Source organism: Nitratireductor sp. ATLC21 (assembly GCF_057196525.1).
Genome location: NZ_JBXUOU010000001.1, coordinates 170,298 through 394,424, shown reverse-complemented (window position 1 = coordinate 394,424; position 224,127 = coordinate 170,298). Strand labels below are relative to the sequence as shown.

The window sequence follows — 224,127 nt, the reverse complement described above, 5'->3', positions numbered from 1 at the left end:
AGACATAGAAGCCCGAACCGCGCTTGGCGCGAATAACCCCGTCCGCCGCGAGCCGGTCATAGGCCTCGACAACCGTGGATGGGGAAACCTGCATGGTTTTCGCAAAATTCCGGATGGACGGCAGCCGGTCTCCCGGGCCCAGTGCGCGGTTCGCGATTTTCCTCCGGATCGCCCTCATCACATCCAGGGTTCGCGCGCCCTTGGCGCTGAAATCCTGTCGCCCGTCATTCAATTGTATGGCCCCTTTGATCAATACGATTTTTGAAAATTGTAATGGTTTGTAGCTCCCCGCACCACAAGGAATTGCCTATGGCTATCGTGGAAAGCGAGGTGAGATGGGAAAAGCAGCATCATCGGTTGCAGGTTGGGGCAGTGGCCTCCTCGGCATTGTCATCTTCAGCGGCTCACTGCCTGCGACGCGGGTCGCGGTGGCGGATTTTTCGCCTGTGTTTCTGACATCTGCACGCGCTGTCATCGCGGCGCTGCTCGGTGCTGCCCTGCTCTTGAGTTTGCGGCAGGCGCGTCCCCAGCCTTCCGATATCATGTCCCTTGTGGTCGTTTCGGCGGGTGTTGTGATCGGGTTTCCACTGCTAACTGCGCTTGCGCTTCAGCACATCACATCGGCGCACTCGATTGTCTTCATCGGACTGTTGCCGCTGGCGACCGCCATATTCGGCGTTATGCGTGGGGGAGAGCGACCGAAACCGATGTTCTGGCTGTTTTCGTGTATGGGAAGCGCCACAGTGGTCGCATTTGCGCTGTCCAGTGGCGGATCACGTTCGCTCAAGGGTGATTTTCTGATGATTGCAGCGATCATCCTGTGCGGTCTTGGCTATGCCGAAGGCGCAAGGCTGTCGCGTCGTTTGGGCGGATGGCAGGTTATTTCATGGGCGCTGGTTCTCTCTGCTCCCATAATGTTGCTGTTATCGCTTCTAACCCTTCCATCCTCGTGGGAAGGCGTTACGGCACCTGCTTGGCTGAGTCTGGCCTATGTATCCGTCTTTTCCATGCTCGTGGGTTTTGTGTTCTGGTATCGCGGACTGGCCTTGGGCGGCATAGCCGGCGTCGGCCAGCTGCAACTGCTCCAGCCGTTCTTCGGACTTTGCCTCGCCGGCATTCTGCTGGGCGAGCCCATCGAAGCGACCATGATTGCCGCAACCGCTCTGATCGTCATCTTCGTGGCGTTTGCGAAGAGGTTTGCGTGATGCAGGAACTAGACTTCCGCGCCTTCGTTCCAGGCTCCGTTTCAGGCGCCGCATCGGAGATTGCCCAAACCACCTCTCCGACATCAGATGTAAGCCATGTGCCAAGAATGGACCCATGACAAAATGGCGGAGGGAGTGGGATTCGAACCCACGAGACGGTCACCCGCCTGCCGGTTTTCAAGACCGGTGCCTTCAACCGCTCGGCCATCCCTCCGGGCATTGATTTCGTTAGCTTTTTCGGATTTAGCAAACCGCTCGATTTAGGCGTTGCTACCATTTTGCTACCGAATGCCTTTTACGGCTTCGCCTTTACCGCGCCTTGTATTGCGGCGTCAACCTGTTCAGCAGCATCCGCCTGCATTCCGGGCATGACGTGCGAATAGAGGTCCAGCGTGATGCCGATTGTCGAATGTCCTAGGCGCTCACTCGCCACCTTTGGATGAACTCCAGCCGCAAGCATCTGTGATGCATGGGTGTGGCGGAGATCGTGGAACCGTATGCGCGGCAGGGAAGTTTTCTCGATCAATCTCACCCATTCATGTGTGATCGAACGCGGCTGCAAAGGTCTGCCGTCTACCTGCGAAACCACGAAGCTGTTTGCATTGGGTCGGAGCCCGAGACGAAGCAATTGTTCTGCCTGTCGCGCCCTATGCGCCTTCAGCTGTTCTGCTACGCCGGCTGAGAGCGCCACCGTCCGGGCATTGCCTGACTTTGGCTCCTTGTATCTGACACCCTCTACAGTCTGTTCGGCGCTTTCGACAATCGAAATGATGCGGCCTTCGAGATCAACATTGCGCCATCGAAGGGCGGCAATCTCACCGCGCCGTAATCCGCACATGACGGCAAGCAGGACCGGCGCAAACATCCGCGTTGGACGCATTGCCTCCAAGAGTTCTGCTGTTTGCTTCGCATCGTAGGCCAGCATGGGCTTGCGTTCGACTTTTGGCGGTGTCGAGGCATGAGCCGGGTTCTTCACCAGCCTTTCCCAAACAACGGCCTGATTGAGCGCCTTTATTAGCACACGTCGCATGTGATGGACCGTGCGAGGGGAAAGACCACCCTGCCCGTCCCTGCGCCCCTCTGAGAGTGCCTTCGAGAGCGCCGCATCGATCCGGTCTGTCTTCAGATTTGCGAGAGTGACATCACCCAACAGGGGAGCAACCCCCTTCCGAAGTATCTCGGTATAGCGCTCGTGGGTCTTTTGTGAGACTGAAGGCCTTGTGAAGGCCAACCATTCGTCGAGGAACTCCGCGACAGTCTGCTTGGTGGGTTCAACATAGTTTCCAGCCTTCAGCGCCGTCACTAGCCGGGCGCATTCTTCCTGTGCCTGTCGTTTGGTGCCGGAGAAGCTGTGCCACTTCCTGCGGCGCTTACCGCTCTCATCATAGAGATCTATGACGATTGCCCACTTGCCGGGGCTGCGCTCGCGAATATGACCCTTCATTAAAAAAAATCCTCGCGGTCGAATGGCTCAACCAGGTTGCAGCGCACTCGCTGGATGGGAAGTTGACTGATTATCGCGCGAGTTAGGTCGCAAGTCTATCGGTTGATTCGACGCGGGATTGGCAGTTGACAAGCACGAGAACTACGAAAAATTCAGTTGGGGGCGTGGCAAGGTCGCTGTTTCTACATGAGGAGGCCTTTGCGCAATGGGACGACGGCGAACCTTCACCAAGGGCGAAATTATGGACGCAGCAAGGGCGGCTGCCGAGACCGGCCTGAATGCCCGTCTGCTACCAGGTGGCATTATAGAGTTTCAGCACCATACCCCGGAGCGGGAGAAGACACCCGAGGACTACCTTGAAGAGTACATACAATCTCGGGCAGGTTCTCGCCTCTGACGGCGTGCTGGCCAACCGTTAGGCAGAACGCCAACTTCTAAACCAAGCCAGCGGATGAGGGAACTTGAAGAACGCGGACGCATTTTCCTATCCTCCACGGGGCCTATCACGTGTTGAGGCTGCCCGATACATTGGCGTCGGCGTTACCCTGTTTGAGGAAATGGTGCGTGACGGGAGGATGCCGAAGCCAAAACGTGTCAACTCCCGCAGGATTTGGGATAGGATAGCGCTGGATGCTTGTTTTTCCGACCTTCCTGATCATTATGAGAACAAAATTGATGCAGTGCTTCGAAAGGCAGGGCGGCTATTTGAATGACGCCAATGGTGGGGTATGCCGCGAATTCTCATCTAATGACGTTGAGGCCGCTAGGGCCGCCCGCGTGAAGCATATGGCTCCGAGGTAGGGGCTTCGAGGGAACCGGGCTAAGGTGGGTTAAGATTGTTTGTTTGCACACTCGATAACGAAACCGAAATCGTTGCACTGTTCGGGAACGGAGAACACATCTATCGGGCTGCGATAGGCTATGACACGATAACGAACCACGTTTTCTCGGTGTTGGTTGTATTCGCACCCATTGCTGGCTACAGCCATGAGGAGAAATGCGAACTCGTATTCAGAGTTGTCGAGGCCGACGCGGAAGGGGTGGACGTTCACGAATACAGTGATGGCCTGCCGACAAAAAACTTCATTACGGAACGAGACGACCGGGATAGCGTTAGAGATTTGATACAGCACCTAATTGCGAACCACATTGACGCAGTTAGGCCGCCTGCTGTAGAGATGATGACACACACAGAGGGTCTTCCGAAGGCTGCATTACGGAAATTTCATGAAATTGCCGCAGTGTTCCGTGATAAGGGATATACAGCGGGCTTGGCAGACCCGTGGCATGGCCGGTGGATATGGATGATGAGACTTGAGTAATCATGCCGCCGCAACGTTCTCCCAGAGAGGAGTTTATGATGAATGACATTCTTACACGTGACGAGCAAATTGAGCTGCTAAACGGCGCTAAGGAGCGCCATGACAAGCTCTTTGCGCGAGTGCTATCCGATCCTCTTGTTCGTGAGGTAGTCTCACGGCCCGCCCCTACCCAGGTTAAAAGCGTCTACGTGAGATCTGAGAGCCGAATGGCTAAATGCGGATAAGCTATTGGTGCCTTCTACAATGATAAGCCCCGCTCCGGCGGGGTTTTTATTTGCCCCCTATCCATCTATCTCCAAGTCCTGCCGAATGGTGAGTGTCTAGGAAACAAGACGCACTCCGGCCCGCTTCCGTGGACTTCTCTCCCTTTAGCTTTCTCCGATCACGGCTGATTCCGAATTTCCGCCCCTACGGAAGAGGAAGGTCAAGAAGTAGCGCTGATTGCCACGCCACTGGACGGAGCAGCCGGAAACAGTGGGAGCGGTGCATTCAATTGGGTATTGCGAAAGCTGCCCTTCCCTGACCTACTTGCGGATAGCGAGATGGGTTCCGACTTCAATCAGGGCGGAGGAAAGACGTGTATCGGACATACGGCGGCAATCGATTTCTCGTCCGGCCAGCGGATCTGATTGCATTTACTTGGTCAGCACCGATGCGAGATCTGGCGGCCAAATTGGGAATGTCTGATGTTGGCCTGAAAAAACTTCTTCGAACCAAGGGCATCGCGACACCTCCGCAAGGCTATTGGAATAAAGTTCATGCTGGGAAACCAGTGCCTAAAGCGCCGGAGCCAAGCCCCAGAGGACCAGGACATAGCGGTCTGATAGATGTTGACGCTCGATTTGAAGGTCTTGTTCCTTCATCAAAACCGATTCCGTCGACTGGGCCATTCGCCTCCGCTTTGGTCCCCGAGGATCTTGACAAATTGCGCGCCAGAGAACTTGAGGCATTAACAACGTTTCGCCCACCCAAGTCCCTTAGACAGCCGCACAAATCACTTGTACCCATACTGCGGAAGGATCAGCGTCGCCGAGAGAGAAAGGAACTTAATGAATGGCACTGGGATTCTCCAAGATATGACAATCCCTTAGAGAAGCGTCGATTGAAAATTCTGAATGCTATCTTCGGAGCATTAGATTTCAGAGGGCACGAGGGCGACGCATGTGAATCCGACAGTGACCTGAATATTCGGGCGACTATTGGGAACACTGTCCTGGGATTGGTGCTAGAACCCTGCGATAAGCTGTTCACACACACCAACCGCTCACAGGTTCAAGCAGCATCGAAAACAGCCTTGAAACTACAGATTATTCCCGACTACTCCAGCCGTGATCGGACCGACATCTGGCGAGAGGATCAGGATGGAAAGCTAGACGCCAACCTTCCAGCAGCCGTGGCCGATATCATCGTCGCGGGCGAAGCCAAGTTCCGGCGCTCCTTGCGTGAAGCCGAAGAGCGCGAAGAGCAGAGTAGGATCGATCAGGAGCGCCGACAGCGAGAACTTCTTGAGCTTCTTAACCAGCAGCGTGTTGAACAACTATTTATGAGCGGTGAACAACTTCGCCAAGCTCAAGAAATTAGAGCTCTCGTTGAGCAGGTGCGAATTGCGATGATACAAGGGGGCGCAAACCTCGATCCAGTAGCACTTCAGAAATGGGAACAATGGGCGTTGGGTGAGGCCGACAAAATAGATCCGATACTGTCTGGCCAATATTTGGAACACTTTGACGAACCTGAACCATAGGTATCGAAATTGGTAGCCGCGCTTTCCTTCAACCGATTGTGACGCCTTGTGCGAGTGTGTGACAACTGGGTCAATAGCTCAGGGCGCCTGGTCCCAGAACCGCTTTCGTTCCCCCTTCCCCCGATCCCGCTTCGGATCGAATGGAATGCCCTCGAACTCGGCGGCGAATAGCTCCGCGTCTTCCTTCTCCGCAAAGCAGAAGATGATGAAGTAGCGGCCTCTCGGTCCGGCCCATCCGGCGAATACGGATTGTGTCCTGAGATGCAGGGACAGGCCTTTGCAAAAGCCATGCACGACTTCGTAATTTGCACCCATCACCTTGTGATCAGGTAACCCAACCTGGTGCGGGTGGGTGCGGTCGATCTGAGCCCCGCTCGGCTCACCTTTGCGGCGTGACATTGGTGTCTCCTTTTCGTTTTTCAGTCGTCACGTCGCCGCATGCGTAATGAGAACAAAAATGGAACAAACTCTGGACTCGTCAAGAGGGTTTGGATTACGATCGGGCCTTCTGATGGAGAACAGAATGACCACCTACACCGTCTTCAACATGGAAGATGACGACGGGTTCGAGGACGAATCGGGCCTGACGATCGAGCAAGCCGTGGAGCGCCTTATCGAGCGCTCCGGCTGCACCTATCGCTTCGAACGCATTGATGGAGTGATGCACATTTGTGTCGAGCCGTGGCGCTGGTTTGGAAAACCGGATGGTCTCTCTTCGCTCCTGCCGGACGATGAGGACGCCAAGCGGGAAATCCTTGAGCGCTTTGCCACCGGCAAGGCGGACCTGCCGTCCACCTGGTGCATTGAGCCGGATGAAAAACATTCCGATGAGATGAGGAAGAATGAACTGACGGGAGATGGCGCGTGGACCATTCAATGAAACCGCAGCCCGAAGCCGATCCTTACGAGCCGGCGGCCGACGCCATCATCGAGGCTTGCGGAGGCGATCCGCGCGAGGCTGTGATCGCCCTTCTGGGAGAGCGGGATTATCTCTCCGGGCGCATCGAGGCGCTGGAGGCATCTGTCAGTTGGGGATTTGTTCGCGCTGGGGCGGCGCGTCGATGAAAAATGAAACGGTGCGGCAAATGGGTTTTGGAGCCGCCATATGCGCCAGTTCAAGCCACTCCACCTGTCAGAGGTGGTTTTCTTCACCCGTGACGGCGTCATCCGCCTCAAGGATATTGATCATTACTATGTGCTCGGAGCCGTCTGTCGCCGTTGCAAATCGATAGGTGAGCTCGACAGGAAGGCGCTCGAGCGGCGCTATGGCCGGGATGCCATGCCTGCTGACATATCAAAGCGCCTGAAATGCAGGAGTTGCCAAAACACGCGCGGCAATATCATCATGGTCATAAATCAATGGCCGAGGTGATCCCGACCAATGTGCAATCTCTACAACATGACCTCGACGCGCCAGGCGATCCGCGATTTCATCAAGACAACGCGGGAATACGCCTTCAACGAGCCGTCGCTGCAGGTCTATCCCAATCGCTATGCGCCGATCGTTCGCGTCGGCAAAGATGGCGAGCGGGAAATGGTGCGTGCCCGATGGGGCATGCCGACGCCGCCCATGTTCGTGAAGGGGCAGCACGACGGCGGCGTCACGAATATCCGCAACACTTCTTCTGCTCATTGGCGAAAATGGCTCTCGCCGGAAAGCCGGTGCCTCGTGCCGGTGACGAGCTTTGCCGAGCCCGATCCAGCGAGCAAGAAGGAAGGCGACAAGCGAACACCAAATGCATGGTTCGCGCTGAATGAAGACCGGCGGCTCTTCGTCTTCGCCGGCCTCTGGACGCCCTGGCACGGCAAGCGCATGGCGCGTGAGGATCCGGACGATCACGAGGTCTATGGATTCCTGACCACGGAGCCCAACAGCGTCGTTGCGCCGGTGCACAAGAAGGCGATGCCGGTCATTCTCACCACCGAAGATGAAATGGCCGCATGGCTTTCAGAGCCATGGGAAGAGGCAAAGAAGCTTCAACGCCCCCTGCCCGACGACCAGCTGATGATCGTCGATCCGCCTGAGGTGCCGGAGTGATCGTCCCGCCGCGGCACTCCGAGAACCATCCGGACCGGATGACAGATTGCCAGGTTGCCTTGGAGGCTGAGTTCCAGAGCATCGCGCGCCGCGCCATTGGTGCTGGCTGGAGCGAAAGCGAGGTGGAGTTTGCCATGCTGTGCTTGGCCCTGGCGGAGATCAGACGCCGGGAGTGCAACAAGGAGACCGAACAGCAGATACTGGAAGCGATTCGGACAATTGAGGGAAAATGAGCGAAGAACAGAAAGCAGACCCCTCGGGCATCCATGAGCACTATCGCGAGCACCCCGGCTGCGACAAATGGGGCGGCCTCGGCTACAGCCGCATGAGGGAAGCCCCGCGCTGGTTTTGCCATGAGCACAAGGCAGAGGGTGAAAGGCACATCGGCAAAGCCTGAAACGCAAAAAGAAGCCCCGCCAGCGCGAGGCCAGCGGGGCGATCTGCAAAAATGGCAATAAGCATCCAGAAGCTATTCTATGGCAGCGGGCGCCCCGTCAGCCAGGTGTAGGCACCGATGATCCAGCCGGCGAGCGTCACCACCCCAATGCCGATCCGGATAAGCCATCGGCCCACCGTTCCCGCCCCCCCCGTGCCTGTGTCCTCAGCTTGACGATATCATCGGTCACCGCCTGCAACCGAATGAGAGCGACGGGGAACGCCTAAAATTTAAGTTAAGCCTTTTAAGGAAATGTTTGCATTTAATTAGCCACCTCAAAAAAACCTTGTTGAACAACCGCGACTAGGGGCAGTGACAACGACTGGCTGCTTTGCTGTAGTGCACCACAAGCCGAGGAACGAAACCCGGGAGACACACGAGTGAACCTATGCACAACGAAATACTGGCCGTGTCCCGCGATCTTATTGGAATCGCCGACCGACTTGATGAGCAGAACCATTTCGCCCTGCGAGCACAGATTCTAAAATCAGCGCTGACATTGAAGCAAATCATTCAAAATAACGAATGCGCATTGCTGAGCCCGTTTGTGATGAGTTTTATGTCCAAATACGCAAAGCAAGAAGAGATATCCTTGGATCACGCAGTTAACGAGGCACTTATCCGATGGGCACTCAGAGACGAGCGAATTTAGCAACGCCCTAATGATTGGTTCCAAATCGCAGAATGTGTAAACAGCGGAAGAGCGGGCTCTATCAACTGAGCCGTTCCCGATCAGCTCCATCTCAAAATCCTCAGTGAACCCCTTCCCCCCCCCCCCCCGAAACTTACCTCAGTTTGAGGAGAAGGAGGCTTCTTGGGCTGTATCTGCAGTGTGAGTGAGCTTTGGTTGATACACAGAACGTGAAGTGGGAAGCTAGCAACAGGACAGAAGCTATGTGCCGGGACCTCATCCCCCCCCAATTCAAGAAGATCGTAGATACACTCCCTCGATTGACTTGGCTGCACTCCGTTCGGCTCGAGGAATGCCGAATCAATGCCGAATGGGCTTCGTTTCTAGGAAATGAAGACAGTGCGATAACCTTTGGAGTTTTGACTGAGTACATACACCCGGAGGATCGCTCTGCGGTCCTTGAGGGTATGAAGACTGCGATCTCCCACCGTGAATCATATCACATCTACTATAGATTGGCGCACAGATCTGGGAATTATCGAGATGTAGTTACAAGTGGCTTTTGCAAAACATCCAGTGAAACAAATGATCCTACATGGCTGGCAGTGACGAGTGAGCTTAGACACCACATTCGTTCTAGGGCCACCGAGTACAAGATTGAGCAACGACTTGAAGCCCTGCACAAAACAAGCGACATCGTGTTTTGGGTCGCAGACAAAGCTGGTGAGGTTTTCGAACTGTGGGGATGGGATAGCCTAACCAGCCAAGCTGGCAGTGAAGCAGCCGGTTGGGGCTGGATTGACTCCGTCCATCCCGACGACAAGGATTCGCTAGCAATAGCCTGGCAAGAGTCTGTTCGAACCAGCCGACCATTCTATAAAGAGTATCGACTGCGCTCCCGTAACGGCAACTTCAAATGGGTTGAAGGACGCGGAACGCCGATTTGGGGTGCCTCAGGAGAAGTTATCGAGTGGATAGGAACGGTTTCCGACATTGACGAAAGAAAGGTGAGAGAGCGCGAGCTCGCCACAAGCGAGGAAAGGCTACGTCTCGCACTGGAAAGCACACAGTTAGGAATTTGGGACGTCGATTTCACAACAGGACAACATAGCTGGTCTAACACGACTCGAGAAATTCTGGAAATCGACCTAGATTCTCAAATAAATGATGATACTTTTCTCAATTTAGTACACCCGGACGATAGAGAGCGCGTCGAGAAGCATTTCTTCTCTAATTCTCAAGATGACGGATCCATATACAGCGGTGAGTATCGCATCATCACTGCGCAAACTAAATCGGAAAAATGGATATCAGCAACTGGGAAAACACTGACCGATTCTCAAAATCAGCCCATTCGTAAGCTAGGGACGATTAGGGATATAACGGAGCGCGTAAGCACACTTATAGCAATAAAGGAGGGTGAAGAACAATTGAGATTGGCACTAGATGCCGCCAGAATGAATGCTTGGGAAATCGATTTGGAAACTCTACTTGTAAAGCGGAGTTTTAATACTGAAAATTTGCTTGGGTTACGCTCAGGATCGCTTGATGCATTCTTAGAGAACACCCATCCAGAAGACCAACAGCTTGTCCTGAATTTTCTGATGCACCACGAACCAACGCATCAGATCAATCTTCGTTATCATCATCCTGACGGCAGAATGCTCTGGCTCGGCATGAGAGGTGAGCGAACAGAACCCGGCCGGCTACGCGGCGTGACATTTGATATCACAGCGCAAGTTCAAGCCGAGCAAGAACTGTGGCGAATGGCTCACGAAGACAACCTCACCGGATTACTAAATAGAAGCGCCTTCAACAATATTCTGCAGAAGAAATGCACGGGCGAAAAACATGAAGATCTGCAATTTTATGTTGTCATTGTGGACATCGACAATTTCAAAGAGGTGAACGATACATTCGGACACGATGCGGGCGACATACTCCTCAAGCGAGCCGCTAGCCGGATTCAAGCGGCATTCAAAGACCAAGAATCTGTCGCACGGATTGGAGGCGATGAATTTGCAATTGTTTTTACGCCTATCGGCTCCGATTCCGATTTAACGGAAATGATCGATCGACTTCACCGCACCTTACGCAAGCCAATCACTATCTCAGGAAGGACATTCAGCGCACAATCGAGCGTTGGGATCGCCACATTCCCATCCGACGGCACAACGGCCACCGAATTAATGAAGAGTGCAGATATCGCACTTTACCGCGCCAAATCCGATGGTCGGAACCGAACCGCCTACTACGCTCCCCACATGCGCGACAAAATAATCAAACGGGTGGAGCTATTTTCAGAGTTTGATCGCGCACTCTCCCAAAGAGAACTGTTGGTCTATTATCAACCGAAGATTCGTCTCGATAGCGGCCAATTGGTCGGATACGAGGCGCTGCTACGCTGGCATCATCCTTCCCGCGGCGTCTTAACGCCCGGTGTCTTCGGTATGATCTTCGAAAATTTTGAACTCTCCCAGGTGGTGGGGGATCTAGTTCTGGAGCAAATTACAGATGACCTGTGCTACTGGCATTCAATCGGCATAAACCCAGGCCGCATCGCTTTCAACTTAAGCGCTTCCGACTTCTTTGCGGACAACCTCTCCACCAACATTCTCGATAAGCTCGAAAGAAAATCGCTGCCGCCAACTTCTATAGAAGTTGAAATTACAGAGGATGTTTTTCTAAATGATTCAAATAGAAACAACGAGTTTCATATCAAAGCGCTCAGCGAGTCCGGCGTTACGATCGCATTAGACGATTTTGGAACGGGTTTCGCATCGCTAACTCATCTAAAGAGGTTCCCTATCGGAAACATTAAAATCGACAGAAGTTTTATATCGAATATAGATACAGATCACAGAGATAAATCAATCGTTTCAGTTATCACAAACCTCTCCAAAGAGCTAGGCATAAAAACAACCGCGGAGGGAGTTGAAAACATCAATCAAATAAAAATATTAAAAGAAATCTCCTGCACCGACATTCAAGGCTATTTTGTGAGTCCAGCTATTCACCCTCATAAGGTGAAAGAGTTTAATTTCATCAATTGCTTAATTCACCCTGAGACTGACTAGATGCAACGAACGTCGTCGATGAGAGCTGAACCTTTTCGTTTTTCTCTAAGGTGGAGGCCTACCCGTCAGCCAAGTGTAGGCGCTTACGACCCACCCTGCGACAGCGAACAGTGCTAAGACTCCTTTCCAGAGCCATCTGCCAAGAGTTCCCGCTCCGCGTACCCGATTACGCATTTCTAAGTATTCTTCGCTAGTCGGGCGTATAGCCCGCACCTCGTTCTCGACATTTTCCAGCCGATGGTTGATCCGGATGAGGTCGCGCGAGGTCGCTTCCTGAGCCTCATAGACCTTTTTCCGACTTTCGCTTGCCGACTTCATCTCATCGGAGAGCGTTAAAAGTAGCCGCTCGATCGCGTTTAGCCGTTCGTCGAGCCGTGCTACCTGTGCTTCTGTGCTACCTAGCATTAGCCCCTGCTCTTCAACTGCCTAAGGTCAATTCCCGCAGCGGTATTTCTGATACCGGCCACGATGCTGTGCGATGGCGACGGCAGTCATGCGATCATTCGCCACCAGGAAAGAGTTGGTAGCCGGCGCCGGGTTGATCGGCACCAGCACGTCGCAGGGCTCAGTCAGGCTCGTGCTCTGGCAGCTCGCAGCCGCCAAGAAGGGCACACAGGCCAGTGTCGTCAGCGCCAAGCGCTTTCTCATCGATTTTCCTTCCATCTTCCAGGATTGTGATGCGGTCGGATTGAAGGCGCTGGAGAACCGACACAGTGCCCCGGTGGTGGCCATAGAGATAGAGGCCGGTCGCAAGCGCCAGTACCAAAAGAACCGCACCCAGCGCCTGCCCCAGTTTCGAGAACAGGGCTTTGTAGACAATCCCGGCGCCGATCATGTGCCCTTCCCCTCGACCGCACCTTTGATGTCCCGAACTGCTGCCACGATCTGCGAGCGCAGGATCACCAGGACGAGAATAACCCCGACAAGCACACCGCCGCCCGCTGCAATGGCCTTCCAGTCCATCCCGGACAACCAGCCGAGCCCCAGCGCGCCGGATCCGAACAGACCAGTTGACCACTGCCAGAAGCCGGATTTTGCCTTCACCTTCTGCTCGACCTCAACGGGAACGGTGGGGCGCGGAACCGGCACAGGAACACGCTCCACGTCCGCTGGACGGCCAATCATGTTCATCGCATTCTTGCGCACACCGGCGACACGACGCGTCCAGCCCTTCCCGAAGGTTGGCCAATGTTTCAGCTTGCGCAGAAACGCCATGCGCGCATCGCAGAGACGATTGATGACCTCGGCCGGGTCCATGCGCTGAACCGCGGCGATGGTTTTCGGGCCCACCCGGCCATCCACTGTCGCACCGACGATTGATTGCAGATACTTCGCCGCCCGGCTCGGGCCGGAGTTCACGGCAAAATCGAAGACGGCATAGTCAACGCCAGAGGGCAGCGCCTGGGCATTCACGGCAGCCCAGTAGTGCCGATAATAGACTGTGGCGATCTGCTCATCCGTGATGGCTTTCAAATCGGCCTTGGTCGCATCCACCTTCACGTAGCGACGGAAGGTGTGCAGCGTGACCCCTTTCATGGTGGCTCCACCGGGATCGTCTGGATGATCGGCCCAACCGCCCTCGTCATTAAGGACGAGCGGAAGCGCCCGCGCGAAATTGCGGTCCATGTCGTTTCCTTTCGTGGTGATAAAGTCATGCGGAAAGCAACGCAGCCGAAGACACGCGCCCACCGGAGCAACAGATGTCAGTAGAGGTGGCGCACTACGTCATCGCACCAGTGAAGGTTCAGGTGCCGATCGCTACCTTTGGTTGCCGACGAGTGAGTTGTCCCCCTTGAGCGCCCCAAGCCTCGAGGCGTACACCCCAACGCCTCGCTCGTTGGCGCTCATTCTGGATGTACTATCTCCGGCTAAAGCGCAGCCACCCCTTCGCACATTGCGTCAACCTGCTCCGGCGTCAGGCCAATAACCGTCATCGGTGTAGTCCGCCGGGATAGGATCGGAGTCTTTGATCGCCCGCCCGGCGAAAATGTGCGCTTGCTTGTGCGCGAGTGCCGCTTGCCCGAATGCGTAAATCGTCTGCGCATCCATGACGTGTGTGCTGTTATCGGCGGCAATCCATGCGAAGTCATACGCGCCACCGTGCCAGCGCAAATCACCGGGTTGAGCGCCGGCCATGATCGCGCCAAGCGCTGCCGTTGCCGCGCCCGCGATGTTCTCGCGGTCGCTGGGGCGGGATTGGAAAAGGACGCCGTTGAACATGAAACCGGCATCAATGCGCCGGTCGCGTTCGGCGTCAACATCGAAACTCGTCTTTGGTGGAGGCACAAATGCGCCGCCATCCAAAATCATGCCTGGTTCGACGCTGGTGCTTTTCGGCACTTCGAATACGTCGCAATCAACCGGGAACATAGTGGTCGCGTCAATGCTGAAAGAACAGACCTTGCCGTCGCGCACCGCAACAGCAATGCCGCTGCGCTCGACCGAATGCGCAATGGCATACCAGTCATCGCCTTGCTCGTTGCGAATAAACAACCCGCCTGCATCAAGCATGGGGGCGGTTTCAGGTGTTCGCTCAGGGGTGTAGAGCGTGAAATGTCCTAAATGGTTCATAGCTGGCTCACTGTTGTCCAAACACCATTGATCTGCATCTGTACGGGGCGAGAGTATGAATCTTGAAGCGTCCCATCGGCGGCCCTCCAAAAGCCCCCAACCAGGTGACCCGAAGGCGGGTGCTGCCATCCGGGGCCGGGGGTAATCCACGTATAGTCCCGCGCTCCGGTTCTTACGCTCGTTACCGTCTCTGTTACGAGTGGAAGGTTAGTGCCGTTATACTTTGCGCGAGCCCCATTGCCTCGGAGATAGATCGGAATATCAGCCGAGCCGACATACACAGCGTCATCAGACCAGATGCCGATCAGGGTTTTGCTCGCCCCCCCTGTTGTTTTCGCACGAATAAAGGTTTCATTATCGGCCTCGATAGAGCCCGAAACGCTCCCCCCGCTCTTGGGTAGCGCATTGTCGGCCTTTGTGCCTTGCGCAGCCGTGGCAAACGCGCTTGTGGCCTGCGTAGCGGCTGAACCGAGCCCAAGAGTGCTTCTCGCTGCCTCATCGTCCTCGTCATCCAGAACTGTTTGCATGAACGCGGAGACCGAAAACCCATCCTTCAGTAGCTTGCCGCCCGTTCCATCGAAAAGCGCTACATTGCTATCGGTCGAGCTTGCTGGGCCGACGACATCACCGTTACCCGCATAGTCACTCAGGTCTGCCAGATCCATGGCACCGGCTCCGGAAAAGATGGGGAACGTGCCAGCCGCCCCCACCAGATCAGCCAATGCTGAAACGTTGCCGCTTTCAAGCAACTGTCCGATTTCCTGCAACGCCTGCCGATAAGCCACATGGTAGGGCGTGAAGGAAATGCGATACGGCTCGGCTGTCTGTGTCGGCCCAGGCCATGGATATGCCAGCGTGATCTGTGTGTCGCTGTCCACGGAAGCGATCGGCACCGGCATACCGACATGCTTGCCGAAATCATCGGCAGGCCGCACGATCTGCAGCCACGCCGTGCCCTGCCCTGTGACAACGGTCTGGCCTTGCGTAACGGATGCTGTGCCCGTTTCATAATAGCCCTGCTCGTAAAGATTACCCGCCATTGTTGGCATCCTTCTTTTCAGTCTTGGCCGCATCCTTTGCAGCCGCGTCCTGAAGCTGGCCGTTGACCTTGGTCAGCCGGTCGATCTCCACCTGCATGGCGTCCATTTCCTGCTGCTTGCGCTCCAGCGCATCAGCCAGCATGAGGTTGCGGTTTCGGTAATACTCATTGAGCCAGTCGCCTCGATGGCAGCAGCCATCGGGCTGACCTGCTTCTTCGGCTGGTCAGTCATGGAATATCCGGTGTTGTGGAAGCACGTTGTGGTGTGGTCTTAGAGGTTCGCCGGGATACCGAATATGTAGTATCGGATGCCGATTGGCTTATCTTGGTTGGAATAGACAGGATCAGCAGAACCGAGCCCACCACCGGCCCCTACCTCAAGCTGGTATGGGTGCCCCAGCGCCATGTGGAACTTCACGCTTGTGTCTGAAACAATCGCTACTGTTCCATCACTTGTCTGCATTCCGTAGAAATCCTGCCCACCATATATATTCCCGCGGAGGATTGACGCCTTGGGCGCAGTGATTGCGTAGAAATTTCCATCCCTATCTCTACGCTTGACATAGTATTTTAGGAACGGAATGAAGCCCCCATTGGTGAAGCTGATAGTCTTCGCGCGGTCCCCGTATCCCTTGTTTGTCGCGCCCTCGTTGAAGTCCGAGGCGGCAAGGTAACCTTCACTCAAGATCGGCATGTACGGCGCGCGCGTATCAAGCAGGATGTCAGAATCGCTGGGGTTGGTGTCTGACGATCCCGGGCGCTTTATGCGTACATGACCGCCCGAAAGAGTCTCAAAAACTTTGCTTCCACCCGAAGTGGTTTGCCCGCTTTCTCGCGTGATCACATAGGTTACAGTCAGATTCTTATCGCCATTGTTGACCAGCTTCACATGATTTGGATGGATTTCATACTCGAAGCGAAAATTCTGGTCTGAGAAAACCGACCCTGGCACGTGCTGTGGAACCGTTTGTGGCCCACCCTGCTCCCAAACCATGTAATCCACATAAGTATCTGCTGTTAGGGCTGGACCATCGGTATGGACATTGACGGCTTGCCAGGCACTCAGATTGATCCTGCCAGCTCGCGCGATCTTCAACGGCACCTTGTTTGAGTTGATGATAAGATCATCGGGGTCCCCTGAATCCACAGATGCGCCAGCTTTTGCAACCCTCACTGTGGTAGGCGTGATGAGCACACTTCTAGTTCCCCCGCCGGCAGGCGTTTGTGCGGGCATAGGAGTTTCGTCTGCCGGAAGGTCGTAGACAATCGAGAGTATGGAGGGACCGTCATCTCTGTATGGTGAAGTCGCCCCTTCAGCCTTCGTTGTCCACACATAAGGCGGATCAGAGACAGTCCAGAACCGACGCCGGGTGTCCATATTGTAGGTGGGTTGGCCGACATAGGCTCCAACCCATTGCCCATTGGTATTTTCGTCAAACTTCACGGTCCAGACCTTTGGACCTTCGACCCGTTCTCCTATACTCTTTACATTCCTGAATTCAGCAACTGGGGGATAAGCCAACCCCAGTATCCGGCTATAAAATATATGGCGGTCACCAAAAAAATTGTATTGGGAGTATGCCCTCAAGCACGAGTTTATATTCGTACCTGAAGGCTCATAAAACAGGCCATGCTGACCGTGATAGGCCCAATTGTAGCTATGCCGTTCGATTCTTTTGACATAGCCGATTTTCCCGGTTTCCGAGTTGAACAGAAACTTGGAATAATCGGTGTTCGGGGTCGTGAACGGATCATCGCCATTGTTCTTCATGACCTTGACGACGCCGCCTACCCCGGGCTTATGTCCGATGAATAGCCTGCTCATCAGTTGAACACTTCAATTGAGGCATTCGAACCGCTGCCGGTGATCAAGAGCTTTCCGTTGTTGGATGACAGCCGATCAAAATAGACCGTGCCAATGCGCGCATTCTCCATGTATGCAATCCCACTTCGAAACACGAACGGTGTGGTGATGTTGGATCCATCGGTTACAATGAACTCGTCGGCTTTGAAGATGACGCGCGACAGGTTGCCATCCGCATCGATGTAGAAGGCTGCGTCCGTGTTCTCAGCGGTCAGATAAACGCCATACCGCGCTATGCCGCCGCCCGGAGACGCTTCCGCCTCCGCCACGATGGACACGCTTGAAGCAATATCCCCGACCTGCGCTGTCAGCGCCGTTATCGCGCTGGAGTTCGCCGTTACGCGTCCATCCACCTCGTTGATTTCTGTGGTCAGAAGATCGACGGCCTGCGCAATGTCCTCTTCAATTGTGACTTCAAGCGCTTCTATGCGCTGCGCAATGGCCGATCCCGGACCAACGGCAACAATGATTGCTTCCTGATAGGAAGCTGTGATGTTGCCCGCTGTAACAGCCGCCTCACGACGCAGCCGCTGGATATTGCCATACTGCTGATCGAAATCAGCCATGTCCTTCGTGGCATTGTCCAGCCCACGCTCGATCTCTTCGCGCGTGTTGTAGTTCAGCCAGTCCGTGGCTTCATTGATGACTTCCGGATCAATCGTCACATCCGTAAACGGCTGGTCCGGTGTCGTCACCGCCATTGGCGCCGACCATGCGATCGGCCTTTGCGGGCTGGTAAGCAACCGTGTCCGAACCTGATATTCCGTGTCCGAAACCACCGCTTCCGTCAGAACCGCAATGGTCTGATCATCCGCAACGGTCATACTTACGCGAGACACCGGATCGTCGGTCGGCCACCATTCCAGTTCGACACCGACAACAGTCACGTCTTCGATTGCATCCCATGAGGCCTGAATGGCCGGCATGAGCTTGGTGCCAGAGCCTGCCGTTACCCCCGCAAGCTGCAGGTTCTGGACCTCTTGCAGATAGACCGGCTTTCCGGGCGGATACGGCACCACAGGCGCCGGTACCGTCACCGCGTCATAGATCGAAGCATCGCGCTGCTGGAGCGCAATCCGCACATTGCGCGGTCCCTGGCTATCCAGAGAGTAAAGCGTGGATTCCGTCACCAGATAGGTGAGCGTGCCGTAACGGTCCGACTGCCACGTAATCCAGTCACCGGCTTTCAGACCACGCCAGCGCGGCCGGAGCGTGATCTCTGCCGTAGCCTCCAGACGGTTCTCGGCTGCATAGATTGATGCAAGCTGTTTAGCCTGCCGTGCACTCGTGACCGTGGGGAAGTCCATGACCAGATCGCGGGTGCGACGGTCCACCACGATAGCGCTGTCCAGCACCACCGGGTCATAACCAACCATCGACCACAACTGGCTTGGATCCGGATGCGTGCCGGAGATTGAATTGACCAGTTCGGCCATCGACCGCTTGGCCTGCCAGCGCACCGGTTCACCCACGACAAGGTCATCATCGGTGATCGTGGCAACAACTGGCTGGGCAGCACCAATCATCGGCCAGGAACCGTCCGGGGCATCGATCACGACACCGCCACACGCCTTCATGATGGATTCGATGTTCTCGCCATGGGTGGCGGTGCAATCCAGAAGGATCGAGCACCGATAGCGCTTTTCGCCCTCCACAATCTCATCACAGACGTTTGCCGCCGCCGTGAACTTGTCTAGTGGCAGATCGCTTGCAGGCATCTCCATGCCACAGAACAGATCACCATTGACCGATAGTCCGCGCCGATAATTGTAGTCGATCACAATCGGATTGTCGGTCCACTCATGGGTGGAAGGATCGTTCCAGCGATGCGGGCCCGTGCCACCCACCGTTGAATCCTTGCGCCAGTCATAGAGCTTGGCGCCTTTGAACTCGAAGAACACATCCGGCATTCCGACCGTCTTTTCGCGGTCGTACTTTGCCTTGACGATGACATAGGAGCACCCAACACCGACACAGCTTTCACCCCACCGATCGGTCGGGTTTGCATTGTCCACCAGGTCGGGATCCGCCGTAACCTGTGTGCCGTCATGGAACTTGATCCACGCCAGGTTCGCATATTCGCCCGACGTGACCTTGCGGTATCCGTTGGCCTGCGGGGCATCGAGCGTCACCCACTCGCCGTTGATCGCGACACGTTCAAGGCTGGTGCAGGGATAATCGGATAGCTGGTAGACGTCCTGCAGCCAGCCATTGTCATTGCCGAACGTGTTGACGTGGATCTCATGACCGGCAATGCCCACCAAGCCACAGGCGACTTGTCGCGGTACGTCTGCGCCGTATTCGGTGTGAATCTTGACGCCGGTCGGTTCTGGGGCCTTTTGCTTCTGTTTCAGGAGCGCGGAAGCGGCAAGGTTCAGGCCAAGGGTAAGAACGACCTTTCCCAGAACCGTCCCGGCAACGCCAACAAGGAAGGAGCCGACAGCGCCAACAGTGCTGACAATTGCGCCAATCGCAGCACCAATAAAAGGCATGAGTTACCCTCCGCGCGGTGCTATGCGCCCGCGTTAAACAGTCTGATTGTCTGTGGTTGGTGGCGGTTAGCGGTCGCCTACCCGAAACGCCGCCTTCACCTCGGCAGCCGGCAAGAACTCGAGCGAGCGTTCGCCACGCGTCGCAAATCCTATGGAGGTAAAGACGCCTCCGGAGATGACGCTATCGCGCTCCACGACGCCCAGATCGCCGCGCTGGGCCATCAATCGGCCTATCTCTGGCAGGCGAGCGCGGAAAGCGTCTTCCACGGTCTCAAACCCGCGCTTGCGAAGCTGCTTACCGGCTCCAGCTTCCGTCTTGTATCGAACGCCGGGATAAAGCTTCTCGCCAGTAATGGCCTCGAAAGCATCTGCAGGGATGAGGTAGCAGTCAGACACGCCATATTCGCTCGGCAGTGCCATGTGCTTTTCAATCACCTCGTTGAGGCGCTTTTCCCAATCACGAACCCGTTCAATCATTGGCTAGATTCCGAGACGCTTGTTGATGTCATCAATGAAGCCCTGAATGGACCCGAAGCCCCGCGTCCTCTTCGGGGTGGAGCGCGCCCTGCCCCAGAAGATTTCCTCACGTCCGGTAATGGCGGCATTCACATAGAAGTTGTCGCCCTCAACACGGCGATACTGGTCCGCCATGTTGCGCTTGCGGCCATTGGTGCGGATGTAGTCCAGCGCCCGCGTCTCGCAGTCGGCTATGAGCTTGTAGCCCTCTTCCGGGGCTTCCTCGTGCGATAGCTGGTCGATATATCCGCGCCGCAATGCCTCGACGTGCAAGAGCGCCCCCGTATCGGGATGAAAAAACGCATCGAAAATGGTGACGGGCCGGTCGCGATAATCCTCCGCTTCGATGGTCTTGAGCACATCCGGCGTCAGCCCATCGTCGGGCGATTCCGCAAGCTCAATTGTGAACTGCCGCGCCGTGGTGCCCGTGCCTCCGGGGAGGTCCGACACCTTGATGATGCCACCCGGTTGATAGGTCAGACCATTCCACTCAATCGGCTGGTCCGATTTTGCAAAACCATAGGTGCCGGTGCCGAACTGGAACTTCATAAGCCCGCGAATGGCAATGCGGCCTTCATCCAATAGGTCTTGAACGACTGTGGGGAGTGCCATCTCTAAACCCTGCTCTCGACAAATGAGAAGGAAACGCGCGGCTTGCCCTCGTCTGGAACCGACCAGGAGCCCGGAACAGGACGCATGACTAACTCTGGCTGGATAAAGCGAACCACTGCTCCATTGGTGATATAGGAACGCGGGGGCGGCTCCACGGTCACCGTTCGGCTTGTCCCGGAACCGGACGCCGCCGTTACGCGATGCAGGCTACGGAAATTGCCATCTTCAAGCCCTATCAGATCGCCAGTCGTCAAAGACAGGGACGCGGAAACACCACCGATCGCAAGCACATTGCCATCGGTTATGTTGTCCAGAACACCGGTATCTTGCGCAGGCGTCGGATCTGAAATGTGGGCAAACGGTCGGCACGTCACGTTCTGCGTCACCAACGTGGACCTGATGCCACCGCGCAAGGTCTCCCACCACGCGGTAAGTTCTGCCAGCTTCTTCTCATCGAGCGCGACCGAATTGAAGGTAATCGTCCACACCGGATCGCTAACCTCGGAGTAGTTCATACGCCCTGCCCCAGAGGCGACGGAACGTACATCCCGAACCAGTTGGAACCGTGCGAACCCGAACCGGATATGCGGATGGGTAAAGGGGAAGGCTGTCAAATCGCGTTCCTCTTTCTGGCGTTCCCCATATTGGCGAGGAAGCGCTGATAGTTGCCCTTGTCGTATTCCTTCAGAGCCTGCATCACGATAGAGCGTGTTTGTTCCGGGTTGTCCGAACCACTCGCATCGATGTTGTAAGTTGGAGCGTATGCAGAACCGCCCTGCATGGCCGCACCTCTGGGCAAGACGACCTCGCCTTTCTGAAGGATCGCGGGGATTTCACCCGGCTGGAGACCTGCTACGCCACCCTTGTGATAGCGCTTCGCTCCCGTGAATACTGACGGAGAAACAGCCCGACCATGGCCGTAACCATCCCGCCCGGCAACACCGCCGCTGTGGAGAATGCCGGGAATGATCGCCCCGCCAAGCAGGCCGCCACCGCCACCAAGGCCGCCTCCCAGGGCACCGAAGAGATTGTTGAGCGCCATTTCCAACAGCTTATCGGCAACCTTAGTAAGTGCGTTTGCCAAGGCTTCTGTAGCGCTCACGCCATTGCGCATGTCGCTTATGAACCCGCTGAGGACATCCTTGCCGAGGGCTCGCATGTCTTCGACCTGCTCTCGCGCTTTCTCCTGCGATTCCGCTAAACGCTCTGCCTCTGCCGAAGCCGTTGCATATGCCCCGGCTAGCCCTTCGATTTGGGCGCGAAGCTGAGGCGTTATCTCAAGACCGGCTTTCTTCGCCGCATTCTCCAGCTCGATAATCGAAGCTGCACGTTCGACCGCATAGCCATAATCTTCAACCAACGGGTTGATTGCCGCCTGAGCGGCAGTCATGGCTTCGATGGATGCCGTCCGCTCTTTGATCTGCGCAATCTCGCGCTGATATTCGTTTTCGCGGGTGTCGCCTCTGCTCCCTTTTTTGCCAGACCCGGTGTCTGGGACTGAGTAAGACTTAAGGGAGACGCGCTCAGGCTTCTTACCGGCTCCGAGTGCCTTTCGTCGCGCGTCCTCACTCGCCATGATCGCATCGTCGCGCTCTGCCGTATCGATGCGCACCGCAATCGGGTCAAGCATTGTGTCTGGCATGTTGGCGATTTCTGCCCTGACCTGCGCCAACCGCCCCATGACTTCATCAAGCCGGGACAATGCCTCGGTATTGTCAAAGCCGAGCTCGGTATTCTCTGCGATCCTAGCCTGAAGGAGCTCAACTTCCCTCTCTAGGGCTGCGGCTTCCTGCTTCGCGGCCTCAGCGTCGAGATTGATCATATTGCCTTCGGAATCGGTAATTCCGAGAGCTTCATTCAGCGACTTGAACGCTTGGGCGTTGCCGAGATCATTCAGGAACGTGGTCAACGCGCCGTGAGCCTGACTGATTTTGTTGATAAACGACGAAACGTCGAAATCCGATATCGCCTCGGCGGCACTGTTGATGCCTTGCGCAAAGCGGTTGCTTGCACCAGTTGAACGATTGAATTCACGGGCAGTGTCGATGAGTGAGGTTTGAAGATTGCCGAGCGCTTGGCTTACAGTGAACTGAGCTCCCGCCACCTTTTCTCTGAGCGTATACGCCCCTGCTTCAAATGCCCTAAAGAACGCCTCAGACGATACCTTGCCGTCGATTATAAGTCTTCTGAGGTTAGCGACAGAACCGCCAGCTTCTTCCAGACCAGCGGCGGCCGCCTGCGCGATTGGCAAAGCGCCTTCCAAGATGGCGTTGAATTCTTCGGCGCGGACTATTCCGGCTCCAATAGCTTGGGACAGCTGGATTAAAGCGCCTTTAGACTCTTCAGCACTCTTCCCGGAGACCCTCAATGCGACCGCAACGTTGTTGGAGAAATTGACCATCTCCTGTTGGGTTACATTCAACTCCTTCTGAGCAAGGGCAGCGCTACCATATAATTTCACAAGCGCTTCAAGAGGCGCAGCGTTTGCGATAGCGCTGTCTCTTAGCTGGCCGTATACCTTTTCGAGCTCTGCCCCAGAAAGACCCGCCACCTTTAGGGAGTTGTCAATCCTCGTGGCCGCGTCGGAAAGCTCCTTTAGTTCCCTTGCTGTGAACCCGGCTGCAAATGCACCAACCAGCGACCGGCCAAGCCCTGCAAAGGACTGGCCCAATCGCCTGTTCATCTGTGCAAAACGACCCTCAATGCGTCGGGCTTGCCTTTCAACAGTCCCTGTGGCCTTCTTCATCTCCTTTTCAAGCTTGGTCTGGGTCGCCTCAATGCGGACAATCAGACGCTCGACATCAACCGCCATCGTAACTACCTTTCACCCGACCTTTTGAAGGAGGCTTGATATGAGAAGAGCTTTGCTCGCCGCAGCGATGGTTTCTTTCGCAACGGTTGCGCAGGCGGAGACCTATCGGCTGATCCATGCGATAGGGAACGCGGAAAAGGAAATTGCCCGGGGCCTAAAGAAGGCCGAGTGCGAAGCAATGAAGAGAGACAGGAAACGGATCGCAACCAATTTAGGCGTCCACATTGAAAAGCTCGGTATCGGATCCATAACCTGTTTGCCTGAGAGCATTTTCAGCGATTAGAACCCGGCAATGCCAAGTTCGGAAAGACGCTCGTCGGAAATCTCCTGACCCTTTGGCTTCTCGCCATTGGCAAGCAAGTAACCGTCAACCGCCGCGCCGAACTCCCACAGCGTCATTTCACCGATGTTTGGGTGGAGGATGCCTGACCACCCATAAAAGCCGGAGAAGCGCCATTTTCCTCGCGGGAGAGGTTCGCGTCCACTTCCGCCCCTCCCGCTTCCGATTCCCCCACCGGGTCTTCCTCGCTGCCAAACAGTGCCGATGCCAAAACAGCTTGTGCCGTCATCACCGACAGGGAAAGCGGTTCATCCTCGACATGACGCTTGACCAGTTTGCGGGCTTCCTCTTTCTCAAGGCCACCGCCTTCAAGGCCAAGGCGAATTGGCTGGATCACATCATCAACAAACCATCGACCAGAGGCGAGACGGTTCAGGACATGCGCCGGGCCAGCATCGCACTTGTCCTGGAGAGCCCGAAGAAGCTCAATGGTGAGCAGGAAGGTGTGTTCTCCCCCTGCCCACGTGATCTCCACACCGCGCGCCATTAGGCCTTCGCCGTGCGTGTCGGCACACCGTCAAACTGGATCTCAACCTCAGCCGTGACCTTCTGCCCCTTGGTGCGGGAGTTGTTGAGGTTCACCAGAAGCGCGGGGCCGGATTCGAGTTCGGTATCGCCCGTGGTGCCGTCGTTCTCCACCTTGGCATTGCGCAGGCGAATGTTCCGCGTGCTGCCCTCATACCACCAATCCATCATGGTTTCGTGGCTCTGAAGCGCCCAAACGCCAGAGCCGGAAATCGTGACCTCCTGCGACCGCACGGCACGCTCAAGCGAGACCGGCAAGCTCTCGTCATCGCAGTCCGGAACCTCAGTCGTATCGATGTTGGAAGTGCGATTGATGGTGACATCGGTGAGACCGCAAAGAGCAGCATAGGTGCCGCTCTCTGGTGTGGTCTCCACCTCCAGAATCAGTTCTTCATATTTTGCAGTAGTGGCTCGTGCCATTTCATTTCTCCATGCGGGAATAGGCCGGTAAAGCACCAGCCGAAGCTAAGGGCGTCTTGCCCGTTCTCAGGTGATGGGCGTTATCCCGCCCGCTTGGCGCGCTTGTAGGCGCGTTTCTGTTCCGGCTTGGGGCTTTCAACCCTCTCAGCCGCACCGGCCTTCACAGCCGCGTCTATGACCTTGCCAGGGAACTCCTGCGGATCATCCAATGGCTCGATCTTGATGCAGACAGCACGCTCCGGTCGGAAGTCGTAATTGAAAACTCGCGTGAACTTGGCCCAGGGCATTAATGCTCCTCCACCATACATTCGACCGTCACCACGCCATGAGCCGTGATTCCGTCAGGGTCTTTGAAGTATCGGATGCCAGTCACACGCATCTGCACCAGAGCGTTGACGGTGAGTGTACCGTCATAATCGTGCAGCGCCTTCTTCACCGCATCAGCGAGGGACTTCACCTCTTTGAACTTGCCGGATTTGCGGGACCAACAGTCAAGCTGGATCGTCTCTGTACGGCCTGTGATGCATTCCGCGTCATCTTCGATCGCATCAGACGGGCCGAATGACACGTAAGGGAATGTCGCCTTGCCATCCTGACCGTCAATGATCCGATCTTCGCAGATCGCGTGAACGCCCGCATCAGCCACAAGGCGGTCATAGATCAGGGCTTGAAGCTCGTTTGAAGCACTCATTTCGCACCCTCCTTGATGGCCTTCTTCATCTCACGAGTGATGCGCGATTTGATGCGGCGTTTGAGAAAACGATAACTGACATAGAAATAGGGCTGAGGTGCGTGGTGCTGCGTGCCGAACTCCTGCCAGCGAGCCCAGAATGCCTCGTCACTGCCTGCATAGACCGTTATTCGCTCGCCGCCATCCACTGCATCGGATTCCGCTAGAACCATCGAGCCTTTAGGGGCACCGCCCCAGGTCCAGCCGATACTATCGCGTAGTGCTCCGCTATCCACCGGCACAAGGCCTTTTGCCATCGCGACGAGCTCGTTGGCGCCCTTCTCCATTGCCGCACGGGTCTTCGCTCGGACACGCTCCGGAATAGTTACTGTCAGCTTGCGCTTGAGCGAACTAAGCCCCTGCACCATCAGACAGCCACACCGCTCTCTGCCAGGAACTCGACATATTGCCGATCCTTGGTGATCTCACGGGACCGGATATTGAACTCTTCGCCCGTGCGCTTATCGGTGATCAGCCAATCAGTCCCGACAGCCTTCGTTTCAGACGATGCGCGCACTTTGATGACCGTTGGTTGCCTGCCCGATAGACGCGCCGCCTGTACCGTCTCAGAGCCTCGCAGGCGCGTATATTCAGCCCGGCAAGTAAACTGTGGCTCCCAGCCTTCTTCCCGGCCGCCCTGACCGTCTGATACGCGGTGCGGCTTCGAGAACTCGACACGCTCGTAGAGCTGCGCTGCTTCATTCCGCCTAGCCATGAGCGCGCCTCAGAATGCAAAACTGCGATGGGTGGCAACCATCGCCCGCACACTTGCAGGCGGTGCCTCACCGCTATGGTCGTAGAAATACTCAGCGGTTTGAAGTACCGACACTTTCAATTTCTCAGGGACGTTGCCCGCGCCGATGCCCGCCGTGAAGACGACCGTCGCTTCTGAAACGTCCGGCGCATCCTCGATCACAAGTCTGCCATCCTCAATCGACCATTCCGTGATTGTGCCAGGAGCGCCGAGAGGGTCCAGATAAGTGATGGAGGTAATGACGGGGTTGGGATACCCCTTGAATGACAGACAGAAGTCTTTGCCCGTCGCTGTGAATTCCGTGGTCAGCAGAACCGTTTGACAAACGTCCTGCACCCATTCGACCGCGCCCGCGAGGTACTGCGTCAGCAATGCATCGTCGTCGGGGTTGTAAACGCCGCTGTCGTCTGCATTGCGGACCTGCTTGCGCAAGAGGTCGAGTGAAACAACCTCACCCACAGGTTCGCCAGACTGCACGATATCCATGCCGCACCTCGTCAAATGGGGAAGCAAGGGGCAGTCGCCCGCCCCTCGCAAGTCACAGCCGATCCCTTACGGGGTCGGGACGGTGATATCGCCATAGATGATGCCTTCAGGGCGAAGGGTCTCAAGCTGGAGACGCTCTTCGAGAAGGATCGTCACAAGGTTCTTGACGAAGTTGTCGCGGTCCTCGGTGGAACGACGGACTTCAATGCCTTTGCGCTGCCAGATCAGGGTGTTGCCGACAAAACCACCAACCATGAACTTGCCCTGCGCAAGCCCCTTGGTGCGAACGACCGGCAGACCCCATGCCGTGTTGCCACGGAATGCGGGATGCAGATATTCGCCGTTATTGTCTTTCGCCAGATCGAGCGCAGCAGCGTCGAGATGGTTCATGACAACAGCCGAAGCGACCAGATCGGACTCTGCAACCTGCGCGATGGCAACACGAATGTCGTCCATCGCGTTTTCAGGCGTCACGCCGGGAACTGTGGTGTTGACATAAGCCGTGGAGTTGGTGATGAGGCCATCCACGCGACCCGTAGTGCCGTCACCATTGAGGATTTCAGCCTCTTCCTTCAGCATCAGGCCATAAAGACCGCGCTGATTGATGTAGGCTTCCATGCCGTCCACATCGTCAAGGGTTTCTTCCGTCACGCGGAAGAAGTGAGCCATCTTGACCATCGGAGACGCCTTCGGGGCGAAGGTCAGTTCCGACTGCGGCTTCTGTGCGCCTTCAAGAACCGTGGCCGCATTGTTGGTGTAGCCGGTTTCCTGAAGATATTCGATCACCGCAGCAGCAGTGTTTGCAGACGGGATCACATCACGCAGGAACAGCGCCTGAGTGACAGGCTCAATCAGACCGCGATTGCCACGGCGCACGCCACCAGGAAGCTCCACGGTGCCGAAAGATGCAGTGGAGATATCCTTGACCTCAAAGCGTGCCTTGTGGTCATCCTTGAGCGTCTGGAAGTCCTTGTGCTCCGCGATGATGCGACCGAGGGACTTGCCCTCAGTGTTGCGAGCATTGAGCTTCTTGGTCAGGTCAGTGACCGTCTCGCCAAGCTCTGCCAGTTCCTTGCCGGTCTCTTCCGATTTGGCCTTGAGCTCGTCAATCGCCTCGCCAGAGATGGCTTTTTCTTCCATGGCCTTGAGCTGTTCGGCAAGATCTGCCTGCTTCTTGGACACTTCGGAAAGGGTGGACTTGAAGTCCTTTGCAGTGGCCTCGATGGCCTCTTTGATTTCCATATCCATCTAATTTATCTCCTGTGATGGATCGTTAGACTTTGAAGCTGTCTCGAATGAGCTTCGCGATCTCCCCGGCGGATGCGTCACGCGATCCATCGCCAAGAGCTGTCGGCGCTAGCGCAGCCTGCGCTTTTGCCATCCATGCAGGGAAACCAGCGTCTCGCATGGCTTTTTCCACCGCACGTTTCAGAGGCACCGTGTCACCGGACTTCGATGCCTCAAGAATGAAATCCATGTCTTTGAATGACTCGACCGACGCTTCGACCTGCATCGGGAATGCCACCACGGAAACCTCATAGAGTTTGACCTCCTGAAGAAGCCGTGCGCCGTCTTTCACGCCTGTCTTCGCAGACAGGTAGCCAATCGATAGGCCCTCAATGGCGCCCATTTTGATTAGCTCGTATACGTCCCGGCCCTTCGTTGTCCCGAGCGCGATCTGGCCCTCAACGTAGAGGCCCTTTTCATCTTCCTTGACCACATTCCACTTGCCAATCGGGTGGTCAGGATCGTGGCCCCACAACATGCGCGGGTGACGCTCTTTAAGGCTCTTGGAGTACGCCCCAGGAACGACAATATCGCCGCCCTGATCAATGATGTTGAAGTGAGAGGCGTAACCCGTAATCACACCCTCATCGGTGACGGTTTCAGCCTCAAGCGTGCTGAATTTGCGTTCAAGCTGCATCGTTTGCGGCCCCGTTCGTTGGTAGAGTGTCTCCGCCCTCAGTAGGGTTCTGCCCCATGCGGGCGCGGATATCGTTTGGCGTCTCCCACGCGGCATTGTTGCCGAGCGCCTTGGCCGCATATTCAGCCTGCGTCTTCAAGTCGCCACGGTAGTATTGCGTCTCATCGAGATTGACGAACTGCCCCGGATCCAAAAGCGAAAAGGCAATGGCCTGCTCCCATCGACGCACCCACGGGCCGAGTGTGACGGTCATGTGATAATCCATCGCGTCAGCAATGCGTGTCAGGGATTGCCCGGCTGCATCATGAGCAAGGAAGATCGGATGAATGCCATAGGCCCGCGCAACCTCCTCAATAAGGAAGCGGCGCGTTTCCAGAAGCTGCATTTCCGCTTGGGTCGGCACGATGCTCTTGTACGCGGCACCGCTGTCGAAAATAGGCGTGTTCGGAAGCTTGTCCTTCAGAGCATCGCGGATTCCTTGAGCCGCACCTTCCGAAAGCTGCTCGTTGGTCGAGATATAGCCGGGAACGGCCTTGCGGTTCGCGTCATCGTCCTGCCGGTCTTCCAGCTTCCACGCGAGGTTCAAGACCTTCTTGATCTCGCTGGTGATATCCAGCCCTACAATATCTTGCCAACGCGGATTCGTGACCTCTATGAAATCACGCCGCGTCATGTTGTCCATTTGCCCTACGCCGGGGATTGTGGCGGAATAGATGGCCCTGCCCGTTTCTGGATCTTTGCGCACGTTCACGCCACCATCCAGCAAGGGGATAAGCCGCCGAATTTTCCCCTTGTACCCTCTGTCGATATAAGCGCGCCCAACACCTTCGAAGACCGCGTGGAGCGTTAGGGATTCAACAAATTCGACAGGCGTCATGTAGTCGTTAGGCTGGACGCAAAGGCGGTCGTAAATTGGCCCCTCGAAAACTGGCGTGCGAATGGCCCTGCCCTGCGCATCCCGCTTCTTGGTGCCGGTGACGATATGCATCGCGGCAACGCCTTCTGCAATGCGCAGACCTGCCGCAAGGGCAGAAGTCACGCGAAGCTGCAAGCTAGACGCCTTTATGCCGCGCTCGGTGATATACTCCATGTAGAACCGGTTGCCGTTCCGGTCCCAGTCCGATTTCTTGGAAAACGGCCATAGCTTCATGTGAATAGAACTCCGCTTTCCATGTAGCTGCGCTTGCCAACCCGCTCGGACTTGGATGCGCCAACTGCCATTGCCATCGACACCATTCCGTCGATGCGCCCGCGTGATCTGCGCTTGTCGAATGCTTGGTTACCTTGCCCGTCGGTGACGATAATCGCGTTGGAGGCGCAAACATCGGTCATCTTGTTTGCGTCGATGATAACTTCGCGCTTGAGAATCTTGTCAGTAAACCGGCTGATCGAGTGCGGCATACAAAGCTGCCTATCCTCGAACGCCACGCGCGTTCCCTGCGCATGAGTAACGATCTTCAATCCGATGCCAGCAGGTTTTTCTGGCCCCATGTATCGCCAGACCTGAAGTCCGATTTCATCACAAGCCGCTATGAAGTCCGACACATAGGCCGGATCGACCGTCAGACTATCTACGCGATGCTTCGCAACGAACTCAGATACCTTTTGCGCAACGAAGGTGTAATCGATCACTTCGCTGTCGAGGATTGCGATATGACCGTCCGCAGCATACTTGCGATATGGCACGCGATCATCTGCTTCGCGCCGGTCAATACCGCCCTTGGTAGTCCAGTAATACGCCTTGAGCGCCAAGCGGTCCTTTTCGTCTCGCCAGCACGCAGAAAGCGCGGTCAAATCGTTCTTCTTCGACAAATCCAGCGCCAGGAAGCACGAGATTTCCTTGTAATCGTCTTCGGAAACCGGCTCCTGAACGGCTCGCCAAGCACTCTCGTCTTCCAGCCAAAAGCCAGATGAACCGACCGGTTTGCCGAAATAAAGCCTCTCCGTGGTTAACCGCTCCGATGCGTCATGCTTGGCGGTCTGCACACGCCGCCGCACATTCTCAATCGGATAGGTCACACCAAGCGCAGGTAGCGCTTTGATCCAGCAACTTTCATCGTTGAAAGGGTCATCGTCATCATCGACCCGCGCGATATACGAGAACGCGCTATCGTCCTCGATTAAACCTTCTGCAACGCGCTGGTAGAACTCCGATAAATCCGTGCCTACAGCCTGATCCACCGCTGGCGTATTCGTGCCGAGGATCATCAACGGATCACCCGGCATCTTATCAATCGCAGCCTTCCAGAGACGGATGGCCTTGTCAGTCCGCCATTCGTGTATCTCGTCACCGAAGACGGCAATAGGCTTGTAGCCCGAATTGCTGTCCGTCGCGGCAATCGGCAGGAACTTCGCCTTTTGGTCAGGAACCTCGATCTTCCAGGCATTGTCGCCAACGCCTCGAATGATCACCTTGCCGATACTCTCCAACGTCTCCTCACCCCGTCCGGGGATTGGCGAGCGGCATAGAGCAACCGCGTCCGAAAACAGTACCTTTGCCTGATCCTTGTCATTCGCGATGGCATAGGCTTCTGCACGTGAAACGCCACAGAAGCCGGTCATATACAGCCCTATCGCACCCATGAGCGGCGATTTGGCCTGACCCTTGCCCGTCTCTATCCACGCATGGCGGAAGCGTCTTGCGCCCGTGGCATCACGCCAGCCAAACAGACTGCCAACCACAAAGGTCATCCAGTCCAGAAGATGGAACGGTTCACCTTCCTTTGCACCCGCTGTAACGGTGAACATCGCCGGGAAGAACCGAAATGCTCTTGCCGCCTCTTCCACATCAAAACGAAGCCCGCGCTCGTGGCCGTGCTCCAAGTCATTCAAGTGACGCTGGCAAGCAGCCCGGACAAATCGCCCTGCAACGATTTCCCCCGCGAGAACCTTATTGGCGTAATCCGTTGTCGGGTCCGAGGAATTCGTCACTTGGCGCACTCCTCACAGGAGCCTTCTTCTCAACGGGTTTCGCCGTAGCCTCGCCAAACATGGCCTTTTCAAGCTTTAGAAGGCGGTCGTTCAGCTTCTCGCAGGCCGACCAGTTGAAATTGAAAACGTCCCCGCCGTTCGGGCCTTCCTTGACCGGACCTTCCTGTGCTGCAATCGGATAAAGGCACTCATACTCGACACGAGCGCGCACATACCGATCTGCACGAGCCACATTCGCAGCCGTAACAGCATCAGCGTCCTTCAGCGCTTTCGCGATCTCTTTCCAGAACAGAACTGCCAGTTCCGCCCGCTCCTCGTCTTCCTTGAAGATGGTACGATAGCGAGGCTGAATGAGCTTCGTCATGATGTGACAACAATCGTTCTAACCCCTACCGCCTCTCCCGATCTGATCTCGGTGCATTTGGAGGGGGGGCGCGGGTCTCCAGACAAAGGGGGTGCCTTTAAAATCAGACGGGGCCTAACCCTTTGCTTTCCTTAATCTCTTGCGTTCGGACTGATTGTCGCCTGCCTCTACCGGCTTAGGTGACTGCACCTTGGCAGGCTTGAGGCCCATAGCCTTGGCTTTGGCGTAACCTGTCGTGATGGCGTTGGTGACCTGATAGCTGCGCACCTTGGCCGTGTCTTCGCCATCGATGCGCGCCTTGATCATATCTGCCATGAGTGAAGCTTTGGGCTGGCCTTCGATGCTCTGCCAATAGGCAAGCGCCATGCGTTCGCGTTCCATGTCTCTCACCTATTCCATGGATGATTGGGGTCTAGCGGCTTCCCGTCTTCATCGTGGCCGCTGATATAGCCTCTATGCGTATGCCTCTGGACGCTGCCGTCATGGCATTCCTTGCATACAGCCATGAGGTTCTGTTCATCGAAGAACAGCGCCTTATTGCCCTTGTGGTCCTTGATGTGGTGGACGACCGGCGCGTTAGGCTGGTTGGCCTTGCCTATGAGCGACCGCCCGCAGCCGTGCCATTGGCAGGTGTAGCTATCCCTTAGGAGTATCCGTTCCCGCAAGATTGACCATGCTGCGCTGCTGTATAGCTCGCGATACTCTGGACGGAAGCGTCGCCTGTTGCTCACCCGAACTCCTTGAGCATATCCGCCTGGCGCTCCAGCCATTCAATCACGTCTTTGATCGGCATACTGGTTGCCATGAGGTTGATAGCGCATTCCGCAAACTGCATGGACTGTTCACGCTTGAAGCGTTCCGCCGCCCTGTGCGCCATCTCATCTATGTGGGAATAGTCGCCCATTATCTCATACCTCTTATGCGATGGCCGGGCTTAGGCATGTGTTATGCGGAAGGCGGGACCAAGCCGCCTTCACCGTAGCAATGAATGTTCTCTAACATTGATGCCGACATTATCGCCTTGTTGCCCTTGAAAAGGATGTAGTTCTCATCGTCACCAAATCGGATGGATAGATCGGTGTGAACGTCTGCATCCTCGCTTGGTGCGGCATCCGCCGTCTGTGTCGCCACGCCAGCGAGAGGTGCAGCACCAAGGAAGCGAAGGAAGGAACGGCGTTTCATGTCAGTTCTCCAGGTACTGCTCAGTTGCCTTTGCTGCGAGAGCGTCTAGGTCAGGCATTACCGAGACCGCCCCAGCCTTCACGTTGTGCCGTCATATGCCTGTGCTCCTGTAGGGAGTTAGTCGCGCTTCGGGTCGGCTACGTCTTTCACGTTGTCCACGAGACGGGACAGAGCGTCAGCCGTGTAGGGGCGGTCACGGTCAGTCGTAGCGCCGCCCATCGTGACAACGTCTGCTGCAGCCGAAATAGGGACATCGACAACGGAAGCGGTTGCCTTGACCATGGATTCAAGAAGGCCAAACATTCGCATTCTCCTGTGGGGAGGACTTTGCATTTTTTGCAATTTGCTCAGGGCGGATAACGTCTTATGCTGAGCGCTCTTGCAGCGCATTAATCAGCTACTCAGCAAGCCTTACGGCATTCGCGTGGGCCTAGGGCTTTCGCTTGCGACCGCGCCGCCGTCCTGATGAGGTAGCCCGCTCACCCCGCTAGGCTTAGATAGCTTCTGTGAGGCGATTGTATATTTTACAAACCACAAGCCCAAAGCTACCGTTTCGGGATTGGGAATGGAGGGTTTGGATATGGCTATTCACGACGAAATTTGCCAAGCAGTTAGAGACCGGCAAGTCATCACCTTTTGGTACGAGGGCTCGAACCCGTCGCAACGGACGGTCGAGCCCTTTTGTCTTGGGTGGGACGAAGCAGGAGACGACCTAACCTTGTGTGCTTGGCAGCTATCAGGAGGAAGCGGACAAGGCTGGCGCGATTTTCACGTCGCCAATGTTCGCGGGCTATCCACAACTGGACAGAGTTTCTCAGGCGCACGGCCAGACTATAACCCAAACGACTCAACCATGAGTCGGATTGTCTGTAGAGTTTGATGCCACCACAATTGCACGGCATCGGCCATTTCGCCGGAAAGTCATATGGCGAGCAACTAGACCAGTGATTGGTGAACATGGCCTTCTCCAATAAAAAAGCTCGCTCAATGGCGGGCGTCATTCACAAGGATGACTCTTAATGGTTCAGCATCCTATAGCCTTCTGCTCCACACATGGCTTTTTCCCCGCCACTACAATCGGCATAGGTAGGAATGCTCAGCTATCCATGATCGGCTGCGGAACCAACTGCTACGTTCGCGGCTGCGACAAGACTGCTGAAATTTTGCCAGGGACCTACGAAGCTAATGGCAGCCACCTCAATCTCCTCCTTGATCCTAGCATTTCACCGGGAGCTCTTCGGCATCTACAGGAGTTGGTCGGTAAGCTTCAGCGAAACGAGATCACCCCCGAACAGGCGAAGCTTGAGGCGGAAAAGATATCTCCTCAAGCGGGCAAGCTGTTCGATATTGCGAATTGGTCGGATCAGGCGAAGGCTACACTTTATGCCGCGATTATCGGGGCTGTGAGCGTGGTAGCTGCGGCAAAGTTGGCATCCTCCCCTTCAACAGTGGTTCACAACCATCCTGTAGTGGAGAGGGTCATCGAGAAACACACCAGAGACTTTCAGACCAGCACTAGAATTCAACTAGTCCCCATCCCAACGCCGCGACCAAAAGAACCCCGCTGAAAACGCCAGTGGGGACGCCCACTAACAAGCCCATTTGGAATGTCCAGAAGGCGTCACTTACTCTTCTCGCGGCCATTGGATTTGTCCTCCTTCGGCGGGGTCTTCTTCGCCAACTTCTTTACGATCCGGTCAAAAGCTTCTTCCGACTGGTCGGTTTCGAGTTCGCGGGCGGCAGCGCGGAACTTGTCGGCTTGAGTCTTACGCTCGCCCGACTGCCCCGTATTTTGCGTCGGTGAACCGGGCTGCTTTGATCGTGGTTTCAAGCCTTGTAACCTCATAAATCAACGTAATCGTGGGCTGTTGAATGGAACGGGCACCCTCGTAGGTGAAGACGAGAACAGTACCTCCCTCATTCAAAGGAACCCCGACTGTCGGATCTCGCGCTATCACCCAGGTAGCACACTCCCAAGCCACGGCAATCCCGGGCCATTTTTCTAGCGCGACTTCAAGCGCCTCTGTCGCTTCTTCATCTTCAACAAGATGCACTAGACCAGCCCGAGTTCCTTTGCCTTTGCCTTAGCCCAAGCTAGTTCTTCATCGTTCGGATCACGAACCCGCTCCGCAAGAATGGAGTAGAAAGGAAGCCGCTCGCCCTGCTTGGCGATCTCCCACCCGTAATTGTGTGAAAGATCACTTATGCTTTCAGCCGTGTGTTCTTCATCCGCGTGCTTTATCCAGAAGTCGATTTCTCGCTTTTCGTCGGGAGTGAATACATTGGCGTCCGGTGGTGTGATAGCCTTAAAGCGCCACCCCTCACGGTCGTAAAATCTGTCTTTCCACTGCTGAATAGCACCGGAGTGGACGAGTTCATCCCGGATTTTCCACGCATCGCGGGGCATAGGACCGAACTTCTCACGGACGTAAGGGGCCCCAGTAATCGACTCGCCGGCCAGCACGAAGCGCCGAGCGTCAGAAAACCATGCCACCTTATAGAGTTTAGTCGCACCGAATCCCGGACGCACACCAGCAGCCCAAATCACATAGTGAATTAGGCTCTTCAGTCGGTTCCGGTCATACGCGCGATCAGTCATTTTAAACCTTCGACGCGCAATTAGGTATCTCGCATGGGGATATCTAGCCCTTGCTCATGGTGTGGCAGGATACATCAGTCTGCGCCCCTTTGCACCTTCCAGCGCGCGGAAAGCGCGTTCGTTATCATCCACACCAAGTGCTCATGGCTGGTATGCAATGCAGTGACCGGGGTCTTGTTTAGGTAAAGGATAAACGGCCGGGCTACCCCAACCTAGCTGATTTGCGCCGCCGGGCCTCACGTTGGCTCCCGAACTGCTTGTCGGTGAGCGCAATATCTGGTTACCTTCCAGCTTCGTCGAGTAGTCTTGTTTAGGAGGAACGAAATGGTTCGAAAAATGCTTGTCGTTGCGGTAGCGGCCATTGCCCTAGCTGGATGCACTACTACAGAACGGGACCTCAGTGTCGGAACGGCCGCAGGAGCAGTTGTAGGTGGACTGGCCGGCGGTGGTCGAGGTGCACTTATCGGCGCCGGTGCAGGAGCGCTTGGCGGCCTTCTCGTTCGAAACCTGCGCAATGGCTACTGCGAGTACCGAGGCCGCAACGGTCGGATATACAGGGCGCGGTGCCGGAGGTAGTTTGGTCTGGCTGCAAAGCCTGTCTGATCTTGCTTTTACCGGCGCGAATCGAACGCACGACCTCCAGGTTGTGAGCTTGGCGAGCTACCACTGCTCTACGGTGCTGAAATTGATGCCCGTCGCAGTGTCGAGGGGCTTCCCGTTAAAGTCATCGGCCGCTTCGATTCGATCTATCGCCAACAGCCCGGCTACCAGCACCATTACAAGCAGCAGAATAAGCGATGGCCACCAAGGCCGATCTCTCGAATGCGACCAAACAGGCGCGGCCGCCACCACGAACCCGACGACGATGGCGCCGATCAGTAGGATCATGCCGCTTCCTGGCTTCACGCTGTCGCCTGCGCTCGCTGCAGGTTTCAGCTCAATCGAATTCGATTAGTCTACCTTGTAGATCAAGGTGCAAACGCGATCTACGGCCTAAAGATGCGCTCGCTTCGCTCAGGCCCTTTTCTGACGTCGCTATGCGATCGCTCGCAGAACCTTCTTCCGCTTCTTCGTCTTTCGAAACCAGATGGCAGCGAGCGCCCGCCAGACGGAGATTCGATTCATATGCGCCATCACTTTGGCTTCATCCTCTGCCGTTAGGTAGAGGTCACCAATCGCAACACTTAGATCTACCGGCTCGAAGCGCTGTGCGTAATCCGACGACGTCATGAGCAGCTCAGCTGCCTTTATGTGCTGCGCAGTAATCGGCGCAAGATCGGCGTTGGCAAGAACCTCCAGTATCTTGCGTGCGCCCTGCGCCGAATGCCGATCAATCAAGCCACGCAGTGCCGCAACTGCAATTGTCTCGCGTGGCTTGTACTTTCCGCCGCCAGCAGTGTTCTTGACCAGTGTGACACCTGCACGCACACATACTAACTCGACGGTTTGCGCTTCAGGGTTTCCAGCTACGACAGAGGCCTGATGCAACTGCAGCGGAGTGACACCCACTCGTTCCGTATTTTGGCCAACGAATGCCGCTGCCTGCGCGGCAGTATCGGGTGCCTCAACAATCATCACTGGGATTGCTTTGATATGTGGATTGCTTGCTGCTGCTACAGCAGTGTGTTGGCCGTCCAGCACTTTGAGGATCGTTTGTCCGTCTTGATCAGCGTAGGCGCAGATAGGAGGCTTGAATTTACTCCAACAGAACCCTTCGATGATGCGCCTGATCTGCCGCCGCCCGCGCTCACTTATCTGCCGCTGGTATGAATGGTCAACAAACAGGCTGCGAGGATCAACGCTCTCGCACATTGGCTCACCGGTTTCAGGAACTTTGGGAGTGAGGTCCGATGCCTCAATCGGAGAAACTGGGCTGAGATCGGACATGCGAGGCTCCTGATGTGATTGTTGCTGCTGATCCCTGACGGGAAAAGCGCAAACTTTCAGCAGAAGAGCGGTGTTGCTATGCGCTAGAAGGGATATCCCCGGAACTCCTCGCAGATTCCGTTAAGAGATCGTTAGTCTTGGCAATCAAATGCAATTGAAAAAGCCCGCCTTGGAAAGCGGGCTATCGCTGGCGCAAACCGCCAACTTGCTTACAGACTACAATCTCGGTTCACCAAGGTCAACCTATTTTCGCACAGCAGTTCTATTTCGATGTGCAGAATTTCGATAGCCCCACATTTCTGCTAGATCGTCCAGAAATCCCCTCAGCGCGTCTGCTGCGGAGAGCCTGTCCCGCTTGGTGGGGCCTGCTACTTCAGGTAACGAACGCCCGTCTCCGGCCACATTTGATACCAGTGCGAAACCCCGTGCACCGAGCAACATCCTACATCGCTTAAGTTCCTTGCCGGCAGCAAGTTGACGCAAGCTGATGGGATCGGAGGCCCCACCGCCGTCAACATGCTCTTGTGTGTAGTCGATAGCACCGGCACCAGCCCCGCCCATGGTCTCCCAGAGGGAGCGAAAACGATCTGCCGCCTGCTTCTGGGGGCGATCGAGGCTGCCACGGGCAAAGAGCGTCTCAATCGCGCTCTCACGTACGTTGACGTATGCCCTCACCGTTCTGGGGTTCGATGGGCTTTCTGCATACCCAGGCTGGAAATACGGATTGTCGACCTCTGTGGTCTGCACCTTCAGCTTGAGACGACCGGCCGAAAGGCGTTTGATCTTCTTGCTCACTGCGCGCGCTCCATCTTTGCAAGGAGTTCGTCATTCCAGTCGTTTCCGACGCGAACGGGTAATTCCACAAATGCGGATACGCCTCTCGCCTTTAAGCGTTGCGCGAGCGAGTATGCTGCCGCTTGACCGGTATGGCTGGCGTCGTTGTCCCCAAAAATGAACACTGTGGTTACATCGGCAGGCGGCGACCATTCCTGCAGAAGCCCCGCAGTCAATGCGGCCCAAACAGGGAGATTGAACAGGATGGATGCCGCAAGTGCGGTTTCAATGCCTTCAGCAATTCCAAGTTGATCTGTGTGCGGCATCAATCGTACCGCGCCACCCGACGGCATTGTCCCCATCATCTTGCGTGGTGACTTCACGTCTGCCTTGCCCCCATGTGGGCTAAGATATGTCCGGTGAAGCGCTGCTCGTTCGCCAGCAGCGGCGGCAGCATCCGACGGATCAACCTTGGCCACCATCATGGGGTGCCAGGTGGGGCGGCTACCGGGATCGGAGTATCGCTCGTCTTTTGCAAATCGAAGCACAGACGGGAACTCGACCAAACCGGTGCGCGAATGCAGATATTGACCGGCTGGATCACCCAGAGTGACGGGCTTCGCACGTCCCCAAAGAGCCGCCATTTGCTCACGGCGTTGGTTGTCATTCACGGCCTGACCATTTCGTCGGGCAATCTTCGGCGCTGCGCCAATGTGCTCTTCGATACGCTGAGCCGCTGCCCGAAAATCAACACCAAGAAAGCGCTTGGCGAGCTCAATCCCATCTCCGGCACCACACTTGGAGCAAATCCAGGTCCCGCGTCCGCCCTTATCGTCGAAACGGAAGCGATCTTTTCCACCGCACATTGGACATGGACCGTGGCGGTTTCGCAGTGCTTTCTGAGGCACACCAAGCTCGGCGAGGATGGCAGGCCACTTGCCGATTGCGCGGTCCTTCAGTGGTTCACGCCGCATGCTTCGCATCCTTCTGCTTGCGCTTTGCATAGGCGATCTGTCGCGACTTCAGCCAATTGAGGAAAACCGCGTCCGGGGCCAGCGGTTCATGCTTCAGGCCCACGGGCCAGCTCCCATAGCGCTCCATGAATTTCGCTTTGGCAAAGTTCTGGTTATAATCCCGGTCCCGCTGAACCCAGATCAGCATCGAGTAGACTTCCTGCGGGCTGTGAGGCGTTGCCTCCTTGCGCGCTTTCTTACCGCCCTTGATCTGGATGAGTTCGCCTTGCTGCTCCTCGATCCGCGATTGGCGCTCAGGCGCAAAGCCGCATGAAGGGCACTTGTGAATTCCCGCTGGTTTTAGGAATGAACACGCCTTGCACTCCTGCGGCAGGGGCGTCGCCTTCTCGCGTTTGGTGCGCTTGCCTGACTGGCGTTTCCCATCATCCAGCCGGTCGTGGTGGATGTCATCCACGAAGCCCAGACGAAGGGTCGTATCGGAATGATCAAGGACCAGACACTCGGTTTTGCCCTCTGCCATACGCAGACCACGACCGATGATCTGCGTGAACAAGATTTCCGACTTTGTTGGCCGATTGAGGATGATGCAACGGATATCCCAGTCCACACCTGTCGTCAGGGTGTAGACGTTGCAAACCACCTTGATCTGCCCATTGCGTAGTCGCTCACCGATAGCAGCCCGCTCTTCCGGCGGGGTGTTCATGTCAACGTAGCCAGTCGGGACACCTGCCGCCTCGAATTCATCGGAGAGCTTTCGGGCGTGTGCCCGATCCACGGCAAAGCAGAGCGTGGGCCGATCCTCGCCAAGCTGTAGCCAGGTGGACACCGTATCGGCGATCAGAACCGGATGGCTCATCGCTTCCGACAACTCGCCTTCGTGGTAGTCGCCTGCCACAGTGCGCACCTTGGACAGATCGGGATGCGACGGTGCGAAAACCTTGAACGGCGAAAGCCAACCTTCCGCGATCAATTCCTTGGTCGACGTCGGAACCAGCAGATCATCGTAGTGCTTGCCAAGCCCCTTGGCCCATGGCGTGGCGCTCAATCCCACAAACGGGACATCTGCCCATTCCGGCATTGCCATCCACTTGCCGTAGAAATCAAACCATCGGTGGGCTTCGTCGATCAGTACGATCCCGGCTTTCGGCAAACTCCGCCGCATCAGCGTCTGAACGCTCGCCACCTGAACCGGCTGCTTGGCGTCAGTCTGCGGATGGTAACCCTGCATGACACCGACGCTTTCGATGCCCTGCTCGGCGAACTTCTCGACGGTCTGGTCAACCAACGACAGGAACGGAACCACGAACAGCACCGGGTTGTCCTTGCGCAAGGCACCCTCGACAATGGCAGCGCTGATCACCGTCTTGCCGAAGCCAGTGGGAGCCTGAATCATCGGACGGCGCTTGCCGCTGGCTAGCGAGGCGCGCAGCATGTCGAGTGCACGGTGCTGGAGCGGATGCAGATCGAACTTCATCGCGAACCCTCCGAACCGACACCCCCGTTGACCACTGCCAACCCGGGCCAAGGGCGAGTGTCCCCTTCCCCCAGCACCCTACCTTCAACCTTGGAGCTTCCTTCCCCTTGGCTAGGACTTCCACGTAGTGGATGTGATTGTGGTTGTGACTTGCTAGAGCATTGCTTGCCTCCTTGCTTAAGCATTGCTGTAGCATTGCTAGAATTCTGGGAGGCTCGTTTGGCCTTCGCTTTACCGCCACGACGTCCCGCCTCGGCACGTCGATTGTACGACGCGGCGGTACGTTCGATTTCCTCATCACACCGGTCGTGACGCCATCCATCGCTGAAGAAGGCACGGACGACCGGTCGGTGCTTCCGCCATTCTGACGGACTCATACAGGCAATACGGGCAAGCTGCGCATCGTCATCCGGCAAGCATCCCTGCTGCCAGTAATGCATGATCAGAAGCAAGTATGCGCCGTGCTGCGCAGCGTTAAGGTGGGTGGTGTCGGCGCGATAGTCACCGACATAGAGAGGCATCCAAGGCCGCGTGCTCATTGGTCAAGCCTTTCAACAATTTCGATCATACGGTCTGCGAGGCCCGATGCGCGCTGCCCAAGGACAGAGCGCTGACGGCCGCTCGCGGAAATCAAATCCGGGATCGGAAGGGTTTCGATGACGTCGGCGTGCTCGATGAAGGCTGCGAAGACGTTCGCCGGCTTCGTCGGTGCTGATTCCGCCATTGGCTTGCGGGCTACAGGAGCTCGCGGGGCAACGACATCGCGCTCGACCGCCTTAACCTGTTCGTCGGGCGGCAGGTTCTTGATACGGTCGAGGTATGCCCCCGTGTCGAGCTTTGTCCCGGTGATCTTGTTCATGGCCTCCGGGACGACCTTTTCACCGCGTTCTGCAGCACGCTGTACGGAACGCTCGGATTGACCAGTGGCGGAAGCGGTGGCGGCAGTGAAACGGTCAATGGAGTCGCCAACTTGGCGACTGCTCGAATACTGGTTCACTCCGTGTTTCGTCTCAGGATGCAGTTCCAGGTAGATCGCCTTACGCCGTGCGGTACTGGTCGCACGTTCCGATGCGGACAACTCCGCCCGCATCAGATTTTCATCGATCATCGCCAGTTCGGCATGGAGATCATCGTCGTCGACGATGATGCAAGGCACCTGTCTAAGCCCGATCAGGTCACATGCCGCGAAACGGTGTGCACCAGCGATGACCTCGTAGCCATCGCCCTCACGCCTGACCCGTATCGGGTTCACGACGCCAATCTCTTCAATGCTGGCGCACAGAGATGGGAGAATCGCATCGTTCAAAGGACGGGCGTCCTTGCGGCGGTGGAGCATGTCCACCGCAAGCATCGAAATCGTTTCAGTCACGCCGCACCTCCGACGACGCGGGGCCGCCGACGCAGCTCTACGACATTCCCGTTTGCCGGACCTACCGGGAGCTTCTGCGTGTCGCCAAGATACAGGTTCTGAAACCTCACCCAAGCCTGTGCCGTGTCGTGGCAGTCCGCAAACGACATGGTGCGATCAGATTTCAGCTTGGCAGAACGCCATACCTCGAACGCGTCAAATGCAGCCTGGAATGCCTGCTCATCAGAGGCCACCCCACTTTCGTTGACTGGACATTGTCTCAAGGTTTTGCTGGAAGTCATACTGCACCTCCAGTTCCGTGAAACTGGAAGCCGCGCTCAATGTCGCACACGACACGGGAACATGCTTCTGATGAAACGTTGAGCATCGCGATGGCGGTATCGACGGCCGCGACGTTTGCCTCACTCAGGTTTGCGCGATCCAGTTCGTGGAGTATGGCGCAAGTCTGACCCAAGACCGCTTCGATGTTGGAGATAAACACCGGCGCGTCGATCAATGTGCTGGGCGGCTTCATCGGGCACCTCCCGCAACCAGCTTACGATGGGTCGGTGTTTCGCGAGCAAGAACGACATCGGCGCAGTAGCTGATGTTCTCAAGATAAACGCCGTGCCCTTTGATCGTGCTGGGGTAGATTCTGATCGCCCAGATCTCCCCTTCCAATTCCGCATTCCACTGATCAAGTGCCTTGGAAAGCTCGTTCGAAAGGGAGCGGATTCGTTCGCTAGGAGATAGATTCATGCCGCAACCCTCCGTTTGGGAGCCTTGGCATCAGCTTCCTGCTTGGCAAATTGCAGGGCCATGCTCGCGATATCGAGAAGGTTTTCATCGCACCACGCTTCATATCGAAGAAGTAGACTCGCACGATCGTAGACATCCATGGGATCAGTCGGACGCTTCGTTCGAACTGCATTGATGATCGCCTGCTCGTAGACGCTGAGGAACTCATGGAGATCGTCCAGCAGGCTGCCGGCGGTATTGAGCTCGTAGCAGCGCTCACTAGACTGATGGCATGGACGATTGAGCATGCCGCTCAGAACGTCATTGAGGGTGTGGATATCGTAATACAGCGATTTCAGGAGGCCAACGCCCATCCGATCGAGCGCATTCAGATCAATCTGAACGCTCTGTCGTCCATGAAGGGGTAGTCGTTCAGCGGAATCGGTGTTAATTGTGCACATGTTCTGTACATTTCCTCTGCAGGGATTGTCTGAATCATGGCTCGGAGAGGTTGCCGCCTCTGCCGGGCCTTTTGTTTCTGGGATCGTATTATTCATGCCGCGTCTCCAAACTTGGTGCGAAGGCCAAGCTTAGTAGCCAGCGGCACAACCGGGACCATGATCCGGCCTCCGATCTTCACTGTTGGAATATCGCCGCTACGTGCAGCTTCATAAGCTGCGTTACGGGCAAGCCCAAAAAAGAGTTTTCCGGCGTCAGGGACCGAAATCGTCGGCCGGGAAAGTGCTTCGTCGATGGTCATTGCTGTCTCCATTTGTGCGATTCGTGCGCACAAAATGATCCTCATCCATCTTTAATGGATTTGCAAGTTTTTTGTGTGCACGTTATGCACCTTTGTACGGGAGTGTGAATAAATGGCGCGTCCAAAGCTAGGAAGCAGCGAAACCGAACGTCTGCACGTGAAGATCACGGCCGACGAAATCAAAGCCATTGATGATTGGCGCTACGAAAACCGTGTCCCTTCCAGATCGGAAGCTGTTCGCAGACTAGTGCAGCTAGGACTTCGAACGATCGATCATCTGCAGGGACTTGCAGATCAGTCCTCCGCTATGACTCAAAAAGCGCAGTCAATTGAGGAGCAGTGGACTGAAATTTTGTTGGCCCCAGACTGCCAAGAGGATCTTGCAATATATGCTGCAAAAGCAAGTATTCTGTTTAGCGAGGAATTTAGTCGCTTAGCTGACGAAGTTTTTGACTGTCACAATCGACTGGTTGATTTTGTGCATGAGACTAATGCAATCCAACAGGGTGCCGATGTGAATGATGCAATTGAAGCTGCGGACCGCATCAAGGCAGAGGCGATTGAACAGCGGAAGCGTTGGGAAAAGCAAGTGGCCGAATGGAAGCTTTCACAAGAAGCGAAACTCTTAGAGGAAGAGGAAGATACTTCCACGCCATGGAAGGGCGAGGAATGATAGACCATCTCCTTATTGGGGATGAGAAAGAAGTGTAAGGCCGATATTCTGCAAGCCCAGCCTTGGTCGGTATTGATCAGACTACGTCAGCCTCACCCACAGTTCGGAGAGTGTATCGAGCATCAAGAACAGTCGGTGAACATCCTGCCACCATACTGCTACCATTTTGCTACCGAATTCGGTAGCACAAGGCGATTGAGAACAGTACAGATAAAGACGCCTCTACGCCTATCACCCTGAATTTTAAAGATGACTCAGGATTATCGATAACAAGCCGATACGCGGCTGACCGAATTTCAAGACCGGTGCCTTCAACCGCTCGGCCATCCCTCCGGTCGCTGTCGGGGGCTTTTACAGCCGCGCCGGGCATGGCGTCAACTCGTTCCATTCAAGACGGTGCGAATTGTGCCGTGGAGATTTCTGGAGGACGCAGAAGATCAGGCCCAGGCGATTTGCTTCCCGTATGAGCCTTGCTTAAAAATGATGCCCAGACTCACCCGGCGCATTCGTGCCAAAAGGCAGCTTCTTCATGGCAGATACAATTCCCGTTTTCGACGGTCACAACGATGCGCTTCTGAGACTTTACCAGAGCGGAAGGCGGGACGCCGAGCAACTCTTTCTTGAAGGAACGGATCGAGGACATATAGACCTTCCTCGGGCCCAGAAAGGCGGACTGGCGGGCGGGCTCTTCGCAATATTTCCACCACCGCTCTCAAACATGAAAGTGGATGGAAAACGCCCGCAGGATGTGACCTTCCCAACGCTGGGTCAAGGCGATGCACTGGCCTCCACCATCGCGATGGCAGCGTTGCTGCAGCGGCTGGAACGCGCATCCGATGGGCGTTTCGCCGTATGTCGCAATGCGGCGGCCATTCGTGCGGCGATGGCATCAGACACGCTGGCCGCCGTGTTCCATATTGAAGGCGCGGAAGCCGTCGGTCCCGATCTGGATCTGATCGACGTTCTTTATGCTGCCGGCTTGCGTTCGCTCGGACCGGTGTGGAGCCGTTCCAACATTTTCGGCCATGGTGTTCCCTTCCGCTTCCCGTCGACACCCGACATCGGAGAGGGTTTGAGCGACGCTGGCAAGGCGCTTGTCCGCAAGTGTAATCGCCTGGGCATCCTGGTCGATCTTTCCCACCTCAATGAGAAGGGTTTTCGCGACGTTCAGGCGATCAGCGAGGCACCGCTCGTCGCGAGCCATTCAAACGTTCATGCCATCTGTCCCCAGTCACGCAATCTCACGGATTGGCAAATGCGGGCGATCCGGGAAACCGGCGGATTGGCAGGCCTCAATTTTTCGGTGAGCTTTCTGCGTCCCGACGGCGACACCAACGCCAACACGGATCTAGACATCCTGTTGAGGCATCTGGATGCCATGTTGGAAGCACTTGGCGAAGACGGAGTGGCACTCGGGTCGGATTTCGACGGCGCACTGGTGCCGCGTGGGATCGGAGATGTCTCCGGTTTGCCGAACCTCATAGAGGCCATGCGCGGGCATGGCTATGGAGAGGAACTGGTCGAGAAAATCGCCTGGCGCAACTGGCTGCGTGTGCTCGAACGCACGATCGGCTGAGCGGGAGCATTTTCCGGTCCGATCGGCAGCGGGTTTCATCCGGATCCGCATTAAATCAATTGCTTGGTGAGCTTTTGCCGGTCAAGAAAAAGCGTCGACAGATCAGACACAGGAACGCGGTGATGCAGCCCTCAAAGGATATCGCAAGACTTCTCGAGATCATGAAAGCCCTTCGCACGCCGCAGACCGGCTGTCCGTGGGACGTTGAGCAGGATTTCGCGTCCATCGCACCGTATACGATCGAGGAAGCCTACGAAGTCGCAGATGCGATCGAGCGCCATGATCTTGATGATCTGCGTGATGAGCTGGGAGATCTTCTTTTGCAGGTCGTCTTTCATGCACGCATGGCTGAGGAAGAAGGTCATTTCGATTTTGGTGATGTGGTAGAGGCGATCACCCGCAAGATGATCCGTCGCCACCCGCATGTGTTCGGTGATGCCGAGGCACGGAGCCGGGGCATGGCGAAAGGCATGTGGAACGAGATTAAAGCACAGGAAAAGGCCGAGCGCCTTGCCCGGCGACAACAAAATGGCAGCCCTGAAGAGCTCACCGCCTATCTGGATGATGTTCCGCGCGCCCTGCCCGCTCTCATGCGCGCTTACAAGCTCCAGCAACGGGCTGCCCGCGTGGGTTTCGATTGGGGTAAAACCGGTCCTGTACTCGACAAGATCGAGGAGGAAATCGGTGAATTGCGGGACGCTTTAAACGAACAGGATGACGCTCACGCGGCGGAGGAATACGGGGATCTTCTGTTCGCCGTGGTTAATCTGGGACGCCACCTGGGGCACGACGCGGAAGCCGCACTTGCCCGGACCAATGATAAATTCCGCAAGCGCTTCGATTTTGTGGAACGCGAGCTTAAAAAGGCTGGGCGCTCGCTAGAGGATGCAGACCTTCAGGAGATGGAAGCGCTGTGGCAACGCGCAAAAACCGCAGCCTGCTGACACCCTCTCCATGTGAGTGCCACGTTCGCCATGGGGCCTGGGACCTAATGGCGAGCGGCCTTCTTTCCGGCGAGCTGTTCCTGAAGCTCCTGTTTCGCCGATTCCGTCATCCGCAGTTTCAGTGAGATGCTTCCATCGTCGTTGTTTGTGCGCTCAACAACGTCGCCATTGCGATACACCCAGTCGAGGAGTGACATCCGTTCCGGCGCAAGGACGATCGAGGTCAGGACAATCTGTCCGGAAATATGTTCTTCGATCAGCGCCAGCAGATCGGGGATACCCTCCCCCGTGATTGCGGAGATTGCCAGCGGTGCATCGTCGGCACGCATCCCCTCCAGAAGGGCCCGACGTCGTTCCGGATCAAGACTGTCGATCTTGTTCCAGACCTCCAGCACGCGTTTCCGGTCAGCGGCATCCACCCCCAGGTCGCCGAGAATGGCCTCGACATCCATCGCCTGAGCTGCCGTATCGGGGTCTGCGATGTCGCGCAAATGCACGATCAGGTCCGCTTCAACAACCTCCTCGAGCGTTGCGCGGAAAGCGGCGACAAGGTGGGTTGGCAAGTCGGAGATGAAGCCGACCGTATCGGAAAGGATAATGGTCGTGCCATGAGGCAGCTGTACCCGGCGAAGCGTGGGGTCCAGCGTGGCGAAGAGCATGTCTTCCGCCATCACGCTTGCCCCGGTGAGCCGATTGAACAGGGTCGATTTTCCGGCATTGGTGTAGCCAACGATGGCGACGATCGGGAACGGGACCTTCCGACGCTTGGCGCGATGCAGATCGCGTGTGCGCCGGACCTGTTCCAGATCCTTCTTCAGACGCATGATGCGCTCTTGAAGCTGTCGCCTGTCTGCCTCGATCTGCGTCTCGCCCGGGCCGCCCATAAAGCCGCCGCCGCCGCGCTGCCGCTCCAGGTGGGTCCAGCTCCGGACAAGCCGGCCGCGCTGATATTCCAGATGGGCCAGATCGACCTGAAGCCGCCCTTCCTTGGTTCGCGCGCGGCGCCCGAAAATCTCAAGAATAAGCCCTGTCCTGTCCAAAACCTTGGCTTTGAGCGCTTTTTCGAGATTGCGCTGCTGCACCGGTGTGAGTGGATGATCGATGATCACCACTTCCACATCCTGTTCTTCAACCCGGGCAGCGATTTCTTCCAGCTTGCCCGTGCCGAGCAATGTTGCCGGCCGCGGCGTATGAACACTTACGATCTCGGCGAAAACCACATCGAGATCGATCGCTTCGGTAAGACCGATCGCCTCTTCGTGGCGCGCTTCGGATGCACGCGAAGAAACCGCACCGCTCTCGGCGGCACGGCGATCGGACGGGAGGACAGGCGTAATGACTGCAGCTCGCGTGGTGTCGGGACTTGTGGTCGACCGATCGCCGCCGCGGGCTTCTTCGTCTGACTTGCGTTTTTCTGTCAATCAGGAGTCCCGATTGCTTTCCTCGGCGTCGTAAAGCTGAACAGGCTGGCTCGGCATGATCGTCGAGATCGCGTGCTTGTAAACGAGCTGCGAATGTCCGTCGCGGCGCAAAAGCACGCAGAAATTATCGAATGAAGTAACAATGCCTGTCAGTTTGACACCGTTGATGAGGAAGATCGTGAGAGGGTTCTTGCTCTTGCGAACGGTATTCAGGAACAGGTCCTGCAGGTTTTGAGTTCGTTCCGCCATTTTTGGTCTTTCACCCATTCGCTGCCTTAGGGCAGCCAGTAGCGCAAATATGACACGCTCCTGTCAAGAAAGTCTGTGACAGGGACTGCATGATCAATTGATGCCTATGTTCATCGGTTGCACCGAGCCGCATCATCATGCGCGTTGGTTAACAGCTAGGACTTTTTTCCGCAATCGCAAAAAACGCGTCCCGCAAAGAGCGCGCGACACTGCCGGGATGTCCGTTGGCCACGGGTTTCCCATCGATGTTGACCACAGGCATCACCACGCTTGTGGCGCTGGTTACAAAGGCTTCGCGGGCGTTTTGCGCCTCCTCCACCGAAAAAGCGCGCTCCTCGACCTTCAGCCCGAGATCGGCGGCGACCTTTATCACGGTGGCTCTGGTTATCCCACGCAAAATGCCGAAATCGGCCGGCCGCGTCACCAGATGACCGTCCTTCGTCACGATCCACGCATTGGTGGAAGCGCCTTCCTTGACCGTCCCGTCCGGGTCGACAAACCAGGCCTCCTGCGCCCCGGCATCAACCGCCGCCTGACGTGCCAGGACGTTCGGAAGAAGTCCGATCGTCTTGATATCCACGCGCTCCCAGCGGTTTTCCGGCACGGTGATCACGGTCATGCCTTTTTCGGCCTTCTTTGCCGCGGCGTTCGGATCCATGCGCTTTGCCGTCACCACGAGGGCTGAGCGAACGGGCGTGGTGGGGAAGGCATGGTCACGCGGGGCCACGCCGCGCGTCACCTGCAGATACACCATACCGTTGCGTACATGGTTGCGGCGGATGACTTCACGCATGATGAATTCGAGAGCCTTGCGCTCAACCGGCCAGTCCATGCGCAGTTCGCGCAGCGAACGGTCGAGCCGGTCAAGATGCCCCTTCATATCGATAATGTATCCACGAGAAATCTCGCACACTTCGTAGACGCCGTCGGCGAGCTGATAGCCACGGTCCTCCACGTGAACCATCGCGTCACCGTGATTCGCATAACGCCCGTTCACATAAGCAATGCGTGGCATGTCTCACTCTCCGTCTGCTGAAATCCGCCGGCTGGAATCGTTGCCGCACGAAAGAAAGGTTTGTTTTGCCGCCCTGCGGGAGCTTTTTCAAGCAGCTCAGAAGAACTCCAGGCTGACACGGAACATCTGCTCGACCTGCCGAACCGCGCTTTCGAGCGCAAAGATCACAACCCGGTCCTTCGGTTTGATCTTCAAAGATCCGCTCGGCTTGATAACAGCACCGTCGCGATAGACCGCGCCGATGCGCATTCCGTCGGGGAACTCCACCTCGCTGAGCGGCGGCCCCACAAGCGGCGATGTTTCCAAAGCTTCGGCCTCGATGACCTCGGCTGCACCGCGCTGAATGTTGTGGACGGCGCGAATGCGGCCGCGTCTGACATGCTGGAGAACCTTGGAGATCGTCACGGAGCGCGGGTTCACATGCGCGTCGATCCCCAGCGTTTTGGCGAAATCGTGATAGGTGGGATTGTTGATCAGAACCAGATTGGAGCGGCACCCGAGACGCTTGGCAATCACGCTCGAAAGGATGTTGACCTGATCGTCATTGGTCAGCGCCACCATCAGGTCGGCATGCTGGATATCGGCTTCCAGAAGAAGTTTCTGGTCGAGCGCGCTGCCATGAAGAACGACCGTGCGGCGCAGCTTGTCTGCGAGAGCCACCGCCCGTTCGCGGGTGTTCTCGATCACCTTGACCTTGGTGCGGCTCTGCTTCTTCTCCATGGCGCGCGAGACGTAAAGGCCGATATTCCCGCCGCCGGCGATCACGATCCGCGTTGCCTCGCGCTCCTCATGGCCGAAGAGGCCAAGCGTGCGGCGCACCTGATCCTTGGTGGTCACCACATAGGCCAGATCACCGGCAATGAGCTGATCGCCCGAATGCGGGATGAACAGCTTGCCTTCGCGTGAGACGCCCACAACGGTCGAGGGCAGATCAGGGAAAAGTTCCGTCAGCTGTGCCAGCGGCGTGTTGATGACCGGACATTCCTCCAGACACTCGATCGCCACCATCGATACCTTGTCGTCGGCGAAGCTCACCACATCCGTTGCACCCGGCAGAGCGATGCGGCGCATCACCATCTCGCCAACCTCGACCTCCGGCGAAATGATCACGTCGATGGGAAGATGATCGCGCGAGAACAGGTCCATATAGTGCGATTGCAGATAGGATTGCGAGCGAATGCGCGCGATCTTGGTCGGCACGTTGAACAGCGAATGCGCGACTTGGCAGGCCACCATGTTCACCTCGTCGAACAGGGTCACTGCGATGATCATGTCGGCTTCGCTCGCGCCGGCTGAGGCGAGCACGTCGGGATGCGCGCCATGTCCGACAAAGCCGCGCACGTCGAGCGTATCGCGAACGGCACGAATCAATTCCGGCGATGTGTCGATGACGGATACGTCGTTCTGCTCGGCCGCCAGTCGTTCCGCAATACCGAAGCCGACCTGCCCCGCGCCGCAAATAATGACTTTCATCGCCTGTTCCCTGCCTCAACAAAGACCAAATGCCGGGTCTGCAAGGCCCATGCTCTAGCGCTTTTCCCGCGCCATGAAAACCGGAAAGCCGGATGTCCGCCTTCTGCTGTCTGTCCGCTCCATCTCACTCGCTAGACGCCCAGAGATTTAAGTTTGCGATGAAGTGCCGAGCGTTCCATGCCGACGAATTCCGCCGTACGCGAGATGTTTCCGCCGAAGCGGTTGATCTGGGCAAGCAGATATTCCTTTTCGAAGAGTTCGCGCGCCTCGCGCAATGGCAGCGCCATGATGTGCTGATCCGACTGCGTCGGCAGACGCGGCATGACATCGCCGATTTCCGCCGGCAGAAGGTCGGCAGTAATCGGTGTGTCCGGCCCGTCACCCCGCGTCAGGATCATCAACCGCTCGATATTGTTGCGCAGCTGTCGCACATTGCCCGGCCAATTATGCGCCTGAAGCACAGCCATTGCGTCGTTGCCCAGCGGGCGCGGCTTGATGCCGGCCTGTTCACCGATCTGCTGCATGAAATGATCGACAAGCAGGGGTATGTCCTCACGTCGGTCGGCTAGGGGCGGCACGACCACCGGCACCACTGCCAGCCGGTGGAACAGGTCTTCGCGGAAACGGCCATCGGCTATGAGGGATTCGATGTTCTGCGCGGTGGATGAGATGATGCGCACGTCCACTTTCACACGCCGCGTGCCCCCGACACGTTCGAACTGCTGGTCCACGAGAACCCGCAGAATCTTGCTCTGCGTGCCAAGTGGCATGTCGGCCACTTCATCAAGGTAGAGAACGCCGCCATGCGCCTCCTCAAGGGCACCCACCTTCCTCTCGCCACCATCCGACTCGGTGCCGAACAGCTCGATTTCCATGCGTTCGGGCGTAATGGCTGCAGCGTTCAGCGTCACGAATGGTCCATTGCTGCGTGGCGAGGCGGCATGGATCGCTCTGGCAACCAGCTCCTTGCCGGATCCGGATGGTCCGGTCAGCATGATCCGGCTGTTGGACGGCGCAACGCGTTCGATTGTCTGGCGCAAATGGTTGAGCGCGGCGGATTCGCCAACGAGATCGTATGAGGCGCCACTGCGCTTCTTCAGATCGCTCATCTCGCGCTTGAGCTTGGAAATCTCAAGCGCCCGCTCGCAGATCAGGATCATCCGATCGGTCTTGAAGGGTTTCTCGATGAAATCATAGGCACCGCGCTTGATCGCCGAAACCGCGGTTTCGATGGTGCCATGACCGGAAATCATGACGACAGGCACATGCGGGTGCAATTCCTTGATCTTGTCGAGCAGCGCCAGCCCGTCGAGCTTGGATCCCTGCAGCCAGATATCAAGCAGGATCAGGCGCGGGACGCGCTCGGAGATCGAGGCCAGCGCACTGTCGCTGTCATGAGCCGTTCGTGTCTCGTGGCCCTCGTCGCTCAGAATGCCGGCAACGAGTTCCCGGATGTCTTCCTCGTCGTCTACGATCAGAATGTCGGAAGCCATTTTCTACCTTCTTGTCGTCTCAGCGATGCCGCCGGCGTCTCCGGCGGCAGGAAGTATGATGCGGATCATCGCGCCGATGCCGCCATGGAAATCGGCCGGCGCATCGTGCAGCTCCAACCGTCCCCCATGGTCCTCAATAATTTTCTTCACGATAGCCAGGCCCAGGCCCGTCCCCTTTTCGCGCGTGGTCATATAGGGTTCGAGCAGACGCTGACGGTTTTCCCGTGGCAATCCCTTGCCATTGTCGATCACTTCAACCTGGATGAAGCGGCCGCTCATGCCGGCATTGATGCGGATTGCGCCCGGCTGTCCATTGCTCCGCTCGGCAGCGTCGATCGCCTCTGCGGCATTCTTGATGACGTTGCCAAAGGCCTGCCCCATCAAGCGCGCATCGAAACGACCCATCAGCGGGGTCTCTGAGATATGCCGTTCAAAACTGATCTCGTTGCGGGCAACTTCGACCAGAAATGAAGCCTCACGCAGCGGATCTCTCAAATCGAGGTGCTGAATGTCTGGTTTTGGCATCCGCGCAAAAGCCGAAAACTCGTCGACCATTCGCCCGATATCGCCGACCTGGCGAATGATCGTATCGGTGCACTGATCGAAGATCTCCCTGTCCTGTTCGATCACCTTGCCGAACCGGCGGCGGATGCGTTCGGCAGACAATTGGATCGGCGTCAGCGGGTTTTTGATTTCATGCGCGATGCGACGTGCAACATCGGCCCAGGCCATCGACCGTTGCGCCTGCATCAGATCGGTGATGTCGTCGACCGTTACCACGTATGAATGCTCATCGTCCTCGTTGACGCCCTCTTCCGTTGTAATCTGGATGTTGAAGGTACGTTCCGATCCGCCCCGAAAGAAAGTAGCCTGTTCGCGGTAGACGGGGCGGCCTGATTTGCGCCCGGTTTCGAACACACGCCCGAGATGCGGCAGAACAGCCGAGAGATTTTTGTTCACCGCCTCATGCGCGGAAATATCGAGCATGGCTTCCGCGGAACGGTTGACCATGGCCACCGAACCGTCTGCCTCCACGCCGATGACGCCCGCACTCACGCCTGAAAGGACCGCCTCCGTAAATCGGCGACGCTCGTCAATAACGTCCTTGGCGGCGATAAGCTGATCGCGCTGCGATTTGAGCTGCTGTGTCATCTTGTTGAACGTATCGCCGAGAAGACCGACATCACCGTCGGAGGATCGAACCGGAACAGTGACGTCGAGATCGCCGGTCGATACCGCTCCCGCCGCCCCGATCAACTGACGTATCGGCCGCACAAGGCGATCTGCAACAGCAATGCCTGTCCAGATCGCCGCAAGGACGATCGCAAGTGTCACGACAAGGTATAAAAGCGCGAAAGCGATCTGCGTGTTGCCACGATTGCCCTCGAGAGACCGGTACTCATCCGTGTTGGTTCGCACGATCTGCCGCGCTTTCAGCACCTCGGGATCCAGCAAAGCACCCGTATAGAGATAGGCGTCAGGGATGTCCTGAAGTTTGTAGACAGCGGTCACGAGATTGGTGCCGCCAATCTCGTTGAACGCAATCTGGGAGCTGTTGGCAATTTCCATCGCCTTGCTTCCGGGACGCGGTAGCGGAATATCCTCCGCCATCTGCGCGCTCATGATCACGGACCCATCTTCACGGACGAGTTCAGCATCCGCCAGGCCACGCAGCATGGCTTGGCGCGTCATGAAATCGCGGAACCCATAGCGGTCGAGATTGTAGAGGGTACGAGCCTGATCGAGCCTCACCCCCATGCTTTCTGTAGTGCCCTGCAGGCTTCGGGCATTTTGCTGCACATAGGCATCGGCAATTGATAGTGAGGAGTAGACAATCACCTTCGTGCGCAGTTCGAACCACCGGTCGAGGCCCAGCTCAAGTGTGACCGAGGCAATTACCGCGACGAGAATAGCGGGTATTGCCGCCACCAGCGAAAACATCGCGATAATGCGTACATGCAGACGAGACGCCGCCCTCTGACCCTTCCGCGATTTGTAGATGCGAAGGCCCTCGAGCACGATCAGCCCGAACAAAAGCATGATGAATGCGAAGTTCACCGCGATGAGCAAAAGCGTTGTCTGTGCATCCGGTGTGAAAGGCGTGAGCCCGAGAAGCACCGTGAACGAGACCGCGGCCGTCAGAAGGGCGCCCAGCGCTGCTGCCACGCCGATGAAAAACGTGGCCGACCGCCCACGCCGAACAGGCGAAGCCGCAACAAAAGGCTGCGTCGGCGAACTCTCAGACAAGCTTACCATAACTCCCGCTTCTGCTCTCCAACCCCGCCCCAATGTTGCACATATGCAACGACTGTCACCTGCTGGCAACAGTTGCATTTCTCAACATTGCGGCATTGCTGGGGCAAAATGGGGATCTGCAGGGGCCAGGATGAGTTGCCAGCCAGGTTTTGGCGCTCGCTCAGCCTGCTCCGCGATAGATATTGATGCCGTAGTCGCGAATCTTCTTGCGCAGCGTGTTGCGGTTGAGTCCCAGAAGATCGGCTGCCTTCAGCTGGTTTCCACCCGTTGCCGTAAGAGCGGCTATCAGAAGCGGCTGTTCGACATCCGCAAGGACACGCTGATAAAGGCCGGCCGGTGGGAGTTGGTCTCCGAACTGTCCGAAATAGCGTTGCAGATGCTGCTCGACGGCCTGAGTGAGTGTCGTCTCTTCTGGAAGCGCATCTTGTTGGCTTGCACGCAAAGCCCCTGCGGCACGCAACTCCTGTTCGATGATCTCTGCGGAAATTTCATCCTGCGGATAGAGAGCCGCCAGGCGTCGCACGAGGTTTTCCAACTCACGCACATTGCCCGGCCAGCGGTAGCTCTTAAGCCGGTCGAGTCCTTCCGAGCCAATGCGTTTGGGCTGAAGACCTTCCTGCTCGGCTCGTGCAAAAAAGTGCCGCACCAGATCGGGAATATCCTCGGCCCGCTCGCGCAAAGGAGGTAGGCGCAGCGGGACCACATTGAGCCGGTAGAACAGGTCCTCACGGAACAGTCCCTGATCGATCAGCATTCTGGGGTCCTTGTTGGTGGCAGCCACGATGCGCACATCGGTCCGGATCGGGGTGCGCCCGCCGACGGTCGTATACTCCCCCTGCTGCAGCACGCGAAGGAGTCGTGTTTGAGCCTCCATTGGCATGTCGCCGATTTCATCGAGAAACAGCGTTCCGCCTTCCGCCTGTTCGAAGCGGCCGAAGGAACGCGCCTGCGCACCGGTAAATGCCCCTTTTTCGTGGCCGAAGAGCTCGGATTCGATGAGATCGCGCGGGATGGCGGCCATGTTGATCGCAACGAAGGGGCCTTTGCGCCTGCGGCCATACTCATGCAGCGCTCGCGCTACCAGTTCCTTGCCCGTCCCGGATTCGCCGCTGATCATCACCGTAAGGTCGGTCTGCATCATACGCGCCAGCAGGCGATAGATTTCCTGCATGGCGGCCGAACGACCGATGAGAGGCAAGGCGTCCGGCGCTTCTGCGGTTGCGCTTTCCTTCTGATTCGACTTGGGTTCCGAAAGCGCTCGTCCCACGATGTTGACGAGTTCCGTCAGATCGAAAGGCTTTGGCAGATATTCATAGGCACCGACTTCCGAGGCGCGGATCGCGGTCATGAATGTGTTCTGCGCGCTCATGGCGACGACCGGAAGGTCGGGACGCGCCTTGCGGATTCGCGGCAGAAGGTCGAACGCATTGCCATCGGGCATCACCACATCGGTGATAACCAGGTCCCCCTCGCCCGCAGAAACCCAGCGCCAGAGCGTCTCCACATTCGATGTCACCCGCACATCGTGACCCGCGCGTGAAAGTGCCTGATTAAGCACTGTGCGGATGGCTGCATCGTCATCGGCGACGAGAATGCTGGTCATGCGGGCGTATCCTCTTCGTTAAGAAGGACATCCTTGCGGCGCGCTTCGCGCCAGGCAGGCATCAGGATGCGGAAAACCGTGCCGCGCTGGCCAGAGGATTCGCACTCGATGACGCCGCCATGTGCGCCGACGATCTTGGCAACCAGCGCGAGCCCCAGACCGGAGCCATTTTGTTTGGAAGTCACAAAAGGATCGAAGATGATTTGCCGCAGATCCTCAGGGATCCCCGGTCCATTGTCGTGAACGCAGAATTCCAGCGGCAGGGCCACCCGATCCGGCGAGCCTGGAACCGACAAGCGAATGCCCGGTCGAAACGCCGTCGTCAGCCTTATCTCGCCATCGTCTCGGTCACCGATCGCTTCAGCGGCGTTCTTTACCAGGTTCAGGAACACCTGGATCAACTGATCACGGTTTGCCCATACGGGTGGCAGGGAAGGATCGTAGTCTTCGACGATGCTCACCTTGCGGGCGAAGCCGCTCTTGGCAACGGCTTTGACGTGATCGAGCACCAGGTGAATGTTGATCGGGTCGCGTTCCACGGGGCGTTCGTCGGAGAACACCTCCATGCGATCCACCAGCGCAACGATCCGGTCCGTTTCTTCGGTTATGAGGCGTGTCAGGGCACGGTCCTCATCAGACACCGCATGTTCCAGCAATTGCGCGGCGCCACGGATGCCCGAAAGCGGGTTCTTGATCTCATGCGCCAGCATGGCTGCAAGGCCGGTCACCGAACGCGCAGCACCGCGATGCACCATCTGCCGGTCGATCTTGTCGGCCATGGAGCGTTCCTGCAGGAGAAGCGCCACCGCGCCAGGCACTTCGGAAACAGGTGCGGCATGAATATCCACCATGCGCTCCGCTCCGAGCCGCGGCGAGGAAATGTCGACGCGATATTCGTTGATGGCCACACGCTGCTCACGCACCTGTTCCACAAGTGCGATCAATGGGCTCCCAAAGGGGACGAAATCCTCAAGCCGGCTGCGCGCGAGAATGGAGGCGCCGGAGCGAAAGAAGTCCTCGGCTTCCGCATTGACCTCGACCATGAAACCCTCGCAGTCGATCATCACCATCGGATGTCTCAGCGTGTTCAGGAGAAGACTGGCGGGGCCGATCTCCATGCGTGTGGGCTCCTCCTGCCTGTTCATGCGGCCAGACGCTCCTCGTGTCTGCGGAAAAGCCCCCGCAGAAGGCGTGAGACCTCGCGGTGATCGGTCCCCGTCATGATCGCCTTGCGGCTTTCTGCATCGACCGCGCCGAGATGTCGGTCCATGTACCAACCAAGATGTTTGCGGGCGTGTCGTGTGCCGTGCTCCGTTCCGTAAAGGGCGAGCATTGCTTCATAGTGATCGACCACATAATCAGCCAGCTTCTCAGGCCGGCGGTCGGCATTGGCAGCGACGGCTCCGGCCGTCCATGGCGCACCGTAATGCGCACGACCGATCATCACCGCATCCGCTCCGGATGCCGCAAGGATGCCCGCAGCATCCTCGGGTGTGTTCACATCGCCATTGGCAACAACGGGAATGGTGACGGCATCCTTCACCGCGGATATCGCCTGCCAGTCCGCCTTGCCCTTGTAGAACTGGCAGCGGGTACGCCCGTGTACGGTCACCATTGCGACACCGGCAGCCTCTGCTCGGCTGGCGATGTCCGGTGCGTTGAGCGCATGTTCGTTCCAGCCTAGCCGCATCTTCACCGTAACGGGCACCCGCACCGCCGCCACAACCGCCTCGATCAGACTCAGCGCATGGTCGGGTTCGCGCATCAGCGCAGAGCCGGAGTAACCGCCCGTCACCTTCTTGGCGGGGCAGCCCATATTGATGTCGATGATGTCGGCGCCTTCTGCTTCCGCTATCCGCGCGCCCTCGGCCATCCAGCGCGCTTCCCTACCGGCAAGCTGCACCATATGCACGTCCACCTCGGGACGGCGCAGGCGGCGAGCCGATTCCGCCTTGCCACGCGCAAGTTCACCACTTGCCACCATCTCCGAAACCACAAGCCCCGCCCCGTGCGCATGCGCACGGGCGCGAAAGGCGAGATCGGTCACGCCCGACATTGGTGCCAGAAACACCCTGTTGCGGATGGTTACGGGCCCGACAGTAAGCGGTGTCGACAGAAATTCAGTGAACGAGATGCACAAAATTAAAGCACCTTTTGCTTGTGCTTATTATTTAGCCACTTCGGGCCGCACCTGCAACACACAATTCGCTCGGAATGGGTGTCATGCAAATTCGGCTGGCCTTTCGTGGCGTGTCTTATTATGCGTCTGCCCTATGGACAAGCAGATGCACCAATCCGAAATCCTTGCCGAGGCAGATCCTCGAGCGCCTCGCTCGACGGGAGAAGTCGCTGCCGTCATCGTTGCCGCCGGGCGTGGCGAGCGCGCAGGCCAATCCACCGAGGGGCCGAAGCAATATCGCCTGATCGGCGGCAAGCCCGTTCTGCGTCACACGCTCGAGACCTTCCTCGCCGATCCCCGCATCGGACGCATCGTGGTCGCGATCCATCCTGATGACGAAGCGCTCTTTGCCGAGGCGACGGCGGGGCTCTGCGCCGAACGTGTTCGTGCGATCCATGGCGGGCATTCACGGCAGGCCTCCACCCGGCTTGCCCTGCTCGCACTCTACGATCCGTCTCCCCAGACGGTTCTGATTCACGACGGCGTGCGCCCCTTCATCGACCGGGAGCTGATTGACCGCATCATCAACGCCGTTGAAGAGGGCCAGGGTGCCCTGCCCGCCCTGCCCGTCGCAGACACGGTCAAACGGGCCGGCCCCGCAGGATTTATCGCCGAGACCGTTCCGCGCCACGACCTGCACGCTGCTCAGACCCCTCAGGGCTTTCCTTTCGCGCTGATCGCGGCTGCCCATGAGCGCGCGCACAAGCTTGGCCGTGAGGATTTCACCGACGACGCCTCGATAGCCGAATGGGCAAAGATCCCCGTCCGCCTCGTTGCCGGCGCCGTCGACAACATCAAGCTCACCTGGGCGCGGGATATTGCTCTTGCCGATGAGCGACTGAACCGTCCGACCGCCTTTCCCGATGTGCGAACCGGGAACGGTTACGATGTTCACACCTTTACCGATGGCGACGCCGTCATCCTGTGCGGGGTCAGCATTCCCCACACGAAGCGTCTCTCGGGCCATTCCGATGCGGATGTCGGCCTGCATGCGCTCACCGACGCGCTGCTTGCCACTTGTGGCGCCGGAGACATCGGCACGCATTTTCCACCGTCCGACCCCCAATGGAAGGGGGCTGCCTCCCACATTTTCCTCGAACAAGCCGCCCGCATCGTGCGTGATGCCGGCGGCCGCATCGCCAATGCAGACGTTACCATCATCTGTGAAGCGCCCAAGGTCGGTCCCCACCGGGAAGCTATGACCAAAGCCCTTTCCGCCATGCTCGGCATCGCGCCACACCGCATCTCGATCAAGGCCACGACCAACGAGAAAATGGGGTTCATTGGCCGCGAGGAAGGCATCGCGGCCATTGCCGCCGCCAGTGTAATCTATCCCGGCGAGGTTCCTGCATGAGCGGTTTCGAGACGCCCGCCCGCAAAGTGCTGAAGGCCTGTGAAGCGCGCGGGATCATGCTGGCCACCGCCGAATCCTGCACCGGCGGCATGATCGCCGCGGCCCTGACGGACATCGCCGGTTCGTCCTCCGTCGTCGATCGTGGTTTCGTCACCTATTCCAACGAAGCCAAGATGGAGATGCTCGGCGTCTCACCCGAAACACTCGCAAACCATGGCGCGGTTTCGCGCGAGACCGCGCTCGAAATGGCCGCCGGTGCCCTCGCCCGTTCACGTGCTGGCGTGACGGTCGCCGTCACAGGTATCGCCGGCCCCGATGGCGGATCGACAGAAAAGCCGGTCGGCCTTGTCTGGTTCGGTCTGGCGCTAGAAGGACGCGAACCCGTCGCGCAATCGCACATCTTCTCGGGCAAGGATCGAGCAGGCGTCCGGGCTTCCGCAGTCGAAACGGCACTGGGTATGGTGCTTTCGATCCTGAAGGCTTCTTAAACGCCTGTCCCGTAGACCGCATCCGCGCGGCGCTCGAAAGCTTCGGAAAACATGCGGAACGCCCGGTCGAACATCGCGCCCATCAATGCGCCCAGCATCCTGCTCTTGAATTCATACTCGATGAAAAAGTGGATGTCGCACTGCTGATCGCCGGCGGGCTCGAAACGCCACTCGTTTTTCAGGAAGCGAAACGGACCATCCACATAACGCACATCGATGGCCGCATCTTCCGGCTTCAGCGTGACCTGGCTTGTGAACGTTTCCCGCAGCGCCTTGTAGCCCACCGTCATGTCGGCGACGAGGAGCGTGACCCCGTCGCGTTCCTTGCGGGTGCGCACGGAAAGCGCTTCGCACATGGGCACGAATTCGGGATATTTCTCCACATCCGCGACCAGCGCGAACATGTCTTCAGGCGTGTGCGCCACCCGGCGCACGGTCTCGAATTTCGGCATCAGTTCGCAGCAGAATCCGCAGCGCTCAGGCGCGCATCACGTGCGGCCTTCAGCTTGGCGAAATCCTCGCCCGCATGGTGCGAGGAGCGCGTGAGCGGGCTCGACGACACCATGAGGAAGCCCTTCGTGTAAGCCACGGTTTCGTAGGACTTGAACTCTTCGGGCGTCACGAATTTCTTCACCGGATGGTGCTTGCGCGTCGGCTGCAGATACTGGCCGATGGTCATGAAATCAACATTGGCCGAGCGCAGATCGTCCATAAGCTGCAACACTTCGTTGCGCTCTTCGCCAAGCCCCACCATGATCCCGGATTTGGTGAACATGGTCGGATCCAGCTCCTTCACCTGCTGGAGCAGCCGCAGCGAATGGAAATAGCGCGCACCGGGGCGAACTTTAAGATAATTCCCCGGTACCGTCTCCAGGTTGTGATTGAAGACATCGGGCTTTGCTGCAACCACGATTTCCAGTGCGCCATCCTTGCGCAGGAAGTCGGGCGTCAGGATCTCGATGGTCGTTTCAGGCGACGCGGCACGGATCGCGCCGATCACGTCGGCAAAATGCTGCGCGCCGCCATCGGCCAGGTCGTCGCGGTCGACCGAGGTGATGACCACATGCTTCAGCGCCATTTCGCGCACGGCCTTGGCGACGTTTTCCGGCTCGTTGATATCCACCGGCCCGGGAATCCCCGTCGCCACATTACAGAAGGCACAGGCGCGGGTGCAGATCTCGCCGAGGATCATGAAGGTCGCGTGCTTCTTGTCCCAACACTCGCCGATATTCGGGCAGCCCGCCTCTTCGCACACCGTCACGAGCTTGTTGGATTTCACGATCTCGCGGGTTTCCAGATACCCCTGCGAGGTCGGTGCCTTGACCCGGATCCATTTGGGCTTGCGCAGCACCTCCTGATCGGGCCGGTGCGCCTTTTCAGGGTGCCGCGGGCGCGGCTTGGCGGTGACAGTATCGAGAATCGTGACCATGTTTGTCCTATCGCGCCCGGCTGGAAGACGAGCGTCCGAATACCCAGAGGATCAGGATCGCGCCAACAATGGCGATCACCAGATTGCCCAAAAAACCGTAGAACGAGATGCCGACCAGACCGGCAAGCGTTCCGCCGACGAAGGAACCGGCGATGCCGACAAGGATGTTGGTCAGAAAACCATGATCGCGGTTCATCGTTTTCTCGGCCACGTAACCGGCCAGAAAACCGATCACGAGCAGGCCGAAAAAGCCGACGCCGGGCATTCCCAGAAGACCGTAGCTCTCTTCCATCATCCTGTTCCTCGTTCGATGTTCCCCCGCATATAGTCCAGTTGGTGCGGGGGAAACAGGGCCCTTCAGCCCATTTTACGCGTTGAGCGTACGCCCATAGGCATCGAGCACGCTTTCCTTCATCATCTCCGACAGGGTCGGGTGCGGGAAGACCGTGTGCATCAGCTCTTCTTCCGTGGTCTCCAGGTTCATCGCAACGACGAAGCCCTGAATGAGCTCGGTAACTTCCGCGCCGATCATGTGTGCGCCCAGAAGCTCGCCCGTCTTCTTGTCGAAGATCGTCTTGATGAAACCCTGGTCTTCGCCAAGCGCAATCGCCTTGCCGTTGGCCGCAAACTGGTATCGTCCAACCCGGATGTCGCGGCCGGCTTCCTTGGCTTTGGCTTCCGTGAGGCCGACGGAGGCAACCTGCGGATGGCAATAGGTGCAGCCGGGGATCAACCCCTTGCCGAGCGCATGGACGCCCGGCACGCCGGCGATCTTTTCTATGCAGATCACGCCCTCATGCTCGGCCTTGTGCGCCAGCATGGGCGGGCCCGCCACGTCGCCAATTGCGTAGATGCCCTCAATATTGGTGCGACCGTACCCGTCGACCGCCACACAGCCGCGATCCGTCTTGACCCCAAGCGATTCGAGGCCGAGATTTTCGATGTTGCCCTGCACACCGACAGCGGAAATCAGCTTCTCGGCCGAAATCTTTTCCACCTTGCCGTCCTTGGTCTCGATATGGGCGGTGATCCCGTCCTTGGTCTTCTCGACCTTGGCAACTTTCGCCTCAAGCTTGAACTGGATGCCCTGTTTCTCGAACTGGCGCTTTGCAAACTTCGAGACTTCCGCATCCTCGACCGGCAGGATCTGCGGCATCAGCTCTACAACCGTCACCTCTGCACCCATGGTGCGGTAGAAGGAGGCGAACTCCATGCCGATGGCGCCGGAGCCCATCACCACCAGTGACTTCGGCATGGTCTTGGGAACCATCGCCTCGAAATAGGTCCAGATCTTGTCACCATCCGGCTCGATGCCCGGCAGAACGCGCGGGCGTGCGCCGGTTGCGACAATGATGTGCTTTGCCTTGTAGGTGCCGGCACCCTTGGTGTTCTTCGGCATGGGCGGCTGCGGCTGCATCGCTTTCTTGGAGGGTTCGGAAACGACCACCTCGCCCGGCTTGGAAAGCTTCGCCTCACCCCAGATCACGTCGATCTTGTTCTTCTTCATCAGGAAGCCGACGCCGCCATTCAGCCGCTGGGAGACCTTGCGCGAGCGGTCGACAACGGCATTCACATCCGCAGAAATCTTGCCGTCGATGGTCAGGCCGTAATCCTTGCCGTTTTCGGCGTAATGCTTGATCTCGGCCGAGCGCAGCAGAGCTTTTGTCGGAATGCAGCCCCAGTTGAGGCAGATGCCGCCCAGATGCTCGCGCTCCACGATTGCCGTTTTCAAACCAAGCTGTGCCGCGCGGACGGCGGTGACATAGCCGCCGGGTCCCGATCCGATGATGATAACGTCGTAATTTTCAGCCACAGCTGGTTTCTCCTTGTAGTCATATCATTGTCCGGGCGCGGCTTGCACACCGCCGCGCCCCGAAAGTTTTCAGGCCCGCGCAGCCCCACGCAGGCCAAAGGCGATGAACAACAGGAACACGCCGTTCGAAAGCAGTTCAATCGCCAGCAGAATGCCCAGTATCGTTGCCGCAGACCACGGCAGGTCGGCGAGGATCATCACGCCCAGAATGAGCGACACGATTCCGGAAAAAAGCACCCATCCCCAGCCCGAAAGCGGGCGGAAGGAGAAGGAATACATGACCTTTACCGCGCCCAGAACCAGAAACATGATCGCCACGAGAATGGTTAGCGAGATGATCCCCGCAGCCGGCTTGGCAATGATCGATACACCGACTGCAAGCGTCAGGACGCCCAAAAGCAATGCCCACAGAAATCCGCCCCAGCCGCGCACGCGAAAGGCCTGGACGATCTGCACGACCCCGAACAAGACGAATGTCCAGGCGGCCAGGATCGCCGCTGTCATGGTGGCGGCAAACGGGTTGGCCAGGGCCAGAATGCCCCCGATCAGCGAGATGGCTCCAAGCAGAGCCAGCCAGCCCCATGATGCATGTACACTTTCATGGTTCACCGTGTTCGTCATGCTCCCCTCCTTTGTCAAAGCTCAAGCATGTCTCTCACGACCGGGGCGAGCCCCCGGCCAATGGAGCTCGTGTTTTCCGCGTCCAGATGAACGCCGTCAAGCGGGCTTGTGTGCGCCACGGAGCCGGCGTCGAAAAAAACGGCGCCGATCTCCTTGGCAAGCGATGCATAGAGAGCAGCCAACTTTGCCGATTCGATACGGGCGCTTTCAAACAAAGCCGCGAAATCGGGATCGGGCGTTTCACAAGCCGGCGGGGGCGACATGATGAGGACCTTCGGTGCCGGCTCTCCCATCGGATAGTCATGTCCGCGCACGATGTCGATCAGGCGCTGCATGCCCTGTTTTGCTCCGAAAGCGTGGCCACAGATGAAGGGCTTCATGTCGTTTGTGCCCAGCATGATGATGACCAGGTCGAGTGGCGCGTGGCTGGTGAGAAGCGTAGGCAGGACACGCGCACCATTGCGGTCGGCACCAGCCGCAAAATCGTCGAACACCGTGGTTCGGCCATTCAACCCTTCGGCAATCACGCGCGCTTTGCCGCCAAGTTCAGCTTCAAGAACGCTCGGCCACCGATCATCGAAGGAATGCCGTCCGGGGCCGGCGGGGTCATACCCCCATGTCAGCGAATCGCCAAAGCACAGGATGGTCTTCATCGTTTGTCCCCGGAAAGCAGGTCCATATCGCCTAGATCAGCATGGTGAGCGGATTTTCGATGACCTGTTTGAAGGCGGCGAGGAGTTCGGCGCCGAGCGCCCCGTCCACCGCGCGGTGATCGGTCGACAGCGTCACCGACATCACCGTCGCCACCTTCACCTCGCCATCCTTCACCACCGCCCGCTGCTCGCCAGCGCCAACCGCAAGGATCGTCGCATGCGGCGGGTTGATGACGGCGGCGAAGTCCTTGATGCCGAACATGCCGAGATTGGAAACAGCCGTGTTGCCGCCCTGATACTCTTCCGCCTTCAGCTTGCGCGAGCGCGCCCGTGTGGCAAGATCCTTCATCTCGTTGGAAATCGCCGACAGCGTCTTCTCGTCGGCGCGGCGGATGATCGGCGTGATCAGGCCGCCGGGGATCGACACAGCCACGCCCACATCGGCATGTTTGTGCTTCACCATGGCGCTCTCGGTCCAGGAGACATTCGCCTCCGGCACCATGGCAAGCGCCTTGGCATGCGCCTTGATGACCATGTCGTTGACCGACAGCTTGTAGGCCGGCTTCTCGCCATCCTCGGTCTTCACCTTCGGCGCGGCATCGTTCAACTGCTTGCGCAGCGCCAGAAGCGCGTCGATCTCGCAGTCGAGCGTCAGGTAGAAATGCGGGATGGACGACTTCGCCTCGACCAGACGGCGGGCGATGGTCTTGCGCATGCTGTCATGGGGGATGAGCTCGTAGGAGCCTTCCTCGAACAGTTTCATGACCTGATCGTCGGACATGGCCGGCTGTGCGGACGGAGCGGCAGAAGCTGCGGCGGCTGCCTTCGCACCACCATCCTTCGCCGCTGCTTCCACATCGGCCTTGACGATCCGGCCTTTCGGGCCGGAGCCCGAAATCGCCGCAAGATCGAGCCCGGCTTCCTTCGCCAGACGGCGCGCGAGCGGAGAGGCGAACACGCGTTCGCCATCGCCTGCCGGTGCCGCCTTTGCTTCCGCAGGCTTTGCCTCGGATTTGGCAGCGGGAGCTTCTTCCTTTGCAGGCTTTTCCGCCTTGGATTCAGACTTGGGTTCAGGCTTGGAGTCGGATCCGCTCTCGGCAGCTTTCGCCGCCGCCCCGGCATCCTCGCCCTCTTCGGCCAGGATCGCGATCAGCGCATTCACCTTCACGCCCTCGGTGCCTTCCGGCACGACGATCTTGGCGACAGTGCCCTCGTCCACAGCTTCCACTTCCATGGTCGCCTTGTCGGTCTCGATCTCGGCGATCACGTCGCCGGGTGCGACGCTGTCGCCCTCCTTGACCATCCATTTGGCGAGGTTGCCCTCCTCCATCGTCGGCGAAAGGGCAGGCATGGTGACTTTGATCGGCATGGTTTCCTCCCCTTAGCTGCGATAGGAAACGGCTTTCACCGCCTCAACCACTTCGGCCACGCTCGGCAGCGCGAGCTTTTCAAGGTTCGCCGCATAAGGCATCGGCACATCCTTGCCCGCAACCGTGATCACCGGCGCATCGAGATAGTCAAACGCCCGCTGCATCACCTGGCTGGCGATATGCGCACCGACCGAAGACTGCGGGAACCCTTCCTCCACTGTCACCAGACGGTTGGTCTTCTTCACCGAAGCGATCACCGTATCGAGGTCCATCGGGCGGATCGTGCGCAGGTCGATCACCTCCACGTCGATCCCCTCGCCCGCCAGCTCTTCCGCCGCCTTGACCGCGTAGGTCATGCCGATGCCGAAGGAGACGATGGTCGCGTCCTTGCCTTCCTTGTGGATGCGCGCCTTGCCTATGGGCAGCACGAAATCATCCATCTTCGGAACGTCAAAACTCTGGCCGTAGAGAATCTCGTTTTCGAGGAAGATCACCGGGTTCGGATCGCGGATCGCGGCTTTCAAAAGCCCCTTCGCGTCCGCTGCCGTATAAGGCATCACCACCTTGAGCCCCGGGATATGCCCATACCAGGCCGCATAGCACTGCGAGTGCTGCGCTGCCACGCGGGCAGCCGCACCGTTCGGACCGCGGAACACGATGGGCGCACCCATCTGGCCGCCGGCCATATACAGCGTCTTGGCCGCCGAATTGACGATCTGGTCGATCGCCTGCATGGCGAAGTTGAACGTCATGAACTCGACGATCGGCTTCAGACCCGCAAAGGCGGCACCAACGCCAACGCCGGCAAAGCCGTGCTCGGTGATCGGCGTGTCGACCACGCGCTTGTCGCCGAACTCCTGCAAGAGCCCCTGCGTCACCTTGTAGGCGCCCTGATACTCGGCCACTTCCTCGCCCATGACGAAAACATCGCCGTCACGGCGCATTTCCTCGGCCATGGCGTCGCGCAGCGCCTCGCGCACGGTGGTCGAAACCATTTCCGTGCCTTCGGGAATGTCCGGATCGGCCGCCACCTTCACCTCGGGCGCCGCCGGCACGGATCCACCGGCCTTGTCTTCCGGTTTATCCTGTTCGGCCTCGTCGTTCGCCTCACCGGAGGCTTCCGCCGTGGGCTTCGAAGCGGCCTTGTCGAGATCGGCCTCGCTTTCGCCTTCAGTTAGAAGAAGCGCAATGGCCGTGTTGACCTTCACGCCTTCGGTGCCTTCGGCAATCAGGATTTTTCCGAGCGTGCCTTCGTCCACGGCTTCCACTTCCATGGTCGCCTTGTCGGTTTCGATCTCGGCGATCACGTCACCGGGCGCGACGGCATCGCCTTCCTTCTTGATCCATTTGGAAAGATTGCCCTCTTCCATGGTCGGAGAGAGCGCGGGCATGAGAATTTCGGTTGGCATGTCGGCCCTCCCCTCAAAGCAGAATGTCGGTGTAGAGTTCAGACACATCCGGTTCCGGATCCGTCTGCGCGAATTCGGCCGAATCACCGACGATCTCGCGCACCTCCTTGTCGATGGCCTTCAGTTCGTCTTCGTCAGCCCATTTGTTCGCCACCAGACGCTGCTTCACCTGCTCGATGGGATCATGTTCGGAGCGCATTTTCTGCACTTCATCCTTGGAGCGGTATTTGGCAGGATCCGACATGGAGTGACCACGATAGCGATAGGTCTGCATTTCCAGAATGATCGGCCCCTTGCCGGAACGGCACCAGTCCACGGCCAGATCGCCCGCAGCCTTCACCGCGCGCACATCCATGCCATCCACCTGGATGCCGGGGATCTTGAAGGAAAGGCCGCGATGGGAGAAATCGGTTTCCGCCGATGAGCGCGCCACGGCAGTGCCCATGGCATAGCGGTTGTTCTCGATGATGTAGACCACTGGAAGCTTCCACAGCGAGGCCATGTTGAAGCTTTCGTAGACCTGGCCCTGATTGGCCGCGCCATCGCCGAAATAGGTGATCGAAACGCTGTCGTCGCCGCGGTAGCGGTTGGCGAAGGCGAGCCCGGTGCCCAGCGGCACCTGCGCGCCCACAATGCCGTGCCCGCCATAAAACTTCTTCTCCTTGGAGAACATGTGCATGGAGCCGCCCTTGCCCTTGGAGTAGCCGTTGCGGCGCCCCGTGAGCTCGGCCATCACGCCGCGCGCTTCCATGCCGGTTGCGAGCATGTGACCATGATCGCGATAACCGGTGATCACCTGGTCGCCATCCTTCATGCTCATCTGCATGCCGACGACCACGGCCTCCTGGCCGATGTAAAGGTGACAGAACCCGCCAATCAGACCCATGCCGTAAAGCTGGCCGGCCTTTTCCTCGAAGCGACGGATCAGAAGCATTTCACGATAGGCGTGAAGCTCCTGCTCCTTGTCGAAATCTTCCGGCTTCGGGGGTTTGGGTGCCTGAACGGCGGCCCCTGCCGCCCCTTTCTTGGTCGAGCGTGACCTTGCGGCACTTGTCTTGCTTGCGGCTCGCGCCATGCCTCTACTCCCTAGCTGACATTCCGGGGAATTTGTGCAACGGTAGAGCCTGGCATTGGTTGCGCCATGAGCCTCCCGTTATCTCCCGCTTATGGTAGATGAAGCTAGCACGTGGAACAAAATTCGGCCATTCAAAATCCGCATAGCTGCCATGCAGCTAAACGCTTGGATTTTCACATTTTATTGTTGATTAAGTGAAATTCAGTTAATTCACCGATCGGCGCCGATCAGGATAATGACCTCATTTTCCCGGGCCAGATTGAGCGCACGGCGTGCCTGCTCGTCAAGCATGTCCTTCTCAAGACTGCCATCGTTCACCAGGGCTACCCTGTGCTCGAGCTCCTTACGCTTGGCGACAAGCGAGTCGAGACGCGCCTGTGCTTCGGCGATCCGCGTCTCAAGTCGGTACTTAGAGTATATGCCGTAATCGCCGTGATAGGCGTGAAAGCCGAAATAGGCGAGAAACAGCCCCGTGATCGCCGGAACGATCAGACGGCCAGTGTTGCGGCGTTTGTGATGACGTGTCCACATGCGGAAAAATACCCTTCTTCCGCATGTGATCACACGTTGCTTAAAGGACCGTTATTTCCCTACGGTCACCTGCAAACTTTATCCGCGCAGGATCGATTTTCCGGCGTAGCGCGCCTGCGGGCCAAGCTCTTCCTCGATGCGGATGAGCTGGTTGTACTTCGCAGTCCGGTCCGAACGTGCCAGCGAACCGGTCTTGATCTGTCCGCAATTGGTGGCAACGGCCAGATCAGAAATGGTCGAATCCTCGGTCTCGCCGGAGCGGTGCGACATCACCGCCGTGTAGCCGGCCTTGTGCGCCGTCTCCACCGCGTCCAGCGTTTCTGTCAGCGTTCCGATCTGGTTCACCTTGACGAGGATCGAATTGCCGATGCCCATCTTGATGCCGTCGCGCAGGCGTGCCGAATTGGTCACGAACAGATCGTCGCCCACGAGCTGCGCCTTGTTGCCCACCAGATCGGTCAGGATCTTCCAGCCTTCGAAATCGTCTTCCGACATGCCGTCTTCGATGGAGATGATCGGGTAATTGCCGACGAGCTTGGCAAGATACTCGGCCTGCGCCTTGCCGTCGCGCGTCTGGCCTTCGCCCTCGTAGATATACTTGCCTTCCTTGAAAAACTCGGTCGCGGCGCAGTCGAGTGCGATGCCCACGTCCTCGCCGGGCTTGTAGCCGGCCTTCTCGATTGAGGCGAGAACGAAGTCGAGCGCATCTTCAGCACTCTTCAGGTTCGGAGCAAATCCGCCTTCGTCGCCCACATTGGTGTTGTGGCCGGCGTCTTTCAGGCCCGCTTTCAGCGTGTGGAAAATTTCCGAGCCCCAGCGCACGGCCTCACGAATGGACGACGCGCCGATCGGCATCACCATGAATTCCTGGAAATCGATCGGGTTGTCGGCATGGGCGCCGCCATTGACGATGTTCATCATCGGCACCGGCAGGACATGTGCGGAGGCCCCGCCCACATAGCGGTAGAGCGGGAGATTGGTGGCTTCGGCAGCAGCCTTGGCCACCGCTAGCGAAACGCCAAGGATCGCATTTGCGCCAAGGCGGCTCTTGTTCGGCGTGCCGTCGAGATCGATCATGGCCTGATCGATCTGCATCTGGTTTTCAGCTTCAAGCCCGCTCAGGGTCTCGAAGATCTCGCCATTCACCGCATCGACTGCCTGCTCGACACCCTTTCCGAGATAGCGCTTGCCGCCATCGCGCAGTTCCACAGCCTCATGTGCGCCGGTGGATGCGCCTGAGGGCACGGCGGCGCGGCCCATGGAGCCGTCTTCCAGAACCACATCGACTTCGACGGTCGGGTTGCCCCGGCTGTCCAGTATTTCGCGTCCGACAATGTCGAGAATGGCAGTCATTTTAACTCTCTCTGATCTGGAGGTTGGTTCCGGCAGTGTTTGCCGGAAGGAACAGCTCGCGCCTGTCATAGCGCAGACGCGTGAAAACTCAATGTCGCCGCCGGGGTCAGTTCGCCTTGGCGATGCGATCGAATGCCATGAGCCGCTCAAGAAGCCCCTTCATCTGGTCAAGCGGCACCATGTTGGGTCCGTCCGAGGGTGCGTTGTCGGGGTCCTGGTGCGTTTCCATGAAAACACCGGCCACGCCGACCGCGACTGCAGCACGCGCCAGCGTTTCAACGAATTCGCGCTGCCCGCCGGAAGAGCCGCCACGCCCGCCCGGCTGGGCGACCGAATGCGTTGCATCGAAGATGACCGGTGCGCCCATGGCCGCCATCTGCGGCAGGCCGCGCATGTCCGAAACAAGCGTGTTGTAGCCAAACGAGGTTCCCCGCTCGGTCGCCATCACGTTGGGATTGCCCGATTCCGTCACCTTGGCGATCACGTTTTCCATGTCCCAGGGCGCGAGAAACTGCCCCTTCTTCACATTCACCACCTTGCCGGTCTTTGCTGCGGCGATCAGGAGATCGGTCTGGCGGCACAGAAATGCGGGAATCTGGAGCACATCGACCACGTCGGCCACGATCCGGCACTGCTCCTCGGTGTGAACGTCCGTGATCACCGGGAGATCGAATTCCTTGCGGATGTCGGCGAAGATCGGCATGGCCGCATCCAGCCCCGCCCCGCGTTTTCCGGAGAGAGAGGTGCGGTTGGCCTTGTCGAAGCTGCTCTTGTAGACGAGGCCGATTCCCAGCTCATCCGTGATTTCCTTGAGCGCGCCTGCCATGTCGAAAGCGTGCTCACGCGTTTCCATCTGGCAGGGCCCGGCGATCACCGCCAGCGGCGCGTCATTGCCGAACACAACGTTGCCGACAGTCACACGCGGATTGGGTTTCATTGCGAAGACTCCTCAAAGACAAAAACTGCGCCCTGCCCCGCGGCCGGCGGCACGATGATGGAACCGGCCTGCTCTGCGAACAGGACCTCCTGCATGGAAAGCTGCGCGCGCAATCTGGCAATATCCGGACACTGGAACACAATCGCAGCAAGATCGAGCCGGCCATGGGGCGCAACGCGGCCAAGACCAAAGATCTCTCTAAAGCGCCCGGGCGTCATCACGCTCAAAACGGCATTGCCAAGCGGCAGATCGAGTTGGTCCTCCTGAACAGTCTCAGGGGTCTTGGTCGAGAACGCTTCCAGGAATCCCGCATAATCTGCAGGTGCGGTGGCAAGCAGGATGATCCGCGCCGTCCCCGTTACGCCGTTTTTATGCGTTTCCAGCGCGCCGCGTCCCGCCGACGGCAGGTTCACACGCTGGCAGGTGAAAAAGAAATGACCGTCCACTTTTTCCGGTGCGGCAAAGGCCAGCCGGAACGATGCAGTCGCCTCCTGTCCGGAGGAATCGCGAAACGGACGCGAAAATGAAAGCGGATCACCGACCGATATGCCAGAATCGACAAAGCGCTTGTGATCCTCATCGGCGTCGCCGGTTCCAAGAACCACCGCCGAAAAGCCTTCATCACCGAATTTTTCGCGAAACAGACGGTCGCGCTCGACGAACACATTACCTGCGGCCTCCGCCTCGACCGCGACCTGCGGGGCCACCCGGCTCAACGGCTCCAGATAGGATCCGTCTGAGAAGAAGACACAGCAATTCCCGGTTCCGAACGGATGAGCAGCGTCGGCAGCCACCGTGAAGCCAAGTGCGTTGAGGCGTTCACGTGCAACCGCAAGATCAGCGGTTGGCAGAACACAATGGTCGAGCTTGCGTGGAGATTGCACGTCGTCTTCAGAAACCATGCACCGCATGTGCCCCAAGGGCTGACGCTTTGCAAGGCCTTCACCGATGAAGGAAATCACCCCGCCTCGCAGCGGGGTGAGATTTTTACACGAGGCGCGACTGTTCCACCGCTGCTTCAATGAAGGAAGCAAAGAGCGGATGTGGCTCGAAAGGCCGGCTTTTCAGCTCAGGGTGATACTGCACGCCGATGAACCAGGGATGATCGGGATATTCGACCGTTTCCGGCAGAACGCCGTCGGGTGAAAGACCAGCGAAGACCAGTCCGCACTCTTCGAGCTTCTGACGATAGCCGATATTCACCTCGTAGCGATGGCGGTGACGCTCGGAAATTTCTTCCGAACCATAGATCGCCGCAATCTTCGAGCCTTCGACAAGTTTCGATTCGTAGGCTCCAAGACGCATGGTCCCGCCAAGATCGCCGGAAGCTGTGCGCTTCTCCAGCATGTTGCCCTTGAGCCACTCGGTCATCAGGCCGACAACCGGCTCATTGGTTGGGCCGAATTCGGTTGATGAAGCGTTCTCGATGCCCGCCAGCGAACGAGCCGCCTCGATGCAGGCCATCTGCATGCCAAAGCAGATCCCGAAATACGGCACCTTGCGCTCGCGTGCGAATTTGGCAGCCAGAATCTTGCCTTCCGCACCACGCTCGCCAAAGCCGCCCGGCACCAGAATGCCATGCACCTTCTCAAGCCATGGAGCCGGATCTTCCTTCTCGAAGATTTCCGCTTCGATCCATTCGAGCTTCACCCGCACCCGGTTCGCCATCCCGCCATGCGACAGGGCTTCGATCAGCGATTTGTAGGCGTCCTTCAACCCGGTATATTTGCCGACGACGGCAATCGTCACCTGGCCTTCAGGATTGTGAATACGGTCTGTGACCTCTTCCCAGCGCTCCATGCGTGGCTTTGGCGCCGGATCGATGCCGAAAGCGGACAGAACTTCCGAATCCAGCCCTTCCTTGTGATAGGCCATCGGCACATCGTAGATATGCGCCACGTCCAGCGCCTGAATGACGGCTGATTCGCGCACATTGCAGAACAGCGAGAGCTTGCGGCGTTCTTCGGCGGGTATTTCCCGGTCTGCGCGCACCAGAAGAATGTCGGGCGCAATGCCGATGGACCGCAATTCCTTCACGGAATGCTGGGTCGGCTTGGTCTTGAGTTCGCCGGCTGCCGGAATCCAGGGCATCAAGGTCAGATGCACATAGACGGCGTTGCCCCGCGGCAGTTCATTGCCAAGTTGGCGAATCGCCTCAAGGAACGGCATCGCCTCGATGTCGCCGACGGTTCCGCCGATTTCGCACAGAACGAAATCGTAATCCTCATTGCCTTCAAGAACGAACTGTTTGATCTCGTCGGTAACGTGCGGGATCACCTGCACCGTGGCGCCCAGATAGTCGCCACGACGCTCTTTTTCCAGAATGTTCTGGTAGATCCGGCCTGTGGTGATGTTGTCCTGCTTGTTGGCCGAACGCCCGGTGAAGCGCTCATAATGGCCAAGGTCCAGGTCGGTCTCGGCACCGTCATCGGTGACGAAAACCTCACCATGCTGATAGGGCGACATCGTGCCCGGATCAACATTCAGGTAGGGATCGAGTTTACGGATGCGAACGCGGTACCCACGGGCCTGTAACAGCGCGCCAAGGGCCGCTGCTGCAATGCCTTTTCCGAGGGAGGAGACCACGCCGCCGGTTATGAAAACATATCGCGCCATGGGACTCATCGCTTAACCGGACACAGGCGATTCCGCCAGCAAAAAATAACGAGACGCAAATCTTTTTGCGCACCGCGGTGAATAAGTTCTGCGATTGGCAAAGCCGGTCGCAGCTCAGGCGACCGGTCAACCTCGCGGCACGGAGCTTACTGCCCCGTGGGAACCTGATCTTCAGGATTGGCGTCAGCCGGAGCCGAAGGCTCCTCGGTGGGAACCGAAGCGCCAGAACCGCCAAGCTGGTCGAGAACGCCACCCGAACCGTCCGTCTGCTCGCTGCCGGCAGGGATACGGTCCAGAATGTCCGTCGGGCTCGCGCCATAACGCGCAATCAGCGACAGGGCCAGAGATGTGGCGAAGAACGCAGCTGCCAGAATGGCCGTCGTGCGCGTCAGGGCATTGGCCGCGCCGCGCGCGGACATGAAACCGGAACCGCCGCCGATGCCAAGCCCGCCACCCTCGGAGCGTTGCATGAGGACGACGCCTACCAGCGCGACCACGACGATCAGATGAATGACGATGATAACGGTCTGCATGTTTCCTTCCGGCTCTCCGGCTCGAAGCGTCCGCTTCAATGCGGACGCGGCTCATTACACGGCTTTTGCCGATTTTCCAAGACCGGCATAAATCCGTATCCCGGTACCTGAATGTTTTTCCAGAAAACGGGGCGGAATGCACCCGTTTCAGGGCATTTGTCACGGTTTTCGGTCAAACCAGCCGGAATTCCGAATTTCCGTCAAAGCCACTCTCACATAGGCGCTTGCGATGACAACGCAAGCGTTTTCTGTTTTCTCAAACCGGACACGCGGCAGCAATCGCTAGAAAATCCACCGCCTTCAGGCTCGCTCCACCAACCAGCGCACCATCCACATGTTCGATCGAAAGCAGTTCCGTCGCATTCCCCGGTTTGACCGACCCCCCATAGAGAATCCGCATTTTACCGGCCTCTTCTCCCAAAAGAGATGTCAGCTCGTCGCGGATATGTCGGTGTGCCTCTGCCACATCCTCAGCGGTCGGCGTCAAGCCCGTCCCGATGGCCCAGACCGGTTCATAGGCAACCACCGTATTCTTCGCCTGAGCGGTTTTGGGAACCGATCCTGAAATTTGTCGTGAAAGAACCGACAAAGTGTCGCCGGCTTCGCGCTCCGCCTTGGTCTCGCCAATGCAGATGACCGCGGTCAGACCGGCACGCCAGGCTGCCTCTGCCTTGTCGGCGACAATGCCATCGGTCTCACCATGGTCGGTGCGGCGTTCCGAATGGCCGACCAGGACATGGGTTGCACCGGCATCCGCCAGCATTTCGGCAGAAATATCACCCGTATGCGCGCCGGACGCAGCGGTGTGGCAATCCTGGCCGCCCAAGTGCAACTTGCCGTCCAACGCTTCCCGCGCCCGCGTCATGAGAGTGGCCGGTACACAAATGAGAGCATCAGCACCGCCAAACGCCCCTTCAGCCATCGCCTTCAACTCGCCGATATCAGCGCTCATGCCGTTCATTTTCCAGTTGCCTGCGATCAGAGGGCGAATTCCGGGCGTCATGGTCGATGTCCTCAACAAAAACAAACTCGGGGGCTTCCCTAGCAAAAACACGGGCTGATGCAAAAGCAATTGGGGTGGCATTTCCCACTCCGCTATCGACACTTGGCGTCTGGGACGCTATTGCGCTTCGTTGGGGAACGCCCCGAAACACACCAAGGAACTTCGGAAAAGCCATGCTCGACAGTCTGAGAAACGCCGCCTCCACCTGGATCGCCAAGCTGCTCCTGGGCCTTCTTGTCGTGAGCTTCGCCGTCTGGGGCATTTCCGGCCAGGTTCTGAATGACCAGTCCCGCAACGTTCTGTCAGCCGGCGACTCCTCGGTTTCCATGCTGGATTTCCGCCTGGCCTATGACCGGCAGATCAATGCGCTGTCGCAGCAGCTCGGTACGCGTGTGACACGCGAACAAGCGGTTGCCTTCGGCCTGGATGATCAGGTGTTGCAGCAGCTCGCTGCGGGCGCCCTTCTGGACGAAGAGGCACGTCGCCTCGGCCTGGGCCTTTCTGGAGACAAGCTTGCCCAGCTGACCGCGGACGATCCGGCGTTTCGTGGTCCTGACGGCCGGTTTGACCGGCAACAGTTCGATTTCGTGCTGCGCCAGATCGGCATGCGCCCAGAAGACTATCTGAAAAACCGCGAGCAGGTCGCCATCCGCCAGCAGATCGTCGAAGCCGCGACAGATGGCATGAGTGTTCCGGATGAGCTGTTTAAAAATCTTGCGCTCTATCGCGGTGAGGATCGCACCGTGGAATATCTCGCAGTTCCGCGCTCCCTTGTGGAACCGGTCGCGGATCCCGATGAGGCCGCTTTGCAGGCATGGTTCGACGAGCGTAAGGACAACTACGCTGCTCCCGAATATCGCAAGTTCAGCTATGTCAAGCTGGAACCCTCAGACATCGCCGACCCTGAGGCCATTTCGGATGCGCAGGTGCAGAAGGCCTATGAAGACCTGCGTGATCGCTACACAACGCCTGAAAAGCGCACAATTGACCAGATCGTCTTTGCCGACCGCGCTGCGGCTGAAGCGGCGCTGAAAGACCTGCTGGACGGCAAAAGTTTCGCAGACGTCGCATCGTCGGCAGGCAAAAGCAGCACCGACACCGCCCTCGGTACACTGACCCGCGGTGAGGTGGCAGACGACGCGGTGGCTGAAGCAGCGTTCTCTTTGGACGCCAATCAGTTCAGCGATGTGATCGACGGCGCGTTCGGCCCCGTGATTGTTTTTGTCTCTGAAATCCAGCCGGAGGTCGTGCAGCCACTCAGCGAAGTGGAAAGCGAGATTCGACAGGATTTGGCGCTGGAAGAGGCGTCTCGCGTTCTGCTCGACGTGCACGATGCTTATGAAGATGCCCGCGCCGGCGGGGCTTCGATGGCGGAAGCTGCAGAAAGACTGAAGCTTTCCATGCGGACGATTGAAGCCATCGACGCCAGTGCCCGCCGCCCTGACGGTTCAATTGTGGGCGACCTCCCCGTCTCAGCAGAGCTTCTGCGGGAGGTGTTCGAGAGCGATTCCGGAATCGAAAACGCTCCGCTTTCGATGGGCGGAAATGGTTTTGTTTTCTACGAAGTCGAGGGCATCACCCCAGAACGCGATCGATCGCTTGATGAAGTGCGTGACCAAGTGCTGGAAGATTGGCGGAAGGCTGAAACCGACCGGCTTCTGGCCGAGCGTGCGTCCCAATTCGCCAAGCGACTTGAAGAAGGTGCCTCGCTGGACGAAATCGCGCAGGAAATCGGTCAGGAAAAGCAGATCAAACGCGGTCTCAAGCGCAACGCGAATGATGCCGACCTGGGTCAGGCTGGCGTCGCTGCAGTGTTCTCCGTCCCGCGCAACGGAACGGGTGTTTTCGCCAACCCTGCGGGGGACGGTCAGTTCCTGTTCAAGGTGACGGAGGTCTTCGAACCTGCCAGTGCGACAGCGGAAAGCATTCCTGACAATCAACGTGCCACCATGCGCTCAGCGCTTGCCGACGATCTGCTCGACCAGATGGTTGCGCGCCTGCAAGGCAAGTACCCGGTAACGGTAAACCGGGCCGCCATGCAGGAAGCACTCAGCTTCTGAGGCGAAGGATGAACGCTTTCAAGTCCTACATCGCAAAGGTCGCTTCCGGCGCACCTCTGAGCTTTGATGAGGCACGCGAGGCTTTCGACATCATGATGTCGGGCGATGCGACGCCAAGCCAGATCGGCGGCTTTCTGATGGCTTTGCGTGTGCGCGGGGAAACCGTGGAAGAGATTTCCGGCGCGGTGACAACCATGCGTGACAAGATGCTGCCTGTTTCCGCACCGGACGACGCCGTGGATATTGTCGGCACGGGAGGAGATGCTTCCGGTTCCTACAATGTATCCACCTGTTCCGCCTTTATCGTTGCAGGGGCCGGCGTGCCCGTTGCAAAGCACGGAAACAGGGCACTCTCATCGCGCTCGGGTGCGGCTGATACTCTGGCCGCCCTCGGTATCAATATCGAACTGACACCGCAGGGGATTGCCGACTGCATCCAGGAAGCCGGGCTCGGCTTCATGTTCGCCCCTGCCCATCACTCTGCCATGCGGCATGTGGGGCCCTCGCGGGTTGAACTGGGCACGCGCACGATCTTCAACCTTCTTGGGCCGCTTTCCAATCCCGCCGGAGTCCGTCGCCAGTTGATCGGAGTGTTTTCGCCGGAATGGGTGGCCCCGATAGCCAATGTGCTCAAACAATTGGGCACGGAAGCTGCGTGGGTTGTCCATGGTGCGGGCCTCGACGAAATGACAACCGCCGGAACCACACAGGTTGCGGCGCTGGAAGACGGTGAAATCCGCCATTTTGAACTCACGCCAGAAGACGTCGGCCTCAAGCGGGTCACCATGGCCGATCTGAAAGGCGGAGAGGCTGCTTACAACGCAGAAGCGCTCAAAGCGGTACTCGAAGGTGAGAAGAATGCTTACCGGGATATCTGTCTGTTGAACTCCGGCGCGGCTTTGGTGGTGGCTGGACGTGCAAAAACGCTGAAGGACGGTATCACGCTGGCTGCAGAATCGCTTGATCAGGGGCACGCGCTCGCCACCTTGAAGCAACTCATCGAGGTCTCGAACAGGGGAGCCCCGCCAAGCGGGCACGAGCAATGACGACCGATATCCTGCGCAAGATCGAAACGTATAAACGCGAGGAAATCGCAGCGGCGAAGTCCGTTGCGCCCCTGCCCGAGCTTGTGGCCAGAGCACGTGATGTTGAAGCGCCGCGCGGTTTTGCTGAAGCGCTGTTGGAGAAGCAATCGGCAGGACGTTTCGGTCTGATTGCGGAAATCAAGAAGGCGAGCCCGTCACGCGGGCTCATTCGTGCCGATTTTGATCCTCCCCGGCTTGCTGCTGCTTATGAGGAAGGCGGTGCTGCCTGCCTCTCGGTGCTGACCGACGGCCCTTCGTTTCAAGGGGCGCCTGCTTTTCTGCAAGCCGCGCGCTCCGCATGTGGCTTGCCGGCGCTGCGCAAAGACTTTCTGTTTGAGCCCTACCAGGTTTACGAAGCGCGGAGTTGGGGCGCCGATGCGATCCTGATCATCATGGCCAGTGTGTCCGATGATGAAGCGCGCGCGCTCGAAGACACCGCGCTCGAACTCGGCATGGATTGCCTGATCGAGGTGCATGACGAAGAGGAACTCGAACGTTCGCTCGAACTGTCGTCGCGGCTCATCGGCATCAACAACCGGAATCTGCGCAGTTTCGAAACATCCCTCGAGACCAGCGAGCGCCTCGCTCCGCGCGTTCCCGAAGACCGGCTGGTGGTGGGCGAAAGCGGCATCTTCACCAATGAAGACTGCCGCCGTCTGGCGCGTGCCGGGATGAACACCTTTCTCGTCGGCGAAAGTCTGATGCGCCAGGACGATGTCACGGCGGCAACGCGGGCGCTGTTGGGCCTCGATGCGGCCAATCAGGCGGACTGATCCATGAGCGGCGAAACCGGGAAGCTGACGCATATCGGCGCTTCCGGAGAAGCGCATATGGTGGACGTGAGCGGCAAGCAGGAGACCCACCGTGAGGCCGTTGCCGAAGGCTCCGTGCTCATGCAGGCGCAGACACTTGAGGCCATTCTTTCCGGCAATGCAAAAAAAGGCGACGTGCTGGCTACTGCGCGCATCGCCGGCATCATGGGCGCGAAGAAAACATCGGATCTGATCCCGTTGTGCCATCCCCTCGCCCTTTCCAAAGTGGTGGTCGAGATCGAGCCCGACACGGCCCTCCCCGGGCTCAAAGTGCGTGCCCGCGTCAGGGTCACCGGTCAGACGGGGGTGGAAATGGAAGCGCTAACCGCGGTTTCTGTTGCCTGTCTGACAATCTACGACATGGCGAAAGCACTGGAAAAAGGCATGACCATCAGCAATATCCGCCTTTTAGAGAAGACCGGGGGGAAATCGGGCGACTGGCGGGCTCCGGAGCCTGCTGCATGACGCTTTTGCCGGTAGACGAAGCGCTGGAGCGTATTCTCGATGGTGTAAAGGCGCTGCCTGGTGAAAACGTGCCCATCGAAAAGGCCGACGGTCGCGTTCTGGCCACTCCGCTTGCGGCCACGCGGACGCAACCTCCCTTTCATGCCTCCGCCATGGATGGTTATGCCGTGCGGGCGGTGGATGTTCAAACCCCGGGGGCAATGCGGTTGCGTGTGGTTGGGGAATCGGCTGCAGGAAACCGGTTTCATGGCGTTGTTGGTGCTGGCGAGGCCGTGCGGATTTTTACAGGTGCTCCGGTGCCTGAAGGCGCCGACACGATTTTGATACAAGAGAACGCCACATCTGTGGGCGATGACTTTATCGAAGCAACGAGCGCGGTGGCCATCGGGCGTCACATCCGCAAAGCCGGGCTCGATTTCCACGATGGCGATATTGTTCTTGAGCGAGGACGGCTGCTTGGACCCGCCGGTATCGGCCTGGCCGCTGCCGCAGGCCACGCGCTTCTTCCCGTAACCGAACGCCCATTGGTGGCGATCATCGCGACCGGTGACGAGCTGGTGCGGCCGGGAGAAACATGTGGTCCCGATCAGATTGTCGCGTCGAATGGTTTTGCGATTGGAGTCTTGGCGAAGAACGAGGGCGCCCGTATCCTCGATCTGGGTATCGTGAGCGACAACAGCGCTGCAATTTCAGCCGCGGTTCGAAAAGCTGCAGATGCCGGAGCGCACGTGCTGGTGACCCTGGGCGGAGCTTCGGTCGGGGCCCGCGATCTCGTGCGACAGGCCCTTCTCGACGCGGGCATGTCGCTCGACTTCTGGAAGATCGCCATGCGCCCGGGCAAGCCTTTGATGTTTGGCAGACTTGGAGAAATGCGCGTTCTCGGCCTGCCTGGCAATCCTGTCTCGAGCCTGGTCTGTGCTCATCTCTTTCTGCGCCCGCTTGTTGCGCGGTTGGGGCAGCGCAACCACACACCCGATCTGCGCGCGGCAGTTCTGGCGACGGCGCTGCGTGAAAATGACGAGCGCCGCGATTATATTCGCGCTTCGGTCGCCGCAGGGCCCGAAGGGCTGATCGCAACGCCGTTTCCCGTGCAAGATTCCTCCATGCTCACGACACTGGCAGCGGCCAATGCCCTTATCGTGCGGGAACCGGGAGCGCCTGCTGCCGAAGCGGGCTCGCGCTGCCGCGTGCTGATGCTCGGCTGATTTCGAGATCTGACCACGCGTCCTTCCCCGCTCAGGGAAAAGAAGCGCCATCCCACACGGAAGCAACCCACACCCAAACTCCAGGTGTGCGTCCCTATTCCCTCGCCTGTCGGGGGATGGAGATCCTCATCTCCTTGCCGCCATATCCATGAACCGTGTCATGGGCCCGGATGGTCACATGCGCAACACCATTCGGCAGCGAAACCCCAGGCAAGCTGCGCGTGAATGGCTGTTCATTGACATGCGGATGCATGAGTTTGCGCGATCCCAGGACATTGCCCGCATCGTCGAGCACATCCCATCGGTCTGCATAGTGTTCCCAGCCTTCATCGGAATGTGTGAGGGTGACCTCGAAGCGATAGGTTCCGGCCGGCTCGGCAACGACTCTCACATCCACAATGTCCGCTTCTCCGGCAAGCACTGCCGGTGCGAATGTAAGCGCAAGCATAAAGGCCCCGGCTCCACCCGCCCGAACACCATGTCTAGCTGCATGGTGTGGACTGGTCATGCCGGGTCTCCAAAATGTTCAGATTCCGATCAGAACGGGATTTCGTCGTCCAGATTCTGCGAATAGCCGCCTCCGCCGCCGCTATCGGCAGGGCCTGACTGGCCGAAATCGGAACCGCGGCTGCCGCCGCCGCTATAGCCGACCTGATTGTCGCCGCCCTGCCCGCGTGTATCGAGCATCTGCAGTTCGCCACGGAATTTCTGCAACACAACTTCGGTTGTGTAGCGTTCCTGACCATTCTGGTCGGTCCATTTGCGTGTCTGTAGCTGGCCCTCGATATAAACCTTGGCGCCCTTCTTCAGATACTGCTCGGCCACCTTGGCAAGGTTGTCGTTGAAAATCACGACATTGTGCCACTCGGTCCGCTCACGCCGCTCACCCGACTGGCGATCGCGCCATGTTTCCGAGGTCGCAATGCGCATATTGACCACAGGATCGCCGGAGTTGAGCCGGCGAATCTCGGGATCGGCGCCCAGATTTCCCACCAGAATGACCTTGTTGACGCTGCCCGCCATAACGCTTCTCCACGCTTGTCCGAAATCTGCCGCGCACTTTATCGCAAGCCGGGCTGCCGTGCGCTCTCCGCCTGCGGTGCTCCGCCTCTCGTCCACAGCTCATTTGTTCTTATTATGTTCACATTCGATGACCAGCGTCAATGCACCTCCTCCCACGCGCGCGTTGCATGAGGAAAGCCCCGCCGCCATTTGGTCGCACGGGGCTCCGGGTCTTCCGACCCTCCATACCGGGAATGGTTTACCGGTGTCATCAGGCAGGGTGTCTTACCAACCCTGTCTTCAAAGAGATTTGATTTTTCAGGGGCAGCCAGCCGCCAGCGTTGTCATGCCTGCCGGCAATTGCGTTCTCCAGAAACGCAATTCGCCATGGACCGGTAGCGAGACACATTTTCCGCGCCAAGCGCCGAATGTGCCGCGCACCAATCAGCCGGCTGTGGCTTCGCGATCCAGGCGAAGCCCGGTGGATCGGTCAGGTGGAGTCATGCCTTCCTCCTTCTTCGCGTTTCGGTCGGTGCTCGGTTGTCAGCCTGCTCAAGCGGATCGTGCTTGCAGATAGCTCATCAGCGTGTCTGCGGCGCATCTGATCGCGAGCTCTGACAAAGAATATTCTGCGCCTTTGGGCCAGACCGGTCAAGCAAATGCCTTGTGAAGCCGGCAAATGTGATCGTCTGTAACGCAACACGCCTCCAATGGCAGAAATGTCAGGAGAACGTTCGGTTTTTGTTCTTTTTCCTTGCGGAAGGCCGGGCGGCGCGTGCTAAAGGGAATATGCGCGTTCATCTGTGTATTGAGCAGATGGAGCGCGCCCGCGGTGAAGCGCTTTCCGCCCGGTGCCATTCTGGTCCGCGGCGGTCGACATTTGCATCCCGCTTCCTACATGATGCACAGACCGGCCTGCGGCCGGCCAATCCGGTTTCTCAAGACAGGCAGCGACGGGGCATGCCAGAACACAAATTCATTACCATCCGCGGCGCGCGCGAACACAATCTGAAGAATGTCGATCTCGACCTGCCACGCGAGAAGCTGATCGTCATGACGGGCCTGTCGGGTTCCGGCAAGTCGTCGCTCGCCTTCGACACGATCTATGCCGAGGGGCAGCGGCGGTATGTCGAAAGCCTTTCAGCCTATGCGCGCCAATTCCTGGAAATGATGCAGAAGCCGGATGTCGACCAGATCGACGGGCTTTCACCAGCCATTTCCATCGAGCAGAAGACCACATCGAAGAACCCCCGCTCCACCGTCGGCACGGTGACGGAGATCTACGACTATATGCGCCTGCTTTTTGCGCGCGTGGGCGTGCCCTACTCGCCGGCAACGGGCCTCCCGATCGAAAGCCAGACGGTGAGCCAGATGGTCGACCGGGTGATGGCGCTGGAAGAAGGCACACGGCTTTACATTCTCGCGCCCATCGTCCGCGGACGCAAAGGCGAATACCGCAAGGAAATGGTCGAGCTCCAGAAGAAGGGCTTTCAACGCGTCAAGGTGGACGGCGAATTCTACGAGATCGCCGACGTCCCCGCGCTTGACAAGAAATACAAGCACGACATCGACGTGGTGGTCGACCGTGTGGTTGTGCGCGACGATCTGGCGACGCGTCTGGCGGATTCGCTTGAAACCTGCCTGAAACTGGCCGAAGGGCTGGCAGTCGCCGAGTTTGCGGACAGGCCTCTTTCCGATGAGGCAACGGCCAAGGGCGGAAGCGCGAACAAATCCAAGAACGAAACGCATGAGCGTATCGTCTTTTCGGAGAAATTCGCCTGCCCGGTATCGGGCTTCACCATCCCGGAGATCGAGCCACGTCTATTTTCGTTTAACAATCCCGCCGGTGCCTGCCCTACCTGCGACGGTCTTGGCAGCCAGCGCGCGATCGATCCCAATCTGGTGGTTCCCGACGACGGTGTGATCCTGCGTGAAGGCGCCATCGCGCCCTGGGCGAAATCCACATCTCCCTATTACCTGCAGACGCTCGAGGCGCTTGGGCGCGAATATGGGTTCAAGGTCGGCGATCGCTGGCGCGACCTTCCAGCTGAAGGGCAGGATGCAATCCTGAACGGCACAGGCTCCAAGAAAATCGTTTTCGATTATGATGACGGCCTGCGCAGCTACCGCACCACGAAACCCTTCGAGGGCGTGGTGGTCAATCTCCAGCGCCGCTGGAAGGAGACCGAATCTGCCTGGATGCGCGAGGAGATCGAGCGTTACATGTCGGCCCATCCCTGCCCGGCCTGTGGCGGACATCGCCTGAAACCCGAGGCGCTGGCCGTGAAGATCGACGGCCTGCATATCGGTCAGGTCACGGAAATGTCGATCCGCAAGGCGGGTGCCTGGTTTGAGGAGCTGCCAAAACGTCTCAACGACAAGCAAAACGAAATCGCGGTTCGCATCCTGAAGGAGATCCGCGAACGGCTGCGCTTTCTCAACGATGTGGGCCTCGATTACCTGACGCTGTCGCGCAATTCAGGCACGCTGTCGGGCGGCGAGAGCCAGCGCATCCGGCTTGCCTCTCAGATCGGCTCGGGTCTGACGGGGGTTCTTTACGTGCTTGACGAGCCGTCCATCGGCCTGCATCAGCGCGACAATGACCGTCTTCTGGCTACGCTCAGGCATTTGCGCGATCTTGGCAACACGGTCATCGTGGTCGAACATGACGAAGACGCCATTTTGACCGCGGACCATGTGGTCGACATCGGGCCGGCGGCCGGCGTTCATGGCGGACAAATTATCGCCGAGGGAACCCCGCGTGACATCATGGCCAACCCGGCCTCTGTCACCGGCAAGTATCTGACCGGCGCAATGGCGATCCCGATGCCCGAACAACGCCGGGAGATCCCCAAGAAACGGCGCATCCGGGTCGTGGGTGCACGCGGCAACAATCTGAAGGATGTGACGGCGGAAGTGCCGCTCGGCACCTTTGCCTGCGTCACCGGCGTTTCGGGCGGCGGAAAGTCGACGCTGCTCATCGAGACGCTTTTCAAGGCCGCATCACGGCGGATCATGGGATCGCGAGAGCAACCTGCCGAACATGACAGGATCGAAGGTCTCGAGCATCTCGACAAGGTGATCGACATCGATCAGTCCCCCATCGGGCGCACGCCGCGGTCCAACCCCGCCACCTATACCGGTGCCTTCACGCCGATCCGCGACTGGTTCGCGGGCCTGCCGGAAGCCAAGGCGCGCGGCTACCAGCCCGGGCGTTTCTCGTTCAATGTGAAGGGCGGCCGGTGCGAGGCCTGCCAGGGCGATGGCGTCATCAAGATCGAGATGCACTTTCTGCCGGATGTCTACGTCACCTGCGATGTCTGTCATGGCAAGCGCTACAATCGCGAAACGCTGGAAGTCACCTTCAAGGGCAAGTCGATTGCCGATGTGCTGGAAATGACGGTGGATGAAGGCGTTGAGTTTTTCGCGGCCGTTCCTGCCGTGCGCGACAAGCTGGTCACGCTCGCCCGCGTCGGTCTTGGCTATATCCATATTGGCCAGCAGGCCACCACGCTTTCCGGCGGGGAGGCACAGCGCATCAAGCTCGCCAAGGAACTCTCGAAACGGGCAACGGGCCGCACACTCTACATTCTGGACGAGCCGACGACCGGCCTGCATTTCCATGATGTGGCAAAACTGCTTGAAGTGCTACATGAACTGGTCGACCAGGGCAACACGGTGGTGGTGATCGAGCACAATCTGGAAGTCATCAAGACCGCCGACTGGATTCTCGATCTGGGTCCGGAAGGTGGCGATGGTGGCGGCGAGCTTGTTGCCTCCGGCTCCATCGACGACGTCATGGCCGAGCCGCGCAGCTACACCGGCAAATTCCTCAAAGAACTTCTCGAGCGCCGGCCCGCCGGCAAGGCACAGGCAGCGGAGTAGACCGATGACGACTGGCACCATTCGCGCCGGCATGGGCGGCTGGACGTTTCAGCCATGGGAAGGCACCTTCTATCCCGACGACCTGCCGAAGAGGCGACAGCTTGAATATGCCTCACGGCAGGTGCCGACGATCGAGGTGAACGGCACCTATTACGGTAGCCAGAAGCCGGCGACCTATGCCAAATGGGCGAGTGAGGCACCGGAAGGGTTTGTGTTCTCGCTGAAGGGAAATCGCTTCGTGACAAACCGCAAGGTTCTGTCCGAAGCGTCTGAATCTCTCGAGAAATTTCTCGGGTCGGGCATTTCCGAGATCGGAGAAAAACTCGGTCCTCTCGTCTGGCAGTTTGCTCCCACCAAAAAGTTTGACCCGGAGGATTTCGAAGGGTTTCTGCAGCTTCTCCCATCCGAGCGCGATGGAGTTCCGCTCCGACACGTTCTTGAAGTGCGCAACGAGACCTTCTGTACGCCGGAGTTCCCCCGGCTCGTACGGAAATATGGTGCAGCCATTTGCTACGCGCATCACAACACCTATCCGGAGATCGCGGATGTGACGGGAGATTTCGTCTATGCCCGTCTTCAACGCGGTGAGGACGATATTCCGACAGCCTACCCGCCAGAAGACCTTGACGGATGGGCGAAGCGTGCCAGGCTTTGGGCCGAGGGCGGGCAGCCAGACGACCTTCCCCTCATGGACGCGGAATTCACGCCGCAAAGAGAGCCGCGTGACGTGTTCGTCTATTTTATCCATGAAGGGAAAATCCGTGCACCCCATGCTGCCAGAGCTTTCATGGAGCGCGTGGGATGATTTCCCATATGTGACGTCCGAATTCACACCTTGGCGCGAGCGATCACGCGTCGGCGCGCGTTCAACAAACCTCTGTGAAGTTTGATTTAATCATCTGTTTCTAAGGACTTTTGTCAGCTTCATTCGATGTTTTTCGGCTGCGTTTGTAAGGTCCCAATCCACGAGCTGCGCGTGAAAACTGGCGCTGCTCATGCCATGGTCGATACGGCTCGCTGAGCGCAAAGGTGATGTTGACTGTGAACGGATCTCGCGGCTCACCCCCTATGCGTATCTCGGCACTGCCCCATCGCGCCAGGTCTCGTGCGGTGATGGTAGGCGTGCCACTCTCCCCGCAGGGTCGGTCGATACGCGCATCATTGATGATGATGAGATCTGCAACCCCACACAATTCGTCAATTAGCCGGACGGACGGTGGAGAATCGGTCTCCATTACATGCGCGATCAACGCGCCGCGCCGATGGCGCAGCATGCAAATCGTCTCGTTGCACCGAAACTGATCCCCTGCAGCGCGGGCGAAGACCTCTGCGGTCGCCGCGCCATTTTCCGTATCCGGCTTGTGTACTGTTTCTGACCCGGCAGCGCGTAGCCAGTTTTCCAAAGCGAAAGCATTGGGCCTCTTGCGGTTGACCGCAAGCCCCCCTTCCTCGACGCGCACGGCCACCAGCCGTGCATCTTCGGAGACAAAAACGTCAGGCAGACTGCGGGCTGAGATAAGGGCAAGTCCGGCCACAAGAAACGGTATAGCAGCTAATCGCAGGCTGGTGGTCGACATGGTGAGGATTGCCAGCGCCACTGTCAGGCACAGCGTCGCCGAGAGAGGGATCGCGCCGGTCGCATCGATGGGAGTTTGCTCGGAGAACCACCTGGCAATGCCCATGACGGCGGAGATCCCCCACCCCATCACAGCCAGGGGCCAACCATCGAGGTTCAACGGCATTGCGGCGATCGCCGCAACGGCGGAGGGCATAACCACGACTGAGACAACAGGCATCGCCGCCAGATTGGCGCCAAGCGCGAGCGGAGATGCCCGTTGAAAATGCCACACACCGTATAGCGTTGTCGCTGTCCCGGCGATCAGGGATGTAAGCGCGATACCGCCAATGGCCACGAGAATCAGATGGACGAGCCTCGCGGCGCCTTTGCGCTCCACATATGGTTTTCGAGAGAGGCGTTTCATACGGTGCGCATTCCACGCCGCGTAGCCGGCGATGAGTGCTGCAGTTGCCGAAAAAGACATCTGGAAGCCTGGGCCGACGACCTCGTGCGGTGTTGTTATAAGGACGATCAGGGCGGCAACCGCCAGATTGCGCATGGTGAGAGCCGCCCGGTCAAACAACAGAGCCAGGAGCATGACCGCAAGCATCAGAAAGCTGCGCTGCGCAGCCACCCCGCCACCTGAGACGAGCAAATAGAAAAAACACACAATAAGAGCGACAGCGGCAGCGTATTTGCGGACCGGATACCGCGAGGAGAAACCAGGAAAAAAGGCGAACCCCAGCCTGGCAGCCCCAATAATGGTAAAGGCCGCTAGGGCCATATGCAGACCTGAAATGGCAAGAACATGCGCCAATCCGGCCCGGCGCAGATCTTCATTATAATGCTCGGGGATGCCGCCCCGCATGCCCGTGATGAGGGCCGCTGCCACCTCTCCCTCAGCCCCGCCCACCCGGTTTCTAAGCCTTTCGGCAAGGCCTTCGCGCAGTCCCTGCAGTGTGGATAATGCCCACGGCCACGCCCCGTTTGGCTCGTCAATCTGCACTAGAACCGGCTCCTGCATGAAGAAGCCCACAGCGCCCAGACCGTCAAAATAGCTCTCGAAGGAGAAATCATAGGCGTGCGGTCGTACCGGGCCGGAAGGGGGCATGAGGCGCACGAGACCCTTAATTCCATCACCCGGTCTCAATCCCTCCGGGATAGAGCGTGCTGACAAACGAACGCGTGCCGGCGCATAGCGCAATTGCGGTCGTTCGGTGGAAATGAGATCTACGGTCAAACGCGAACGCCCGTCCGCTCGTGGCTCTATGCGCGCAACACGGGCTGTAACCCGCGTTGTCACCTCGGATCCGAGCATGGGGGTGGCCGCTCGCCAGCTTTCGACCTTCGCACATGAAAGTCCCAAAAGACCGATCAACGCGGCGAGAGTGACGGCCCGAACAAAAGGCTTTCCCGAAGCCAGAAAAGCCGTGAGAGCGAGCGCGAGCAAACCGCTGACAACAGCATAGGCCGGCGGTTCGACCGGCAAGGCGAAATACACAAGGGCGCCACTGCCCAGCAGAATAGGGAGCCAAAGAAATAAGGTGCCCCTGGCTGCTTCTTGCGAGAGTGCAACCCGTATTCGCGCGTCCCACACCTGCCAGGACGCGGCGGACAAATCGAATTTTCCTGTGGCAACCCGGCGAAGCGCAGCACTCGCCGGCCAGGTCGCAATGCTATGAGCTGCGCTATCTGTTTGCGGCGCTTGTGTGCCGACGGCGAACTGTGCCCGCTCGTCGGTTTCAGCCACTGCCAGTTCGTCCCCCATCGCCTGGCCTCCCCGTGCCATGCTTGCGCCCGGACCGTTCTATGCTACATGACAGCCAACCAAAGACCACCTGCGGTATCGCTTACCTTTCAATAGGCCGTGAGCCCGCTTCGTATCCCGGGATAGATTCATGAGCAGACCCGTCGTCACGCGCTTTGCGCCCTCACCTACCGGCTTCTTGCATATCGGCGGGGCGCGCACGGCGCTCTTCAACTGGCTTTATGCGCGCCACACCGGCGGAAAGATGTTGTTGCGCATCGAGGATACCGACCGTCAGCGCTCCACTGATGAAGCTACCGCGGCAATCCTCGACGGGCTTGCGTGGCTCGGTCTCAACTGCGATGGCGAGCCTGTCTCCCAGTTTGCGCGGGCAGACCGGCATCGCGCAGTTGCGGAGGAGCTGGTTGCCAAGGGTGAAGCCTATTACTGCTACAGTTCACCCGAAGAGCTGGAAGCGATGCGCGAGAAGGCGCGAGCGGAAGGGCGTCCACCCCGATATGACGGCACATGGCGCGATCGCGATCCCTCCGAAGCTCCCGAAGGCATCAAGCCGGTTATCCGTATCAAAACGCCACAGGATGGGGAGACTGTCGTCGAGGACCAGGTTCAGGGAACGGTGCGCTTTCCCAACAAGGACCTCGACGATTTTATCATCCTGCGTTCTGATGGGTCACCCACCTACATGCATGCTGTGGTGGTGGACGACCACGATATGGGCGTCACACACATTATCCGCGGCGACGATCACCTGACCAATGCGGCCCGACAGACGGTGATCTACAAGGCCATGGGTTGGGACGTGCCGGTGATGGCCCATATACCGCTTATTCATGGGCCAGACGGCGCAAAGCTTTCCAAGCGCCATGGTGCGCTCGGTGTCGAGGCTTATCGCGAAATGGGTTACCTTCCCTCGGCCTTGCGCAACTATCTCGCACGACTGGGATGGAGCCACGGAGATGACGAAATCATGTCCGATGAAGACATGATTCGCTGGTTCGACATCGCTGACGTGAACAAGGGTGCCGCGCGCTTCGATTTCCAGAAGCTGGAGGCGCTCAACGGCGTGCATATGCGGCAGATGGACGACGCAAAGCTGCTCGATATCCTGATCGAGACACTGCCGCACCTGCCTGGAGGGAAAACACTTCTCGACGGGATGGACACGACACGAAAAAATCAGTTCCTACAGGCTCTTCCGGGCTTGAAAGAGCGAGCAAAGACTCTCGTAGAACTCGTTGATAGCGCTGGGTTTCTATTCGCCGCGAGACCGCTTTCAATCGACGAGAAAGCCAGCCAGTTGCTGGATGAGAATGCGCGTCAACTGCTTGCGGAAATTCTTCCCGTATTGCAAAATGTCGAAGGTTGGACCCTTGCGAATATCGAAGCAGCTGTCCGCGCTTTTGCGGAACAGACCGAACGCAAGCTTGGCAAAGTCGCCCAACCGTTGAGGGCAGCGCTCGTGGGGCGCACCACATCGCCAGGCATCTTCGATGTTCTTTCCGTTCTTGGGCAAGAGGAGAGTTTGGCGCGTATCCGCGATCAGGCTGCCTAGTTTCGTCCTGAAAAGGAGGGGGCTTGCGGACAGGGTTTCATCACCAGGGGCGTGCTGCAGTGCAATATTCAAATGCTGCACGCGCTTGGCACCACGGGGGAAATGCGTTAGCTATTTCGCGCGCTCGACCGCCGGACATATTGTTTGGGCGACAGTTTTCTGGCGCCAAGTTCCTTGAAGTGAGAGGTGATTGCGATGACCAAACCAACTGCGAAGCTGGAAATTGGCGGCCAGGAAGACGGGCACGAATTTGAGATCTTGAAGGGTAGCGTGGGCCCGGATGTCATCAACATCACCTCGCTTTACAAAGACACCGGGATGTTCACCTACGACCCCGGCTTCACTTCCACCGCAAGCTGCGAATCCAAGATCACCTATATCGACGGCGATGAAGGCATTCTTCTCCACCGGGGTTATCCGATTGAGCAGCTGGCCGAGCACGGCGATTTTCTGGAGACCTGCTATCTGCTGCTTTACGGCGAACTGCCAACCAAGGCTCAGAAGGAAGATTTCGACTATCGCGTGACGCACCACACAATGGTGCACGAGCAGATGAACCGCTTCTTCACCGGTTTCCGCCGCGATGCCCATCCCATGGCGGTGATGTGCGGTGTGGTGGGCGCGATGTCGGCCTTTTATCACGATTCCACCGATATTTCGGACCCGCATCAGCGCATGGTGGCAAGCCTGCGCATGATCGCCAAGATGCCGACCATTGCGGCGATGGCCTACAAGTATCACGTGGGTCAGCCTTTCGTTTATCCGAGGAACGATCTCGGCTATGCCGCGAACTTCCTGCACATGTGCTTCTCGGTGCCGTGCGAGGAGTACAAGGTGAACCCTGTGCTGGCGCGCGCGATGGAGCGGATCTTCATCCTTCATGCCGATCACGAGCAGAATGCTTCCACTTCGACGGTTCGACTGGCCGGCTCTTCGGGCGCCAATCCGTTTGCCTGTATCGCCGCCGGCATCGCCTGCCTTTGGGGGCCTGCCCATGGTGGCGCGAACGAGGCAGCGCTCAACATGCTGGACGAGATCGGCTCGGTCGACCGCATTCCCGAATTCATCGATCGCGCAAAGGACAAGAACGATCCGTTCCGCCTCATGGGCTTTGGACACCGGGTCTACAAGAACTACGACCCGCGTGCGAAGATCATGCAGAAGACCTGCCATGAAGTGTTAAGCGAACTGGGTATCAAGGATGATCCGCAGCTCGACATCGCCATGGAGCTGGAGCGTATCGCGCTGACAGATGAGTACTTCATCGAGAAGAAGCTTTATCCGAACATCGATTTCTATTCCGGCATCACGCTGAAGGCGCTGGGCTTCCCCACCACCATGTTCACGGTGCTCTTTGCGCTCGCACGCACCGTCGGCTGGATTGCCCAGTGGAAAGAGATGATCGAGGATCCGAAGCAGAAGATCGGTCGTCCGCGCCAGCTCTACACAGGTGCGACGCAGCGCGATTACGTGCCAATCGCCAAGCGCTAAGCCTCGATAAATCGACGCGAAAATGCCCCGTTGTTATCAACGGGGCATTTTTTTGGAATTGCCTTTCACTTCAAGTTTCAGGTGCGGCAACCCATTGGAAGTATGCTCGCTTGTATACCCGTCAGGACCGACGGTTGCGCGAATGCGTTTGCGACGGTTGGAAAAGCTTGCGAATGTGACGACGTCCACCGGCTCATCCAGGTCAATCATCACCCGAAACCAGCCTCGGCGCAGCCTTTGGGAGGCGACCAGGGTTCCGTTGAACGGCCGCGAAAGGTAGTTGCCGCATACGCGCTGACCGGGCGTCCACGTGTGAGGCTCGTTTCGACCGAAGGCCGCGCAAAGAGTGTTCCAGTCCCGATATCCATGCTGATGAGCGACGATTTCGAGAGCCTGCGCATGCGTAACGCTGCGACCATGATCTTTCAGATCCGTTCGCAGACGCTTTGCAAGCGCCTTTGCTTCCCCGACTGTTGTGAGACAGGACTTCATGCCCGCTCTCCCTTCACGGCCGGAAGAAGCCCCCACTGCAGCTTGTTGTCTCGCGCTGTGCGGAAAAGAACGATCCCAGCGAGGATGAACAGCATCGCCTCGGCGGATGGCCCCGCAGCCCAGATACCCGCTTCGCCAAACAGTGCTGAGAGACCGAAGGTAAGCGGGATGGCGAACAAATAGGGCTTCGAAAGACCGAGTATTGCTGCCCTTGTTGCATCGCCGATCGCCTGAAAGTGCATCGCCAGCATCATCAAGGGGCCTGTTGCAAAGAACAACGCCGTCATCACCGGGAGAATTCGCGCCACCTCAGCCACGACCGCTGGGTCGTTGACGAAGATTTGTCCGATATCCGAGGCGAAGCAAACCATCATCAGCTGGAGGGCAAGACCGTAGACGAAGGCTACAACCACAGCCAAGCGCAGGCTCCGGCGGGTGCGGGATAATTTCTCTGCACCGAAATTATTGCCTGTGATCGTCTGCATGGCGTGGCTCAAGCCAAGGAGCGGCAGAAAGGCGAAGGTCATGACTCTTGTTATGATCCCGTAAGCGGAAACGGTGATGTCGTAACCCGGCGCTCCCACCCACTGGAGCGCTGTCAGGATGGCAGCCGATCCAAGCGCCAGGCCGATGAAATTCAAGCTTTGCGGTGCACCGAGCGCCAAAATACGCGCCCAGCCACTATGCCACCCATGATGTAACAGGATCGAAAAGGGCAAAGGTGTGCGGCCACGCAGCCGGAAAACGATAATGACCCCGAATGCCAGCGCCTGTGCCAGTGCCGTTCCGTAGGCGGAGCCGGCAACCCCAAGGTGAAAGCCAGCGATCAGGATGTAATTGAAGCCGATGTTGACGATCGAAACAAGTAGGCTCATTGCAGCCATCAGCGCAACACGTCCCTCATTGCGCAAAGCATCGGAATGAATGGAGAGCAGAAAAATCAAAGGCGAGGAGAACACCGTTATTCGCAGATAAATCAGCCCCATTCGCGCCAGTTCCTGCGAACCGCCAGCCGCAAGCAGGGAGAATGCGGGTCCGAGCGCGAAGAACAGCAGTATCAATCCAGAGCTCATGAGAAGCGCCAGCCCGTGCGCGCCAGCAAAGATGGCGGCTGCTTCGTGCAGCTGTGCTGCGCCAAGGTGGCGCGCCAGCAGGCTCGACATGCCACTCGAAACGAGCGTGGCCAGTGCAACCACGACCATATATAGCGGAAACATGAGCGTGACGGCGGCAAGTGCTTCCGGTCCGACGAAATGCCCCAGGAAAAGCGCGTCGCATACAGCAAGCAGTCCGTTCATGCCCATCACGAAAATGATCGGAAGCGCGGTACGCGCATAGATGGGTCCGAGAGGACCTTCGGTGAATGCATTGATGGGTTTTTCAGACAAATCCCCGTTCTCCTGTCGCCAGAGCCGCGCTGATAAGGACGGGGTCCGCATTGCCATCCGCGCGACGAGCGTGGAGGAGAAGAAACGAAAAGGCCTGAGGCAGAACTTCACCGAGACATGGTGTCAGCGGACGGCAGGCGTCTGCAGCCGTCCGCTCTCTAGCCGGAAGCCGCCTCGACGTCAATCATCAGCAGATTTGCCCAGCCTATCCTGTTTTGCTGGAACGGCCTGCACACACCTCAGGCGGCACCTGAAACATGCCGCAGCACCACCTGCGCCGCAATCTCTCTGGAAGGCCTTTCGGTGGCCAGTGCGTCAGCGATCTCCTGGAAGCCTGCCATCTGCGCGGCCCGGCCCAGCTTGTCGTCCCACAATGTCGTGATCTGGCGCGCCAGATAGGACGGCCGGACATATTGATTGAAATGTTCGGGCACGACCGGCCAACCGGCAATCAGGTTTGGAAGGGCCGCAGACCACACAGTGATCAATGGTATAAGGGCGCGGGCTGCGAAATCCGTCTTGTAGCAAAGAATGGTCGGTACGCGCGCCAAGGCGAGTTCCAAAGAAACGGTACCAGAACACGCAAGTGCCGCATCGGCCTCGGCAAACGCCTGCCATTTGCGCTTTTGATCGAGGATTATTTCGGGCCTTTTGGGCCAGTCCTTCGCCGCGATCTCGATCAAGGAAGCGACATGCGGAACAGTGGGCATGAGAACGCGGAAGTCGCATCCCATCTCATGAAGATGCCGCACGGTTTCTCCAAAGGGCTGGAGAAGACGCGAAACCTCGCCACGGCGCGATCCCGGCAAGAGAAGCAGGGTCCGTGGTTCGTCAGGTGTTTTCACCGCCCCTGAAAGATGGGCCTGCGCCGCAGCCAGGATGTTCGGATCACTTGCCAGACGATGCCCCACAAAGGTGCCGATCGGGCCGCCCAACCGCTCCAGCTCCGCCGGTTCGAATGGCAAAAGGCAGAGGATCTCGTCCACATGTGGTTGCATGGCAGGCGCCCTCCCCGGCCTCCACGCCCAAACGCTTGGGCATACATAATGTATGATCGGGATGGAGGGCGCGAGGGCGCGCACCTTCTTGGCCACGCGCAGGCTGAACTCAGGGCTGTCGATGGTGACCAGGCAATCAGGTTTTGCATCCGCAATCGCCTTCGCTGTCTGACCGATGCGGCGTATCAGCCTGGGCAGATCGCGCACAATGGCGCTGACCCCCATCAGCGCAATGTCTTCAGCGTTGAAGATTGACTTCAAGCCCAGTGTGGTGAGCGCTCGTCCGCCGACACCCAACAGGTCCACATCTTTATCGCCCAACCGGCGCAGTGCATTTATGAGATCCGCACCCAAAAGATCTCCGGATTCCTCGCCGGCGATAACTGCGATTTTCAGTGCCCGGCGATCAACGGTCATCATCAGCCTCCGGATTCAGCCCTATCAGAAAAAGGCCGAGTTCATCCGCCAGTTTTACCGTCTCGGCGTAATCCAGGATCAGGGAACGTCCAGCTTCAACACCGACGCCGGCGAGCCCCGCATCATGAGCTGCCTGAATCGTCTCCGGGCCGATGGTAGGCATATCGGCGCGTTCCTCTTGCTCCGGTTTGACACATTTAACCAGTGCTCCGCGGGATTTGCCTGCCAGGCGACCATGGTTGCGCATGCCGCGCATCCGCTCCAGGAGGCCCGCCGTTCCTTCGATCCCCTCGAGCGCGACTGCGCGGCCACCCACCGCAATAGCCGCCTGCCCAATATCAAGCGCTCCGATCATTCTTGCTGCCGCGTAGGCGGCTTGAAGATCTCTTCTGTCGGACGCCTTTGGTTTGGTGCTCGTCATGATCCCTTCGGGTGCAAGGAGCTCAGGGGCGATCTCGTGTGCACCCAGCACCCGGATTCCTTTGGCCTCGATATGCGCTATCACGGCGCGCAGGAGGCCATCATCTCCCTTGGCATAAGCGGCAACCAGTTTAGGAAGAGCGCGGAACACGTCCCATCCCAGTCGCACTTTGAGGATCGGCGGGCGGCGGCTCACCCCTCCAGCCAGCACGAGATGCGTCACACCTGCGCGTTGCAGCTTTGGCAGAAACAATGCAAGGCGCTCAGCAGGTGCAGGCCAAAGGTCAAATCCGGCGACATTCTCGCCATTCAGCCAGTCGGCTTCCCCCTCGATCGCAATGACAATCGGCCTGTGCCCGCTCTTGACGAGCGTGCGAACCACATCCCGTGGCAGGGCTCCGCTGCCGGCCACAACCGCGATGCGGGAGGCCTCCGGCAGAACCGGATGTGTTTCAGCCCGTTTCATCATCCTCGGAGGCGCCTCTACCGCGCGCCGGGAGGGTGAAATGACGTTTGTCCCTGCCTCCGACAAAGGCAACGATGTCGCCGATCAGTTCTGAGGAGGGATAGGCGCTCTGGACTGTGCGGGCATTTTCGTCCAGCGAAGCCCCTTCCGCGAAGAGCATCCTGTAGGCCTTGCGTAGAGCCGCGATGTCCTCGCGCGGCATGCCCGAACGTTTGAGCCCGACAAGATTGAGACCACGCAGGCGGGCCCGGTCACCCACGGCCATACCGTAGGGAATGACGTCGCCCACAACAGCGGCGAATCCGCCCAGGAAAGCGTGGTGGCCGATCCGCACGAACTGATGCACTGCAGCATAACCCGAGATAATCACATGATCGCCAATTTCGGCATGACCACCGAGACCCGCATAGTTTGCCATGGTGACATGATTGCCCACATCACTATCGTGCGCCACATGCGAATAGGCCATGAACAGGCCATGCGAACCAACGGTGGTCTTGCCACGGCTCGTATCCGTCCCGGTGTGGAAGGTCACGCCCTCACGGATAACGCAATGGGCTCCAACCTCGAGTGTGCTTTTGCCGCCCTTGTGCTTGAAGTTCTGCGGAGGTGCGCCGAGAACAGCTTGCGGATAGACCTGGCATGCTTCACCCAGTGTCGTATCGCCCATGATGGTTACGTGGCCAATCAGTTCCACGTCATCGTGTAGCCTGGCACCTGACGACACATGGCAAAATGGCCCTATACGAACGCCCTGGCCCAGTTCTGCGCCGGGTTCGATGATAGAAGAGGGATGAATAACAGTGTCGCGCGCCATGAAATGCCCGTCAGCTCGCCTGCTCGACATTCATCATGGCCGAAATGACGGCTTCGGCAACCTTGGCCTCGTCCACCTTTGCGACGCAATCGAACTTCCAGATGTTGCCGCGTTGCTTGACCTTGGTCACGTGGATCTCCAGACGATCGCCAGGGATGACCGGCTTGCGGAACTTCGCATTGTCGATGGTCATGAAATAGACCAGAGAGGGACTGTCATCCCCGGCATTGTTGATACAGATTGCGCCAGCAGTCTGGGCCATCGCCTCAACGATAAGGACACCCGGCATGACCGGCTGCGCGGGAAAATGCCCTGTGAAGTGGGGCTCGTTCATGGTGACATTCTTGATGCCGATGGCGGAACGGTCACCGTCAATTTCGATGATCTTGTCGACCAAAAGGAAAGGATAGCGATGCGGAAGCAGCCGCATCAGATCCATGATGTCCAGGCTTTCAAGCGTGGTCGAAGCGGTTTCACTCATCCCCGTCCCTCATTTTCTTTCTCTTTCCGTCTACCAGCCCCCGCAAGGCAGCCAACTCGCGGAAGGCCTCACGGATAGGCTGCGCGGGAGATCCGGCCCAACGTTCACCCGCCGGCACGTCGTTCATGACGCCGCTGGACGCTGCAAGCTGGGCACCGCTGCCGATATGGATATGGTCAGCGATGCCGACGCGACCGCCCAGCATGACGAAATCGCCGAGCGTCACGGAGCCTGATAGACCACAATTTCCAGCGATAACGCAGCTTCGGCCGATGCGGACATTGTGCGCCACCTGCACGAGGTTATCGATCTTGGTCCCCTGCCCGATGATCGTATCCACGAGGGCGCCACGATCCACGGTGGTATTGGCACCAATCTCCACATCGTCCTGAATGACCACGCGGCCAATCTGAGGCAGTTTTTCAAGCCCCTTGGCGCCCGGAAGATAGCCGAATCCATCCTGTCCGATCCGAACACCCCCGTGGAGGATCACGCGATCACCGATCATCGCGCATTGCACCGAAGCGCCCGGGCCAACATAGCTGTCCCGGCCAATCCGCGTGCCGGCTCCGATCACGGCGTTGGGAGCAATGATCGTTCCGCGGCCGATCAAAACGCCTGCGCCAATGACGGCGCCAGGCTCCACGATCACACCGTCTTCGAGAACGGCATCTGCGGCCACACTGGCCCGATCCGAAATTCCGGTCTCACCGGTCATGGACCCGGGGCTCATGGCCTGAGGGAAGAGAAGTCGTGTTATCTGGGCAAAGGCCGCCTGCGGCTTATCGGCGATGAGCACCGCAACGGTATCCGGGCAATGCCCCGCCGCCTCGCGCTTACACAAAACAGCGGCGGCCGTCGTGTTGCGCACGAGTTCGGCATTGCGCTTGCCCTCGATGAAAACCAGCATGCCGGCGCCGCCGTCAGAAGCGGCGGCCACGCCCTCAATCATAACTTCCGCAAACTCAGGACGAGCAAGCTCAGCTCCCGTCAGCGAGGCAATCTCGCCTGCCGTAATGCGGCGTGCGGGAGGAAAAAAATCAGGGTCCTTCATGGAAACCTTTCGCCCGGACCCTGAGGGCCCGGGCTAAACGGAACTGCTCCAGCAACACGCGACCGTTAGAAGCGCGTCGAAATACCGAAGTTGAAATGCTCCACGTCGTCGGATTCTTCCTTCAGGACGGGATACGCATAATCAACCCGCAGCGGACCGAAGGGCGATGCCCAGATCAGACCAGCGCCAACCGAGGCGCGCCACTGCATATCGGTTCCGATCGCTCCGGCAACATCGCTGCCGTAAAGCGTGGCGGCATCGGCAAAGACCGCGCCGCGAAGACCAAAGCTTTCGGGCAGGATCGGGAACGGGAACTGCGCTTCTGCGGAGGCATTGAAATATGTCGTGCCACCCACATGGTCGATGCTGCCGTTACTCGCCTTCTGATACGGACCGATGCCATTGTAGTCGAAGCCGCGAATGATGCGGTCGCTGCTCGAGAAATGGTCGAACACGCGAAGATCGCCATCGAGCGCCTGAATGTGGCCAGCGCCGACCGTGAAGAGGCCCACAACGTCAAACTCTTCCGACAATGTATGGTAGTAGGTGCCGCGTGCAGTGGCCTTCACGAACTTGGCATCACCACCGAGGCCGGCGACCTCAAGCGTGAGGTTCGCATAAAGACCCGAGTGCGGGTTCTTCATGTCGTCGATCGTGTTGTAGATCAACGAACCGCTGACGGACGACTTGATCCACTTCTCCTGACCGATCGCTTCGACGAGCGCAGGAGCGAGGTTACAATTAGCGTCGTTGGTAGGATCCCCGTCATTCAGGTTCGCGCAGTTACCGATGCCCGTATACTGCTCCTGAGAGAGGTTGTAGGCGAGCTGTGTGGACAGAGCCTCGGTGATCGGCAGGCCGAAGCGGATCGTCGCACCCGTCGTGTCGCGCTCATACTTGTCATCGAACTTGCGCGTGCGGCGGTAAACATCGAAACCAGCCGAGATGCGGCGTCCGAGGAAATACGGCTCGGTGAACGAGAACGAGTAATCGCGCGAGTTCTTGCCGCCGCCGGCAGCAATACGGACATACTGGCCGCGCCCCAGGAAGTTACGCTCGGTAACCGAGCCTTCCACGGAGAAACCGCCGCTGCTGTCGACACCGCCGCTGGTCGAATAACCGGCGCCGATGGAGAATTCACCCGTTGATTTCTCGACCACATCGACGACGAGGACCACCTGGTCGGGCTGCGAGCCCGGCACGGTGGAGATATTGACCGTCTGGAAGAAGTTCAGTGCTTCAAGACGCCGCTTGGCGCGCTGTACCAGCACCTGGTTGAAGGCATCGCCTTCACTCAGATCGAACTCGCGGCGTATCACATAATCGCGGGTGCGCTGGTTGCCGCGGATCTCGATGCGCTGGATATAGGCGCGCGGTCCCTCATCGATGGAATAGACAACATCGATTTCACGGGTTTCGAAATTACGGTTGCCGCGCGGCGTGACCTGGGCAAAGGCATAGCCCATGCCGGCGACATGCTCCGTCAGGGCGATGATGGAATCTTCGACATTCTTGGCGCTGTAGACGCTGCCTTGACGGGTTTCGATCTGCGAGCGCAGCGTTTCCGGATCAATACCGGAAATCGTGCTTTCCACGTCGATATTGCCAAAGCGATAGCGCTCGCCCTCTTCCACCGTAAAGGTCAAGGTGTAAGCGTTCTCGGTCTCGTCGAGATCGGCGGACGAGGAGATCACCCGGAAATCCGCATAGCCGCGATTGTAGTAGAAACGACGCAGCGTTTCCTCATCCGCGCGCAGACGGTTGTCATCATAGATGTCGTTGCGCAGCAGGAAGGAAAGGAAATTCGACTGCTTCGTCGAAATCACGTCTTTCAGACGGCCATCGCGGAATGCATTGTTGCCGACGAAATTGATCGCGGCAATCTTCGTGCGCCCGCCTTCCTGCACCTCGAAGATGACGTTGACACGGCCATCGTCCAGCTCCTGAGTGCGACCGCTGACAGTCGCATCGTCACGGCCAATGCGGCGGTAAGCTTCACGAATGGTCTCCTCATCGGCCTGAAGCGCCTGATTGGAGAAGGACTTGCGAGGCTGCAGCTGCACAGCGCGCGCCAGGTTAGCGTCCTTGATCTTCTTGTTGCCCTGGAAGATCACCTGGTTGACGATCGAGTACTCGTCAACGGTGACGATCAACGCCCCACCCGACTGGCTGATCGAAACATCAGCGAAAAGGCCGGTGGCAAAGAGCCGCTTAACGGCGTCGTTCACGTCGTCCTGTGAGAACGAACGTCCCGGACGGATGCTGATATAGTTGCGAATGGTTTCCGCGTCGACGCGACGGTTTCCACGCACCTCGATTCGGCTGACCGTGGCAGCATGCGCCGCCTCCATTGCGGCCAGCTCAACGGCGATCGTCCCCGTCATCGCCAACCCCGCCGAAAGGGCCACTGCCGAAACGGCGTTCTTAAAGCTCGAAGATGCCTTCATTGGGCCTGAAAACCTCTATTCTCTTTGTCCCCGCAGCGAGAAATAGGAACAATCTTGCAAAGCAGCTAACCTAATAGCCAGATTTTTCCTACACGCAAGCCTTCTGGTTAATTTGCGTTTACGAACCACCGCTTAGTGGCATTCGCGTCACGCCAAAATCAAAGCCATGGTAAATATCGTCTCAATTTTTACACATTTTGCCTTCCCGAGCCTCCCTAGCACCCAAACAGGTCGTTCCAAAAAACAAACCCCATGAATGCGAGAACGGCGAACAGACCAACACGGTAAACCGCGTCCATAACCCTCTCGGACACGGGACGGCGCATCACAGCTTCTATGGCGTAGAACACCAGATGCCCGCCATCAAGGGGGGGAATGGGCAAAAGATTAAGAACGCCTATCCCGACTGACAATAATGCAACAAGTTGCACCACCCACTCGAAGCCGAGTTGTGCGGCCTTTCCGGCCATATCGGCGATCTTGACCGGCCCGCCGAGCTGGCAACGATCTTCCCGGCCAGCCACGAACCGTTTCAGGAACTGGCCGGTGCGGTAGATCACATAGCCGGTTTCGCGCACCGCCTCGCCGAGCGCCTCCAGCGGCCCGAACTCGATGAGCCTGGGCTGCCCCATCTCCTGATCGTTGACGACACCGATCACGCCGATCCGCACCGTGTTTCCCAGAGCGTCCTTTTGTTCCAGAAGCTCAGGCGTGGCTTTCAGGACCACTTCCTCTTCGTTCCTGCGAACAATGAACGACAATTCATCGCCTGCGCGCCCCGAAACGATACGCTGGACATCCCCGAAGGTGCGCACCTGGGTGCCATCGACGGAGACAAACCTGTCACCGGGCTGAAATCCGGCGATGGCGGCAGGCGTATCCGGCCGTACTTCGGCAACCATCGGCTCCATGACATACCGACCGAAGCCAGCAAACATGACCGCGAACACGGCTATGGTCAGAAGAAAATTGAAGAACGGACCGGCGAACACCGTCGCCGCACGCTTCCAGACGGGCTGGGTGTGGAAGGCCACACGCAACTCGTCTGGCGAAAGATGCTCGGTTGATTCGGGGTCCGGCGTGCTGGTCACAGACATGTCGCCGGTGAATTTCACATATCCGCCGAGTGGAATAGCCGACAATTTCCACCGAGTGCCGTGGCGGTCGTTGAACCCAAAGAGCTCAGGGCCGAAACCGATCGAGAACGCCTTCACGCCTATTCCGCACCAGCGGCCGACGAGATAGTGCCCCATTTCATGGACGAACACGACCACAGTCAGAACGAACAGGAACGGGATGATCGTTCCGACCAGCAGGCCATTCGTGCTGAAAATGGAGGTCACAAAGTCGATCACGTCAGTCTCACTCGATCGCGGTTTGCTTCAGCGCATTCATCCGGAAAACCATCTAGACTTTCAGAAGGTCTGACGCATTGTTCCAATAAGTCGCCGGTTAATGCGGTCACGCCCCAAAGAGCCTCCCGAATCCCGACCTCACCACACTCCATGCCATCGCGGCAGTTCCATGGCAAATGGTTCCGGTGTCTTCAGATCCTGAAAAGAGCGTGAGCCGGCGACTCTGCACCGCCCAAAAGCGCTGCCACCAGATAGAGCACCAGGGCAGCCGCCATCAGCCCATCCACCCGGTCCATCACCCCGCCATGGCCTGGGATGAGATTGCCGGAATCCTTCACGCCATTTCTGCGCTTGAGCGCCGATTCGAACAGATCGCCGACCTGAGAGACAATGGCCAGTATGAGCGCGATCAAGGCAATCAGAACCGCACCATGAGCCGCGCTCTCATGAAGCGCGAAAGCGCCACCTGCAAGCACGGCGAAAACCGTTCCGCCGAGTGCACCGCTCCATGTCTTTCCAGGTGAAATGGAAGGAGCAAGCTTCGCCCCGCCCAAGGTCCGGCCGGTAAAATAGGCCATAATGTCCGTCGTCCAGACGACTGCAAACAGGAACAGAATCGCAAACAGCCCCGATCGGTCATCAGCCCTAAGATGTACAAGCGCCAATGTGGGCGCGGTAGCATATGCGAGCCCCGCAACCAATCCAAAGCCGGTTCCGGACGCCCAGCCCTGCAATGCCAGGAGGAGGAGAGCCGCCGCAAGGCCAAGAAACAGGATCGTTGCCGGCTGCCCAAACACCATCAACACCATGATCGCGGCCAGCAATGCAGCACCGAGACCGGTGTGCATATTCAGGCTTCGCTCCGAGCGCATGGCGCACCATTCATAGAAAATGGCGCCCGCCATGACCGCGGACATCAGCCGAAACGGCAAACCGCCAAAATACGTGATCAGGAGAACAGCGAGGCCAAGAACAATCGCCGAAATGATGCGCAATTGCAGATTGCTACGCGGGCGACCAGGTGCCGGCATCCCCTCCTCCCCACGCCCGTTCATAGGACGGCTTCGCGGGCTCCGACACCGCCGAAGCGGCGCTCGCGGGCATTGAAGGTGGCGATGGCGGTTTCAAGATCGGCGCGACCGAAATCCGGCCAATGACAGGGCAGAAAGACAAATTCCGCGTAAGCGGCCTGCCAAAGCAGGAAATTCGACAAACGCTGCTCGCCGCTCGTCCTGATGATCAGGTCCGGGTCGGGAATACCGGCGGTGTCGAGATAAGCACCAAACGCCTCCAGATCGACGGCGCTGGTGTCCAGTCGGCCCGACTGCACGTCGCGCATCAATGCTTTCGCAGCCCGCAAAATCTCGTCGCGCGCGCCATAATTGAACGCGATCACCAGGTTCATATTGGTGTTATCCGCAGTCAGATTCTCGGCTTCCAACAGGAGCGACTTGATGTCTTTTTCCAGGTTTTCGCGGTCGCCTATGATGCGCACACGAACACCATTCTGATGCAACTCAGCAAGATCGCGACGAATGAACAGGCGCAGAAGCCCCATGAGGTCGTTGACCTCAGAGGGGGGCCGCGACCAGTTTTCCGAGGAAAAGGCGTAGACCGTAAGCCAGTTGATGCCCAGTTCGCCAGCCGAACGCACGGCGTTGCGAAGCGCTTCCACACCGGCGCGGTGTCCGGCCCGGCGCGGGAGACCCCGCGCTTCGGCCCAGCGACCGTTTCCGTCCATGATTATGGCTATGTGCGCCGGCTTCAACTGCTAGTCTCCCCTCGCCTCCTGCGGATCCCGCAGTGGCTAAACCTGCATGATCTCGGCTTCCTTGGCGGCGAGCAGCTTGTCGATGGCCGAAATCGTTTCGTCCGTCATCTTCTGCACCTGATCCGACTGCGCGTGCAACTCGTCCTGGCTTATCTCGCCATCCTTTTCGGCCTTTTTGAGGTGCTCCATCCCGTCGCGGCGCACATGCCGGGCGGCGACCTTCGCGTTCTCCGCGTATTGATGCGCGATCTTCACGAGTTCCTTTCGGCGTTCCTCATTGAGCTCCGGCAAGGGAATGCGCAGTGTCGATCCATCCACGATCGGATTGAAACCAAGGTTCGATTCGCGGATCGCCTTGTCTACAGCATTGACCATGCTCTGGTCCCATACCGCGACCGAGATCATGCGCGGCTCCGGAACGGAAACCGTTGCCACCTGGTTGATCGGCATCGCCGCGCCATAAGCCTCGACCTGGATCGGATCGAGAAGATTGGCGGAAGCCCGACCCGTCCTCAGCGAAGCCAAATCGTGCTGGAAGGCAGTGGTCGCCCCATCCATACGCCGCTTGAGGTCTTTAAAATCAACGCCGTCGGCCATCATTAAATCTCCTTACGCACCGGCACGCTGTTCTGCTTCGGCGTCATCGGACACGATGGTGCAATGTCCGCCGCCTTTCAAGATGGCGTTGAATCCGCCCTCTTCATGAATCGAGAAAACGATTATCGGAATGTGGTTCTCGCGCGCAAGAGCAATCGCGGCAGTATCCATGATCGCCAACCCATCTCTGATCACCTGCGCGTGGCTCAGGCGCTCATAGCGCGTCGCATTCGGGTCCTTGCGCGGATCAGCAGAATAAACCCCGTCGACTTGCGTCCCTTTGAAGAGCGCGTCCGCGCCGATCTCTGCCGCCCTGAGCGCTGCGGCCGAATCTGTTGTGAAGAACGGATTGCCTGTACCGCCGGCGAAAATCACCACCTTGCCCGCGTTCATGTAGCTTGTGGCCTGACGCTGTGAGAAGCTTTCGCACAGCTCGGGCATGGCGATGGCCGACATGACCACGGCATCGACACCCATCTTTACCAGAGAGGTGCGCAGCGCCAGCGAATTGATGACTGTCGCGAGCATGCCCATGTGATCGCCGGTCACCCGGTCGCCGCCCTTGGAGGCCACAGCCACGCCGCGGAAGATGTTGCCGCCGCCGATAACGACCCCGACCTCGACGCCTAACTTTCGCGCCTCCAGAATGTCGCGCGCGATGCGGTCAACCACCGAAACATCGATACCGAACCCCTGCTCACCCATCAGGGCCTCGCCGGATGCTTTCAGAACAACGCGCCGGTAGCGTTTCTCGGTCATCTTCAAAGTCTCCAAATTTGACCCTGCGTTACACGAAGGGCGCCGCGTTGTCACGCGGCGCCCTTCGTCTTCAAACAGCTATTCGCAGGTCTCAGGACTTTGCGGCAGCGGCCACTTCAGCGGCAAAGTCGGTTTCTTCACGCTCAATACCTTCACCAAGCGCGAAACGGACGAAGCTGACGATCTTCGCCGGCGCACCGATTTCCTTTTCAGCCTCGGCAAGAGCCTTTTCGACTGTCAGGTCGGGGTTCATCACGAAAGCCTGCTTCAGGAGCACGACCTCCTCAAAGAACTTGCGCAGACGGCCTTCGACCATCTTTTCAATGATGTTCTCCGGCTTGCCGGACTGGCGCGCCTGGTCGGAGAAGATATCCTTCTCGCGGGCAACGGCTGCCGGATCGACATCGGCCTCGGTCAGAGCCAGCGGATTGGTCGCGGCCACATGCATGGCGACCTGACGGCCAAAAGCGCGCGCCGCGTCGGCATTGCCTGTCGTCTCGATCGCCACCAGGACGCCGAGCTTGCCGAGGCCATCGGTGACGGCATTGTGGACGTAGCTTGCAACTGCACCGTTTTCGACGGACAGCTTTGCCGAACGGCGCAGCGCCATGTTCTCGCCGATCGTGCCGATGGCGTCCTTCACCGTGTCGGCAACGGACTTGCCCGTTGCAGGATAGGTCGCGGAGGAGACCGCCTCGATCGATCCATCCGTCCCCAAAGCCACGGTGGCGATGTTGCTCACCAGAGCCTGGAAAGCATCGTTACGGGCAACGAAATCGGTCTCGGAGTTGACCTCGACGACAACAGCGCTGTTTGCATCGGATGCAACGCCGATCAGGCCTTCGGCAGCCGTGCGGCCAGCCTTCTTGTCGGCCTTGGCAATGCCCTTCTTGCGCAGCCAGTCCATGGCTGCTTCCATGTCGCCATTGTTCTCGGTCAGGGCTGTTTTGCAGTCCATCATGCCTGCGCCGCTCTTCTCGCGCAGTTCCTTGACCATTGCTGCTGTAATGCTCATCGTCGCCTCTTCATCAATCTTCTAACAAAAACGGCCGCGTAGCCTTTGGTCTGCCGCGCGGCCGCCGCGGGGCTCAAGCCCCACATTTTCGGAACGGCGCTGGTTAGGCGTCCTTGTTTTCTTCTGCTGCCGGCGCTGCGGCTTCGTCATCGAGTGTGGGCTCTGCCGGAGCCTCGACAGCCTCACCGATATCGAGGCCAAGGGCGCCCTGCTGACGCTCAATGCCGTCGATTGCCGCCTTGGCAACGAGATCGCAGTAAAGCGCGATAGCGCGAGCCGCATCGTCATTGCCCGGGATCGGGTAATCAACAACGTCCGGATCGCAGTTCGAATCGACGATCGCCACCACCGGAATTCCGAGGCGTTTGGCCTCCTGAACGGCAATTGCTTCCTTGTTGGTGTCGATCACGAACATCAGATCGGGCGTGGAGCCCATGTCGCGGATGCCGCCAAGGGCGCGGTCGAGCTTCTCACGCTCGCGCTCCAGGTTCAGGCGCTCTTTCTTGGTAAAGCCCTGAGCATCGGACGCCAGCAGCTCATCGAGCTTGCGCAGACGCTGGATCGAGTTGGAGATGGTCTTCCAGTTGGTCAGCATGCCGCCAAGCCAGCGGGCGTTCACATAATACTGTGCCGAACGCTTCGCCGAATCGGCAACGATCTCGGAAGCCTGACGCTTGGTGCCGACGAACAGGATGCGGCCGCCCTTGGCGACGGTGTCCGAGACGGCCTTCAGCGCCTGGTGCATCAGCGGCACGGTCTGGCTCAAGTCGATGATGTGAACATTGTTGCGGGCGCCAAAGATGTAGTTGGACATCTTCGGGTTCCAGCGGTGGGTCTGGTGACCAAAGTGAACACCAGCTTCCAGAAGCTGGCGCATGCTGATATCGGGCAGTGCCATTCGTTATCCTTTCCGGTTGAACCTCCACGGACCGTCAGGCGGAAACCGCCACCGGAGGCGCTGGCCGGATGTCTCCCGAGCAGAACCAAGATCCGTGTGTGGAATGCGCGCGCATATAGAAGCTTATGGCGCAGAATGCAAGCGTTTGGGCGGAGAATGAGCCTATTTGGTGCAGTCCGCCCCTTCCTTCGTCTCCTCGAACATCGTCAAATCGACAAGCTGGCCGCGAATCGAGAACTCGTCATAGTTCATCTCCAGGCTTCGCGTCACGCCGCTCTCATGAAGGAGAAAACTGATCTCATAATCGGGAAGGGCCTCACCACGCTCCTCATTCGGATCAAAATAGGCGATGCTCACAGGCCAATAGGTTTGGTTTTCAAGTGGGGCGGCGGCGGACCGTTCCGCATCGCTCTTACCGATAGGCTTCGCCTTGCCGATCGTCACCGAGGTCATCATCACCCGGTCCGCGTCCTCGGAGCTGTCATAAAGCGAGGTTTGATAGAAGCCGCCGCCAGCTTCTGCCTTTGCCAGCACTTCTTTCATGTGCTGCACCGGAAATTGCGTCGGCTCGAGCGTCTCGCTGCGACGGTCAGGTTTGGAAAGCTCAACCAGCGTCTCGCCATCTTCCAGCCGGGCGACACCCTTCACCTCCCGATCCAGCATGTTGTCGAGATACATTTTGTTGACGAACTGGAAAACCTTTCCCGCGCCATCCTCGTAGGTGGTGGTCTGCTGGTCCGAAAGCCGCGATGCGTCGTCCGTTTCGAGACGCATGACGAAACGAAAGGTGGTCGTGTAGCCCTCACAGACCGAGCCAGCAAACTCATAGACCATGCGCCCGGTAATACCGTTTATTCCGGAACGGTCGCTCGCCCGGTCCAGGGAGAGGTCGTAAACAGCCCGATGTGGCAGCAATTTCGGGGCAGCCTGAGCGAAGCCCGTCCCAGTAAGCGGTACAGAGAGCAGAGCCAAGGCAAATAGGCGCAATGAGCGCATGAACGACCTCCGATATTCGGCATTTTACGGTCGGAGCACAGCGTGACCGTCTGGATGGTTCCGTTTGAAGGAGAGTCGTGGCGGAAGCGAGGCAAATATGCAACCTCCCCCTGCGGCACATTCCCCCTGCCGGTGGATTCGATTGCGAAAGTGTCGCAACTGACGTTTAGTTTTGTCTGTAAGGCGGCGTTGCCGTGCTGAGACACAGTGAAATTCCAGGAGACCAAAATGGCACGTGAAATCGAGAAAAGATTGCTGGAACTGGGCGTCGAGCTGCCCGAAGCGGCAGCGCCTGTCGCAAACTACGTGCCTTTCGTCCAGACCGGCTCATTGCTGATGACCTCCGGGCAGCTTCCTATGAAAGACGGCAAGCTGATGGCAATGGGGCTTCTTGGCCGCGAATTGGGCACCGAGGCCGGCAAGCTTGCGGCCAAATGGTGCACGGTCAATGTGCTTGCCCAGGCACGGGCAGCCCTCGGCGACCTGGAGAAGATCAAGCGCGTCGTTCGCATTTCCGTCTATGTCGCCTCTACTCCGGATTTCACCGATCAGCACCTCGTTGCCAACGGCGCTTCAGATTTCCTCGTGGCCGCGCTTGGAGATCGGGGGCGGCATGCGCGGGCGGCCGTCGGCATGGCATCGTTGCCGATGAACGCGCCGGTGGAAATAGACGCCATTATCGAGGTCGCCGAATAATGCCCGCGCTCGACTGGCTGACAGCACGCCCGATCGCGCATCGCGGTCTGCATGACATGAACCATGCACGTTGGGAGAACACGCTGTCGGCATTCAGCGCTGCCGCTGATGCCGGTTATTCGATCGAGTGCGACGTGCATCTGTCATCTGACGGTGTCCCAATGGTTTTCCATGATCATGCATTGCGTCGCCTGACGGGGCAGGATGGAACAATTGCGGGGAAATCGGCCCGTGAAATGGGCGCATTGAAGGTTGGTGATACCGCCGATCATGTGCCGACGCTGCGCGAGATGCTCACGCTCGTGGCGGGCCGTGTTCCGCTGGTGATCGAGCTGAAGGGCGCCGAAGGACATGACGATGCGCTTGTCGCCAATGTGACTGAAGCGCTTCGAGACTATTCCGGCGCGGTGGCGCTGATGTCGTTCGATCACCGTCTCGTGCGCCAACTCGCACATCTTGCTCCCCACCTACCACGCGGACTGACGGCAGAAGGCCCTTCTCCAACGGCGATGGAGGCGCATTTTTCCATGTTGGCGAATGACATTTCCTTCGTGTCCTACGCGGTGGACGAATTGCCGAACCCGTTTGTGCGATTTGTGCGCGAGCGCCTTTCCATGCCTGTCATCACCTGGACCGTGCGCGATCCGGAAGCCATCAAGCGCACCTTCGCCTATGCCGATCAGATGACCTTCGAGGGGTTCACCCCCTGACTCACCCGATGTGGCGCACCTCTTGAAGCGTCCCCCTGTGCACGCTTAGTTAGACCTATGACGAAAGCAACAAACGGATGCGCTCATGTCGGATGAAGTGACGCTGACGGTCTCTCCGTCGCTCGCCGATGTGCCGCAAGCCGATTGGGTGGCCCTTGCCGGAGCTTGCCGGGAAACAGGGGAGACACCCTACAACCCTTTCGTGTCCCACGCCTTTCTGACAAGTCTGGAGGACAGCGGTTGTGCGGTGCGCGAAAGCGGATGGCTGGGGCAGCACCTGCTTTTGCGGAGCAGCGACGGCGCCCTGCTTGGTGCGGTGCCGTGTTACCTCAAATCGCACAGCCAGGGAGAATATGTCTTCGACCACGGCTGGGCGGACGCTTTTGAACGTGCCGGTGGCCGATATTACCCAAAACTGCAGGTTTCCATCCCGTTCACGCCTGCTGCCGGACCTCGCCTTCTGGTTCGCAACGGCGCTCCTCAAGAGACTGTTCGCGAGGCACTCGCCGAGGGCATCAAGACACTGACGGAAAGGCTCGGTATTTCATCGGCCCATGTGACCTTTTCAACCAGCGACGACATTTCGGCGCTGGAACGCGCCGGATTCCTGCTGCGGACGGACCAGCAGTTTCACTTCTTCAACCGCGACTATCACAGCTATGACGATTTTCTCGATACGCTTGCTTCACGCAAGCGCAAGGCCCTCAAAAAGGAGCGTCGCACTGCGCTTGAAAACGGGGTCGAGATCGATTGGCTGACCGGCCGTGATCTTACAGAGGCCGTATGGGATGATTTTTTTGAGTTCTATACGGACACAGGAAACCGCAAGTGGGGCCGCCCCTACCTCAACCGCCGCTTCTTTTCACTGATCGGCGAACGGATGGCCGACGACATCCTCCTTGTCATGGCGCGGAGGGATGGGCGCTTTATTGCCGGCGCCATCAACTTCATCGGCTCGGATACATTGTTTGGCCGAAACTGGGGTTGCATCGAACACCACCCCTTCCTGCATTTCGAGGTTTGCTATCATCAGGCAATCGAGTTTGCCATTGCGCGTGGACTGAGGCGGGTGGAAGCCGGTGCACAGGGCGAGCACAAGCTGGCGCGCGGCTACGAGCCGATCACCACGCGGTCGGCTCATTTCATTCCCCATCCCGGCCTGCGTCGGGCGGTGGCTCAATATCTTGAGATGGAGCGGCAGGACGTGGCGGAAATCCACCGCGTTCTGCAAGCGCATACGCCATTTCGCAAAGGCTGATGCCGGTCAGTGCATGACCGATTTCGAGAAAAGATTGATCACCAGAACCCCAGCTATGATCAGCCCCACCCCAAGAATAGCTGGAGTGTCGAGGGTCTGTTGGAACCATAGCCAGCCGATGGCGGTGATGAACACGATCCCGGCACCGGACCAAAGAGCGTACACGATACCCACCGACATGGTGCGCAGCGTCAACGAGAGGAAAAAGAACGCAACCGCATAGCCGATGAGCGTCACCAGCGAAGGGGTGAGACGTGTGAACCCTTCTGTCTGCTTGAGTGCGGTTGTTGCAACGACCTCGAAAAGAATGGCGATGATCAGATAAAGATAGGTCACGCACTCACCTTTTGGAAAACCCGGCGAATCGGCCGGTGCCCGGAGTTGACGGCCCGGAGATTAGCGCAGAAAAATGCCGCCGCAATTGCCCGAGACCAGAGGTTCCCATGACCAGTGCTCCCTATGACAAGAACAATGTTTTCGCCAAAATTCTGCGTGGCGAACTTCCCTCTCACAAGCTCTATGAAGACGATGAAACCTTCGCCCTCATGGACATCATGCCGCGCGGTGATGGCCATTGTCTGGTGATTCCGAAAAAACCAGCACGCAATATTCTCGATGTCGAGGAAGACAGTCTCGCCGCCGTGATGCGCACGGTCCAGAAGCTTGCGCGCGCAACCAAAGCCGCCTTTAAAGCAGATGGCGTGACCATCCAGCAGTTCAATGAACAGGCGGGAGGTCAGGTCGTGTTCCATCTTCACGTTCATATCATTCCGCGCTTTGAAGGGGTTCCGCTGCGTCCGCATACCGGCGAAATGGCGGACAATGCCGTTCTTGCAGAGCAGGCGGAGAAAATCCGCGCTCAACTCTAGGGGCGCCCCCCCCGGGAGCGGCAGTCATCAGCCGATCAGGTAAAGCCCGGAAAGTAGAACGGCTTCGGCGACGGCAATGCCGGCGAGAATCTGCTTGCGTGACAGTAGGTAGGCGGCAAATCCAGCGATGGCCGCCCCCACCCTCAGCGCAAGGGGGGAATCAGCGAGCGCTCCGGAAGGAAAGACAATGAGGTTGGCGATCACGGCAGCCACAAGCGCTGTAGCGATGCAACGCACGAAGACAAGAATGTCGGATTCATCTGACATCTTGCCCCCGAGATAGACGCCAAGATAGCGCCAGGTATCGGTTGCAAGCCAACCGGCAAGAAGAATGAACAGATAGGGCCACCACCAGGCATCGAACGTATCGAAATTCACTTGCCTGCCCCCTTCTTCAGACGGGTTCTGTGCCAGATATAGGCGGCACCGCCGGCAATGCCGCCCGCAGCCAGCAGATCGAAGCCAGGCAATATCAAATGAAACACCGGTCCGCTCAGCAGGCCCAGCACCATCGCCACATGCCCTGCCCGCTCGCGTGCCGAACCCCAGAGCGAGGTCAGAAAGTAGATCGGCGTCAAAAAGAAGAGAGCCGCCGACACCTGCAGCGGCAAGCGTTCAGCAAGAAGGAATACGGTTGCCACCACACCCATATTCACCAGAACCAGCGTGGTTCCGATACCGGTGTAATAGGCGGTCCTGAGATCCCGCGGCACAGTTCTGAAACTTTCCATAGCGAGGACCCATGAGGTAATCGCCACGAAGTGTGAGAGCGCGTACAATACCCATTTGCGGGTACGTGGTCCGCGCATCTCCGGGGTCAGCGCAACCACCATCGGTGCCAGACGAACCGAGGAAAGCGCGACGGCGAAGGCTGCAGCGATGAGACTGTTGCCGGCTATCATCGCGCCGATCAGCACCACCTGCGCCGGCAATGCCCAAACCACACCAGTCATGAAAACAGTCTGCGGCAAGGTAAGCCCTGCCTCGCGTGCAAGGCCCGCAAAACCCACAAAGGCGCTGACCAGAACCAAGCCGGGAACCGAAAAACAGCGGCGCACGCCCCGCAGATACCAGTTGATGTGGCTTTCTTTGCTGTCTGATTCGACTGTCGTGTTTTCATTCATCGATGCAGGAACTAGCACAGCCAGGTCCTGCGGGCGATACGACGAAGGCGTGGGTGCTTGGGACACCCACGCCTTCCAAATTGGTCCACTTCAGGCAAACGCTCGTTTCTCAGCCCTTGCGCGGCAATTGCGGCACCAGGCTGCGCTTGGGTGGTTCCTTCGGCTTTTGTGCCTTGGGTTTCGCTGCCGCTTTGGGTTTGCGGGTTTTCTTGGCAGCGGGTTTCGCCTTCTTTCTGGCTGGAACCTCGTCGCGAGGTTTGATCGGAGCGTCGTCAGGCACCGCATCGAGTTTCAGGCCGCTTTCACCTGAATCATCCTTCTCGACGGTAACCCGAACCGTACCGCCCTTCTTGAGGCGGCCAAAAAGCACTTCCTCTGCCAAGGGCTTCTTGATGTGCTCCTGGATCACGCGGCCAAGGGGGCGCGCGCCCATCCGCTCATCATATCCCTTATCCGCCAGCCAGGCGACCGCCTCCTCCGACAGATCGAAGGTAACGCGGCGCTCGGCGAGCTGCGCCTCAAGCTGCATGACGAATTTCTGCACGACCTGATGGATGACCGGAACCGGCAGAGCGCCAAACGGAATGACGGCGTCGAGGCGGTTGCGGAACTCTGGCGTAAAGAGACGGTTGATCGCCTCCATATCGTCGCCTTCACGCTTCGATGACCCGAAACCGATGGCCGGCTTGGCGAGATCGGCCGCACCCGCATTGGTCGTCATGATCAGGATCACATTGCGGAAATCAATGCTCTTGCCATTGTGATCCGTGAGCTTGCCGTGATCCATCACCTGCAGGAGGATGTTGAACAGATCCGGGTGCGCCTTCTCGATCTCATCAAGGAGAAGCACACAATGCGGATGCTGATCGACACCATCGGTCAGCAGGCCGCCCTGATCGAAACCGACGTAACCGGGCGGAGCACCGATCAGGCGTGAGACAGTGTGGCGTTCCATATATTCGGACATATCGAAACGCAAAAGCTCGACGCCCAGCGATGCAGCAAGCTGTTTGGCGACCTCGGTTTTGCCCACGCCTGTGGGGCCCGAGAACAGATAAGAGCCAATCGGCTTTTCCGGCTCTCTCAGGCCGGCACGCGCCAGCTTGATCGCGGAAGAAAGCGCGGTGATGGCTGCGTCCTGCCCGTAAACGACACGCTTGAGCTCGTCCTCAAGCGTCGCGAGAATCTTCTCGTCATCAGCCGAAACGGTTTTCGGAGGAATGCGGGCCATCGTGGCGATGGTGGCCTCGATCTCCTTAACGTTGATCGTCTTGCGGCGTTTCGCTTCCGGAAGGAGCTTCTGCGAGGCGCCCGTCTCGTCCAACACATCGATCGCCTTGTCTGGCAGTTTGCGATCGTTGATGTAGCGCGCGGACAGTTCGACCGCGGCCTTCACGGCTTCGTTGGTGTAACGGACCTTGTGGAACTCTTCGAAATAGGGCTTCAAGCCCTTCATGATTTCGATGGCATCCTCGACCGTGGGCTCACTGACATCGATCTTCTGAAAGCGCCGCACCAGAGCGCGGTCCTTCTCGAAAAACTGCCTGAATTCCTTGTAGGTGGTCGAGCCGATACAACGGATCGTACCAGACGATAAGGCAGGCTTCAGAAGATTGGATGCATCCATTGCGCCGCCAGAGGTGGCACCGGCACCGATCACGGTGTGGATCTCATCAATGAAGAGAACAGCGCCGGGGAAGTCCTCCAGCTCCTTCACGACCTGCTTGAGACGTTCCTCGAAATCACCGCGATACCGGGTGCCCGCCAAGAGCGAGCCCATATCGAGCGCGAAAATCGTCGCGTCTGACAGCACATCCGGCACATCGCCTTCGACAATGCGCTTTGCAAGCCCTTCGGCAATCGCCGTCTTACCAACGCCGGGATCACCCACGTAAAGCGGGTTATTCTTGGAGCGGCGGCAAAGAACCTGGATCGTGCGATTGATCTCCGGTGCGCGCCCGATCAGCGGATCGATGCGCCCTGCCCGCGCCTTCTCGTTGAGATTGACGCAATAGGCCGTAAGCGCATCCTGCGCCTGCTTCTTCTTGTTGCCGTCCTCGGCCTCTGCCCCTGGTGCTCCGGTGTCTTCGTCATCCGCACCACGCGGCGTTCTTGCCTCCGACCCACCGGGCCGTTTGGCAATGCCGTGACTGATATAGTTGACCGCGTCGTAACGCGTCATCTGCTGTTCCTGCAGAAAATAGGCCGCATGGCTCTCGCGTTCGGCAAAGATCGCTACGAGCACATTGGCGCCCGAGACTTCCTCGCGTCCAGACGATTGCACATGGATGACGGCCCGCTGGATAACGCGCTGGAAACCGGCAGTCGGCTTGGAATCCTCGTCATAACCGGTGACGAGATTGTCGAGCTCGCCGTCAATATATTTGATCACCGTCTCCTTGAGCGCCTCGAGATCGACATTGCAGGCGCGCATTACGGCTGCAGCGTCCGAATCGTCGATCAGCGCAAGAAGCAGATGCTCGAGCGTTGCATACTCATGGTGGCGCTCATTGGCGAAAGTAAGCGCCTGATGCAGTGCCCGCTCCAAGCCTTGGGAAAAAGCCGGCATTCAATACCTCATTTCTTTTCCATCACGCATTGAAGCGGGTGCTGGTGTTGGCGGGAGAAGTCCATCACCTGCGTTACCTTGGTCTCAGCCACTTCAAACGTGAACACGCCACATTCACCCACACCGTGATTGTGTACGTGCAGCATAATTCTGGTCGCGGCTTCGCGATCCTTCTTGAAGAAGCGCTCAAGCACATGAATGACGAACTCCATCGGGGTGTAATCGTCATTCAGCAACAATACACGATAGAGACTCGGTTTCTTCGTCTTGGTTTTCGTACGCGTGATGACTGCAGTTCCACGATCGGAACTGTCACCATCTTTCTCGCCATCCTGCATTCGCCAGACGTCGTGCTGCATGGCTTCACCGATATTCAAAAATTCCATTCCCTATGCCGAGCCCTTACGTGGGACATGTAGGTACCCTTGCGACAATTTTAAGCCCTTATCCGTTCCTGACAATATGGGTGACGGGGTTTTGCGTTCAAAACTACGCCATCATCACCCTGGATGGTTCAGACATTCATTCCAGCCGGTATCCGGACCGGTCAATCCTTCAATTTCGAGTCAATGTTAAGAAATTCCGTCAACGAATAGCTCACCATAAACGGATTGGTAACGCCGCCGCCGATAGGGTGATGGGAAATGGGTCTGCGAGTGGGGATGCCTCGCAGCCTGAAACCAGATGCAAATGGGTGTAATCGTGCGTCAGGCGTTGTTGGGTAGAGCGAATCTTGTGCGGCTATCAGGCAAGATTCTCACTGCACTTTTCATTTCCGGTATCGTCATGTTGGGCGCGGCAGAACAGGCTTCTGCTAACGCCAAATATGCAGGCATCGTCATGGATGCGAAGACCGGCAAGGTTCTCTATGAATCAAATGCCGATGCTCCGCGGTATCCCGCCTCGCTCACCAAGATGATGACGGCCTATATGATCTTCGAGGCGCTTTCGACGGGCCGTATCAGCAAAGATACACGCATTCCCGTTTCGCGGAACGCTGCCGCCGAACCTCCGACGAACATTGCATTGCGTCCCGGTGACAGCCTGACCGTGGACCAGGCTATCCGGGCGCTGGTAACCCGTTCCGCCAATGATGCCGCGACCGCAGTGGCTGAGTTTCTCGGCGGATCGGAAGCCAAGTTCGCTTCCATGATGACCGCTAAGGCGCGCCAGCTCGGCATGTCGCGGACCACGTTCAAGAATGCGCATGGTCTGCCGAACAGCCAGCAGAAGACGACTGCGCGCGACATGGCCAAGCTCAGCATCGCCCTGCGGGAGCACTATCCGCAGTATTACAGCTATTTCCAGACCAAGTCCTTCACTTACAAAAAGCGTCGCTATGGCAACCACAACCGCCTGCTAGGCCGGGTGAAGGGCGTCGATGGCATCAAGACCGGATACACGCGTGCATCCGGCTTTAACCTCGCAAGCTCGGTGCAGGCCAATGGTCGCAGCATTGTCGCCGTGGTCATGGGCGGACGCACGTCACGCAGCCGCGATGCCCACATGGCGGATCTTATCGAACGCTACCTGAATCAGGGGTCGACCGGACGGGATCGCATGCTGATCGCCAAGGCTCCGGGCGGTGCGCGCACCGCGCTTGCTGCCATGATTCCGGGCAAACAGGTTCCCTTGCCGACCGAACGTCCCGAAGTGGAAACGCTGACGGCCTATGCGCCTGAGCAGCCGGTCAAGGCCGCAGCAGTCGTCAATGCATCCGTGCCGCGCCCAAGTGCCCCGGTCGCTGCAGTCGACCCCATGCCGACGGCTTCAACGGCGCCAGAAGCGCAGGGTGCGGGATCTTCTATCGGCGGCTGGGTCATTCAGGTTGCCTCCATGCCCAGCGAGGATGAGGCGCTGATGTTCCTTGCAGAAACAGAGAAGAAGGCTGGCGCCGTGCTTGCAAGCGCAGTGCCGATTACCGAGACATTCGAGAAAGGTGGCGTGACCTACCACCGCGCTCGGTTTGTCGGGTTCGCAAGCAAGTCCGACGCATGGGGCGCCTGCGCGTCTCTGAAGAAGAAGAGCATCTCCTGCTACGCCGTGCAGCAGTAAGACCGGAGTTTTTGATGAGTCAGGATAGTGTAGCGCGTACCGGGAACTCACTCATGAGCGGACAGCAAAACGTCGCGGGCCTGGTTGACACGGGCAGCAAGAGACGAGGTACCTCCCATGTCGGGATGCAGGCGCTGCATCAGGCGGCGGTGAGCCTCTCTGATCTGCGCAACGGTCGCACCTCGTTCAAGACCAAGGACCTCATAGGCCTCCTCCTCGGTCATGGGGCCCGCGCCCGGCGCAACTCCCTCCCCCCGGTCGCCATTCGATTGCGCGCCATCGCGCCAGGCGGGGAATTCGCTGTCAAGATAGGTTTCCAGAAGCCGTAAGCTCTCTTCGTCGCTTTCAAGCTCCGCATAGAGCGAAAGCAGCTCTTCCAGTGTCATATCTGCGAGCCGGCGCCCGTCGTGCCCGCCGGCAAGCACCGAGCCGGACAACGCTCCGCTATCGTGATCCAGTTCCATCTCGAGTGCTGCCGAGCGCACGATTGACTTTTGTCCCGGCTTTTTGACCTGCCCCATCTTCAAACGTGCAGAACCAAACCAGGCGACCGCGGCTGAGAGCAACATGCCGCCGATCCCTGCCCTGCCGGCAAACAGCATCACCACACCGGCAAGCGCCAGCAATGTCGGGCCGGCGATCCGCAACGTGTTGGCCACCCGCTTCGGGTTTGCATTCAAGAAAGCGAAACTACCCAGAGTTAAAAGCAGCAGTAGTGCAAAGAAAAAGAACGGGAAGCTCATTGGTCTGTGCCGCCGCGGAGATGTTCCAGCATTCTGCGATCCTCGGGCCTGTTGCGATCGCTCAGTGCCTTGAGACCGCCCGTGGCATAAACGGCCACAGCCGAAAGGAGCTTACCGAGCTCGGCCGCGGATCGCGCATCGAAGCGAAACCATGCGCCCTTCGACAGACGGGCGATTTCGCGAAAAGCCCGTTCAGCAATCGGATCATGCCCCTCCTGAAAGACGAATACCGGCACGCCGCTCAGGCCAAGACGCCCGGCCTTGTCCGATAGATCGTCGACGCTCTCTTCCATGGCGTCGCCGATATAGACGAGCGCGTTTACCTTCTCGCGTGCGGTTTCCTTGAGAGCGTGCGCCAGAACCTTGCCGATCTGCGTGTGGCCGCCACGGCAGTCAATCTTTGTCATGAGCGTCTTCAACGCCTCTGTATCGCGCACGAAGCGCGAGGCGCGGCTTTCGCCAAAACCCCGGAAATAAACGAGTTGTACATTGAGCGAGCCCGCTTTGCCCACGGCATCAAACATCTCTGCCTGAAGTTTGCAGGCAAGATCCCAGGTGGGTTGCCGGCTCATCGTAGCGTCCAGCGCGAGAATGAGCCGGCCGTTGCCGGCGCCGCGCGCGGGCGCGAGGGCACGCGCCTGCCGCACAAAGGCATCGATGGCGCCCGATGATGAACGGGTGTCGGTGGGTTTTGTGTCTGCGCGACGCGGCGCGGGCGTTTTCTTTTCGCTCATAAGAAGAAAGATGGGCGTCCACAAACTGGTTGCAAGGCTCATCGCCAGCCTGCGCCAGATGAGACGCTACAGCAAGCCGAGTTCTGTCAATTCGCGACGCAGTTCCAAAGGCATTTCTGCATCGTCCCCGGCGCTGCCGAGATCCTGTGGCGCATCCTTTGGCTCGAGATATCGCCACCCCTGGAACGCGCGGCGTGGCTGAAACTGAGTGCGCACCAGTTTGGGCTCCAGCACCAGATGACAGCGCGACACACCTTCTGCATCACGGAACGGCCGAATGTCCAAAAGTCTTTGCCGACACTGCACCGTGCCCTTGATTACCCAATAGAGAGACCCGCCCTCGGTAAGCTCAGCCACACGTTTCGGCACCATGCGCGTGGTGTGAAACTGTTCAGCAGGCTCCCCGCGCGCCTGCTTTTCTCGAAGACGCAGCGCGATCCAGTCCTGCAATTGCTCGACGCTTTCGCAACCGACGCACAATTTTATGAGGTTGAGTGCCATCCTTCAAATGTCGGGCGCTGCCCGGCCAAGGTCAAGCACGATAGCTGCCCCTCCACAGCGTAGAACGCCGCTCAGCATTCCACGACGTTGACCGCCAGTCCGCCCAGGCTTGTTTCCTTGTAGCGCTCGTTCATATCCACACCGGTCTGCCGCATCGTTTCGACTGCAGCATCAAGCGACACGAAGTGCGTCCCGTCACCTTTCACCGCAAGAGACGCTGCCGTGACGGCCTTGACCGAGCCCAGGGCGTTGCGCTCGATGCAAGGGACCTGCACAAGTCCTGCAACCGGGTCACAGGTCATGCCCAGATGGTGTTCGAGAGCTATTTCGGCGGCGTTCTCCACCTGTGCAGGCGTGCCGCCCAGCACGGCGGCGAAGCCTGCCGCGGCCATCGCAGAAGCCGAGCCGACTTCACCCTGGCAGCCGACCTCCGCGCCGGAGATGGAGGCATTGTGCTTCACGATGCCACCGATCGCGGCAGCAGTCAGAAGGAAATCGCGAATGCCGTTGGCATCAGCGTCGACGTGGAATTTCTGCCAGTAACGCATGACAGCAGGCACCACGCCGGCCGCGCCGTTGGTCGGAGCGGTTACCACGCGGCCGCCGCTGGCGTTTTCCTCGTTCACGGCCATGGCGAAAACGGAGAGCCAGTCATTCGCTGCGAGAGGATTAGGGCGGTTATGACGCCAGTCTTCTTCCAGCCTGTCATGCAGCTGCCGCGCACGACGGCGCACGTTCAAGCCGCCGGGCATGATGCCGTCCTGCGAAAGACCACGTTCAATGCAGGCGTCCATGGCCTGCCAAATACGATCCAGACCGGCATCAAGGTCTGCCCGGGTCATATGTGCTTCTTCGTTGGCCCGCTTCATCTCGGCGATCGATAATCCGCTTTCGGCCGCCATGGCGAGCATTTCGCGCGCGCTCGCAAAAGGGAACGGAACATCGGAGGCCTCAGGCTTTCTGGACTGGTTCTTCAGCGTCTGCAGTTCCTCCTCGGAAACCACGAAACCGCCACCGACGGAATAATAAATACGTCTCAGGAGGAGCCTGCCATCCGCATCATAAGCGTTGAATGCCATGCCGTTTGCATGACCGGGCAGAGCCTCTTTCTTGTCGAGCACGAGGTCGCTTTGCGGATCGAACTGGTACGGCTGATGTCCCGCCGGTCGGACCATCTTCTCGGCAGCAATCGTGGCGAGCTGTTCGTCCATGCGGTCTGGGTCGACGGTTAGAGGATTGTACCCAGCAAGTCCGAGGATTACCGCACGGTCCGTGCCGTGGCCCACACCGGTAAAGGCAAGAGAGCCATGCAGGCTGACACCCAGTCGGTGAACGACACTCCCGGCCGGGCGCGGCCAGTCGTCGCCGGCCACCTCAGCCAGAAAACGTTCCGCCGCTGTCATGGGGCCCATCGTGTGCGAACTCGATGGTCCGATGCCGATCTTGAACAGGTCGAAAACGGAAAGGAACATGGGCGAAGGCTCCGGATGTGGCCAGATGAGGAAATCCCGCAGTGGGCCCCTCTCGACAATGAAGAAGAGGTGCGCTGACACGACTGCGACATCGCATGATGTAGGCGATTTCCCCAAACAAGCAAAGGGCGCAGCGATTGCGCTGCGCCCTTCGACTTTAAAGAACCGATGTTGTGCGGTTTTGCTAGTAATTCAGCTTGCCGTTGCTACGACCGCTGCCGTTTCGGCGCCAATCAAGAGCCATGCCAGAAAGATGATTCCCGCAAGCCCGATCACTGCTTTGGCGGTTACGCCCCAGCAGGATCTCTCAACGCTATCGTCCATGCATATCCCGTTTTTTCAATTCAATCTCCGAACGGGATGATCCCGATCGCCGATCTGTGGAGGCGGGAGATACTCCTCCGCGCAGGCTTCTGCAAGTCCAAAAACGGCAAAATCGCGACCTGGAAAATGTTCGGAAACCCCAGAAAACGAGGGTTTTCCAGCATAATCAGGCACTTGGGGCCATAAAGGAATTTTCAACAGATGTGGCGAAATGCGGACATTTTTGCTGCAATGCACCATCCCAATGCCGGGAGAGGCCTCGACTCACCGCGAGGAAGGCTTCGGTCCAGGAAAAAGTGCATCCGTTCTACCGGCCATTCGATAGGCTACGAGGCCGATCCATTCACGTATGCCAAGGGTCGTGTTTCGCAGGGAATCGAGTGCGTTGTCTTCCGCCAGACCCGGCTTTTCGTTGCCCGCTGTTTTGTAATCCACCGGCCAGGGTGTGACTGGAAATCCGGCTTTGCGAAACACGCCCACGGCGCGCGGCATGTGAAAGGCTGAGGTGACGAGAAGCCAGGTCTCACCTGCGACCGGCTCAACCAGCTCTCTGGAAAAAACTGCGTTCTCAAACGTGTCGCGCGAACGGTTCTCCAGAACAAGGCGCTCCGCTGCCACGCCAAGCGCGCTCAAAAGGCGCGGTGCAGTATCCGCATCGCCCTCCCCGGCGAGAAAAACAGCGCCCTGCCCTCCAGAGATCAAGATCCTGGCCTGCGGGAACCTGCGCGCGAGAATCGCGACTTCCACAAAGCGGTCGCCGCTGGCGTTCAGCTCATAGCCGCCCCGCGCCATATTGATGGAGCCTTCCAGCCCGCCACCCAGAACGACGATGCCATCAACCCTGTCCGGGACAGGCTCCGGTTTGTGAAAGCGATCTTCCAGCGGCCCGAGCACCAGCGCTCCGAGCGTTGTCCAGGCTGAAAGAACGACCACCAGAAGAGACAGGCCACTCGCTGCCAGCGAGAGGCGGCGCCAACCGAGAAATGCGGTGAGAAGCGACACCGCGATCATGATTGCGACCAGGCTGAGGGGCTGAAGGAACAGCCAGCCAATTGCAGAAACGAGATGGAACATGGTGCGGCCCCTGTTCTAGGTCAAAACCGCACCATGCGAACTACCACCACCGGTTCGGTGCAAAACGCCCTGCGGCCTGTTCGATCACATGCGCCGTGCGGAACAGTGTCTCTTCGTCGAATGGCTTGCCTATGAGTTGCAGTCCAAGCGGCAGACCTTTTGGGTCGAGCCCGGCCGGCACAGCGATGCCGGGCAAGCCCGCCATGTTCACCGTGACCGTGAAGATATCATTGAGATACATCTTCACCGGATCGGACGCCATATCCTGATCCGCGATGCCAAAGGCGGCCGAAGGTGTGGCCGGCGTCAGGATGGCATCGACGCCCTCATCGAAAACCTGCTCAAAATCGCGTTTGATGAGCGTGCGCACTTTCTGGGCCTTGAGGTAATAGGCATCGTAATAACCGGCGGACAGAACATAGGTGCCGATCATGATGCGGCGCTTGACCTCACGGCCGAAACCGGCAGCACGGGTCTGCTCATACATGTCGGCAATGTCCTTGCCGGGCACGCGCAGGCCGTAACGCACGCCATCATAGCGCGCCAGGTTGGATGAGGCTTCGGCCGGCGCGACGATGTAATAGGCTGGAAGCGCGTATTTGGTGTGCGGCAGCGATATGTCCACGATCTCCGCGCCTGCATCGCGCATCCAGTCAATGCCCTTTTTCCAAAGCGTCTCGATCTCTTCGGGCATGCCCTCCATACGGTATTCCCGGGGAATGCCGATCTTCAGACCTTTGACTGACTGGCCGATGGCTGCTTCGTAGTCCGGCACCGGCAGGTCGACGGAGGTGGTGTCCTTGTCGTCCACAGAGGCCATCGATTTCAAGAGAATTGCCGCGTCGCGGACGTCGCGCGCAATGGGCCCTGCCTGATCAAGCGAGGAGGCGAAGGCCACCGTGCCCCAGCGCGAGCAGCGGCCATAGGTAGGTTTGATGCCGACCGTTCCGGTGAAAGCGGCGGGCTGGCGGATCGACCCGCCCGTGTCCGTTGCCGTGGCGCCCGCACACAGGAAGGCGGCCACAGCGGCGGCAGACCCACCCGACGAACCGCCTGGAACGAGATCGGCATTGGAGCCTTCGGCGCGCCACGGGTTGATAACCGGACCATAGTAGGAGGTCTCGTTGGACGAGCCCATGGCGAACTCATCCATGTTGAGCTTGCCGAGCATCACCGCCCCATCAGCCCAAAGATTGGCCGTGACTGTGGATTCGTATTTGGGCTTGAACCCATCAAGGATGTGGCTTGCTGCCTGGGTGTGGACATCCTGCGTTGCAAACAGGTCCTTGATGCCGAGCGGAATGCCTTCCAGAGCGCCAGCTTCGCCCTTCGCGATCTTTTCATCACTCGCCTTTGCCATGGCGCGCGCTCGGTCATGGGTGACGGCGACATAGGCGTTGAGCTTGTCATTGGCGGTATCGATGGCCGAAAGATAGGCCTCGGTCAGCTCGGTGGCGGTGAAGGCCTTTGAGGTCAGCTTCTCGCGCGCTTCGGCAATTGTGAGTTTGGTGAGCTCTGTCATGGAAGTTCCGTGAAAATCCCTGAAAATCCAGCGCCCCCTCAGGGCGCGATTGATTGGAAGCGGATGAGACTTCTATTCGACCACCTTGGGCACGACGAAAAAATTGTCTTCCGAGGCCGGCGCATTGGCGACGATATCGTCAGCCTTGTTGCCGTCGGTAACGCCGTCCTGGCGCTTCTTCATCGCCATCGGAATGACGGAGGTCATCGGCTCGACGCCCTCCACATTCACTTCGTTCAATTGCTCGACGAAACCGAGAATGGCATTGAGTTCGCCCGTCATGCGCTCGGCATCGGCCTCGTCAACGGCAATGCGGGAAAGGCGCGCAACACGCTTCACGGTATCGATGTCCACGGACATGGTTTTCTCCAGGCGCTTATTGGCTGCGCCCCGGCTATAATCGGCGCGCGGGCGGCGTGCAACCGCCAACGCACTCAGACGCACCGGATTTGCTAAAGAGATATGCTCTCGCCGACTTTGAGCGAGGGCACGTTCACGCCCGATCCTTCCATGCCGTCGATGAATTTCTGCGCCGTCTGATCGATAATCGGGAAAGAGCCGAAATGGCAGGGAAGAACCGTCTCGAACTTGAAGTAGCGACGGCAGGCAAGGGCAGCCACCGCCCCTCCCATGGTGAAGCGATCACCGACGGGCACCAGACCGATTTCAGGCTGATGCAACTCGTGAATCAGCGCCATGTCGCTAAAGATGTCTGTGTCGCCCATATGGTAGAGCGTCTTTTCGCTGGGAAAATGGAGCACCAGACCCGCAGGGTTCCCCAGATAGGTATTTGTGCCGCCCTCGCCTGAGGAAGAGGAGGAATGCTGCGCGTTGACAAAGGTGGTGGTAAAACCGCCGCAATCGACCGTGCCGCCATGATTGCCGGGGTTGATCCGGCTCTGGTCGACGCCTCTGCCCACCAAAAACATGCAGATCTCAAAATTGGCGACGAGCATGGCGCCTGTCTTTTTAAGAATTTCGACGGCATCGCCGATGTGATCATCATGGCCATGGGTCAGCAGCACATGGGTCACGCCTTCCGCCGGCTCCTCCCATCCACCATTCCAGGAGGGGTTGCCGCTCAGAAACGGGTCAATCAGGATGTGAGCGTCACCCGCATCCACGCGGAATGCCGAATGGCCATACCAGGTCAGCTTCATGGGATTGTCCTCCTTGTTTTCTAACGCGCAACCCTCTGAAGGGCGGCTATCGCGTATCGGCTGCTTTCCGTGTAACCGGTGCGGCGCTAAAACGATCCCTCAGTCCTAATCGGAGAAGATAGTTTTGTCAGTGGTTGACCTGCAGGAACTCCCCGCTTTTCTCAAAGCAGGCCAGACACTGGCCGGCCTCGATCTGGGCACCAAGACCATCGGGCTTTCAGTCTCCGATCGCGGCCTGTCCCTTGCCACACCGCGGCAGGTGATCATGCGCAGGAAGTTCACTCAGGATGCAGAAGCACTGATTGCGACTTTCGAGCGCGACAATGTGGGCGGGATTGTCATCGGCCTGCCGGTGAACATGGACGGAAGCGAAGGACCGCGTGCGCAGTCGACGCGTGCCTTCATCCGCAATCTCGAGCGGCTTACCGACCTTCCCGCCGCCTTCTGGGACGAGCGCATGTCGACCGTCGCTGCCGAGCGCGCCCTTCTGGAGATGGATGTGTCACGCAAGAAAAGGGCGGAGCGGATCGATTCGGCCGCCGCCGCCTTCATTCTTCAGGGTGCGCTTGACAGGTTGCGCACTTCCGGAGCTGCCTCCCCCGAGCGATAAGCGGAGCGCTTCTCCTTGAACCAGGCCCAGAGGGCGCGCCGGCGTCGGAACGCGATGATGGCCAGAAGGATGAAGCTGTCGAGCACGCAGGCGCGGGCGACCATGCCTGGAATGATGGTCGGATCGATGCCCAGGATATTGCCATAGATCCGAAACAGCAGATCATTCATCTCGCGGCTGAAAAAACTCAGGCCGAAATTGATGTCATGGTAGGAAAGTCCGTACCATCCCCAGAACAGGCCGAGCGGGAGCGCCCAGAAGATCAGCAGATAACGCATTACGGGCTCCAATGATCGTTGGCGGGCGGCGCGATGTGCAGCCGCTGTCTTCGGGCAACACGCGTTGCCATTGCATCATGTGCGGCGTCGATAATCTGCAGTGTCGAGACACGCGACATGGGCGACGTGGCCGGCACAGATCTTTCCTGTTCGGCAAAGGCCTCTTCCCGACGCAGCACAAGATGAGTCGCCAGAACAGCGAGGAATTTTATCGTTGTGGAGGTGGAGGGCGAGAAGGCGGCTGCATTTGCAGCAACCCCGGAATGAAATACGTCAACAAGCAGCATGACCAGAGCAGCCGCACAGGCAAGGCCTGCGACATTTGCCGTCTCGCGCCTGTCCCCGTTTTCGAGCACGGATACGAGGAAGGTCCATATGAACAGCGCAGCAACCAGCGCTTTGCCCAACACGATTCCAAGATGGCCCAAGAACATCGTGAATTGCCAAGCTCCATTCCCCCCCGAAGAAACGGTCGGCACAACAATGCCTTCGACCTGCGCGGCTGACCACGAAGCCAAACCGAAAATGACGGCCCAGTAGACAGACAGAAGGATTGAAAATGTGCGGTTCATGAGTCTCGTTCCCGGATGAAAGTCACACTGAACCGCCGCAAATCTCCCTGCAACGCTTACCAATCATTAAGGTTAACTTTCACATGTGCGGAGAGCGGCCCTCCGGCTTTACAGACTTGTGGCCGGCCACTAGCAATAAGATCCCTTCTCTTGCCGGTTTCCCATGTTCGCGATCTTCGAAAGCACCCTGCCGATTTTCCTGCTCATCATTGCAGGAAATGCGCTACGGTGGACGCCGCTCATCAGCGATGATACCTGGCCGGGACTGGAGCAGCTTTGCTACTGGTTCCTCTATCCGGCGCTGCTTTTCATCACCATTGCCAATGCGGATTTTTCGAAACTGAGGCTCGACGCCCTGCTTGGGGCCCTGGTGGTTTCGGTCCTCGGGATGATCCTTCTGGTGCTGGCCTTGTGGCCTGCTCTGAAAGCGAGCGGATTGATCAAGCATGGTCAATACTCCTCGCTCTTCCAGACCGCAGTTCGATGGAACGGCTTCATGGCGCTGGCGGTTGCCCAGAAGCTCTTTCCTCCTGAAGGTGCGGCCGTGGTCGCACTTGTGATGGCAACAATCATCATCCCCATCAACATCGCGTCGGTGTTCGTGGTCACACGCTTCGCCGACGGTGGTGCATCCTGGTCCAAGGTCCTTCTGGATGTCGTGCGGAACCCGTTGATTCTGGCGGCGGCGGCAGCGGTGGTGCTGAGATTTTTGCCCTTCGGCCTCTACCCGCCCTTGAACGAGACACTGGACCTCGTCGGTCGCGCCGCGCTCGGAATGGGGCTTTTGACCATCGGCGCCAGCCTGCGTCCGGGCGATTTCCTCGCTGCACCGGCAGCCTTGTGGACGTCTGCCTTCTTGAAACTGATTTTCTTTCCGGCCCTCATGATATCGATGGCGCTCGCTTTTGGCGTCACCGGGCCGGCCCTCGATTATCTGGCGCTTTGTGCGGCGGTTCCCACAGCCATGAACGGCTATCTTCTCGCGCGGCAGCTCGGAGGCGATGCGCCACTTTACGCAAGCATCACCACGCTGCAGACGGCGCTCGCCTTCTTCACGATACCGCTTGTTCTAACGGTTGTTGCTCAGCTCGCCTCCGGATAAAGCACGTCGAGGATGGAGGCCGCGTCGTGGCGCGCATCCAGCATTCCGTAGGTGCTGCGCCACTGGCCTGCGAGACGCGTCTCGATGAAAGCATCCGCAACACGTCCGGCACCCATGCGTTTCAACTCGGCTGCGGCTGCCGCCAGCGCGAGCTGTTCGGTCAGGATGCGGGCCGATCCCTCGTCGGTCTGACAGACGCGGGCAGCGGCGGCCAGAACCTCCAGCGTTGCGCCGCCCTTTTCACCAAGGTCTCTGCCAATCATCCCAAGCACATCGTCAAAAAGCCCGGCGTTGCGCTCAAGCACGCGCAAGACGTCGAGCCCCATCACATTACCGGAGCCTTCCCAGATCGCATTGACAGGGGCTTCGCGATAGTGGCGGGCGAGCGGTGCCTCCTCGACATAGCCATTTCCGCCAAGGCACTCCATCGCCTCATAGGTCACAGCGGGTGCCAGCTTGCACACCCAGTATTTGACAACCGGCGTCATGACGCGCGCGAAGGCCGCATCGCCGCGGCTGTCGGCGGCCTCGTCAAAGGAGCGCGCAAGTCGCATCGCAAGCGCTGTTGCCGCGGCAACGTCAAGTGCCATGTCAGCCAGCACCCGCATCATCAGCGGTTGCTCGATGAGCCGCGTGCCGAACACCTGACGGTGGCGCGTGTGATGAACGGCCTCCGCCAATGCCGCACGCATGATGCCGGCCGAGCCAAGTGCACAGTCGAGCCGTGTCAGCGTCACCATGTCCATGATGGTGCGGATACCACCACCCGGCTCGCCAACCAGTTCGCCCATCGTCCCGTGGAACTCCACCTCCGAGGAAGCATTCGATCGATTGCCGAGCTTGTCCTTGAGACGCTGAAAATGCAGGCCGTTTCCGCTGCCATCCTCCAGCACGCGCGGAACGAGGAAACAGGACAACCCCTTGTCGACCTGCGCCAGAACGAGAAAGGCGTCCGACATCGGTGCTGACAAGAACCATTTGTGCCCGGTCAGGCGATAGATCTTGCCTTCAAGGCGTTCGGCGCGGGTGGTGTTTGCGCGCACATCGGTTCCGCCCTGCTTCTCTGTCATCCCCATGCCGATGGTGATGCCGCTTTTCTGCACGACGGGCTTGTTCGAATGATCGTATTTGCGGACGGCCACGCGTGGCGCCCACCGGCGAAACAGCGTGTTGTCCGCCATCAGCGCCGCCAGCGAGGCGTTTGTCATGGTCAGCGGGCACAGATGGCCGCATTCGAGCTGCGCGGTCAGATAGAAGCGCGCGGCGCGTATCTGATGACGATGGCCCGCCTCAACTTCCGTCTTCTCCCAAATGGAAGAATGAAGTCCATTTGCGGCCGAACGGCGCATGAGCGCGTGATAGGCGGGATGATACTCGACCAGATCGAGCCGGTTTCCATATCGGTCATGCGTTCTAAGTTGAGGTGTCTCGGCATTGGCCAGACGTGCCAGATCAAGTGCTTCCTGATTGCGCACGAAACGGCCAAGCGTATCGAGTTCTTTGCGCACAGGTTCCGAGAACCGCTCTGCCGCCTGCATCAGCAAGGGATCGCTGCGCCAGGCATTGGTGCCGGCGATGGGAGGCGACTGGTTGGTTACGTCATGCGTCACGGCTTTACTCTATCACAACAAAAGCAGCGCGCCGGGAATCAACGCGTGCTCAACGACCCATAGTGGCAAGCACACCTTGCCAATCGATGAAAGCTTGATGAGCCACAAAAACACAAAAGCTGTTATTTGTGCCCGGCAGATGGGTTCAGCACGTGATGCGCGCTTGCAGCGGTTCTGACTGCAGCCTATAGCAGGCTCTTGAGATGACAAACGCCTCTTTCCCACTTTACCCGCACCGCCACCTGCTTGGCATAAAGGGGCTGTCGCCCCTCGACATCGAAACACTTCTCGACCGTGCCGACGCGGCCGTTGCCATTTCAAGGCAGCAGGAGAAGAAGACGGCCGCTCTACGCGGCCGTACGCATATCAACCTTTTCTACGAAGCCTCCACACGGACCCAGTCCTCGTTCGAACTGGCCGGCAAACGGCTCGGCGCGGATGTCATGAACATGTCCGTCGCAAGCTCCTCGACCAAGAAGGGCGAGACGCTGCTCGACACCGCAATCACGCTGAACGCCATGCGGCCCGACATTCTGGTGATCCGGCACGCGGCGGCCGGTGCGGCAGCGCTCCTCGCCCAGAAGGTTTCATGTTCTGTCGTCAATGCGGGCGATGGCGCTCATGAGCACCCGACGCAGGCCCTGCTCGATGCGCTCACGATCCGCCGAGCAAAAGGCCGCATCGGCGGGCTTACCGTGGCGATTTGTGGCGATGTGCTGCATTCGCGCGTGGCGCGCTCGAACATCGTTCTGCTGAATGCAATGGGCGCTCGGGTGCGGGTCGTTGCGCCCTCCACACTTCTTCCCGCCGGCATCGGGCAGATGGGCGTGGAACCCTTTACGAGGATGGACGAGGGCCTGAAAGGGGCGGACATCGTGATGATGCTGCGGCTCCAGCGTGAGCGGATGGCGGGGTCTCTCATTCCCTCAGTGCGAGAATATTTCCGCCATTTCGGCCTCGACGCCGAGAAACTGAAGGCGGCCAAAGACGATGTGCTGGTCATGCATCCCGGCCCCATGAACCGCGGCGTCGAAATCGCCTCCGAGATCGCCGACGGGCCGCAAAGCCTCATTCAGGAGCAGGTCGAGATGGGCGTGGCGGTGCGCATGGCCGTGATGGAAGCGCTGCTCGATCCGCGACGCAACGCGGAGGGAGGCGCGGCATGAGCGCGACCGTCTTTCAGAATGCCCGTATTGTCGATCCTTCGCGCGGCATAGACGAAAAAGGAACAGTCATCGTCGCCGACGGGAAGATTCTTGCCGCAGGTGCCGATGCCCAAAATCAGGGTGCCCCTGAAAACGCGGACATCGTCGATTGCCAGGGACACGCTGTCATCCCCGGCCTTGTCGATTCGCGTGTCTTCATTGGCGAACCCGGCGCAGAACATCGCGAAACCATCGCTTCAGCGAGCCGGGCCGCAGCGGCAGGCGGTGTGACATCCGTTATCATGATGCCCGACACCATCCCGGTGATCGACGATGTTGCGCTGGTGGAATTCGTCAAACGCACCGCACGCGATACTGCAACGATCAACGTGTTTCCGGCTGCATCCGTCACCAAGGGGTTTGCTGGCAAAGAGCTGTCCGAATTCGGGCTGCTTCACGAGGCCGGCGCGGTCATGCTCACCGAAGGGCGTTCGACAATTAGCAACGCTCTGGTCATGCGGCGTGCCCTCACCTATGCCCGTGATCTGGGCATCACCATTGCCCATGAAACGCAGGACCCACATCTGGCTTCCTCCGGTGTGATGAACGAGGGACTTTTCGCGAGCTGGCTCGGGCTTCCCGGCATTCCGCGAGAGGCCGAAACCATACCGCTCAGCCGAGACCTGATGCTTGCCGCCCTGACAGGCGGCCGCTATCACGCCGCGAAGATCTCCACCGCAATGTCGGCAGCGGCCATCGCCCGGGCCAAGAATGAAGGAGCGGATGTCAGCGCAGGCATCTCAATCAACCATTTGACGCTGAACGAAAACGACATCGGCGACTACCGCACATTCTTCCGGCTTTCGCCGCCCTTGCGCACCGAAGATGACCGGGTCGCCATGGTGGAGGCGCTGAAAAACGGGGTCGTCGACATCATCGTTTCCTCGCACGATCCGCAGGACGTGGATACAAAGCGACTACCGTTTGCCGAAGCCGAAGCCGGCGCCATCGGTCTTGAGACACTGTTGGCGGCATCTTTGCGCCTTTATCACAACGGCGACCTGTCACTGATGCGTCTTGTCGAATGCCTGTCCACCGCGCCGGCGCGCTTGTTTGGTCTGCCAGGCGGTACGCTCAGGCCGGGCGCAGACGCTGATCTCACGCTGGTGGACCTGGACGCGCCGTGGATCGTGCGTGAGGCTGACATCCGGTCGTTGTCGAAGAACACGTGCTTCGAGGGTGCGCGCATGCAGGGCCGGGTCTTGCAAACAATGGTTGCAGGCCGCACAGTATTCTCGGCCTGAGCGAAACATGGTTTGAGGGAGAGAGCCAGATGCCGGACCCTATCAGTTGGCAGATTGCGCTGCCCTATCTCGCTGCAGCGCTCCTTTTTGGCTATCTGCTCGGCTCCATCCCCTTCGGCTTGATCGTCACGCGCCTGGCGGGTCTTGGCGATGTCCGCAAGATCGGTTCGGGCAATATCGGCGCGACCAATGTCCTGCGCACCGGCAACAAGAAGCTGGCTGCCCTCACACTGTTGGGCGATGCCCTCAAAGGCACGGTCGCCGTTCTTCTTGCCGGTCTCTATGGACCTGATCAGGCGATCGCGGCAGGGCTTGGTGCGTTTCTTGGCCATCTCTTTCCTGTCTGGCTGGGCTTCCGCGGCGGCAAGGGGGTGGCGACCTATCTCGGCGTCCTGATTGCGCTCGCCTGGCCGGGTGCCATTATCTTCGCCGTGGTCTGGCTCACCGTGGCCTTCGTCACGCGCTATTCATCGCTTTCGGCCCTCGTCGCCGCCCTTGCTGTTCCGGTCGGGCTTTACATCCTCGACTATGTTCAGGCGGCTGAACTCTTTGTGCTGATGAGCGCAATCGTCTTTATCAAGCACCGTGCGAACATTTCACGGCTGATAGCGGGAACCGAAACGCGCATTGGGGGCAAGGGGTGACGGGGCATGGCGCTGCCGCTCGGCTTAGCGACCGACAGCGCCTCGCCTGGTTGCAGCTTCTGCGCAGCGAAAATGTGGGCCCGGTCACTTTTCGACAACTCGTCAATCATTTTGGCTCGGCCGAAACCGCCCTGCAGATGCTTCCAGAACTCGCGGCACGCGGCGGCGCGACACGACGTATTGTCATTGCCTCACAGGCGGATGCGGAGCGGGAACTGGAAGAGGCAAGCCGCCTGGGCGCCCGTTTCGTCGCTGTAGGAGAACCTGAGTATCCCCCGTTGATGCGCCGCATGGATCAGCCGCCCCCATTGCTCGCCATGAAGGGGGATCTTTCCATCCCACTTCGGCCGACAGTCGCACTGGTCGGAGCGCGCAACGCATCACTCACCGGCATAAAGATGGCAAAGCAACTGGCGGCGGAGCTCGGCAAGGCCGGCTTTTCCGTCGCATCGGGCCTCGCCCGCGGGATCGATGCCGCGGTGCACCAGGGCAGCCTCGACAGCGGCACCATCGCCGCGCTTGCCGGCGGCCTCGATCGTCCCTACCCGCCCGAGAATCTCACCCTTTTTGAGGAAATCGCGAAACGGGGAACCGTTCTTAGCGAAATGCCGTTTGGTTGGGTGCCGCGGGCGCGCGATTTCCCCCGCCGCAACCGTCTGGTGGCAGGCATCGCCTTTGGCCTTGTGGTGGTGGAAGCAGCAAAACGCTCGGGCTCTCTCATAAGTGCGCGGCTCGCCGGAGAGATGGGACGGCTTGTCTTCGCGGTGCCGGGTTCGCCGCTCGATCCTCGGGCAGGCGGCACGAACACGCTGTTGAAGGACGGGGCAATTCTGGTCACGGAGGTCGATGATATTGTTTCACAAATCACCCCACTCCTGGAGAAACCACTGCCCGAACCTGACCGCCTGGAAGAACCACCGCCCACGACGGCGGCGGCGCCTCCCAATGACAGAGATCGCGACAAGATCATTCAGTTGCTGGGCCCCTCGCCCGTTCTGATAGACGACATCATCCGTCACACCGGCCTTCATCCCTCGCAGGTTCTTACCGTTCTGCTCGAGCTAGATCTTGCCGGACGACTTGAGCGGCATTCAGGAAGCGCGGTCTCGCTTCTTCCCGGGGACGCCTAGCCCCATTCCACTCCCCTGAAGTCGGTAAGGCTGGTCACCGCGAATGATATCGCTTGCCTCGAGATATGCCATCTCGATCATATAGGCGAGCAAGTCGCAGCGTTCTGCGAGCGCCATGGTTCGCAATTGGCCGAGCATCGCCTGCATATAGTCAAGCGCGTCGGATCGGCCCCCACCAGAATGTTCGCCCATTCGCCGACACTCCCTTCCAGCGCACGGCACCCCTTGGTGTTGCCCGAAATTATCCGTCCCCGGCCATTCTCCATTAAGGACCCAGATGAAGTATACACACCATTATAAACAAATAAACGGAAAATTTACGATAAACAAACACTGTCCACAGGCGCTTTGTAGCGGATGAAATTCCCATTGGCCCTTGACCGCACGACAAAGCACGGCCATTTGACGAGGCTGGATTCGTTCAAAATGCGAGGCGCTGCAAGATGCCGGACGCCTGCGGGGAAATCTGAAAGCTTATGGATCTCGTTATCGTCGAGTCGCCGGCCAAGGCGAAAACCATCAACAAATATCTGGGTTCGAACTACAAGGTTCTGGCTTCGTTCGGCCATGTCCGCGACCTTCCGCCCAAGGATGGCTCGGTGCGTCCTGACGAGGATTTTGCCATGTCATGGAGCGTGGACAGCCCCTCCTCCAAGCGGCTCAGCGACATCGCCAAGGCTGTGAAGGACGCCGACACGCTGATCCTCGCCACCGACCCCGACCGCGAGGGTGAGGCGATTTCCTGGCATGTGCTGGAAGTCCTGAAGCAGAAAAAGGTTCTGAAGGACAAGCCGGTCCAGCGTGTAGTTTTCAACGCCATCACCAAAAAGGCCGTACTCGATGCGCTCGCCCATCCTCGTGAGGTCGATGCGCCGCTGGTGGATGCCTATCTTGCGCGCCGTGCACTTGACTATCTGGTAGGCTTCACGCTCTCGCCCGTCCTGTGGCGCAAGCTGCCGGGCGCGCGCTCGGCGGGCCGCGTCCAGTCGGTCGCGCTTCGGCTTGTCTGCGACCGCGAGGCGGAGATCGAACGGTTTGTCCGTGAAGATTACTGGCAGATCGCCGCCACGCTCGTCACGCCGCGTCAGGAAAGCTTCGAGGCACGGCTGACGACGGTCGACGGAAAGAAGCTGCAGAAGCTCGACATCAAGAGCCAGGAGCAGGCCGACGACATCAAGGCGATGCTTGATGGAGCCACGTTCAAGGCAGTCTCCGTCGAGGCGAAGCCCACGCGTCGCAACCCCGCACCACCCTTCACCACGTCGACCCTGCAGCAGGCCGCCTCCTCGCGCCTCGGTTTCGGAGCGTCGCGCACCATGCAGGTGGCGCAGCGCCTTTACGAAGGCATCGACATTGGCGGTGAGACAGCCGGTCTCATCACCTATATGCGTACCGACGGCGTTCAGATGGCGCCCGAGGCGCTCGATCAGGCCCGCAAGGCGATCGGCGCGGAATTCGGCGAGCGCTATTTGCCCGAAAAACCGCGTTTTTATTCGGTGAAAGCCAAGAATGCGCAGGAAGCGCATGAGGCGATCCGTCCGACAGATTTCTCCCGTACGCCCGACCAGGTTCGCCGCTATCTCGATGCCGATCAGGCCCGTCTCTACGAAATGATCTGGAAACGCGCCATCGCCAGCCAGATGCAGCCAGCCGAGATCGAGCGCACCACGGTCGAGATCGTGGCCGAGAATGGCGCCCGCAATGCGGGCCTGCGCGCCGTCGGGTCAGTGATCCGGTTCGAGGGTTTCCTTGCCGCCTATGCGATCGACAAGGATGAGAACGCCGAGGACGAGGAAAGCCGCCGCCTGCCTGAAATCCACGAGGACGAGGAGCAGACGCGCGAAAAGATCGAGGCCACCAAACACACGACCGAGCCACCGCCGCGCTACTCGGAAGCCTCGCTCATCAAGAAGATGGAAGAGCTCGGCATCGGTCGCCCCTCCACCTATGCGGCGACGCTCAAAACGCTTGAGGATCGTGATTATGTGACGATCGAAAAGCGCAAGCTCATGCCTCAGGCCAAGGGCCGGCTGGTCACGGCATTTCTGGAGAATTTCTTCGAGCGCTATGTGGAGTATGATTTCACGGCGGACCTTGAGGAAAAGCTCGACAAGATTTCCGACGGACAGCTTTCCTGGAAGGACGTGCTGCGCGACTTCTGGCAGGATTTCTCCGGCCATGTGGATGAGATCAAGGAGCTGCGCGTCACCAATGTTCTCGACGCGCTGAACGAGGAACTTGCCCCGCTCGCTTTTCCGGCCAAGGAAGACGGCACCGATCCGCGCGCCTGTCCGCGCTGCGGAACCGGTCAGCTCTCCCTGAAACTCGGACGCCACGGCGCCTTTGTCGGCTGTTCCAACTATCCCGAATGCGGGTTCACCCGCCAGTTCGGCGAGGCCGGCAACGGCGAGAATGGCGAAAACGGTCTCGATGGCGACAAGGTGCTCGGCAAGGACCCGCACACCGAAGAAGAAATCACGCTGCGCTCCGGCCGTTTCGGCCCCTATGTCCAGCGGGGTGAAGGCAAGGAAGCCAAGCGCGCCGGCCTACCGAAGGGCTGGGCGCCTGATTCCATCGACATCGAAAAGGCATTGGCGCTCCTCTCCCTGCCGCGTGATGTTGGCCAGCACCCCGAATCCGGCAAGATGATATCCGCCGGTATCGGGCGCTATGGCCCATTCCTTCTGCATGACGGGGCCTACGCCAATCTGGAAAGCGTCGAGGACGTGTTCTCCATCGGTCTGAACCGCGCCGTCACCATGATCGCGGAAAAACAGGCCAAGGGCGGGCGCGGACGTTCCACGCCGGCGGCCCTCAAGGAGCTTGGCGATCATCCTGACGAGGGCGGCAAGATCACCGTCCGCGACGGTCGTTATGGACCTTATGTCAATCACGGCAAGATCAACGCCACCCTTCCCAAGGGGAAGGACCCAATGGATGTCACCCTTGAGGAAGCCTTGGAGCTGATTGCCGCCAAGGCGGCCAAGGGCGGCAAGAAGAAGCCGGCGGCGAAAAAGAAGGCGCCCGCGAAGAAGGCGACAACGGCGAAAAAGACCACCGCGGCGAAGAAGAAAACCGCAGCCAAAAAAGAGGAATAACGCCTTGGCGCGCAGCATTTCCGGCAAGTCGAAAGCAAAGACCCGCACCCTCGGCAAAGCCGGACGCAACGCGAAATCTGCCACGGCCGCAGCCGGAGACGGTCCTCCCGATCGCGATGCGGTGCTGCGCTTCATCAAGGACAATCCCGACCGCACATCGAAGCGCGACATCGCCAAGGCTTTCGGTCTCAAGGGCGGTGACCGGATCTGGCTCAAGGACATTTTGCGCGAGCTTCAGGACGAGGGGCTCCTTAAGAAGACGCGCAAGCGCCTGTTGCGTCCCGGCGCGCTGCCGCATGTCGTGGTGCTCGATGTCTTCTCACGCGATGCCTCCGGCGCGCTGCTGGCACGGCCCGCAGAGCGGGAGGATCAGGACGAGGGCGAAGGCCCCCTGCCCCTCGTGGAAATCCGCACCCAGAAAGGCGGCAAGGCTGCCGGCATCGGCGACCGCGTCCTGGCCCGTGTCTTCCCCACGGAAAACGGTGAAGGTCCCGCCTATACGGGCCGCGTGATAAAGGTCTTCGAAAAGCGGCGGCAGAGCATTCTGGGCGTCATTCGCAAGTCGAAGGATGGTGTGTTTCGCATCGAACCCGTCGAGCGCACCCAGCGCGAGCTCGTGATTGACGGGAACGATCTGAACGACGCGCAGGATGGCGATCTGGTGGAGATCGAGCCCATCTCCGGCGGACGCTACGGCCCCGCGCATGGCAAGGTGGTTTCGGTCATCGGTTCGCTTTCCAGCGAAAAGGCGGTCTCCATGATCGCCATTCACGCGCATGAGATTCCGCATATCTTTCCCGACGGGGTGATCGCCGAGGCGGAAGCCGCAAAGCCCGTCACGCTTTCAGGCCGCGAAGACTGGCGCGACATGCCGCTCATCACCATTGACCCAGCCGACGCAAAGGACCATGACGATGCCGTCATGGCCGAGCCCGACCCGGACGAAAAGAACCCCGGCGGCTTCATCGCCACCGTCGCCATTGCCGATGTCGCGCATTATGTGCGGCAGGGTTCCGCACTCGACCGGGAGGCCCTGAAACGCGGCAATTCCGTCTATTTTCCGGACCGTGTCGTTCCGATGCTGCCCGAGCGCATTTCCAACGATCTGTGCTCGCTGCGCGAAGCAGAGCCGCGTCCGGCCCTTGCCGTGCGCATGCGTTTTTCGGCGTCCGGCCAGAAGGTCGGTCACAGCTTTCATCGCGTCATCATGCGCTCGGCGGCAAAACTCTCCTACCAGCAGGCACAAAAGGCCATTGACGGCGAGCCGGACGATAAGACGGGCCCGCTTCTCGAGCCCATCCTAAAGCCGCTATGGGATGCCTACGCGGTTCTGAAACGCGGGCGCGACAACCGCCAGCCACTCGAACTCGACCTTCCGGAGCGCAAGATCCTTCTCAAAGAAGATGGCACCGTGGATCGCGTGGTCGTCCCACCGCGTCTTGATGCGCACAAACTGATCGAAGAATTCATGGTGCAGGCCAATGTCGCGGCAGCCGAGACGCTTGAGGCCAGGCGCCAGGCGCTGGTCTACCGCGTCCACGATGCCCCGTCGCTTGCCAAGCAGGAGGCCCTGCGCGAGTTTCTGCGCACCTTCGAGATATCGCTGGCGCGTGGCGCGCAGCTGAAGCCCGCCCAGTTCAATGCAATCCTTGCCCGCGTGCGTGACACCGAACACGAACAGCTCGTCAACGAGGTCGTGCTGCGTTCGCAGAGCCAGGCGGTGTACGCGCCTGAAAATCTTGGCCATTTCGGCCTCAACCTGCGCCGCTACGCCCATTTCACCTCGCCCATCCGCCGCTATGCGGATCTGATCGTCCATCGCGCGCTGATTGCCGCTCTCGGTCTTGGCAAGGACGGGCTGACACAGGAGGAGGAAGCCCGGCTTGAAGAGACCGCAGCGCTGATTTCGGCCACCGAACGGCGTGCCATGGCCGCCGAGCGCGACACGGTTGACCGGCTCGTTGCCGAGCATCTGTCGGGCCGCGTCGGCGAGGAATTCGAAGCCCGCATTTCCGGCGTCGCCAAGGCGGGACTTTTTGTCCAGTTGCCGCAATATGGCGCCGATGGCTTTGTGCCTGTCTCCACACTGGGAGACGAATACTATATTTATGACGAGGCGCGCCACGCCATGGTGGGCGAGCGCAGCGGGCGCGGCTTTCAGTTGGGCGACAGCGTGTCGGTTCGCCTGGTCGAGATCGCGCCACTGGCCGGTGCCATGCGCTTTGAAATGCTGAGCAAGCCCGAGAAGCTGCCGGGATCGATGAAATCCTTCCACAAGGCAAAGGGTCGCTCCGGGCGCACTTCGGGCAAAAGCCGCCGCGCCGCGCAGGGCAGGAGACGGTGATGGAAGAAAAGGTTTATGGCGGTAGAGCCGCCGCGAAACGGCCTGAACGCCCGCTCATGGAAGCCATGAAACGCGGCTTCCTGGGCCGCTGCCCCAATTGCGGAAAGGGAAAACTCTTTCGCGCCTATCTGAAGACGGCCGACGAATGCCCTGAATGTGGCGAGGAATTTCACCACCATCGTGCCGACGACCTGCCTGCCTATCTGGTGATTTTCATTGTCGGCCACATCGTGGTCGGCGCCTTCATGGGCATGGAGGCCCTCACCGACTGGCCAGGCTGGGTGCACCTCGCCATCTGGGTTCCCGTCACACTCGTCATGTCGCTCGCCCTGATCGGCCCCGTCAAGGGAGCGATCGTCGGGCTGCAATGGGCTTATTACATGCACGGCTTCGGTGATGAAGACGACCAGACGGAAACACACCCGGAACTGGGAAAACACTCCTAGGAGATGGACATGAACGAGCGCCCCAATCGCATGGATGGTCTCGACAAGGCCGCCGTCGACCGCGCGGAGGCAAAGGATTTTTCGCTCGGCGGCAAACCCATGCGGCCACGCGATGCGGCAACGCTTATCCTGCTTGACCGCAGCGGTGACGAAGTGCGCGTGCTGATGGGACGCCGTCACCGCAAGCATGCCTTCATGCCGGGTCGTTTCGTGTTTCCCGGCGGGCGCACCGATCCTGCCGATGGCCGCATTCCCGTGGCTTCCGGTCTGCATCCCGACGAGGAACGCCGGTTGATCGGCACCGGGTCACGCGCGACACCGGCCCGGGCCCGTGCCGTCGCCATGTCCGCCATCCGCGAAACCTATGAGGAAGCAGGTCTTTTGATCGGTGAGAAAACCGCTTTCTCCACCACGGCAAAAGACTGGCAGGGTTTTGCCGAAAACGGCGTCTGCCCCTCGCTGTCCGGCCTGCGCTACATCGCCCGCGCGATCACGCCGCCCGGCCGCGTGCGCCGCTTCGACACCCGGTTTCTGGCCGCCTGGCGCGACGATGTGGCGGTGGAACTGCCCGATGGCGGACCGACGCATGAGCTGGAAGAACTGGTGTGGCTTTCCATCCCGGAAGCGAAAAAGACCGAAGTGCCGCTGATAACCTGCACGGTGCTCGATGATCTGGAGCAACGTCTGAAGATCGACCCGGACCTCAATCCGGGAGCGCCGGTTCCATTCTATTCCATGCGCTACAACCGCTTCGAGCGGAAACTGATCTAGGAACGTTCATCCTCAGGATGGTCTGCGCTGCGGGCATGGTGCGTGGTTCGACAAGCTCAGGCATTGCAGCCACCGATCAAGCGAAACATTGAGATCAAGGAGTGGCGGCCCAGCCTAAAGCAGACTCCAGCCAAACCGGGCGGCCACGATGATCATGAAAATGCCGAACGCCGTTTCGAGTTTTCTCTTGTCGAGCGCATGGGCGATCCGCACCCCCAGCGGCGCCACAAGGAGCGTGATCGGTATGATGAGCAGGACGGCAATCCAGTTCACATAGCCGGTGGAGGCCACCGGCAGCAGCGGTTCTCCCCATCCCGCCCAGACATAGCCGAACAGGCCCGGGATCGAGATCAACACGCCCACACCCGAGGACGTCGCAACCGCCTGGTGCATGGGTCGGTCGAAAAGCGTCATGAACGTGTTGTTCAAAACACCGCCGCCAATGCCCATCAGGGTCGATAGAAATCCGATCAATGTGCCGACAAGCGAGCGGATGGGATTTGCCGGCAGCTCAGTTCCCAGACGCCAGGTCTGCCGGTTCAAGAGCAACCGGACTCCCACCAGAAACGCGATGACTGCGAAGATCGCCCGTAGCCCGCCACTTGAGACATAGGCCGCAACGAGGGTCGCCAGAACGACACCGACAGGAACAGCAACAACGAAGCTGCGCAAAAGATCCATGTCCACCGCACCCCTCAGATAATGCGCGCGGAAGGAACGCAGGGAGGTCGGCACGATGATGGCGAGCGAGGTGCCGACGGACAGGTGCATGCGTACTGCCTCGTCCACGCCGACAAGCCCGAACACCTGATAGAAGACGGGCACGAGGATTGCCCCGCCCCCTATGCCGAAAAGACCAGCCAGAACCCCTGCCACCACGCCTGCTGCTGCTAGCGCAGCGGCAAACATGGCGATTTCGCCCATAGGCAGGTTCATGATGTCCCCCTCTCAAACCCGAAGCAGCGTCGCCTAGCTAGCGCTCACGCCGCACAAATGCAATTTCCGTCTGCGAGGATCAGCCTCACGCCGCGTCGCGTTTTGTGGCGAGATCGACCGCTGCGAATGCCTCGCGCAGGACTTCGCTTCCCGCACCCGGTCTCGTGGCCTTGCTGGAGAGGATCTGCCGATAGCGCCGCGCACCGTCGAATCCATGAAACAGGCCGATCATGTGCCGCGTCACATGCGACAGCCGCCCCCCTTGACTGATGTGCCTGTCGGCATACTCGGCCATCGTTTCGATCAGTCCGTGAAAATCCACCGGCTCGGGCGTATCGCCATCCAGGAAAGCGTCAACTCCTGCCAGGAGCGCCGGATTCTGATAGGCAGCCCGTCCCAACATCACCCCATCCACATGCTCCAGGTGACGGCGCGCCTCTTCGAGGCTGAGGATACCGCCATTGATGCCGATAAAGCGATCCGGGTTGGCCTGTTTGAGACGATAGACGCGATCATAGTCGAGCGGCGGGATTTCACGGTTTTCCTTGGGGCTCAGTCCCTGCAGCCAGGCCTTTCGGGCATGCACCCAAAGCGCATCCGCGCCCGCCGTCCAGGCAGCCTCGGCAAGCGCATCAAGCGCTGTTTCCGTGTCCTGATCGTCCACCCCGATCCGGCATTTGATCGTCACCGGAACCGACACCCGCGCCTTCATTGCCGCAACGCCTGTGGCAACCACCTCCGGTGTCTTCATCAGGCAGGCGCCGAAGGTGCCTGACTGGACCCGGTCCGAGGGGCATCCCACATTCAGATTGATCTCGTCATATCCATAGCCGGCGCCGATCTCGGCAGCCTGTGCAAGTTTCTCCGGATCAGAGCCGCCAAGCTGCAGCGCGACCGGGTGCTCGCTTTGATCAAAACCAAGCAGCCGCGCGCGATCGCCATGAATGGCTGCATCGACCACGATCATTTCGGTATAGAGAAGCGCCTTGCCCGTGAGCTGCCGGTGGAAATAGCGGCAATGCCGATCCGTCCAGTCGATCATCGGGGCGACAGCGAAAACTCGCCCTTTACCCGAATGTGATTTTCTTTCGTATTCCAACACTTACACCGTGTTCTTCTCAATCATATTTGATGTCTCGGCCCTCGGATTTATGCGTGAAAACCGACGCTTGCAGCTTCTCACTCAAATCCAGATGACGACTGAAACGGTCACACCGGAGCTGGGGCCGGCCTTAACCAGCGTCAAGCCGCAGATGCCCATGAAGCACCAAAGCGTTGGCACGGTGGTTCTCGTGGCTCACCTAGCACGAGACAAAAGTTTTTGACAGTCGGCGCCTGCCAACACGAGCTTACGGGCTGTTAAACCCCGACCGATCGGCTGTTCAGGCGGAAACTGCGTGCATGTTGCGATGCCAAGGCCCGGTCGGGAAAGCTGCTGCAAACGCTCTTCCAGTCAGGAGCCACCACGCCCGTCAGTCTTGGGATGATGGATGTCGAAATCGAACCTGTCAGGCAGGACAAGGCCTTGTTCGAGGTGGTGCGACACCGCACGAACGGACACACCGTCGCGGTAAAGCCACGGGTCGGCGGTTTCTCGCTGCCAGTGTTCCATTCGCGTACGAAGCTCGGCCAGCAACACCTCGTGATCCGGCTCGTCCGCAAGATTGCGAACCTCATCGGGATCAGCCTCGAGATCGTAGAGCTCTTCCGGCGGTCGGCGTATATAGCTCTCCAGCGATCTCCCCCCGATCATGACCGGTGCGCGGTTGCGCATACCCTCCCAGGAGAGCGAGCCATAGAGATCACCGGAAAAGGGGAAGTCCAGTTTCCAGGCGACATTGCGATGATATTTGTAGCGTGGGGTCCGCAGGAAGCGCGTCGGCCAGTAATTGGTGATCTCATGGAAGGTGTGCGAACCGAACACGATCTGCCAGTCCGGCAGGAGCGCTGTTTCTTCCAGAATGGGCAGCACCGAGCGGCCACGGCGCGCACCCTCCCCACCCTGCCAGCCCGCCCAGTCCAGAAAGGTCGGCAGCACATCGGCGAAGGACACGAGGTTTGGATTGACCGCCCCGCCCAGGCGACCAGGAACGCGCATGATCAGCGGCAGATGAACGCCCGCGTCGTATAAGGTCGTTTTGGAATTCAGAAACGGGGCACCATTGTCGCTCAGAAAACAAACGAGCGTGTCATCGGCAAGACCCGCCGCCTTTAGAGCTGCAAGCACGCGTCCCACCCCCTGATCGAGCCTGTGCACCGAGCCGTAATAGGCCGATAATTCCCGGCGAACCTCTTCGATATCCGGCAGGAAAGGTGGCACCGTGACCTTCTCCGGCGCGTATTGCCGCCGCTCGACGTCCGGATCGAGTTCCTCCTCATTGCCAAAACCGCCGCGGGTCATGTCGCGGTGCGGGTCAACAAACCCGATCGTCAGGAAAAAGGGCCGGTTCTCGCGCTTGGCCCGCTGGAAAAACGCCTCTGACTGGTGGGCCACCCATCCGATGTTTCGGGTCGCGCTCTCTTCGCGCACCGACCAGGGATAAACGTGTGGCGGCCCCACGTGGATTTTGCCAATGATGCCCGTCAGATGGCCGACCCGGTTGAAGAGAGCCGGCGCCGTTTCGACATGATCGAAGGTCATGAAATGGTGATTGTCATGATGCAGGCCATACTGGCCGTTCTCATGGGTATGAAGGCCCGTATAAATCACTGAACGGCTGGCACTGCAGGATGCCGTCGACGTGAAAGCCATGTCAAAACGTGTTCCGGCGGCTGCCAGCGCATCGATGTGCGGGGTATCGACGGCCTTTTCACCGTAGCAACCAAGCATGCGACCGAGGTCGTCGGCGATGAGGAGGAGGACATTCCGCGCCATGGTCACGCCGCAGGTGCCAGTGGAGAAGATGAGCGGGGAAACTCCGAAATCACCCGGCCGGCCACATCAATGCCGCAGGCAAGCGCTGAGCGAATGGAAGCGCCACCCGCGACGGCATGCAAATAACCTGCATTGAATGCGTCCCCTGCTCCGACCGTGTCGAAGACGGAAAGGTCACGCGCTCCACATTCTGTGACCGCCCCATCGCACAGACAAAGCGCGCCTTCCGCCCCACGCTTGACGATGAGCCGGGTTGCTGGTCGCAACCGCGCTTTGAACCAGGGCAATGCCTGCGTCAGCGTCTCCGCGGCGGCGAGGCCGATGGTTTCTTTCTCATTGAGAAGGATATGATCGGAATGTTCGAGCCATTCCTTGGCCTGGTTGCGTGCCTCTGGGGTCCACCCCTCCCCGGGCCAGCCGGGATCGATCGCGGTTTCCGCCCCCCGGCCCTTTAGAGATCGAAGCAATGCGCCGTGGTCGGGCAACAATGCGGGCATGGTGAAGGCACCACTGACCAGCGCCAGAGCGGTTGATACATCCACATTCTCTGTCACCCGCTCAAAGAACGGCAGGTCGAGATGGTCCAGATGGCCGTTGGTGGAAAAGAAGGTGCGTTCCGCCCCGGCATGCAAGATGCCCACGGAAATGCTGGTGCGCGCAGGCAGTGCCCTCACGCTGTCGAGCGGACCATCGAACTGCTGTGCGATCATCTGACCTGCAGGATCACTGCCGACTGCGGAGAGAAACCCACAAGGGTGTTGCAATCGCTTAAGGGCCAGCGCGGTGTTGGCGGCCGATCCCCCGGTTCGAAAATCCGATTGAGGCAAAAAGATTTCCGTCCCCGGCTCCGGCCATTCGTCGATGCAGCCCGTAACGAGATCGAGATTGGCGTTGCCGATGACAAATATCGTACGCGCGCTCATTCCTGTTCCCCTTGCACCAGTTGCCGGTCGATTGGCTTGCCGTCTTCGTTGAAGAGATGAATGCTGCCTGCCCGCGGCGTGAGAAAGACCGTGTCGCCAGCCTGAAAGCCGTGATTGCCGACCGCTCTGGCGTTGATCATGCCCGACTCTTCAGTGGCGACGTGGATGAAGGTGTCGCTGCCAAGCTTCTCCACCAGTACGACAGTCCCCTTCCATCGGCCCTCGGTGTGTGAGACATCCAGATGCTCCGGACGAACGCCAAATGCGTGGGCGCCGGCAGCAATCGGTTCATCTCCTTCTATGAAATTCATTCTCGGCGAGCCTATGAACCCGGCGACGAACCGGCTGGCGGGATTTTCATAAAGCTCGAGTGGCGTTCCAACCTGTTCCACCCGCCCGGCATTGAGAACCACAATGCGGTCCGCCAGCGTCATCGCCTCGACCTGATCATGGGTGACGTACACCATCGTCGTGCCGGCGAGACGCTCGTGCAGACGTGCGATTTCGATGCGCGTATCGACCCGCAGAGCGGCGTCGAGATTCGACAATGGCTCGTCAAACAGAAACACTTTCGGCTGACGGGTGATTGCCCGGCCGATCGCGACGCGCTGGCGTTGCCCGCCGGATAGCTGCTTGGGCTTGCGGTCAAGATATTGCTCGATCTGAAGCATGCTCGCCGCTTCCCGCACACGGCGGTCGATTTCCGGTTTGGAAAGCCGCGCCTGCTCCAGACCGAACGCCATGTTGTCGTAAACGTTCATGTGCGGATAGAGCGCATAGGACTGGAAGACCATAGAGATACCGCGCTTGGCCGGCACCACGGAATTCACACACGTCCCATCGATGAAGAGCTCGCCCCTGGTGATGTCTTCCAGACCGGCGATCAGGCGCAAAAGGGTGGATTTGCCACAGCCGGAGGGGCCAACGAATACGATGAATTCGCCTTTTTCCAGGGACAGATTGATATCGTGTAGCACTTCAACACTGCCGAAGGACTTTTCAACCGATCTGAGTTCGACAGAAGCCATGGTTTACCCCTTGACCGCCCCGGCGGTGAGGCCGGAAACGATCTTTCGCTGAAAAATGAGAACGAGCACCACAAGCGGCAGGGTGACGATGACCGATGCCGCCATGATGTTGCCCCAGGGAATTTCGAATTCACTGAGGCCGGAGATGAGTGCGATGGCGACCGGGACGGTGCGCTGGGAATCGGTCGAGAGGAATGTGAGCGCGAACAAGAATTCGTTCCACGCGTGGATGAAGGCCAGCAAGCCGGTGGTGACCATGGCAGGCCACATGAGCGGCAGGAAAATCCGCCAGATGATGGTGAATGAGGACGCTCCGTCGACGATGGCCGCCTCCTCGATCTCCACCGGCATCTTGCGCATGAAAGTGGTAAGCACCCAGACCGTGAATGGAAGCGTGAAGATCATGTAGGAGAAAACGAGCGACCAGAGCGAGTTGAACAGACCAAGGGCCCGGATCACCTCGAACAGACCCGAAAGAACCGCGATTTGCGGAAACATGGAAACCGAGAGGATGGTCAAAAGCAGCAGGCCGCGACCGCGGAAACGGATACGGCTCAGCGCATAAGCGGCAGTGACGGCCAGAAAAAGAGAGATGAACACCACGACCGTTGCGACGAAAACGGAGTTCAGGATCTGCTTTCCGAAGACGCCATCTGAAATCATGCTCCAGTAGTTCGTCAGCGAAGCCGCCTCTGGCAGATAGTTGACCTCAAAAATCGATTGTCCCGATTCCAGCGAAGTGAGGATCGCGTAATAGAACGGAAACACCGCCTGCAGGACGATCACGCCCACCAGCCCATAGAATGCGGCTGTCTTTATCCATCCGGACCAGGTCATCGCTCGTCAGCCTCCACATTCATGCGCGTCGCCCAGATGAAGCTGATGGTCAGAAGGGCAATGATGAGAAAAAGCAGCGTCGAAGCGGCCGATCCGTAAGCGAACTTGTCAAAGTCGAACAGATTATCGCGCGCAAAGACCGACATGGTGCGCGTGCGCTCATTGTTTGGCGTCAACACATAGATGATGTCGAAGACGCGCAGTGCGTCGAGCGCGCGAAAAACGATGGCGACCAGGACGGCGGGCATGATGAGCGGCCAGGTAACGCGGAGGAACAGCCTTACAGGACCGACGCCGTCCAGGCGCGCGGCCTCATAGATGTCGCCAGGCACCATCTGCAACCCGGCAAGAATGAGCAACGCCATGAATGGCGTGGTCTTCCAGACATCCACGATGAGAACGGCGAGCATGGCCGTGTCAGGCGATGCCGTCCAGGCAATCGGCTCGGCGATGATGTGCAGGCGGAGCAGCATATCGTTCAGGATGCCGAACTGATCATGCATCATCCACGCCCACATTTTCGCCGAAACGATGGTTGGGATTGCCCAGGGGATGAGAACCGCGGCGCGGACGAGGCTTCGCCCGCGAAATTCGCGATTGAGAACCAGTGCGATCACCAGCCCGAAAACGGTTTCGAAGAAAACGGAAATGATGGTGAAGCGCAGTGTATTCCACACGGCGCGCCACCAGTCGGCATCCACCAGGAGACCGAAATACTCGCCTTCCCCGTCACCATAGTCCAGATACTCGAGATAATTGCGGAACCCGACCCATTGCGCCTGCCCGATAAGGTCGATCGATGCATCGGTGAAACCGAAATAGATCGTGCGGATAAGCGGATAGGCCGCAACGGACGCCAGTACGAGCAGCATCGGCGTGAGAAACAGCCAGGCCGAAAGAATCCGTTGCCTGGAAAGCGTTGATATGCCGGCATTGCTCGCCACGTGTTCCGATCCTCCATTTCGGAAACCGCGCTACGCCAGCCCAAGCGGAATGGCGCAGCGCGGATTGCTTCTTACCAGGCAGAACCGCGCAGGCGGTTGAGCCGGGCTTCCAGCTTGCGCAGGTTCTGCTCAGCTGATCCGTCGCCGGACAACGTGTTGTGAACCGCCGTCCAGAACTCCGAAGACACTTCGTTGTATTTGCGCTTGGTTGCAGCCGACGGGCGCGGCAGAGCGTTGTCGACGACCGGTTTCCACAGCGGGATGAACTCCTGTGCTTCGCCCACTTCTGCATCGGCATAGACCGCGTTAAGCGTTGGCGGCCGCGAGGTGATGATCGCACGTTCTTTCTGATTGTCGTAATTGTTCAGGAAGCGCACCAGCTCGATGGCTTCCTCGGGATGCTTTGAATATTTGGAGACCCCCAGATGCCAGCCACCAAGGGTGGCAGCCGACTTCTCACCTTCTGCGCCAACCGGCAACGTGGTCACCGCAAAGCTGTCCTTGACAGGTGAGTCATCGCCGGCAGCCAGTGCATATGCATAGTTCCAGTTGCGCATGAACACGGCATTGCCGGATTGGAACAGGCCACGGGCATCTTCTTCCTTGTAATTCAGCACGCCCTCGGGCGCGATGCTGCCAATCCACGATTTGGCAAGTTCGAGTGCCTCGACCGCCTTGGGGTTGTTGATCCCGATGGATCCGTCTGTTTCGACAATCCGGCCACCGCCAAAGCTGGCGATCCACTCTTGCGCGTTGCAGGTCAGCCCTTCATAGGCCGCGCCCTGAAACACGAAACCCCACATGTCCGAATTCCCAGCCTCGCGCTCGGCTTCCATGATGCGCTTGGCGGTTTCGGTCATCTGCTGCCAGGTTTTTGGCACCGGTTCGTTGTACTTTTCCAAAAGGTCTTTGCGATAGTAAAGCGCGGGAGCGCCCAGGAACATGGGCAATGCAACCAGCTTGTCACCCACGGTCTGCGATTCCACCGCGGCTGGAACGAAATCCCCGATGATGTCCTTGGTGTGCTCGGTGAGGTCGACAAAATGCTCGGCGATCTGCGGCGCACCAATGACGTCGATACGATAGACATCGATATCGCTCGACTGTGCAGCAAGCCAGAGTTTGTATTGGCCAAATTGATCAGTGGTGGATTCGGGCATTGATACAATGTTGACCGTGTGGCCAGTTTGCTCCTCGAAACGGTCGAGTTCTGCGCGCAGGACCTCATTGTCCTTGCCGATGGCGCCGTGAACGATGTTGAGCTCAGCGGCGCTGGCCGAATAGACCATCAGCGAACTGCCGATGATGGCTGTCGCCAGTGCTTTTAGTGGCTGCATGACATTTCTCCCTTGGTTTGTTCCCAGCTTGCTTTCTTGTTTGCCGGCATCTCCCTGCCGGCTGGGCGAAACAGCGTTCTCATGAAGGACTCACCTGACGACAGAACACAGGCGAGGTCCAAGCCATCTGCCCATTCGTTTGGCTAAGCCGCACATAGACGTTTTCGCCATTCCTGAATTCGCCCAGCCCGACGCTACCCTGCCATTGCCATTCGTGCGGGCGCGGTAGAGCGTGAAAACGATAGGCAGGGCTGTCGATCGGGCCGAGATTGCCACTAAGGGCTCCCTCCGCCAGGCGCTTGACCGGGACCACGATTTCCTGATCGTCGAGCCTTGCCCTGATCCTGCCCTTGCGGGCTGTTCGGATGTGCAGCGCCATGCCCTGCGTGGCCGGTGTTACATTGTTCGGGTTGGCTTCGGCGGTCACTTCGAAACGAACCTTGTCGCCTGCAATGCTGATGGACGGCATGGGATGCTCCGCATCCTCTCCCTCCAGCGGCGAAACGATCTCAGCGCCGCGGAACCGCGGTTCGACCCTGAGTATCTCGCCGTCTTCGAGAGCGATCTCGCCAAGCCAACGATGTGAAGTCCCGCGCGCGCCCCAGCCAAGCTCCAGGTGAAGCATGGTCTCGATAAATCCATCGCTTTCAGGCGTAATGGGGGCCGGCGAAAGCGAGGGCGTGATCCTGTGCCAGATCCTGCCATTGCGCATGATGTCGATGGCGTCGATTGCTCCACCACCCACGGCTTCAATGATGAGTTCGGCGTCGGCTTGAGGGGGAATTATACCCCCTTGTATCGCATCGCCCACGACAGTCAGGAGATGAATATTGTCGCCTGTCAGCGCATTGGTCTGGCGTTCTCGCATCGCCGACCATATGGCCGCGCGATCACGTCCACGCGCATAAAGCCCCATGCGACCATGGCCATAGGAACCTGGAAAACCACTGTGGTGATCAGTGTTGCCCACAATGCCGAAGACGTGGCCTGCCGCCAACCCCGCTTCCATGGTCGAACACCCGTCCACCGGCCCCATGGAATGAAGATACCCACGCGCGGATTCTGATGTTTCGGCGCAACCATGCATCGAGAACATCTCCACGAACGGCGAAAGCGATGGCTCGAAGGCCTCCCAGTCAATTCCTCTGGCCCCGTGCCGATATCCGATGTGGTGCGGAAACGAGAGAGCCCTTGAGCCTTTTGCACGATGAAGATTTTCCCGCAATTCGGCCGGGCTCTCGGCAAACTGCATATCGGATGGCTCGAGATCCGCATAGACGATGGTCTGATCGCCATAGGCGCAGGAGTGAATCTCATAGCCAGGGAATACGCTGAAATTGCCCTCATCATCGTAGTGCTGCAGGGTCTTGAAGTGCGCGGGCCAGTTTTTTCGCAGCCGGGCAAAACCTTTTACGTGGAAGTCGACAATGTGAGCCACTTCCGGAACGTCGATCGGCATGTCGGGCCAGGCGGCATGGCCCGTGACCGAGACGAAATCGAGCTGTAGTCGCGCTCTCGCAAGCGCATCCTCGAGACGTCCGTGGCCATATGACATGGCACAATGATTATGGATATCCCCATAGAGCGGCACCACACCCAGCGAGGTAGCCAACGGCATCATATGGTTGGGCAGGTGTTTCACAGGGCGGCCTCAAGGGTCTCGGGGTCGATGGGCTGCCCATGGCGGCGGAGCGATTTCTGTGCGGCCAGAACCATGCGCAGGGACGCCACGCCCTCGGCAACACCCACGGGAGGGGCTTCTCCACCGTAGAAACGGCGGAGGGTGCGAACGAGCTGGAGATCCGCGCCGAAATGCGTGGATCCGCGTTCCGGGTCCTTGAAACCGATCGTTTCGCGGCGGTGGCCATAATCGGCCACGAGGTCGATCTCTCCTGAATGCCGCTCCATGCGCAGGCGACCGGAGGAACCTACAATCTCCAATGTCTCCTGATCTTCTGCCCAGGGGCCGAAGATCGCAAAGAACAGGCAGGCGGTCATGCCATTGGCGTAGCGAACGCTGATGACGGCATGGTCATCAATGTCGGAGCCCGGCAGATAAACGCAATTGTCGTTTCGATGCTCGACCCTGCGGGCACGGGTCCAGCTCGGATTGGCAACCTGGCCAACCCCCTCGAACCGGTCGACGAGCGTTTCATGTCTGCGATAGGGGCACTCCCGCTCGCACTCGCTGCAACGCTCCGGCGCATCCGGATCGGGTTTGAAAATCCCACTTCGCCCGCCCACGGCGGAGACAGAGAGAGCGGGTGCGCCTGCTATCCAGTTCAAAACGTCGAAATGATGGGACCCCTTGTCGTTCAATGCACCGCCGGAGCGCGCATTGTCGCGGTGCCAGAGCTGAAGATAGCGCGTATAGGGTATGACGGACCGCAGAAGGATCATTTGCGGATCGCCGATCGCGCCTTCATGCGCAAGGCGCGCGGCTTCAATCCAGGGCCGTTCATAGCGGCGGGTAAAACCCATCATTACAGGCGCGCCAGACTGCGTTTCTGCCGCCTTTATGGCAAGTGCATCGTCAAGCGTCACCGAGATCGGTTTGTCGAGATAGACCCGCTTTCCGGCGGCAATCGCCGCCTCAACCGGTTTGCGATGCGCATCGGTGTGCGTGGTCACCAGCACCAGTTCGACCGATGCGGAGCCGACGGCATCGTCCAAAACGTCAAAGACCCTGACCCGGTGGTCGATGCGGCGATCTGCATAGATAGCGTTGAGATGCTCTGCAGCAAACTGCGCCCGATCGGGCAATGTGTCGTACACACCTACGATCCGGAACCCGGTCTCGGCAGCGATCTCGGCCATGCGTGTTCCGACGAAGTAGACACCCCGCTCCCCCGCACCGATGATCGACACCCCGACCGTGTTTTGCGGCCTACCCAAATCCATGCCTTCTCTCGCTCCTCCAGATTGCGAGAGAAATCTATTTGAGTATAATTGTCGCTACAATATAACTTATACCCATCAATCGAGCTTAATGATGCTGCCGTGCGGCTTGTAGCTGATCTCCAGATAATGGGTTTCGGGCTCCCTATCCCGAAACGCAACACGGTCTGCAAGAAGCGTCTCGAACAACGCGAATTTTTCGGCGTTACTGTTGCCAACGACATCGAAGCGGTTCAGGTGCTCCGAAGCGAAATCGGTGCTTCCGAGCATCACGACGCTCAGGTTCTCATGAACGGCCGGTCCGAGTTCGTGAATGGCCCGCTCCAGCATAAATCCCTCCGTCACGCCCCAGACGATCAGCGCGGTGAAAGGCAGGCTACCATCCGGTTTCTGCTGTCGCGCGAGAGCTTCCTGGATATCTGCGACACTGTATCCGCCGGGCAACTTGTCGATCTCGATCAACCATTCCGGTCGCGAGGATGGCAAAGACTTGCTCAGCAGCAGATATTCCCGCCGCGCCATGGCAATCTGTCGTGCCTTGTGAGCCGAGGTGAGAAACGCGATACGCTCATGCCCCTTATCGCGCAGGACCCCGAATGCAACGGACAGCGCCTCGCGCCAGTTGGTCCCGACCGCGTCAGCGTCGATGCCAGTTGCGGAAACACCATCAATGACAATGCTCTTCACATGTTTTCGCAGTGCAGCGAGAAACTCTATGGAAAGCACCTCGAAGTGGAGCTGTAAGAGACACGTCTTGAACTTGCCGATCTTGCCCAGAACCGAGAGGGCCTGCTCCTCGGTCGAATACCCGATCTGCAGAACGCTGATACCGCGTTGCTTCAACCGCTGCTCGACCTCTTGCAGAACGTTGCGGGCAATCCGGCTGTCGGAAACCCGATAGAGGACCAGAAGATCTCCTTCCCACGCCTCCTGCTCATCCTGTTCATAAGGATCACAAACAACGATGCCGGCTCCGGGGCGAGCCCGGATTCTTCCCTCGGCCAGATAGGGTTGCAAAGCACGCTCCACGGTGCGTTGAGCCGTGGAAAAGCGCCGCATCATCTCACGAACCGTTGGCAGGTGATCTCCCGGAGCAGCCCCGGAGATCCGGGCGTCAAGCCATTCCGTCAGGGATCTCAATTTGGAGGCCGTGGATTTCTGCATCGCTTGAGTATAAATTCAAAATGAACTCACTTCAATCAAGCGCCGACCTATTTCCTCTTCGCGTCAACGTGCAGCCGTCGCCATGGCCGCCTTCAAGGCGGCGAGGCCTTCATGCACCAGCGCGACGGGAGGGGAAAACCCTGCGGCCAGCATCCGCCGTGCCATCATGTGTTCGCCCGGACGATTGACGGTTTCGACAGCCACAAGCCGCTCGCCGGAATAGAGATATACCGCGAACGCGCCGCTCGCAGGGTCGCCGGTCATGACCTCCCCGTCGACATTGAAGGAAAGTCCCGCCATCTGCAGCTTACGCTCACCCTGATCAGACCAGAACCAGGGCACCGCATCGTAGGTGGCGTCCTTGCCCAGCATCGATTTTGCAGCGACACGCGCCTGATCGGTGGCATTCTGGACCGATTCAAGGCGCAATCTCCGTCCGGTACCGCTCTGCGGGAAGGAAACGCAATCGCCGATCGCATAGATGTCCGCCGCAGTGGTGCGACAGGCGACATCCACATGAACACCGTTGTCGCAGACAAGACCAGCAGACTGGGCCAGGGAGGTGTCTGGCAGTGCTCCAATTCCCACCAACACCAGATCAGCGGGAAGCACGTGGCCGGACGATGTCGTCACACCAGTTAAATGGCCGCGCTCACCATCAAACCGCTCGATACCGGTATTGGTCATGAGCCTTACGCCGAGGCTCTCGTGATAAGCATGCATATGCTCTGCAACGGATCTGCTTACAGCGCGGCCGAGGATGCGATCAGCCGCTTCGATGACCGTTACGCTCATTCCGGCCACGGCAGCAGTGGCGGCCACCTCAAGTCCGATAAAGCCGCCACCGATCACGACGACGTTCTGTGCTTTCGCCAATGCATCGCGCAGACGACGAGCATCCGCGCAGTCTCGGAGATAAAAAATACCCTTGAGCTCGGAGCCCGGGACCGACAGCCGGCGGGGCTGCGCCCCTGTGGCAAGCAGGAGCTTGCTCCATTCAACTTGGTTGCCGTCGTCGAACCTCAATGTGCGGGCAACCGGGTCGATGGCCGTCGCCCGAACACCGCGAAGCAATTCGATATTGTTTGTTTCATAGAACGCCTGCGCCCTCAGGATCTGCGGCTCCGCATCGGCGGCTTTCAGGAATGCCTTCGAGAGCGGCGGTTTATGATAGGGAAGTTCTGGATCTTTCGAGACAAGCGTTAGCCGCCCCTCAAACCCTTCCTCGCGCAGGCTCGAAGCAGCCTGAACGCCCGCGTGGCCTGCACCGATGATGATGATATGCCCGTCCAGTGTCCGTCTCCCGCTTCGAGCCACCCCAGAATGCCAAGCTCGACATAGTGGGCGTTGGCCTCTTGAGCAAGGTGGAACCGAAGATGCCGCCGCTCTCCCTTCATGGCCTGGTTCAAGCGATTTTTGCCCTCCGGCGGGGCTCACACCGGAGGGCAGCGCTGCAACAACCCTGCTTAGAACAGGGCCGCGGTCTTCTGCAGCGTGATCCAGACACCCCACAAAATGGGAATGCCGACGACGGCCCAGGCGGCCAGCGCCTTGCCATCGAAACCGCCCTTGCCGATGCCGAAAGAGCCGGTGGGGCCGGCATCGGCCGCGGCAGACTTTGCCTGAAGCCTGGCGACCTCTTCTTCCGACATGTACCACTTCTCCGAAAGCGGCTTGACCAGCATGTTGCAGACCAGACCGAGAAGCAGCATGCCGGCAAGGATATACATGGTGAAGTCATAGACCTGCTCACGCGGGATGCCTGCATTGAGCTGGGCCTCGCGAATGTAATTCACCACCACCGGGCCAATGATGCCGGCCGTCGCCCACGCCGTCAGAAGACGACCGTGAATGGCGCCGACGAACTGGGTGCCGAATATGTCGGCCAGATAGGCCGGCACCGTGGCAAAGCCACCGCCATACATGGACAGAATGATCCCGAACATCAGAACGAAGAGCACCTGGCTGCCCATATGGGCTGCAGAAGGGGCCAGCGCATAAAGCACGATGCCAATCAGAAAGAAGGCGTAATAGGTGTTCTTGCGGCCGATCTTGTCCGACAGCGAGGCCCAGAAGAAGCGTCCACCGATGTTGAACAATGAAAGAAGACCGGCAAAGCCCGCGGCAATTGCGGCAATGGCAGACTTCTGTGACGCATCCAGCTCGTTGAATGTCAGCTCCGGCATGCCGAGCAGACGCCCGCCAAAAATCTCCTGAAGCATGGGCGAGGCCATACCGATCACGCCGATGCCTGCCGACACATTGAGTGTAAGCACGGCCCAGATCAGCCAGAACTGCTTGGTTTTGTGGGCATCGCGCAGATGGACGTGCCGCGATGTGATCATCGATTTTGCGCTCTTTTCCGGCGGTGTCCAACCCTCCGGGCGCCAGCCCGCAGGCGGAATGCGATAGCCGAACGCGCCGCCCATCATGAAGACGAAATAGATGGCTGCCATGATCAGGAAGGTCTGCCAGACACCTACCGAATGGGCGGTCTTGAACGTGTTCATGAGCATGTCGGCCAGGGGCGCGCCGATCATGGCGCCACCGCCAAAGCCCATGATTGCCATGCCTGTCGCCATGCCGCGCCGGTCCGGAAACCATTTGATCAGGGTCGAGACCGGCGAGATATAGCCAAGTCCAAGGCCGATGCCGCCGATCACGCCGGCGCCCAGCCACATCAGCCAGAGCTGGTGAAACATCACGCCGATGGCGGCCACGGCGATGCCGCCGCACCAGCAGAAGGCTGCAACCACGCCCGCCTTGCGCGGGCCCGCTCGTTCCAGCCAGCCGCCCCAGATCGCCGCGGCAGACCCGAGCAGAACGAAAAACAACGTGTAGATCCAGCCCAGATCCGAAACGCGCCAGTCACAACTCGTCGTGAACAGTGCGCTGATGAGCGTCATGTCCTCGCACACCACACGCTCAGAAATGCCGATGGCCTGCGTCAGCGGAAGCCAGAACACGCTGAAACCATAGGCCATGCCGATGCACAGATGAATCGCGAGAGCAGCCGGTGGCACCAGCCATCGGTTGAAGCCCGGCTGGGCGATGATCCGCTCCCTGTCGAGAATGCCGCCTTCGGGGGCACCGGATAATGTTTCACTTGCTGCGGACATAAGTCTCCTCCTCCCGCCGGGTCACCCGGCAGCCGTCCTGCTGGTTAAACATGTGATGATCCCGATTGATGCGGCCTGCCGCCCTCCGCAACAGGCGCGCCCGGGTCGGGACCCGGATGTCGATAGCGTCCTCCTCTTACCTCGACGTGAGATAAGCAACGCTCGTGCCAGCAAGCACGCTTTAATGATTTCATGGACTTATCGGATGCGCGATCGCCGCAATGGACAATTTGTCCAAATCATCAGGACAAATTGTCCGGCGCGATCACCGGGCTTCGGGCAGCCAGATCGTGAAGCAGGTTCCCTTGCCGGGTCGGCTTTCCACCGAGATTTTGCCGCCCTGGCGGCTTACCAGCGTCTGGCTGATCGACAGGCCAAGACCGGTTCCTTCGCGCCGCTTTGTGGTGAAGAACGGATCAAAGATCTTCTCCAGCATTTCGGGCGTCATGCCGACGCCGGTGTCGGTGACCTCGATGGCGAGCCCCTGCCCGGCCTCCATATCCTCATCCCGGGTGACGATTGAAAGCGTCCCTCCGTCGGGCATGGCGTGAATGGCGTTCACGATGAGATTTACGAGCACCTGCTGAAGTTCCGTGCGGTTCATCAATACGAGCCGGGTGGCCAGATGGTGCTGGTTAACGGTGATTTCCGCCTTGTTAAGCAGGTGTTGAACGAGGGGCAGCGTATCCGCGATCACGTCTTTAGCGGCGTGCCGTTCCAGAAAACCTGCATATTCCTCCGGCTTTGCGAACTGGAGCAGCTTGGTTACGATCTGGCTGATGCGGTGCACCTGCTCGTCCAGCAGGCGGAATTCGGTTTGCGCCTCGTCGGCTCGCTCCCCCATCACCTGACGCACCACTTCAAGGTTGCCCTGTATCACGGCAATCGGATTGTTGATTTCATGCGCGACGCCGGCGGTGATCTCGCCAATGGCCGCGAGTTTTTCCGACATGATGAGCTGCCGGGTTGTGGCCTCCAGCTGCCGGTTTGCGAGGCGCAGTTCGCGTGTGCGCTCCTCGACGCGCGCGTTCAGCTCCTCGTTCCAGGCGCGCAACTGCCTGTCACGCTCCTGCAATTGCTCCAGAAGCAGATCGAGATGCTGCGCCACCCGACCGATTTCATCATCGACGCCGCGTATGCCCGTGCGCGCGCCCAGATCCCCGCCCTCCACCTCGGAGATCGTGCCCGCCATGCGCTCCAGCGGCTTGAAGATCGAGCGTGCCCAGCGCAGGAACAATGGAACGCTCAGCGCCGTGATCGCCAGAAACGCGGCAGCGATGGTGAGGAGCGTTGTGTATTTGGCTTGTGTGAAGGGGGCTTCCAGAAAACCGACATAAAGCATGCCAACCCGCTTGCCGAAACTGTCGGTGATCGGCTCATAAGCGGAGATGTACCAGTCATTGACGACGAAGGCGCTGTCGAGCCAGACGCGCCCCTCGCCAAGCACCGCCGAGCGCACTATGCTCGAAACGCGCGTGCCGAGCGCCCTGCGCCCCTCAAAGAGCCGAACATTGGTGCTGATGCGGACATCGTCGAGGAAGAGTGTCGCGGTTCCCTGGCTGCCCTCCGGCAGGCTCGCCTCGCGATAGACGAGATCGTTGATCGTGTCGATGAACTCGAGGTTCCGGTTGAGGAGGTTGCCGCCAACAAGGGCGGCGGGGCGTTCTCCGGGAAGGCGAACCGGCGTTGCGGAGTGAACCACCATGCCGCGCGTTTCCGCAGCCCTCTCCGTCGGCACGGCGTTGGCTGTGGGCACCAGTTCCAGCCGGGCGCGCGTGGCAAGGGCCGGCGCGATCGCGGCCAGTTCTTCTCCGGAGAAAATGTCGATCCCGGTGGAAGCCTCCCCTTCAAGGGCCTTTCCGATGATCGGCCAGTCCGAGCGCGGTTCGTTTGCAAGTCTTGGAGCGGATGTGACAACCTTCCCGTCTGCCGGTATGAGATACAAAAAATCGAGATCGAGCGCGCGGCGGTGCTCTTCGAGGAGCGCTTCCAGTCCGTCGCCACCGTCTTCCACGATATCGCGAAACCGCGCTGAGTCTCCCAGCGCCGTAATCCGCTCTCCCGTGTTTTCCAGAAGCCGCGCGAAATATTGATGCGCGATGGTCAGATCGCCGTTGACCTTGGAGATCAGCGCGGCATCGAACTTCGCATTCCACCGATAGACTGCCATGCCTAGAAGCAAAGGCAGGATCACAAGTGTCGGCAAAAGCGCGATCACGAGGAGGCGAAAGCGGACCGAACGTCCCTGCCCTCCGCGCCGGGCCGGTTCTAATCGGTCAGACATTCCAGGCCGCGCACTTGCGGTCGATTGTCTTGCGGGAAATGCCAAGTTCACGCGCTGCCGCTTCCCGGTCACCGCCCAGCCTGTTCAGCACCGCCAGGATGTGTCGACGCTCGATCTCGGCGAGGCTCTCTCCCCCCTCGGCGCTTTCAGGCCTAGCGCGCGCGCCTCCACCGAAATCGTCAGGGAAACGGCCGAGGATCAGCGTGCGCTCGATCAGATTGCGCAATTCGCGCACATTGCCCGGCCAGCCATAGGCTGCAAGGGCAGCCCGTGCCTGTGCCCCGATGGGCACTTTGGGCATGCCAAGCTGTTGCGAAAGCTTGGCCATGAAGAGAGCGGCAAGTTCCTGCACATCCTCACCACGATCCCTGAGCGGGGGAAGATGGATCTGCATCACATTGATCCGAAAGAAAAGATCGGCGCGAAACTGGCCGGCCTCGACCAGTTTTTCGAGTTCGGCGTTCGTTGCAAAGACAAAACGCAGATCGACGGGAATTTCACGCTCCGACCCTACGGGCCGGATGCGCCGATCCTCCAGCACGCGCAGCAGCTTGCTCTGTGTGGCAAGCGGCAACTCCCCGATCTCGTCGAGAAACAGGGTTCCCCCCTGCGCATGCATGAAAAGCCCTTCGCGCGCCGCCTCCGCCCCGGTGAACGCGCCCTTGAGATGGCCAAACAATTCCGTCTCGATCATGTCGGGCGGGATGGCCGCGCAATTGACCGGCACGAAGGGCTTGTCGGCCCGTTCCGACAAGGAATGGAGAGAACGCGCCGCAACCTCCTTGCCCGTGCCGGACTGGCCCGTCAGAAGGACCGAGGTCGGAAGCGGCGCAACGCGCGCAATCGTGTCGCGCACATCGCTGATGGCTCTCGAGCCACCGATCAGCTTGTCGCGCAGCAGAACGTGGTCGGAGGTCGATTTCAACTCATAGCGCAGCACATAGTTTTCGCGCTGAAGCCGCATCTGGTCGAGGCAGCGCGCCACCGCGTTCAAAAGCTGGTTGGAGCGGAAGGGCTTCAGGATGAAATCCACCGCACCGGCACGCAGTGCCTGTATGGCGGTCTCCAGATCCGCATAGGCCGTCATCAGAATGGCATTGGAGAAAAAGCCAATGGCGCGCTGCTCTGCGAGCCAATCCACGCCATTCTTGCCCGGCATGATGTTGTCGAGGATCACCACGTCATAATGGTTCGCATCGAGCTTGCGCGATGCCTCTTCGGTGTCAGCGGCCTCGTCAAGCCGCATGCAGCGTGGGCCAAGGGTGCGTGAAAGAAAATTTCTCATGCCCGGCTCATCGTCGATGACGAGGATGGAGGCCTGCGCCAGCCATGGGCCGAATTCCGGATCCGCCGCCATGTTGCGCGGTGCTCTTGCCGCCTGTCCGCTCGCCATATCCTGCCGGTCCCCCTCCCCAAATCCCCTCGAATTTGAGCTGCATGATTAGCCAAGCTTTCGTGGAAATCAAACAGAGGTTGCCTTACTCCGGGCCAGCCGCCTGAAAGGATTTGCGCCACTGGTCCAGAAACGCCTTGCGCTTGGCCTGGTCGAGCCCCACCAACAGAGCCGGCGAAAGCGCGATGGGCCTGAAAGCCGCCTCTTCCGCCGAGGGGCCGGCGCCTGTGTCGAGGCTGTTGAGCATTTCCGGACCGTTGAGCGATGAGAGGAGACGCGAAGGCCCCGACAGAAGGCGCTGCCCGGTATCTGTCAGCGCGAGCGCGATCAGCGCATTGGCGGCGCGCTTGTTGCGGGCGTGGCGCGAAACGAGGGCTGCGCGCGACAATGCCAACGTGTAATCGGAGGGAAAGATGATGCCGATGCGCGGGTCCTCCTCCTGCCGTGCAAGCGCATAGGATCCCAGAACATTGTACCCAAGCACGAGCCTGCCGGTGCGCACACCATCGATCACGTCTGAACTGCAGCAAAAGAGTTGCGCGCGGTTCTGACCGAGGCTCTCCAGCAGCCGCCCCCATGTGGAGGCCTGCGAGGCGTCCTCGAAGGCGAAGATATAACCGACACCGGAACTCTCAATGTCATAGGTGCCGATGCGGCCGCGAAAACGCTCGGTCTGGCGCAGGAGATCGACCAGTTCGAAGCGGTTGCGCGGAACTTCATCCTGCCCCAGACCTTCCCGGTCATAGACGATGACGGCCGGCTCGTAGGTCAGGCCGACGAGTTCATTGCGCCACGAAGCCCAATCCGGCAGATCGGGCGGCAGGCTGAAGCGGAATGGCTCCGAGCATCCGTCATTAACAAGCCGCACCTGTTCGGGAATGGCCGACGAAATGACGGTGTCAGCGAAAAACTCTCCCTTTTCACAGGCATCGGCGACGGCGGCGTAAAGATCCAGACTGGTCATTTGCCGATAGATGACCGCAGTGGAAGGGTTGGTGCGCTGGAACTCGTGAATAAGCGGTTCAATGAAAACAAGATCGGTGACGCTGCCGATGACAAGCATCTCGATTTCCTCGCCGGGCGCATCGAAACGCGTGTCTTCCGCCCTGACTGATAGCGGCACAATCCATGCTGCCAACAGACACAGCCCGAGTATCAGGTGTCTCATGATGCTTTCGTTCCTTCCCGGGCGAGCGGCAGGTCAAGGCTGATCGTGAAGCCTCGCTCCTGGCGATCCAGCCTGATGCGGCCATGGTGAAATTCGGCAACCTCCCGCACGATGGCAAGCCCCAATCCGGCGCTTTCGGGCTTGTTGGGATTGATTGCAAAGCGATGGCCGATTTCGGTGCTATCGCTGACGGGCAGGCCCTCGCCCTGATCGGTGACGGCAATGGATGCCTGGTTCTCGTTCACAGAAACCGTGAGATCAATGGGTGGCTTTCCATGCGCCTGCGCATTGTTCAACAGGTTCTTGACTGCTTCACGCAAGCTGAATGCGTCACCACGAACCATGACGGGCTCTTCAGGGAGATCGAGCCTGATGCGCAATTTGCGCCCGCCTGCCAGTTGAACGAAATCGCGCTCAGCACCAACGGCGATACGGCGCAGGTCCAGCGGCTCGAGCGGGGCAGTATCGGCGCGATGGGTCACGAGCGCGTGGCTCAGAAGCTGGTCCGTCAGACGGTTCAGACCGATCGCGCGGCTGCGGATGCGTCGATGCAGGGCCTTCAGTCGTTGCGGATCATCCTCGTCCAGCGCGAGTTCGCTATGCGCTCTCAACGCGGTAATGGACGTTCGTATCTGGTGAGCGGAGTCTGCAACGTAGTCCTGCATCGCACGCACACGGCGGTCGAGCCTGCCCATAAACCGGTTGATCGCGGCCACGAGCGCAGAAACCTCGTCGGGTGCGTGCATGGAAAAGGGCGAGAGGTCGAGCGGATCACGCTCAAGGATCGCTGTTTGAATACGCTCGAGCGGGCGCATGGCATAGCGCATCGCAAGCAGCGCCAGGATCAGGATCGCCAGCCCCGCACCGGCGATGACGGCGACGGCCTGTGTGACCATGCTGCGCGCCAGTTGCTCGCGGCTGCCTGTCGTGTGCGCCACAATGATATGGATGTCGCCGCTCACCGCCCTTTCAGCCAGTCGGCGCAGCATGACAAGCGCGCGCACGCGCTCACCCCCGAACTGGGTTTCGTACGCATAGCCTCCTTCCGGGATGGTGGCAGCTTCGGGCAAGGGGAAATCCTCGTAGCCGGTGAGTGTGGTGCCATCAGGCTGCGTCACGCGATAGAACACGCGCTCATCCTTGGCGAGCGAGAGGAGTTCGAAAGCAGACACGGGTATGTCGACGCGCACCTCGCCTTCGACAACGAAAATGCGCTCAGCAATCTGCAGGGCGGCTCCCTGCAGGAGCCGGTCAAATGCCTCATTGGCTGCCTGCCGGCCATACCCGTAGGCCGCCCAGATCGTGGCCGCTACCGCCAGTGTCAGCACCAGCGTGAGCGAGATCGTCAAACGATAGACGATTGAAAGGGTGCGGCCGGGCAAGGCCTGACGTACAGGGAGCCCCATCACGTCCCCGGTTCCATCGAAACCGCTTGATAGCCAAGGCCGCGTAGTGTCCGGATCTCAAGGCCGGAGCCCTCGATCTTTCGCCTGAGGCGTCCGACATAGAGTTCCACCGCGTTCGGGTTGCGTTCCTCGTCGTGGCCGAACAGCCGTGTCAGAAGATCCTCCTTTTCGAGCACCCGGTCGCGATTCGTCAGAAAGATTTCCAGGAGGGTCTGCTCGCGCCGCGTCAGTTCGCATGGTTCCCCGTCGATCAAAACCCGCCGGGCAGCCATATCAAAGGTCAGCTTCCCGACCGACAATGTGCGGTCGGCATCGCCGCTGCGCCGACGGACAATCGCACGAATGCGCGCTTCCAGTTCGCCCAGATCGAAAGGCTTGATCATATAGTCATCGGCGCCCAGATCGAGCGCATCGATCTTGTCGTTCACAGCCAGCCGTGCTGTCAAAACCAGCACCGGCACGCGGTTTCCGGCTGCACGAAGTTTCTTCAAGAACGCAATGCCCGACCCGTCCGGCAAGTTGATATCCAAAACGATCAGATCGTGCTGCGCCATGCCCACAAAGTGCTCGGCATCCTCCAGCGTTTCAGCGCGGTCGCTCACATGGCCGGCCTTTTCCAGCCGCCTTTCAATGGCTTCCGCGACGTCGCGCGTATCTTCAACGATCAGGAAATGCATTTTTTCCGGACAATGACAGCTTGTTGACAGGCTCACCCTATAGGCTCTCTTTCGTCATGAGAACAATCTCCTGACAAACCGTTCCGTCCACTGGGAGGTCGGCGGTATCGAAAAGATCGAGACAGGTTGCGCCCTTTTGTGGCGGAATCGCTCAGGAGGAGAAAATCTATGAAAAAGCTGCTCGGCCTTGCGGCCGTCTTCACGCTCGCATCCAGCCTGTCGGCCTTTGCGTTTGAGCCCAACAACACCGAATGCATTGCGCCTGCCAATCCCGGCGGCGGTTGGGATTTCACCTGCCGCCAGGTGGGCAAGACCTTGCAGGATCTCGACCTCGTGCCCGGCACGATGCAGGTGTCCAACATCGCCGGCGGCGGCGGCGGCGTCGCCTTTGCGGAAGTGGTCGGCAAACGCAATTCCGAAAACAACCTGATCGTGGCAGCCTCTTCGGCGACCGCGACACGCCTTGCGCAGGGCGCGTTTCCGGGCAACACCATGGATCAGGTGCGCTGGATCGGCTCGGTTGGCGCCGATTACGGGGTGATCGCGGTCGCCAAGGATTCGCCGATCAACACGCTTCCCGAGCTCATGGAGAAAATCAAGGCAGACCCCTCATCTGTGTCGGTTGCCGGCGGTTCGGCTGTGGGTGGCTGGGATCATCTCAAGGTGCTCATCGCTGCATCCAAGGCTGGTGTCGAGGATGTTCGCCAGGTGAAATACGTTGCATTTGATGGCGGCGGCGAGGCGGTTACCCAGCTTCTGGCCGGTTCCGTGCAGGCCTTTACCGGTGACGCATCGGAAGCCAAGGGATTTGTCGATTCCGGCGACATCAAGGTCATTGCGGTCCTTGCACCGGAGCGCCTTGAAGGCGATTTCTCGTCCTTCCCCACGGCAAAGGAACAGGGCATCGACGTGATCGGCGCCAACTGGCGCGGCTTTTATGCGCCTGGCGACATGTCCGATGAAGCTTATGCCTATTGGGTCGATGCCGTCAGCAAGGTCTATGCGTCCGACGAGTGGAAAGAGATCATGGCTCAGAACGGCCTTGCCCCGCTTGATCTTCAGGGCGACGAATTCCAGGCCTTCGTGAAGGAATCCATCGATTCCATCACCGATCTGTCGAAGCAGATCGGTATCGTGAAGTAACCATCCGAAAACACGCTCGGGCCTGCCGGGAGCATCCCGCAGGCCCGAATTGTATCGAGAACAATCAGGGGAGCGTGTCCGTCATGAGCGACCGCATCTTCGGGGTCTTCGGCTTTCTTCTCGCTGTCTTCTATATCTGGCAGGCAACGCAGATCGAGCTGAGCTTCATTTCCGATCCGTTCGGACCCAAAGCCTTTCCATTCATGATCGGCACCGTACTGGCGATCTCCAGCGCGATCATCGTGCTCAAGCCGGACACCGAACCCGAATGGCCCACCTTCGCGCGCCTTTTCGAGATCGGCATGGCAACTGCCGTGATGATCGCCTATGCGCTTTTTCTCAAGGATTACGGCTTTGTCGCCTGCACCGCGGTTGCGGCGAGCTATCTCTCCTGGCGGCTGGGCTCCAGCCCGGTTTCGGCCATCATCGCCGGCGTACTCATCGCCGTCGGCATCTATGTCATTTTCCATCTTGTCCTGGGGCTGTCGCTGGCACGCGGCCCCTGGGGCTTCTGAGGCGGGAGGCCCAAAATGGACACACTGGCATCACTCGCAGACGGGTTTGCCGTCGCGCTGACCTGGCAAAACCTCATGCTGGCGCTGATCGGCTGCTTTCTCGGCACCATCATCGGCGCCCTGCCGGGGCTTGGCCCTTCAAACGGCGTTGCGATCCTCATACCGCTCGCCTTCACGCTCGGCCTGCCGGCGACACCGGCGCTCATCCTTCTCACCAGCGTCTATTACGGCGCCATGTATGGCGGGCGCATCTCGTCGATCCTGCTTAACATTCCAGGCGATGAACCAGCGCTGATGACAACGCTCGACGGTCACCCGATGGCCAAGGCCGGCAAGGCTGGAGAGGCGCTCGCCATTTCCGGTCTTGCCTCCTTCATCGGCGCGTTTTTCGCCACATGGGGGCTGGTCTTTCTTGCGCCGCAGCTGGTCAAGGTCGCGCTCCTGTTCGGCCCGGCGGAATATTTCGCGCTCTTCGTTCTCGCTTTCGCCACGCTTGGCGGCATCGCCAGCCGCAACCAGGCCAAGGCCGCGCTCGCAGCGGTCATCGGTCTCGGCATCGCCACCATCGGCGTCGATGGCCAGACGGGCGTCCCGCGTTTCTCCTTTGGTGAAGTGCACCTATACGACGGGATCGACTTCCTTGTCGCCATTGTCGGCCTGTTCGCGCTCTCGGAAGTGTTCATCTTTCTGGAGCATCGTGCCGGCAGCGGCGCGGACGACAAGGCGGTAAAAGTGGGCCGCATCGTGCCGCCGTGGAAGATGGTGCGTGAAACACTGCCTGCAATGGGCCGGTCGACAATCTTCGGCTTCATCGCCGGTGTCCTGCCGGGGGCCGGTGCCTCGCTCGGCTCCTTCATTTCCTACACATTCGAAAAGCGCATCTCCGACCGCAAGGGAACGTTCGGAAAGGGCGATCCGCGTGGTGTGGCAGCACCGGAGGCCGGCAACAATTCGGCCGCCGGCGGCGCGCTCGTGCCCATGCTCGCACTCGGCGTCCCCGGTTCCGGCACGACTGCCGTGCTGCTTGCCATGCTGCTTGCGCTCAACATCACGCCCGGCCCCCTGCTCTTTCAGCAGAACCCGGATGTGGTCTGGGGTCTGATTGCGGCCCTCTTCATCGGCAACATCATGCTTCTGGCCATGAACCTGCCGCTGGTCTCGCTGTTCGTGCGGGTTCTTCTGATCCCGACACGCTATCTGATGCCCGCCGTGGCGATGATTTCCTTCGTCGGCATCTACGGCATTTCCGGCTCCACCTTCGATCTGGTGGTGATGGTCATCTTCGGTGTGATGGGCTGGGTGCTGCGTAAGCTCGATGTGCCGCTGGTGCCGATCATTCTCGGCGTCTTGCTTGGCGACCAGATGGAGAAGAACCTGCGCCGCGCCATGACCATCCATGATGGCGACTGGACGATGCTGTTCAACTCGTGGCTGGCCATCGGTCTGTGGACCTTTGCCATTGTCGGCTTTGTCCTGCCGCTGATCGTGGGGCGCTACTTCCGTCCGAAGATCGCGGATGAGGCCATCGCCGAGGGTTCGGATCCCGACTGAGCGGTAGGCTCCGCTCAGTTCCCCGAGGCGGCGTGGCTCCTGAGCCGCGCCGTTCTCAAGGTGAGAAACCCCGTGGCAAGCACGATGATAACGGCACCGATCACCGTGTTGAAACTGGGGATTTCACCAAAGAAGACATACCCGACCAAGCCGGACAGAATGAGGCTCGAATAGCCGAGCGGTCCGAGAAAACCGGCATCTCCGAGCCAGTGAGCGCGCAGGAAACAGAACTGCGCGGCCTGCGAAAACACGCCGACCGCCAGAAGAAACGGCCAGTGCCCCGCCGCGACCGGCTGCCAGCCAGAGAGCGCCGGCCAGGCGGTGATCAGCGCCAGCCCACCCGTATAGAACAGCATCATGACGACCGGCGGTGTGCCCTTGAGCTGCCGCGTGACGATGATGGCCCCGGTGCCAGCCAAAACCGCAGCGAGTGCCGCCAGAAGCGCGGGCGTCCACGGCACGTTGCCCGGACTTGCGGCGATGAAAGCCCCCACGAGCCCCAGTCCCGCCGCCAGCCAGCGCGAGCCTGAAACCGCTTCGCGCAGGATCAGGGCCGAGAGCGCCACCAGCACCACGGGCCGCGTGAAATTCATGGTCATGTAGAGCGCCAGCGGCAGATGCGCGACAGCATAGAAACCACCGGTGAGCGCCACAGCCGACAGGAAAACCCGAAAGAGATGCAATGACACGCGGTCGATCGACCACAGAACATGCCGCTGACGCGCGAGCCATGGAAAAATCAGGCAGAACCCGACCAGCGCGCGCAGGAACACGAGCTGCCACGGCGGATAGCCCGCGCCCAGCGCCTTGACAATGGATATGGCCCAGATGTTGAGGCCCATATCCGCCAGAAGCCAGGCACCGGCGCGTAGATTGTCCTTTGCCGTAGCGCCTGCGCTCACGGCCTTGCCACGAGGTTCGCCATCAGGCGGAACGCGCCCGGCACAAGCTTCTCCATCTGGTGGTGCAGGATAAGCGCCACATGCGTGTGCCGCCCCTTGCCGATACGAGCCGAAAGGAGCGCGCCCTCATGCGCTGCCTCGTCGGGATCGGCCATGGAGAGAAGCGGCTCATAGGCCTCATCCCAGCTCTTGGCAAAATACAGACCCCGCTCCTTGTGCCAGTCTTTCCAGTCCTCATCCGTGATGCGGTTGGGCGTGGTGAGCAACGCATGATCAGGCAAGAGGTGCGTTACCTGCGCATTCTCGTCCGTCACCCGCCAGCGCAGCGATGGCTTGCCGATTTCCAGCCGGCGCGGCGGCACGGTTTCCGGATCCCAGTCATCCCATGGGCGGTGATAGAGCGTGACGAGATTGCCGCCCTCCTTCACCCAGCGATGCACCAGCGGCATGGCATTTTTGAGCGCCGGTCGCGCACGCATCGCAAAGATACCTACCACGACCGTGTCGATGTCTTTCAGCCCTTCTTCCGTAAGGTCGCTGTCCGCCAACTCGGTCACCTCGAGGCCGAGAGCCTTGAGCCAGTGCCCCACCCGGTCGTTCCCGCCACCGACATAGCCCACCCGCACATCCGGCAGTTCCACATCCAGAACCCGCACAGACAACTGCGCCGGAAATGCGCGCGCTCGCTCGCCGATATGTGGATAGGCAATCCGCTTGACGGTTTCGGCAGGCATTCCCTCAATCTTTAGGGAAAGCTCGTAAAGGCCTGCCGCTACGTCCCGTGGTGCCTCCACCAGAAAACCCTCGGTGGCGGGTATTGCGCTCCAGCCGGACGGCAAGTCCAGCCCCACCTTTCCCGACTGAGGAAAAAGCTCGGAAACACGCAGATCGATCTGGCGCAACTCCGAGGCGGCATTGATCAATGCACGGTCGGGAGAAAGTGTTGCCGAACGTGCAGGAAGCACGACCGGTGCCCGCTCAAGCGGCAAAAGCGTTTCAGAAGAAACCCCATCGACGGTCACACCGACACGAATGGCCGGCAGGCGTGCCACACCGGGTCGATATGTGGCCGGATAACAATCCGTGCTTTCGGCATCCACCGACACCTGCACAACGCCATCTGCAAAGCGCCAGCCCTTCGGCAGAACCGGCGATACATCTGATACCGGCCCGGAGCTTTCAATCGTCAGCGCGACACTGTCACCGGGCCGTAGGACATCGCGTTCAAGCCAGGCGCGCACCTCCACACCACTGGCTACCCGCAAAACGTGAGACAGCTGCACTTCCTTTGCCGCGAGGCGGTGCTGCACCTCTTCACGTGCCTTGTCAGGGCAGGCATCGCGGGCAGCACGCACCGCCTTGAGGGCCAAGGCCGCCTGACGTGCCACCTCTTCCATATCCGGAAATGCCTCGAACGCTGCATCACAGGCCGAGTGCGCCGCTTGCAGATCATCGGCAATTTCAGGCGCACCGGCAAAGGAAGCCAGATCGGCCAGTGTGGCCGGAAGCCCGTCCGTGATCTGCTTGTCCGGCCCTTCCACCTCGGACCGCACCAGATGCAGCGGCCAATCGCGCTCCTTACCATTCGGCACCCAGCGCCCCATCCCCTGCGTCAGATGGAAAGCGCGCGACTGTTCACCGATCTGCGCCCAGCTCCAGCCCGTTACCGGGTCTTGTCCGGTGCCCTTGACCGTCAGCGTGGCGCTGGGCGGCGGCAGGTCGTCATCGTAATTGTCTCCAGCTCCTGACCATGCGGGAAGATAGAGCTTCTTCACCTGCCACACCGGCAGATCCACGCCCGGAAATGCCGGATCGGCGGCAGCGCTCATCACGTCATGGGCAAGCTCGGTCATCGCCCGGTGATGCCCGTGCTGCCCAGGAACATCCAGGAATGTGGGGCAGATGATATCCGGTCGCTCCGTGCGGATGATCTCGACAAAGCGTTTGAGCGTGCGCTCACGACCCCATTTTTCAAGTGTCTCGGTGCCGCGTTTTGAAAAGCCGAAATCGAAGATCGTGTCGTCGGGCGTTTCCGATAGCCAATAGAGATTGAGGTTCAGCACTTCGGCGGCGCGCCCCATTTCCGCCGTGCGCACCACGCCCAGATCATGTGTCACCTCGGAGCCGATGGCGTTCTGTCCGCCCTCGCCGCGATTGGCGCAGGCAAAGGAGATCGCAATGCCGTCGCGCAGGGCCAGAGCCGCCAGCATTTCCGACGTCTCGTCATCGGGATGCGCGCCCGTGTTCATGAAGGAGACGCAGGATTTCAGCGGCGCGAGCGCCTGCCACAGCCTGACGATGCGCGGATTGCGCACCTGCGCGGCGATGCGCTCCTGATCGGAAACGGGCATTTGTGAACCTCCCAGAGAATCAAGTTTTTGCGGCAATGCGCGGTGTGATGGTGTCGTGAATGACGAGTGCTGCCCCGCCGAGAGCGGCGGTGAGGCGCCCGCAGGCACCGCGCTGAACGCGCGGCGTGCTCCGTCCGGCCCGCGCAGCAACGGAGCCGCCGGGAAGATCGAGCGTGGCAATGAGGTGATCGAGAACGGCATCCGGCATGGCACCGCCAAGAATGACGGTTTCGGGATCGAAGAGGTTTTCGATCAGGCCAACGGCCTGCGAGAGCGGACCTGAAGCCTCTTCGATCCACTCCATCAAATGCGCGTTGCCCGCTTTGTAGAGGTTTTCGATGTCGGAAGCGCTGCCGATCTCGATGCCCGCACCCGCAAGCTTGCTGCGCGCAGCAATGCGGCTTGCATAGGTTTCGAGGCAGCCATGGTTCCCGCAGGCACAAAGCCGCCCGCCGGGCCGGACAATGACATGGCCGATTTCACCCGCATTGCCGAAAGCACCACGCTGGACCTCGCCCTCGGCGACCACGCCCAGCCCCAGCCCGGCTCCGAAATAGAGAAAGCAGAAGGTGCGAAGCCCCGTTGCGACGCCGCGCACGCGCTCGGCCACGGCAGCAGCCGTCGCGTCGTTTTCAACGACCACGGGCATATCGAGCGCTTCCTCGAACACGGCAACGGGATCGCTTTCCTCCCAGCCATGAAGCGCCGATTGACCCGCGCCTGAAATCCCAACCTTGCCGAAGGGGCCAGGCATCACGACGCCGGCCCCAAGAATCCTCTGGGCCTTGCCACAACGCCCCTCAAGCGCGCTGGCACGAATGCGTCGGGCCACCGAAACGACTGTGGACGGTGCATTGTCCGACAATGCCTCGCGGGTGGTGAACAGCGTCTCGCCTTCGAGGTTCACCAGTGCGCCAAACATCGCGTCGGGCCTGACCTCGATGCCGAGCGCCACTGCGCCGTCCGCATTGAGCCGGTATTTCAGAACCGGCAACCCCCGCCCCTCCGACTGCCGCCCGGCTTCGATCAGAAGCCTGTCTTCCTCCAGTTCGGCAATGATGTTGCTCACGGCCTGTGTCGACAGGCCCGATATGCGCGCAATCTCCGCACGCCCGATCGGTTGCCGCTCACGTACGTGGCCCAACACCACCTGACGGTTGTGAAGCCGGGTGCGTTCAGCGTTCGATCCGACAATGCGCCGTGGATTGTTGATCTTCATATGGGCTTATTAATTCAACTAACTTGAATATTCAACTTGATTGAGTTAATCGTCGGTGGATGGACATGCCGCCTCGTTGAGACGGGTGATCAGAGGGTGACAGGCTGGCTGGCTACATTCCGGGCAGCAATCAAAGGGAGCAAGCAGAATGAAACGCAACAGACTACGCACTTTCATGCTGGGTGCCGCCACGGCAGCCATGACCATGGCGGCTGGCACGGGTGGCGCATCAGCGGTTGAGATCGAGTACTGGCAGTATTTCTTCGAAGCACGCGTCGATGCGATGGACAAGCTGATCGAGAATTTCGAGGCAGCCAATCCCGACATCACCGTCAAGATGACGCATTTCCCCTATGACAGCTACCGCACCAAGGTGGCGGCTGCCATTCCGGCCGGTCAGGGCCCCGATGTCGTCCAGCTCTTCTATGGCTGGCTCAATGACTATGTGGAAGCCGAGCTCATCCAGCCGCTGCCAGCCGACACATTCCCGCCCGAAAAGATCGAGGAAGAGTTTTTCCCCATGGTGAAAGCCATGCGGATGGGCGACAGCTACTGGGCCCTGCCCACCGCTGTGCGCTCGCTGGCTCTCTTCTACAATGAGCGTATGTTCGAGGAAGCCGGCATCGAGAACCCGCCGGCCAATCTCGACGAGCTTGTCGAAACCGCCAAGAAACTCACCAAGAAGGATGGTGCCGGCAATCTGACCGCCGTCGGTCTGACCACCGGCATGACCGCGCAGGATCACCACTGGATCCGCGAAGTGCTCATCCGCCAGTTCGGCGGCGAGCCCTATCTGGATGACTACAAGACGGTCAACTACAACAATGAGGCCGGGCTGAAAGCCTTTGGTTTCTATAATGATTTGCAGGCCAAGCATGGCGTGACCAAGGCTGCCTTCATGGATGAGCCGCAGGCCGCCTTCAAGGCCGGTCGCGCCGGCATGCACATTGACGGCTCCTTCCGCATCGGCGCGCTTGAAAGCGTGCGCGGCCTCAAATGGGGCGTGGCCGAGCTTCCCGCCGGGCCCGATGGCACCAAATCGAACTATTCCTCCTACTGGGTGAACGCCATCACCTCCAAAGCGGAAGGCGAGAAATTCGACGCTGCCGTCAAGTTCATGGAGTATCTCACCTCCGACGAGGCCATGCAGATCTGGCTTGAGACCGTTGGCGAACTGCCAGCCAAACCGTCTGCCGCCATGACCGACGAGAACGTCAATCATCCGGTCTACGGCCCCTTCATCAAGGGCCTGGAATACGCAAAGACCACCGTTTTTGCCAATGAGAGCGCCCAGCGTCAGGCCATGGTGGACATGATGCAGCGCATCGAGCTGCAGGGCCAGGCGCTTGAAGAGAGCGTCGCACAGGCCGCCGAGGAAGAGCAGAAAATCCTCGACGAATACTACAAGAAATAAGGCCTTTCGGGCGTCCGGTCCGCCGGACGCCCATCGAAATTTCGGGACGGGGCCATGCGCTTTTACAACAATCTCACCATCTCGCAGAAGCAGATCGTCTGGGCCTGGATTTTCCTTGCCCTGCCGGTTCTCTTCTACGTCGTCATCCGCTTTTATCCGACAGCCAATGCCTTCGTTCTGTCCTTTCAGGAATGGAACCTGCTCGGCGATCGGAAATATGTGGGCCTTGAAAACTACGCCAAGCTGTTCAGCGACCCGGTCTTCTGGAAAGTGTTCAAGAACACTTTCATGTATCTGATCCTGGGCACGCCGGTCAGCCTCGTCCTGTCCTTCATCATCGCCTATCACCTCGACAAGGTGCGCTTCATGCACGGCACCATCCGTGCGCTCTATTTCCTGCCCTTCATGACAAGCGCGGTCGCCATGGCCTGGGTTTGGCGCTGGTTCTATCAGCCGGTCCCCATCGGGGTGTTCAACAATTTTCTGGCGAGTTTCGGCATCAGCCAGATCGAGTTTCTAAGCTCGACAACCAATGCCCTGCCCTCGGTTCTGGCCTGCGCCGTCTGGGCCGGTCTCGGCTTTCAGGTCATCATCTTCATGGCCGGGCTGCGCGCCATCCCGCAAAGCTATTACGAGGCCGCGCGCATCGATGGTGTCTCCACATGGACGGTTCTCACCGAGATCACCATCCCGCTTCTAAAACCCACCATCGTGTTTCTGGTGGTCTTTTCATCGATCGGTTTCCTGCGGATCTTCGATCAGGTCTTCAACATGACCACCAACAATCCGGGTGGTCCGCTGAACTCCACCAAACCGCTGGTGCTTTTGATCTACGACACCGCATTCAACGGCTTCAACATGGGCTATGCGGCAGCCCAGACCGTCGTGCTCTTTACCATTCTGCTGGTCGTCAGCCTGATCCAGCTTCGACTTTTGAAGGATAGCTGACATGGCCAGTCAGGACATCGCAGTCAAAGCGTCCACCGACGCGCTTTTCTCCGGATCCTCGCGCAATTCCAGGCGCAATATGGGCCAGTTCATTCGCTGGGCGCTTCTGTTCGGCGGCGGCATTCTCATGATCATGCCCATCGTGTTCATGGTCTCCACCTCGCTGAAATTCCCCTTCGAGGTCTACAATCTGAACCTGATCCCCGAAGAGCCGACGATCGAGAACTACACCTACGTGCTTGAGGACGGCCGTTTCTACGGCTGGTTCATCAACTCGCTGGTCATCGCAATCGTCACCACCGCGTCGGCCGTCTTCTTCGACGCGCTGGTTGGTTACGCGCTCTGCAAATTCAAGTTCCCCGGCCGCTACCTGGTCTTCATCGCCATTCTCTCCACCCTGATGATCCCGACCGAGATGCTGGTCATCCCGTGGTATCTCATGAGCAAGAGCTTCGGCTGGCTCGACACCTATTGGGGCATCATGTTCCCGGGCGTCATGACCGCCTTCGGCACCTTCCTCATGAAGCAGTTTTTTGAGACCGTTCCCGACGATTTCCTGGAGGCTGCGCGCATTGACGGGCTGAACGAGTTCCAGATCTGGTGGCAGGTGGCCATGCCGCTCGTCCGCCCGGCGCTTGCAGCCCTTGCGATCTTCGTTTTCCTCGGCAACTGGACCGCCTTCATCTGGCCGTTGATCGTCACCAATTCGGTGGAGATGTACACGCTGCCGGTCGGGCTTTCGAGCTTCGGCGACGAGGTGGACGTGGCCTGGGAACTGATCATGACGGGCGCGGCCATCTCCACGCTGCCGACGCTGGTCGTCTTCCTCATCTTCCAGCGCTTCATCATTCGCGGCGTTGTCATGGCCGGCCTCAAGGGATAAGCGCACGATGAGCCTCAACGAAAAATTCCCTCACCCCGTCTACAAGGACACGGTGCTGGCACCGCTCTTTGAGGGCGTGAAGGCCAATTATGTGGATGCGTTCCGCGCCATCAACCGGGCGCATCTCGTGATGTTGACGGAGACCGGCATCCTTTCCCGGGATGACGCCGCCCGCATCGCTGCGGCCCTTGTCGACATTGACGAGACGGTCGATGTCGACGCCCTCACCTATACCGGCGAGGTGGAAGACTATTTCTTCCTCGTCGAGGCGGAGCTCAAAAAGCGGCTTGGACCGGACCTTGCCGGCATGCTGCACACGGCGCGTTCGCGCAATGACATGGACCACACGGTCTTCAAGCTCACCCTGAAGCACCATGCCGACACGCTGATCGGCAAGGCGCACGCGTTGGCCTCCGCTCTGATCGCCAAGGCCGAAGCCGAGCGCGACACGCTGATTGTCGCCTACACGCATGGCCAGCCGGCCCAGCCCTCCACCTTCGGCCATTATCTTTCGGCTGCCGTCGAGGTGCTTCTGCGCGACATCGAGCGCCTGCAGGCGGCCCGCGCCAATACCGACCATTGCCCGATGGGGGCTGCCGCCATCACGACCAGCGGCTTTCCCATTGACCGCGCCCGCATGGCCGATCTTTTGGGCTTTTCCGAGCCGCTGCGCAATTCCTACGGCTGCATCGCCTCGGTCGACTATGTCACCGGCGTCTACAGCGCGATGAAGCTCACCTTCCTGCATCTCGGGCGTTTCATTCAGGACATGCAGTTCTGGTCAGCCTTCGAGGTGGGACAGCTCCATGTGCCCGGCAGTCTCGTGCAGATTTCGTCCATCATGCCGCAAAAGCGCAATCCCGTGCCCATCGAGCATCTGCGCCATCTTGCGTCGATGACCTGCGGGCGCGCCGATGCGGTCGTCAACACGATGCACAACACGCCCTTCACCGACATGAATGACAGCGAGGGCGAGGTTCAGGTGGCCGGCTACGCGGCTTTCCAGAGCGGCGCACGTGTGCTCGACCTTCTGGCAGCCCTGATCAGCGCCGTTTCCATAAACGGTGAGCGCGTGGTCAGAAACATCGACGCCGCCTGCATCACCGTGACGGAACTCGCCGATACGCTGGTGCGCCGCGAAAACCTGTCCTTCCGGCAGGCGCATGAGATCGCAGCCGCCACGGCCCGCGCCGTGATCGCCGATGGCAAACCACTCGGCGAAGGGTTCGACGCTTTCTCCAAGGCTTTCAGGGAACTGACCGGGCGCGACAGCACGCTCGACGCCGCAGCCTACGGCGAGGCCGTCAGCGCGCGCCATTTCGTGACGGTGCGTGAGCGTTTTGGCGGTCCGGGACCCGACGCCATGAACGAGGCGCTTCAAACCTATCGCGCCACCCTCACCCGCCTTTCAGAACAACAGGCAGCGGACCTTGCCCGCGCCGAAAAAGCCGGGGCCGCGCTCGATGCCGCCTTCGGCGCTCTCTTGCAGGAGTAGACCCTTGGCCACCTTGTCCCTTCGCAATCTCGTCAAATCCTACGGCAAGGTCGAGGTGCTTCACGGCATCAATCTCGACGTGGCCGATGGTGAATTCGTCGTCTTCGTCGGCCCGTCGGGCTGCGGCAAATCCACGACCCTGCGCATGATCGCCGGCCTTGAAGAGATCAGCGGCGGCGAAATCCACATCGGCGAGCGCCTCGTCAACAATCTGGAGCCCAAGGAGCGCGACATCGCCATGGTGTTCCAGAACTACGCAATCTATCCGCACATGTCGGTGCGCAAGAATATCGGCTTCGGCCTGCGCACGTCCAGGCTTTCAAAAGAGGCGAAGGACAAGCGCATCGACGAGGTGGCCGCCATTCTCGGCATGACCGACCTCTTGGAGCGCCGCCCCAACCAGCTTTCGGGCGGGCAGCGCCAGCGCGTCGCCATCGGCCGTGCCATGGTGCGCGATCCCGCCGTCTTTCTGTTCGACGAGCCGCTCTCCAACCTTGATGCGCAACTGCGCACCCAGATGCGGCTTGAAATCAAGAAGCTTCACCAACGCGTTGGAAACACGATCATTTTCGTGACGCACGACCAGGTGGAAGCCATGACCATGGCCGACCGGATCGTGATCATGAAGGATGGCTATATCCAGCAGGTCGGCACGCCGCTTGAGGTTTATCACAAGCCAGCAAACACCTTCGTCGCCCAGTTCATCGGCGCGCCCTCCATGAACATGCTGCCGGGCAACTGGGCCGGAAAGGGCGTCAAACTCGGGGGCGGGCTCGGCATCGATCTGCCCGAGCGCCGCGCCTCGGAAGGGGCCGACGTGATCCTTGGCATCCGGCCAGACGATCTCGTTGTCACCGGCGGCAACGGGCTTTTCTCGGGCACGGTCAACATTGTCGAGCCGCTCGGTGCCGACACGCTGGTCTATGTCGGCGTCAACGGCCATGAGGTGATCGCAAAGGCATCGGGCCGCAAACCGCCAAAAGCCGGCGACACGGTCAAGCTGACGGCAAAGGCCGGCGAAATGCATCTCTTTGATGCCAAATCCGGGGAGGCGCTGCCGTGACGCAAGCCAACCGGTCGGGCCGCGTCCTGAGCGTGGGGCGGCTCTACTGCGATCTGATTTTTACCGATCTGCCGAAAATGCCAACGTTGGGTGAAGAAGTTTTTGCCGGCGGCCTGTCGATCAAGCCAGGCGGCGGCGCGTTCATCACCGCGGCCTATGTGGCCGCCCTCGGTCGTCCGGTCTCATTGGCCTCCGCGCTCCCTTCGGGGCCGTTCGCCTCAGCACTGATGAAAGAGCTTGAGGCAAGCGGTGTCGATCTTTCGGCCTCGCAGCCCATGCCCGACACGCTCGATCCGCAGATCACCGTGGCCATGACATCGGGCACGGAACGCGCGTTCCTCACGCGCCGCGCCGGTCCCGCCGTGCCGGAAACATTTGCGCAAGTCATCGCCAACGGTGACTTCGCCCATCTCCATATCGGCGAGCTCGCTACTCTGGTCGAAGCGCCCTTCCTCATCGAACAGGCGCGCGGTGCGGGGCTTTCCATCTCGCTCGACTGTTCATGGGACGATGCGGTTCTGGCGCGCGATGATCTTGCCGCGCTGATCGGAGCAGTGGACATATTCCTGCCCAACGAAACCGAGGCGCAGCGGCTTGCCATTTCCCCGGGAAAGAAACCGCCCGCACCGCTTACAATCGTCAAGCGCGGGCCGGAAGGATCCATCGCGATCAGCGCCGAAACCACCATCTCGATGCCGACGCAGCCCGTCAATGTAATCGATTCCACGGGGGCCGGAGACGCGTTCAATGCCGGTTTCATCGATGCGTGGCTTTCCGGAAAACCGGTTGAACAATGCCTTGCAGCCGGCAATCGCTGCGGGGCCGAAGCCGTCATGCGGGTTGGCGGCGCAACCGACCTGCCCGATCTGAGCGCACTGGCACGGGAGGCCTCCTAGAGAGAGGCTGCCTCCACCTCTTCGCCTGCCCTTTCCTTCAGGCGAGCAAAACTCATGGCCACATGGGCGCGGCGGATTTGCCCGACGCTTTCCAGCGCCCCGCAGGCAACGGCTGCGGCAATGTCGGAGACTTCGCGCAGGAAAAAGCCGATCTCGCTGGCAAGCGTTTCTTCCGTGCCGTCCTCGCCGGCCGCACGCTTTAGCCAGATCCGCGTGGTCTGATAGTACAACCGTTCGGAAAACTCCTGCAGAGGCTCGTTTTCCGTCAGCGTCATCAAAAGATGGAAAAAATCCATATTGAGCTGCGCAAAGGCGCGCTGGCTGGGCGTTCTCACCAAAGCCTCACAGCGCGTCTTCATGGCAGCGAAGGCGCGTTTGGCGTCTTCATCGGGCTCTATCGGCGAAAGCTTGCCGATCAGCTCGGAAAGCTCCACCCGCAGGCGATAGACCTGTTCAAGCGAGGCGATGTCGATATCGGTGACCATGGTGCCCACGCCATGGACAGAGCGCAGATAGCCCTCGTCTTCGAGCCGCGCCAGAACCCGGCGGATCGGCGTTCGGCTGGTGTCGAATTCCTCGGCGAGATCCTCTTCGCGAAGCCGCATGCCCGGCGGATAGTCGAGCAGGCATATGCGTTCGCGCAAAAGCGTGTAGATACGCTCGAACCGCGCGCGTGCCTCGCCTGTCATCGCTCTCGCTCCATCGCCCTCAGCTCACCTTTCTGCCCAGCCGTTCAAGCATGCCAAGGCATTCTTCGAGCTGTTCCAGAGAAACGAACTCATCTGCCTTGTGGGCCTGCTCGATGGAACCCGGCCCGCAGATGACGGAGGAAATTCCGGCTTTCTGGAAGAGCCCCGCCTCCGTGCCGAACGCCACCACTTCCGCCTCGGTGAGACCGGTAAGCTCCGAAACGATCTGCCGCGCCTCCGATTCGGTTACCGGCTCCAGCCCGTCCACCTCACCGATCACATGGGTGACGATGTCAGCGCCCTCAAAAACCGCCTTCATGACTGGCTTCAGCTCGGATTCGACAAACGCGCGGATACGGTCTTTCACAAAATCCGCATCCTCATTGCGCACCGGGCGCATTTCCCATTCCACGGAACAGTGGTCGGCAATCACGTTGCGGGCCGCACCACCCGAGATCGTGCCGACCTGAAGCGTCGTCCAGGGCGGATCGAACCGGTTGCCCTTCGGCGCGCGCGTCTTCAGCTCTTTGGCCAGCGCCATGAGCCGCGTGATGTAGCGCACGGCATATTCAACCGCATTGACGCCGCGTTCGGGAGAAGAGGCATGGCCGGCCAGCCCGCGAAACTCCGTCGTGTATTCAAAGCAGCCCTTGTGACCCTCGATGATGCGCATCATGGTCGGCTCGCCAATGATGGCGACGGAGGGCCGGAGTTCGGTCCGCTCCAGTTCCTCCACCAGTGCGCGCGCGCCAAAACACCCCACCTCCTCGTCATAGGTGAAGGCGAAATGCAGTGGCCGTTTCAGGTCCAGCTCGGCAAAGTGCGGCGCCATGGCGAGCGTGCAGGCGATGAACCCCTTCATGTCGCAGGTGCCACGCCCATAAAGCCTTCCATCCGCCTCGCGCAGGGCGAAAGGATCGCTCGCCCAGTCCTGCCCCTCCACCGGCACCACGTCGGAATGGCCCGAAAGCACGATGCCGCCATCCCCCTCCGGCCCGAGCGTGGCAAACAGGTTTGCCTTGTGCCCGCTCTCGTCCAGCGTCATTGAAAGCCTTGCACCGAGCGCGCTCAAAAGCTCGCTTGCATAGGCGATCATTTCCAGATTGCTGTCCGCCGAAATGGTGGGAAACCCCACCAGATCGGACAGGATGCGCGTCGTGTTTTCCAGCGTTTCGGATCGCATGGATCAGTTCTTCACGATCAGTTCGCGCGGGCGGCGGCACAGCGCCTCGGCTGGCCCGTCTTCGGTGATCAGGATGCTTTCGGTGATTTCCAGCCCCCAGTCGGCCATCCACAGGCCCGGCATGAAATGGAAGGTCATACCCGCCTCCAGAATTGTCTCGTCCTCACGGCGCAGCGATATGGTACGTTCGCCCCAGTCCGGCGGATATGAAATGCCGATCGGATAACCGCAGCGCCCGTCCCGCGTTATGCCGGCCCGCTCCAGCGCGCCATAGAGCGCATCGGCGATCTGGCCTGCGCGATTGCCCGGTCGTGCGATCTCAAGCCCGGCCTCGATGCCTTCCACCAGCGCCTTTTCCGCATCCAGCATGTGCTGCGGCGGCGTGCCGAGAAACACGGTGCGGCAGAGCGGAGCGTGATAGCGGCGATAGCAGCCGGCGATCTCAAAGAAGGTTGCATGCCCCTGCTCAAAGCGGCGCCCGTCCCAGGTCAGATGCGGTGCAGCCGCGTCCGAGCCGGTCGGTAGGAGAGGCACGATAGCCGGATATTCGCCCCAGTCGTCATCCACACCGCGTATGGCGTCCGCATAGATCTCGGCCACCAGATCGTTCTTCTTCAGGCCCGGCTCGATGCGCTCGACAATACCGTCGATCATCTTTTCGGAGATCCGCGCCGCCCGGCGCATGAAGACGATCTCCTCTTCGGATTTCACGGCGCGCTGCCAATTCACCAGCGCCGTCGCATCGACAAAGGTCGCGTTGGGCAGTTCTTCCTTCAGAACCAGATAAGCCTTGGCGGAAAAATAATAGTTCTCCAGCTCCACGCCGATCCGCTTGTTGCCAAAGCCATGGGCACGCAGAATTTCGGCCAGATGCTGCATCGGATGCAGCGTGTTGGCCTGCACATAGTGGTCGGGATAGCGCAGCACCCGGTCGTCATCCATATAGACGGTGCGCACGGCGCCGTTCCCGTCCATCGACCGGCCCCACCAGAGCGGGTCGGCATCCTTGAAGACGATCACGCCCTGATGGACATAGAACGACCATCCGTCATAGCCGGTCAGCCAGGCCATGTTGGAAGGGTCCTCCACGAACAGAACGTCGATACCCTTCGCCTCCATGGCGTTGCGGGTCTTTTCGAGGCGAGCGGCATATTCCTGCGCGCTGAAGGGCATTTCGGTTGCTGGCATGGTTCCTCCAAAAAGCGAAAGACCGGACGCTTGTGCACCCGGCGAAACCGTACACCGGAAAGGCAATTCGCAACCTTGTGTACAACTATTCCATGATCACATTTTCGAACCGGTGAATCGCAGGAAAACGACATCGAATGTCGCTAGTCCTATTCCCGAGCCAACGATGTTGTGTACAAATCAGCACCATCATGCTGCCTCGCAGACAATCCGGGAGATTTTCATGAGCCACAGGGCTACGCTTGCGCTGGCAGACATTCTGGCTGCGCGTCGCCGCATTGCCGGTATTGCGACACGCGATACCCCTCTCCCGCCGGCGCCCTTTCTCAGCCGTCTTACGGGTGATGACGTCCTCCTCAAGCTCGAAATCGGACAGGCAAGCGGCGCCTTCAAGCTGCGCGGTGCCGCCAATGCGGTCCTCACCCTGCCGGATGACGCCACCGGCGTCACCTGCTGCTCCACCGGCAATCATGGCCGCGCCGTCGCCTATGCAGCGCGCGCGCGTGGCCTGAGCGCCGTCATCTGCATGTCGAAGCTGGTGCCGGAGGCGAAAATCGCCGGCATCAGGACGCTTGGTGCCGAGGCCCGCATCATTGGCGAAAGCCAGGATGAAGCGCAGGTCGAAAGCCGCCGCCTCGCCGATGAAGAGGGTTTTTGCGAAATCTCGCCCTTCGACGATCTGGCCGTCATCGCCGGTCAGGGCACGATCGGGCTTGAGCTTCTGGAGCAGCGCCCGGATCTTCAAACCGTGCTCATACCGCTGTCGGGCGGCGGGCTCGCCGGCGGCATCGCGTTCGCGCTGAAGACGATCAAACCCTCCATCCGTGTCATCGGCATCACCATGGAGCGGGGTGCGGCCATGCACGCCTCGCTTGCCGCTGGAATGCCGGTCGCTGTCACCGAGGTGACGAGCCTGGCCGATTCGCTCGGCGGCGGGATCGGGCTTGAAAACCGACATTCCTTCGACCTTTGCCGCAAACACCTCGATGATGTCGTTCTCGTCACCGAGGAAGAAATCTATCGCGCCATGCAGGCGCATTATTTCGAAGACCGGCTTGTGTGCGAAGGGGCGAGTGCCGTCGGTGCCGCCGCCCTCATGGCCGGCAAGGTCTCCGGAAGAATCGGCCCCACCGCCACGCTTATCACCGGGCGCAATGTCGACATGCAGGTCTTCACCGACATTGTCTGTGGCCGCGATGTCGCTCTCGGCGACACGATCATCAAGGGAGCGCCCCATGCCGCATGACATTCTCGTCCTGACCGAAGCCGATCTGCGCAAAGCCATCCGCCTCGACCTTGAAGCCATCGACGTGGTGGAAGAAGCCTTCCGCGCGCTCGCCTCGGGCTCTGTCATCATGCCCCCCATTCTCTCCATGGACATTCCGCAGGTTCATGGCGAGGTCGACGTGAAGACGGCCTATATTCCCGGTTTCGACGGCTTCGCAATCAAGGTCAGCCCCGGCTTCTTCGACAATCCGAAGATCGGCCTGCCGAGCCTCAATGGCCTGATGATCCTGTTTTCCGCAAAAACCGGCCTCGTGGAGGCGCTTTTGCTCGACAACGGATTTCTCACCGATGTGCGCACGGCTGCCGCCGGCGCGGTCGCAGCCCGCCATCTGGCTCCGTCCAAAATCGAGACCGCCGGCGTCATGGGAACCGGCGTTCAGGCCCGCCTGCAAATGATCGCCGCGCATCAGGTGCGCCCCTTCTCCCGCCTTCTTGTCTGGGGGCGCGATGCGGAAAAGGCAATAGCCTGCGCTGCGTATCTGGCCGAAACCCTCGGCATCGACGCAAAAGCCGAGACGGACCCGGCACGCCTCACCGCCGAAAGCCAGCTTGTCGTCACCACCACGCCGGCCCGAGAACCTGTTCTCAAGGCCGATTGGCTGCATCCCGGCCTCCACATCACCGCCATGGGCTCCGATCAGGAGGGCAAGAACGAGATCGAGCCGACGGCTCTCGCCCGCGCCGATCTCTACGTGTCCGACCGGGTGAGCCAGTGCGAAAAACTCGGTGAACTGGCAGCCGCCATCCGGGCCGGCGTATGGCATGGCGGTACGCCATCCGAACTCGGAGAAATCGTTTCCGGCGGCAGAACCGGCCGCACCGGCGATAACCAGATCACCATATGCGATCTCACCGGAACGGGCGCGCAGGACACGGCCATCGCCACTTTTGCGCGCGTCCGGGCCTTGACAGCGGGGGCCGGGACGACGATCCAGAGCTGACCATGCTCAAGCTCGACGATCGCGATCTCAAAATTCTGGGTATCCTTCAAAGGGAAGGCCGCATCTCCAAGGCGGCGCTGGCCGAACGCGTGAACCTCACGCCCGCCCCCTGCTGGGAACGGCTGAAACGCCTTGAAAAGGCGGGGATCATTACCGGCTACCGTGCAGAAGTGGCGCTTGCGAAACTCGCTCCGCACATCGCCGTCTTCATGGCTGCTGAGCTTGCCGGCCACCGAGCGGAAGACTTTCAGCGATTCGAGCGCAGCGTGCAGGACATCGATGAAATCACCGGCTGCTGGGCTGTTGGCGGCGGGTTCGACTATATCCTGCAGATCATCGCCCGTGACATCGACACCTATCAGCGGCTGGTCGACCGGCTTCTTGAAATGAATGTGGGTCTTGCGCGCTATTTCACCTACATCGTCACCAAGCCGGTGAAACAGCCGGGCGCGTTCCCACTCGGCGTTCTGGTGAACACCGACGAGGCCACGCAGAAGGAATAGCGGGCGCGGGCTGCGAAGTTCAGAAGAAACTTTGGCGCGCCCTGCCAGGATCGTCAGAAAATTTGGCGCCTCAGGCGGCATGATTCCAGTCGAACCGAACACTGGAAATCCGCTTGGGAGAAAGCCGATGTCCGCATTTGCCGCCCTTCAGAAAACCGCCCTGTCCGACCTCGCCGATCCGCGTCTTTTCCGCGAATACGCCTATGCGAACGGTCACTGGATCGCAGCCCCCGGCGACCCGGTCGTGGATGTCTTCAACCCGGCCGATGGCGCACGGCTGGGCTGCGTTCCCGCTCTCACCGCCGAGCAGGTCGATGAGACCATCGAAGCAGCTCACGCGGCATTTCCCGCCTGGGCGGCCCTCCTGCCGCAGGAGCGCGCGCAGATCCTGATGCGCTGGTACGATTTGATCGTCGCCGCCAAGGAGGACCTCGCCCATCTGATGGTTCTGGAACAGGGCAAACCCCTGTCGGAAGCGCGTGGCGAGATCGATTACGCCGCCTCTTTCGTTTCCTTCTACGCTGAAGAAGCCAAGCGCGTTTCGGTCGAAAGCGTCGCCTCGCACCTGCCTGGCGCGGACATGCAGGTTTCGCGTGAGCCTGTGGGCGTCGCGGCCCTCGTCACGCCGTGGAACTTCCCCTCCGCCATGCTCACTCGCAAGGCGGCAGCCGCCCTTGCCGCCGGCTGCACCGTAGTGTCCCACCCGTCATCCGAGACGCCGTTCTCCGCACTCGCCCTTGCAGAACTCGCCGAGCGCGCCGGCGTGCCGGCAGGCGTCTTCAACGTGCTCACCGGCAAGGCAGCCGAAGTGGTCGGCGCGATGACCGCCTCAAAGCATGTGCGCGCCCTTTCCTTCACCGGTTCCACAGAGATCGGTCGGCTCCTCTATGAGCAGTCCGCACCCACCGTCAAACGCCTTGTCATGGAACTTGGCGGCCATGCGCCCTTCATCGCCTTTGCCGATTGCGATCTGGACCATGCGGTCGAGAGCGCCATTTCAGCAAAGTTCGCCACTTCCGGGCAGGACTGCCTTGCCGCCAACCGCTTCTATATCGAGCGCTCCATCTACGACGCCTTCGTCGCCGCATTCGCCCGCAAGGTCGAGGAACTGACGGTCGGGAACGGCCTCACCGATCCCGATATCGGCCCGCTCATCCATGAGCGCGCAGTCGCGAAGCAGAAAGAACAGGTCGCCGATGCGCTTGAAAAAGGCGCGCGTCTGGTAACAGGCGGAAAAGTGTCGCGGCACGGCCCCACCTTTTTCGAGCCCACAGTTCTGGCCGATGTGCCCGAAACGGCCCTCATCTTCCGCGAGGAAACGTTTGGGCCGATTGCCGCCTTCACCCCCTTCGATGACGAAGCGGACGTGCTGGCGAAGGCAAACGACACCGAAACCGGCCTTGCCGCCTATCTGCACACGCAGGATCCCGGCCGCATCGCCCGCCTTTCGCGCGGTCTCGAGTTCGGCATGGTCGCGGTCAACCGCACCAAGATCACCGGCGCGCCCATCCCCTTTGGCGGGGTCAAGCAGGCCGGGCTTGAGCGCGAGGGCTCCCGCCACGGGCTGGAAGCCTTCACCAACATCAAATATGTCTGCCGCGACATCGGTTGAGCGGCGCTGAAAGACACAAAATTCAAGACGAACAGGAGAGCGACATGCTGTTGAAGAACGACCAACTCGACCAGTGGGACCGCGAGGCCTTCTTCCATCCCTCGACCCATCTGGCCCAGCATGCGCGCGGCGAAAGCCCCAACCGCATCGTGACCGGCGGCAACGGCGTCTATATCGAGGACCGTGACGGCAACAAGCTGCTCGACGCCTTTGCCGGCCTCTATTGCGTCAATGTCGGCTATGGCCGCACCGAAATTGCAGACGCCATCGCCGAGCAGGCGAAGGAACTTGCCTATTACCACGCCTATGTGGGCCACGGCACGGAAGCCTCCATCAAGCTTGCCAGGATGATTGTCGACCGTGCGCCGGAAAACATGTCCAAGGTCTATTTCGGCCTCGGCGGCTCCGATGCCAACGAAACCAACGTCAAGCTGATCTGGTACTACAACAACATTCTCGGCCGCCCCGAGAAGAAGAAGATCATCTCGCGCTGGCGCGGCTATCACGGCTCCGGCCTGATGACCGGTTCGCTGACCGGCCTTGAGCTGTTCCACAAGAAGTTCGATCTGCCGCTTGCCCAGGTGGTCCACACCGAAGCGCCCTATTACTACCGCCGCACGGACCTCGCCATGAGCGAGGAGCAGTTCACCGCCCATTGCGTGGCCGAACTTGAAGCGCTGATCGAGCGTGAGGGCGCGGACACCATCGCAGCCTTCATCGGCGAGCCCGTGCTCGGCACGGGCGGCATCGTGCCGCCGCCGGCCGGATACTGGGCCGCGATCCAGAAAGTGCTGCGCAAACACGACATCCTGCTCGTGGCCGACGAGGTGGTGACCGGCTTTGGACGCCTCGGCTCCATGTTCGGCTCCATCCATTACGACATGGAACCCGACCTCATCACCATCGCCAAGGGCCTCACCTCAGCCTATGCGCCGCTTTCCGGCTCCATCGTCGGCAAGAAGATGTGGGAGGTGCTTGAGCGCGGCACGGACGAATACGGCCCGATCGGGCATGGCTGGACCTATTCGGCCCACCCGATCGGCGCGGCTGCCGGCATCGCCAATCTCGAACTGGTCGACAAGCTCAGCCTCGTCAAGAATGCCGGCGAGACGGGCGCTTACTTCGTCAACGCCATGCGTGACGCCATCGGCGACCACGCCCATGTCGGCGAAGTGCGCGGCGAAGGCATGCTGTGTGCCGTCGAGTTCGTGAAGGAGCGTGAGAACCGCCAGTTCTTCGACGCTTCCGAGAAGATCGGCCCGCAGATGGCCGCAGCCCTTCTCGAACAGGGCGTCATCGGCCGCGCCATGCCGCAGGGCGACATTCTGGGCTTTGCGCCCCCGCTCTGCCTGACGCGCGAAGAAGCAGACACGATTGTCGATGCGACCGCCAAGGCCGTGAAGAGCGTCTTCAAGGGCTGATCTCAAACTTTCGGCGCTTCGGGTCCCTGCCCCGGAGCGCCGGTTCGCGCTCTTGCCGGGCTTGCCCCGGAGCGCCAATTAAGCCATCTCTTTCTCCGCAGTCATCTGGGAGAATTTCATGGCCGATTTCGTCTTTCCGCCCGCCAGCCAGCCCTCCGTCGCCGTAGCCGGCGAAGAAGCGCGCTTTCCCGTGCGGCGCATCTTCTGCGTCGGGCGCAACTATGCCGCCCACGCGCGCGAAATGGGCCATGATTCGGACCGCGAGCCGCCATTCTTCTTCACCAAACCCGCTGACGCCGTGATCGATACCGACACGGTGATCCCTTATCCCAGCCTGACCAAAGATCTTCACCACGAAATCGAGATGGTCGTCGCCATCGGCAAGGGCGGCAGCAACATCGACCCGGCCCATGCGCTCGACCACGTCTATGGTTATGCGGTCGGGCTCGACCTCACGCGGCGCGATCTTCAGGGAGAAGCGAAGAAGAAGGGCCGCCCTTGGGACTGGGGCAAGGCGTTCGACCGCTCGTCACCCTGTGGCCCTATCGTGCCTGTTGCCGAGACCGGTCACCCGTCTGAGGGCCGCGTCTGGCTCGCCGTCAATGGCGAAATCCGCCAGGAAGGCGATCTGGACGAGCTGATCTGGCCGGTGGCTGACGTGATCGCCCTGTGCAGCCAGGCTATGGAGCTGAAGGCCGGCGATCTGATCTACACCGGAACGCCTGCCGGCGTCGGCGCGCTCCAGCCGGGCGATCAGGTGGAAGGCGGCGTCGACGGCATCGGCGAGATCGCCATCACCATCGGCGAGGCCTGAGATGAACGAGATCGTCCTGCACAATTATTTCCGCTCCTCCACCTCTTACCGGGTGCGAATAGCCCTCGCCATGAAAGGCATCGACTATCGCTATGCCGCGCATCACCTGCGCCATGGCGAGCATCGCGGCGAGGCTTATCTGTCGGTCAATCCGCAGGGCCTCGTACCGGCGCTGGTGTGGAGCGACGGTACGATGATCGCGCAGTCCATGGCGATCATGGAGTTTCTGGACGAGACGGTGCCCGAGCCCCCGCTCCTGCCCGCCGATGCGCATGGGCGCGCTCGGGTTCGCATGCTCTCCCAGATGATCGCCTGTGAAATCCATCCGGTGAACAATCTGCGCATTCTGAACGCGCTCAAAGAGCGTTACGGCGCAGACGACGCCGAAGTCGGCGCATGGTTCCGCCACTGGGTGAACGCCACGTTCGAACCGCTTGAAAAGATGCTCGCCGAGAGCCCTGAGACCGGCACCTTCTGCCATGGCGAAACGCCCGGCATGGCCGACATCTGCCTCGTCGCACAGGTGGCGAACAACAAGCGCTTCGACGTCGACATGACGCCCTATCCCGTCATTCAGCGCATCAACGAGGCCTGTATGGAACTGGAGCCGTTCAGGAAGGCCGCGCCGATCAACCAGCCCGACGCGGAATAGACCGCTCAGGCGACCTTGTCGTCGAGAATCAGCATGATGATCGTTTCAGCGGCAAGTGCGGGCGTTTCCTCGCCCTCGATTTCCAACTCGCCGTGATGGCGGATGAGAAGCCGGCCCGGCGCCTTTTCCTCGATGCCCTTCAGCGTGCTGCGCAGCCGCACGCGGCTGCCGGCCTTGACCGGCGCCAGAAAGCGCAGCCGGTCGAGCCCGTAATTGATGATCGTGCCCAGATGCACGGGCCAGGCGCCACAATCATAAGACAGGCTCGATAAGAGCGACAGCGTGAGGAAGCCATGCGCCACCGGCTTGCCAAACGGGCTTTCGCGCTCCGTGCGCTCGCGATCCACATGGATCCACTGGTGGTCATTGGTGCAGTCGGCGAAACGGTCGATCATTGACTGATCCACGACCACCCAGTCGGAAACGGTGGGCCCTCCTCCGATCTCCGCTTCCAACACATGCGCGTTCATGGGCGCCGCCTTTCTGAAATCATTGGTTCACCAGTGCCGACGGTCGCTGGAAAGAACTCCTACTCTGGCTTCACTGTCGACCGCTTCCAGCGATTGCTCCAAATATTGTGCATTGCAATACGAATGACAAGTCAGCCGCTCGCACACCTGATGTCGCGGTTTGAGCCGCGATCACTATAAAGTTGATTAATTTGATCAGATTTCACCAGACTCACTCTGGAATTATTCTAAACAATAAGCCATATTGCGGGAACGATATGTGAAAGGACTGTTATGCGCCTAACGCGACAAACTAATTATGCGATCCGGATTTTGATGTATTGCGCCGCCAATGAAGGCCGGCTTAGCCGCATCTCCGACATCGCGGAAGCATACTCCCTCTCCGACCTTTTCCTGTTCAAGATCCTGCAGCCGCTCGTTGAACATGGTTTCGTCGAAACCGTTCGCGGGCGCCATGGCGGTGTTCGTCTGGCAAAACCCGCCGAGGAAATAACACTGTTCGATGTTGTGCGCGTCACCGAGGACAATTTCGCCATGGCGGAATGCTTTGAGAATGACGACGCAGAGTGCCCGCTGGTCGAAAGCTGCGGCCTGAATGAAGCGCTGCGCAAGGCGTTGAACGCCTTCTTCGAAGTGCTGGCCGGCTACACGATCAGCGATCTCGCAGTGGCCAGACCGGATATGCGATTACGTCTTGGCCTCGATGATTTACCCGAGCGCGCTGCCGCACGCTGATTCCGCAAAGGCTCTCTTCGACAGCGTCGATTCTTCCTCAAAATGAGGATTTGACTGAAATTTGGGCGGATTGCGGCAGCACATAGGGACGATTCTCGGCAGGCGGAACACCCACCTGAATTCGACACTCAAACACATCGGATACAAGCTCGTCGTTGAACACCTCATTCGGCGTACCGGAAGCGACAAGCCTTCCACGGTGCATCATAGCCACCTGATCGGCAAAGCGCGCAGTGAGATTGAGATCGTGCAGAACCGCAAGCACACCACCACCAGAAGCCGCGAATGTCTGGGCGATGTTCATGATGATGAGTTGATGTTTGATGTCGAGACTTGAAACCGGCTCATCGAGCAAAAGATAACGCGGTCGGCCGTCGAGCACCGGCAGCCACACCTGGCAGAGGACACGCGCGAGCTGAACACGCTGCTGTTCACCGCCAGAAAGCTCCTGATAAAACCGGCCGGCAAACCCTGAAAGATCCACACGTTCGAGCGCCTTTTCCGGCAGTCGCTTCTCTTCCGCCGGGGTTGCCCCGGAACGGCCGCCCAGAAGGCCGAGTTTGACCACCTCCCGCACCGTATAGGGAAAGGAGAGCGAACTTGCCTGAGGCAGCACGGCCCGATGCGCGGCAGCCTGCCATGGCGGCATATACCGCAAGGTCTCGCCGTTGACCTTCACGTCACCTTCAAACGGCAGATCACCGGAAACCGCTTTCAGGAAGGTGGTCTTGCCCGAGCCATTCGGGCCAACAATGGCCGTAACGGTTCCCGGTTTAACCGACAAGCAAACTTTATGCAGAACCTGATTACGGCCGAGCCGGACCGAAAGATTATCGATATCGATCGCCATCACAGATCCAGAAGCCCCCTCTGGCGCAGCAATATCCATAGAAAGAATGGCGCACCGAGCGTTGCGGTGACAATGCCGATTGGCAGTTCGGCAGGAGCCACAACCATGCGGCTTGTGGCGTCGGAAACGAGAAGAAGGCAGGCTCCCAGAAGCGCTGAGGCCGGCAACAGGTAGCGGTGTTCAGGTCCAATGGTCAGGCGCAGGAGATGCGGCACGACAATCCCGACAAACCCGATCCCGCCGGCCACTGCGACGGATGCACCTGTGGCCGCCGCCACTGTCAGAATGGCGCAATTCTTCACCCGCTGGACGCGCACGCCAAGATGGTTCGCCGTCGCCTCGCCCAACACCATGGCGTCGAGGCCACGCGCCAGAAACGGCGCAGCGGCCAGGGCTGCAAGAATGATCGGCCCAGCCGCCCAGATTTTAGCCCAGCTTGCACCTGCCAACGAGCCAAGCCCCCAGAATGTCAGGTCCCGCAATTCCTGATCGTCAGCGGCATAGACGAGAATGCCCGACAAGGCGCCAGCCAAAGCGCCAAGCGCGATACCCGCCAAAAGCATTGTGGCAATCGAGGTCTGACCACGCCGCGTTGCTACCCGGTAAAGAAGCAGCGTGGATACAATCCCGCCGAAGAAGGCGGCCAGCGGCAGCGCATATATGCCAAATATGCCAATCACCGGTTCCAGCACCGTGTTGCCAAGAACGATAACGGTTATTGCGCCGAGCCCTGCGCCAGGGCCCACACCGACAATGCCCGGGTCGGCCAACGGGTTACGAAACAGCCCCTGCATGACAGCGCCGGACACGGCCAGCGACGCGCCGATGAGACTTCCCAGAACGACACGCGGCAGACGGATATCCCATATCACCACGCGGTCGCGTAGCGGGAGGCTATCCGTCCCGCCACCAAGCCATCCAGAAAACACGCTCCAGAACGATGTATCGGACGCGCCCGAACCAAGGCTTGTGAGAAACAGGAGCAGATAAAGCAGGACAAGCCCCAGTATGATCGCGCGCGCACGGGCCGAGCGGTCCCCATCAGCCTCGGCCCGCCACCGCCAGCCGGACACGGATGCGACATTGTCACGTAAGGCCATTTCAGTCGGTTACCGTTTCCGTTTCCTGCAAGGCGTGAGCAAGGTCTCGCACCGCTTGTGCTGTGCGCGGACCAAAACCCAGCAGGTAGGACCCGTCCATTCGAATGAGTGCCCCACCCTCGCCGGCCGGCGTGCTGGCAATGGCCGGGTGAGAAAGAACATCCTCAGACGTAAGATGATCCGCACCGCCTCGAGCCATCATCAGGACCGCATCGGGTGCAGCCGAAATCACCGCTTCGGCTGAAACCTGGCGATAGCCGGAGAACCCATCCATGGCGTTTTCGGCTCCGGCCATGTTTATGATCCCGTCAGCAGCGGTGTTCTTGCCAGCAACCATGACCCGGCCACCCTGCATGCTAAGGACGAAAAGCACACGCTTTCCATCGGTTTGCTTACGCGCTTCCTTTTGGGCGGCATCGAGATCCGCCTCCACCTGAAGAGCGAGCTTTTCTGCCTTCGCTTCCGCGTTTAATGCGGCTCCAACCACGCGGATCTTACGCAGGATCGCCTCACGATCATAGCCCTCCGGCACCGTAACGACCGGGATACGCGATGCCTTGAGCGTATCCATCGTCTCGATGGGACCGCTTCCTTCCATCGCCAGAATTGCGCTTGGCCCGACAGAGAGCACCCCCTCGGGCGACAGTGCGCGCATATAACCAATGTCAGGCAATTGTTCCGCCTGTGGCGGATATGTGCTCGTTGTATCACGGGCAACAAGCCTGTCTCCTTCGCCAAGACCGTAGATGATCTCGGTGATGGCTCCACCGATCGACACCAGTCTGGAGGCGTCGGGGAACGGTTGAATGGCCTCCTGCGCAGCGACGGAGCCACACCCGACCCCCACGGAGGCAACCAACCCCATAAACAATCGCGCCATCCCTCTGCGCGTCATCGATCCGAACGCTTCGCGCGTCATCCGACAATCTCCCTCAATCCTTGGACATCGCCCGGCGCGCGGACGATCCAGAGATCTGTTTTCTTTGCACTGGAGCGCCGCTCAGCGCTTCCTTCCGATGAGATCGTCAGGCCACCTGGCGGCTTTCCAGCCTCGGCAAGCCCTCGACCATGGAACGCCAGTCAGCACGTTCTGCATGCCCCTCCAGTCGCTCTCCGAAGAACTGGGCGATCAACTGACCTCCGGCACCATAAGCCTCCATGGACGTGACGTGGCCATCCTTGGTTGGCTTGCGCACAGCCCACAATTCCTTCACGTGGTCAGTTCGCAGATGGAGATTGAAGCCCGGATCCAGAATGTTGATCCACGGCCCCATCGGCTTCACCGTCTCGATGGCGCCGGTGTGGATCTGGATGCATCCGCTGCTGCCGACGAAGCACATGATCGGCACCGTCTCGCGGACCGCCTGGTGCAACATCTGTGTCAGTGCATCCTCCTGCAATCGCCAGGCGTAGTCCTCACCGATCAGGTGGACGGCCTGATGGCGCGTCAGCTTCAGCTTGCGCAGAATATTGAAGAGCTGATGCACGTCCGTCATCGCACTCCAGCGCTCGCGTAGGACATTCGCCGCCGGCAGTTCGTCTGTGGCGATTTCCTCGTCGGCCTTCTCGCTCTGGAGATCGAGCGGAGCCTGCTGGTCGGGATGAAGGAGATCCTCGACGAGCTTCTGATATGCATAAAGATTCGATTTTGGCCTCAAATGCACCTTGTGCACGGCATCACCGGCCTCGTCGAAAAACTGCAGGCTGCGCCGGACATCATCGCCATCGCGCTTTTCCACCGCAAAGCCAAATGACCAGCGAGAGGGAAAGATTCGCAAATCGATATCGCGCCCCAGCACAAGCGCGTGCTGCGCAGCCACCGTAATTTTTTCGTAGACCCCGACCTTTTCATGGACGGCGCTTTCATTGCGGGTCAGGGCCATGACCTCACCCACGGCTTCAAGCGCCGGAAGAAGATCAGCGACGCGCGGCTCGATGCGGGTCACGCCATGCCCCACAAATGCGGCGAGCAATTCTGCTTCCGAAATGCCAAGCATTGCCGCCAGGTCGCGCTCGCGCATTTTTGGGTTTTCGTCACGGGCGCGCCTGATGGCTTCAGGCGCGCGTGCTGTATGAACATTCATTCCGCAAACCTATTTGTTGAGAATCAGCTTTCCCTGACGGGTGATCTTCAGGCGATAATAAGCGCCATGATGCTCAATCCCGATTTCGCGACGCCCTCCGAAGAGATCCGTGCTTGAAATCGTTCGATCAGGCGTAACGCCACCTTGCCTGACAGCCAGATGCTGTATGTCTGCCTGTCCGCGCGGGTCGATCGACAAATAGGTCTTCATTGGAAAGAACCTCCATTTTCAGGTCACTGGCTTGGGCTCACATCGACAGCATGTTTTCTGTCATTCGCTTTCTTGACTTTTATTATCATATTTTATAGCCACCGCAATACCGGAGTGAAATTATCAAGATAAATTTCCTAGCCGGATAATCGTCGGCAAGCCAGCGCCAGCCGGCCAATAGCTGTGTTTGATTGCTGGAGAATTTGGGGTATGCGGAACTACACGCGACACACGACCTTTGGTTTGCTGTGCGGAACCTCGATGGCGACATTGGCGCTATCGATGACCGCGATGGCGCAGGAAGCGCCAATCGTAATGTCGGAGCCTTCAGGCGACGTCACACTTCTCGACCGTATCACGGTGGTGAGTCGGACCGGCGAGAGCGCGCTCGAAACAATGGCCTCGGTAAGCCAGATCAGCGGCGAGGAACTGGAGCGCCGCATGGCGACGAATGCCAATGACATCTTTTTCGGCGTCCCGGGGATCAAGGTCTACTCGGATGGTCGCCCGGCGGTTAGCAACATCAACATTCGTGGGCTTCAGGATGCCGGCCGCGTCTCCGTGATCATCGACGGCGCACGTCAGAATTTCCATAAGGCGGGGCATGACGTGTCGCGCATGTTCTGGCTCGATCCGCTGCTCGTAGAACAGGTGGATGTCATTCGTGGCCCCAGTGCCAACACATTCGGATCGGGCGCAATTGGCGGCGTCGTGTATTTTGAGACCAAGAAGCCCGATGATTTCCTGCGGGATGACGAGAATTACGCCCTGTCGCTGACGGGCCGCTACGAATCGAACGGCTCGGGCTGGACCACCAGCGCGATCGGCGCCTATCGCTTCAACGACGCGGCCTCCATTCTCGGCAATATCGTCTGGCGCGACTATGGCGACTACAAGGATGGCGATGGCACGCGCGTCGACAATTCAAGCTTTGATGTGCTGAGTGGTCACCTGAAGGGTACCGTCAGACCGACCGAGAATAGCGAGCTGACCCTGGGCTGGACCGGATCTCGCGATGAATGGTCTTCGACCGAGACACGTGACTACCAACTCGACAGCGACACATTCACAGGAGAATTCAAGATCTCCGACGCCGAAGAAAAGTGGTTGAACCTCAACGTCAAGGCCGCCGTAAACAATATAGATCTGACCCAGACGGATACGGGTTCGCGCCCCGGCACCTCCGGCTACGACCTGCGAACCACCAGTTTCGACATCTGGAACACGTCCCGGTTCGACACGGGAATGATTGCCCATGAACTGACCGTCGGTGGCGATTGGGTCTATGACGATTTTGCCTCCAGCGCAGCTTCCGGGGGATCGGACAGTTACAACCCCACCGGCACTCGACGCGTATGGGGCGCCTACGTCCAGGACAAGCTTTCCTATGATTGGTTGGAGGTTGTCGCTGGTGTGCGATACGATTCCTACGAGCTCGAAGCTTCGGAAAAGAGTTCAGGTGATCGTTTCTCACCTCGGCTCAGCGTGGGCGTTTCTCCCTTCAACGAAGGGCTCCTGTCCGGCCTTCAGATTTATGGTTCCTACTCGGAAGGTTATCGGGCGCCCAACACGTCGGAAGCCTATATCACCGGTGGGCATTCGTTCCCCGGTTTCAGCTTCGCGTTTCTGCCAAATCCCGATCTGAGACCCGAAACCGGCAAGACCTGGGAAGCTGGACTGAACTATAAGGCAGACGGCCTCTTCAATGCCGAGGACACGCTGCGAATCAAGGCAGCGTATTTCCACAATGATATCGACGACTACATCACAATTCCCACCTTTCCAGCGATTCCGGGCAGTGAATGCGCCAGTCTCGGGCACACGATGTGCGCTCAGTATCAAAACGTCTATGCTGCCGAGATTCAGGGGTTTGAGCTGGAAAGCCGCTACGACGCGGGACGCTACTTTGCAGGCCTTGGGATTTCCATCATTGACGGACACCAGACAGACCGGGACGGCATCAGCTCGGACCTTACGACCATACCTTCAGCCAGCGTGACACTTGATGGCGGGATGCGTTTCCTCGAACGTCGCCTGACACTCGGTGGCGAAGTCGAGTTCAACAAGGCGCCCAGCGGATCGACCTTCGCGGAGGATTACACCCTGGTGAATCTCTACGCCAACTATCAGCCCAACGAAAACCTCCGGTTTGATTTCCGCGTCGACAACCTTTTCGATAAGCGGTACGTGCTGCCGATCGCTGATATCTCCGATGGGATGCATGCACAGCCTGGCCTGACCGTAAAGCTCGGTGCAACCGTGCGTTTTGGAGGATAAGATGCCGTCTCGATTATCGCTTCTGATCTCTGTGCCCATCGTCGCCCGTGTTCTGGCGACGATGGCTGGCACCCTGCTATTGACCTTGCCAGGTGCAGCGCAGGAAACGGCCACCCGTTCGATCAAGCTCGAGCTTAATGCTCTTCAGAAAAGCGACAAGGGCTGCCGCATCGCATTCGTGGTCGAGAATGCGATGGGCAAGGATATTGCCAAGGCAGCCTATGAGATTGCCCTTTTCACCAAGGAAGGGCTCGTTGACCGGCTTCTGGTCCTCGATTTTCAGGACCTGCCCAATGAGAAAACCAAGGTGCGCCGTTTCGATCTCGCTGAAGCCGATTGCGACGAGATCGGTCGCGTTCTCATCAACGATGCCTCGGCCTGCGAAGGCGATGGAATCGAGCCTGGAGACTGTATCGGGCGGCTGGAAGCCACCAGCCGCGGCTCAGTCACTTTCGGCAAGTAAACTCCAGAAATCAAACCCGACAGGAATGCCACAATGTTCGACGGCGTCATTTCTTCCATAGGTTCCTTTCTTCAGCTCGGGGGCCCGGTCGTTGCAATCCTGCTTGTGCTGTCGGTCTTCGCCGTGGCTCTGATCCTTCTGAAATTCATGCAGTTTCAACGCGAACGGGTCGGACGGCACGGGCGTTCCAATCGCGCGCTCCATGCCTGGTTTCATCATAATCAGGCGGACGCGCGTGCCATGCTTGCCAATCCCCGCTCACCACTTGAGGAAACCCTTGCGACCACCATGCGGCTTGCTGCTGCGAAGGCTGACAAGGGCGCGATCGAAGACGAAGTCAGCCGTCTGGCGCTTGGTCGTCTGCATGATCTGCAACGGGGGTTTCGCGCGCTGGACGCCATTGCCCAGGTCGCACCGCTTCTGGGTCTGTTCGGCACGGTTCTGGGTATGATCGAAGCCTTTCAGAAACTTCAGGAGGCTGGGAACTCGGTGGATCCGTCGCTGCTGGCGGGAGGCATCTGGGTGGCACTCTTGACCACGGCCTGCGGCTTGGCCGTCGCCATGCCCGTTTCGCTTCTTCTTACCTGGTTCGAGACCCGCATCGAGAACGAGCGTGTTGCCATAGAAACCATGACGGCAACCGTTCTGTCCCACGCCTCAATCGAGAAAGCGGAAGAACAGGCAATGTCTTCGGAGTCCGGCGCGCCACGGCTTGTGACAGGTGAGAGCTATGCGCATTGACGCGGCTGCAGTCAGAAGGAGGAAGCCCCTGTCGCTCACATCGCTGATCGATGTGATTTTCCTCCTGCTGCTCTTCTTCATGCTGACCTCGACCTTCACCCGCTTTGCCAGGGTCGAGATTTCCGGTGGACCGGCTTCCACCTCCGCCGGCGGCAAGCCGCCGGACGTACTGATCCGCATTGATGATCCGGCTGGTTGGCGCATCAACGGTCAGGCTCTGACCGAAGAAGCGGCTATCGCCGAGCTCGCGCGCCTGAAGGACGCCGGCGCAGAGACCGCCGTTCTCCTGGTGCGCGGCGAGCTTACATCCCAACAGCTCGTTGAGGCGGTGGAGGCCATTCGCCGCAACACCGAACTCAACCTTTCCGTCGCGAGGTAACTCCCATGCTCCGCCTTGCCCGTCCCACGCAGTCCCGCCAAAGGGAAAGCACCATCGCCCTGATCAACATCGTCTTCCTGATGCTGATCTTCTTCCTCGTTGCCGGCACGCTGACCCCGCCACTCGACAATGATGTCAGTCTGATCTCCACCATCGAGGCCAATCCGTCGGAACCGCCCAATGCGCTGTTCGTCACCGAAGAGGGCGAGATGCGTCTGCGCGGGTCGGCAACAGATGCGCAGGGTTTCATGCTCGCGCGGGCAGAGACCCTTGGTGAAGACGCTGCGAAGCAGCTCGAAATCAAGGTTGCAGCCGACCGTGACCTGCCGGCCGCCAAGCTCGTTGATATCGTCGGTGCCCTCAAAGCCGCCGGAGCAAGCAAGATCAGCATCATCACGGAACGTGTGGCAGAATGACCAGACGGGCTTTGAAATGGGCTGCGGCGCTGGCCGTCTCGTTAAGCCTGCATGCTGGGGCTGCCGCCTATGTGATGCAGCGATCGACGCATGTGGAAATCGCCGGCGGCGGCACCACGGAGATTGCGATCGCTGGCAATGCCTTCGCCGACATGGTCGCCGCCGGTGAGACCACCGAGGAAGTCCTGCCGGAAACGCACCCGGAGACAGAGCCGGTTCAGCCCGAAAAGGCAAGCGAGGTGGTTCCGGATGCGACGGTCGAAACCGTCGTCGACCAGGCATCACCCGAGGTCGTGGAAGCCGAGCAACCCGTTGTTGAAGCAACAGAGGTCGATGCGGCGGAAACTGTTGAACCGGTTGAGAACGCGCAGGTCGTTGCAGCTTTGTCGGAAGCACCGATCCCCACGCCACGCCCTGCCTACACACCGCCTCCGAAACCAAAGGTCGAGAGGAAGCAGCCACCCAAAGCCAGAACGGCACCGCCCAAAAAGCGTAGCGCCGGCTCGAAGGGGCGCGACACTCAGGATGCGCGCCGCGGAACAGCGTCGGGAAAGCAGAACACTGGTAAGGCTTCCAAGGGACGACAGGTGGCGCGTGCTTCGCAGAGCGGCAATGCGCGTGTCTCCAACTATCCTGGGAAGGTGGTCTCGAAGCTGCGCCGTTCCCTGCGCTATCCCAGCGAGGCAAAACGCCAGCGACTGAAGGGTGAGGTGCGTGTGCGCTTCACCGTGGCGCAGAATGGCTCGGTGAGCGGCATTCGCATCGTCCGCAGTTCCGGCTCGAGCATCCTTGATCAGGCCGCCCTCGACACGGTGCGTCGCGCAGCCCCCTTCCCCCGGATACCGAATGAAGCGGGCCGCTCAAGCTGGGGCTTCACTGTGCCTTTGGCGTTTCGCCGTTGATCCCACAGGGGGCCGCGCAGCCGCCGGGCTGCGCTGTGAGTTTTCAGCCTATACCGAAGCCAAAAGGCTCGCATTGCCACCGGCTGCCGTCGTGTCGACACAGATTGCGCGTTCGTGCGCATAGGCTGCCGGGTAGATCGGTTCCACGATCAACGGGACAATCGCCCCTTCCCGCGCTGCGAGCGCCCGGCGCAGGGTCTTGAGCCATTCAGCGTCGCCATTGGCAGCCACCAGACCAACGGGAAGAACCGTCAGGTCTTCCGGAGAAACCGTGCCGTCAGCGGCCTCCAGCGGAAGCCCCTGCCCCAGCAGCGGCTTGAGAATGCGTCTTGCTTCCGGGTGCACAGCAAGCACTGTGTTTCCGGTCGACAGTGCCTGCACGACCTGCGCCAGCAGAACCTCTTCGTCTGCACCGAGACAGAGCGCGCGCCCTCGTGGCGTCAACATCAGCGTGTTGGCCTCGCCGGTCGGCCCCGGCAGATCAAGCGGCCCCTGATCCAGTGCCGCAGCGGCCGCCATTGCCACCTGTGCCTTGCCGCGCAGCAACTTGCGCAGGACCGGCAACCTGTCCGCTCGTGCTGTCCATTTTCTGTCTATCGCCGGGAAGAGACGGTTCACAGCATCGGCGTCCAGCGTGGCCCCTGAGGCCTTTGCCTGTGCAATCTCCGCGCCGCGCCGGAAGCGACGCAGATAGTGCGGGCCACCGGCCTTGGGCCCCGTTCCCGAAAGCCCCTCGCCGCCAAAGGGCTGCGAACCAACGACGGCGCCGATCTGATTTCGGTTCACGTAGATATTGCCGGCGTGCACGCGGTCGATCACGTGCTGTGCGCGCGCGTCAATGCGTGTGTGAAGCCCAAACGTCAGGCCGTAACCTCTTGCATTTACATCGGAAATAACCCTGTCGATGTCGTCTGCCTCAAACGTCGCCACATGCAGGATCGGCCCGAAGACTTCACGCTCCAGTTCCTGGATGCCCGACACTTTGAAGGCACAAGGAGCGACGAAGCGCCCGCCGGCCGGCACATCGAGCGCTGCAATGAGACGCCCCTTGTCTGACATCTGTTGTGCATAAGAGCCGATCGTCTCGCAGGCTTCATCATCGATTACCGGGCCGACATCGGTCGAAACCTCCCACGGATCGCCAATGCTGAGCGCCTGCATGGCGCCCTTCAGCATCTCGAGGACCCTTTGTTCCACGTCCTTCTGGACATAAAGCATGCGCAGGGCCGAGCAGCGCTGACCGGCACTCTGGAAGGCGGAGGCGACTATGTCGCGCACTGCCTGCTCGGGCAGCGCGGTGGAATCGACGATCATCGCGTTAAGCCCGCCGGTCTCCGCGATCAGCATGGCCTCAGGACCAGCATTGTCGGCAAGCTGCCGCTCGATCAGCCGTGCAACCTCCGTCGAACCGGTGAAACATACGCCGGCAATGCGCGGATCTGCGGTCAGGGGGCCACCCACCGTCGGACCATCGCCGATGAGAAGTTGCAGCACCTCGGCCGGCACGCCCGCCTCATGCATCATTGCAACGGCGCGGGCCGCGATCAGCGATGTCTGTTCAGCCGGCTTGGCAATGACCGCATTGCCCGTCACAAGCGCCGCCGCGATCTGGCCGGTGAAGATGGCGAGCGGGAAATTCCACGGCGAAATGCAGACGATAACACCACGAGCCTGCGTGTCTTTCTCCACCTGTGCCGCCTCGCGGGCGTAATAGCGCAGAAAATCCACCGCCTCCCGCACCTCCGCGATGCCGTCGGCAAGCGACTTCCCGGCCTCGCGCGTGGCGAGCGCAAAGAATTCCGCCGCATGCTTTTCGTACAAATCGGCCACATCACGCAAAATTCTACCGCGTTCAGAGACCGGCGTTTGCGCCCAGCCGGCCTGCGCCCGCAGTGCAACGGTCACCGCCTCGGTTGCCTGTTCCTGCGAGGCATCGCGCACCGTGCCCACAGTCTCGGAAAGCCGCGCCGGATTCGCCACTTTACGCGTTTTTCCCTCTCCCTTGGCAGGGGTGATGGAGCGCGCTTCCCATTGATGCGGGGCCGCAAACGGCGCCCGAGCAGCATCAAGCTCGCGCATGGTCAAGGGGTCCGTGATATCCCAGCCTCTGGCGTTTTTTCTTGTCGGCCCGAAAATTTCCGACGGGCGCTCGATGGCCGGATTGGCTGCACTTGCCGCCTCTTCCACGGAAGCAAACGGATCGGCGGCAATTTCTTCCGCGCTCACATCCTCATCCACGATCTGGTGCACGAAAGAAGAATTCGCGCCGTTCTCCAGAAGCCGCCGCACCAGATAGGCAAGCAGATCCTGATGAGCGCCCACCGGCGCATAGATGCGGCAGCGCGTTCCTTCCCGTTTGCGCACGGTCTCGTGCAGCGCTTCGCCCATGCCGTGCAGGCGCTGAAATTCAAAAAGCGACTTGTCGGGCGCCATGGCCAGAATGGCTGCCGCCGTATGGGCATTGTGCGTTGCAAATTGCGGGTAGATGCGATCCGTCATCCCAAGCAGTTTGCGTGCGCAGGCAATGTAGCTCACATCCGTGTTGACCTTGCGGGTGAAGACGGGGAAACCCTCGAGCCCCATCACCTGGGCGCGCTTGATTTCCGTATCCCAGTAAGCACCCTTCACAAGGCGCACCATGATGCGCCGGTCAAGTCGCTCTGCAAGCTCGTAGAGCCAATCGAGCACGAATGGCGCTCGGGGACCATATGCCTGCACCACCACACCGAACCCGTCCCAGCCAGCAAGCTCTTCATCCGCCAGAACCGCTTCGATCACGTCGAGCGAAAGGTCGAGGCGGTCCGCCTCCTCTGCGTCGATATTGAGGCCCATGCGCGCATCGCGGGCTGCCAAAGCGAGGCTCTTCAGGCGCTCGATCATCACCGGGAGCATCTGCGCCTTCTGCGTTGCTTCATAGCGGGGATGAAGAGCGGAAAGCTTGACAGAAATGCCCGGATTCTCGCGAATGTCTTCCCGGTTTGAGTGGCGCTTCAGCGCCGCGATGGCATCCGAATAGGCCTTGTGATAGCGCAGCGCGTCCGCTTCGGTGCGGGCTGCCTCGCCCAGCATGTCATAGGAATAGGTGTATCCCTTTTCCACCATGGAGCGTCCGCGTTTCATCGCTTCCTCGATGGTGCGGCCAAGCACGAACTGCTCGCCCATCTCACGCATGGCGCGCGATACGGCGGTGCGGATCACGGGTTCGCCCATGCGGCGCACCAGCCCGCGCAGGATCGCTTCCACACCATCGCCCTCGTCGTCCAGAACACGCCCCGTGAGCATCAGCGCCCAGGTGGATGCGTTGACGAAGATCGAAGCGGATTCGCCCGAATGTGCGGACCAGTCATGCGGCGCAATCTTGTCGCGGATCAAATCGTCCATCGTCTCTGCGTCCGGTACGCGCAGCAGCGCCTCGGCGAGGCACATCAGCGCCACGCCTTCCTGCGTCGAGAGACCGTATTCGGAGAGAAAGGCCTCCATCATGTGCATGTCGCTCGAGGCGCGCACCGCCCGCACCAATTCGGCTGCGTTGGCAGATATCCGGCCTCTGTCTTCCCAAGTCAGATCTGCCAAAGCGACCAGCCGCTGCAGCGCCTCCGCTTCATCGACCAGGTAGTGAGCCCTGATTTCTTCCCGAAGGTTATGCGGCGCATTCTTCTGCATGATGTCCTCGATAGTGGATTGGTGCTCCCGGCGCTCCTGCCGCCGCAGCGAAGCCATCATAACATAGGGGATCTGGCCGCTCGACCTAATGTCTTGCTCTTCTCAGATCAATTGGACTATCTTTTCGCAAATTTTGATCTCCAAAGAGCCACACTCTACATGACAACAGAACGTGTTGACCGCATCGATCGAAACATTCTCGATGCCCTCACCAAGAACGGGCGGCTCTCGATCTCCGAGCTCGCGCGCCGGGTGGGGCTCTCCAAAACACCGGTTCAGGCGCGGCTGCGCCGTCTGGAAAAGGAGGGCTATATTCGTGGGTACTCGGCGATTATCGATCGCGCGCGCATCGGCGAAGGCCATATTGCCTTTGTCCAGGTGGAGTTGGAGGACACCCGTTCATCAGCACTCGCGGCCTTCAACAAGGCGGTTCTTGCCGTACCTGAGATCGAGCAGTGTCATATGACGGCGGCCGGCTTCGACTATCTGCTCAAGGTGCGGACGCGCGATATTTCGAGCTATCGCAAGGTTCTGGGCGAGCGCATCTCCGCCCTGCCCCACGTCGCCCGCACCTCGACCTTCGTGACCATGGAAACGGTCAAGGATCGCTAACGGGCGTCGTGTCCAGCGTATTGAGGAAGGCAATCAGCGCCTGCCGCCCGCGGTCCGTGAACACCACGCCGCGAATTTCGCTCTGCCCCGAGGCCGCGGCGGGTGCGCTGCTGTAGTGGTCGATCACCGCCTCAAGCGTAGCGATCTGCCCGGCATGCATATAGGGCGGTCGGCCTGCCACACCACGCAGCGAGGGTGTCTTGTACGCGCGCTCCATCGCGGCCGCGTCGCGTTTCATGAAACGCAGAGCATCGCACGCATCCGGCGCCGCGTCGCTGTAGCCCCCCAGACAGTTGAACGGGTCGGCTTGCACTGCGGCGATGCCAACCGCCCGACCCAGATCCTCCGGCAGTCCCGGGACAGGTGGAACACCCGTATTGTGAAAGTGGTCGTCCGTGAAACGCGGGCCGTTGTGGCATTCAAGACAATTTGCCTTGCCGATAAAGAGCCGCAGCCCCTCAAGTTCCAGATCGCTGAAGGCTGCGTCCCCTGTCGGCTCCTTCCCCGCCGCAATGGCCCTCGCAAAACGGTCAAAGCGGGTTTCGGTGGGTATCAGCGTGCGTTCGAAGGCCTCAATCGCCTTGCCGATATTGGCAAACACCCGGTTGACCGGTTCCTGTTCCTCCAGCTCCATTGCAGACCACTGCGCGCGCTCGGTCTCCGAACCAAACGGGCTGGCGTTTTCCGGAATTTCAGAGATATCGGGAAGCGCCCCGAATATTTCCGAATACGTATCCGCATAGGTTTCCGCCACATAACGGGCATAGGCGGCGCGGTTGCCAGCGTGTTCGCGCTGGTCCTCCAGGGGGGTGAGCGCCTGCGCCCAGAGGCTGTCGCGCCTGCCGTCCCAGAATTGCCAGATATTCCACGCAGCCCCCGCCAGAGGCATGGTGCGCCGGTCGGTTTCATCCGCTCCCAAACCACGCGGACGGGCATCCTGAAACTGCTGATCGGGAACATGACATGTGGCACACGAGATGTTTCCGGTCCCGCTGAGCCCTTCATCGAAGAAGAGCCGTCGGCCGAAGTCCGCAGCCTGCGGGTCGTCCGCATACCGATTTCCTGATGAAGGCGGAAGAGGCCCCAGCGCATCCATGGAAAGAGACGCGATCTTTGCCCTCTCGTCCTCGCCCAGTGCACCGGAATCACAGGCGGACAACGCAAGAAAACCGCACAGCGCGCCGATTGCAACATGGCCGCGCGCCGTCCTCATATCACAGATCCAGATTGAAGACCGCCTCATCGAGCCCCGGATCGGCCGAGATCCCGATGCGGATTTCCCAGTGCCCGCCCATGTTGAAGCGCATTCCTTCCACCCGATATTGCCCCTCGCCGAGATTTTCGGCCAGTTGCGGTTCTGTCGGCAATCCGTGGGCGTGGGCCGGCATACCGCCGTCGATGGACAGAGAGGCATCGGTGACTGGCGCGCCGTCAGGTGTCGTGATTGTCACCACCCAATCATGGGTTTCATTGAGGGGGATGGGCTGTGCTTCCGTCTCGAACATGACCTGATAAATGCCATCCCTGCTCACTGTGTTATAGGCCACATCGATTTCGGGGGCAGGAGGTGTGAAGAGTCTGTAAGCCGCATAAATCGCGACAACCGCCATTAGAAACCCGGCACTCGCAATCACGAAGCGCCTCGATCCGGTTTTATGCTGAAGCGGCATCTGGTCCCTCCGACTCGTCAAGTGCACTACTTAACCCGCAGCCACCTACCCGTGCCATAGGGACTCTGCCGCACTCCGAAAAAGCCAAGAAAAAACCGGCACGTCGATGCCGGTTTTTCATTTCGGACTTCGTAAAGGACTATAGGCCCAAAAAGGTTATAAACCCAATCCGCCGATGCAGACATATTTTGTATCGAGATAATCTTCGATGCCCTGATGTCCGCCCTCCTTGCCGAGGCCCGATTCCTTGAGACCACCAAACGGCGCTTCGACCGTGGTGATAATGCCCTCGTTTACCCCGACCAAGCCGTATTTCAGCCCTTCCATAACGCGGAAGGCCCGTCCCAGATCGCCGGTGTAGAAATAGCAGGCAAGGCCGAACACGGTGTCATTGGCGAGTTTGACGGCCTCTTCTTCCGTCTCAAACCGGAACACCGGCGCCACGGGGCCGAAAATCTCCTCCTTCATGAAGCGCATGTCCGGCGTGGCATTGGAGATGACAGTCGGCTGAAAGAAAGTACCTCCCAGCGCATGGCGCGACCCGCCGGCAGCCAGCTTGCCACCCTTGCTCGTGGCGTCGGCGATCAGCTCTTCAACCTTCTCGACCGCCTTCTCATCGATCAACGGGCCCTGCTGGGTTCCTTCCTCGAGGCCGGGCCCCACTTTGAGCCTCTCGGCGGCGGCCGAAAGTTTTTCGACAAACGCCTCATAGACACCCGCCTGCACGAAGAACCGGTTTGTGCAGACGCAGGTCTGGCCGGAATTGCGGTACTTAGCTGCAATCGCCCCTTCGACAGCGCGGTCGATATCCGCGTCGTCGAAAACGAGGAAAGGTGCGTTTCCGCCCAGTTCCATGGACACTTTCTTCACCGTGCCCGCAGTCTTTTCGATCAGCGTCTTTCCCACCTCGGTGGAGCCGGTAAACGTGATCTTGCGTACAAGCGGGTTCTGGCAAAGTTCATCGCCGATTTCGGATGCCGCGCCGGTGACGATGTTCACCACACCTTTTGGAAACCCCACCTCTTCGCACAACACACCCCAGGCGAGCCCGGAATACGGGGTCTGCGAAGCCGGTTTGGCCACTGCAGTGCAGCCGGAGGCAAGCGCCGGGCCGAGTTTGCGCGCCAGCATGGAGGAGGGAAAGTTCCACGGTGTGATCGCACCGATGACGCCGACCGGTTCCTTGGTCACCAGGATGCGCCGGTCGGACCAGGGCGAAGGCACCACGTCGCCATAGACCCGGCGTCCTTCTTCAGCATACCAGAGGATATAGGCAGCCGACATCCCGACCTCGCCCTTCGCCTCGGCAAACGACTTGCCCTGCTCCATGACCAGAAGTTCGGCGAGTGCGTCCTGATTGTCCATGATCGCGTCATGCAGCTTGCGCAGAAGCTTGGCACGATGGTCGGCGGAAGTCTTTTTCCAGGAATGAAAAGCGGCTTCGGCGGCCTCGATGGCGCGGCGGGTTTCGGCCGTGCCTGCCTTTGGCACAGTGCCGATCGTCTGGCCGCTGGCCGGATTGACCACATCGATGGTTTGCCCTGAATCCGCGTTGACCCAGGCTCCATCTATGAAATTCGCCTGGCGCATGAAATGGCTGGTCTTCTGAAGCATCTGCGTCTTCTCCTGTATGTTCGCGGCACCGTAGCGCCCGCCGGGTCTCGTCGCTAAGGGCTACCTGGCCTCATTGATAGATTCAGTGAAGCACCGATAGCCAGAACGCGGTCGAGAGCACCGCCAAGGCTGTGGCGATGGTCATCGCGTTGGAAGCCAGCGCCTGTCCCGTGCCGAAGCGTGATGCAATCAGATAAGGATTGACCCCGGAAGGCAGACCGGCCGCGACGATCGCGATCTGTGCGCTGAACACCGGCAGACCGATCACCAGCGCCACCCCAAGGGCAACGGCAGGCATCAGGAAAAGTTTCAACGCTGCGATCACGATTGCCGGGCGCACATCGCCCGAAATGCCAAAGCGGCGCAATCCGAGCCCCATGGCGAAAAGCGCGACAGGTCCGGCGACATTGGCAAGGGCGTCGACAAACCGGACCCCCAGAGCCGGCATCTCAAGCCCCGAGTAACGCCAGAGCAGGCCCGCAATGATACCGATGATCAGCGGGCTGGAGAAAAGCCGCGTGAGAAACTCGCGGATGATTGAAAGCGCACTGCCGCCCTTACGTCCGACCAGAGCAAACAAGAGAATCGACATTCCCATCATGATCGGCAGATGGATCGACACGATCAGCGACAGGATCTCGAACCCCTCCTGTCCAAACACGCCGAGCATGAAGGGGATGCCGAGCAGGACAAGGTTCGAAAAACTCGTGGACAGGCCCGCCACCACGCCGGCACGCGCATCGCGGCCGAACAGGTGAACAATCGTAAAATGCCCCACCACCCAGGCGACAGCGACAGCGGTAAAATAGGTGATCCACAGGGCCCATGGCAGGCTGCCGTCGAACACGGCCCCCGCCATGGTGCGGAAAAGCAGAAGCGGCACGGCGATGGTCACGGCGAATTCGCTCAGGGCATCGCCTGTCTGCGGCTTCAGCAGCCCGGTCCAACCGGCCACATAGCCGAATGCAACAAGTCCAAAAACGAAGGAAACGGTTTCAACGAGCGGAGACATGCAGACTGTTTAGCTGCAATGGTTGCCAAGGGAAACCATCCGTCAGACAAATCCACTCAGCGGATGAGGCGGCTTTGAGGCGAGAGGCGGGTTTCAACTCCGGTCCCGGTGCCTATATGCTAAGAGCATTGATTTGAGGATTGCCCTATGCTTCGCCTGGTTGTTGCCGTCATTTTTCTTTTCGCCACCTTTTCGGCGCAGGCAACAGAGGCCGGCTGGGCGCTGTTGCGCAATGGTGGGCAGGTTGTTCTGATGCGGCACGCCATTGCACCCGGTAGCGGCGATCCGGCCAATTTCGACCTCGAGAAATGCGGCACCCAACGCAACCTTTCCGAGCGTGGCCGCCTGCAGGCGCGACGCATTGGCGCTTTGGTCGAGGCGCGCGCTGCGCCGGTGGAAAAGGTTCTTGCCAGCCGCTACTGCCGCACCCGCGACACCGCGACCCAGGCGTTCGGTTCGCAACTGGTGGAGGCCTTCCCCGCGCTCGATCTGCCCGTAGACGACAGCGAAATGGAACAGAAGAAGGCGGAAATACTGGATCGAATCAACAGCTACACCGGCTCGGGAAACCTGTTTCTCATCACCCACCTCGAAGTCATCGAAGCCTTGATCGGTGCATCGGCGCGGGAAGGCGAAGCCATTATTTTGTCACGCGGAGGCGACAATCTTTCGGTGGCCGCACGCATCAAATTCAACTGATCGTGGCATCAGCGGTACCTATAGCCCCTTTTCCTGCCGGCAAAAACCGATTAGAGACCCCACGATCATCCTATTGTAAGAGAATCTCCCCAGACTGAGGGCCGCACGTGACGACATTCGACAAGGTTGCCGACATCATCGCTGAAACCAGCGAGATCGATCGCGAGAAAATCACCCCCGAAAGCCACACCATTGACGATCTGGGCATCGACAGCCTCGACTTCCTCGACATCGTCTTTGCCATCGACAAGGAATTCGGCATCAAGGTTCCGCTGGAAAAGTGGACCCAGGAGGTCAATGACGGCAAGGTTTCGACGGAAGAGTATTTCGTCATGAAAAACCTCTGCGCCAAGATCGACGATCTGGTGGCTGCAAAAGCCGGCTGAGTTTTCCTGACAGTTGAGCGTTGAAGGGAGCGGCATGAGCCCGCGCGACGTAGTTATCACCGGCATGGGTATCGTTTCCTCGCTTGGAGAGGGAGCGGATGCCCACTGGCAGGCGCTGACGGCAAAGGCGCCCTCTCCCGTGCTCGATCGGGAACGGTTTGCACCTTACAGCATCCATCCCCTGCCCGAGATCGACTGGGGCCAGCAGATCCCGCGACGCGGCGATCAGCGGCAGATGGAAACCTGGCAACGCCTTGGCACCTATGCGGCCGGCCTCGCGCTCGACGATGCGGGCATGAAGGACGATGAAGCGCTTTGCGCGACGATGGACATGGTGGTGGCCGCCGGTGGCGGCGAGCGTGACGAGACGGTGGACGAGGCCATTCTCGCCGCATCGCTCGAGCGTGACGACCATGACATCCTGCTCAACGAGAAGCTCACGACAGAGCTGCGCCCGACCCTGTTCCTGGCACAGCTCTCGAACCTTCTGGCCGGCAACATCTCCATCGTCCACAAGGTGACGGGTTCGTCGCGCACTTTCATGGGTGAGGAAGGCGCCGGGGTCTCCGCCATTGAGACCGCCGCCGCGCGCATTCGCTCCGGTCAGTCCTCGCATGTCCTGGTCGGCGCGTCGTTCCAGACCGAACATTCCGACATGCTGCTTGCCTATGAACTCGCCGGTTTTCTGCATCGCGAAGACTGGAAGCCGGTATGGCAGCGCAGCGAGGCAGAGGGCGGTGGTGTGGTCACCGGCTCCGGCGCGGCGTTCCTGATCCTGGAATCGCGCGAGCATGCGGAAAAGCGTGGACGCAAGGCCTATGCATCCATCGGCCCGGTCGTTTCGCGCCGCACCCGCCGCAAGAGCGAACCCTTGGCAGACGGTATCGCAGAAATGCTCGATCACCTCTCCCTTCCCAAGACGCCTGTTCTTGCTCTTTCAGGCGCATCCGGTGCCCATGCGGCTACGGCAGCCGAACGCGAAGCGCTTTCCCGTCACGACAACATCGCGCTGCGCGGGTTCTCTTCGCTTACCGGCCATATGAAGGAAGCACAGTTTCCCTTCGCGGTAGCCCTGGCCGCGCTTGCCGTGCACCATGGCAGCCCCTACCCGGCTTTCGACAGCGCAAGCGAAGCCGCTTTCGACGGAAGCCCAGACGCAGTTCTGGCGACTGCCATAGGCTATCACTGCTATGAAGGCATGGGCCTTATAAAAAGGGCCTGATCCTTCCGGCCCGGAGGATTTTAGAGAAAGCGATCCCGTGAAAACGACCGACAGCTTTGGAAGACCCGTAATCGCCGTCACCGGAATGGGCGTCGTCACCTCTCTCGGCCAGGGCCGACAGGAAAACTGGGACGCGCTGATCAGCGGGCGGTCCGGCATCCACCCCATCACGCGCTTTCCCACCGATCATCTGGCCACAACCATTTCCGGCATGGTCGACTTCCTGCCGTCAAGCACCAGGGGCGCAAGCGTCCACACCCACCATATGGCCGATCTCGTGGCGGCGGAAGCCATCGAACAGTCCGGTCTGCCCGCCTCCGATTTCGGCGGCCCACTCTTTCTTGCCGCTCCTCCCGTCGAGCTCGACTGGCATCATCGCCTTGCGCTTTATGCCAAAGCCCGCAGCCACAATGGCAATCCCTCGCTCATCGAAGCGGCAAGGGAAGCCCGTGCCATGGAGCTTTTCGAGGAAAGCCAGTTCGGCACCATTGCCGATCGCCTCGCCGAGCGCTACGGAACGCGCGGCCTGCCGATCACCATGTCGACGGCCTGCGCGTCGGGCGCAACCGCCATCCAGCTCGGCACCGAAGCAATCCGCCGTGGCGAATGCGACCGGGCGCTTGCCATAGGCGCGGATGGTTCGGCGACCGCCGAAGCGCTGATCCGTTTCTCGCTTCTTTCTGCGTTGACCACCCAGAACGATGCGCCGGAAAAGGCCTCGCGCCCCTTTTCAAAGGACCGCAGCGGCTTTGTCCTTGCCGAAGGAGCCGGTGCGCTAGTCCTGGAATCGCTTGAAAGCGCGCTTGCCCGCGGTGCCGAAATTCTAGGCATCATGCGCGGCTGCGGCGAAAAGGCCGATGATTTCCACCGCACCCGTTCCAAGCCCGACGGCTCGCCCGCCATCGGCGCGGTCCGCGCGGCCCTCGCGGATGCCGGCATGGCCGAAGACGAGATCGAATATGTCAACGCGCACGGCACCTCGACGCCCGAAAACGACAAGATGGAGCATCTGTCGCTCTCGACCGTTTTCGGCGAGCGCATGAAGACAACGCCCATCTCCTCCAACAAGTCGATGATCGGCCACACGCTTTCGGCAGCCGGTGCCATCGAGGCCGTTTTCTCGCTGATGACCATGCGCGAGGGCGTCATTCCGCCCACCATCAATTACGACACGCCAGACCCGGCAATCGAGCTCGACGTGGTGCCGAATGTGAAGCGCGAGGCGCAGGTTTCGACGGTATTGTCCAACTCCTTCGGCTTCGGCGGACAGAATACCTGCCTTGTCATGGCCCGCGAACCGGTCTAATCGACCGGTTCAGATTGCCCAAAACCATCGGAATTCATTATGCGCGCACTTCAACTCGTCGCCGACCGCAAGCTTGAAACCGTCGATCTTGCGCCGCCGCCCCCTCCCGGACAGGGCGAGGTGACGTTGAAGATCCGCGCCGTCGCCCTCAACCATATCGATGTCTGGGGCTGGCGCGGCATGGCCTTTGCCAAGCGCAAGATGCCGCTCGTCGTCGGCGCCGAAGCCTCCGGCGTGGTCGAGACGGTCGGTCCCGGCGTCAGCAATCTGCTTCCAGGCCAGCTCGTTTCCATCTATGGCGCCCGCACCTGCGGTCTGTGCCGCCCCTGCCGCGAAGGCCGTGACAATCTGTGCGAACACGTCTCCGGCGTGCACGGTTTCCACCTCGACGGTTTCGCACAGGAAATGATCAATCTGCCGGCTCGCCTCCTCGTCCCCGCCCCGCCCGGTGTGGACGAAATCGGTGCTGCCGTTGCGCCCGTCACCTTCGGCACCGTCGAGCACATGCTGTTCGACAATGCCAAGCTTGAGCCGGGTGAAACGATCCTCGTTCAGGCCGGCGGTTCGGGCATCGGCACCGCCGCCATCCAGCTTGCCAAGAGCATGGGCTGCACCGTCATCACCACGGTGGGCTCAGAAGACAAGATGGAGAAGGCAAAGGCGCTCGGCGCGGATCATGTCATCAACTACCGTGAAGACCGTTTCGAGGGCGTCGTGCGCAAGATCACGAAGAAGCGCGGCGTCGATGTGGTGTTCGAGCATGTGGGTGCCGACACATGGGCAGGCTCGCTCCTTTCCATGAAGCGCGGCGGACGCCTCGTCACCTGCGGCTCCACCTCTGGTGTCTCGACCAACATGAACCTGATGCAGCTCTTCCAGCAGCAGCTCAAGATTTTCGGCTCTTTTGGCTGCCGCATGGAAAACATGGCAGATGCCATGCAGAAAATGGCGCGCGGGCTTTGCTCCCCGGTGATCGACACCGAGGTCGGTTTTGCCGAGATCGACAAGGCGCTTTCTCGCATGGAAGGCCGCGACGTTTTCGGCAAGATCATCCTGCGCGTGGACTGACCCGCGCCCATGAAGCGCTTTCTCTACACAGCCGGCAAACGCCTGAAGACTTTGGAATACTGGCTCACCGCGCGCCTGGTGATCGGCACGTTGGCGCTCCTGCGCATGCTGCCGCCGGAAAAGGCGCTCGACCTCGCGGAGAAGGTGGCGCGCAAGCTGGGGCCTAAAGTGGGGCGACACAGGCTCGCTGTCGACAATCTGCGACAGGCCTATCCCGAAAAAAGCGCAGCTGAGATCGAGACCATAGCTCTCGACATGTGGGGCAACATGGCCCGACTTGCCGCTGAATATGTCTTTCTCGACAAGCTGTTCGATTTCGATCCCGACGCAGAGACACCCGGTCGCGTCGAGGTAGAGGGTGTGGAAATCTTCAAGCGCCTGCGCGATGAAAAGGGCGTCCCGCATATCTTCTTCACCGGGCATCTCGGCAATTTCGAGTTTCTGCCCATCGCGGCCGCCCGCTTCGAGCTTGCCACCACTTCCCTCTTCCGTCCGCCCAACAATCCCTATGTGGCCGACTACATCCTCAAAACCCGCAGCAGCGCCATGGGTGGGCTTGTGCCGTCACAGGCGGGAGCGGCGCTCCAGCTTGCCCGCGTTCTCGACGATGGCGGTAATATCGGGGTTCTGGTTGATCAGAAATTCCGCAAGGGCGTGAAGACCCGGTTCTTTGGCCGCGAATGCAAAACCAATCCGCTGCTTCCCAAGCTGGCGCGGCAATATGGCTGTGATGTCTACCCCGCCCGCTGCAAGCGCCTGCCTGGCGGACGCTACCGCCTCATCGTGGAGGACAAAATCGCCCTGCCCCGGCAGGCGGATGGCATGATCGACATCGATGCCAGCGCTCAACTTCTCAACGATGTTGTCGAGCGCTGGGTGCGCGAGGATCCCGGCCAGTGGATGTGGTTCCACAAGCGTTGGGAAATGTAGTCATCGCGGGAATATCAATCCGTGACGACAATCCGCGTGTTGCGCGGTCCGACCTTCCGCACCAGCGAGTAAAGCCGCTTCGCGTTGGCCGTGTGCAGGCGCACACATCCATGTGAGGCAGGCCGCCCGAGCTTCGACACCGCATTGGTGCCATGGATCGCGTAACCACCGTAGTAGAAAATCGAATAGGGCATGGGCGACATGTCGTATTTGCGCGAGTGCCACATCTTGTGCATTCGGGTGGGGCGCCACTGCCCCCGCGGTGTCACATAGCCGCGACGCGCGGTCGAAACCCGCCAGCGATGCAACACGCGCCCGCCATGCATCACCGTCATGGTTTGCTTGGACAAGCTCACCTTGGCGACAAGGCGTGCGGCGACACCCTGCGTCACGCCACCCGAAAGAATCAGGCCCGCCAAGGCCAGTGCAAAGAAAATCCGTTTCATGAGCGCCCCCCGCTACATGTGTTAAGTTTCTACCCGTTGTCTTGACGTTTCTAACGTCAATTGATGACAAAACCCCAAATGTCCTTGGTAAATAGAACTATACAGCTAATGGTTGGACAAGTTCTGCCTCTTCACAATTGCGTGCGCGCGATCTTGCCAATCGGGTTTTAGATCGCTCTATTGCCCTCATGAACGAACAGCTTGCCTTGGCGGTGCGGCGCCGGACGGACGACCTCGTCGCACTCACTTCCGATCTGATCCGATTTCCCACGGTGAACCCGCCGGGCGACGCCTATACGCCCTGCTGCGAATACATCGCGCGCCGACTGAAGGCGAAAGGGTTTGCAACCCAGTTCGTCCGCGGGACGGGCGCACCGGGCGATTCCGACCGTTACCCCCGCACCAATGTCATCGCCCGCCGCGAAGGCCGCAGCCCCGGCGCCACGGTTCATTTCAACTCCCATATCGACGTGGTGGAAGCCGGTGAAGGCTGGTCAGTCGACCCCTATGCTGCCGTCGTCAAGGACGGCAAGGTTTTCGGGCGTGGCGCCTGCGACATGAAGGGAGGTCTCGCCGCCTCCATCATCGCGGCCGAAGCGTTTCTGGAGGTCTATCCGGATTTTCCCGGCGCCATCGAGATCTCCGGCACGGCGGATGAGGAATCGGGCGGCTTTGGCGGGGTCGCCTATCTGGCGCGGGAGGGTTTCTTCTCGAAGCCGCGTGTGGATCACGTCATCATACCCGAGCCACTCAACAAGGACCGCATCTGCCTTGGCCATCGCGGCGTGTGGTGGGCGGAGATCGAAACGCGCGGCGCCATCGCCCATGGTGCGATGCCGTTCCTCGGCGATTCGGCCATCCGCCATATGGGCGCTTTGCTCCACGCCTTCGAGGAGGAGCTTTTTCCGGCACTCGACGCCAAGGAAACCCGCATGCCGGTCGTGCCCGAAGGCGCGCGCCGCTCCACCATGAACATCAACTCGGTGCATGGCGGCCAGACGGAGGATTTCTTCCCCGGACTGCCGTCGCCCAATGTGGCCGATTCCTGCCGGCTGGTGATCGACCGCCGCTTCCTGATCGAGGAAGACATTGCGCAGGTGAAGGGCGAAGTGGTTTCCATCCTCGAACGCCTGAAGCGCGAGCGTCCGAAATTCGACTATTCCATGCGCGACCTGATGGAAGTGCTGCCGCTGATGACCGAGGAGGACGCGCCCGTGCCGAGCGCCATCGCCGCCGGCATCCGTGAGGTTTTCGGCAAGGAGCCGGAATATGTCATTTCGCCCGGAACCTATGACCAGAAGCATATTTCGCGCATCGGGCACCTGCACGACTGCGTCGCCTACGGCCCCGGCATTCTCGACCTCGCCCACCAGCCCGATGAATGGGTCGGGATCGAGGATATGGTGCAGTCGGCCACCGTCATGGCCATGAGCCTCGACGTTCTGTTGCGCGGTGTCGCTCCACCACGTTAAACCTCGTTCCAATGCGTGATTTACAGCCGCGCTGAATCACGCTTCAATCCTGAAAAATCACACGGCCTGCGGGAGAGAGACATGAAGACGATCAAGTCCGTTATCGGCGGCGCAACCCTGTTATTGATGGCAGGCTCCGCCGCGCTCGCTGCGCGCACCGATCTCGTCGTCGGCGTTGTTCTGGAGCCGCCACATCTCGATCCAACCGCCAGCGCTGCCGCGGCGATAGACGAGATCCTCTACGCCAATCTCTTTCAGGGCCTGACCCGCATCGGCCGCAATGGCGAGGTGCTGCCCTCCCTTGCTGAAAGCTGGGAAGTCTCCGACGACGGCAAGATCTACACCTTCAAGCTGCGCTCCGGCGTTACCTTCCACGACGGCACCACATTTGATGCCGAGGACGTCAAGTTCACGCTGGATCGGGCTCGCGCCGAAGATTCGACCAATGCGCAGAAGCAGCTTTTCGCGGCCATAGATACGGTCGAGGTGATCGATCCCGAAACGGTCAAGATTACGCTGTCTTCCCCGCAAGGCGCCTTTCTCTACAATCTTGGCTGGGGCGATGCGGTCATCGTTGCGCCGGAATCGGCTGAGACCAACAAGGAAAAACCCATCGGCACTGGCCCCTTCAAGTTCGAGAAATGGGCAAAGGGGTCTTCCATCTCGCTGGTGAAAAACGCCGATTACTGGGGCGAGCCCGTTGCGCTTGAGAAGGCCGAGTTCCGTGTGGTGCCCGATGCGGCAGCCGCAATTCCAGCCCTCTTATCGGGCGATGTGCAGGCCTTCCCGCAGATGCCCGTAGGCGACGCGCTCAGCCAGATCGAGAGCGATCCGCGCTTCGTGGTCGCCATCGGTGCTACGGAGGGCGAAACGATCCTCTCCACCAACAATGGCAAGGAACCGTTCAATAACATCAAGGTGCGTCAGGCCATTGCCCATGCGCTGAACCGCGAGGAAATCATCGCCGGCAACGGTACCGGTTATGGTACGCCCATCGGCTCTCACTTCTCGCCCGCCAACGAGGCCTATGTGGATCTGACGGGGACCTATCCCTACGATCCCGCAAAAGCGAAGGCGCTGCTCGCCGAAGCCGGTTACCCGGATGGTTTCAAGGCCACGCTCAAGCTCCCGCCGCCGGCCTATGCGCGCGATGGCGGGCAGGTCGTTGCCTCGCAGCTGCGCCAGGTCGGCATTGAACTCGAGATCATCCCCGTCGAATGGGCCCAGTGGCTGGAGCAGGTCTTCAAGAACAAGGATTACGACCTCACCATCGTCTCCCACACGGAGCCGAACGATATCAACATCTACGCGCGCGACGATTATTACTTCAACTACAAGAATCCCGCCTTCAAGGAAGTCATGAACGCGCTTGAGGCGACCGCCGACCCGAAAAAGCGCATCGAGCTCTACCAGACGGCCCAGAAGATCATCGCCGAGGATGCGGTCAACGGTTTCATGTTCCAGCTTCCCAAGATCGGCGTATGGGATGCGAAGCTGAAAGGCATGTGGGAAAACTCACCCATTCAGGCCAATGACCTGACAGAGGTGAAATGGTCTGATTAATGGCTGAACGGACCTCTCACCCGAAAGGAGAGGTCCGGATCTGACCATGCTCGCCTATCTTGCAAAACGCATCGCCATTGGCCTCGTCACGCTCATCGTAGCGTCTGCCGTGGTGTTTCTGGTTTTGGAAATCGTCCCGGGCGACCCCGCCCTGTTGATGCTCGGGATGAATGCGGAACCCGAGGCGCTGGCTGCCCTGCGTGAGGATATGGGGCTCAATCAGCCGGTGGTCCTGCGCTATTTCGGCTGGGTGGCGGGCATGGCGTTCGGCGATTTCGGCAATTCCTACACCTATTCCACACCCGTGCTCGAACTGATCGGTGAGCGCGTGATGGTCTCGCTGCCGCTCGCGCTCATCTCGCTGTTCCTGTCCACGGCGATCGCCCTGCCCGTCGGGATTTTCGCCGCCTCAAGGCGCGGAAAGCCTGCCGACACGATCAGCATGGGCGCGGCCCAGATCGGTGTCGCCATCCCCAATTTCTGGTTCGCGCTCATCCTGATCTATCTTTTCGCCGTATGGCTTCGCCTCGTGCCTGCCGGTGGGTTTCCCGGTTGGGACGCCGGGTTGTGGGCCGGTTTCAAGGCCCTTTTCCTCCCGGCCATCGCGCTCGCCCTGCCGCAGGCGGCCATCCTTGCCCGCGTCACCCGTTCCGCCATGCTTGAAGTGCTCGGCGAAGACTATATCCGTACCGCCCGCGCCAAGGGCATGCCGCGCCGCATTGTCCTGTGGCATCACGCGCTGCGCAATGCGCTCATCCCGGTTCTCACCATTCTCGGCCTGCAATTCGCCTTCCTGCTTGCCGGCACTATCATCATCGAAAATGTGTTCTATCTGCCCGGGCTCGGACGCCTCGTTTTCCAGGCCATCACCCAGCGCGATCTCATCGTGGTCGAGGGTGTGGTGATGCTGCTCGTCGCCACGGTCATCGCCGTCAACATTCTGGTCGACATCGGCTACGCCATCGTCGATCCGCGCCTGAGGACACGAAGATGACCCTGGAAACGCCTTCGCCGGAAGCCCCGCCAGAGCGTCATTTCCTGCAAATGGCATTCGCCAACCGTTCCTTCGTGATCGGTCTTGTCATTACCGCCATTATCGCCGCCATGGCGCTCCTTTCCTTCGTGTGGACACCCTACGATATCACCCATCTCGTCGTGGCCGACCGCATGAAGGGCCTGTCGATTGCCCATCCGCTCGGCACCGATCATCTTGGCCGCGACATTCTTTCCATGATCATGATCGGCGCGCGCAATTCCATTGCCGTTGCCATTGTCGCCGTCGGCATCGGCATGGGGATCGGCGTTCCGCTCGGCACATGGGCGGCGGCACGCGGCGGCCTGGTCGACGAAATCCTCATGCGTTTCAACGATCTCGTTTTCGCCTTCCCCGCCCTACTCTCCGCTATCATGATCACCGCCATTTTCGGTCCCGGCGCAATCAACGCCATCATCGCCATCGGCATATTCAACGTGCCGGTCTTCGCCCGCGTGGCGCGCGCCGGCGCCCTGTCCATCTGGCCGCGCGAATTCATCCTCGCTGCCCGCGCCGCCGGCAAGAGCAAGACGCTCATCACCATCGAGCATATTCTGCCCAACATCGTGGCGCTGCTTCTGGTGCAGGGCACGATCCAGTTTGCGCTCGGCATTCTGGCCGAAGCCGGCCTCTCCTATCTGGGCCTGGGCGCGCAGCCGCCCATGCCCTCCTGGGGTCGCATGCTCTTCGAGGCGCAGACACGCATGATGATCGCCCCGCATCTTGCCATCTTCCCAGGTCTTGCCATCGTCATCACCGTCCTCGGTCTCAACCTTCTGGGCGATGGTCTGCGCGACCTTCTCGACCCCCGGCTGAGGCGCGAGCGATGAGCCTTCTCGAAATCGAAAATCTGTCGCTCTCCATCGCCGGCTATCCGGTTTTGAAGGACATCGATCTTCAGATTGCTCCCGGCGAGGTGCTGGGCGTCGTGGGCGAATCGGGTTCAGGAAAATCCATGACCGCCCTTGCCGTCATGCAGCTTCTCCCTGAGCTTGCACGCGCGAAAGGGCGTGTCACCTTCGACGGGATCGACATTCTCTCTGCACCCGAAGAGGCCATGTGCCGGTTGCGCGGCGACGATCTCGGCATGGTCTTTCAGGAGCCCATGACCGCGCTCAACCCGGTCAAGACCATCGGCGAACAGGTGGCCGAAGGCATTCGCTGGCACACAGGCGCCAACCGACCCGACGCCGAAGCGCGCGCCCGTGCCATTCTCGACCGTGTCGGCCTGCCCGAGGCCCAATTTCCGCTCACACGCTTTCCACACGAACTCTCCGGCGGCCAGCGTCAGCGCGTCGTCATCGCGATTGCCTGCGCGTTGAAGCCCAAGCTCCTGATCGCCGACGAACCCACCACCGCGCTCGATGTGGTGCTTCAGGCACAGATCCTCGACCTCCTGCGCGATCTGGTGGAAGAAAACCGCATGGGCCTCATGCTCATCTCGCACGATCTTGCCGTCGTCGCCGGCATGGCCGACCGCGTCACCGTGATGCGCCATGGCGCTGTCATGGAAAGCGGCCCGACGGCCAGGGTTTTAAGCGAGCAGCAACACCCTTATACGCGCCAGCTCGCCGAAGCCTCCACCCATGTCCCGGCCCGTGCACGTCCTCCCAAAGAAGGCAAAGATCAAGAGCAAACGCCCCTCCTCAGCGTTTCCAGCGTCACACGCGATTATCCCGGCCGCCGCAAGGGGCTTTTCCAGAAATCCGAACCCTTCCGCGCCGTGGACAATGTGAGTTTCTCTCTCATGCCCGGCCATGCTGTGGCGCTGGTCGGGCGCTCAGGATGCGGGAAATCCACACTGGCGCGTATGATCCTGGCGCTCGATACGCCGACATCAGGCGAAATCCGGCTCGATGGCGAGGCACTCGCAGGCAAGAGCGAGCATGAGCTGCGCCACGCCCGCCGCAAGATGCAGGTGGTGTTTCAGGATCCCTATGGTTCGTTCAACCCGCGCCATCGGGTGGAGCGGCTGGTGGCCGAGCCCCTGCATCTGCTTGATCGGAAACCCTCGGCCAACGAGCGCCGCGAACGCGTGGCCGAAGCGCTTCGCTCCGTCGGGCTGAAGCCCGACGACATGCACAAATACCCGCACGAGTTTTCCGGCGGTCAGCGCCAGCGCATTTCCATTGCCCGCGCCATCATCACCGGGCCCAGGCTGATCGTGGCAGACGAGCCCGTCTCCGCGCTCGACGTCTCGATCCGTGCACAGGTTCTGGACCTCTTCGCCGATCTGAACCAGCGCCTCGATCTCACCTATCTCTTTATCACCCATGATCTCACGGTTGCCCGTGCCATCACCGATGAAGTCATGGTCATGCATGAAGGAAAAATCGTGGAAAGCGGGCCCACAGCTGTTGTGTTGCAACATCCGAAATCAGAGGCCGCACGTGCGCTGGTGGCCGCCGCGCCGGATCTGGAACAGGCTGTGGCTGACCGGCTTCAGAAGATGGAAACTTAAAAGCGCCCGAACTGCAAGACGGCCTCAACTCACCCGGAGAGATGAGCAACGTCCTCGGCACCAAGTGCCAACACATCGCAAACACGCGTCGTAAGCCGCTCGGCCCGGCAGCCGAGCTCAGCATCACCCATGGCCAGTTCAAATAAGGTTTCTGCGAGGATCAGGCGCCTTTCATGGCTCATCTGACGAAAATTCGCTCTGGCCTGCATGATGTCGACCTCCAACGCCAGATCTTCAAGCGCAGACATGATCTCCGCGACCTCATCATCGGAGAACTTCAAAACGCTGGCGGCGAAGCGGCGCAACACGACAGCCTCACGCGGACCTATTGCCTCATCGGTCAATGCCAAACGCAATAACAGGAGCACTTCAGCCGAAACGGCGTTCATCGCGGCTGTCATCGCGCGCCCCCTTGCAGGTGAAATGGCTTCTGGTGATGCGGGCATGGGTCGCCTCCCGCTCGCGGGCGCATGATCACGTCACCACAGCGCGTTCCTCCCACGCGATTGCGGGGGCGGCCTCCTAATTCTGCTGAGACGAGAGCGCTCAATCTTGACCCCTTCCAGATTGCTTGACCGCACATTGCCGTCAACGTGGTTCCTTGTTCATTGCGCCACAGCGGAAAGCTTCCTGTACAATCCACAATTCACCTTGCGGTCTCCATCCCCTTGTGATGCAAGAAGCAATCTTCTCGCTGGCTACCTCCTGAATATGTTTGAAGCAAGTCTCGAAATTCTCCTGCTGCTGACACTGGCGGCTTTCTTTGCCGGCTTTATGGATGCGATTGCCGGCGGTGGTGGCCTGGTTACCATCCCTGCCTTGCTGCTCGCCGGTTTCCCGCCGGTGCTTGCGCTAGGAACCAACAAGCTGCAGGGAATGTTCGGCAGCGGGGCGGCGGTCTATGCCTATGCGAAAGCCGGTCACGTCCGCGTTTCAAGCCAGTTGTTTCCAGCGGCATTCTCTTTTCTTGCATCCATCGCAGGCGCGCTCGTGGCCACTGTCTTGCCGGCCGATCTTCTGCGCGGCATGTTGCCCTTCCTTCTCATAGCCGTTGCTCTCTATTTCGCTTTCAAACCGAATTTGAACGACATCGATCAGGCGCAACGCATCTCGCCGTTTCTCTTCGGTCTCACCATTGCTCCGCTCCTGGGTTTTTACGACGGCGCGTTCGGGCCGGGAACGGGGTCCTTCTTCATGCTCGCCTTTGTTGGCCTTGCCGGACAAGGCATGCTCAAGGCGACGGCACACACGAAGTTTCTCAACTTCGCATCCAATGTCGGGGGCTTTGCAGCGTTTGCCGCTGTCGGCGCCGTAGCCTGGAAGATCGGACTGATGATGGGGGTGGCGCAGATCGCAGGAGCGCGGATCGGAGCCGCTTTTGCAATGAAGAAAGGCGCTCGTATCATTAAGCCACTGCTTGTACTTGTGTGTGTCGGATTGGCGATCAGACTTCTGATGGACGGCAACAACCCGCTTTTGCGATATATTGGCCTATAAGTTGCGACGAGCTTTAACCTTCCCCTGCTGAAACCTGACTGGGGATACCCATGACACTCAACGCACCTTCAAAGCTCGTCTTTCTTCTCAGCCTCGTGATTGCCATCATTGCGCTTCTCGCGGCCCTGAATCTGCTTTCCTTCGTGCCGATCCCATCGTTCTGGATCATGAGCCTGGCTTTTATTCTTCTTGCTGGCGGCACGCTGCTGAAGGGCATCTGACCATCTTTCCAGATGCAGCGGGCAGCAGTATCGTGTTCGGATGTACGATGGTTCAGGACTCCCATGTCTGACGACGGCGGCAGGACTTCTCCCGCCGGACCCGGACAGTTTTTTCCTGCACCACCGTCGTCCGCAGCCCGCGTTTTCAGATGCAGTGCTCGGCCTCACAGGCTATGCCGAAATGAAGAAGGGACATTTTCGCCAGATCGAGGCCGCCTCTCTGGCTGTCCCCCTCATAATCAGCTTCTCATCCTCCTTCGTAATCGCGCTGGGCAGGATGCCGAAGCAGGATGAACGGTTCAGTTGCTTCACATCCGGTCTTTTTGCCGGACCGGCCGTCATCGAATCCCGCGGTGACAGCGCTTGCATTCAAGTCGACTTTACCCCAACCGGAGCATCCAGGTTTTTCGGCGTACCCATGCGCGAACTCGCCGTCCGTATGATCCCGTTGGACGAAATTCTCGGGCTGTCTGCCCACCGATTGCGCGACCGTCTGGAGGAGGAACCCGACTGGGATCGGCGCCTTGATCTCGTTGAAGCACTTGTCTATCGGCGCCTGCTTGAAAGACCCGCAGCCGACCGAAAGTCTTCGATGGCAGTTGCTCGTATCATGGCAGGCCATGGAACGGCGCCGATTTCAATGATCGCTGCTGAGCTTGATTGCAGCCGGAAGCATCTAAACGACGTGTTTCAACGAGAATTGGGCGTCGCTCCCAAAACCTATGCGCGCATGGTGCGCTTTCACCGCGTGCGCAGACTCGCAATTACAGGTGAGCGCTCATGGGCTGATATTGCATTGGAATGCGGGTTCTCCGATCAGGCCCATATGAGCCGCGACTTCTTGGCCTTTTCCGGCGAGACTCCATCCGGGTGGAAGCGCCGGACAGGCTGACCGGACGGTTACATTTCTTCAAGACGAAACTGCGAGCTGGTGCCAGGCTACTTCGTGCAAACAAACCGGAGAGCATGATGAACCAGTTCGTCTCACTTGAGCCGCCATGCATCTATCCAACTTTTCGCTACCGCGATGCGGTCTCAATGATTGATTGGCTCACGAGGGCGTTCGGCTTCCGTATTCATAGTCAGCACAAGCACGCAGACCGCATTGTCCATGCCGAACTGGCGCTCGGATCATCCATGATCATGGTGGGTGAAGCGGCCGACGACACTTACGGGGACCTTGTTGGAACCGCCGGTCAGGCGGGTGGAAAATCCACTTATGTAGCGGTGGACGATGCGGACATGGCGTTTGCGAGGGCAAAGGATGCCGGCGCGGTCATTCTTCAGCACATCCGTGACACGGATTATGGCAGCCGCGACTTCATCTGCGCCGATCCGGAGGGCAATGTCTGGTGTTTCGGCACCTATTGGCCCAAGGCGCACGAGAATCCGTCCGTGGAATAATTTAGCGCGCAGCTGCCAACAAGGCATCGCAATCGAGATGGTTTTCCAGTTTTCGCGCGATATCATCGAGAGCCGTTTCGACCTGCTCGCGATAATTCGTTCCGCCCGTCTCTATCCCGAATTCTCTGAGAAAGCGGGCCCGAAATGGATCGGAGCTGAACAGCCCATGGAGATAGGTTCCCAAAACCCGTCCATCCTTGCTCGTTGCACCTTCCGCCCTGTCGCCGATCAACGCGACCGGACGGCTGCAGTCCGTGCCAAACGTTTGGCCGATGTGAATTTCGTAACCGTTGATTGCCACCTGATATGCGTGTGAAATGGCATCGACCTCGCGCAGGGCCTTCTGTGGTTGCATGATCGTTT

Annotated in this window: 228 protein-coding genes, 1 tRNA gene and 1 pseudogene (2 of these 230 running past the window's edge); 84 read left to right on the top strand and 146 right to left on the bottom strand. The window is 59.4% G+C overall.

Annotation, left to right across the window (positions count from 1 at the left end; all coding sequences use genetic code 11):
- Positions 1-178, bottom strand: partial view of an aminotransferase-like domain-containing protein gene (locus AC2CHD_RS01975; RefSeq protein ID WP_484553190.1) — the start only. Its footprint begins 1,196 nt before the window's first position; only the first 178 of its 1,374 coding nucleotides appear in the window; its start codon is at positions 176-178; its stop codon lies off the left edge, out of view.
- 157 nt (positions 179-335) lie between these two features.
- On the opposite strand from AC2CHD_RS01975, the gene AC2CHD_RS01970 reads away from it, so the two are divergent.
- Complete coding sequence (locus AC2CHD_RS01970) at positions 336-1,205, top strand: DMT family transporter (RefSeq protein ID WP_484552415.1); 870 nt, start codon at positions 336-338, stop codon at positions 1,203-1,205.
- A 124-nt stretch (positions 1,206-1,329) separates the two neighbouring features.
- On the opposite strand, the gene AC2CHD_RS01965 is transcribed toward AC2CHD_RS01970, so the two are convergent.
- Together AC2CHD_RS01965 and AC2CHD_RS01960 are read right to left on the bottom strand one after the other, a co-directional pair.
- Positions 1,330-1,419, bottom strand: a tRNA-Ser gene (locus AC2CHD_RS01965).
- Between the two features lie 81 nt (positions 1,420-1,500).
- Positions 1,501-2,649 (bottom strand): tyrosine-type recombinase/integrase, encoded by a 1,149-nt coding sequence (locus AC2CHD_RS01960; RefSeq protein ID WP_484552414.1) that lies wholly within the window; start codon positions 2,647-2,649, stop codon positions 1,501-1,503.
- A gap of 461 nt (positions 2,650-3,110) precedes the next feature.
- On the opposite strand from AC2CHD_RS01960, the gene AC2CHD_RS01955 reads away from it, so the two are divergent.
- From AC2CHD_RS01955 to AC2CHD_RS01945, 3 genes are all read left to right on the top strand, one after another.
- On the top strand, positions 3,111-3,362 hold the full coding sequence (locus tag AC2CHD_RS01955; protein ID WP_412033041.1) for a hypothetical protein: 252 nt from the start codon (positions 3,111-3,113) through the stop codon (positions 3,360-3,362).
- Positions 3,363-3,485: 123 nt separating this feature from the next.
- Positions 3,486-3,971, top strand: coding sequence for a hypothetical protein (locus tag AC2CHD_RS01950; RefSeq protein ID WP_484552413.1), 486 nt, complete (start codon positions 3,486-3,488; stop codon positions 3,969-3,971).
- A 679-nt stretch (positions 3,972-4,650) separates the two neighbouring features.
- Complete coding sequence (locus AC2CHD_RS01945) at positions 4,651-5,715, top strand: hypothetical protein (RefSeq protein WP_484552412.1); 1,065 nt, start codon at positions 4,651-4,653, stop codon at positions 5,713-5,715.
- Positions 5,716-5,793: 78 nt separating this feature from the next.
- Here the strand turns inward: AC2CHD_RS01945 and AC2CHD_RS01940 are convergent, their stop codons facing one another.
- Positions 5,794-6,114: a hypothetical protein gene (locus AC2CHD_RS01940; RefSeq protein WP_484552411.1), complete on the bottom strand. Its 321-nt coding sequence runs from the start codon at positions 6,112-6,114 to the stop codon at positions 5,794-5,796.
- 124 nt (positions 6,115-6,238) lie between these two features.
- Here AC2CHD_RS01940 and AC2CHD_RS01935 point away from each other — a divergent pair, with 124 nt between their 5' ends.
- The 9 genes and pseudogenes from AC2CHD_RS01935 to AC2CHD_RS01895 all read left to right on the top strand — a co-directional run bounded on the left by AC2CHD_RS01935 (position 6,239) and on the right by AC2CHD_RS01895 (position 11,897).
- The gene (locus tag AC2CHD_RS01935) at positions 6,239-6,595 is read left to right on the top strand and encodes a hypothetical protein (RefSeq protein ID WP_484552410.1); all 357 of its coding nucleotides are present in this window, start codon (positions 6,239-6,241) and stop codon (positions 6,593-6,595) included.
- Entirely contained in the window at positions 6,592-6,780 is a 189-nt protein-coding gene (locus AC2CHD_RS01930; RefSeq protein WP_229447162.1) for a hypothetical protein, read from the top strand. Before AC2CHD_RS01935 ends, AC2CHD_RS01930 begins: the two co-directional genes overlap by 4 nt.
- 40 nt (positions 6,781-6,820) lie before the next feature.
- Positions 6,821-7,087: a hypothetical protein gene (locus tag AC2CHD_RS01925; RefSeq protein ID WP_229447163.1), complete on the top strand. Its 267-nt coding sequence runs from the start codon at positions 6,821-6,823 to the stop codon at positions 7,085-7,087.
- A 9-nt stretch (positions 7,088-7,096) separates the two neighbouring features.
- Complete coding sequence (locus tag AC2CHD_RS01920) at positions 7,097-7,753, top strand: SOS response-associated peptidase (protein ID WP_484552409.1); 657 nt, start codon at positions 7,097-7,099, stop codon at positions 7,751-7,753.
- Positions 7,750-7,986 (top strand): hypothetical protein, encoded by a 237-nt coding sequence (locus AC2CHD_RS01915; protein ID WP_484552408.1) that lies wholly within the window; start codon positions 7,750-7,752, stop codon positions 7,984-7,986. The genes AC2CHD_RS01920 and AC2CHD_RS01915 overlap by 4 nt, the downstream gene beginning before the upstream one ends.
- On the top strand, positions 7,983-8,150 hold the full coding sequence (locus tag AC2CHD_RS01910) for a hypothetical protein (protein ID WP_484552407.1): 168 nt from the start codon (positions 7,983-7,985) through the stop codon (positions 8,148-8,150). The genes AC2CHD_RS01915 and AC2CHD_RS01910 overlap by 4 nt, the downstream gene beginning before the upstream one ends.
- Positions 8,151-8,598: 448 nt before the next feature.
- Positions 8,599-8,841, top strand: coding sequence for a hypothetical protein (locus tag AC2CHD_RS01905; RefSeq protein WP_484552406.1), 243 nt, complete (start codon positions 8,599-8,601; stop codon positions 8,839-8,841).
- 242 nt (positions 8,842-9,083) lie between these two features.
- Positions 9,084-9,377: pseudogene (locus tag AC2CHD_RS01900) on the top strand (PAS domain-containing protein); the annotation flags it as partial.
- Positions 9,378-9,425: 48 nt separating this feature from the next.
- Entirely contained in the window at positions 9,426-11,897 is a 2,472-nt protein-coding gene (locus tag AC2CHD_RS01895) for a sensor domain-containing protein (protein WP_484553189.1), read from the top strand.
- A 565-nt stretch (positions 11,898-12,462) separates the two neighbouring features.
- On the opposite strand, the gene AC2CHD_RS01890 is transcribed toward AC2CHD_RS01895, so the two are convergent.
- The 28 genes from AC2CHD_RS01890 to AC2CHD_RS01755 all read right to left on the bottom strand — a co-directional run bounded on the left by AC2CHD_RS01890 (position 12,463) and on the right by AC2CHD_RS01755 (position 33,762).
- Entirely contained in the window at positions 12,463-12,732 is a 270-nt protein-coding gene (locus AC2CHD_RS01890; protein ID WP_484552405.1) for a hypothetical protein, read from the bottom strand.
- The gene (locus tag AC2CHD_RS01885) at positions 12,729-13,523 is read right to left on the bottom strand and encodes a glycoside hydrolase family 108 protein (RefSeq protein WP_484552404.1); all 795 of its coding nucleotides are present in this window, start codon (positions 13,521-13,523) and stop codon (positions 12,729-12,731) included. The genes AC2CHD_RS01890 and AC2CHD_RS01885 overlap by 4 nt, the downstream gene beginning before the upstream one ends.
- A gap of 273 nt (positions 13,524-13,796) precedes the next feature.
- A complete protein-coding gene (locus AC2CHD_RS01880) occupies positions 13,797-14,408 on the bottom strand; it encodes a DUF4376 domain-containing protein (RefSeq protein ID WP_484552403.1) in 612 nt (203 codons plus the stop codon).
- A gap of 56 nt (positions 14,409-14,464) precedes the next feature.
- Positions 14,465-15,508 (bottom strand): hypothetical protein, encoded by a 1,044-nt coding sequence (locus AC2CHD_RS01875; protein WP_484552402.1) that lies wholly within the window; start codon positions 15,506-15,508, stop codon positions 14,465-14,467.
- Positions 15,498-15,650: a hypothetical protein gene (locus AC2CHD_RS01870; protein WP_484552401.1), complete on the bottom strand. Its 153-nt coding sequence runs from the start codon at positions 15,648-15,650 to the stop codon at positions 15,498-15,500. Before AC2CHD_RS01870 ends, AC2CHD_RS01875 begins: the two co-directional genes overlap by 11 nt.
- Before the next feature lie 128 nt (positions 15,651-15,778).
- Positions 15,779-17,278 (bottom strand): hypothetical protein, encoded by a 1,500-nt coding sequence (locus tag AC2CHD_RS01865; protein ID WP_484552400.1) that lies wholly within the window; start codon positions 17,276-17,278, stop codon positions 15,779-15,781.
- 53 nt (positions 17,279-17,331) lie between these two features.
- The gene (locus tag AC2CHD_RS01860; protein ID WP_484552399.1) at positions 17,332-19,863 is read right to left on the bottom strand and encodes a phage tail protein; all 2,532 of its coding nucleotides are present in this window, start codon (positions 19,861-19,863) and stop codon (positions 17,332-17,334) included.
- 66 nt (positions 19,864-19,929) lie between these two features.
- Positions 19,930-20,340 (bottom strand): DUF6950 family protein, encoded by a 411-nt coding sequence (locus AC2CHD_RS01855; RefSeq protein ID WP_484552398.1) that lies wholly within the window; start codon positions 20,338-20,340, stop codon positions 19,930-19,932.
- A gap of 3 nt (positions 20,341-20,343) precedes the next feature.
- Positions 20,344-20,991 carry a baseplate hub domain-containing protein gene (locus tag AC2CHD_RS01850; RefSeq protein ID WP_484552397.1) on the bottom strand — a complete coding sequence of 216 codons (648 nt, stop codon included), beginning with the start codon at positions 20,989-20,991 and terminating at the stop codon, positions 20,344-20,346.
- A 2-nt stretch (positions 20,992-20,993) separates the two neighbouring features.
- On the bottom strand, positions 20,994-21,506 hold the full coding sequence (locus tag AC2CHD_RS01845; protein ID WP_484552396.1) for a hypothetical protein: 513 nt from the start codon (positions 21,504-21,506) through the stop codon (positions 20,994-20,996).
- Between the two features lie 95 nt (positions 21,507-21,601).
- Positions 21,602-23,803 (bottom strand): tape measure protein, encoded by a 2,202-nt coding sequence (locus AC2CHD_RS01840; protein ID WP_484552395.1) that lies wholly within the window; start codon positions 23,801-23,803, stop codon positions 21,602-21,604.
- 395 nt (positions 23,804-24,198) lie between these two features.
- Positions 24,199-24,630 (bottom strand): gene transfer agent family protein, encoded by a 432-nt coding sequence (locus tag AC2CHD_RS01835; RefSeq protein WP_484552394.1) that lies wholly within the window; start codon positions 24,628-24,630, stop codon positions 24,199-24,201.
- Positions 24,630-25,088 carry a phage tail tube protein gene (locus AC2CHD_RS01830; protein ID WP_484552393.1) on the bottom strand — a complete coding sequence of 153 codons (459 nt, stop codon included), beginning with the start codon at positions 25,086-25,088 and terminating at the stop codon, positions 24,630-24,632. The genes AC2CHD_RS01835 and AC2CHD_RS01830 overlap by 1 nt, the downstream gene beginning before the upstream one ends.
- Positions 25,089-25,168: 80 nt before the next feature.
- The gene (locus tag AC2CHD_RS01825; protein ID WP_484552392.1) at positions 25,169-25,375 is read right to left on the bottom strand and encodes a hypothetical protein; all 207 of its coding nucleotides are present in this window, start codon (positions 25,373-25,375) and stop codon (positions 25,169-25,171) included.
- Positions 25,375-25,779: a DUF3168 domain-containing protein gene (locus AC2CHD_RS01820; protein WP_484552391.1), complete on the bottom strand. Its 405-nt coding sequence runs from the start codon at positions 25,777-25,779 to the stop codon at positions 25,375-25,377. Before AC2CHD_RS01820 ends, AC2CHD_RS01825 begins: the two co-directional genes overlap by 1 nt.
- Positions 25,776-26,186, bottom strand: coding sequence for an HK97-gp10 family putative phage morphogenesis protein (locus AC2CHD_RS01815; protein ID WP_484552390.1), 411 nt, complete (start codon positions 26,184-26,186; stop codon positions 25,776-25,778). The genes AC2CHD_RS01820 and AC2CHD_RS01815 overlap by 4 nt, the downstream gene beginning before the upstream one ends.
- Positions 26,186-26,533, bottom strand: coding sequence for a phage head closure protein (locus AC2CHD_RS01810; protein ID WP_484552389.1), 348 nt, complete (start codon positions 26,531-26,533; stop codon positions 26,186-26,188). Before AC2CHD_RS01810 ends, AC2CHD_RS01815 begins: the two co-directional genes overlap by 1 nt.
- Before the next feature lie 9 nt (positions 26,534-26,542).
- Positions 26,543-27,058, bottom strand: coding sequence for a head-tail connector protein (locus AC2CHD_RS01805; RefSeq protein WP_484552388.1), 516 nt, complete (start codon positions 27,056-27,058; stop codon positions 26,543-26,545).
- 66 nt (positions 27,059-27,124) lie between these two features.
- A complete protein-coding gene (locus tag AC2CHD_RS01800) occupies positions 27,125-28,306 on the bottom strand; it encodes a phage major capsid protein (RefSeq protein ID WP_484552387.1) in 1,182 nt (393 codons plus the stop codon).
- Between the two features lie 25 nt (positions 28,307-28,331).
- Positions 28,332-28,982, bottom strand: a complete 651-nt coding sequence (locus tag AC2CHD_RS01795; protein WP_484552386.1) for an HK97 family phage prohead protease — start codon at positions 28,980-28,982, stop codon at positions 28,332-28,334.
- Positions 28,972-30,132 (bottom strand): phage portal protein, encoded by a 1,161-nt coding sequence (locus tag AC2CHD_RS01790; RefSeq protein WP_484552385.1) that lies wholly within the window; start codon positions 30,130-30,132, stop codon positions 28,972-28,974. Before AC2CHD_RS01790 ends, AC2CHD_RS01795 begins: the two co-directional genes overlap by 11 nt.
- Positions 30,129-31,913 (bottom strand): terminase large subunit, encoded by a 1,785-nt coding sequence (locus tag AC2CHD_RS01785; RefSeq protein ID WP_484552384.1) that lies wholly within the window; start codon positions 31,911-31,913, stop codon positions 30,129-30,131. Before AC2CHD_RS01785 ends, AC2CHD_RS01790 begins: the two co-directional genes overlap by 4 nt.
- The gene (locus AC2CHD_RS01780) at positions 31,873-32,277 is read right to left on the bottom strand and encodes a hypothetical protein (RefSeq protein WP_484552383.1); all 405 of its coding nucleotides are present in this window, start codon (positions 32,275-32,277) and stop codon (positions 31,873-31,875) included. The genes AC2CHD_RS01785 and AC2CHD_RS01780 overlap by 41 nt, the downstream gene beginning before the upstream one ends.
- Positions 32,278-32,391: 114 nt before the next feature.
- On the bottom strand, positions 32,392-32,658 hold the full coding sequence (locus AC2CHD_RS01775) for a hypothetical protein (RefSeq protein ID WP_484552382.1): 267 nt from the start codon (positions 32,656-32,658) through the stop codon (positions 32,392-32,394).
- 5 nt (positions 32,659-32,663) lie between these two features.
- Positions 32,664-33,047: an HNH endonuclease signature motif containing protein gene (locus AC2CHD_RS01770; RefSeq protein WP_484552381.1), complete on the bottom strand. Its 384-nt coding sequence runs from the start codon at positions 33,045-33,047 to the stop codon at positions 32,664-32,666.
- Entirely contained in the window at positions 33,005-33,181 is a 177-nt protein-coding gene (locus AC2CHD_RS01765; RefSeq protein ID WP_484552380.1) for a hypothetical protein, read from the bottom strand. The genes AC2CHD_RS01770 and AC2CHD_RS01765 overlap by 43 nt, the downstream gene beginning before the upstream one ends.
- 41 nt (positions 33,182-33,222) lie before the next feature.
- A complete protein-coding gene (locus tag AC2CHD_RS01760; RefSeq protein WP_484552379.1) occupies positions 33,223-33,459 on the bottom strand; it encodes a hypothetical protein in 237 nt (78 codons plus the stop codon).
- Positions 33,460-33,576: 117 nt separating this feature from the next.
- Positions 33,577-33,762 carry a hypothetical protein gene (locus AC2CHD_RS01755; protein WP_484552378.1) on the bottom strand — a complete coding sequence of 62 codons (186 nt, stop codon included), beginning with the start codon at positions 33,760-33,762 and terminating at the stop codon, positions 33,577-33,579.
- 262 nt (positions 33,763-34,024) lie between these two features.
- On the opposite strand from AC2CHD_RS01755, the gene AC2CHD_RS01750 reads away from it, so the two are divergent.
- A complete protein-coding gene (locus tag AC2CHD_RS01750; protein WP_484552377.1) occupies positions 34,025-34,339 on the top strand; it encodes a WYL domain-containing protein in 315 nt (104 codons plus the stop codon).
- A gap of 139 nt (positions 34,340-34,478) precedes the next feature.
- Positions 34,479-35,027: a hypothetical protein gene (locus AC2CHD_RS01745; RefSeq protein WP_484552376.1), complete on the top strand. Its 549-nt coding sequence runs from the start codon at positions 34,479-34,481 to the stop codon at positions 35,025-35,027.
- A 53-nt stretch (positions 35,028-35,080) separates the two neighbouring features.
- Here the strand turns inward: AC2CHD_RS01745 and AC2CHD_RS01740 are convergent, their stop codons facing one another.
- Together AC2CHD_RS01740 and AC2CHD_RS01735 are read right to left on the bottom strand one after the other, a co-directional pair.
- On the bottom strand, positions 35,081-35,290 hold the full coding sequence (locus AC2CHD_RS01740) for a hypothetical protein (protein WP_484552375.1): 210 nt from the start codon (positions 35,288-35,290) through the stop codon (positions 35,081-35,083).
- Between the two features lie 222 nt (positions 35,291-35,512).
- Positions 35,513-36,058 carry a Panacea domain-containing protein gene (locus AC2CHD_RS01735; RefSeq protein ID WP_484552374.1) on the bottom strand — a complete coding sequence of 182 codons (546 nt, stop codon included), beginning with the start codon at positions 36,056-36,058 and terminating at the stop codon, positions 35,513-35,515.
- A 324-nt stretch (positions 36,059-36,382) separates the two neighbouring features.
- Between AC2CHD_RS01735 and AC2CHD_RS01730 the strand changes: the two genes are divergently transcribed.
- Complete coding sequence (locus AC2CHD_RS01730) at positions 36,383-36,634, top strand: YMGG-like glycine zipper-containing protein (protein ID WP_484552373.1); 252 nt, start codon at positions 36,383-36,385, stop codon at positions 36,632-36,634.
- An 84-nt stretch (positions 36,635-36,718) separates the two neighbouring features.
- Here AC2CHD_RS01730 and AC2CHD_RS01725 read toward each other — a convergent pair whose 3' ends face one another.
- The 12 genes from AC2CHD_RS01725 to AC2CHD_RS01670 form a co-directional block, all read right to left on the bottom strand.
- Positions 36,719-36,946: a hypothetical protein gene (locus AC2CHD_RS01725; RefSeq protein ID WP_484552372.1), complete on the bottom strand. Its 228-nt coding sequence runs from the start codon at positions 36,944-36,946 to the stop codon at positions 36,719-36,721.
- A gap of 147 nt (positions 36,947-37,093) precedes the next feature.
- Entirely contained in the window at positions 37,094-37,945 is an 852-nt protein-coding gene (locus AC2CHD_RS01720; protein WP_484552371.1) for a hypothetical protein, read from the bottom strand.
- Positions 37,946-38,188: 243 nt separating this feature from the next.
- Positions 38,189-38,740 carry a hypothetical protein gene (locus AC2CHD_RS01715; protein WP_484552370.1) on the bottom strand — a complete coding sequence of 184 codons (552 nt, stop codon included), beginning with the start codon at positions 38,738-38,740 and terminating at the stop codon, positions 38,189-38,191.
- A complete protein-coding gene (locus AC2CHD_RS01710) occupies positions 38,737-39,585 on the bottom strand; it encodes a DUF7146 domain-containing protein (protein WP_484553188.1) in 849 nt (282 codons plus the stop codon). The genes AC2CHD_RS01715 and AC2CHD_RS01710 overlap by 4 nt, the downstream gene beginning before the upstream one ends.
- Positions 39,586-39,682: 97 nt before the next feature.
- Positions 39,683-41,167, bottom strand: coding sequence for a DEAD/DEAH box helicase (locus AC2CHD_RS01705; RefSeq protein ID WP_484552369.1), 1,485 nt, complete (start codon positions 41,165-41,167; stop codon positions 39,683-39,685).
- Positions 41,164-41,688, bottom strand: coding sequence for a YdaU family protein (locus AC2CHD_RS01700; protein ID WP_484552368.1), 525 nt, complete (start codon positions 41,686-41,688; stop codon positions 41,164-41,166). The genes AC2CHD_RS01705 and AC2CHD_RS01700 overlap by 4 nt, the downstream gene beginning before the upstream one ends.
- 14 nt (positions 41,689-41,702) lie before the next feature.
- Positions 41,703-42,536 (bottom strand): ParB/RepB/Spo0J family partition protein, encoded by an 834-nt coding sequence (locus AC2CHD_RS01695; protein WP_484552367.1) that lies wholly within the window; start codon positions 42,534-42,536, stop codon positions 41,703-41,705.
- Positions 42,533-42,817, bottom strand: coding sequence for a hypothetical protein (locus AC2CHD_RS01690; protein WP_484552366.1), 285 nt, complete (start codon positions 42,815-42,817; stop codon positions 42,533-42,535). The genes AC2CHD_RS01695 and AC2CHD_RS01690 overlap by 4 nt, the downstream gene beginning before the upstream one ends.
- Positions 42,814-43,050: a hypothetical protein gene (locus tag AC2CHD_RS01685; RefSeq protein WP_484552365.1), complete on the bottom strand. Its 237-nt coding sequence runs from the start codon at positions 43,048-43,050 to the stop codon at positions 42,814-42,816. Before AC2CHD_RS01685 ends, AC2CHD_RS01690 begins: the two co-directional genes overlap by 4 nt.
- Positions 43,047-43,274: a hypothetical protein gene (locus AC2CHD_RS01680; protein ID WP_484552364.1), complete on the bottom strand. Its 228-nt coding sequence runs from the start codon at positions 43,272-43,274 to the stop codon at positions 43,047-43,049. The genes AC2CHD_RS01685 and AC2CHD_RS01680 overlap by 4 nt, the downstream gene beginning before the upstream one ends.
- Positions 43,271-43,810 carry a hypothetical protein gene (locus tag AC2CHD_RS01675; protein WP_484552363.1) on the bottom strand — a complete coding sequence of 180 codons (540 nt, stop codon included), beginning with the start codon at positions 43,808-43,810 and terminating at the stop codon, positions 43,271-43,273. Before AC2CHD_RS01675 ends, AC2CHD_RS01680 begins: the two co-directional genes overlap by 4 nt.
- Complete coding sequence (locus tag AC2CHD_RS01670; RefSeq protein WP_484552362.1) at positions 43,807-44,013, bottom strand: DNA-binding protein; 207 nt, start codon at positions 44,011-44,013, stop codon at positions 43,807-43,809. The genes AC2CHD_RS01675 and AC2CHD_RS01670 overlap by 4 nt, the downstream gene beginning before the upstream one ends.
- Before the next feature lie 112 nt (positions 44,014-44,125).
- Between AC2CHD_RS01670 and AC2CHD_RS01665 the strand changes: the two genes are divergently transcribed.
- From AC2CHD_RS01665 to mazG, 3 genes are all read left to right on the top strand, one after another.
- Positions 44,126-44,686, top strand: coding sequence for a hypothetical protein (locus AC2CHD_RS01665; protein WP_484552361.1), 561 nt, complete (start codon positions 44,126-44,128; stop codon positions 44,684-44,686).
- Between the two features lie 529 nt (positions 44,687-45,215).
- The gene (locus AC2CHD_RS01660) at positions 45,216-46,262 is read left to right on the top strand and encodes a dipeptidase (protein WP_484552360.1); all 1,047 of its coding nucleotides are present in this window, start codon (positions 45,216-45,218) and stop codon (positions 46,260-46,262) included.
- 122 nt (positions 46,263-46,384) lie between these two features.
- Positions 46,385-47,206, top strand: coding sequence for a nucleoside triphosphate pyrophosphohydrolase (mazG, locus tag AC2CHD_RS01655; protein ID WP_484552359.1), 822 nt, complete (start codon positions 46,385-46,387; stop codon positions 47,204-47,206).
- Between the two features lie 44 nt (positions 47,207-47,250).
- On the opposite strand, the gene hflX is transcribed toward mazG, so the two are convergent.
- The 9 genes from hflX to dusB all read right to left on the bottom strand — a co-directional run bounded on the left by hflX (position 47,251) and on the right by dusB (position 58,850).
- Positions 47,251-48,627, bottom strand: coding sequence for a GTPase HflX (gene hflX, locus AC2CHD_RS01650; protein ID WP_484552358.1), 1,377 nt, complete (start codon positions 48,625-48,627; stop codon positions 47,251-47,253).
- Positions 48,628-48,876, bottom strand: a complete 249-nt coding sequence (hfq, locus tag AC2CHD_RS01645) for an RNA chaperone Hfq (protein ID WP_007007454.1) — start codon at positions 48,874-48,876, stop codon at positions 48,628-48,630.
- A 148-nt stretch (positions 48,877-49,024) separates the two neighbouring features.
- Complete coding sequence (locus AC2CHD_RS01640) at positions 49,025-49,891, bottom strand: D-amino-acid transaminase (protein WP_229446909.1); 867 nt, start codon at positions 49,889-49,891, stop codon at positions 49,025-49,027.
- A gap of 96 nt (positions 49,892-49,987) precedes the next feature.
- On the bottom strand, positions 49,988-51,364 hold the full coding sequence (gene trkA / locus AC2CHD_RS01635; protein WP_223020646.1) for a Trk system potassium transporter TrkA: 1,377 nt from the start codon (positions 51,362-51,364) through the stop codon (positions 49,988-49,990).
- A 131-nt stretch (positions 51,365-51,495) separates the two neighbouring features.
- Positions 51,496-52,857 (bottom strand): nitrogen assimilation response regulator NtrX, encoded by a 1,362-nt coding sequence (ntrX, locus tag AC2CHD_RS01630; RefSeq protein ID WP_229446910.1) that lies wholly within the window; start codon positions 52,855-52,857, stop codon positions 51,496-51,498.
- A gap of 3 nt (positions 52,858-52,860) precedes the next feature.
- The gene (locus tag AC2CHD_RS01625) at positions 52,861-55,113 is read right to left on the bottom strand and encodes a sensor histidine kinase NtrY-like (RefSeq protein WP_484552357.1); all 2,253 of its coding nucleotides are present in this window, start codon (positions 55,111-55,113) and stop codon (positions 52,861-52,863) included.
- A 160-nt stretch (positions 55,114-55,273) separates the two neighbouring features.
- Complete coding sequence (gene ntrC / locus AC2CHD_RS01620) at positions 55,274-56,716, bottom strand: nitrogen regulation protein NR(I) (protein WP_229446912.1); 1,443 nt, start codon at positions 56,714-56,716, stop codon at positions 55,274-55,276.
- On the bottom strand, positions 56,713-57,861 hold the full coding sequence (locus AC2CHD_RS01615; RefSeq protein WP_229446913.1) for a two-component system sensor histidine kinase NtrB: 1,149 nt from the start codon (positions 57,859-57,861) through the stop codon (positions 56,713-56,715). The genes ntrC and AC2CHD_RS01615 overlap by 4 nt, the downstream gene beginning before the upstream one ends.
- Positions 57,858-58,850 (bottom strand): tRNA dihydrouridine synthase DusB, encoded by a 993-nt coding sequence (gene dusB / locus AC2CHD_RS01610; protein ID WP_484553187.1) that lies wholly within the window; start codon positions 58,848-58,850, stop codon positions 57,858-57,860. Before dusB ends, AC2CHD_RS01615 begins: the two co-directional genes overlap by 4 nt.
- Before the next feature lie 151 nt (positions 58,851-59,001).
- On the opposite strand from dusB, the gene AC2CHD_RS01605 reads away from it, so the two are divergent.
- Together AC2CHD_RS01605 and AC2CHD_RS01600 are read left to right on the top strand one after the other, a co-directional pair.
- Entirely contained in the window at positions 59,002-60,249 is a 1,248-nt protein-coding gene (locus tag AC2CHD_RS01605) for a bifunctional 2-C-methyl-D-erythritol 4-phosphate cytidylyltransferase/2-C-methyl-D-erythritol 2,4-cyclodiphosphate synthase (protein WP_484552356.1), read from the top strand.
- Entirely contained in the window at positions 60,246-60,737 is a 492-nt protein-coding gene (locus tag AC2CHD_RS01600; RefSeq protein ID WP_484552355.1) for a CinA family protein, read from the top strand. The genes AC2CHD_RS01605 and AC2CHD_RS01600 overlap by 4 nt, the downstream gene beginning before the upstream one ends.
- Here the strand turns inward: AC2CHD_RS01600 and AC2CHD_RS01595 are convergent.
- From AC2CHD_RS01595 to tpiA, 16 genes are all read right to left on the bottom strand, one after another.
- A complete protein-coding gene (locus AC2CHD_RS01595) occupies positions 60,734-61,189 on the bottom strand; it encodes a type II toxin-antitoxin system RatA family toxin (protein ID WP_229446916.1) in 456 nt (151 codons plus the stop codon). The two genes, AC2CHD_RS01600 and AC2CHD_RS01595, sit on opposite strands and share 4 nt — an antisense overlap.
- Entirely contained in the window at positions 61,189-62,166 is a 978-nt protein-coding gene (gene lipA, locus AC2CHD_RS01590) for a lipoyl synthase (protein ID WP_223020637.1), read from the bottom strand. The genes AC2CHD_RS01595 and lipA overlap by 1 nt, the downstream gene beginning before the upstream one ends.
- Before the next feature lie 7 nt (positions 62,167-62,173).
- On the bottom strand, positions 62,174-62,458 hold the full coding sequence (locus AC2CHD_RS01585; protein ID WP_007007442.1) for a GlsB/YeaQ/YmgE family stress response membrane protein: 285 nt from the start codon (positions 62,456-62,458) through the stop codon (positions 62,174-62,176).
- A 75-nt stretch (positions 62,459-62,533) separates the two neighbouring features.
- Positions 62,534-63,979, bottom strand: a complete 1,446-nt coding sequence (gene lpdA, locus AC2CHD_RS01580; protein WP_484552354.1) for a dihydrolipoyl dehydrogenase — start codon at positions 63,977-63,979, stop codon at positions 62,534-62,536.
- A gap of 69 nt (positions 63,980-64,048) precedes the next feature.
- Positions 64,049-64,600: an HdeD family acid-resistance protein gene (locus tag AC2CHD_RS01575; RefSeq protein ID WP_484552353.1), complete on the bottom strand. Its 552-nt coding sequence runs from the start codon at positions 64,598-64,600 to the stop codon at positions 64,049-64,051.
- Between the two features lie 14 nt (positions 64,601-64,614).
- A complete protein-coding gene (locus tag AC2CHD_RS01570) occupies positions 64,615-65,253 on the bottom strand; it encodes an SGNH/GDSL hydrolase family protein (protein ID WP_484552352.1) in 639 nt (212 codons plus the stop codon).
- 31 nt (positions 65,254-65,284) lie between these two features.
- Positions 65,285-66,622, bottom strand: a complete 1,338-nt coding sequence (locus tag AC2CHD_RS01565; RefSeq protein WP_484552351.1) for a pyruvate dehydrogenase complex dihydrolipoamide acetyltransferase — start codon at positions 66,620-66,622, stop codon at positions 65,285-65,287.
- Positions 66,623-66,634: 12 nt separating this feature from the next.
- Complete coding sequence (locus AC2CHD_RS01560; RefSeq protein WP_484552350.1) at positions 66,635-68,032, bottom strand: pyruvate dehydrogenase complex E1 component subunit beta; 1,398 nt, start codon at positions 68,030-68,032, stop codon at positions 66,635-66,637.
- 13 nt (positions 68,033-68,045) lie between these two features.
- Positions 68,046-69,107, bottom strand: coding sequence for a pyruvate dehydrogenase (acetyl-transferring) E1 component subunit alpha (pdhA, locus tag AC2CHD_RS01555; protein WP_484552349.1), 1,062 nt, complete (start codon positions 69,105-69,107; stop codon positions 68,046-68,048).
- Between the two features lie 210 nt (positions 69,108-69,317).
- Positions 69,318-69,638 (bottom strand): FtsB family cell division protein, encoded by a 321-nt coding sequence (locus AC2CHD_RS01550; RefSeq protein WP_484552348.1) that lies wholly within the window; start codon positions 69,636-69,638, stop codon positions 69,318-69,320.
- Between the two features lie 78 nt (positions 69,639-69,716).
- Entirely contained in the window at positions 69,717-70,991 is a 1,275-nt protein-coding gene (gene eno / locus AC2CHD_RS01545) for a phosphopyruvate hydratase (protein WP_484552347.1), read from the bottom strand.
- Between the two features lie 106 nt (positions 70,992-71,097).
- A complete protein-coding gene (gene kdsA / locus AC2CHD_RS01540) occupies positions 71,098-71,928 on the bottom strand; it encodes a 3-deoxy-8-phosphooctulonate synthase (RefSeq protein ID WP_484552346.1) in 831 nt (276 codons plus the stop codon).
- Positions 71,925-72,812, bottom strand: coding sequence for a VOC family protein (locus AC2CHD_RS01535; protein ID WP_484552345.1), 888 nt, complete (start codon positions 72,810-72,812; stop codon positions 71,925-71,927). Before AC2CHD_RS01535 ends, kdsA begins: the two co-directional genes overlap by 4 nt.
- Positions 72,813-72,915: 103 nt before the next feature.
- Complete coding sequence (pyrG, locus tag AC2CHD_RS01530) at positions 72,916-74,553, bottom strand: CTP synthase (RefSeq protein ID WP_305082505.1); 1,638 nt, start codon at positions 74,551-74,553, stop codon at positions 72,916-72,918.
- A gap of 137 nt (positions 74,554-74,690) precedes the next feature.
- Entirely contained in the window at positions 74,691-75,077 is a 387-nt protein-coding gene (gene secG / locus AC2CHD_RS01525; protein ID WP_229446928.1) for a preprotein translocase subunit SecG, read from the bottom strand.
- Between the two features lie 256 nt (positions 75,078-75,333).
- The gene (gene tpiA / locus AC2CHD_RS01520; RefSeq protein WP_484552344.1) at positions 75,334-76,080 is read right to left on the bottom strand and encodes a triose-phosphate isomerase; all 747 of its coding nucleotides are present in this window, start codon (positions 76,078-76,080) and stop codon (positions 75,334-75,336) included.
- 173 nt (positions 76,081-76,253) lie between these two features.
- Between tpiA and AC2CHD_RS01515 the strand changes: the two genes are divergently transcribed.
- From AC2CHD_RS01515 to AC2CHD_RS01495, 5 genes are read left to right on the top strand one after another with little or no spacing between them, the layout of a single operon-like run.
- A complete protein-coding gene (locus tag AC2CHD_RS01515) occupies positions 76,254-78,140 on the top strand; it encodes a peptidylprolyl isomerase (RefSeq protein WP_229446930.1) in 1,887 nt (628 codons plus the stop codon).
- Positions 78,141-78,148: 8 nt separating this feature from the next.
- A complete protein-coding gene (gene trpD / locus AC2CHD_RS01510; protein ID WP_484552343.1) occupies positions 78,149-79,186 on the top strand; it encodes an anthranilate phosphoribosyltransferase in 1,038 nt (345 codons plus the stop codon).
- On the top strand, positions 79,183-79,998 hold the full coding sequence (trpC, locus tag AC2CHD_RS01505) for an indole-3-glycerol phosphate synthase TrpC (RefSeq protein ID WP_484552342.1): 816 nt from the start codon (positions 79,183-79,185) through the stop codon (positions 79,996-79,998). Before trpD ends, trpC begins: the two co-directional genes overlap by 4 nt.
- 3 nt (positions 79,999-80,001) lie before the next feature.
- Positions 80,002-80,502, top strand: a complete 501-nt coding sequence (moaC, locus tag AC2CHD_RS01500) for a cyclic pyranopterin monophosphate synthase MoaC (protein WP_484552341.1) — start codon at positions 80,002-80,004, stop codon at positions 80,500-80,502.
- Entirely contained in the window at positions 80,499-81,707 is a 1,209-nt protein-coding gene (locus tag AC2CHD_RS01495; RefSeq protein ID WP_484552340.1) for a molybdopterin molybdotransferase MoeA, read from the top strand. Before moaC ends, AC2CHD_RS01495 begins: the two co-directional genes overlap by 4 nt.
- Positions 81,708-81,801: 94 nt before the next feature.
- Here the strand turns inward: AC2CHD_RS01495 and AC2CHD_RS01490 are convergent, their stop codons facing one another.
- Together AC2CHD_RS01490 and AC2CHD_RS01485 are read right to left on the bottom strand one after the other, a co-directional pair.
- The gene (locus AC2CHD_RS01490; protein WP_229446935.1) at positions 81,802-82,215 is read right to left on the bottom strand and encodes a hypothetical protein; all 414 of its coding nucleotides are present in this window, start codon (positions 82,213-82,215) and stop codon (positions 81,802-81,804) included.
- Positions 82,216-82,244: 29 nt separating this feature from the next.
- Positions 82,245-82,730, bottom strand: coding sequence for a single-stranded DNA-binding protein (locus AC2CHD_RS01485; protein ID WP_484552339.1), 486 nt, complete (start codon positions 82,728-82,730; stop codon positions 82,245-82,247).
- Positions 82,731-83,669: 939 nt separating this feature from the next.
- Here AC2CHD_RS01485 and uvrA point away from each other — a divergent pair.
- A complete protein-coding gene (uvrA, locus tag AC2CHD_RS01480) occupies positions 83,670-86,594 on the top strand; it encodes an excinuclease ABC subunit UvrA (protein WP_484552338.1) in 2,925 nt (974 codons plus the stop codon).
- Between the two features lie 4 nt (positions 86,595-86,598).
- Complete coding sequence (locus AC2CHD_RS01475) at positions 86,599-87,399, top strand: DUF72 domain-containing protein (protein WP_484552337.1); 801 nt, start codon at positions 86,599-86,601, stop codon at positions 87,397-87,399.
- Between the two features lie 100 nt (positions 87,400-87,499).
- Here the strand turns inward: AC2CHD_RS01475 and AC2CHD_RS01470 are convergent, their stop codons facing one another.
- The gene (locus AC2CHD_RS01470; protein WP_484552336.1) at positions 87,500-89,920 is read right to left on the bottom strand and encodes a ComEC/Rec2 family competence protein; all 2,421 of its coding nucleotides are present in this window, start codon (positions 89,918-89,920) and stop codon (positions 87,500-87,502) included.
- A gap of 130 nt (positions 89,921-90,050) precedes the next feature.
- Between AC2CHD_RS01470 and gltX the strand changes: the two genes are divergently transcribed.
- Both gltX and gltA read left to right on the top strand, forming a co-directional pair.
- Complete coding sequence (gene gltX / locus AC2CHD_RS01465; RefSeq protein WP_484552335.1) at positions 90,051-91,472, top strand: glutamate--tRNA ligase; 1,422 nt, start codon at positions 90,051-90,053, stop codon at positions 91,470-91,472.
- A gap of 195 nt (positions 91,473-91,667) precedes the next feature.
- Positions 91,668-92,963, top strand: coding sequence for a citrate synthase (gltA, locus tag AC2CHD_RS01460; RefSeq protein WP_229446941.1), 1,296 nt, complete (start codon positions 91,668-91,670; stop codon positions 92,961-92,963).
- 36 nt (positions 92,964-92,999) lie between these two features.
- On the opposite strand, the gene AC2CHD_RS01455 is transcribed toward gltA, so the two are convergent.
- The 16 genes from AC2CHD_RS01455 to AC2CHD_RS01380 all read right to left on the bottom strand — a co-directional run bounded on the left by AC2CHD_RS01455 (position 93,000) and on the right by AC2CHD_RS01380 (position 109,334).
- Positions 93,000-93,455, bottom strand: coding sequence for a glyoxalase superfamily protein (locus AC2CHD_RS01455; RefSeq protein WP_484552334.1), 456 nt, complete (start codon positions 93,453-93,455; stop codon positions 93,000-93,002).
- The gene (locus AC2CHD_RS01450; RefSeq protein ID WP_484552333.1) at positions 93,452-94,843 is read right to left on the bottom strand and encodes an MATE family efflux transporter; all 1,392 of its coding nucleotides are present in this window, start codon (positions 94,841-94,843) and stop codon (positions 93,452-93,454) included. Before AC2CHD_RS01450 ends, AC2CHD_RS01455 begins: the two co-directional genes overlap by 4 nt.
- 239 nt (positions 94,844-95,082) lie before the next feature.
- Positions 95,083-96,258: a lipid-A-disaccharide synthase gene (lpxB, locus tag AC2CHD_RS01445; RefSeq protein ID WP_484553186.1), complete on the bottom strand. Its 1,176-nt coding sequence runs from the start codon at positions 96,256-96,258 to the stop codon at positions 95,083-95,085.
- Positions 96,248-97,147, bottom strand: coding sequence for an LpxI family protein (locus AC2CHD_RS01440; protein WP_484552332.1), 900 nt, complete (start codon positions 97,145-97,147; stop codon positions 96,248-96,250). The genes lpxB and AC2CHD_RS01440 overlap by 11 nt, the downstream gene beginning before the upstream one ends.
- Complete coding sequence (gene lpxA / locus AC2CHD_RS01435) at positions 97,131-97,961, bottom strand: acyl-ACP--UDP-N-acetylglucosamine O-acyltransferase (RefSeq protein ID WP_484553185.1); 831 nt, start codon at positions 97,959-97,961, stop codon at positions 97,131-97,133. Before lpxA ends, AC2CHD_RS01440 begins: the two co-directional genes overlap by 17 nt.
- Positions 97,962-97,971: 10 nt before the next feature.
- The gene (fabZ, locus tag AC2CHD_RS01430; protein ID WP_229446946.1) at positions 97,972-98,442 is read right to left on the bottom strand and encodes a 3-hydroxyacyl-ACP dehydratase FabZ; all 471 of its coding nucleotides are present in this window, start codon (positions 98,440-98,442) and stop codon (positions 97,972-97,974) included.
- Entirely contained in the window at positions 98,435-99,496 is a 1,062-nt protein-coding gene (gene lpxD / locus AC2CHD_RS01425) for a UDP-3-O-(3-hydroxymyristoyl)glucosamine N-acyltransferase (RefSeq protein ID WP_484552331.1), read from the bottom strand. Before lpxD ends, fabZ begins: the two co-directional genes overlap by 8 nt.
- Positions 99,497-99,561: 65 nt before the next feature.
- On the bottom strand, positions 99,562-101,943 hold the full coding sequence (gene bamA / locus AC2CHD_RS01420; RefSeq protein WP_484552330.1) for an outer membrane protein assembly factor BamA: 2,382 nt from the start codon (positions 101,941-101,943) through the stop codon (positions 99,562-99,564).
- Positions 101,944-102,158: 215 nt separating this feature from the next.
- Entirely contained in the window at positions 102,159-103,298 is a 1,140-nt protein-coding gene (gene rseP / locus AC2CHD_RS01415; protein ID WP_484552329.1) for an RIP metalloprotease RseP, read from the bottom strand.
- A gap of 191 nt (positions 103,299-103,489) precedes the next feature.
- Positions 103,490-104,329 carry a phosphatidate cytidylyltransferase gene (locus tag AC2CHD_RS01410; RefSeq protein ID WP_484552328.1) on the bottom strand — a complete coding sequence of 280 codons (840 nt, stop codon included), beginning with the start codon at positions 104,327-104,329 and terminating at the stop codon, positions 103,490-103,492.
- Between the two features lie 20 nt (positions 104,330-104,349).
- Positions 104,350-105,039, bottom strand: a complete 690-nt coding sequence (locus tag AC2CHD_RS01405) for an isoprenyl transferase (protein WP_484552327.1) — start codon at positions 105,037-105,039, stop codon at positions 104,350-104,352.
- Between the two features lie 66 nt (positions 105,040-105,105).
- The gene (gene frr, locus AC2CHD_RS01400; RefSeq protein ID WP_229446951.1) at positions 105,106-105,666 is read right to left on the bottom strand and encodes a ribosome recycling factor; all 561 of its coding nucleotides are present in this window, start codon (positions 105,664-105,666) and stop codon (positions 105,106-105,108) included.
- A 12-nt stretch (positions 105,667-105,678) separates the two neighbouring features.
- Positions 105,679-106,425 (bottom strand): UMP kinase, encoded by a 747-nt coding sequence (pyrH, locus tag AC2CHD_RS01395; RefSeq protein WP_484552326.1) that lies wholly within the window; start codon positions 106,423-106,425, stop codon positions 105,679-105,681.
- 91 nt (positions 106,426-106,516) lie between these two features.
- Positions 106,517-107,440 carry a translation elongation factor Ts gene (tsf, locus tag AC2CHD_RS01390; protein ID WP_229446953.1) on the bottom strand — a complete coding sequence of 308 codons (924 nt, stop codon included), beginning with the start codon at positions 107,438-107,440 and terminating at the stop codon, positions 106,517-106,519.
- A gap of 103 nt (positions 107,441-107,543) precedes the next feature.
- On the bottom strand, positions 107,544-108,338 hold the full coding sequence (gene rpsB, locus AC2CHD_RS01385; protein WP_229446954.1) for a 30S ribosomal protein S2: 795 nt from the start codon (positions 108,336-108,338) through the stop codon (positions 107,544-107,546).
- 162 nt (positions 108,339-108,500) lie between these two features.
- On the bottom strand, positions 108,501-109,334 hold the full coding sequence (locus AC2CHD_RS01380; protein WP_484552325.1) for a cell envelope integrity EipB family protein: 834 nt from the start codon (positions 109,332-109,334) through the stop codon (positions 108,501-108,503).
- A 228-nt stretch (positions 109,335-109,562) separates the two neighbouring features.
- Between AC2CHD_RS01380 and AC2CHD_RS01375 the strand changes: the two genes are divergently transcribed.
- From AC2CHD_RS01375 to AC2CHD_RS01365, 3 genes are all read left to right on the top strand, one after another.
- Complete coding sequence (locus AC2CHD_RS01375) at positions 109,563-110,030, top strand: RidA family protein (RefSeq protein WP_229446956.1); 468 nt, start codon at positions 109,563-109,565, stop codon at positions 110,028-110,030.
- Positions 110,030-110,740: a glycerophosphodiester phosphodiesterase gene (locus tag AC2CHD_RS01370; RefSeq protein WP_229446957.1), complete on the top strand. Its 711-nt coding sequence runs from the start codon at positions 110,030-110,032 to the stop codon at positions 110,738-110,740. Before AC2CHD_RS01375 ends, AC2CHD_RS01370 begins: the two co-directional genes overlap by 1 nt.
- A gap of 85 nt (positions 110,741-110,825) precedes the next feature.
- A complete protein-coding gene (locus AC2CHD_RS01365) occupies positions 110,826-111,998 on the top strand; it encodes a GNAT family N-acetyltransferase (protein WP_484552324.1) in 1,173 nt (390 codons plus the stop codon).
- A 6-nt stretch (positions 111,999-112,004) separates the two neighbouring features.
- Here AC2CHD_RS01365 and AC2CHD_RS01360 read toward each other — a convergent pair whose 3' ends face one another.
- Entirely contained in the window at positions 112,005-112,334 is a 330-nt protein-coding gene (locus AC2CHD_RS01360) for a DMT family transporter (protein ID WP_484552323.1), read from the bottom strand.
- A gap of 107 nt (positions 112,335-112,441) precedes the next feature.
- Here AC2CHD_RS01360 and AC2CHD_RS01355 point away from each other — a divergent pair, with 107 nt between their 5' ends.
- Positions 112,442-112,867 carry an HIT family protein gene (locus AC2CHD_RS01355; protein WP_484552322.1) on the top strand — a complete coding sequence of 142 codons (426 nt, stop codon included), beginning with the start codon at positions 112,442-112,444 and terminating at the stop codon, positions 112,865-112,867.
- Between the two features lie 27 nt (positions 112,868-112,894).
- Here AC2CHD_RS01355 and AC2CHD_RS01350 read toward each other — a convergent pair whose 3' ends face one another.
- The 4 genes from AC2CHD_RS01350 to clpS all read right to left on the bottom strand — a co-directional run bounded on the left by AC2CHD_RS01350 (position 112,895) and on the right by clpS (position 116,898).
- Positions 112,895-113,245: an AzlD domain-containing protein gene (locus tag AC2CHD_RS01350; protein WP_229446961.1), complete on the bottom strand. Its 351-nt coding sequence runs from the start codon at positions 113,243-113,245 to the stop codon at positions 112,895-112,897.
- Positions 113,242-113,991 carry an AzlC family ABC transporter permease gene (locus tag AC2CHD_RS01345; RefSeq protein ID WP_484553184.1) on the bottom strand — a complete coding sequence of 250 codons (750 nt, stop codon included), beginning with the start codon at positions 113,989-113,991 and terminating at the stop codon, positions 113,242-113,244. The genes AC2CHD_RS01350 and AC2CHD_RS01345 overlap by 4 nt, the downstream gene beginning before the upstream one ends.
- Before the next feature lie 109 nt (positions 113,992-114,100).
- A complete protein-coding gene (clpA, locus tag AC2CHD_RS01340; protein ID WP_484552321.1) occupies positions 114,101-116,560 on the bottom strand; it encodes an ATP-dependent Clp protease ATP-binding subunit ClpA in 2,460 nt (819 codons plus the stop codon).
- Positions 116,561-116,568: 8 nt separating this feature from the next.
- Positions 116,569-116,898, bottom strand: coding sequence for an ATP-dependent Clp protease adapter ClpS (gene clpS, locus AC2CHD_RS01335; protein ID WP_229448042.1), 330 nt, complete (start codon positions 116,896-116,898; stop codon positions 116,569-116,571).
- Positions 116,899-117,250: 352 nt separating this feature from the next.
- Here clpS and AC2CHD_RS01330 point away from each other — a divergent pair, with 352 nt between their 5' ends.
- Entirely contained in the window at positions 117,251-118,615 is a 1,365-nt protein-coding gene (locus AC2CHD_RS01330) for a serine hydrolase (protein WP_484553183.1), read from the top strand.
- A 47-nt stretch (positions 118,616-118,662) separates the two neighbouring features.
- Here the strand turns inward: AC2CHD_RS01330 and AC2CHD_RS01325 are convergent, their stop codons facing one another.
- From AC2CHD_RS01325 to AC2CHD_RS01285, 9 genes are all read right to left on the bottom strand, one after another.
- Positions 118,663-119,358, bottom strand: a complete 696-nt coding sequence (locus AC2CHD_RS01325; protein WP_484552320.1) for a DnaJ domain-containing protein — start codon at positions 119,356-119,358, stop codon at positions 118,663-118,665.
- On the bottom strand, positions 119,355-120,092 hold the full coding sequence (locus AC2CHD_RS01320; RefSeq protein ID WP_484552319.1) for a vWA domain-containing protein: 738 nt from the start codon (positions 120,090-120,092) through the stop codon (positions 119,355-119,357). Before AC2CHD_RS01320 ends, AC2CHD_RS01325 begins: the two co-directional genes overlap by 4 nt.
- A gap of 66 nt (positions 120,093-120,158) precedes the next feature.
- On the bottom strand, positions 120,159-120,593 hold the full coding sequence (locus tag AC2CHD_RS01315) for a DUF1489 family protein (RefSeq protein WP_229446965.1): 435 nt from the start codon (positions 120,591-120,593) through the stop codon (positions 120,159-120,161).
- Between the two features lie 71 nt (positions 120,594-120,664).
- A complete protein-coding gene (locus AC2CHD_RS01310) occupies positions 120,665-122,065 on the bottom strand; it encodes an L-serine ammonia-lyase (RefSeq protein ID WP_484552318.1) in 1,401 nt (466 codons plus the stop codon).
- Between the two features lie 192 nt (positions 122,066-122,257).
- Complete coding sequence (locus AC2CHD_RS01305; RefSeq protein ID WP_484552317.1) at positions 122,258-122,389, bottom strand: hypothetical protein; 132 nt, start codon at positions 122,387-122,389, stop codon at positions 122,258-122,260.
- A gap of 264 nt (positions 122,390-122,653) precedes the next feature.
- The gene (locus AC2CHD_RS01300) at positions 122,654-123,463 is read right to left on the bottom strand and encodes a YdcF family protein (protein ID WP_484552316.1); all 810 of its coding nucleotides are present in this window, start codon (positions 123,461-123,463) and stop codon (positions 122,654-122,656) included.
- A gap of 40 nt (positions 123,464-123,503) precedes the next feature.
- Positions 123,504-124,985 carry an Asp-tRNA(Asn)/Glu-tRNA(Gln) amidotransferase subunit GatA gene (gatA, locus tag AC2CHD_RS01295; RefSeq protein WP_484552315.1) on the bottom strand — a complete coding sequence of 494 codons (1,482 nt, stop codon included), beginning with the start codon at positions 124,983-124,985 and terminating at the stop codon, positions 123,504-123,506.
- A 72-nt stretch (positions 124,986-125,057) separates the two neighbouring features.
- The gene (gene gatC / locus AC2CHD_RS01290) at positions 125,058-125,345 is read right to left on the bottom strand and encodes an Asp-tRNA(Asn)/Glu-tRNA(Gln) amidotransferase subunit GatC (protein ID WP_292895473.1); all 288 of its coding nucleotides are present in this window, start codon (positions 125,343-125,345) and stop codon (positions 125,058-125,060) included.
- A 92-nt stretch (positions 125,346-125,437) separates the two neighbouring features.
- A complete protein-coding gene (locus AC2CHD_RS01285; protein ID WP_484552314.1) occupies positions 125,438-126,145 on the bottom strand; it encodes a metal-dependent hydrolase in 708 nt (235 codons plus the stop codon).
- Between the two features lie 124 nt (positions 126,146-126,269).
- Here AC2CHD_RS01285 and ruvX point away from each other — a divergent pair, with 124 nt between their 5' ends.
- Positions 126,270-126,755 (top strand): Holliday junction resolvase RuvX, encoded by a 486-nt coding sequence (gene ruvX / locus AC2CHD_RS01280; RefSeq protein ID WP_484552313.1) that lies wholly within the window; start codon positions 126,270-126,272, stop codon positions 126,753-126,755.
- Here the strand turns inward: ruvX and AC2CHD_RS01275 are convergent.
- Both AC2CHD_RS01275 and AC2CHD_RS01270 read right to left on the bottom strand, forming a co-directional pair.
- Positions 126,701-127,033, bottom strand: coding sequence for a DUF6105 family protein (locus tag AC2CHD_RS01275; RefSeq protein WP_484552312.1), 333 nt, complete (start codon positions 127,031-127,033; stop codon positions 126,701-126,703). The genes ruvX and AC2CHD_RS01275 overlap by 55 nt on opposite strands.
- Positions 127,033-127,605 carry a hypothetical protein gene (locus AC2CHD_RS01270; protein WP_484552311.1) on the bottom strand — a complete coding sequence of 191 codons (573 nt, stop codon included), beginning with the start codon at positions 127,603-127,605 and terminating at the stop codon, positions 127,033-127,035. Before AC2CHD_RS01270 ends, AC2CHD_RS01275 begins: the two co-directional genes overlap by 1 nt.
- A 163-nt stretch (positions 127,606-127,768) precedes the next feature.
- On the opposite strand from AC2CHD_RS01270, the gene AC2CHD_RS01265 reads away from it, so the two are divergent.
- Positions 127,769-128,707: an AEC family transporter gene (locus AC2CHD_RS01265; RefSeq protein ID WP_484552310.1), complete on the top strand. Its 939-nt coding sequence runs from the start codon at positions 127,769-127,771 to the stop codon at positions 128,705-128,707.
- Here AC2CHD_RS01265 and AC2CHD_RS01260 read toward each other — a convergent pair.
- Complete coding sequence (locus AC2CHD_RS01260) at positions 128,689-130,317, bottom strand: acyl-CoA dehydrogenase family protein (RefSeq protein ID WP_484552309.1); 1,629 nt, start codon at positions 130,315-130,317, stop codon at positions 128,689-128,691. The two genes, AC2CHD_RS01265 and AC2CHD_RS01260, sit on opposite strands and share 19 nt — an antisense overlap.
- 203 nt (positions 130,318-130,520) lie before the next feature.
- Between AC2CHD_RS01260 and AC2CHD_RS01255 the strand changes: the two genes are divergently transcribed.
- From AC2CHD_RS01255 to dprA, 4 genes are read left to right on the top strand one after another with little or no spacing between them, the layout of a single operon-like run.
- Positions 130,521-131,483: an aspartate carbamoyltransferase catalytic subunit gene (locus AC2CHD_RS01255; RefSeq protein WP_229446976.1), complete on the top strand. Its 963-nt coding sequence runs from the start codon at positions 130,521-130,523 to the stop codon at positions 131,481-131,483.
- Positions 131,480-132,766 (top strand): dihydroorotase, encoded by a 1,287-nt coding sequence (locus AC2CHD_RS01250; protein WP_229446977.1) that lies wholly within the window; start codon positions 131,480-131,482, stop codon positions 132,764-132,766. The genes AC2CHD_RS01255 and AC2CHD_RS01250 overlap by 4 nt, the downstream gene beginning before the upstream one ends.
- A gap of 29 nt (positions 132,767-132,795) precedes the next feature.
- Positions 132,796-133,410 carry a glycerol-3-phosphate 1-O-acyltransferase PlsY gene (gene plsY / locus AC2CHD_RS01245; RefSeq protein ID WP_484552308.1) on the top strand — a complete coding sequence of 205 codons (615 nt, stop codon included), beginning with the start codon at positions 132,796-132,798 and terminating at the stop codon, positions 133,408-133,410.
- Positions 133,407-134,540, top strand: a complete 1,134-nt coding sequence (gene dprA / locus AC2CHD_RS01240; RefSeq protein ID WP_484552307.1) for a DNA-processing protein DprA — start codon at positions 133,407-133,409, stop codon at positions 134,538-134,540. The genes plsY and dprA overlap by 4 nt, the downstream gene beginning before the upstream one ends.
- Here the strand turns inward: dprA and AC2CHD_RS01235 are convergent.
- Positions 134,502-134,732, bottom strand: coding sequence for a hypothetical protein (locus AC2CHD_RS01235; RefSeq protein WP_229446980.1), 231 nt, complete (start codon positions 134,730-134,732; stop codon positions 134,502-134,504). The genes dprA and AC2CHD_RS01235 overlap by 39 nt on opposite strands.
- 284 nt (positions 134,733-135,016) lie before the next feature.
- Between AC2CHD_RS01235 and topA the strand changes: the two genes are divergently transcribed.
- From topA to AC2CHD_RS01215, 4 genes are read left to right on the top strand one after another with little or no spacing between them, the layout of a single operon-like run.
- Positions 135,017-137,638, top strand: a complete 2,622-nt coding sequence (gene topA / locus AC2CHD_RS01230) for a type I DNA topoisomerase (RefSeq protein WP_484552306.1) — start codon at positions 135,017-135,019, stop codon at positions 137,636-137,638.
- Between the two features lie 4 nt (positions 137,639-137,642).
- Positions 137,643-139,982, top strand: a complete 2,340-nt coding sequence (rnr, locus tag AC2CHD_RS01225) for a ribonuclease R (protein ID WP_484552305.1) — start codon at positions 137,643-137,645, stop codon at positions 139,980-139,982.
- Complete coding sequence (locus AC2CHD_RS01220; RefSeq protein WP_484552304.1) at positions 139,982-140,428, top strand: DUF983 domain-containing protein; 447 nt, start codon at positions 139,982-139,984, stop codon at positions 140,426-140,428. Before rnr ends, AC2CHD_RS01220 begins: the two co-directional genes overlap by 1 nt.
- A gap of 30 nt (positions 140,429-140,458) precedes the next feature.
- Positions 140,459-141,199: an NUDIX hydrolase gene (locus AC2CHD_RS01215; RefSeq protein WP_229448045.1), complete on the top strand. Its 741-nt coding sequence runs from the start codon at positions 140,459-140,461 to the stop codon at positions 141,197-141,199.
- A 114-nt stretch (positions 141,200-141,313) separates the two neighbouring features.
- On the opposite strand, the gene AC2CHD_RS01210 is transcribed toward AC2CHD_RS01215, so the two are convergent.
- From AC2CHD_RS01210 to AC2CHD_RS01125, 18 genes are all read right to left on the bottom strand, one after another.
- The gene (locus AC2CHD_RS01210) at positions 141,314-142,135 is read right to left on the bottom strand and encodes a sulfite exporter TauE/SafE family protein (protein ID WP_484552303.1); all 822 of its coding nucleotides are present in this window, start codon (positions 142,133-142,135) and stop codon (positions 141,314-141,316) included.
- A gap of 85 nt (positions 142,136-142,220) precedes the next feature.
- Positions 142,221-143,237, bottom strand: coding sequence for a tRNA dihydrouridine(20/20a) synthase DusA (dusA, locus tag AC2CHD_RS01205; protein ID WP_484552302.1), 1,017 nt, complete (start codon positions 143,235-143,237; stop codon positions 142,221-142,223).
- Positions 143,238-143,588: 351 nt separating this feature from the next.
- Positions 143,589-145,010, bottom strand: a complete 1,422-nt coding sequence (locus AC2CHD_RS01200; RefSeq protein ID WP_484552301.1) for a sulfatase family protein — start codon at positions 145,008-145,010, stop codon at positions 143,589-143,591.
- 2 nt (positions 145,011-145,012) lie between these two features.
- On the bottom strand, positions 145,013-145,933 hold the full coding sequence (locus AC2CHD_RS01195) for a carbohydrate kinase family protein (RefSeq protein ID WP_484552300.1): 921 nt from the start codon (positions 145,931-145,933) through the stop codon (positions 145,013-145,015).
- Positions 145,930-146,961, bottom strand: coding sequence for an ABC transporter ATP-binding protein (locus tag AC2CHD_RS01190; RefSeq protein WP_484552299.1), 1,032 nt, complete (start codon positions 146,959-146,961; stop codon positions 145,930-145,932). Before AC2CHD_RS01190 ends, AC2CHD_RS01195 begins: the two co-directional genes overlap by 4 nt.
- A 3-nt stretch (positions 146,962-146,964) precedes the next feature.
- On the bottom strand, positions 146,965-147,798 hold the full coding sequence (locus AC2CHD_RS01185) for a carbohydrate ABC transporter permease (RefSeq protein WP_484552298.1): 834 nt from the start codon (positions 147,796-147,798) through the stop codon (positions 146,965-146,967).
- Positions 147,795-148,670, bottom strand: coding sequence for a carbohydrate ABC transporter permease (locus tag AC2CHD_RS01180; RefSeq protein ID WP_322340546.1), 876 nt, complete (start codon positions 148,668-148,670; stop codon positions 147,795-147,797). Before AC2CHD_RS01180 ends, AC2CHD_RS01185 begins: the two co-directional genes overlap by 4 nt.
- Positions 148,671-148,813: 143 nt before the next feature.
- Positions 148,814-150,079: an ABC transporter substrate-binding protein gene (locus AC2CHD_RS01175; protein ID WP_229446988.1), complete on the bottom strand. Its 1,266-nt coding sequence runs from the start codon at positions 150,077-150,079 to the stop codon at positions 148,814-148,816.
- Positions 150,080-150,158: 79 nt separating this feature from the next.
- Positions 150,159-151,700: a hypothetical protein gene (locus AC2CHD_RS01170; RefSeq protein ID WP_484552297.1), complete on the bottom strand. Its 1,542-nt coding sequence runs from the start codon at positions 151,698-151,700 to the stop codon at positions 150,159-150,161.
- A 17-nt stretch (positions 151,701-151,717) separates the two neighbouring features.
- Complete coding sequence (locus AC2CHD_RS01165; RefSeq protein WP_484552296.1) at positions 151,718-152,980, bottom strand: Gfo/Idh/MocA family protein; 1,263 nt, start codon at positions 152,978-152,980, stop codon at positions 151,718-151,720.
- Positions 152,981-153,055: 75 nt separating this feature from the next.
- Positions 153,056-154,117, bottom strand: a complete 1,062-nt coding sequence (locus AC2CHD_RS01160) for a hypothetical protein (RefSeq protein WP_484552295.1) — start codon at positions 154,115-154,117, stop codon at positions 153,056-153,058.
- Positions 154,118-154,204: 87 nt separating this feature from the next.
- Positions 154,205-155,434 (bottom strand): NAD(P)/FAD-dependent oxidoreductase, encoded by a 1,230-nt coding sequence (locus AC2CHD_RS01155; RefSeq protein WP_484553182.1) that lies wholly within the window; start codon positions 155,432-155,434, stop codon positions 154,205-154,207.
- 173 nt (positions 155,435-155,607) lie between these two features.
- Positions 155,608-157,260, bottom strand: coding sequence for an OFA family MFS transporter (locus tag AC2CHD_RS01150; RefSeq protein WP_484552294.1), 1,653 nt, complete (start codon positions 157,258-157,260; stop codon positions 155,608-155,610).
- A 265-nt stretch (positions 157,261-157,525) separates the two neighbouring features.
- Positions 157,526-159,544, bottom strand: a complete 2,019-nt coding sequence (locus AC2CHD_RS01145; protein ID WP_484552293.1) for a sensor histidine kinase — start codon at positions 159,542-159,544, stop codon at positions 157,526-157,528.
- Entirely contained in the window at positions 159,537-160,937 is a 1,401-nt protein-coding gene (locus AC2CHD_RS01140) for a sigma-54-dependent transcriptional regulator (RefSeq protein WP_484552292.1), read from the bottom strand. The genes AC2CHD_RS01145 and AC2CHD_RS01140 overlap by 8 nt, the downstream gene beginning before the upstream one ends.
- Before the next feature lie 85 nt (positions 160,938-161,022).
- Entirely contained in the window at positions 161,023-162,105 is a 1,083-nt protein-coding gene (locus AC2CHD_RS01135; RefSeq protein ID WP_484552291.1) for an ABC transporter substrate-binding protein, read from the bottom strand.
- On the bottom strand, positions 162,102-163,511 hold the full coding sequence (locus AC2CHD_RS01130; RefSeq protein WP_484552290.1) for a sensor histidine kinase: 1,410 nt from the start codon (positions 163,509-163,511) through the stop codon (positions 162,102-162,104). The genes AC2CHD_RS01135 and AC2CHD_RS01130 overlap by 4 nt, the downstream gene beginning before the upstream one ends.
- Positions 163,511-164,188, bottom strand: a complete 678-nt coding sequence (locus tag AC2CHD_RS01125; RefSeq protein WP_229446997.1) for a response regulator transcription factor — start codon at positions 164,186-164,188, stop codon at positions 163,511-163,513. The genes AC2CHD_RS01130 and AC2CHD_RS01125 overlap by 1 nt, the downstream gene beginning before the upstream one ends.
- Before the next feature lie 168 nt (positions 164,189-164,356).
- On the opposite strand from AC2CHD_RS01125, the gene AC2CHD_RS01120 reads away from it, so the two are divergent.
- The 3 genes from AC2CHD_RS01120 to AC2CHD_RS01110 all read left to right on the top strand — a co-directional run bounded on the left by AC2CHD_RS01120 (position 164,357) and on the right by AC2CHD_RS01110 (position 167,397).
- Entirely contained in the window at positions 164,357-165,331 is a 975-nt protein-coding gene (locus AC2CHD_RS01120) for a Bug family tripartite tricarboxylate transporter substrate binding protein (protein WP_484552289.1), read from the top strand.
- An 83-nt stretch (positions 165,332-165,414) separates the two neighbouring features.
- Positions 165,415-165,846, top strand: a complete 432-nt coding sequence (locus AC2CHD_RS01115) for a tripartite tricarboxylate transporter TctB family protein (protein ID WP_484552288.1) — start codon at positions 165,415-165,417, stop codon at positions 165,844-165,846.
- A gap of 15 nt (positions 165,847-165,861) precedes the next feature.
- The gene (locus AC2CHD_RS01110) at positions 165,862-167,397 is read left to right on the top strand and encodes a tripartite tricarboxylate transporter permease (RefSeq protein WP_223020559.1); all 1,536 of its coding nucleotides are present in this window, start codon (positions 165,862-165,864) and stop codon (positions 167,395-167,397) included.
- Between the two features lie 14 nt (positions 167,398-167,411).
- Here AC2CHD_RS01110 and AC2CHD_RS01105 read toward each other — a convergent pair whose 3' ends face one another.
- The 3 genes from AC2CHD_RS01105 to AC2CHD_RS01095 are packed head-to-tail and all read right to left on the bottom strand — an operon-like array spanning position 167,412 to position 171,869.
- Positions 167,412-168,299, bottom strand: a complete 888-nt coding sequence (locus AC2CHD_RS01105) for a DMT family transporter (protein ID WP_484552287.1) — start codon at positions 168,297-168,299, stop codon at positions 167,412-167,414.
- Complete coding sequence (locus AC2CHD_RS01100) at positions 168,296-170,650, bottom strand: PIG-L family deacetylase (RefSeq protein WP_484552286.1); 2,355 nt, start codon at positions 170,648-170,650, stop codon at positions 168,296-168,298. The genes AC2CHD_RS01105 and AC2CHD_RS01100 overlap by 4 nt, the downstream gene beginning before the upstream one ends.
- Positions 170,651-170,669: 19 nt before the next feature.
- A complete protein-coding gene (locus AC2CHD_RS01095) occupies positions 170,670-171,869 on the bottom strand; it encodes an ROK family transcriptional regulator (protein ID WP_229447003.1) in 1,200 nt (399 codons plus the stop codon).
- Positions 171,870-172,017: 148 nt separating this feature from the next.
- Here AC2CHD_RS01095 and AC2CHD_RS01090 point away from each other — a divergent pair, with 148 nt between their 5' ends.
- The 6 genes from AC2CHD_RS01090 (at position 172,018) to AC2CHD_RS01065 (ending at position 178,568) form a co-directional block, all read left to right on the top strand.
- Complete coding sequence (locus tag AC2CHD_RS01090; RefSeq protein ID WP_229447004.1) at positions 172,018-173,283, top strand: sugar ABC transporter substrate-binding protein; 1,266 nt, start codon at positions 172,018-172,020, stop codon at positions 173,281-173,283.
- Positions 173,284-173,337: 54 nt separating this feature from the next.
- Positions 173,338-174,231 (top strand): carbohydrate ABC transporter permease, encoded by an 894-nt coding sequence (locus tag AC2CHD_RS01085; protein WP_090326116.1) that lies wholly within the window; start codon positions 173,338-173,340, stop codon positions 174,229-174,231.
- A gap of 79 nt (positions 174,232-174,310) precedes the next feature.
- Positions 174,311-175,114, top strand: a complete 804-nt coding sequence (locus tag AC2CHD_RS01080; protein WP_202800318.1) for a carbohydrate ABC transporter permease — start codon at positions 174,311-174,313, stop codon at positions 175,112-175,114.
- A 7-nt stretch (positions 175,115-175,121) separates the two neighbouring features.
- A complete protein-coding gene (gene argH, locus AC2CHD_RS01075; RefSeq protein ID WP_484552285.1) occupies positions 175,122-176,609 on the top strand; it encodes an argininosuccinate lyase in 1,488 nt (495 codons plus the stop codon).
- Positions 176,610-176,613: 4 nt separating this feature from the next.
- Positions 176,614-177,672, top strand: a complete 1,059-nt coding sequence (locus tag AC2CHD_RS01070) for an ABC transporter ATP-binding protein (protein WP_484552284.1) — start codon at positions 176,614-176,616, stop codon at positions 177,670-177,672.
- Positions 177,669-178,568 carry a carbohydrate kinase family protein gene (locus tag AC2CHD_RS01065; RefSeq protein WP_484552283.1) on the top strand — a complete coding sequence of 300 codons (900 nt, stop codon included), beginning with the start codon at positions 177,669-177,671 and terminating at the stop codon, positions 178,566-178,568. The genes AC2CHD_RS01070 and AC2CHD_RS01065 overlap by 4 nt, the downstream gene beginning before the upstream one ends.
- Here the strand turns inward: AC2CHD_RS01065 and AC2CHD_RS01060 are convergent.
- The 3 genes from AC2CHD_RS01060 to doeA are packed head-to-tail and all read right to left on the bottom strand — an operon-like array spanning position 178,565 to position 181,628.
- On the bottom strand, positions 178,565-179,257 hold the full coding sequence (locus tag AC2CHD_RS01060) for a GntR family transcriptional regulator (protein ID WP_484552282.1): 693 nt from the start codon (positions 179,255-179,257) through the stop codon (positions 178,565-178,567). The two genes, AC2CHD_RS01065 and AC2CHD_RS01060, sit on opposite strands and share 4 nt — an antisense overlap.
- Before the next feature lie 19 nt (positions 179,258-179,276).
- Positions 179,277-180,440: an acetylornithine deacetylase gene (argE, locus tag AC2CHD_RS01055; RefSeq protein WP_484552281.1), complete on the bottom strand. Its 1,164-nt coding sequence runs from the start codon at positions 180,438-180,440 to the stop codon at positions 179,277-179,279.
- Positions 180,441-180,443: 3 nt separating this feature from the next.
- Entirely contained in the window at positions 180,444-181,628 is a 1,185-nt protein-coding gene (gene doeA, locus AC2CHD_RS01050; protein ID WP_484552280.1) for an ectoine hydrolase DoeA, read from the bottom strand.
- 223 nt (positions 181,629-181,851) lie between these two features.
- Here doeA and eutB point away from each other — a divergent pair, with 223 nt between their 5' ends.
- The 7 genes from eutB (at position 181,852) to maiA (ending at position 188,858) form a co-directional block, all read left to right on the top strand.
- Entirely contained in the window at positions 181,852-182,874 is a 1,023-nt protein-coding gene (gene eutB / locus AC2CHD_RS01045) for a hydroxyectoine utilization dehydratase EutB (protein ID WP_484552279.1), read from the top strand.
- Positions 182,864-183,856, top strand: coding sequence for a cyclodeaminase (locus AC2CHD_RS01040; RefSeq protein WP_484552278.1), 993 nt, complete (start codon positions 182,864-182,866; stop codon positions 183,854-183,856). The genes eutB and AC2CHD_RS01040 overlap by 11 nt, the downstream gene beginning before the upstream one ends.
- A gap of 2 nt (positions 183,857-183,858) precedes the next feature.
- Positions 183,859-184,359, top strand: a complete 501-nt coding sequence (locus AC2CHD_RS01035; protein WP_484552277.1) for an Lrp/AsnC family transcriptional regulator — start codon at positions 183,859-183,861, stop codon at positions 184,357-184,359.
- A gap of 127 nt (positions 184,360-184,486) precedes the next feature.
- Positions 184,487-185,971, top strand: coding sequence for an NAD-dependent succinate-semialdehyde dehydrogenase (locus tag AC2CHD_RS01030; RefSeq protein ID WP_484552276.1), 1,485 nt, complete (start codon positions 184,487-184,489; stop codon positions 185,969-185,971).
- 47 nt (positions 185,972-186,018) lie between these two features.
- Complete coding sequence (locus AC2CHD_RS01025) at positions 186,019-187,392, top strand: aminotransferase (RefSeq protein ID WP_484553181.1); 1,374 nt, start codon at positions 186,019-186,021, stop codon at positions 187,390-187,392.
- A 118-nt stretch (positions 187,393-187,510) separates the two neighbouring features.
- A complete protein-coding gene (locus tag AC2CHD_RS01020; protein WP_484552275.1) occupies positions 187,511-188,206 on the top strand; it encodes a fumarylacetoacetate hydrolase family protein in 696 nt (231 codons plus the stop codon).
- A 1-nt stretch (position 188,207) separates the two neighbouring features.
- Entirely contained in the window at positions 188,208-188,858 is a 651-nt protein-coding gene (gene maiA / locus AC2CHD_RS01015; protein ID WP_484552274.1) for a maleylacetoacetate isomerase, read from the top strand.
- Positions 188,859-188,863: 5 nt separating this feature from the next.
- On the opposite strand, the gene AC2CHD_RS01010 is transcribed toward maiA, so the two are convergent.
- Positions 188,864-189,328 carry a MaoC family dehydratase gene (locus AC2CHD_RS01010; protein ID WP_484552273.1) on the bottom strand — a complete coding sequence of 155 codons (465 nt, stop codon included), beginning with the start codon at positions 189,326-189,328 and terminating at the stop codon, positions 188,864-188,866.
- Positions 189,329-189,601: 273 nt separating this feature from the next.
- Here AC2CHD_RS01010 and rirA point away from each other — a divergent pair, with 273 nt between their 5' ends.
- Positions 189,602-190,063: an iron-responsive transcriptional regulator RirA gene (rirA, locus tag AC2CHD_RS01005; protein ID WP_229447018.1), complete on the top strand. Its 462-nt coding sequence runs from the start codon at positions 189,602-189,604 to the stop codon at positions 190,061-190,063.
- A gap of 37 nt (positions 190,064-190,100) precedes the next feature.
- Here the strand turns inward: rirA and AC2CHD_RS01000 are convergent, their stop codons facing one another.
- The 5 genes from AC2CHD_RS01000 to hemP form a co-directional block, all read right to left on the bottom strand.
- The gene (locus tag AC2CHD_RS01000; RefSeq protein WP_229447019.1) at positions 190,101-190,913 is read right to left on the bottom strand and encodes a heme ABC transporter ATP-binding protein; all 813 of its coding nucleotides are present in this window, start codon (positions 190,911-190,913) and stop codon (positions 190,101-190,103) included.
- Positions 190,913-192,013 carry a FecCD family ABC transporter permease gene (locus AC2CHD_RS00995; RefSeq protein ID WP_484552272.1) on the bottom strand — a complete coding sequence of 367 codons (1,101 nt, stop codon included), beginning with the start codon at positions 192,011-192,013 and terminating at the stop codon, positions 190,913-190,915. The genes AC2CHD_RS01000 and AC2CHD_RS00995 overlap by 1 nt, the downstream gene beginning before the upstream one ends.
- Before the next feature lies 1 nt (position 192,014).
- Positions 192,015-192,932 carry a heme/hemin ABC transporter substrate-binding protein gene (locus tag AC2CHD_RS00990; RefSeq protein WP_484552271.1) on the bottom strand — a complete coding sequence of 306 codons (918 nt, stop codon included), beginning with the start codon at positions 192,930-192,932 and terminating at the stop codon, positions 192,015-192,017.
- A 106-nt stretch (positions 192,933-193,038) separates the two neighbouring features.
- Positions 193,039-194,097 carry a hemin-degrading factor gene (locus AC2CHD_RS00985; protein ID WP_484552270.1) on the bottom strand — a complete coding sequence of 353 codons (1,059 nt, stop codon included), beginning with the start codon at positions 194,095-194,097 and terminating at the stop codon, positions 193,039-193,041.
- A gap of 9 nt (positions 194,098-194,106) precedes the next feature.
- A complete protein-coding gene (gene hemP / locus AC2CHD_RS00980) occupies positions 194,107-194,307 on the bottom strand; it encodes a hemin uptake protein HemP (RefSeq protein WP_007006809.1) in 201 nt (66 codons plus the stop codon).
- 210 nt (positions 194,308-194,517) lie between these two features.
- On the opposite strand from hemP, the gene AC2CHD_RS00975 reads away from it, so the two are divergent.
- From AC2CHD_RS00975 to AC2CHD_RS00950, 6 genes are read left to right on the top strand one after another with little or no spacing between them, the layout of a single operon-like run.
- Entirely contained in the window at positions 194,518-196,584 is a 2,067-nt protein-coding gene (locus AC2CHD_RS00975) for a TonB-dependent receptor domain-containing protein (RefSeq protein ID WP_484552269.1), read from the top strand.
- Position 196,585: 1 nt separating this feature from the next.
- The gene (locus tag AC2CHD_RS00970; protein WP_229447024.1) at positions 196,586-197,047 is read left to right on the top strand and encodes a hypothetical protein; all 462 of its coding nucleotides are present in this window, start codon (positions 196,586-196,588) and stop codon (positions 197,045-197,047) included.
- A gap of 33 nt (positions 197,048-197,080) precedes the next feature.
- On the top strand, positions 197,081-197,788 hold the full coding sequence (locus tag AC2CHD_RS00965) for a MotA/TolQ/ExbB proton channel family protein (RefSeq protein WP_484552268.1): 708 nt from the start codon (positions 197,081-197,083) through the stop codon (positions 197,786-197,788).
- Entirely contained in the window at positions 197,778-198,167 is a 390-nt protein-coding gene (locus tag AC2CHD_RS00960; protein WP_229447026.1) for an ExbD/TolR family protein, read from the top strand. Before AC2CHD_RS00965 ends, AC2CHD_RS00960 begins: the two co-directional genes overlap by 11 nt.
- A gap of 5 nt (positions 198,168-198,172) precedes the next feature.
- Positions 198,173-198,583 (top strand): ExbD/TolR family protein, encoded by a 411-nt coding sequence (locus AC2CHD_RS00955; protein ID WP_484552267.1) that lies wholly within the window; start codon positions 198,173-198,175, stop codon positions 198,581-198,583.
- The gene (locus AC2CHD_RS00950) at positions 198,580-199,485 is read left to right on the top strand and encodes an energy transducer TonB (protein ID WP_484552266.1); all 906 of its coding nucleotides are present in this window, start codon (positions 198,580-198,582) and stop codon (positions 199,483-199,485) included. The genes AC2CHD_RS00955 and AC2CHD_RS00950 overlap by 4 nt, the downstream gene beginning before the upstream one ends.
- 48 nt (positions 199,486-199,533) lie before the next feature.
- On the opposite strand, the gene putA is transcribed toward AC2CHD_RS00950, so the two are convergent.
- A complete protein-coding gene (gene putA, locus AC2CHD_RS00945) occupies positions 199,534-203,148 on the bottom strand; it encodes a bifunctional proline dehydrogenase/L-glutamate gamma-semialdehyde dehydrogenase PutA (RefSeq protein WP_484553180.1) in 3,615 nt (1,204 codons plus the stop codon).
- A gap of 159 nt (positions 203,149-203,307) precedes the next feature.
- Between putA and AC2CHD_RS00940 the strand changes: the two genes are divergently transcribed.
- On the top strand, positions 203,308-203,760 hold the full coding sequence (locus tag AC2CHD_RS00940; RefSeq protein ID WP_484552265.1) for an Lrp/AsnC family transcriptional regulator: 453 nt from the start codon (positions 203,308-203,310) through the stop codon (positions 203,758-203,760).
- Here the strand turns inward: AC2CHD_RS00940 and AC2CHD_RS00935 are convergent.
- The 4 genes from AC2CHD_RS00935 to AC2CHD_RS00920 all read right to left on the bottom strand — a co-directional run bounded on the left by AC2CHD_RS00935 (position 203,747) and on the right by AC2CHD_RS00920 (position 208,056).
- Positions 203,747-204,973: a cytochrome-c peroxidase gene (locus AC2CHD_RS00935; protein ID WP_484552264.1), complete on the bottom strand. Its 1,227-nt coding sequence runs from the start codon at positions 204,971-204,973 to the stop codon at positions 203,747-203,749. The genes AC2CHD_RS00940 and AC2CHD_RS00935 overlap by 14 nt on opposite strands.
- 1 nt (position 204,974) lies before the next feature.
- Positions 204,975-205,430, bottom strand: a complete 456-nt coding sequence (locus AC2CHD_RS00930) for a FixH family protein (protein ID WP_484552263.1) — start codon at positions 205,428-205,430, stop codon at positions 204,975-204,977.
- A gap of 156 nt (positions 205,431-205,586) precedes the next feature.
- Positions 205,587-207,044 carry an NAD-dependent succinate-semialdehyde dehydrogenase gene (locus tag AC2CHD_RS00925; RefSeq protein WP_484552262.1) on the bottom strand — a complete coding sequence of 486 codons (1,458 nt, stop codon included), beginning with the start codon at positions 207,042-207,044 and terminating at the stop codon, positions 205,587-205,589.
- Positions 207,045-207,126: 82 nt separating this feature from the next.
- Positions 207,127-208,056: an AEC family transporter gene (locus AC2CHD_RS00920; RefSeq protein WP_484552261.1), complete on the bottom strand. Its 930-nt coding sequence runs from the start codon at positions 208,054-208,056 to the stop codon at positions 207,127-207,129.
- A 147-nt stretch (positions 208,057-208,203) separates the two neighbouring features.
- On the opposite strand from AC2CHD_RS00920, the gene AC2CHD_RS00915 reads away from it, so the two are divergent.
- The 6 genes from AC2CHD_RS00915 to AC2CHD_RS00890 all read left to right on the top strand — a co-directional run bounded on the left by AC2CHD_RS00915 (position 208,204) and on the right by AC2CHD_RS00890 (position 213,667).
- Positions 208,204-208,755 carry a histidine phosphatase family protein gene (locus AC2CHD_RS00915; protein ID WP_484552260.1) on the top strand — a complete coding sequence of 184 codons (552 nt, stop codon included), beginning with the start codon at positions 208,204-208,206 and terminating at the stop codon, positions 208,753-208,755.
- 107 nt (positions 208,756-208,862) lie between these two features.
- Positions 208,863-209,141, top strand: a complete 279-nt coding sequence (locus AC2CHD_RS00910) for an acyl carrier protein (protein ID WP_007009717.1) — start codon at positions 208,863-208,865, stop codon at positions 209,139-209,141.
- Positions 209,142-209,175: 34 nt separating this feature from the next.
- Entirely contained in the window at positions 209,176-210,363 is a 1,188-nt protein-coding gene (locus AC2CHD_RS00905; RefSeq protein ID WP_484552259.1) for a beta-ketoacyl-ACP synthase, read from the top strand.
- A gap of 85 nt (positions 210,364-210,448) precedes the next feature.
- Complete coding sequence (locus tag AC2CHD_RS00900) at positions 210,449-211,669, top strand: beta-ketoacyl-ACP synthase (RefSeq protein ID WP_484553179.1); 1,221 nt, start codon at positions 210,449-210,451, stop codon at positions 211,667-211,669.
- Between the two features lie 39 nt (positions 211,670-211,708).
- Positions 211,709-212,737 (top strand): zinc-binding dehydrogenase, encoded by a 1,029-nt coding sequence (locus tag AC2CHD_RS00895; protein WP_229447035.1) that lies wholly within the window; start codon positions 211,709-211,711, stop codon positions 212,735-212,737.
- 9 nt (positions 212,738-212,746) lie between these two features.
- A complete protein-coding gene (locus tag AC2CHD_RS00890) occupies positions 212,747-213,667 on the top strand; it encodes a lipid A biosynthesis lauroyl acyltransferase (protein ID WP_484552258.1) in 921 nt (306 codons plus the stop codon).
- Positions 213,668-213,681: 14 nt separating this feature from the next.
- Here AC2CHD_RS00890 and AC2CHD_RS00885 read toward each other — a convergent pair whose 3' ends face one another.
- Positions 213,682-214,113, bottom strand: a complete 432-nt coding sequence (locus AC2CHD_RS00885; protein ID WP_229447037.1) for a L,D-transpeptidase — start codon at positions 214,111-214,113, stop codon at positions 213,682-213,684.
- A 188-nt stretch (positions 214,114-214,301) separates the two neighbouring features.
- Here AC2CHD_RS00885 and AC2CHD_RS00880 point away from each other — a divergent pair, with 188 nt between their 5' ends.
- The 5 genes from AC2CHD_RS00880 (at position 214,302) to AC2CHD_RS00860 (ending at position 220,642) form a co-directional block, all read left to right on the top strand.
- Positions 214,302-215,585 carry an acetylornithine deacetylase/succinyl-diaminopimelate desuccinylase family protein gene (locus tag AC2CHD_RS00880; RefSeq protein WP_484552257.1) on the top strand — a complete coding sequence of 428 codons (1,284 nt, stop codon included), beginning with the start codon at positions 214,302-214,304 and terminating at the stop codon, positions 215,583-215,585.
- Between the two features lie 81 nt (positions 215,586-215,666).
- Positions 215,667-217,148, top strand: a complete 1,482-nt coding sequence (locus AC2CHD_RS00875; protein WP_484552256.1) for an ABC transporter substrate-binding protein — start codon at positions 215,667-215,669, stop codon at positions 217,146-217,148.
- A gap of 46 nt (positions 217,149-217,194) precedes the next feature.
- A complete protein-coding gene (locus AC2CHD_RS00870; RefSeq protein WP_484552255.1) occupies positions 217,195-218,142 on the top strand; it encodes an ABC transporter permease in 948 nt (315 codons plus the stop codon).
- Positions 218,139-219,011 (top strand): ABC transporter permease, encoded by an 873-nt coding sequence (locus AC2CHD_RS00865; protein ID WP_484552254.1) that lies wholly within the window; start codon positions 218,139-218,141, stop codon positions 219,009-219,011. The genes AC2CHD_RS00870 and AC2CHD_RS00865 overlap by 4 nt, the downstream gene beginning before the upstream one ends.
- Positions 219,008-220,642 carry an ABC transporter ATP-binding protein gene (locus AC2CHD_RS00860; protein ID WP_484552253.1) on the top strand — a complete coding sequence of 545 codons (1,635 nt, stop codon included), beginning with the start codon at positions 219,008-219,010 and terminating at the stop codon, positions 220,640-220,642. Before AC2CHD_RS00865 ends, AC2CHD_RS00860 begins: the two co-directional genes overlap by 4 nt.
- Before the next feature lie 29 nt (positions 220,643-220,671).
- Here the strand turns inward: AC2CHD_RS00860 and AC2CHD_RS00855 are convergent, their stop codons facing one another.
- Positions 220,672-221,088: a TerB family tellurite resistance protein gene (locus tag AC2CHD_RS00855; protein WP_484552252.1), complete on the bottom strand. Its 417-nt coding sequence runs from the start codon at positions 221,086-221,088 to the stop codon at positions 220,672-220,674.
- A 265-nt stretch (positions 221,089-221,353) separates the two neighbouring features.
- Here AC2CHD_RS00855 and AC2CHD_RS00850 point away from each other — a divergent pair, with 265 nt between their 5' ends.
- From AC2CHD_RS00850 to AC2CHD_RS00835, 4 genes are all read left to right on the top strand, one after another.
- Positions 221,354-222,139, top strand: coding sequence for a TSUP family transporter (locus AC2CHD_RS00850; protein WP_484552251.1), 786 nt, complete (start codon positions 221,354-221,356; stop codon positions 222,137-222,139).
- Positions 222,140-222,189: 50 nt separating this feature from the next.
- On the top strand, positions 222,190-222,360 hold the full coding sequence (locus AC2CHD_RS00845) for a hypothetical protein (RefSeq protein WP_484552250.1): 171 nt from the start codon (positions 222,190-222,192) through the stop codon (positions 222,358-222,360).
- A gap of 40 nt (positions 222,361-222,400) precedes the next feature.
- Positions 222,401-223,252 carry a helix-turn-helix domain-containing protein gene (locus AC2CHD_RS00840; protein ID WP_484552249.1) on the top strand — a complete coding sequence of 284 codons (852 nt, stop codon included), beginning with the start codon at positions 222,401-222,403 and terminating at the stop codon, positions 223,250-223,252.
- Between the two features lie 77 nt (positions 223,253-223,329).
- Complete coding sequence (locus AC2CHD_RS00835; RefSeq protein WP_484553178.1) at positions 223,330-223,764, top strand: VOC family protein; 435 nt, start codon at positions 223,330-223,332, stop codon at positions 223,762-223,764.
- A gap of 1 nt (position 223,765) precedes the next feature.
- Here AC2CHD_RS00835 and AC2CHD_RS00830 read toward each other — a convergent pair whose 3' ends face one another.
- Positions 223,766-224,127: the 3' end of a cobyric acid synthase gene (locus AC2CHD_RS00830; RefSeq protein WP_484553177.1), read on the bottom strand. Its footprint extends 1,108 nt past the window's final position; only the last 362 of its 1,470 coding nucleotides appear in the window; its start codon lies beyond the right edge, outside the window — the gene reads right to left on this strand; it ends in the stop codon at positions 223,766-223,768.

Excerpts from the sequence above, each read along its gene's own strand:
- AC2CHD_RS01970 (WP_484552415.1), top strand. The coding sequence starts at position 336 with ATGGGAAAAGCAGCATCATCGGTTGCAGGTTGGGGCAGTGGCCTCCTC.
- AC2CHD_RS01960 (WP_484552414.1), bottom strand. The coding sequence starts at position 2,649 with ATGAAGGGTCATATTCGCGAGCGCAGCCCCGGCAAGTGGGCAATCGTC.
- AC2CHD_RS01945 (WP_484552412.1), top strand. The coding sequence starts at position 4,651 with ATGTCTGATGTTGGCCTGAAAAAACTTCTTCGAACCAAGGGCATCGCG.
- AC2CHD_RS01940 (WP_484552411.1), bottom strand. The coding sequence starts at position 6,114 with ATGTCACGCCGCAAAGGTGAGCCGAGCGGGGCTCAGATCGACCGCACC.
- AC2CHD_RS01935 (WP_484552410.1), top strand. The coding sequence starts at position 6,239 with ATGACCACCTACACCGTCTTCAACATGGAAGATGACGACGGGTTCGAG.
- AC2CHD_RS01930 (WP_229447162.1), top strand. The coding sequence starts at position 6,592 with ATGAAACCGCAGCCCGAAGCCGATCCTTACGAGCCGGCGGCCGACGCC.
- AC2CHD_RS01925 (WP_229447163.1), top strand. The coding sequence starts at position 6,821 with ATGCGCCAGTTCAAGCCACTCCACCTGTCAGAGGTGGTTTTCTTCACC.
- AC2CHD_RS01920 (WP_484552409.1), top strand. The coding sequence starts at position 7,097 with ATGTGCAATCTCTACAACATGACCTCGACGCGCCAGGCGATCCGCGAT.
- AC2CHD_RS01910 (WP_484552407.1), top strand. The coding sequence starts at position 7,983 with ATGAGCGAAGAACAGAAAGCAGACCCCTCGGGCATCCATGAGCACTAT.
- AC2CHD_RS01890 (WP_484552405.1), bottom strand. The coding sequence starts at position 12,732 with ATGATCGGCGCCGGGATTGTCTACAAAGCCCTGTTCTCGAAACTGGGG.
- AC2CHD_RS01885 (WP_484552404.1), bottom strand. The coding sequence starts at position 13,523 with ATGGACCGCAATTTCGCGCGGGCGCTTCCGCTCGTCCTTAATGACGAG.
- AC2CHD_RS01880 (WP_484552403.1), bottom strand. The coding sequence starts at position 14,408 with ATGCTTGATGCAGGCGGGTTGTTTATTCGCAACGAGCAAGGCGATGAC.
- AC2CHD_RS01875 (WP_484552402.1), bottom strand. The coding sequence starts at position 15,508 with ATGGCGGGTAATCTTTACGAGCAGGGCTATTATGAAACGGGCACAGCA.
- AC2CHD_RS01870 (WP_484552401.1), bottom strand. The coding sequence starts at position 15,650 with ATGCTGGCTGATGCGCTGGAGCGCAAGCAGCAGGAAATGGACGCCATG.
- AC2CHD_RS01865 (WP_484552400.1), bottom strand. The coding sequence starts at position 17,278 with ATGAAGAACAATGGCGATGATCCGTTCACGACCCCGAACACCGATTAT.
- AC2CHD_RS01860 (WP_484552399.1), bottom strand. The coding sequence starts at position 19,863 with ATGCCTTTTATTGGTGCTGCGATTGGCGCAATTGTCAGCACTGTTGGC.
- AC2CHD_RS01855 (WP_484552398.1), bottom strand. The coding sequence starts at position 20,340 with ATGATTGAACGGGTTCGTGATTGGGAAAAGCGCCTCAACGAGGTGATT.
- AC2CHD_RS01850 (WP_484552397.1), bottom strand. The coding sequence starts at position 20,991 with ATGGCACTCCCCACAGTCGTTCAAGACCTATTGGATGAAGGCCGCATT.
- AC2CHD_RS01845 (WP_484552396.1), bottom strand. The coding sequence starts at position 21,506 with ATGAACTACTCCGAGGTTAGCGATCCGGTGTGGACGATTACCTTCAAT.
- AC2CHD_RS01840 (WP_484552395.1), bottom strand. The coding sequence starts at position 23,803 with ATGGCGGTTGATGTCGAGCGTCTGATTGTCCGCATTGAGGCGACCCAG.
- AC2CHD_RS01835 (WP_484552394.1), bottom strand. The coding sequence starts at position 24,630 with ATGGCGCGCGGTGTGGAGATCACGTGGGCAGGGGGAGAACACACCTTC.
- AC2CHD_RS01830 (WP_484552393.1), bottom strand. The coding sequence starts at position 25,088 with ATGGCACGAGCCACTACTGCAAAATATGAAGAACTGATTCTGGAGGTG.
- AC2CHD_RS01825 (WP_484552392.1), bottom strand. The coding sequence starts at position 25,375 with ATGCCCTGGGCCAAGTTCACGCGAGTTTTCAATTACGACTTCCGACCG.
- AC2CHD_RS01820 (WP_484552391.1), bottom strand. The coding sequence starts at position 25,779 with ATGAGTGCTTCAAACGAGCTTCAAGCCCTGATCTATGACCGCCTTGTG.
- AC2CHD_RS01815 (WP_484552390.1), bottom strand. The coding sequence starts at position 26,186 with ATGGTGCAGGGGCTTAGTTCGCTCAAGCGCAAGCTGACAGTAACTATT.
- AC2CHD_RS01810 (WP_484552389.1), bottom strand. The coding sequence starts at position 26,533 with ATGGCTAGGCGGAATGAAGCAGCGCAGCTCTACGAGCGTGTCGAGTTC.
- AC2CHD_RS01805 (WP_484552388.1), bottom strand. The coding sequence starts at position 27,058 with ATGGATATCGTGCAGTCTGGCGAACCTGTGGGTGAGGTTGTTTCACTC.
- AC2CHD_RS01800 (WP_484552387.1), bottom strand. The coding sequence starts at position 28,306 with ATGGATATGGAAATCAAAGAGGCCATCGAGGCCACTGCAAAGGACTTC.
- AC2CHD_RS01795 (WP_484552386.1), bottom strand. The coding sequence starts at position 28,982 with ATGCAGCTTGAACGCAAATTCAGCACGCTTGAGGCTGAAACCGTCACC.
- AC2CHD_RS01790 (WP_484552385.1), bottom strand. The coding sequence starts at position 30,132 with ATGAAGCTATGGCCGTTTTCCAAGAAATCGGACTGGGACCGGAACGGC.
- AC2CHD_RS01780 (WP_484552383.1), bottom strand. The coding sequence starts at position 32,277 with ATGACGAAGCTCATTCAGCCTCGCTATCGTACCATCTTCAAGGAAGAC.
- AC2CHD_RS01775 (WP_484552382.1), bottom strand. The coding sequence starts at position 32,658 with ATGGAACGCGAACGCATGGCGCTTGCCTATTGGCAGAGCATCGAAGGC.
- AC2CHD_RS01770 (WP_484552381.1), bottom strand. The coding sequence starts at position 33,047 with ATGGCTGGAGCGCCAGGCGGATATGCTCAAGGAGTTCGGGTGAGCAAC.
- AC2CHD_RS01765 (WP_484552380.1), bottom strand. The coding sequence starts at position 33,181 with ATGGGCGACTATTCCCACATAGATGAGATGGCGCACAGGGCGGCGGAA.
- AC2CHD_RS01760 (WP_484552379.1), bottom strand. The coding sequence starts at position 33,459 with ATGAAACGCCGTTCCTTCCTTCGCTTCCTTGGTGCTGCACCTCTCGCT.
- AC2CHD_RS01755 (WP_484552378.1), bottom strand. The coding sequence starts at position 33,762 with ATGTTTGGCCTTCTTGAATCCATGGTCAAGGCAACCGCTTCCGTTGTC.
- AC2CHD_RS01750 (WP_484552377.1), top strand. The coding sequence starts at position 34,025 with ATGGAGGGTTTGGATATGGCTATTCACGACGAAATTTGCCAAGCAGTT.
- AC2CHD_RS01745 (WP_484552376.1), top strand. The coding sequence starts at position 34,479 with ATGGTTCAGCATCCTATAGCCTTCTGCTCCACACATGGCTTTTTCCCC.
- AC2CHD_RS01735 (WP_484552374.1), bottom strand. The coding sequence starts at position 36,058 with ATGACTGATCGCGCGTATGACCGGAACCGACTGAAGAGCCTAATTCAC.
- AC2CHD_RS01730 (WP_484552373.1), top strand. The coding sequence starts at position 36,383 with ATGGTTCGAAAAATGCTTGTCGTTGCGGTAGCGGCCATTGCCCTAGCT.
- AC2CHD_RS01725 (WP_484552372.1), bottom strand. The coding sequence starts at position 36,946 with ATGATCCTACTGATCGGCGCCATCGTCGTCGGGTTCGTGGTGGCGGCC.
- AC2CHD_RS01720 (WP_484552371.1), bottom strand. The coding sequence starts at position 37,945 with ATGTCCGATCTCAGCCCAGTTTCTCCGATTGAGGCATCGGACCTCACT.
- AC2CHD_RS01710 (WP_484553188.1), bottom strand. The coding sequence starts at position 39,585 with ATGTGCGGTGGAAAAGATCGCTTCCGTTTCGACGATAAGGGCGGACGC.
- AC2CHD_RS01705 (WP_484552369.1), bottom strand. The coding sequence starts at position 41,167 with ATGAAGTTCGATCTGCATCCGCTCCAGCACCGTGCACTCGACATGCTG.
- AC2CHD_RS01700 (WP_484552368.1), bottom strand. The coding sequence starts at position 41,688 with ATGCCTCTCTATGTCGGTGACTATCGCGCCGACACCACCCACCTTAAC.
- AC2CHD_RS01690 (WP_484552366.1), bottom strand. The coding sequence starts at position 42,817 with ATGACTTCCAGCAAAACCTTGAGACAATGTCCAGTCAACGAAAGTGGG.
- AC2CHD_RS01685 (WP_484552365.1), bottom strand. The coding sequence starts at position 43,050 with ATGAAGCCGCCCAGCACATTGATCGACGCGCCGGTGTTTATCTCCAAC.
- AC2CHD_RS01680 (WP_484552364.1), bottom strand. The coding sequence starts at position 43,274 with ATGAATCTATCTCCTAGCGAACGAATCCGCTCCCTTTCGAACGAGCTT.
- AC2CHD_RS01675 (WP_484552363.1), bottom strand. The coding sequence starts at position 43,810 with ATGAATAATACGATCCCAGAAACAAAAGGCCCGGCAGAGGCGGCAACC.
- AC2CHD_RS01670 (WP_484552362.1), bottom strand. The coding sequence starts at position 44,013 with ATGACCATCGACGAAGCACTTTCCCGGCCGACGATTTCGGTCCCTGAC.
- AC2CHD_RS01665 (WP_484552361.1), top strand. The coding sequence starts at position 44,126 with ATGGCGCGTCCAAAGCTAGGAAGCAGCGAAACCGAACGTCTGCACGTG.
- AC2CHD_RS01660 (WP_484552360.1), top strand. The coding sequence starts at position 45,216 with ATGGCAGATACAATTCCCGTTTTCGACGGTCACAACGATGCGCTTCTG.
- mazG (WP_484552359.1), top strand. The coding sequence starts at position 46,385 with ATGCAGCCCTCAAAGGATATCGCAAGACTTCTCGAGATCATGAAAGCC.
- hfq (WP_007007454.1), bottom strand. The coding sequence starts at position 48,876 with ATGGCGGAACGAACTCAAAACCTGCAGGACCTGTTCCTGAATACCGTT.
- AC2CHD_RS01640 (WP_229446909.1), bottom strand. The coding sequence starts at position 49,891 with ATGCCACGCATTGCTTATGTGAACGGGCGTTATGCGAATCACGGTGAC.
- trkA (WP_223020646.1), bottom strand. The coding sequence starts at position 51,364 with ATGAAAGTCATTATTTGCGGCGCGGGGCAGGTCGGCTTCGGTATTGCG.
- ntrX (WP_229446910.1), bottom strand. The coding sequence starts at position 52,857 with ATGGCTTCCGACATTCTGATCGTAGACGACGAGGAAGACATCCGGGAA.
- AC2CHD_RS01625 (WP_484552357.1), bottom strand. The coding sequence starts at position 55,113 with ATGGTAAGCTTGTCTGAGAGTTCGCCGACGCAGCCTTTTGTTGCGGCT.
- ntrC (WP_229446912.1), bottom strand. The coding sequence starts at position 56,716 with ATGACCAGCATTCTCGTCGCCGATGACGATGCAGCCATCCGCACAGTG.
- AC2CHD_RS01615 (WP_229446913.1), bottom strand. The coding sequence starts at position 57,861 with ATGAACAGGCAGGAGGAGCCCACACGCATGGAGATCGGCCCCGCCAGT.
- AC2CHD_RS01605 (WP_484552356.1), top strand. The coding sequence starts at position 59,002 with ATGCACCAATCCGAAATCCTTGCCGAGGCAGATCCTCGAGCGCCTCGC.
- AC2CHD_RS01600 (WP_484552355.1), top strand. The coding sequence starts at position 60,246 with ATGAGCGGTTTCGAGACGCCCGCCCGCAAAGTGCTGAAGGCCTGTGAA.
- AC2CHD_RS01595 (WP_229446916.1), bottom strand. The coding sequence starts at position 61,189 with ATGCCGAAATTCGAGACCGTGCGCCGGGTGGCGCACACGCCTGAAGAC.
- lipA (WP_223020637.1), bottom strand. The coding sequence starts at position 62,166 with ATGGTCACGATTCTCGATACTGTCACCGCCAAGCCGCGCCCGCGGCAC.
- AC2CHD_RS01585 (WP_007007442.1), bottom strand. The coding sequence starts at position 62,458 with ATGGAAGAGAGCTACGGTCTTCTGGGAATGCCCGGCGTCGGCTTTTTC.
- AC2CHD_RS01575 (WP_484552353.1), bottom strand. The coding sequence starts at position 64,600 with ATGACGAACACGGTGAACCATGAAAGTGTACATGCATCATGGGGCTGG.
- AC2CHD_RS01570 (WP_484552352.1), bottom strand. The coding sequence starts at position 65,253 with ATGAAGACCATCCTGTGCTTTGGCGATTCGCTGACATGGGGGTATGAC.
- AC2CHD_RS01565 (WP_484552351.1), bottom strand. The coding sequence starts at position 66,622 with ATGCCGATCAAAGTCACCATGCCTGCCCTTTCGCCGACGATGGAGGAG.
- AC2CHD_RS01560 (WP_484552350.1), bottom strand. The coding sequence starts at position 68,032 with ATGCCAACCGAAATTCTCATGCCCGCGCTCTCTCCGACCATGGAAGAG.
- pdhA (WP_484552349.1), bottom strand. The coding sequence starts at position 69,107 with ATGGCGCGAGCCGCAAGCAAGACAAGTGCCGCAAGGTCACGCTCGACC.
- AC2CHD_RS01550 (WP_484552348.1), bottom strand. The coding sequence starts at position 69,638 with ATGTGGACACGTCATCACAAACGCCGCAACACTGGCCGTCTGATCGTT.
- eno (WP_484552347.1), bottom strand. The coding sequence starts at position 70,991 with ATGACTGCCATTCTCGACATTGTCGGACGCGAAATACTGGACAGCCGG.
- kdsA (WP_484552346.1), bottom strand. The coding sequence starts at position 71,928 with ATGAAACCCAATCCGCGTGTGACTGTCGGCAACGTTGTGTTCGGCAAT.
- pyrG (WP_305082505.1), bottom strand. The coding sequence starts at position 74,553 with ATGAGTCCCATGGCGCGATATGTTTTCATAACCGGCGGCGTGGTCTCC.
- secG (WP_229446928.1), bottom strand. The coding sequence starts at position 75,077 with ATGCAGACCGTTATCATCGTCATTCATCTGATCGTCGTGGTCGCGCTG.
- tpiA (WP_484552344.1), bottom strand. The coding sequence starts at position 76,080 with ATGACGCCCGGAATTCGCCCTCTGATCGCAGGCAACTGGAAAATGAAC.
- AC2CHD_RS01515 (WP_229446930.1), top strand. The coding sequence starts at position 76,254 with ATGCTCGACAGTCTGAGAAACGCCGCCTCCACCTGGATCGCCAAGCTG.
- trpD (WP_484552343.1), top strand. The coding sequence starts at position 78,149 with ATGAACGCTTTCAAGTCCTACATCGCAAAGGTCGCTTCCGGCGCACCT.
- trpC (WP_484552342.1), top strand. The coding sequence starts at position 79,183 with ATGACGACCGATATCCTGCGCAAGATCGAAACGTATAAACGCGAGGAA.
- moaC (WP_484552341.1), top strand. The coding sequence starts at position 80,002 with ATGAGCGGCGAAACCGGGAAGCTGACGCATATCGGCGCTTCCGGAGAA.
- AC2CHD_RS01495 (WP_484552340.1), top strand. The coding sequence starts at position 80,499 with ATGACGCTTTTGCCGGTAGACGAAGCGCTGGAGCGTATTCTCGATGGT.
- AC2CHD_RS01490 (WP_229446935.1), bottom strand. The coding sequence starts at position 82,215 with ATGACCAGTCCACACCATGCAGCTAGACATGGTGTTCGGGCGGGTGGA.
- AC2CHD_RS01485 (WP_484552339.1), bottom strand. The coding sequence starts at position 82,730 with ATGGCGGGCAGCGTCAACAAGGTCATTCTGGTGGGAAATCTGGGCGCC.
- uvrA (WP_484552338.1), top strand. The coding sequence starts at position 83,670 with ATGCCAGAACACAAATTCATTACCATCCGCGGCGCGCGCGAACACAAT.
- AC2CHD_RS01475 (WP_484552337.1), top strand. The coding sequence starts at position 86,599 with ATGACGACTGGCACCATTCGCGCCGGCATGGGCGGCTGGACGTTTCAG.
- AC2CHD_RS01470 (WP_484552336.1), bottom strand. The coding sequence starts at position 89,920 with ATGGGGGACGAACTGGCAGTGGCTGAAACCGACGAGCGGGCACAGTTC.
- gltX (WP_484552335.1), top strand. The coding sequence starts at position 90,051 with ATGAGCAGACCCGTCGTCACGCGCTTTGCGCCCTCACCTACCGGCTTC.
- gltA (WP_229446941.1), top strand. The coding sequence starts at position 91,668 with ATGACCAAACCAACTGCGAAGCTGGAAATTGGCGGCCAGGAAGACGGG.
- AC2CHD_RS01455 (WP_484552334.1), bottom strand. The coding sequence starts at position 93,455 with ATGAAGTCCTGTCTCACAACAGTCGGGGAAGCAAAGGCGCTTGCAAAG.
- lpxB (WP_484553186.1), bottom strand. The coding sequence starts at position 96,258 with ATGACCGTTGATCGCCGGGCACTGAAAATCGCAGTTATCGCCGGCGAG.
- AC2CHD_RS01440 (WP_484552332.1), bottom strand. The coding sequence starts at position 97,147 with ATGATGAAACGGGCTGAAACACATCCGGTTCTGCCGGAGGCCTCCCGC.
- lpxA (WP_484553185.1), bottom strand. The coding sequence starts at position 97,961 with ATGGCGCGCGACACTGTTATTCATCCCTCTTCTATCATCGAACCCGGC.
- fabZ (WP_229446946.1), bottom strand. The coding sequence starts at position 98,442 with ATGAGTGAAACCGCTTCGACCACGCTTGAAAGCCTGGACATCATGGAT.
- lpxD (WP_484552331.1), bottom strand. The coding sequence starts at position 99,496 with ATGAAGGACCCTGATTTTTTTCCTCCCGCACGCCGCATTACGGCAGGC.
- bamA (WP_484552330.1), bottom strand. The coding sequence starts at position 101,943 with ATGAAGGCATCTTCGAGCTTTAAGAACGCCGTTTCGGCAGTGGCCCTT.
- AC2CHD_RS01410 (WP_484552328.1), bottom strand. The coding sequence starts at position 104,329 with ATGCCGGCACCTGGTCGCCCGCGTAGCAATCTGCAATTGCGCATCATT.
- AC2CHD_RS01405 (WP_484552327.1), bottom strand. The coding sequence starts at position 105,039 with ATGGACGGAAACGGTCGCTGGGCCGAAGCGCGGGGTCTCCCGCGCCGG.
- frr (WP_229446951.1), bottom strand. The coding sequence starts at position 105,666 with ATGGCCGACGGCGTTGATTTTAAAGACCTCAAGCGGCGTATGGATGGG.
- pyrH (WP_484552326.1), bottom strand. The coding sequence starts at position 106,425 with ATGACCGAGAAACGCTACCGGCGCGTTGTTCTGAAAGCATCCGGCGAG.
- tsf (WP_229446953.1), bottom strand. The coding sequence starts at position 107,440 with ATGAGCATTACAGCAGCAATGGTCAAGGAACTGCGCGAGAAGAGCGGC.
- rpsB (WP_229446954.1), bottom strand. The coding sequence starts at position 108,338 with ATGGCACTGCCCGATATCAGCATGCGCCAGCTTCTGGAAGCTGGTGTT.
- AC2CHD_RS01380 (WP_484552325.1), bottom strand. The coding sequence starts at position 109,334 with ATGCGCTCATTGCGCCTATTTGCCTTGGCTCTGCTCTCTGTACCGCTT.
- AC2CHD_RS01375 (WP_229446956.1), top strand. The coding sequence starts at position 109,563 with ATGGCACGTGAAATCGAGAAAAGATTGCTGGAACTGGGCGTCGAGCTG.
- AC2CHD_RS01370 (WP_229446957.1), top strand. The coding sequence starts at position 110,030 with ATGCCCGCGCTCGACTGGCTGACAGCACGCCCGATCGCGCATCGCGGT.
- AC2CHD_RS01365 (WP_484552324.1), top strand. The coding sequence starts at position 110,826 with ATGTCGGATGAAGTGACGCTGACGGTCTCTCCGTCGCTCGCCGATGTG.
- AC2CHD_RS01355 (WP_484552322.1), top strand. The coding sequence starts at position 112,442 with ATGACCAGTGCTCCCTATGACAAGAACAATGTTTTCGCCAAAATTCTG.
- AC2CHD_RS01345 (WP_484553184.1), bottom strand. The coding sequence starts at position 113,991 with ATGAATGAAAACACGACAGTCGAATCAGACAGCAAAGAAAGCCACATC.
- clpA (WP_484552321.1), bottom strand. The coding sequence starts at position 116,560 with ATGCCGGCTTTTTCCCAAGGCTTGGAGCGGGCACTGCATCAGGCGCTT.
- clpS (WP_229448042.1), bottom strand. The coding sequence starts at position 116,898 with ATGCAGGATGGCGAGAAAGATGGTGACAGTTCCGATCGTGGAACTGCA.
- AC2CHD_RS01330 (WP_484553183.1), top strand. The coding sequence starts at position 117,251 with ATGGGTGTAATCGTGCGTCAGGCGTTGTTGGGTAGAGCGAATCTTGTG.
- AC2CHD_RS01325 (WP_484552320.1), bottom strand. The coding sequence starts at position 119,358 with ATGAGCTTCCCGTTCTTTTTCTTTGCACTACTGCTGCTTTTAACTCTG.
- AC2CHD_RS01320 (WP_484552319.1), bottom strand. The coding sequence starts at position 120,092 with ATGAGCGAAAAGAAAACGCCCGCGCCGCGTCGCGCAGACACAAAACCC.
- AC2CHD_RS01315 (WP_229446965.1), bottom strand. The coding sequence starts at position 120,593 with ATGGCACTCAACCTCATAAAATTGTGCGTCGGTTGCGAAAGCGTCGAG.
- AC2CHD_RS01310 (WP_484552318.1), bottom strand. The coding sequence starts at position 122,065 with ATGTTCCTTTCCGTTTTCGACCTGTTCAAGATCGGCATCGGACCATCG.
- AC2CHD_RS01305 (WP_484552317.1), bottom strand. The coding sequence starts at position 122,389 with ATGGACGATAGCGTTGAGAGATCCTGCTGGGGCGTAACCGCCAAAGCA.
- AC2CHD_RS01300 (WP_484552316.1), bottom strand. The coding sequence starts at position 123,463 with ATGTTCCATCTCGTTTCTGCAATTGGCTGGCTGTTCCTTCAGCCCCTC.
- gatA (WP_484552315.1), bottom strand. The coding sequence starts at position 124,985 with ATGACAGAGCTCACCAAACTCACAATTGCCGAAGCGCGCGAGAAGCTG.
- gatC (WP_292895473.1), bottom strand. The coding sequence starts at position 125,345 with ATGTCCGTGGACATCGATACCGTGAAGCGTGTTGCGCGCCTTTCCCGC.
- AC2CHD_RS01285 (WP_484552314.1), bottom strand. The coding sequence starts at position 126,145 with ATGAAGCTGACCTGGTATGGCCATTCGGCATTCCGCGTGGATGCGGGT.
- AC2CHD_RS01275 (WP_484552312.1), bottom strand. The coding sequence starts at position 127,033 with ATGCGTTATCTGCTGATCTTCTGGGCGCTCCCGCTCGGCCTGTTCTGG.
- AC2CHD_RS01270 (WP_484552311.1), bottom strand. The coding sequence starts at position 127,605 with ATGAACCGCACATTTTCAATCCTTCTGTCTGTCTACTGGGCCGTCATT.
- AC2CHD_RS01265 (WP_484552310.1), top strand. The coding sequence starts at position 127,769 with ATGTTCGCGATCTTCGAAAGCACCCTGCCGATTTTCCTGCTCATCATT.
- AC2CHD_RS01255 (WP_229446976.1), top strand. The coding sequence starts at position 130,521 with ATGACAAACGCCTCTTTCCCACTTTACCCGCACCGCCACCTGCTTGGC.
- AC2CHD_RS01250 (WP_229446977.1), top strand. The coding sequence starts at position 131,480 with ATGAGCGCGACCGTCTTTCAGAATGCCCGTATTGTCGATCCTTCGCGC.
- plsY (WP_484552308.1), top strand. The coding sequence starts at position 132,796 with ATGCCGGACCCTATCAGTTGGCAGATTGCGCTGCCCTATCTCGCTGCA.
- AC2CHD_RS01235 (WP_229446980.1), bottom strand. The coding sequence starts at position 134,732 with ATGGGCGAACATTCTGGTGGGGGCCGATCCGACGCGCTTGACTATATG.
- topA (WP_484552306.1), top strand. The coding sequence starts at position 135,017 with ATGGATCTCGTTATCGTCGAGTCGCCGGCCAAGGCGAAAACCATCAAC.
- AC2CHD_RS01220 (WP_484552304.1), top strand. The coding sequence starts at position 139,982 with ATGGAAGAAAAGGTTTATGGCGGTAGAGCCGCCGCGAAACGGCCTGAA.
- AC2CHD_RS01215 (WP_229448045.1), top strand. The coding sequence starts at position 140,459 with ATGGATGGTCTCGACAAGGCCGCCGTCGACCGCGCGGAGGCAAAGGAT.
- AC2CHD_RS01210 (WP_484552303.1), bottom strand. The coding sequence starts at position 142,135 with ATGAACCTGCCTATGGGCGAAATCGCCATGTTTGCCGCTGCGCTAGCA.
- AC2CHD_RS01200 (WP_484552301.1), bottom strand. The coding sequence starts at position 145,010 with ATGGCGCGGAATGTCCTCCTCCTCATCGCCGACGACCTCGGTCGCATG.
- AC2CHD_RS01195 (WP_484552300.1), bottom strand. The coding sequence starts at position 145,933 with ATGAGCGCGCGTACGATATTTGTCATCGGCAACGCCAATCTCGATCTC.
- AC2CHD_RS01190 (WP_484552299.1), bottom strand. The coding sequence starts at position 146,961 with ATGGCTTCTGTCGAACTCAGATCGGTTGAAAAGTCCTTCGGCAGTGTT.
- AC2CHD_RS01185 (WP_484552298.1), bottom strand. The coding sequence starts at position 147,798 with ATGACCTGGTCCGGATGGATAAAGACAGCCGCATTCTATGGGCTGGTG.
- AC2CHD_RS01180 (WP_322340546.1), bottom strand. The coding sequence starts at position 148,670 with ATGCTGCTCGTACTGGCGTCCGTTGCGGCCTATCCGCTTATCCGCACG.
- AC2CHD_RS01175 (WP_229446988.1), bottom strand. The coding sequence starts at position 150,079 with ATGCAGCCACTAAAAGCACTGGCGACAGCCATCATCGGCAGTTCGCTG.
- AC2CHD_RS01170 (WP_484552297.1), bottom strand. The coding sequence starts at position 151,700 with ATGATGCCGTTGGCTACCTCGCTGGGTGTGGTGCCGCTCTATGGGGAT.
- AC2CHD_RS01165 (WP_484552296.1), bottom strand. The coding sequence starts at position 152,980 with ATGGATTTGGGTAGGCCGCAAAACACGGTCGGGGTGTCGATCATCGGT.
- AC2CHD_RS01150 (WP_484552294.1), bottom strand. The coding sequence starts at position 157,260 with ATGTCCGCAGCAAGTGAAACATTATCCGGTGCCCCCGAAGGCGGCATT.
- AC2CHD_RS01145 (WP_484552293.1), bottom strand. The coding sequence starts at position 159,544 with ATGTCTGACCGATTAGAACCGGCCCGGCGCGGAGGGCAGGGACGTTCG.
- AC2CHD_RS01140 (WP_484552292.1), bottom strand. The coding sequence starts at position 160,937 with ATGGCGAGCGGACAGGCGGCAAGAGCACCGCGCAACATGGCGGCGGAT.
- AC2CHD_RS01135 (WP_484552291.1), bottom strand. The coding sequence starts at position 162,105 with ATGAGACACCTGATACTCGGGCTGTGTCTGTTGGCAGCATGGATTGTG.
- AC2CHD_RS01130 (WP_484552290.1), bottom strand. The coding sequence starts at position 163,511 with ATGGGGCTCCCTGTACGTCAGGCCTTGCCCGGCCGCACCCTTTCAATC.
- AC2CHD_RS01125 (WP_229446997.1), bottom strand. The coding sequence starts at position 164,188 with ATGCATTTCCTGATCGTTGAAGATACGCGCGACGTCGCGGAAGCCATT.
- AC2CHD_RS01120 (WP_484552289.1), top strand. The coding sequence starts at position 164,357 with ATGAAAAAGCTGCTCGGCCTTGCGGCCGTCTTCACGCTCGCATCCAGC.
- AC2CHD_RS01115 (WP_484552288.1), top strand. The coding sequence starts at position 165,415 with ATGAGCGACCGCATCTTCGGGGTCTTCGGCTTTCTTCTCGCTGTCTTC.
- AC2CHD_RS01110 (WP_223020559.1), top strand. The coding sequence starts at position 165,862 with ATGGACACACTGGCATCACTCGCAGACGGGTTTGCCGTCGCGCTGACC.
- AC2CHD_RS01100 (WP_484552286.1), bottom strand. The coding sequence starts at position 170,650 with ATGCCCGTTTCCGATCAGGAGCGCATCGCCGCGCAGGTGCGCAATCCG.
- AC2CHD_RS01095 (WP_229447003.1), bottom strand. The coding sequence starts at position 171,869 with ATGAAGATCAACAATCCACGGCGCATTGTCGGATCGAACGCTGAACGC.
- AC2CHD_RS01090 (WP_229447004.1), top strand. The coding sequence starts at position 172,018 with ATGAAACGCAACAGACTACGCACTTTCATGCTGGGTGCCGCCACGGCA.
- AC2CHD_RS01085 (WP_090326116.1), top strand. The coding sequence starts at position 173,338 with ATGCGCTTTTACAACAATCTCACCATCTCGCAGAAGCAGATCGTCTGG.
- AC2CHD_RS01080 (WP_202800318.1), top strand. The coding sequence starts at position 174,311 with ATGGGCCAGTTCATTCGCTGGGCGCTTCTGTTCGGCGGCGGCATTCTC.
- argH (WP_484552285.1), top strand. The coding sequence starts at position 175,122 with ATGAGCCTCAACGAAAAATTCCCTCACCCCGTCTACAAGGACACGGTG.
- AC2CHD_RS01060 (WP_484552282.1), bottom strand. The coding sequence starts at position 179,257 with ATGACAGGCGAGGCACGCGCGCGGTTCGAGCGTATCTACACGCTTTTG.
- argE (WP_484552281.1), bottom strand. The coding sequence starts at position 180,440 with ATGCGATCCGAAACGCTGGAAAACACGACGCGCATCCTGTCCGATCTG.
- doeA (WP_484552280.1), bottom strand. The coding sequence starts at position 181,628 with ATGCCAGCAACCGAAATGCCCTTCAGCGCGCAGGAATATGCCGCTCGC.
- eutB (WP_484552279.1), top strand. The coding sequence starts at position 181,852 with ATGAGCCACAGGGCTACGCTTGCGCTGGCAGACATTCTGGCTGCGCGT.
- AC2CHD_RS01040 (WP_484552278.1), top strand. The coding sequence starts at position 182,864 with ATGCCGCATGACATTCTCGTCCTGACCGAAGCCGATCTGCGCAAAGCC.
- AC2CHD_RS01035 (WP_484552277.1), top strand. The coding sequence starts at position 183,859 with ATGCTCAAGCTCGACGATCGCGATCTCAAAATTCTGGGTATCCTTCAA.
- AC2CHD_RS01030 (WP_484552276.1), top strand. The coding sequence starts at position 184,487 with ATGTCCGCATTTGCCGCCCTTCAGAAAACCGCCCTGTCCGACCTCGCC.
- AC2CHD_RS01020 (WP_484552275.1), top strand. The coding sequence starts at position 187,511 with ATGGCCGATTTCGTCTTTCCGCCCGCCAGCCAGCCCTCCGTCGCCGTA.
- maiA (WP_484552274.1), top strand. The coding sequence starts at position 188,208 with ATGAACGAGATCGTCCTGCACAATTATTTCCGCTCCTCCACCTCTTAC.
- AC2CHD_RS01010 (WP_484552273.1), bottom strand. The coding sequence starts at position 189,328 with ATGAACGCGCATGTGTTGGAAGCGGAGATCGGAGGAGGGCCCACCGTT.
- rirA (WP_229447018.1), top strand. The coding sequence starts at position 189,602 with ATGCGCCTAACGCGACAAACTAATTATGCGATCCGGATTTTGATGTAT.
- AC2CHD_RS01000 (WP_229447019.1), bottom strand. The coding sequence starts at position 190,913 with ATGGCGATCGATATCGATAATCTTTCGGTCCGGCTCGGCCGTAATCAG.
- AC2CHD_RS00995 (WP_484552272.1), bottom strand. The coding sequence starts at position 192,013 with ATGGCCTTACGTGACAATGTCGCATCCGTGTCCGGCTGGCGGTGGCGG.
- AC2CHD_RS00990 (WP_484552271.1), bottom strand. The coding sequence starts at position 192,932 with ATGACGCGCGAAGCGTTCGGATCGATGACGCGCAGAGGGATGGCGCGA.
- AC2CHD_RS00985 (WP_484552270.1), bottom strand. The coding sequence starts at position 194,097 with ATGAATGTTCATACAGCACGCGCGCCTGAAGCCATCAGGCGCGCCCGT.
- hemP (WP_007006809.1), bottom strand. The coding sequence starts at position 194,307 with ATGAAGACCTATTTGTCGATCGACCCGCGCGGACAGGCAGACATACAG.
- AC2CHD_RS00975 (WP_484552269.1), top strand. The coding sequence starts at position 194,518 with ATGCGGAACTACACGCGACACACGACCTTTGGTTTGCTGTGCGGAACC.
- AC2CHD_RS00970 (WP_229447024.1), top strand. The coding sequence starts at position 196,586 with ATGCCGTCTCGATTATCGCTTCTGATCTCTGTGCCCATCGTCGCCCGT.
- AC2CHD_RS00965 (WP_484552268.1), top strand. The coding sequence starts at position 197,081 with ATGTTCGACGGCGTCATTTCTTCCATAGGTTCCTTTCTTCAGCTCGGG.
- AC2CHD_RS00960 (WP_229447026.1), top strand. The coding sequence starts at position 197,778 with ATGCGCATTGACGCGGCTGCAGTCAGAAGGAGGAAGCCCCTGTCGCTC.
- AC2CHD_RS00955 (WP_484552267.1), top strand. The coding sequence starts at position 198,173 with ATGCTCCGCCTTGCCCGTCCCACGCAGTCCCGCCAAAGGGAAAGCACC.
- AC2CHD_RS00950 (WP_484552266.1), top strand. The coding sequence starts at position 198,580 with ATGACCAGACGGGCTTTGAAATGGGCTGCGGCGCTGGCCGTCTCGTTA.
- putA (WP_484553180.1), bottom strand. The coding sequence starts at position 203,148 with ATGCAGAAGAATGCGCCGCATAACCTTCGGGAAGAAATCAGGGCTCAC.
- AC2CHD_RS00940 (WP_484552265.1), top strand. The coding sequence starts at position 203,308 with ATGACAACAGAACGTGTTGACCGCATCGATCGAAACATTCTCGATGCC.
- AC2CHD_RS00935 (WP_484552264.1), bottom strand. The coding sequence starts at position 204,973 with ATGAGGACGGCGCGCGGCCATGTTGCAATCGGCGCGCTGTGCGGTTTT.
- AC2CHD_RS00930 (WP_484552263.1), bottom strand. The coding sequence starts at position 205,430 with ATGCCGCTTCAGCATAAAACCGGATCGAGGCGCTTCGTGATTGCGAGT.
- AC2CHD_RS00925 (WP_484552262.1), bottom strand. The coding sequence starts at position 207,044 with ATGCTTCAGAAGACCAGCCATTTCATGCGCCAGGCGAATTTCATAGAT.
- AC2CHD_RS00920 (WP_484552261.1), bottom strand. The coding sequence starts at position 208,056 with ATGTCTCCGCTCGTTGAAACCGTTTCCTTCGTTTTTGGACTTGTTGCA.
- AC2CHD_RS00915 (WP_484552260.1), top strand. The coding sequence starts at position 208,204 with ATGCTTCGCCTGGTTGTTGCCGTCATTTTTCTTTTCGCCACCTTTTCG.
- AC2CHD_RS00905 (WP_484552259.1), top strand. The coding sequence starts at position 209,176 with ATGAGCCCGCGCGACGTAGTTATCACCGGCATGGGTATCGTTTCCTCG.
- AC2CHD_RS00900 (WP_484553179.1), top strand. The coding sequence starts at position 210,449 with ATGGGCGTCGTCACCTCTCTCGGCCAGGGCCGACAGGAAAACTGGGAC.
- AC2CHD_RS00895 (WP_229447035.1), top strand. The coding sequence starts at position 211,709 with ATGCGCGCACTTCAACTCGTCGCCGACCGCAAGCTTGAAACCGTCGAT.
- AC2CHD_RS00890 (WP_484552258.1), top strand. The coding sequence starts at position 212,747 with ATGAAGCGCTTTCTCTACACAGCCGGCAAACGCCTGAAGACTTTGGAA.
- AC2CHD_RS00885 (WP_229447037.1), bottom strand. The coding sequence starts at position 214,113 with ATGAAACGGATTTTCTTTGCACTGGCCTTGGCGGGCCTGATTCTTTCG.
- AC2CHD_RS00880 (WP_484552257.1), top strand. The coding sequence starts at position 214,302 with ATGAACGAACAGCTTGCCTTGGCGGTGCGGCGCCGGACGGACGACCTC.
- AC2CHD_RS00875 (WP_484552256.1), top strand. The coding sequence starts at position 215,667 with ATGAAGACGATCAAGTCCGTTATCGGCGGCGCAACCCTGTTATTGATG.
- AC2CHD_RS00870 (WP_484552255.1), top strand. The coding sequence starts at position 217,195 with ATGCTCGCCTATCTTGCAAAACGCATCGCCATTGGCCTCGTCACGCTC.
- AC2CHD_RS00865 (WP_484552254.1), top strand. The coding sequence starts at position 218,139 with ATGACCCTGGAAACGCCTTCGCCGGAAGCCCCGCCAGAGCGTCATTTC.
- AC2CHD_RS00860 (WP_484552253.1), top strand. The coding sequence starts at position 219,008 with ATGAGCCTTCTCGAAATCGAAAATCTGTCGCTCTCCATCGCCGGCTAT.
- AC2CHD_RS00855 (WP_484552252.1), bottom strand. The coding sequence starts at position 221,088 with ATGCCCGCATCACCAGAAGCCATTTCACCTGCAAGGGGGCGCGCGATG.
- AC2CHD_RS00850 (WP_484552251.1), top strand. The coding sequence starts at position 221,354 with ATGTTTGAAGCAAGTCTCGAAATTCTCCTGCTGCTGACACTGGCGGCT.
- AC2CHD_RS00845 (WP_484552250.1), top strand. The coding sequence starts at position 222,190 with ATGACACTCAACGCACCTTCAAAGCTCGTCTTTCTTCTCAGCCTCGTG.
- AC2CHD_RS00840 (WP_484552249.1), top strand. The coding sequence starts at position 222,401 with ATGTACGATGGTTCAGGACTCCCATGTCTGACGACGGCGGCAGGACTT.
- AC2CHD_RS00835 (WP_484553178.1), top strand. The coding sequence starts at position 223,330 with ATGAACCAGTTCGTCTCACTTGAGCCGCCATGCATCTATCCAACTTTT.